This is a genomic window from Neisseria subflava (assembly GCF_003044935.1).
In the GTDB taxonomy this organism is placed as follows: domain Bacteria; phylum Pseudomonadota; class Gammaproteobacteria; order Burkholderiales; family Neisseriaceae; genus Neisseria; species Neisseria subflava_E.
This window is the reverse complement of sequence record NZ_POXP01000003.1, coordinates 57,672-288,357: the sequence shown is the minus strand read 5'-3', so window position 1 is coordinate 288,357 and position 230,686 is coordinate 57,672. Positions and strand designations below refer to the sequence as shown.

Here is a 230,686-nt window from a genome sequence, read left to right as displayed (position 1 = left end):
ATCGCACCATTGCGCGAAGGCGGCTCATGGCTGGCACTGAAAGCCCTGCCGCTGTGCCTGCCGTTGACCGGTATTTTGAAAAAACGCATCTACACTTATCAATACAGCTCCATGCTGATTCTGATTTACTTTGCCGAAGCCTGTATGCGCCTGGCTGACACAACCGTCGCCAGCCGGATTTGCGCCGCCGTTTCCGTATTATTGTGCATTGCCTTTTTCCTCGGCTGCCTTGCATTTATCAAACAACAAAAACACACATCAAAATGACCTACCACACACTTTCAGACGGCCTGACTGAATCTTCAGTGAAAACCTTTTGGCCTTTATGGCTCAGTTTTCTTTGGATTTGCGCCGTCCCTTTTCTCTCACTCTACCGAGTCGGCCCACTGCCCAGTTTTTATTTGGAAGCCATCTCACTGAGCGGCTCATTGGTCCTGACATTGATTAGCGCACACAAAGGCCTGCTGAATATCCGCCTTCCCGCACTCAGTATCGGCTTGTTTGCCATGGCTGCATTTTGGTCGCTCCAAGCGCGCTTCATGTATTCGACCTACCCCGGCATGAGCGATATTACTGCTTGGACCTTTGTCATTTTGGCACTGGGCGCATGGTCGGTTCGCGGCTGGGTAACGGCCTACGGACAAGAACGCGTCGTCAGCATCTTCGCTTGGTCTTTATTGATAGGGGCAACCATACAGGCCGCCATCGTCTGGCTGCAATTTAAAGGCTGGTCCAACGTAGAGTGGTTGAACGGCATCATTGCCCGAAGCAACGGCACCGTAAACGGCCAACTCGGCCAGCGCAACCATTTGGGACATTATTTAATGTGGGGCATTTTGACGGCATCCTATTTATGGACGGCACGCAAAATGTCCAATACAGCAGGTTTTCTGTTCGTATTGGCTTTGACTGCAACCCTTGGCCTTGTCAACTCGCGCACTATCTTAGGCTATATTGCCGCCCTCTTCCTGATTACGCCGTTATGGTTTTGGCGTACCCGTTTCCAACACAAACGCGCACTGTGCATTTTCCTTCTGACTGCAATCCTGGCCGCTGTTTTCCAATTCGGCATGGGCAGCCTGTTGGATTTGTTTGGCAACATCAAATACGAAACCGCTGTAGAACGCGCAGGCACCAGCGGTTTTGAAGGCTCCATGCGCCAAATCGAATGGAGCAAGGCATGGATTGCCTTTCAATCCGCACCTTGGTTCGGTCATGGCTGGAACAGCTTTGCCCAGCAAACCTTCCTGATTAATGCACAACAACAATACTTCCCCAACAATATCCTCGGCGTACTGTTTACCCATTCGCACAATATCGTCATGCAGTTATTGTCCGAAATGGGCATTGCCGGCACCTTGCTTGCAGCCTTAACCCTGCTTGCAGCCGTGTGGCGACTATTGGGCCGTAACCAAACACCGGCCTCGCTGTTTTTACTGACTGCCGCCGCCGTCAGCCTTTGCCACAGCATGCTTGAATATCCACTTTGGTATATCTACTTCCTCACCGTATTTAGCCTGATTCTGTCGTTGACACCCTCTTATCCGAAAGATGTTTCAGACGGCCCTGTATCTACCCGAATCAGACAATGGGCAGGCGGTATAGCTGCTTTATCGATTTTAATCGGCATGGCAAACCTCAGCTGGGAATATCAAAATCTGACCCAATATAGCCGTGTAGGGAAAACCGATGATCAGCAAACGGTTCAAAACAAAATCGACGGCTTGCAACGACTTTCCAAAGAAAGCCCCATGCTTGCCTATTACGCCGATTTGAGCTTGAGCAAACGTGCCGACCCGACCGATGCCTACATCCGTCCGTGGGCGGAAGAAGCCGCACTCAAAGCCCTGACCTACCGCCCCTACTCCAGCGCCTACCAAGTCGGCCTTTACCTCTACCGACAAGGCAAAAAAGAAGAAGGTGCGCAATGGATGCAGGCAATGCAATATTATTATCCTTATATGATGTATTTCTACGCTGACAAAATACGCAGTCACCCGGCATTCGCTCCCTTGCTGCCCAAACTTTTGTCCGATTGCAAAGATTTCATCAACGCACCGAAACACCAAACCGCCCAATCATGCGACAAACCCTGAACAAAACACGCCCAATTGTCAGTTTGTCCTTACAGGCCGTCTGAAAATGTAAAGAGCGACAAGTTTCTATGCAAAAAAGCGCAAAAGCACAGAAAATTACGCTATCAACAAAAGCAGATTGCATGTTAAGATTGAATACAACTCTGTTTTAATCGCCGCACCGCACTATTTAGTGCCACGGCGCATACAATCACGAAAAGGAAATTCCATGAGTCGCGTATTACTCGTAGATGACGATGCCCTCTTGACCGAATTGCTGACCGAATACCTGACTGCCGAAGGCCTCAACGTTCATAGCGTTCCCGACGGCGAAGCCGGCGTTCAAGAAATTCTGACCGGACAATACGATGTCGTCGTATTAGACTCCATGATGCCTAAAATGAACGGTTTGGACGTACTGAAAAACGTACGTACCCAAAGCACCGTGCCCATCATCATGCTGACCGCGAAAGGCGACGACATCGACCGCATTATCGGTCTGGAAATGGGTGCGGACGATTACGTACCGAAACCATGCACACCGCGCGAACTCTTGGCGCGTATCAACGCCATCTTGCGCCGTGCGCAACACAGCAACGAACAAAACAACGCGCCTAACAGCATTTCTGTCAGCGACGTTGTCCTGTACCCTGCCAAACGCCAAGCCAGCATCAAAGACACTCCGCTCGAGTTGACCAGCACCGAATTCAACCTGCTCGAAGTTTTGATGCGCCACGCCGGACAAGTTGTCAGCAAGGAAACTCTGTCTATCGAGGCACTCGACCGCAAACTGGCTAAATTTGACCGCAGCATCGACGTACACATCTCCAGCATCCGCCACAAATTGGGCGATGCTTCCCTGATTCAAACTGTACGCGGCTTAGGCTACCTGTTTGTTAAAAACTAAAGATTAAACAGATCAATGAAACTGTTTCAACGCATCTTCGCCACATTTTGCGCAGTCATCGTCTGCGCAATCTTTGTGGCGAGTTTTTCATTTTGGCTGGTACAAAACACCCTTGCCGAAAACCAATTTAACCAACGCCGCACCATCGAAACCACATTGATGAGCAGCATCATCTCCGCGTTTAACTCGCGCGGAGACAGCGGTGCGCGCGAAATTCTTTCCGAATGGAAAAACAATCCGGTTTCCAATGCCGTCTATGTGATTACCGGCGACGATAAAAAAGATATTTTAGGCCGAAACATCGACAGCCTCTCCATTGAACGCGCCCGCATCTTTGCCATCAACAATCCCGAATCCGATTTAGCCCACATCGAATACGACCGTTTCGGCGAAGAATACCTCTTCTTCATTAAAGGCTGGGACAACCATCAAGCCCAACGCCTGCCCAGCCCGCTTTTCATTCCCGGCCTGCCGCTCTCACCGATTTGGCACGAATTTATCATTCTGTCTTTCATCATCATCGTCGGCCTCTTGATGGCATATATCCTTGCCAACAACATCACCAAGCCCATTAAAATTCTTGGCGGCGGTATGGACAGGGTAGCCAACGGCGAACTCGAAACCCGCATTTCCCAGCAAGTTGACGACCGTGACGACGAATTGTCCCACCTTGCCGTACAGTTCGACAAAATGGCCGAAAAATTGGAAAAACTTGTGGCCAAAGAGCGTCATTTGCTCCACCACGTTTCTCATGAAATGCGTTCGCCGCTGGCGCGCATGCAGGCAATTGTCGGCCTGATTCAATCTCAGCCGCAAAAACAAGAGCAATACCTCAAGCGGCTTGAAGGCGAATTGGTGCGCATGGATACTTTGGTAGGTGAATTATTGACCCTCTCCCGCCTAGAGACTTCCAATATTCCTTTGGAAAAAGAAAACCTCAAACTCGTTCCTTTCCTAACCAACTTGATTGAGGACAACCAAAGTATTGCCCACCAAAACAATCAAAGCGTTACCCTGAGCATTGACCCTAAAATCCCTGAAAATGCCGTAATCAGTGCCAACGAAGGCTATTTATACCGCGCCTTCGACAACGTTATCCGCAATGCCATCAACTACAGTCCGGAAGGCAGTACCATTCAGGCCCATATCGGACAAGACAGCAAACACTGGATTATCGATGTTACCGACAACGGCCCGGGTGTCGATGAAATGCAGCTTCCGCATATTTTCACTGCCTTTTATCGCGCCGACTCCAGCGCGCACAAGCCCGGTACAGGTTTAGGGCTTGCCTTGACGCAGCACATTATGGAACAGCACTGCGGTAAAATCATTGCTGAAAATGTCAAACCCAACGGCCTGAGGATGCGTTTTATTCTTCCCAAAAAGAAAGCCGGAGACAAAAAAGAAGTCTAAAAATAAGGCCGTCTGAAACTTTTCAGACGGCCAAAAACACAAATAAGGAACCATCATGAGTGCAACCGTCCAAACCGGCTACTTCTTCATGCCTGAACACATCATCCTCGTCGGCGCCAGCGAACGTCCGCACAGCCTTGGTGAACGCATTTTCAGCCACCTGCTCGGTTCCTCATATCAAGGCAAAATCACCCCCGTCAATCTTCGACACAGCAGTGTCGCTGGTATTCCCTCCTACTCCAGCCTCAGCAAAATCCCGGGCCAAGCCGATTTGGTTGTTGCCGTTATCCCGCCCGACCATTACGACTCGCTGTTCAAAGCCTGCCGTAAAAAAGACCTGCGCCACATTATCCTGATTCAAGATTGGGAAAACCTGCCACCCGAATCCTGTAAAAATGCCCGTTCCATCATTCAAAAATATCACGGCGACGAATTGAATATCACCGTATGCAACAGCGCAGGCATCCAACTCCCCTCGCTCAACCTCAACATCGGCACCCAAGCCGACTATCCGGCCGGCCATATCGCGTTACTGACCGGCCACAGCACCGTCAGCCGCAACATCAACCACCTGCTGAACACGCTGCACCAAGGCGTATCACGCCACATCAGCCTCAACTATGACCTAAGCCCCACTACATCCGCCGACTGGCTCAACCGCTTCGGCCACAACCGCCATACCAAAGTTGCCGTGATCCACTATAATCCGACCGAAAACCAACGCGAGCTGTTCAGTGCCATCCGACACTTTACACGCCACACTCCGCTTATCCTGTTGTCCACACACTACACCGACTACACAGACAAAGCCATCCTGCGCAGCCTCAGCCGCCATTGCAATTTCCAACCGGTATTCAATACCGCCGAGCTGGAAGCAGCCCTAAAAGCCCACCTTTCCGGCATTCCCGTCATCACCAATCCCACCATTCTGTCCGACACGCCGATAGAATGGCTGCGCACTACCGCCAATGCCTGCGAATTGACCCTCGACCTCCCAACCGATGTACCATCCATCCGACAAGGCTGCATTGGCAGCAACCCCACGCCTGCACGCATCCACCGCTTGGCACTCGAACAATTACAAAATCCGCATACTCAAGCCCTGCTCGGCATTATTTCGCCAGATACTCCGGATGCGTACAGCATTCATCAAACTCTGGATAATTTGGCACAAAAAACCAGCAAGCCCATTCTCATCAGCTATCGTTTTTCAGACGGCCTGACTCGGTTTAACACGCCGGAAGAAGCCTTGCTGACACTTTATTTCCGCAATCAAACAGCCTATTTGCAACAAGTACAAAATACCCCTGCGCCAGCCAAAACAGGCCGTCTGAAAACACCCAAAAGCAAAAGTATCGATAAATCCATTGCTTCCGGCCAAACCGAACTGATAGCGGAAGCCCTATACCTGCCTCCGTACCAAACCCAAAAACACAATGCCGTCCAGTTCCGGTTCAGCCGCCATGCCATTTACGGCAACATTCTTTCCGCCCATTACAACGGCAAAACCGAAGTCGCATTACCTCCATTTACCACACTCGATATCCAGCGTTTAAGCCAATTTGCAGAACTCGACAACACTTCCGTTCTCAATCAATTCCTGCATTCCCTAAACACGCTTATCCACAACAACCAGCATATCGGCGACATCATCCTCAACTACAACGGCAGCCAATACAGCAGCACCATCATTCCCGAAATTGTGGAAAAACCAGCCGCGCCGACAACCAAAATCCCCAAAAAAGCCGTCCAAACCTTAGAACAGGCCGCCGCTAAAATGCAAAGTGCCGCCGCCTACCTCCAACAAAAAAATCCGGTCGCAGCCGAATTCCTACGCAACACTGGCGAAGCCGCTTCCGAACTGCTGCACCCTAAAACCGAAACGCCCGAAATACAAAACGTACTCGCACCCTACCCGAGCCAAACCGATACCTTTACCCTGCCCGACGGCAACACACTGCACATCCGCGCACTAGAACCTGAAGATGCCGAAGCCAAACAAAAATTTGTCCGCCAATTACCCGCGGCCGACCGCTATACGCGCTTCATGACCCATACCAACGAGTTGCCACTGCCCACGCTCGCACGGCTGACCCGCCCCGATTTCCATACCGAATGCGCATGGGCCGCCTTCGCTTCAGACGGCCGTATCGTCGCAGTCAGCCGTTACAGCCGCATCAATCGCAATGAGTGCGAGTTCGGCATTACATTGGCTGCCGAAGCCCGCAAAACCGGCTTGGCCGGCAAAATGATGAGCCTCATTATCCAAACTGCCACACAACAAGGTTATCAAACCATGAATGCGGAAATCCTCAAAGAAAACACACCGATGCTCAAACTCGCTGAAAAATCAGGATTTACCGTTACCCCGTCGGAAACCGACCGCGGACTGTATCAAGCAAGCCTCGATTTGAACGCATGGCAAAACAGCAACAAAAACAAATAAAAACTTGCATAACCCGTGTGAAATATCCTAAAATTAGCGGTTTCTATATACCCGCATTTTTCAAAAGGACTCAAAATGGTAGTTATCCGTTTGGCTCGCGGCGGCTCAAAACACCGCCCTTTCTTCAACGTAGTCGTAACTGACTCTCGCAACCGTCGTGACGGCCGCTTCATCGAGCGCGTAGGTTTCTACAACCCCGTTGCCAACGAAAAACAAGAACGCGTACGTTTCGACGCTGACCGCATCAATCACTGGGTCGCTCAAGGCGCGAAAGTTAGCGATGCAGTTGCCAAACTGATTAAAGAGCAAAAAATCGCTGCTTAATCAGCTGAAACGACCATGACAGACACTCAAAAACGGGTAGCCATGGGCTACATCAAAGGCGTATTCGGCATTAAAGGCTGGCTTAAAATTGCCGCCAATACCGAATACACCGACAGCCTGCTGGACTACCCAGAGTGGCAGTTGTGCAAGGATGGCAAAACCCTGAATGTCACGCTTGAAACAGGTAAAATTGTCAATGGCGAACTTCAGGTCAAATTTGAAGGTATAGACGATCGCGATCAAGCATTTGCCTTGCGCGGCTATACCATCGAAATTCCCAGAGAGTCATTCGCCCCTACTGAGGAAGACGAATACTACTGGGCAGATTTAGTCGGCATGACCGTCATCAATAAAGAAAACATTGTCCTCGGCAAAGTCAGCAACCTGATGGAAACCGGTGCAAACGATGTTTTGATGATTAAAGGCGAACACGGACAAATTCTGATTCCCTTTGTCTCCAACTATATCGAATCTGTCGATACCGACAGCAAAACCATTATTGCCGACTGGGGTTTGGACTACTGATGCTGATTCAAGCCATCACCATTTTCCCAGAGATGTTCGACAGTATTGTCGAATACGGCGTTACAGGCAGAGCAAGAAAACAAAATCTTTGGCAGTTTCAAGCCATCAATCCCCGAAAATTTGCCGAGAACAAACTTGGCTATATCGATGATCGCCCTTTCGGAGGTGGTCCGGGAATGATTATGATGGCGCCGCCACTTCAAGCGGCAATTGAAGAAGCCAAAGCAAACTCGCAAAAACCTGCCAAAGTAATTTATCTCAGTCCGCAAGGTCAGCCGCTGACACATAAAAAGGCCGCAGAACTTGCCGAACTGCCCCATCTTATTCTTCTATGCGGACGCTATGAAGGCATAGATGAAAGACTGCTGCAAAGCAGTGTGGACGAAGAAATCAGCATTGGCGACTTTGTCGTCTCGGGTGGCGAATTACCCGCCATGATGTTGATGGATGCCGTCTTAAGATTGGTTCCGGGCGTATTGGGCGATATACAGTCAGCTGAACAAGACTCGTTTTCAGACGGCCTTTTAGACTGTCCTCATTACACCAAACCCGTAGAATTCCAAGGCATGATCGTTCCCGATGTCTTACGCTCAGGAAATCATGGCTTGATTGCCGAGTGGCGATTGAAACAATCTCTACAACGCACTTTAGAGCGCCGACCTGATTTATTGGAAAAGCGCAGTTTAATCCCAAAGGAATCCCGCCTCTTAAAAGAAGTCTTGCAAGAGCAACAGGAAATCCAATCATAACTTAGGAAAAACAAATGAACTTGATTCAACAATTAGAGCAAGAAGAAATCGCTCGCTTGAACAAAGAAATCCCTGAATTCGCTCCAGGCGACACCGTTGTCGTATCTGTACGCGTAGTTGAGGGTTCTCGCAGCCGTCTGCAAGCATACGAAGGTGTTGTTATCGCTCGCCGCAACCGTGGCCTGAACAGCAACTTCATCGTTCGCAAAATCTCTAGCGGCGAAGGTGTAGAACGTACTTTCCAACTGTACTCTCCTACCGTAGAAAAAATCGAAGTTAAACGCCGTGGTGACGTACGTCGCGCCAAACTGTACTACTTGCGCGGCCTGACCGGTAAAGCAGCTCGCATTAAAGAAAAATTGCCTGCTCGCAAAGGTTAATAGCCTTCATCAAAAACCCACTTCAATGAAGTGGGTTTTTTATTTTTATACAATATCTCCTCGTCTTTCTTACACAATCCTGCAAGCCAACCACCATCTCCATTTCACATATAAACTTAAACAGAATCATAACTCCCCCTGCTTCTTTATAACCTTTATAACAAAGGCGTAATATATAAGGCCGTCTGAAACAAAAGATTCAGACGGCCTTTAATCACATCAGGCAGTTATTTAAACCATCTTGCCAATGCTGGGATACGCGACAACAACAGTGTATCCAAAATCCAAATAACAGCGATTGCGGCAATGGCTGTTGGAAAAATCACAGCCAAAATCAGAAGTGGCACAGCCATTGCCCACCATACCGGCAATTTAATTTTCTGTGCAGGAGGAACCAAACCTCGTGCTTCCGAAGGACGGCGTTTCCACCACATCACACAACCGCTGACACATATAAAGATAATCGCCAGACAGAACAAGACATTTGCCAATACGCTCCACCAGCCCAGTGTACCCATATGCAAAGCAATACTTGCCGCCATGAATTTACCAAACCAGTTGTAATCATCGAAATGAATATCAGCCAGGATTTTGCCACTGTATTGATCAATGTGTACCGTACGATCCGCAGTCGGACTAATCATATCGTAGCTCATTGAGTCTTGCGACAGCGTCCATACGCCGGTTTCGCCTTTAGGCAGGTTCAACTGATAGCGGCCTTTAAAGCCAATTTCGCGCGCAAAGCGGTCAACCGTCTCCAACGTCATCGGCTCACTCGGATTAATGCCGTTTTCGCCCATTGTCGTACCGGAAACCGGCATAGGCGTCAGCTCCAAAATCCACGGCACTTCTTTGGATTTGCCGTCATTCAGCACATCACCATGGGTTGGTACGGAAGATACCGGATTAGGCTCCACGCCCCATTTACCCGCAGGAAATTGGCTCCACGCCTGAACCACTTTACCGCCCCAAATACCTGCCCAAGCAATACCCGACAGACAGAACAGCAACAAAATCAAAGAAACCCAAGAGCCAAATGCACCGTGCAGGTTGCGCCACCAAGAACGACCTTTGCCTGCTTTAGGCAAAAAAACAGCCTTCAGACTACGCTGTTTTACCCACCACAAATAAATACCGGTCACAATCATGATGATGGTTAACGACGCAGCGGTTTCCAACAGGTAGTCCCCTGTCGCCCCTATCATAATATCGCCGTGGATTTCATCCATCGTATGATACCAACCTTGACCGCGCGGCATCGTATTCACAACTTTTGCTGTATAGGGATCAACAGCAACCATAGTGGCTTTATCGTCATTGTTTACGCGGAATACGGCAACCATATCATCTGCGCGCGGCGCAATATATTGCACCACAGAGGCAGTTTCCGGATTCACAAACTGTCTGGCAGCTTCAGCCTGAGCCGACAAAGGCTGAACCACTGCCTGCGGCGTAACATGTATACGTTCGCCTTCTTTACCGATAATATTGGCAAATAGCAGCATTCCCAACCCTGTAACAGCCAGCAGGGTTAAAAACGGCGCAACCAAAAGTCCGGCATAAAAATGCCATCGCCAAACAGTCAAATAACGGCGGTTAGCCTGTTGTTCATTTTGGGAAGTTGGTTTTGTTTCCATATATTCTCTTCGTATAGTTAAAGCAGACTAATTATTACGAATTAGTATCAGACATTTTAATCAAAAACATTCATTTAAGAAACCGTTTTTCCCATGCAGCTTTGAAATACTTCAATATTTAGTTTTCAGGCCATCTGAAAAAACGAAATAGACAGAAAACAACACTTTACTGAAAATCCGTTTTAATCATTGCGGTTTCGGCAGAATTTGGTAGAATACAGGCATTACTTATTTATTCATCAAGCCGCCAAGCTTTGGCGGCTTGTATTTTTATTTTCAATCCGGCTACCGCGCGTGGCCGGATAAAATTTTAAAAGCATCATCATGCTTTCATGGAGAACTCAATGCAAAAAATCCCTTTGACCGTCCGTGGTGCAGAATTGTTAAAACAAGAACTTCAACACCTCAAAAGCGTAGCACGCCCAGAAGTCATTGAAGCCATCGCCGAAGCACGTTCGCACGGCGACTTGTCTGAAAACGCAGAATACGAAGCCGCCAAAGAGCGTCAAGGCTTTATCGAAGGCCGTATCGCCGAGTTGGAACACAAACTCTCTATGGCGCACATCATCAACCCTGCCGAAATCCATGCAGAAGGCAAAATCGTGTTCGGTACAACTGTGACACTGGAAGACTTGGAAACCGAAGAACAAGTTACCTACCAAATCGTCGGTGAAGATGAAGCAGATATCAAAGAACGCAAAATCTACGTTGGCTCCCCCATTGCCCGAGCCCTGATCGGCAAAGAAGAAGGCGACGTTGCAGAAGTTCAAGCACCCGGCGGCGTGCGTGAATATGACATCATTGCCGTACAATATATCTAAATAAACAAAAGGCCGTCTGAAAACATTTTCAGACGGCCTTTTGTTATACCTAAAAACACCATAATTAAAGAAAATAAAATCTTCCCAGGAGAAGCATAATGAATCTACTATACAAAATTATCCAAACCGCTGCCGCCATGTGGCTTGGTATGCAGCTGACAGCAGGCTATGTTACTGCCCCTATCCTGTTCCGCATCCTGCCCAAAATGCTGGCAGGAGAAATCGCCGGCATTTTATTTGCCATCACAGCAATATGCGGCTTAGCTATTTTTGGCGCAGCCTATGCCTTTTTCAGACGGCAACTTGCCTCCCTCTCTTGGTGGATCTTGGTACTTTGGCTACTCTTAGCCTGTAATCATCTTTTGGTTACGCCGGTTATCGAGGCACACAAGTACGGACTGGATAACTGGCTGCTGTCTCTAGTAGGCGGTACATTCGGCATTTGGCATGGCTTATCCAGTATCATCTTTTTGATTTGCACAATACTCGCCGCTGTTTGCGTATGGAAATGGCCCAAGCCAAACTAATCCGTCTTAATAAAAGGCCGTCTGAAAGACTTATTTTCGGACGGCCTTTTATTTTGAATCATGAATTCCCCGACTCTTCAAATATAAACCATAAAAAAATGCCCTGCAATATGCAGGGCATTTTTCAAAAACCGATTAAGGTTTAGCGTAACCGTGAACGCCATTGTAAGGAGCTGGGATCCAACCTTCATCAGTAGCAGGCAATTCGCCTTGACCTTCGATAGTTTGACCCGGAGCAACTTGACGAGTAACAACGCTGCGGATTTTAACATCAACGCGACGGTCAGGTTCGATACAAGCGATAAGAGCAGCACGTTTCTTAGCTTTAGAAACTTTTTTGCCCAGTTTAGCAACTTCAGCTTCACAAGTAGCAGTCATTTGAGCTTGAGATTCGCCCAGACCTACTGCAGAGATTTTGCTAGAAGCAACGCCACGGCCTACCAAGTAGTTAGCAACTACGTTGGCACGACGCTCAGACAGAGCTTGGTTGTATTGTTCAGAACCCATGAAGTCGGTATGACCTTCAACACGTACGGTTTGTACGCTTTCGTTGCTCAGGCGTTGAGCCAAAGCGTTCAGGTTCTCTTGAGCTTCAGGACGGAGGTTGTCTTTGTCGAAGCCGAACAGAGTTTTAGAAGACAGGGAAACAGTTTCATCAACATACTCAGGAGCTTGTTGTACAGGAGCAACTGCTTCGCGGTCACCACATTCAACACGGCCTTCGGTAGCTTTGTCGAAGTAGCTGTTTTTCCAGCATTCGCCGTAGTTGTTACGGACGATTTCTTGAGATTGGCTGCTTACGGTGTAACCGTGTTTGGTGTGCGCTTCGCTGGCCATAGCGGTGCCAGAGGCAACCAAGGCAACGAACAATGCGCTTAATTTCAGCTGTTTGGTCATTTTATTCCCTCATCAAATTGTTATGCGGCGGACTAGGAAAGCAACCGCTGCAAAGTACCAATATACAGGCCGCAGTATCAAAACAGCGGCAAATCGGATATATCAGGTTGCACTATAAAGAAGCGCAAGGCAAACTGTCAATACTCGATGCCTTCAAACAATCATGAAGTGCCTGCTTCCTAGTAGTTAATCATGCCGAAAAATCAATCTTGTGTCATTAATTTAGGGCAAAATCAGCCAATTCATCCGCCCAAAGTTGTACAAAAACAACAAAACTTCATCCCCCTTTCATTCACAGATTTCCTATTTTCATATCATTAAAAGATATTTTCATTAAAAACAAACGTTTTCAAAACTCAGGGCAAAACCGGGCAAAATATGTTAAATTACATACCGTTTGTCGCACAAAATCCACAATAACAACGTATCCGATACTGCTACCATGAAACTGCAACAATTACGTTATGCCCTTGAGGTTTACCGACACAATCTGAATGTCTCCGAGGCTGCCGATGCGCTTTTTACATCCCAACCCGGCATTTCCAAACAAATCCGCCTGCTTGAAGAAGAATTGGGTATCCAAATTTTTATCCGCAGCGGCAAGCGTGTGGTTTCCGTTTCGCAACCGGGCAAAGCCGTATTAGAGATTTCGGAACGAATTTTACGTGATGTACAAAACATTAAAAATATCGGTAGCGAGTTTACCGATCATGACAGCGGCTCGCTGACCATTGCGACAACGCATACCCAGGCGCGCTATGCTTTGCCCAAAATCGTTGCGGAATTTGTCAAAAACTACCCCAAGGTCAATTTGACCATCAAACAAGGCAGCCCTTCTGCCATTGCGCAAATGGTCAGCAGCGGCGAAGCTGATTTGGCAATTATTACCGAACAGATTGATGATCATCCTGAGTTGGGCAAACTGCCCTGCTATGAATGGAACCATGCCGTCATTGTTCCGCATGACCACCCTCTTTTGGACTGCCGCAATCCTTTAAGCCTTGAAGATTTGGCTTCTTTTCCGCTGGTTACTTACGAATTTGCTTTTAATTCCGGCAGCAGCATTGCGCGTACATTTAATAAAGCGCATATTGAGCAACCTGATGTTGCCTTATCGGCTGCCGATACGGATGTATTGAAGACGTATGTCCGCTTAGGCTTGGGCGTTGGTTTGATGGCCAAAATGGCGTACGATCCTGCGGTCGATCAAGATTTACAGCTGATTGATGCGGCGCACTTATTTGAACCGTCGCCCACTTGGATAGCCTTACGCTCGGATACTTACCTGCGCGGTTACGCGTATGACTTTATCCAGATGTTTGCACCAAAACTGACCAGAGAAGTAGTCGACCGCATTCTGTACACGCCGGTTGTTGAAGATTTTTCAATTTGAAATCTGACTATCACTTTCGTAACTTAACAATTATTCTTTAATTCTTGTTAAAAAGGCCGTCTGAAATATTTCAGACGGCCTAAGATTCAGATAGCGTGCGAACAACCGGAAACCATTTTCTTCAAGGCTGTCGCATCTAAGATTTTGATGTGTTTGTGTTCAACCGAAATCAAGCCTTCATGATGGAATTTAGACAAGGTGCGGCTGACTGTTTCCAGCTTCAGCCCCAAATAGCTGCCGATTTCCTCACGCGACATCCGCAAGATAAAATCATTGGCGGCAAAACCTCGTGAATAGAGACGCTGGGACAGGTTGAGCAAGAATGCCGCCAATCGCTCTTCAGCGCGCATATTGCCCAAAAGCAACATAACGCCCTGATCTCGGACAATTTCACGGCTCATCAAGCGGAAAAAGTGAGAACGGAGGCTGGGAATATCCTGACCGAGTTCTTCAATGTGCGTAAACGGAAGCTCGCATACCTCGCTGTCTTCCAAAGCCACAGCATCACAGCTGTGAATATGGGAACAAATCCCATCCATACCGATCAGCTCGCCCGACATAAAAAAGCCGGTTACCTGATCTCGTCCATCTTGGCTGGCGACTGTTGTCTTAAAGAAGCCCACACGGATGGCAAACAAAGAGGTAAACGGCTCGCCGGCACGGAACAGGTATTCACCTTTTTTCAGACGGCGGCTTTGACGAATAACCGCGTCTAATTGTGAAAATTCGTTAGGCATCAGTCCGACAGGCAAACACAGCTCGCGTAAAGAACATGTGGAACACAAGGTTTTCATTTGATGTGTTGCATTGTGTGTGGCCATAACGCACCCTTAATCTGCATAGTTCTATAAATCCCTGATTAAGCCGAATAACTATTGACCCATGTCAAAGTCGGCATATCATTATGAGGCATTCTACCAAACTATCGAAATTTTGACTAAAATTTTCCCTAATTTCCTTACTTCATACTACAAGCCCCGACCATGAAAATCATCCCCATCTCAAATAACACCAACACAAACAATGAATTACCGGAATTCGACCGCGAATTGATTGCCAGCTTGCCATCAAGCGGTCCGCGTTATACATCCTATCCGACCGCCGACCGCTTCCATGAAGGCTTTAAAGAAGCCGAATATATCCAAGCTTTAAACCTGCGCAACATGGGCGCGCTCAACAAACCCCTTTCGCTCTACATCCACATTCCCTTCTGCAATACCATCTGCTATTACTGCGGCTGCAATAAAATCATTACCAAAGACAAAAGCCGTGCCGATGCCTATATCCAATATCTAGAAAAAGAAATGGAGTTGCTGGCACCACATTTAGGCGGACGACACCAGCTTGCGCAACTCCACTTCGGCGGCGGCACGCCGACATTCCTAAGCGACGACCAACTCGAACGCGTCTTCGAAATGATCCGAAAATACTTCCAGCTCATCCCCAACGGCGAATACTCCATCGAAATCGACCCGCGCAAAGTCAGCCGCGAAACCGTCCTCAAACTGGGCAAACTCGGTTTCAACCGCATGAGTGTCGGCATTCAAGACTTTGACCCTAAAGTGCAGGAAGCGGTCAACCGCATTCAAAGTTATGAAGAAACTAAAGAAGTAATTGATGCCGCGCGTGAAGCCGGATTTAAATCGGTCAGCGTCGATTTGATTTACGGCCTGCCGCACCAAAACACCGAAAGCATCAAAACTACCATCGATACGGTCTTATCCCTCGATCCCGACCGCCTCGCCCTTTACCACTACGCCCACCTGCCGCATATCTTCAAACCGCAACGCCGTATCGACACTAATGTCGTTCCCAGCAGCGAAGAAAAACTCGATATGCTGCAATATTGCGTCCAAACCCTGACTGAGCGCGGCTACGTTTTCATCGGCATGGACCATTTTGCCAAACCTGACGACGAGCTCTCCATCGCCCTCAAAGAAGGCTTCCTGCAACGCAACTTCCAAGGCTACTCGACCTATGCCGACTGCGACTTGGTGGCGATCGGCGTGTCCTCTATCGGCAAAATCGGCAGCACCTACTCCCAAAACGAGCGCGACATCGATGCCTATTACGCCGCACTCAATGCCGGACATCTGCCGATTATGCGCGGCTACCAGCTCAATCAAGACGATATTTTGCGCCGCAACATCATTCAGGATTTAATGTGCCGCTTCTCGCTTGATTATCAAATTTACGAAAGCGTGTTCGGCATTCCGTTTAGCCGCTATTTTGTAGCGGAACTGGAAGATATGAAGCAACTGGAAACCCTCGGTCTGGTTCGTCTCAAACCGCACGGCCTGACCGTTACGCCGAAGGGCCGTTTCCTGATCCGCAACATCGCTATGGTGTTCGACTACCATCTGCGCCATAAAGAAACCAAAGCCAAATACTCGCAAACCGTATAAACAGAAATGGAAAAGGTCGTCTGAAAATTTTCAGACGACCTTTGTTTTTATTTTCAATACTTTCGGGTAACATAAAACCATATTTTCCGCTTTATCAGAATTCAAAGTTAATTTGTATAGGCGCGTATCCTATGGTTACCGAACAGCAAAACGATATCCTCAGCATCAATCAAGTACAGCTTCTCCTTGCTGAAAAACGCACGGCACTTGCTATCATGCGTACGGGTATTGCCGTTTTCGCACTCCCTTTGTCTATTTTCAGTGCGCTGATTGCGACATCGAAATGGTATGAGGCCGTTGATGTTTGGCCTTTGCTCGTACTGGTCAGTCTGATGAACATCAGTTTGATTTTTTTCTCGGTCTATCTGATTACCCGCTCGCTCCGTAGAATGCACCAATACGACCGAATGATTGCCGATATCAAATACAACAACCAGTCTTTGCGTAAACTGATTAAGTCATAAAGTGCAAATAGTTGGAGCTGAGCATAAGGTCGTCTGAAAATCAAAATATAGAGGAACTCTAGATTTGTATTAAAACATGATTCTGCCAAACATACCGTAATTGATCTTGGAGACCTTACTGTACACTTTGCTCCCCCATTTTGAATCGATACGATACCATTGCAGTACAAGATATAATCTGCAATATATTTATGGTTTCTCTTAGGTTTTTTATGCCTAGAACTTATTGAAATGATCAACTCAATTGGATATTGGTAGGAACCCTGCTGGATACACCGATCGTGTTTAGATAAATACGAATGCAGTCTGCAATTTTGGTTTGTCCGGTCTCTTGTCTCAAACGCTTTTAAAATATGGAACAACCCGATTTTTTCCCCATCCCCAGTCCCTGTATAGGTGTCTGCGAAGCCAATGCCAAAGGTTATTGCAAAGGCTGCCTGCGCAGCCGGGAAGAGCGCCTGTACTGGCTCCAGATGACCGACAGCCAAAAGCATCAAGTCATGCACCTTCTATCCCTCAGGAAAGCCAAAATCCGCAACCGCAAAATGGAAAAACCCGAAACGGGAGAACATCCGGTTCAAAACCTGCTCGATTTCTAAATTGCCCTTGCCTACCGCACACCACAATAAGGAAAAACATGAAAAAACTGCTTGCCTGCCTGCTTGTGCCATTGACCGCCCTTGCCCTGGGCGCCTGCAAACCCGCCTCGACCTCACCCGAAAACAAACCTGCCGAACTCAATTGGCAGCAGCCTAAACTCACCAGCAATGTTTGGAAAATCAGCAAAGAAGGCCAACCCGATTCCTATCTGCTCGGCACCATCCACATGGGGCAAACCAATCAAACCTTGTCTTCCGATGCCCTCAAACTGTTGCAATCCACCGACCAACTAACGACAGAAGTTGACCCACTGCCGGACAGCAGTCCGGAAACGAAAAAAATGTATCAAAAATACTTCAAGGAAGTCATGAGTACCGAACCACTCAGCCGCAAGCTTGGCAAAGCAGATTTCCGTCTTTTACAAGAAATCTATTCACAAAATGAAGAAAGTCAACCTATCGCCCAGATTGCCGACAAACTCCATCCGTGGGCAGCATTGGTTTTTGCCGGCAGCGCATTTCCCCAAGGATATAGCGCAGAAACCGGTGCAGATATGTTGCTAACCAACGCAGCAGTCAATATCAACAAACCGCGTGGTTCATTAGAAAGCTTGGACGATGTTACCGCGATCTTCAAAGCACAGCCTGAAGAAACCATGCTCAACTTTCTGAAAGCCAGCATTAAAACCAATAAAGAAGAAACCGAAGATATCAAAAAACTCCATCAAGCCTATTCAGACGGCCGCTTTGAAGAACTCATCCCACTTTTGGAAGAAACCGAACAGCGCACCCTCAAACTTGTTGATACTAAACACGCCAAAGCCATGTCCGATTGGCTGAAAAACGACCTTCTAATCCGCCGCAACTTGGCATGGCTGCCTGAAATCCGCAAGCAATCGGCCAAACAAAGCACCCTCTTTGCCGTCGGTATTGCCCATTTACCCAGCGAAAAAGGCTTAATCGAACTGCTACGTAAAGAAGGCTATCAAGTAACGCCCGAACCCAAAGTTCTGATTTGGCAATAAACCCCAAGCAAACGACAAGGCCGTCTGAAAGTCTTTCTTTCAGACGGCCTTTATTTAATCTCTATTAAATGGAGCAGTAAGCAGCGTTGAGCGCCAAAATCAATCGCCCAATGCCGCTACCATCACCGCTTTAATCGTGTGCATCCGGTTTTCTGCCTGATCAAACACAATACTGGCTTCGCTTTCAAAGACTTCTTCCGTTACTTCCACACCATTCAGGCCGAATGTCTCATAAATCCATTCGCCGACTTTAGTTTCGCGATTATGGAAAGCAGGCAGGCAATGCATAAACTTGACTTGCGGATTTTCAGCAGCGGCCATTAATTCGGGCGTAACTCGGTAACCTTTCAGCAAATCAATACGCTCCTGCCAAGCCTCTTTAGGCTCGCCCATGCTGACCCACACATCGGTATGGATAAAATCCACGCCTTTTACGGCTTCCTGCACATTCTCCGTCAACAGAATGCGTCCACCGGTCTCTTTGGCAATAGCCTGCACCGTCTCGATAATGTTTTCAGACGGCCACAGGCTTTTCGGCGCACCGATACGCACGTCCATGCCCAGTTTCGCAGCCAACACCAGCAACGAATTGGCCATGTTGTAACGCGCATCGCCGACATAGGCAAACGCAATTTGGTTCAAAGGTTTGTTGCTATGCTCACGCATCGTCAGCGCATCAGCTAGCATTTGAGTCGGGTGGAACTCGTTGGTCAAACCATTGAATACAGGTACGCCTGCATACTTGGCCAGCTCTTCCACCACATCCTGTCCAAAGCCGCGATATTCGATACCGTCAAACATCCGCCCCAAAACACGCGCCGTATCCTTAATGCTTTCCTTATGCCCGATTTGGCTGGCAGACGGCTCCAGATAAGTTACCCCTGCACCTTGATCACGTGCGGCCACTTCAAACGCGCAACGGGTGCGGGTTGATGTTTTCTCGAAAATCAGAGCAATGTTTTTCCCCTTCATCCGCTGCACTTCGCGCCCTGCTTTTTTAGCAGCCTTCAATTCGGCTGCAAGGTCGAGATAGGTGGTAATTTCTTCCGGCGTAAAATCCAAAAGTTTTAAAAAATGGCGGTTTTTCAGGCTCATGTCTTATTTCTCTTTTTCTAGCGTGGGCATTGCCCAACATTTTTCTCCATGCAGATTTTTCCGGGCTTCCCCGACCTTCTGCAACTCAATTTTTCAGCGTGCGAAGCCTGCCCCTAATGCAGCCTCTTATCCTCTCAAAACAAGGCCGTCTGAACCTCGCCTCGCTCCAAGGCAAGCAACGATTGTTTGCGGTTCAAACCGCCTGCGTAGCCGGTCAGCTTACCGTCGCTACCGATAACGCGGTGGCAGGGAATCAAGATAGACACCTTGTTCTGCCCGTTTGCAGCGGCAACGGCACGAATGGCTTTAGGATTACCCAACTGTTGCGCCTGCTCCTTGTAGCTGCGCGTTTCGCCGTAAGGAATGGTCAGCAGTGCATTCCATACCTGCTGCTGAAAGGCTGTACCTATCGTTTCCAAAGGTGTCGCAAAAACTTTCAGACGGCCTTGGAAGTATAAATCCAATTCTTGGCGTAAAAGTTGCGTTTGCTCATTTTCTTGAAAAATAAACTGCCCACGCAAAGCTTTTTGGACAGCCATGATTTCCTGTTCCATATGTTTCTGCCCGACAAATTCCAGCAGACACAAACCCTTACTGCCGAACACCGCCAACATCTCGCCCAACGACGTGGCAACCGCGGCCGCAGTCAGTTCGTTCGGACTATCAGGATAACGCGTTTCCAACAGACGGATGGCTCGGCGGATACGGACATATTCTTCGGGCGTGCAGCCGATACGGTCAATAAAATCCTGCTCGAACTGCTTGGCTTCGTGTTCCGTCAAACATTCATACATCAGGGTTTCGAGGTCGGTGGGAAAATAGGTTTCCAGTCGCTCGCGGATTTCATTCCACTTTAATGGAAGCTCGTTTAAAGAAGGCAGAGTAATCATATTTTGCCTTGTTCAATTATCGATAACTTAAGAGAAAACCGAAAGAGCAAAAGAATCGTATCGCCCTATCGTTTTTCAAAGCCTACGGTACGGCCTTTTCACTTCAACAGGCGTTTCAATATACCTTCATACACCGCCGACAACTTCGGAATATCGTCCAGCCGCACGTTTTCATTGATTTGGTGGATGGTCGCGTTAGACGGGCCTAACTCGATGAGTTCTTTGGCAATGGCTTTGATGAAGCGTCCGTCCGAAGTGCCGCCGGTGGTGGACAATTCGGCCTCAACACCACAAATCTCGGCAATGGCTTCGCGTGCCACGTCGGTCAGTTTTCCTGCCTGAGTTAAAAACGGCTGACCTGAGCAAGACCACTGCAAATCGTATTGCACGCCGTGCTTGTCCAAAATGGCGTGGACGCGTTGTTTCAGCTCTTCTTCGGTGGACTCGGTAGAGAAACGGAAATTGAATTTGACGTTCAGCTCGCCCGGAATGACGTTGGTCGCGCCTGTGCCGCCGTTGATATTGGAAATCTGGAAACTGGTCGGCGGGAAGTATTCGTTGCTTTCGTCCCAGACTTCCTGCGTTAACTCTAACAAGGCCGGTGCAAAAGTATGGACGGGATTGATTGCCAAATGCGGATAGGCAATATGGCCTTGCTTGCCTTTGACAGTCAGATTGCCCGACAGCGAGCCGCGCCGGCCGTTTTTAATCATATCGCCCAATTTGTCCACGGCGGTCGGTTCGCCGACGATGCAGTAGTCGATAAGCTCGTCGCGCGCTTTCAACACATCGACGACTTTGGTCGTGCCGTCCAGCGCGTCGCCCTCTTCGTCGGAAGTAATCAGAAGCGCAATGCTGCCTTGATGATCGGGATATTCGGCAACGAAGCGTTCGCAGGCGGTAACGAAACAGGCGATGCTGGTTTTCATATCCGCCGCGCCGCGCCCGTATAATCTTCCGTCGCGCTCGGTCGGCTCGAACGGGGGCGAATCCCATTTTTCAACAGGGCCTGTCGGTACAACGTCGGTATGCCCTGCAAAACAGACGACGGGGGCTTTCGTGCCGCGTCGAAACCAGATGTTTTTGGTGTCGCCGAAATGGAGTTCTTCAGCCGCAAAACCGATTTTGTGCAGGCGTTCGGCAAGCAGTTTTTGGCAATCCCGGTCGTCGGGGGTAACGGAAGGGCGGGAAATCAGCTCTTTGGCAAGCTCTAGGGATTGAGTTTCGGTCATATTTGTTCACTTTGAGAAACAGACCGTCTGAAACGTTCTAAATATAATTTTCAGACGGCCTTGAGTTTATTTGAAGATACTGAATAGGCAGTCTGCCTTTCGGTATTCTGAGTTATTTTCCATGGCAAGCTTCATAAAGCGGCAGTAATTCTTCCACTGTTTCCGCTATCCATTTCGCAACATCCTGCTTGCCCAAATCATTGCGTTCGATGTGCTTCCCGATACAGAAGAAATCTTTGTCGTCTCGAAGCTTTCTATCGCCGTCGCTTTGTTGGGCGACGGTGCGGTAGTCGTCATATTCGCTTTCCGCACCGTGCCACATATCGAATGAAGCGTATTTTTCAGTGTCAAAATTATCCAGCCAGCGGTTGTAATCAGGCAGCGCAATGGGGGAGACATCGGCTTTATAGCAATGCCAGTCCAAGCTGACGCTCAAACGGCGGCGGTTGAGCAAAATCGATAAAATCGCTGCGGAATTTTTATATTGTTCGTATTTAAAATAGGCAAAAAAATGAGCGCGTACCTGCCAGCCGTTACACCAGCGTTCGATATGCGGCGGCGCAAACGGTGCACCCAATTCGGCGGCAACCTGCTGGATTAGCTGCTGCCATACCTGCCAGTTTTCTTTATAGTCTGCCTTGATTTGCGGAATGCTTTCAGGCTGGTATTTTTTAAGCTGGGAAAACTGGAAAAAAGGGATATTGAACAAATCGCAACTTTTTGGGGTCAGCATAGTGTATTCCTTAAGACGATTGTTTCAGACGACCTTATTTGCGGCGACGTGCGGCCATAATTTCACCGATTTCGGTCAGTTTTTCTTTGGGGATAAAGGTTTTGCCCATATCAAACAGCGGCTCTTCAATCGCCAGATGAACATCATATCCCGCGACAAAGCGTTTGAACGTTTCCGCATCGGGGACATAGGCGTTGTCCGCTTCAAGCTTGGCAAATTCAGCCGCTACGCCGTCCCAGTTGTTGTGCAGACTGATATGTTGGCGCAACAGCTCGTCAACGCTTTCTTGAGCTTGCGGCGCATATTGCAATAGAAGCGGGAAGAAATTTTCCTCTTCGTCTTCATGGTGCAACGGCGCGGCAACATTAAAATATTGGGCAATCTGGCGGATGGTTTGCAAAACGATTTGATTGCAGCCGTTTTCGGCAATATAGTCCGACAACATGGCAACCTGGCTGCAGAAACGGCGCACTTTGCCATGACAGGCGTACAGCATTTCAATGGGTTCGGCAAAAGTAACGCTTTTGGTTTCAAACGGATTCATGGTTTTGAGGTTTTATTCTTAAATTAATGTTTCCAGATTATAACAAAACAGCCTGCGCAAGGCAGGCTGTCTGTTTTTAAGCTTAATGCGGATTAGTCAACCAAAGTAACTTTACCATTCATCAAAGCACCGTGACCTGGGAAGGTACAAGCGAATTTGTATTCGCCGCCAGCCAATTTAGCAGGATCCAGAGTCAGGGAAGCTTCTTCGCCGCCGCCAACCAGTTTGGTGTGGGCAACAACGCGTGCGTCGTCAGGTTTAACGTAGTCAGTTGCAGCAGCACCGGCACCGTCTTTGAAAATACCGTCCATGTCTTCGGCTTTACCGATGACGATGTTGTGACCCATGCTTTCTTTAGGTTGGGTACCGGTGTGTTTCAAAGTGATGGTGAATTCTTTACAAGCTTTGCTTACTTGGATTTCTTTAGTGTTGAACTGCATAGCGTCGTTGGCTTCAACAGTAGTTGCGCAGTTGCCGGCAGCAGGAGCGGCGGCAGCATCGGCTGGAGCAGCTTCAGAGGCAGGAGCGGCATCGGCAGGTGCAGTAGTTTCTGCAGGAGCAGCTTCAGAAGCAGCGGAAGCAGCAGGTGCTTCAGCAGGTTTTGCAGCTTCTTGAGAGCATGCAGCCAAGCCGATAACGGCAGCGGAAATCAGAGCCAGATAAGCTTTCATTGATGTATCTCCTAATGATGAGAGTCTTGTTAAGTTCTATTAATAGAACCCGCGCGAATATATTAACAAAGGCAAATGTCAAACTTAAACTTATTCACGCAGAGTGATAAGAAATTCAGGCGTTATTTTGCTACAAACTTCACACGAAATCAAAATTTCAGGCCAAGTTTACATCAGTTTACCTAAAAGAAAACAGTTACTGTTTAGGTCGTATTTCTTTAGTATTAGATGCTATCAGTCAAATGAAATAAATTTTAACATTTATTAACCATAATCCCATTCAGCATGATTTTAGCGGCTGTGCTTGCGTACCAATTCTGCCAATGCCGCTGCCAATTCGGGATGCCTGCCTTCCAATTTGGCCGCAGCTGCATCGAAGCTGTCCAAAGCAGCCTCGCTCAATCGCAAGCTGTTGGTTTTCGGCTGAGGAGGCGGTTTTGGGACCACCCTGACCGCCACTTCGCGTATTCCGTCATGCAATGCTTGCAACTTAGGCAACATGGCAGGCAGGATCATTTTTAAACGCGAAGCAGCCATATTGTTGGCAGCAAGCAAAACCAATCTTCCGTCTTCTACGCAGGCCGTCTGAAAATGCGGATGCAGGTTGGCCGGCAAAACCGTTTTGACTTTTGCATCCAATTTCCGCCATTGTTGCGATTGTTGCAACAAGCCCGCCAGTAAATGATCGCGCTTGCCCAATTGTGCTAAATCCATATATTTCAGACGGCCTTTCAGTAAATTAACCAAACAATTACAATTGAAATACAGCAAAACCGCCTTTATTTCAAACAGCATTACCGCGTTATACAAGCGCTTGTGTTAAAATCCCAATTTCGCCCACTATTATATCAAGGCGCAGGAATTATTCATGCTGACAAACATTGCTAAGAAAATCTTCGGCAGCCGCAACGACCGCCTGCTGAAACAATATCGTAAATCCGTTGCTAAAATCAATGCACTCGAAGAACAGATGAAAGCGTTGAGCGACGCAGATTTACAGGCCAAAACCGCCGAATTCAAACAACGCCTCGCTGACGGACAAACGCTAGATGATATTTTGGTTGAAGCCTTTGCCGTCTGCCGCGAGGCATCCCGCCGCGTATTGGGCATGCGCCACTTCGATGTACAGCTGATCGGCGGTATGGTCCTGCACAACGGCAAAATCGCCGAAATGCGTACCGGTGAAGGTAAGACATTGGTGGCCACCCTTGCCGTTTACCTGAATGCATTGTCAGGAAAAGGTGTACACGTCGTTACCGTCAACGACTACCTCGCCTCCCGTGACGCAGGCATTATGGAGCCGTTGTACAATTTCTTAGGCTTGAGCGTCGGCGTGATCGTAGCCGATTTGCAACCTTTCGAACGCCAAACCGCTTACGGTGCCGACATTACTTACGGTACAAATAACGAGTTCGGCTTCGACTACCTGCGCGACAATATGGTTACCGACCAATACGACAAAGTTCAGCGCGAATTGAACTTTGCCGTTGTCGACGAAGTGGACTCTATTCTGATCGACGAAGCGCGTACGCCGCTGATTATTTCCGGCCAGGCAGATGACAACATCCAGCTCTACCGCGTAATGGATGCCGTTCCGGCCCACCTTATCCGCCAAGAAACCGAAGAAGGCGAAGGCGATTACTGGGTGGACGAAAAAGCACACCAAGTTATTCTGAGCGAAGCCGGTCACGAACACGCCGAGCAAATCCTGACCCAAATGGGCTTATTACAGGAAAACGATTCGCTCTACTCTGCCGCCAATATTTCCCTGATGCACCACCTCATGGCGGCATTACGTGCGCACACTCTGTTCCACAAAGACCAACACTACGTCATTCAAGACGGTGAAATCGTGATTGTGGACGAATTCACAGGCCGTCTGATGGCCGGTCGCCGCTGGTCCGAAGGCTTGCACCAAGCCGTTGAAGCCAAAGAAGGCGTAGAAATCAAACGCGAAAACCAAACGCTTGCATCTATTACCTTCCAAAACTACTTCCGCCTGTACAGCAAACTGTCTGGCATGACCGGTACGGCCGACACCGAAGCCTTCGAGTTCCAAAGCATTTACAACCTCGAAACCGTCATCATCCCGACCAACCGTCCGGTACAACGTAAAGACTTCAACGACCAAATCTTCCGCTCAGCCGAAGAAAAATTTGAAGCCGTTGTCAAAGACATTGCCGAATGCCACAAAAACGGCCAACCGGTTTTGGTCGGTACCACCAGCATCGAAAACTCCGAACTGGTTTCTGACTTATTACATAAAGCAGGTCTGCCGCATAACGTTCTGAACGCCAAAGAACACGAGCGCGAGGCATTGATTGTGGCCCAAGCCGGTAAAGTTGGCGCGATTACCGTTGCCACTAACATGGCAGGCCGCGGTACCGATATTGTCTTGGGCGGCAACCTCAAACATCAAATCGAAGCCATCCATGCCGATGAAACCCTGAGCGAACAGCAAAAACAAGCGCAAATTTCCGCCCTTGAAAGCGGTTGGCAAGCCGAACACGACCAAGTTGTGGCCGCAGGCGGTTTGCACATTATCGGTACAGAACGCCACGAAAGCCGCCGTATCGACAACCAATTGCGCGGTCGTGCAGGCCGTCAGGGCGACCCAGGCTCCAGCCGTTTCTACCTGTCGTTTGAAGACCCATTGCTGCGCCTGTTTGCACTCGACCGTGCCGCCGCCATCCTCAACCGTCTGGCACCTGAGCGCGGCGTTGCCATCGAACACGGCCTGCTGACCCGTCAAATCGAAGGCGCGCAACGTAAAGTCGAAGGTCGCAACTTCGATATGCGTAAACAGGTTTTGGAATACGATGACGTTGCCAACGACCAACGTAAAGTGATTTACCATCAACGCAACGAAATCCTGACGACTAAAGACGTCAGCGATTTGACCCGCGAAATCCGTGCCGACGTTATCAGCGACTTGGTTGATTACCACATCCCGCCTGACAGCATGGAAGAGCAATGGGACATTCCGGCACTAGAGCACCAACTTGCCGCCGATTTCCGCCTGCATGTCGATATTAAAGGCTGGTTGAAAGAAGACAGCACTTTGGACAACCAAGACATTAAAGAGCGCCTCATCAAACGCATCGAAGACGAATATGCCGAAAAAGTCGAATTGGTCGGCAAACAGGCTATGTCTGATTTCGAACGCAATGTTATGCTGCAAGTTATCGACAACCAATGGCGCGAGCACCTCGCCGCTATGGACTACTTACGCCAAGGTATCCATCTGCGCAGCTATGCTCAGAAAAATCCAAAACAGGAATACAAACGCGAAGCTTTCGCCATGTTTGAAAACCTGTGGCGCGGTATCAAACAAAACATTGCCGCTTTGCTGACCGCCGTTCAAATCGAGCGCAACAGTGAATACGACCACACTGCCGCACAAAGCGTCAGCGATGTTCAAACCGTCCACTCCGATGCGCCTGATATGGAAGAATTGCTCGGCCAATCGCAAACCGATTTGGTTACCGAAGCGTTCGACCCTGACGGCACAGACTTCAGCCCTGAAGCGCTTGCACAAAACGGCCTGATTGTTCACCGCAACGATCCTTGCCCTTGCGGCAGCGGCCTGAAATACAAACAGTGCCACGGCAAATTGAACTAAGCAGTCATCTCAAAAGGCCGTCTGAACAAGTGTAAAAACGAAATCAAAGATTCTCGTTTCCCTGTTCAGACGGCCTGAGAATTATCCAAACAAGCAAAAAATTTCCAAACCCAATTTCAAAAGAGTATCCCTATGGCAGGCAACACCTTCGGACAAATCTTTACCGTTACCACTTTCGGCGAAAGCCACGGCGCAGGCTTGGGCTGCATCATTGATGGCTGCCCGCCCGGATTAGAACTGAGCGAAGCGGATATCCAGCTTGACCTTGATCGCCGCAAACCCGGCACCAGCCGCCACGTTACCCAGCGCCGCGAAGCCGACCAAGTCGAAATCCTCTCCGGCGTATTCGAAGGCAAAACCACCGGTACACCCATTGCCCTCCTAATCCGCAATACCGACCAACGCAGCAAAGACTATGGCAATATCGCCACCAGCTTCCGCCCTGGTCACGCCGATTACACCTACTGGCACAAATACGGTACACGCGACTATCGCGGCGGCGGTAGAAGTTCCGCCCGCGAAACCGCTGCCCGCGTTGCCGCCGGAGCAGTTGCAAAAAAATGGCTGAAAGAAAAATTCGGCACTGAAATTACCGCCTACGTTACCCAAGTCGGTGAAAAAGAAATCCAGTTTGAAGGCTACGAATATATTTCCCAAAATCCTTTTTTTGCAGCAAACCAAAGCCAAATTGAGGACTTGGAAAACTATATGGACAGCGTGCGCAAATCATTGGATTCTGTCGGCGCAAAACTTCATATCGAAGCAGCCAATGTCCCTGTCGGCTTGGGCGAACCTGTTTTTGACCGCCTCGATGCAGAAATTGCCTATGCCATGATGGGCATCAATGCTGTCAAAGGTGTGGAAATCGGCGCAGGTTTTAATAGCGTAACGCAACGTGGCAGCGAACACGGTGACGAGCTCACGCCACAAGGTTTTCTATCCAACCACTCAGGCGGCATCTTGGGCGGCATCAGCACCGGACAAAACATTCATGTAAATATTGCCATCAAACCGACCAGTTCCATCGCCACACCGCGCCGCAGTATTGATATAGAGGGCAACCCTGTCGAGCTTGCCACACACGGCCGCCACGACCCCTGCGTCGGATTACGCGCCGCTCCGATTGCAGAAGCCATGCTGGCATTGGTCTTGATCGACCACGCCTTACGCCATCGTGCGCAAAATGCCGATGTTCAGGTTAATACACCGGACATTGCCAAATTGGAAAAATAACCGTTTATTTCTGAATATTCTCAGAAAAATTTAGCCAAATCACAGTCTTTATACTACAATAGCACCTTATTGCCGTATGACGAAAATACGGATTTATATTTAGAGGAATACAACCGCAATGGCACAAGAAACCGCTTTGGGCGCTGCGCTGAAATCTGCCGTCCAAACCATGAGCAAGAAAAAACAGACAGACATGATTGCCGACCACATTTACGGCAAATATGATGTTTTCAAACGATTCAAACCGTTGGCCGTTGGCATCGACCAAGACTTGGTTGCCGCCCTACCCCAATACGACCCTGCACTGATTGCACGCGTACTGGCCAACCACTGCCGCCGTCCACGCTATCTGAAAGCCCTGGCTCGCGGCGGCAAACGTTTTGACTTGAACAACCGCTTCAAAGGCGAAGTCAGCGCAGAAGAACAAACCATCGCCCAACAGCACCCAGCCGTTCAACAGGCATTAGCTGCACAAGCCGAACGCCAAGCCGCTAAGGCTACCGCTGAAACAGAAGCGGCTCCTGTACAAGCGGAGACCAACGAAGCTGCCGAATAATGTTCAGACGGCCTGATAAGGCTTGCACTAAATAAATAGAGACCCCAATTCAATACGACATCTTTAACATCGATGAATTGGGGCTTTTTTATTGCCTTAACCTTATAGTAGACTGATTAAAAATAGCTTTTTCCCTCACCAAGCCAAGTTTTGAAACCAAAATCTTTGCTAAGATATTCCCAATAAGGTATTTCTCTATTACCTTGATTATTCTTATATCAGTTCAAACATTGAACAGCATGATTTATACATCGTTAAAACAAACTAAAATTTATACCTTACAAAATTAACCGTCTGAAATATCTTTCAGACGGCCTTTTGAAATAAAATAATCAATTAAAACACGGCTTGCAAAACCAAATAGCTGACAACAGACAAAACGGCAGCGGCAGGCAAGGTAATAACCCAAGCAAGGCCGATCGGTTTCATCAATTTCCAGTTGGCATTGCGGTTAACCAAGCCGATACCCAAAACGGCACCCACCAAAATATGGGTACTGGAAACAGGCAAGCCCATAAATGATGCGGCCATCACGACGGCGGCGGCAGAAAGCTCTGCTGAGAAGCCTGACGCGGGGTGCATTTCTGCCAAGCTGGTGCCTACGGTTTTAATCACTTCTTTGCCGACAAACCACAAGCCGACGATCAAAGCGATACCGAAAGTCAACATGGCAATCGGCGGCACGGCGTTTTGGGCAGTAATGCTGTTGGTACGCAACACATCCATAATCGCGGCAAACGGACCAATCGCATTGGCAATATCGTTTGCACCATGGCTGAATGCAAAACCGCAAGCGGTAAATACCTGCATCCATGAGAACATTTGGAAAGTCGATTTATCCAAATCTTTGCGTTTCAAACTTTTGGCGAATACAAACGTACCCATCCAAATAGCCGCGCCGATCATGAAAATGGTCAGGAAGCTGTTGACGTTGCTCATACCCAAATGCAGATTTTTCAGACCTTTGAAAATCAACATGGCCGCAATCATCATACCGCCGACAGAAGCAATAAACGGTACCCAGGAATGCAGGGCTTTGTAAGAATCTACTTCGCCCTTACGGCTGTCAAAGCGGTGCAGACCGCGATAATACTCAGACTGTAATTCTTCAGGATCAAAGTCCGGCTCATCATAAATTTGGGCATCGTGCGCCATTTTGGTGGCGTATTCGACTTTTTCAGATTCACTCAAGGCTTCAAAAAACAGGCGGTGTTCTTCTTTATAGGCTTTCTTCTCAAACTTGATGCCTTTGAGCGTATTATCGGCCCAAGAGTTGTAGTCCAAAACGTTTTTCTTAATTCGTGAAAACAATAGATAGGAAACGATACCGCCCAATACCGGAGACAAAATCCAAGACAAGGCAATTTCGCCCAACTTGTCCCATTGAATCAGCGCAACGGAATCCACACCGTTCAATGCTGCCATACACAGGGCGCTACCGACGATACCGCCGATAATGGCGTGTGTCGTAGAAACCGGCAGACCTTTGCGCGATGCAAAAAGTAGCCACAATGCCGCAGCCAAAAGCGCAGACATCATAATAAAGACAAACTGCATCGGATCCAGATGCATGCCATTCAAATCGACAATACCCTTACGGATGGTATCTGTTACCTCGCCACCGGCAATCACTGCGCCGCTGACTTCAAATACTGCCGCAATCAGCAAAGCTTGCGGAATGGTCAATGTGCCGGAGCCAACACTTGTACCGAAAGAGTTGGCAATATCGTTGCCACCCACATTAAACGCCATGAAGACGCCGAAAAAGGTAGCAAGGATAAACAGGCCGGAGTGGTTGTAGTGGGTATAACCCAAACCCCAATAAATAAAATAGCCGACCATGCTCACAAGCATAGCGGCAAAAACCGTATTAATCAGCTTCAAGTTCGCACTCGACTGAGTTTGAGCCATGGAAAGTTTCCTTTTGGAAAACATGTTGAGTCGCGTTATTTTAACCTTTTTGTAATCTTTCTTGCACCAACTATTTACATTAAATGCCGAAATTCCCGTAAAAACGTCAAAAGGCGTTAAAATGTCGTTTTACCTTCTCTTTCTGTAACCGAAATGCAACCCCAATACTATATCGGCATCATGTCAGGAACCAGCATGGACGGTGCCGATGCCGTACTGATTCAAATGCAGGGCAAGCAATGGCAACAAGCCGTTGCCCACAGCTTTCTACCCTATTCAGACGGCCTGCGCCAAGAATTGTTGGCACTGCAAGACATAGGCGAAAATGAATTGCACAGAAGCAATATCCTGGCGCAAACACTCAGCCGCCTATACGCCCAAACCGTCCAACAACTATTGGCAGAACAAAACCTGTCGGCCAAAGACATTGCCGCGATCGGCTGCCACGGACAAACCATCCGCCATGCGCCTGAACACGGTTACAGCATTCAACTGGTCAACCTCTCCCTGTTAGCCGAACTGACCGGCATTTTCACGGTCGGCGACTTCCGCAGCCGCGACCTTGCCTGCAACGGTCAAGGTGCGCCCCTCGTCCCCGCTTTTCACGAAGCGCTATTTCAAGATGCGAATGAAACCCGAGCCGTACTCAACATTGGAGGCATTTCCAATATCAGCATCCTCCCGCCCGACAGCCCTTCTTTCGGCTTCGATACCGGCCCCGGCAATATGCTGATGGATGCATGGATGCAACATATCTGGCAGCAGCCTTACGACAAAAACGGGGAAAAAGCCGCACAAGGCAAAATCCTCCCTGACCTGCTCGCTTCCCTGCTCGATCATCCTTACTTCAGCCGCCCTTATCCGAAAAGCACAGGCCGAGAATTGTTTTCCCTAGGCTGGCTTCAAGGCCGTCTGAAAGGTAATGAAAAGCCGGAAGATGCGATACGCACATTGGTCTTTTATACTGCACAAACTATTTTTGACGCGACCAAACAAGCTGCTCCGGCGATTCATCATCTTTATATCTGCGGTGGCGGCATCCGCAATCCGGTTTTGATGCAAGACTTGGAAACCCTGTTTTCTCCCGACACCAAATTGCACAGCACAGCCAAGCTCCATCTTGACCCGCAATGGGTTGAAGCTGCCGCTTTTGCCTGGCTTGCAGCCTGTTGGTGCAATCAAGTTCCAAGCAATCCCTACCATGCGACGGGCGCACATTCATACCGAATTTTAGGCTCGGGACATTACGGTAACTAAAGTCGGATAAATAAAAAGGCCGTCTGGACATTTTCAGACGGCCTTTACTATATTAGCTTTTACTTATTCTTCTTCCGGCAAACGATTGATTTTTACACGGGCAATCCGTTGTCCGTCCTTCTCAACCACTTCAAAACGCCAGCCATGATAATCGATGAAATCACCCACATCAGGAATACTTTGCAATTCTTCCATAATCAAACCGGCAACAGTATGAAAGTCCGCGTCTTCCTCTTGAGCAGGCAGATTTAACTGGGAAGCCAATTCCACATACTCCAATGCACCATCCACAGACAGCGTTTCATCCTGACTGGCTGGAGCAGCCTCTTCTTCCTCACGCTCGAATTCTTCGGGGAATTCACCGGCAATGGTTTCCAACAAATCTTTCATGGTCACCATACCCAACACCGCACCAAATTCATCCACCACCAAGGCATAATCCGCGCTGCTTTGACGGAACAATTCAATCGCATTCAACGCTGTCGTACTGTCCGGCAAAATTAATGGCTGGCGCAAGGCCGTCTGAATATTGATTTCACCCGATTCAAGCAGCTGGTTCAGCAAATCTTTTTTACTGATATAGCCCAAAGGCTCATCTACACCTGCCTTACCAACAACCAACAAACGGCTATACGGCGTATTTTTCAACTGCGCATTTTGTTCTTCCCGACTTTGGGAAATATCCAATTTCTCGATTTCCCGACGCGGAATCATCACGCCCATAATCGGACGCTCCGCCAAAGTCAGCACGCTGCGAATCATGGATTTTTCGTTTTCTTCAAAATGCTCGTCATCACCGCCGTTATCGCCTGCTTTTGCCAAAATGCTTTCGCGGATACCCATCATGCCCAACACATTTTCAGCGGTACGCTTACGCCAAGAGGTACTGATGTAGTCATTTTTGCGGGCATTCTTTTGCGAAACCTGATTAAACAGTTCGATCAAAATCGAGAAGCCGATCGCCGCATACAAATAGCCTTTCGGAATATGGAAATGGAAGGCTTCCGCGATCAGGCTGAAACCAATCATCAACAAGAAACCCAGACACAACATCACAACGGTCGGATGCTTGTCCACAAAGGCAGTCAACGGTTTGCTGGCAGAAATCATCACAGTCATCGCCACAACAACCGCCCCCATTGCCACCACAATATGATCCACCATCGCCACTGCCGTAATAACAGAATCGATAGAGAAAACCGCATCCAAAATCAAGATTTGCGCCACAACGCCCCAAAAAGAAGAATGCTTCTTCTGCCCTTCAGCAACCGCAAATTGATTGTGGCCTTCAAGGCGTTCGTGCAGCTCGGTAGTCGCTTTATAAAGCAGGAAAATACCGCCGGCAAACATAATCATGTCTTTGCCGGAAATCTCCAAGCCACCCAGTTCAAACAAAGGACGCGTCAGCGTCATGATGTGCGCCATAAAGCCCAGCATGAAAATCCGAATAACGACAGCCAAACCCAAGCCCGTTATCCGCGCCCTATCCCGTTGCGACGGTTTGACCTTGTTTGCCAAAATCGCTACGAAAACAAGGTTATCAATACCTAAAACAACTTCCAACACCAGAAGCGTGGCAAAGCCTATCCAAGTATGCGGCTCGGCCAACCAACTGAAATCCATAATGATTGCGTTCCTTTAAAATACAAAAAGGCAGCCGTTCCGCTTAAAACGGACAGACTGCCAAATTTCGGGCATAAATAAAGGGAAAGAAGCGGTATAACAACTACTCTGCTCTGCGTCTTTCATGAAAAATTTATGCCTCGGTCAACAATAATGGCAAACAGTTTATCAGTTTGACGAAAGAAAGGCAAAGTCTGACAGCATATTTTCTTTTAAAAACAGCCTACAGCTGCCAATCAATCACTTTCTCCAGCTTTAACAAAAGGAATCGGTCGATGTATTTGTTGATCATAGTTTGTTCGGTTTGCTGAAAGAAGATTCTTATAAGGAATTCCCTAAATGCCTGGGTAAAAACTTAGGTTTTTTTACTAAGGTCTCAAGCCGTCTGAAAATTGGGATTTTTTCAGACGACACGGTTTATATAGACAATAATTTTCTTAGAAAATATAACGATTATATTCTTTCAGAAATTACGGATATACTTAATCTCCATACAGTTAAAGTAATTAATCTGCCATCTAAATAAGAATATTCTAATTGAAGAGCATCATCTTCAAAGCAAATATTTCCAGCTGTAAATGTATTGCCATCTAGCCTACCTGTTATCTTATATTGTGTACTATCACCTATTCTTTCAAAAGGAATAATAACAGATTCATCTGTATTAACCTCTTCCAATATAAATTCATCAATAATGAAATAGTCAAGTTCCACATTGTAAACTTTATTTACTTCAATAGCCATTGGACAACAATTAAGGAAACAATATAGATCGTTATTTTCTATAGAAAAATATGCAAATTCCTCAATTGTTTCATCCATTTTTTTTAGCTTTGCTGAGTAAATCATTTTTAACCTTTCATAAATTATTTTACTTCATAAATTGTTTTATCTTTTGGATTGCTACGATTTATAGCTTTCCAAAACTCTTTTCCACTTTTCACATGGATGGTTGTGGTGTAACCTTAATGATTTGTTCCTATAAAGGCTGATGAATTAAGTGTAATCATTTAATCAATTATCATCAAAATATCTTAAAATATTAACCAATAGATAAAATAAAAACCACCATACAAGATGGTGGTTTTCAAATCTGGCTCCCCGACCTGGGCTCGAACCAGGGACCTGCGGATTAACAGTCCGTCGCTCTACCGACTGAGCTATCGGGGAATTAAAGATGAAATTATATAGAAAATATCAGAAGCCTGTCAAGCAACAATCTATATAAAAACAAAAATATTTTTATATCTTTTTAATTTATAAAAATTTTATAAGATTTCAGAAATTTGTTTAGCCGCACGTTTCGCATCCAACAAAATCAAGCCCAATTTACCGCTTTCTTTTGCCATCAATGCCAATACTGCATTTTCACCTGCTTGACTCAACAGAATATAGCCATTTTTACCTTTAACCATTACCTGATCCAACTCACCGCAAGCCAGCTCATGTACGGAACGATTGCCCAATGCCAAAAGCGTTGCTGACATCGCACCTACACGGTCTGCATTCAGGTGGGAAGGCAGCATGGTTGCGATCGGCAGGCCGTCTGTAGAAATAACTGCAGAAGCAGTGATATCAGCAGAGGTATTGTTCAAATCGCTTAATACAGAGATTAATAGTTGTTGCATAGTCGCTCCATTCTAAAATAAATATCGGTCAGGCAAAAATCAACGGCTGCCGTATCGGTGGTACAGCACTTTAACCAAAGTAACAAAAGCCTCTTTATTTAAGTCAGGCATTCCGCCAATTACCAAAATCAGCTTGGTCATGCCAATATACAGAGGGAAAAAGGTCAATTCACTTTGGCCTGAAGGATCACAAATACCCCATGCGCTATTATTGATATGCAGGTTATTGCGAATCAAAAGACGGTGATTGTCTTCCATTTTGGCCACTTCGCTCGCCAAAAGGCCCAATTCTTCTGCTGCCTCATGATGGAAATTAGCATTGGCAAAATACAAACCGTTTTCATCAGCCAACAAAGCTTTGCCAGAATTAGACAACTGTTCCAATAATGTCGGTAATTGTTCGTCAGTCAGATGGATGTCCTCTGTGCTGATTTCCTCATCACCGTACAAAAACTCCAAGCGTTGGAGACGATACAACAGGTTTAAAGCGGTATTGATATCGCTGGTGTCTGCCCACGCCAAAAGTTTTTCACTGCTGATGGTTTCAGACGGCTCTGCACGCAACAGACCATACAATAAAGTTCTGCTGGCACTGGGCGTATCACTTGAAACAGCATAATACGCACCCGCCGGTGTAATCTTAGGATATAAATTTGCTTGTAAAGAGAGTGTCGCTTCCATCTTATACCTCTAATCCGGGGTCAATTGAGAACAACATGGCAGTAACCAATTGTTTTACATCGTCTTCTCGACGCGCATCAATCTCAAAAACCGGTACATTAAAATTATTCTGTGCTAAATACTTTTGATAAACATCCACGCTTGGTAAGGATCGGATATCCATCTTCGTTACCCCTACAACCAGAGGCGCTTTTTTCAGCAACTCCCGGAATGCATCCAAGAAAAATTGCAAGTCTTTCAATGGGTTACTTCTTGTATTATCTAAAAGAAGTACCAAGCCCATGCTGCCTTGGCTCAGAATTTCCCACATGAAATTAAAACGCTCCTGACCAGGCGTACCATAAAGGTGAACCTTGGTTTCCTCATCCAAATGAATGACACCGTAGTCCATTGCCACAGTCGTGTACCCCTTGCGGACAAGTGTCATATCGGATGCGGATGCATCGGTTTGAACCGGCGGTTCATCAGATAAAGCTGAAATTGCAGTGGTTTTACCTACGCCGACAGGACCGGTAAAGATAATTTTATTTTCTTTCATGACGTGTCCTTTACGATTTGCCCAGCAACTTACGCATCAGGCGTTGCAACAGGCCGCGAGGTTGTTCTTTCGACGGACCGGCAATTTTTTGAGCCTCTTTGCTCATCGCTGTTTCAGGTACGTCTTTGCTATTCACATCAATCTGTTCGTTCAACGAAGGCGTATTGTTCGCATCAGTTGCAAACTCTGTATCTGTCGCTAAAAAGCCTGTCAGATATGTTGCCGATAAATAATTCAAAATATCAGGCATTTCTAAAGGCATGACTTTATAGAGGATGTTCAGATTAACAGATGTTTTCGTCAGAAATGCCGACAAACGCATAGATTCCGGAACATGCGCCAAACGGGTTAAGTTTGGCCACCGCTTGAGTGTAAAGACAGTTTGCGGCGTCATCGGATAAATCAGACGGCCTGATGCAGTCCAAATAGCCATTTGCCACAAGCATGACATAATGGTGACTTTGGCTTTTTCTTTCCATTGAGGATTATCAGGAACAGCCTTACACACAACAGCCAAGTTATCGTTCTTACACAATTTCTCCAACTCATTGGCACTGACTGTCAACAGCACTCTCTGGATACTAGGAAACACGATTAATATCGGCTTGCCTTCATGCAAGACAGCAATATCTTGGTGTCCTTGACTGGCAAATTTCAGCGCGCCCAACAAGCCTTTATTTGGATTAAATCGGCGAATGGTTGCTTTTCTTGTACCATCGGAATTGGATTGTCTTTTATTCTCTTCAGCCGCTTGTTGTTCAGACGGCTCAAAAACATTCCCGCCCTGAGCCAGGCTGCGCAAAACAGGAAACAAGGTATCGAATTTAACCGGTTTAGCCAAATAAGGAGTCGTTACGGTTGGCAATTCAGAAGAAAACATTGCCACAGGCACTTGCGGATAAGTTTTCTTCGACTCTTTCCAAGCTTCTACACCTGCCGGAGTATCGGTATCAACCAATACCAAATCCGGTCTTTCATCAGAATCAGGAGAAACGATGACGTAATTCGTCGTATTGTGCATTTTAAATGCCATACGGAATACCGCCTGCTGTTGCTCACCCATCTCCTGTAACATAACCCGTATGGTTTTAATTTTTGGTAAATGATTATTCATCACTCGTACTTTCTACGATTATCTTATTTTTTTGAATATTGGTTCATTCGTTGCAAGAGACGGCTCATTGCCAAGACAACCTCTTCAGGCAGGCTGACAACACGCTCGCGCAACAAGCGCAGAAATTGTTCCAAACGTCCCCAATCTTCAACGCGTTCGTACAAATCAAACAAGATAATGTACAACTGCGATTCCTGTGGATACCGCAAAACAGCCTGTTCCAAAGTACCGATGGCCAAATCCAACTGACCGTAGGCTAACAAAGATTCCACTTCTTTCAGAGCTTCATCAGCAGGTGAAGAGCTGGCGCTGATAACCGAAGAGTCTTTTTGAACCAACTCACGATATTTGGCTTTCATCTGCAAAGAACTTGGCTGAATATACCCGCGTTTTAAGCCAATCTCTTTAATTTGCTGTTCAGACGGCCCTTTTTCCAAATCATCAAAAATTTCGTGATAACCAAGGCTATAACCCCAGCCAAGCATACGTTCTTTTACTTGACGGCCATATTGACCCAAAGAGTGGTAAAGCTTCCACAGATGCTTGGCAAACTGCCCTACTTCTTCATTCTGATAATCCAGACGCAAGGCATCGATAATGAGACCAGCAGGCTTCGCAGAAGTTTGGATTGCTTTGTTGTATTGATGCAAAGCAGTCTCGTAGCTGATCTTGTCTTTCAGGATTTTTGCACTACGTTCCGGTTTGGCAAAACCAATAACCGCGCCCATCTCTTCAGGGCTGATTTCGCCAAAGTCTTTCTTGCCTAATACGATAGGCGCACGTTTGCCCATACCTGGCACGACAATGCGTTCAGCCGAATCGTTCTCAAAGGCAATATGCTCGTCGGAAGAAACTTCCAAACCGCTTTGCTCGCCAATTTGACGGTCCACTTCCTGCATATTCCAACCGAGATGATGCTCGGCGAAAACACGCAGGCGTAGGTTGGTAGAATCCAAAGCCAGACCGGCTTTCAGGTATTCGGCTACGCTGTCTTCAGAAAGGGAAGCACTATGGCGCTCAAGCGTATCCGCCAGCATATCGATATTGCCAACTCGCAGATTCAAACCAATTAATTCATGAACCAGCTTTTCCGGAGCACCGTCTTCCAAAGTATTGAGATAACCGGCCAAAGACTCTGCAGCCTTACTCTCATAGCCGAACTGTTTATAAACCTGATATTCGGTCAACGGATCGACTTCTTGTGCGGAGATAGAAGCTGTTGCATCGTTTGAGCCACTTCCACCCCATTCCCAGTCTTGATTATCCGCATTGGAAACTGTCTGGTTGACCTTCTCAATCCAGTCGTTTCCATCCTCAGAGGAGGCTGTATGAGCAGCAGATGTACGGCCGCTTTTTGATGCATGTGCGCTTTGTTTGTCTGAATTGTTACTTTGTTTATGACGAACAAAAAACAACACCAGCAAAAAAAGCACCAGCAAAAAAATAGTTAAAAGTTGATAGTTCAAGAACACCTCCCGGTCTTGTGCTGCAAACTGCATTTATTAACATCTGTTGCTTTACACGCAACTTCAACGTTATTCATTCCCCAAACGAATGATGATAACATGAATGCACTCATTTTTACATTAAAAACCCTACTCACATAAAGGACTTGATACCAATTTACAACTCGAACACACCGATGGATTCAACATGCGAGGTTTGTGCAAACATATTCATGATTCCCGCCGCCTTAAACTTATAGCCCTTATCAACCAAGACACCGGCATCTCGTGCAAATGTTGATGGATTGCATGAAACATATACTATCTTTTTGGGAAAAAACGGCTTATGTAGCGATTTGACAACAGCATAAGCCCCACTTCTCGGCGGATCCAGTAGCATCTTGTCAAATTGCCCCCATGACTCAACAGTCTTTTCATCGGTATCGAACAAGTCGGCAACAGAAAACGTCATATTCTCAGCACAACGATTCAGGCGGGCATTTTCCCCTGCCCTATCTACCAAATAATCAGCGCCTTCAATACCGACAACCGATGCGCCACTTTTCGCCAGCGGCAAACTAAAATTGCCCAAACCGCAAAACAGATCGGCAATCCGCTCCCCTTTTTGAGGGTTTAAAAGTCTGACCGCCCTTGCCACCATCACTTCGTTCAGCTGCGCATTAATCTGCGTAAAATCACCGGGTTTGTAAGGCATTTCCACATCAAACTGAGTAAAAGTATAGTTCAGGTCAGGCGCGTTCTCAGGGTAAAACGGCAAGGACTCGGCATGATCCTGCAACCATATTTGCCATGCCTTTTCAGCACCCGACAATATCTTATCAAACCAATTACGCAATTCGCTTAATATTTGTCCAAACGGTTGATTTACGAAACGAATGTTGAGCACCGTCAAATTTTTTCCGCAATAAAACTCAACAAATTTCACTTTCACACCATCATCATGCAGCTTTTGCAGCAAATTTCGAACATCAGACAATCTATCGGACACATGCTTAGGCAAAATATGGCAATGGTGGATATTGACAACATCATGGCTTTTTTTGGCCTGAAAACCGAGTTTCAGACGGCCTTGTTTATCCACCGAAACACTTAAACGCGCTCTATCGCGATAATACCAGGAGTAACCATATAAAGGAGGTAAAATTATTTCCGGCTTAACCTTACCTATCCGTTCCAACTGCTCTTCCAAAATCCGTTGCTTTAACGCAACTTGCGCTCCGAAAGAAACATGTTGAAGCGAACAGCCGCCACATGTATCAAAATAGCAACAGGCTGGTTCGACACGTTCGGAAGAAGCCTTCAAAACCTTTTCAACTTGAGCCTCGGCAAACTGCTTTTTCTCTTTATGTATGGTAAACGTTACACGCTCTCCAGGCAGCGCACCGCCGATAAATACGGTCTTCCCATCAACTCTGGCAACACCCCTGCCCTCATAATCCAAAGAAAAAATTTCCGCCTTTTGATACCGTTCTTTCACACTCATACCGTTTCCATCAGACAGCCGCTTACCGGCCGTCTGACTGTCTTCCAATACCGAAAGCGCATATTTTCTCACAAAAACACAGAGTTTCAGGTATCATGCGCCAAAAACTTTCATTTCAAACCCTACAAAAAAAGACGACATGAAAAAAATACTGTTCGGCCTGACAGCCGCCCTTTTAACTTCAGCCGCTGCTGCAAACACACTTATTCCAGACGTCTCCCCCGCCTCTTCCGGACAACACGTCGTTATCAATATTACGCAACAGCGTTTGTTCCTCTACGACAATGGCAAACTGAGCAAAATTTATCCTGTTGCTGTCGGTAAAGCCATGACCCAAACCAACCTGGGCGAACATAAAATCGGCGCAAAAGCCTACAACCCGGTTTGGCACATCCCTAAATCTATTCAAAAAGAACGCAATGACGGCGTAAAAAGCGTACCGGCCGGCCCAAACAATCCGCTGGGCCCGGTATTTGTCCGTCTTGGCGACCCTAAATTGAGCCTTGGCATTCACGGCACCAATGCCCCTGCCAGCGTACCTGGCGTCCGCAGCCATGGTTGCGTGCGCATGAAATCGCCTGATGCATTGGAATTTGCCAAAACCATCGCAACAGGTTCCCCTGCCTCCGTTATCTACCAAATGGCAAGTCTGAACGAAGATGCCAACCAAAACTTATGGCTGGCTGCCTATCGTGACCCATACGACAAGAAAAACCTTGATACGGCTGCACTGAAAAAAAGCATTGCCGCCTGGGCAAAAGCGCACGGTAAAACCATTCCTGCCGCGCGTGTAGATGCGATCCTGAAAGGTCGCACCGGCGCGGCAAACTGTCTGACCTGCGCCAAAGGCGTGAAACTCAAATCGCCTTTGAAATCTTTGGCATGGACCAGCGGCACGGATGCTTACAGCAAACCAAAAGTCATGCCGAAACCAGCTCCAGCTAAAGATGTGGTATTGCCTCAAGGCACTGAAATCGAAGTCGATGCTACCGACGATACAAACAAGGCAGCATCCGAACCGAAACAAAGCGTTCGTCCGACTCCGGTGAAACCGGCAAAACCTGCTGCTAAACAGGCAACCACTCCGGCCGATGCTCCTGCTTCTGCACCTAAAGCCGCTTCCGAACCGGCTACTGCCCCTGCCTCTGCTCCTGTGAAAGATGCTCCGACAAGCAGCGAACCGGCAGATTTGCTGTTCTAAGCAGAACAAAATACATAACCAAAGGCCGTCTGAAATAAAGTTTTCAGACGGCCTTTTCGTACAACTGGATATTAGAAATATATGCCCCTCTTAATTCAGACGGCCTTTTTACTTTCCAAATATTCTGACAAACCTCGCTCGCGCAAAATACAGCTTGGGCATTCATGACAACCACCGACCACGCCGTTATAACAGGTATGCGTGTGCTCGCGAATATAATCCAACACACCCATTTCATCCGCCAATGCCCAAGTTTGCGCTTTGGTTAAATACATCAAGGGCGTGTGGATTTGAAAAGCGTAATCCATGGCCAGATTCAGCGTAACATTCATCGACTTGACGAACACATCGCGGCAGTCGGGATAACCGGAAAAGTCGGTTTCGCACACGCCGGCAATGATATGGCGTATCCCCTGCCCTTTAGCGTAAATGGCGGCATAAAGCAAAAACAAAGCATTGCGCCCATCTACAAATGTATTGGGCAGGCCGTCTGAAGCTGTTTCAATGGGTGCCGTATCATCCATCAAGGCATTGTGTGTAATCTGTTGCATCAGGCTCAAATCGAGTACTGTCTGCTTCACGCCTAAATCTTGGGCAATCCAACGCGCGCGCTCCAATTCGATGGCGTGGCGTTGCCCATATTGAAAAGTGATGGCCTGCACATTTTCACGGCCATATGTTTGAATTGCCTGAATCAGGCAGGTTGTTGAATCCTGCCCGCCCGAAAAAATAACGAGGGCCTGCTGTTTTTCCATAGTAAATTCCTAGTTTTGTTAACGCGGGAGGTTTGCGAACCGCGTAATTCGAAGATTGACGGATTATAACGGATTTCGTCTATAATCACGGCACTTCATTTTCTTTTATATAGCATAATCATGAGCATCTACGCCCTGAAACCAAAATTCCAAAACCTGTTGCGCCCCATTGTTAAGCGACTGTATCAAAAAGGCATTACTGCCAATCAGGTTACCCTGTTTGCCTGCGCCGTTTCTATTTTGATCGGTTTGCTTTTAGCATTGTTTGCAGGTGTATCCACATTATTCTGGCTTTTGCCAATCTGGTTGTTTGTCCGTATGGCACTGAATGCAATGGACGGTATGTTGGCACGGGAGTTCGGCCAACAATCAGCATTGGGCGGTTATTTGAATGAAATCACCGATATTGTCGCCGATGCTGCTTTGTATCTGCCTTTTGCCTTTATCGCACCCTTCGGCGGCGTGCAAATTGCCCTGTTTATTTGGCTGGCGGCAATGACTGAGTTTTGCGGCGTTTTGGGACAAGTCCATGGCAACGGCCGTCGTTATGACGGGCCATTCGGCAAAAGCGACCGCGCATTCTTTATCGGCGCATTGGCAGTATGGTATGCAATTGCCGGAAGCTTCCATTCGACTTTCTATATCCTTATGTGGCTGGCCTGCGCGGCATTGGTTTATACCTGCTACAAACGTGTCATCAATGGCTTGAAGGCCGTCTGAAACTTGTCCACGTTCTTGGGTTAATCATCATTGATTAGATTATTAAACCCATCAACCTGTTTTACTGAAAACAAGAAGGCTGTCTGAAACCATAAACTATCGGTTTCAGACGGCCTTTTATCTATACGCCAAGATAACTTACTGTTTACCCAGTTGACTGTAATCTACCAACATATACTTGGCAGTAATTTTCTGTGAAGCATTGCCTTCGTCGCCCATCAAAATCATCTGTGGCTTGCCGTTAATAGTAATCGAATCAACAGCTTCAACGTTGGTGATGTGTTGCAGATTAGGCAGAGAGATTTTTTGCGGTTCGTCGGTCGGGTTGCCGCTCCAAGTCCACAGTTGCGAGAATTTTTGTCCATTCTCATCCTTCACTTCATTGGCAATCACGTAAGTTTTCAACACAGGATCATAGTTGAGGGAACGGATACCGCCGCCATCAATATCAATCACCGCTACTTCATCAAACTCAGGCTTGGCATTGCGCTCGAACACATCTTTCGGATTGCTGATAAACGCGACCAAAGCCATGTTATTGAACTCAGGATCACGGAAGCCCAAAACGAGACGTTTTTTCACTGGATCAAACGCCATGCCCTCAATATTGATTTCTTCAAAAGAAACTTCTGCCTTAGTTCGCTCACGAATCAAATCATGCAGCTTATGATCGGTTTCCAAAACCTGCGTCAGATTGTCGTAGCTAGTCAGTCCCAATACGTTGCCGTCTTGTATTTTAAAGCGCATCAGGTGTTCGCGGTCAGGTGAACGGTTGCCTTTACGGGTACGCGAGTGTGAAGTCATCGCGTAGATAAAGCCTTCATCGTCGCGTGCCAAAGCCTCCAAGTCGCTGAGACGGCGTTTGAAACCGGTAATCACGCGCGTATCCAATGCCTCGTCTTCCACAAACCTGCCGGTTTTATCAATGCTGATGATACTGAACGCATGGTTGGGTTCGTCTTCCGCGATCAGCAACTTACCATCCGGAAGCTGTTGTACAGCAGAAGGCTCAAATACGCCGTTAAACATATTGATACCCAGCGAACGCAGCTCTGCCGCATTGTTAGCCGGAGGCATCAGCAATGACGGCAGTGTTTTCACACCGATAAATGCCGCCAACGAAGCCAGCAAACCCCAGCGGAATACTGCATAAGATAAGTTAATGTATTTAAACTGTTTATCCGCCAACAAACCAAGCCAGTAAAGATGGTCGCTCATCTTTTCATAGATTTGTTTACGGTCGCCCATAATCTCCTGCATCATTTCCCAATATTGATCTTTTTGCAGTTTCACACGGTCTTCATAAATCAAAATATTGGGTTGGCTGCCGCCAAAAAAGCGCGTTTCGGTACTGCTGAGGCGGGTTTTCAAATCCCGCAGTTTCGAACGGCCACGAACAAAATCCTTCAACCATGTACGCGCCGCCTGCATTTTGCCGATACGTTCCGGCGAAGCAGAAAGCAATGCAAACACGATAGACGCGGCGGCAGTAATCATAAACGTACTGGCCGGAATCAAAAATTCGGGCGACGATGAAAAAATAAACGCGCCTGAGATCATCAGAGCAGAAACAATAAAACCATTCAGCGAAATCATAATGTTCGCTTTGGTCGCCGCCAACGCCAACAATTCCATCTCCGAGCGTACGGCGTTGCGGAACATGGTTTCCACGCCCTTATTCGTACCCAACAAATCAGGCGTACTCAAATCCTCGGCTTTATTTTTTTTCTTTTTCGCCTTGTCTTTTTTACGTTTGGCTTTCTTCTCGTTTTTTTCAGACGGCATCTCAGGATGTTCAACCACTTCCTGACCTTCTACCGTTTCCTGAATTTCTACCGCTTCAGCCACAACCTCAACTTCGTTTTCAACAACGCCGTTTTGCTTGTGATCCCACAAATCAACATCCTGTTGGGATTCTGCAGATGTGCCGTCGTTTAAAGGTTTTTCTTGGTCGCCCATCTGTTTCGGCTGACCATCTTCCTTCCAATCATTCAAACTCATATCATGACTCCCGACATCAAACACTTTGAACTACATGGAAAATAAAAAATATATTTAGTTCATTTATTTCAGGTAATTTACATGCTATTTACATTCTTTAAATGCCTAAATAGCAAACTGCCGCAGGACCAAAAGCCCTGCGACAATCCACTTTATATCGAAATATTAATAATCGATGCGTTCTTTAATAATTTTCAAATCAGGGTAAGACAAAACAATGTCGTACTCACGGCCATCTTTAAAAGCCTCGATATCCAACACAGGCTGGCCTCGACGGCTATCGGCTTCAACATCGTGAACTTGATAGCCGCGTTGTTCCAACATTCTTACGGCTTTAGCACGGTTTTGCTCGAAGTTTTTGTCGCTGTAAATTTTGTGTTCGATGTAATCGCTGGCACCGGCAGTAGCAGCAGACAAAGCAACGATGGCGGTCAATAAGAATTTTTTCATGTTTGATTTCCTTTTAAAATGTGTATTCGGGTTTCGATAGATGTATTAAAACATGACAAAATTAGCAGTTAATTAGTGCTTGGTTAAACACAGTAAAGGCCGTCTGAAAACTGTTCAGACGGTCTTTAACCTTAATCATCAAATTTCAAACGTATTGCCCAAGTGTAAATCCGGAGGGTTAGAAACGATGAAAAGCCTGCAGCGAATATTCACCCAACAAATGGATAAATCATGAACAAATTTTGCGAAATTACCTTTTGCCAACAAATCGGCAGCAACAAACAACACAACCAAGATGCCCTTTTTAACGGCGAACAAGTGTTTCAATATAAAATCAAAACCGCTGAAACACGTCTTGAAACCCGTCCACACTTTATCATCGGGATAGCTGACGGCATTTCAAATAGCAACCATCCCGAAAAAGCCAGCAAATTAGCCATGCACCTATTAAGCCGTACAGCCAAACTCAGCCGTCAAACCATCAATCATGTACAAGCCGCTTTATCTAAAGAGTTGGCAGAGGATTATTTTGGTTCCTCAACCACTTTTGTTGCCGCCGAAATCGACCAAACCATCGGCAAAACCAAAATCATCAGCGTAGGCGACAGCCGCGCCTATTTGATTGATACACAAGGAAAATGGAAGCAACTGACCCAAGATCACTCGATACTCTCCGAATTGCTGGATGGTTTGTCTGATAAAAAAGAAGAAGATTTTGCCACCATATATGGCGGCGTTTCTTCTTATCTGGTAGCAGATTATTCCGAATTCCAAGACAAAATATGCCATATTGAACTTACGCTTGAAGCAGGAGAAAGCCTGTTGCTTTGTTCAGACGGCCTAAGTGACGCCCTTTCAGAAGAAATAAGAGAAAAAATTTGGCAACAATATGATAACGATAAGTCCTGTCTGACTGTGTTTCGTAAATTAATTGCGAAACAAAGAGTTTATGATGATATGTCGGTAGTAGTTTGTAAGGTTGTTCAAACACCCTCTATCTAACCTTTTAACAATCACTGTCATCCGTTTTAAGTGAAATTTGAAACCATCTTTTACCATATCTCTCCATCATTGCATTCGTCCGTCTATCGGATAGTCATTGCATTTATCCGATATGTCATGATACTGTTCAAAAAATATGACTATTAGGAGTTTCTCATGTCCGAACAGCAAAAATACTTTTCTACCCAAGACGGTACTTCGCTTTTCTACCGCTATCGCCCTGCTGCCGATGGTTCTTCCGACAAAGCCATTGTGCTGTTCCATCGCGGACATGAGCATTCCGGACGGATGATGTTTGTAGCGGATGAGCTAGGTTTTGATGATTTTGCCTATTTTGCTTGGGACGCGCGCGGTCATGGCTACAGCCCTGGTGAACGTGGCGATAGTCCGAGTATCGGCACTTCGGTTGCCGATGTAGATGATTTTATCCGACACATTCAGAGCGAATACGGCATCAAACCTGAAAACATCTGCGTTATCGCGCAAAGTGTCGGTGCGGTATTGGTTTCTACTTGGTTGCACGATTACGCACCGAAAATACGTTGCGCCGCATTGGCTTCGCCTGCGTTCAAAGTTAAACTCTATGTTCCGTTTGCCCGTACCGGTTTGAAAATTATGCAAAAATGGCGTGGCAATTTCTTTGTCAACAGCTACGTCAAAGCCCACTATCTGACCCACAATGTCGAACGTCAAAAAAGCTACGACAATGATCCGCTTATTGCCCGCGCTATTTCTGTGCGCATCCTGCTGGGTTTATACGAAGCCGCTGAACGTGTGGTTGCCGATGCGCAAGCGATTACTACGCCTGTACAACTGTTGATTTCAGGCAGCGATTGGGTTGTTCATCACAAACCGCAACACGATTTCTACAACCGTTTGGGCAGCCATATTAAAGAGCGCCATATCCTGCCCGGTTTCTACCACGATACTCTAGGCGAGCAAGACCGTGAAATTGCGTTTGTAGAAATGCGCCGTTTTATCCGCGAGCGTTTCAACCAACCTTTGCAACCAGTTGATTTAACCCAAGCCCATTTGCACAGCGACAGCCGCCGCGAAGCTGACGAACTGGCTACGCCTTTGCCTATTTATTCGCCACGCGGCGCATTTTGGGCAATATATCGTGCCTCGCTCAAACTGGGGGCGCGCTGGAGTGAAGGCTTGAGAATCGGTCAAGAAACAGGTTTTGATTCGGGCAGCACGCTGGATTACGTCTACCGCAATCAACCGCAAGGCAGTAACGCTTTCGGTGTATGGGTGGACAAATACTATCTCAATGCCATCGGCTGGCGCGGTATCCGCCAACGCAAAATCAATATCGGCAAAGCCATTCAGACGGCCTCAGCCAAACTGCGTGAAGCAGGGAAACCTGTACACGTTTTGGATATTGCGTCCGGTCATGGCCGCTATGTATTGGATGCCCTGACTGCCGACACATTGCCTGATTCCGTACGCTTGCGCGATTACAGCCCGATTAATGTCGAAGCCGGTCGCAAACTGATTGCCGAGCGCGGCTTGCAAGAGACGGTAACCTTCAATGAAGTCAATGCCTACGACCGCGCCAATTATCACGATTTGCAACCGCGTCCAACGCTGGGCATTGTTTCCGGCCTACATGAATTGTTTGCCGACAATGATTTGATTTTGAACTCGCTCTACGGCTTCGGCGAGGCCATTGAAACCGGCGGCTACCTGATTTACACCGGCCAGCCGTGGCATCCGCAACTGGAAATGATTGCCCGCGCCCTGACCAGCCACAAAGCAGGCAGCCCAAACTGGGTAATGCGCCGCCGCAGTCAGCAGGAAATGGATCAGTTGGTTGAAAAGGCCGGTTTTGAAAAAATCCATCAATGGATAGACGAAGACGGTATTTTCACCGTGAGCTTGGCAGTGAAGAAATAAAAATAAAGGCCGTCTGAACAATTTTTTAACTTTCAGACAGCCTGGTATATAAGTTGAGCATTAATAACTCAACAAAAATAATATTAAAAGGGATTTTGGGTATAAACGTCAGCCCAATTAAATAATACTATGAAACACTTACTAATCGACTTTGAAAATATCCAACCGCAAAATCTGGACAAATTACCAACTGAAGATACTCATATTTGGTTATTTTTAGGCACACAACATAAATCATTACCCATTAGTTTAGTGGCATCATTGCTTCCATTTGGCGAACGTGTCCATCTTATTCACTTACAGAAATCAGGCAAAAACGCATTAGATTTTTATCTTTCTTATTATCTTGGAAAAATTATAGCTACAGATACAGATGCTCAAATTGGTATACTTTCTCGTGATGGTGGTTACGATATCTTAGTAGAACATATCTTAGAAAAGCAGGAGGCAAAAGGTGTTGTACGCCTAGCAAATATAGATGAAGTGCAGCACACAAAAATTAATACTACACCTCCAACAAAACTACTAGAACCCCACCCTCAACCTGAAAATTCTCTCAAACCACCCCAGTCATTAGCACCTTATTTTCAAGCAGCCTTAACTGCTTTGCGTCAGCCCAACGCTTTTCTTCCATCTCGCTTACATAATTTGCAACAAAATCTGTGTAAATATATTTTACGCGAACAATTTCAAGGTAAAACAGACGAAGAATGCGAAACAACGACTGCTCATATTATTAATAAACTTAAAACACAAAACTTAATTAGTGTTGATGAGCAAGGTATAGTGATTTACCACATCAGTGACAATGATCTATTACAGAAAATCCAACGTTATATTTTGAATATCAAACCCAAAACTTATACTGATTTTCAAGATGCCGTACAGAAACGTGCAGATGCTCTCTCACTTACTATTAGTCAAGCTGATATTCAAGCCTTTGCACGCCATTTGCGCGAACAAAACCATATTCGCCAAAACAATGGAAAAATTGAATATGCTCCATTTCCCCATACTAATCCCAATCCCATATCTCAAAAGAAAATACTCCATTTGCCTGATGAAACCATGTGGAAAAAAGTAATTGCCGCACTGTCAGTTGAACCATCAAAACGCCCAGGTAAAGTCAGTACATTACGAAACACTATAAAAGCACATGCAAAATCCAACAATCATGAAACTGAAAAACTATTACAGCATCTACTGAATAGAAAAGTTCTTAGCATTGATGGTACGAATATCACTTATCTTAAATAGGCTCACGGAATCAAAATATTTAATTATTAACTAATCCCCCATGAAACCCACCCTCAAAACCTCCCTGCTCAAGCTGATTTCAGTCGGTATCCTGTTCTACACCAGCTACGGCCTCTCCAACCATTATGCGGCATCGCTGGACTATGTGCCTGAAATCGCTTTTGCATGGGAGCGCAATATTCCGTTTTGGGCATGGACGATTGTGCCTTATTGGTCGCTAAACCTGATGTATGCCGCGGCATTTTTTCTTTGTCGTGATACACATGAACAAAACCGATATATAGCGCACCTTGTAGCTGCCCAACTGATTGCAACTCTTTGCTTTGTGCTGTTTCCGCTGCGTTTCGGGTGGCCTAAACCGCCTGCCGATGGGCTGTCAGGCTGGCTGTTTGATTCATTGGCTGCATTTGATTTGCCGTACAACCAAGCACCATCTTTGCATATTGCGCTGGCGATTATCGTAGGTGCATTTTATTGGACACGCTTTCCCAAAATCCGCCTGCCGCTTTTCTTATGGCAAAGCCTGATTGCCTTGTCAGTACTGACGACTTATCAACATCATTTTATTGACGTGCCGACCGGTGCATTGCTCGGCTGGCTGGTGTTGTGGGCTTTCCCGCGTCAGATGACTTCGCCGTTAAAACTGGGCTCAAGTGATGTACGCTCAAGAAAGATTGCGTTGTTGTATTTGCTTGGTGCGTGTTTGACGGCGTTACCCGCGTTGCTGGGTGGCGCGTGGCTGTGGTTGATATGGATGAGCGTGTCTTTGCTGATAGTGGCCTTTGCCTATTTGACTGGAAATACAAACGTATTCCAAAAACAGGCTAACGGTAAATTATCGGCGGCAGCGACGGTTTTGCTGTTGCCTTATCTGGTGGGTGTACGGCTAAACATGGCGTATTGGTTACGAGGTAAGGCGAAAACGGCACAAGTCCGCCATGATGTATTGATTGGCAGCATTTTGGGAATTTCAAACCATCTGCCTGCCGTATTGGATGTATGCGCCGAATATCCCTGCCGTAGCTATCAGGGAGAATATCGCGCCCTGCCTTTACTGGATATGGTAACGCCGTCTGAAAACGATTTGGTTCAGACGGCCTTGATATTGGAAACCTTACGCCAAAAACACGGCAAAGTGCTGGTATGTTGCGCTTTGGGTTATGGAAGAAGTGCCGCAGTGGTGCTGACGTGGCTGCTGGTCTATGGTGGCGGCAAAAACTTGGCGCAAGCGAAGGCCGAACTCAAACAGGCTCGGCCGCAAATAGTATTATCGCCGGCCACCGCCCAAGCAGTCGAAGCTGCTGCCAACCGTTTAAAACAAGGATAATGATGGACAACGCAACCGATAGCCGTATTACTGCCCACCTGCTCTCTACCGCACATTATGTTGCCGCCTGCAATGCCTTGCTGCTCGCCTTGTCGGCAAAATATGGCGACGCATGGTTTGAGGTGCAACTTTTCTTAGCAGCGGTTTTGTTGTACTGCCATATCCGCGTTCACTTCGATCGCCGCGTGTTCCAAGACTTTGCCGACAACTGCTACTCTCCTGAAGACTTTGACCAATCCTTACAGCAAAACGGTTTGCGTCAAATTTCAGGCAGCCGTACTTTGACCCAACGGATAAACGGCGCACTTTCTCTATGGCGCAAAAGCTTATACCTGACCGCCGCACAATTTTTAATTTTGCTTATCCAAAGCATTTGATTATTTTTGCTGATGTACCCAAACCAAATCTAGAGCGGTATCTCATTTCAAAAGGCAGAAACAATGAAAAACTTCCTCAAAAAACAACTTGCCTGGCTGACCGATCAAGCCTTATGTCTGTCGGTCTCTTTTCTTACGGGCGTGCGCCCCAAAAGCCCACGCGAGCTGACATTCAATCAGCACCAAAAGGTCTATTACGCCAATCACGGCAGCCATGGCGATTTTGTGCTGGTGTGGATTTCCCTGCCCCGCCGCTGGCGCTTGTCCACGCGCCCTGTCGCCGGTTCGGATTACTGGCTGACGAGCAAACTCAAACGCTTCATCATTCAAAATGTTTTCAATGCCTTGCTGATTCCGCGCCATAGCAATAATCCGCAAGCGATTACCGAACAGATGAAAGACGCGCTGAACGCAGGCGACTCCTTGATTATTTTCCCTGAAGGCACGCGCAACACTGACGACAACACCATCCTGCTGCCATTCAAGTCCGGCATTTATCATCTGGCAAAAAGCAAACCCAATACCGAATTTGTGCCGATTTGGATAGACAACATCAGCCGCGTACTGCCCAAAGGCAAAATCCTGCCTATCCCGCTTTTGTGTGAAGTCCATATCGGACAGCCGCTTACTTTGCAGGAAAACGAAGACAAAGACAGCTTTTTGACACGCAGCCGTGAAGCACTGCTGGCACTCAGGCCGTCTGAAAACGACCGCAGCGAGCTTCGCCAAAATGAACCTGAAGTTCAACAAAACAAAGGAGGACAAGCATGAGCCTTTCTACGACTTCCCAACAAATCATTGTCGAACAAGCCACCGCTCATCTGACTCCGCAAGCCAGCTATATTTTTGTCGGCGTATTTGCCGTATTGTGTTTTGCCAGCATCATCGGACAATGGCTCAAGCGCAAAAACGGCGCAGATAATGCCACCATCGCCAACCTCAATGCCCGCATTTACGCATGGTGGCTGATGACGCTGGTGTTGCTGGGCGCGTTTTGGTTCGGCAAAATCGGGACGGTTGTACTGTTTTTCCTGATTTCATTTGCCGCACTGCGCGAATTTATGACCCTAGTCTATCGCCGCCGCAGCGACTATTACAGCATGGTGGTTTGCTTTTACCTGCTGCTGCCGGTGCAATACTATTTCGTCTATGACAGCTGGTACGGCATGTTCAGCATTTTTATTCCGGTTTACGGCTTTTTGATACTGCCGATTATTGCCAGCCTCAGCGGCCAAACCGCGCATTTTTTGGAACGCGCCGCCAAAACGCAATGGATGGCGATGATTTGCATCTTCTGTCTGTCCCATGTTCCGGCGCTGATGTTTCTGGACTTGGACGGCTTCGATAATAGCAACAATATCCTGTTGCTGATCTTCCTGATTGGCGTGGTGCAAGTATCGGATGTATTGCAATACGTTTGGGGCAAACTGATTGGCGGTGCAAAAATCATGCCTTCGCTTTCGCCGTCCAAAACCATTTCTGGCACTGTCGGCGGTATTTTATCGGCCACTGCCATTGCCGCGCTGATGGCGCCGATTACGCCGTTCTCCCACGGCCAAGCAGCCGTTATCGGCTTTATCGTCTGCCTAATGGGTTTCTTTGGCGGCCTGGTTATGTCTGCCATCAAACGCGATTATGGTGTCAAAGACTGGGGCAATATGATACGCGGCCACGGCGGTATGCTTGACCGCGTAGATTCAATTTGTTTTGCCGCACCCGTGTTTTTCCACATCACCCGTTATTTCTGGAACGGCTAAACTTCAGGCCGTCTAAAAGCTGTTTTCAGACGGCCTTGAATGTATGAAACTGCCAATCCTGCCAATTCGTTATACAATACGCAACCATTGTTATTACATACACAACATGAATAGACCCTCTCCAATCTTTCCCATTTTTCTTGCTACGATTATCTGTGCCCTCATTGTTTGGTCAGGCATCAATCCCCATGACCGCGCGGTCTGGTACGCCGAAATCATCCCCGTAGCATCCGTATTCTTCCTTCTGGTTGCCACCTACCGCATTTTCCGCTTCAGCAACTTGGCCTACTTATTCATGAGTTTCTGGCTCATCATGCATTCCATCGGTGCATACTACACTTTTGCCGATGTACCATTTGAATCCATCAACCGCTTTGTCGAACCGATTTTGGGCGAAAACCGCAATCATTACGACCGTATTGCCCACTACATCATCGGCTTTTATGCCTACCCGATGGCCGAATGGCTGCTGCGCCGCAAGCTGTGCAACCTGCCGTTGGCCTTATTTTTCTCCCTGTTCTTCATTATGAGCGTGGCTGCCGCCTATGAAATCATTGAATGGCAATATGCCGTCATCGACGGCGGAGAGGCCGGACTGGAATTTTTGGGTTCTCAAGGCGATATTTGGGACGCGCAAAAAGACATGCTTGCCGATACTTTGGGCGCGTTAACTTCCCTGTTCATTTTTGTGTTTACCCGACCCGATAAACGCTTAGGTTCCTCTTAAATATATTTCTTTAAAATAAAAGGCCGTCTGAAACCAGATTTTCAGACGGCCTTTTTCATTTTTCTATCGTTATTATTGTAAAAATTAATAAATGCGATAGTTAAAAACATAAGCCGATTTTGAAACAAAATTCGTCATCAAAATTTTTAAGCACATGAAATATATAAAAAACAACGTCTGTTAAGATTTTGTAAACAATATGCCTACGTCAACCTGAATTTTTCGATTTGATTTAAATCAGCATATCTTGTGTTATTAATCCATAAAATATCCGGAATTCTACAAAATATTGATTAACCCGATAGAGGTTATCATCAAGATGAGGAACACAAAATGCAGAAAATTCCAGAATTGGTCTGCCCCGCCGGCAACCTGCCTGCACTGAAAACCGCTGTGGACAACGGTGCGGACACGGTTTACATGGGTTTGAAAGATGCGACCAATGCACGAAACTTTCCGGGACTGAATTTCGATATGAAATCTGCGCGGGAAGGCGTAGCTTACGCCCATGCGCGCGGGCGCAATGTACTGATGGCCATCAATACATTCGCACAAGCTGGCCAAGTGGAGCGTTGGCACGCTGCTGTGGATACGGCGGCGGATTTGGGTGCCGATGCGATTATTGTTGCCGACCCCGCCATCATGGCGTATGCGGCAGACAAACATCCGAATTTACGCCTGCATATGTCGGTACAAGGTTCGGCCACCAATTACGAAGCCATCAATATGATGAAAGAGCTGTTCGGCATCCGTCGTGCCGTTTTGCCGCGCGTACTGACCATCGATCAGGTCAAACATGTGATTGACAATACTGATGTGGAAATTGAAGTCTTTGGTTTCGGCAGTTTGTGTGTGATGGTGGAAGGCCGTTGCATCTTGTCGAGCTATGCAACAGGCGAATCGCCCAATATGCAAGGGGTCTGCTCTCCGGCAAAATCCGTCCGCTGGGAACAACTGCCCGACCGCATGAACGTACGTCTAAACCAGGTATTGATAGACCAATACAAACCCAATGAACCGGCAGGTTATCCAACCTTGTGCAAAGGCCGCTTTGAAGTCAATGATGAAACTTACTATGCTTTGGAAGAACCGACCAGCCTGAATGTTTTGGAAATGTTGCCCGAACTCATCAAAATCGGTGTGTCCGCCATCAAAATCGAGGGACGCCAACGCAGTCCGATGTATACGGCGCAAGTAACCAAATCCCTGCGCCAAGCACTGGATGCAGCTGCAGCCGACCCGTCGCATTTCAAAGTCAATCCGTCCTGGAACAATGCCTTGAGCAAAGTTTCGGAAGGTCATCAGACAACTTTGGGCGCATACAACCGCCCATGGAAATAAGGGGAAGAAAATGAATTCATTGAAATTGTCGCTGGGCCCTATTTTATTTTTCTGGCAAAAAGAAGCCCTGCTGGAATTTTACGTTTCCATGCTGGATACGCCGTTGGATACGGTCTATTTGGGTGAGGTAGTCTGCTCACGCCGTCAGAAAATGCGCTTTGCCGACTGGTTCGGACTGGCTGAAGACTTGGCGGAAAGCGGTAAGGAGATTATTCTTTCTTCACAAGTCCTGCTCGAAAGCGAATCCGATCTGAAACGCTTGCGCAAAATCACGGAGCAGGGAAAGTTTAAAGTTGAAGCCAACGACATGGGGGCGGTCAAATTGGCACGCGAACACGGCATTCCTTTTGTTGCCGGTGCAAGCCTGAATATCTACAACGAAACTACTTTGGACGTATTCCGAAAATTAGGGGCATTCCGCTGGATTGCACCGTCCGAGCTGAGCCGCGATAAGGTTGCCGAAATCATCAAGGCTTCAGACGGCATTGAAACCGAACTCTTCGCTTGGGGTAAAATGCCGCTCGCCTATTCATCACGTTGCTTTACCGCCCGCCATTACAATCTGAATAAAGACAGTTGCGAGTTCCGCTGCCTCGACCACGAGCACGGTATGGCCATGAATACGCGCGAAGGCCAGCCGTTTCTTACCATCAACGGCATCCAAACCATGTCTTACGGCTGCCAAAACCTACTGCCCCACCATGAAGACTTAAATAAAATCGGCGTGAATATGCTCAGACTGTCGCCACAAATGCACAGCATGGCTGAAATTATCCAAATTCACCGCGATGTATTGGACGGAAAAGCCACATGGGAAGATGTCCGCCCCGAGTTGGAACGACTGACTACCGGAACACTGGTTGACGGCTATTGGCGCGGTCAGCCCGGTATTGAAACCGTGAAGGAGGTATATTATGGCGCTGCCTGAAATCATATTACCCAAATGGATGGCAAAAATCGGTACCAAACTTCCCGGCAAACCTCCACGCTTTGTTTTGGTCTCCGTATTGAATACCATGCTGAAAAAAGGTTTACTGCCTGCCGATATGGAACTTTTTGCCGGAAGAAAATTCGAAATCGAAGTTTTGGATGCCGGTATCAAAGTGCGGTTTAGTGCCGATACGGAAAAATTCCTGGACGACAACTTCAGCGGCGCCCCCGATCTGAGGCTGGCCGCCAACGGTATAGACTTCATGCGCATGATGATGCGCGAGGAAGATCCCGACACCTTATTTTTCAACCGTAAATTGCAAATCGAAGGCGATACGGAACTGGGGCTAATTACCAAAAACTTACTCGACAGCGTCGAGTGGCCTTTCAGCGAATGGTTCCTGAAACGCAGTACGTCCACTTTGGATTGATTAATTTTGGTTGAACCAAGAACAAAGGCCGTCTGAATGTTTCAGACGGCCTTATATATTTCACCTCTTTGATATGTCTTCTCTTATTGGTTTTATCAAATATAAAAAAGCGTACCTTGTTAGGTACGCTTTTTTCAATCCGACTCAAAATTAGAATTTTGCACCGGACTCATTTGCCATAAAGTCTACAGCCGCTTTAACCTCATCGTCACTCAAGCTGCTGTTGCCGCCTTTGGCAGGCATTGAATTAAAACCTTCAAGCGCGTGTTTGTGCAAAGTATCTTTACCTTGCTTAATTCGAGGAGCCCAGTCGTCTTTTTTACCGACAACAGGTGCGCCCGGAATCATACCGCCATGACATGTTTTACAGTTGGCTTCAAAAACAGCTTTGCCGTCTACCTTAACCGGAGCCGCTTCTGCTTTTTCAGCAGGTTTGGCTTCAGCAGCTGGAGCAGCTTTAGCATCTGAAGCAGCTTTATCGGCAGCAGGAGCAGAAGCAGCCGCCGGAGCAGAAGCATCGGCAGGTTGAGCTACCGGAGCAGGCTCGTCTTTTTTAGCAGGAGCTTTTTTACCGTCTTTGTTGGACAAACCCCAAACATAAGCGGTCATGATGTGCAGCTTGTCTTTGTCGAGGAAGTGACCCCAAGCAGGCATTTGGCTGCTGCGGCCGTTGGTAATGGTTTCGGCAATCGCTTTTTGAGTACCGCCCCACAACCATACACCGTCGGTCAGATTCGGGCCGAGGCCTTGGATACCTTGACCTTTGTCGCCGTGACAAGTGAAACAGTTGGCAGGTGGGCCGCTAAACAGGACTTTACCGCGTTCTGCACGTTCTTCGTCATATTGGCCTTTAGGTTTAGAAAGAGACATAACATACTGTGTTACGTTTTTCACGCCTTCTTCACCCAAAGCAGGACCCCATGCCGGCATAGAGGCAGTACGGCCTTTTTCAATGGTTTCCTGAATTTTTTCAGGTTCGCCACCCCACAACCAATCGTCGTCGGTCAAATTCGGGAAGCCTTTGGAGCCTTTGGCATCTGAGCCGTGACATTGGATACAGTAGGTATTGAAAAGGTTTTGTGCAATAGCACGGGCTTCAGGGTCTTTAGCCACTTTCTCAATCGGCATATTGGAAAATTTAGCATACACTTTACCGTATTGCTGATTGGCTTTGGCAACTTCTTCTTCATATTGACCATGGCTGCTCCAGCCCCACAGGCCTTTGTAATCGCCGATACCTGGATACATAATCAGGTAGCCGACGCCAAACAGCCATGTGCAGACATAAAGCCAAAACCACCAACGTGGCAGAGGGTTGTTGTACTCCGAAATGCCGTCCCACTCATGACCTGTGGTTTTTACTTCTTCGCCTTTTTTAGGGCGTTTCACAACGTTTTGCGAAAGCAGAAGCCAAGCCAGGCCGATGAAGCTGAGCACGACGATAACGGCAATATATATACTCCAGAAACTACTGGTAAATTGGGATGTTGTGTTCATTATTTTGCTCCGTGATCACGGACTGACTGAGCTTGATCGTCCTTTTCAGACGGCCTTTGTTCGTCATTATCGAAAATACTGCTGGCAGCATCGTCATAGTTTTTCTTATTGCGTCTATTGAACACAATATAGAGAACTAAAATAAAGCTGATAAATACCCAAACAGTAAAGAGCGAGCGAGCCCAGTTAGCGTCCATGATGTTACCTTACGTTTTTCAATGCCAAGCCCAAGCCTTGCAGATAGGCGATAACAGCGTCCAGCTCTGATTTGTTAGCCAGCATTTCAGGTGCTTTGGCAATTTCTTCATCGCTGTAAGGTGTACCCACTTTACGCAGGGCTTTCATATGCGCCACAGTTGCCTCGGCATCGACTTTATTGCGTGCGAGCCATGGGAATGCAGGCATATTGGACTCCGGCACAACGTCGCGCGGGTTCAGCAGGTGGATGCGGTGCCATTCATCGGAATAACGGCCGCCGACACGAGCCAAATCCGGACCGGTACGTTTAGAACCCCATTGGAACGGATGGTCATAAACAGACTCACCGGCAACAGAGTAATGACCGTAACGTTCAGTTTCTGCACGGAATGGACGAATCATTTGAGAGTGGCAGTTGTAGCAGCCTTCGCGCACATAAATATCGCGACCGGCCACTTGCAGGGCGTTATATGGTTTCACGCCGGGTGCAGGTTCGGTAACTGCCTTGGTGAAGAACAGCGGAACAGCCTCAATTAGAAGGCCGACGCTGACTACAAGCAGGGTGAATACAATCAGTACACCGACTTTTTCTTCAGCTAATTGTTGTAATTTCATTTTGGTAGCCTATCTTTCTTGTCATTAGTGGTGTTGAGTTTGAGAAACCGCAGGAATCTCAGCATCAACTGCTTTACCACTGATAGCAGTACGGTAAACGTTATATGCCATGATGCACATACCGCTCAGGTACAGAAGACCGCCGGTGAAACGAATCATGTAGTAAGGCATGGTACGTTTTACGGATTCAACGAAGGAATAAGTCAGCGTGCCGTCGTCATTCAAAGAACCCCACATAAGACCTTGCATTACGCCGGCAATCCACATTGCAGCGATATACAGAACCACGCCGATGGTCGCGATCCAGAAATGCGCCTCAACCAATTTGGTGCTGTACATTTCATTTTTGCCGAACAAGCGGGGAATCATATAGTAAACGGAACCGATGGTTACAAAGCCCACCCAGCCCAATGCGCCGGCGTGAACGTGTGCAACAGTCCAGTCGGTGTAGTGGCTCAGAGCGTTAACGGTTTTGATAGACATCATCGGGCCTTCGAAGGTAGACATACCGTAGAAAGACAGAGAAACGATCAAGAATTTCAAAATCGGGTCGGTACGCAGTTTGTCCCATGCGCCGGACAGAGTCATGATACCGTTGATCATACCGCCCCAAGAAGGCGCAAACAGAATCAAAGACAATACCATACCCAAAGATTGAGTCCAGTCAGGCAATGCGGTGTAGTGCAAGTGGTGAGAACCTGCCCACATATAAGTGAAAATCAAAGCCCAGAAGTGAACAACGGACAAGCGGTAAGAGTAAATCGGACGGCCCGCTTGTTTAGGCACGAAATAGTACATCATACCCAAGAAGCCGGCTGTCAGGAAAAAGCCCACCGCATTGTGGCCATACCACCATTGAACCATCGCATCAATCGCACCTGCGTAAACCGGATAAGATTTCATCAAACCAGCAGGGATGCTGATATTATTGACGATGTGCAACAGCGCAACGGCCAAAATAAAGCCGCCGTAGAACCAGTTGGCAACGTAAATATGTTTGATTTTACGTTTGGCAATCGTACCGAAGAATACGATAGCGTAGGCAACCCACACCAGCGTAATCAAAATGTCGATAGGCCATTCCAATTCGGCGTATTCTTTACCTTGGGTGTAACCCATAGGCAAGCTGATGGCCGCAGCCACGATAACAGCCTGCCAACCCCAGAAGGTAAATGCAGGCAGCCAACCGCCAAACAGACGGGTATTACATGTACGTTGAACAACGTAGTATGATGTACCGATCAAACCGCAACCGCCGAATGCAAAAATAACCGCATTGGTGTGCAGAGGACGCAGGCGGCCGAAGTGGAACCAAGGTCCGATATTGGATAAATCGAGGGCAGGAGCAAAAAGCTGGGCAGCGACGATAACGCCGACCAACATGCCCACAATACCCCAAACTACAGTCATGATGGCGAACTGGCGCACCACTTTGTAGTTATAAGTTTGTGTGTCCATGGAAGTCTCCATAAATTATGGGTATAAAAAATTTTTATCTCACCCTAACCCCTGCATTTACGAAAAGCGCAATACGGCCAAGGCTCAAATTTTTCTAAATTTAACATAGACACCACAACATGCCAAGCAAAATTACATTCCATATTGCATAAAACCTTTAGTGAGACATAATCTCATTTCTTTTATAATCAAGAAATTATTTAAACATATCCAATAAATCGTGCACAGCATTTTTTCAAGCCCCCTTTTTCGTACAGTTTTATTGATATAGATTAAGCCTACCCTTTAAAACCCCTTCCTCTTAATAAACTTTAGCAAATTAACCAATAGCTATGATTAATTACAAAATTACTCCCAACTTTCTGTCTCATGAATGGCACATCACCTTATCATTCACTCAAACCAATGATTCAGAAACAGAAATCAGCTTACCCAACTGGGTTCCCGGCAGCTACCTCATCCGTGACTTTGCCCGCCACATCACACACATCAGCGCGCGCTGCAACGGCAAAGCCCAGCCACTGACACAAACCAGCAAAAACCATTGGCAAACCCCTGCCCTCAGTGGAGCGTGGGAAATTTACTACACTGTTTACGCATTCGACTTATCCGTTCGCGGCTCGTTCCTCAGCACCGAGCGCGGCTTTTTCGACGGCGCGTGTCTATTCTTAAAAGTCCACGGACAAGAACACCGGCCACATCAAATCGAATTTTCCACCCTGCCGCACACATGGCAGATAGCCACCACCCTGCCCCAAACCTCGGCAACCACTTTTCAGACGGCCTCATACGCCGAGCTTATCGACCACCCGGTTGAAACAGGCATCATCGAATTTCTCGAATTTGAAGCACAAGGCATTCCCCACCGTATTGCATTAAGCGGCATCTATCCCGATTTTGACCGCGCTCGTTTCCTCGCCGATATTCAAAAAATCTGCGAAACCGAGTTGGCGATGTTCCCCTCCCCTGCCCCGTTTTCCGAATACCTTTTCCTACTGCATCTAGGCGACAACCTCTACGGCGGACTGGAACACATCAGCAGCACCGCCCTACTCGCTGACCGCCACAGTCTGCCACCCTATAATATGGGCGAGGCCGACAAAGCCTATACCGAATTGCTCGGCCTTTTCTCCCACGAATACTTCCACGCATGGAACGTCAAATCCATCAAACCGGCCGTATTCGCACCTTACAACCTCGACCAAGAAAACTACACCGAGCAACTTTGGGCATTTGAAGGCATTACCTCCTACTACGACGACCTCTTTCTAGCCCGAAGCCAAACCATCAGCCCCGAAGCCTACCTTACCCTGCTCGCCCAAAGCATCACACGCGTCCAGCAGACACAAGGCCGTCTGAAACAAACACTTGCCCAATCCAGTTTCAGCGCATGGGACAAGTTCTACAAACAAAACGAAAACAGCCCCAACGCCATTGTCAGCTACTATCAAAAAGGCGCACTGGCCGCACTTTGCCTCGACCTCATCATCCGTGAAAAAAGCCAAGGCAAATACACCCTCGACAGCGTGATGCAGCAACACTATCGCGACTGGTGTAATACCCATCAAGGCATACCCGAAAAACACTGGCAAACCCGTTGCCAAGAAATAACCGGTTTAGATTTAGAAACCTTCTTTCAGACGGCCTTATACAGCACCGAAGACCTTCCGCTCGCAGAATGCCTGCAAAGCGTAGGTGTCAAACTCGACTTTATCCCCCTGCCCCGCCAACACGGCGGAGCATTTGCAAGCGAACCCCAATCGGTTGCCCCAGCCAACGATTTGGGCGCACGTTTCAAACAAAACAGCGACCATGCCGTCCTGACTCATGTATTTAATGGCGGCAGCGCAGAAAATGCCGGACTCTGCCCGCAAGACAAAATCATCGCCTTGGGCGGCTACGCCTGCAACGACCTTGCAACGCAGTGGAGCAAACTGCCTATCGGCACGCGCACCACCATCCATTTCTTCCGCCAAGGCTTGTTGCGCGAGACCAGTATCACAGTCCAAGCAGCAGAAGCCAATACCGCCCTGCTGCACATTACCGATCGCCAAAAACTCGAAAACTGGTTGTACAATCATTAAATAAAACTTCAAACGGCCTGCTACTTCACAGGCCGTCTGAAATCAACATACCCATTCAATATAAAGAAAGGAAAAACTATGCCCATCCGCAAGCTGACCGACTCCCTCTATATCGCCCCCCAACTGACCGAAGCCGATGTCCAAGAAGCCGTACGTCTCGGCATCCAAACCGTCATCTGCAACCGCCCGGACGGCGAAGAAGAAAACCAACCGGCTTTTACCGAAGTGCAAAACTGGTTTAAAGAGGCCGGTATCAACCAATTCTCACACCAGCCCGTTGTCGCACCTCAAATCAACGCAGCCGATGTTGCAGCCTTCCAAAATCTGTTACAACAATCTCCGACTCCTATCCTTGCCTTCTGCCGTACCGGCACACGTTGCTCCCTGCTTTGGGGTTATCATCAAGTGCAACACGGCGCATCCGTAGCCGAAGTGGTTGCCGCAGCCGAACAGGCAGGCGTTAACCTCAGCAACTTTGAAGCCCGCCTGCAAGAAGCCAAAGATAAAGGTTTGGCTTAATACCTAATTTATATAGTAACTAGTAGCCCTTAAGGCAATCAGGCCGTCTGAAACCGATTATTCAGACGGCCTGATTGCCTTAGCTTATTTATAATTTATTTCCACTATCTTGAAGATATATTTTCTAAATTAAAACAGAATTGACCTGTGTCAATACCCCAATCCTATTTTCATTTATAATGCCTTCCAATGATTCAGGGCCATGCCCGAATCCTCCAGTTTCCTCGATAAGAGCCAGCTCTCTTATTAAATGATTTTTCTTTCCTCTTGATGTGTGTGTGTTTGGGTGTGGCTGAGTGCCACCCCCTTTTTTTATACCTACCCTCTTGAAGGCCGTCTGAAACTTTCAGACGGCCTTTTCTTTCCCCTAGCAAAAATAGTATAAAATCTCCTTATCGTTCAAACCACAAACCCAAAACACCATGGTCAACAAACTCACTCCCCCTCCCAGCCTGCCCGATCCCCAAGACCTCCGCGCCGTTATCGCCTACAACATGCGCCTCTACCGCGTCAACCACGGCTGGTCGCAAGAAGAACTCGCACGCCAATGCGGACTCGACCGCACCTACGTCTCCGCCGTCGAGCGCAAACGCTGGAACATCGCCCTTTCCAACATCGAAAAAATCGCATCCGCACTCAAAATCGCCCCTTACAAACTTCTCCTTCCGCCGCAAGAAATGCTCCGCCAAATGACCGAGCCTGCCGACACCCAAGCCTAATTCACAGCCAGACACCATCATGACCGCCGCCCAACAAGCCATCCAAACCTACCGGCAACAAAAAGCCGCAGCAGAAGCCGCCTACCGCCAAAACAACCGTCCTACCGTTTACTTCCGCGACCATATCGCCTCTGCCGAAACCCTGCTGCAAACCCTCTGGCAAATCCACTTTCCCGACAGCGACGACATCAGTCTGATTGCCATCGGCGGCTTCGGGCGTTGCGAACTCTATCCTCATTCCGACTGGGACTTAGCGATTATTTCCACCGCACCATTTTCAGACGGCCTGCAACAACAAACCGCCCAATTTATCCAAACCCTTTGGGACGCACGCCTCAATCCCGCCATCAAAAGCGGAAGCATAGAAGAAATCCTCCAAAGCACCCAAAACGACATTACCGGCGAAACCGCCTTTCTTGAAGCACGCCATCTCCAAGGCAATCCCAACCTTACCGCCCAACTTCTAAACAAACTCAACACACGCCGCAACACAGCCGCCTTCATCGAAGCCAAACTCCTCGAAATGGAGCAACGCCACACCAAATCCCAAGGCACAGGCGCACAACTCGAACCCAACATCAAAACCTGCCCCGGCGGCCTGCGCGACATCCACACCCTGATTTGGACAGCCAAAGCACAAGGCATAGACAGCAACCCCACCGCCCTCGTTACCGCCGGCTTCCTCACCCGCACCGAAGCCGGCATGCTGGCCCACGGCTACCGCCGCCTCGCCAACATCCGCATTCACCTCCACCTTACCGCCGACCGTCCCGAAGACAGGCTGCTTTTCGACTATCAGTCCCAAGTCGCCGAAAGCTTAGGCTATACCCAACCCGACATCCGCGGCCGAAGCGAAGCACTGATGCACACCTTCTACCGCGCCACCAAAGCCATCAAACAACTCAACGGCATCCTCATTCCGATTCTCAAAAACCATCAAACCCCCGGCCGCCTCCAGCACATTCACCCCATCGACAGCCACTACAAACGCATCGGCCACCAAATCGCCGCCAACGACCTTGCCCTGTTCGAGCAAAACCCCGAACACATCTTTACCATCATCCAAACCATGCAGGAGCAAAACATCACCACCATCGAGCCGCAAACCCTGCGCGCATGGTGGGCGGCCACACGAAAAATCAACGCCCGTTTCACCCAAAACCCAGAAAACCGCCGCCGCTTCATCCAATTCTTCAAACACGGCACCGGCCTTACCCAAACCCTCCGTTTTCTCAACCTCTACGGCGTACTGGGCCGCTATCTCCCCGCATGGGAAAAAATCACCGGCCTGCTCCAACACGACCTCTTCCATATTTACCCCGTAGACGACCACATCCTGACCGTCGTCCGCAATATGCGCCGTCTCGCCATCGAAACCCACAGCCACGAAATGCCCGAGGCCAGCGCCATCATGCAGGCCTATCCGCGACCATATGTCCTCTACACCGCCGCCCTGTTGCACGACATCGCCAAAGGCCGTGGCGGCGATCACGCCAAAGAAGGCGTCAAAGACGCACAACAATTCGCCGCCAACCACTACTACACCGAAGAAGAAAGCCACCTCCTCGCATGGCTGGTTGAAAACCACCTGCTCATGTCCACCGTTGCCCAAAAAGAAGATATCCAAGATCCCCATGTCCTCCAAGCCTTTTGCCGCCGTATTCCCACACGCGAATACCTCGACGCACTCTACCTGCTTACCATTGCAGACATCCGCGGCACCAACCCTAAACTTTGGAACACATGGCGCGCCAGCCTGCTCCAAACCCTCTACCACAGCACCGCCGCCGTTTTAAACAGCAAACACCACGATCCCGAACGCCTCCCCAACCGACGCGAACAAGCCTCGACCGACCAGCTCACACGCGCGGCCGTTCCCCTCAAAAACCAACAAAAACTCCGCCGCATCCTCGGCAGCGCATACTACGTCCGCCATCAGACGCGGGAAATCCTCTGGCACACCGCAAACCTCGCCTACGACACCCAAAGTCCGGCCGTCCGCAGCCGCATCCTCCCCCAAAGCAACAGCCTTCAAGTCATGGTGTTCATGCCCAATGGCGACCGCCTCTTCGCACGCCTCTGCCGTATCTTCAGCAGCCACCGTTTCGACATCCAAGCCGCCCGCGCCTTCATTACCGAGCACGACTACATCCTCGACACCTTTATCCTGCAACTTCCCGACAATCTCCCTCCTGAAGAATATCCCGACCGCCAAAGCGCACTCGAAGCCGAGCTCAACAGCTTCATCCACGGCAATACCACCGTCCAAAAACAAAGCGGCCGCCCACACATCAGCCGCCGCATCCGCCACATCCCCATTCTGCCTACCGTAATCATCACCCCCGAAGAAGATTATCCCGGCTGGCACACCATAGACATCACCGCAGTCAACCGCCCCCACCTCCTCGCCGACATCGCCGAGACCTTCTTCGCACACAACATCAGCCTGCGCTACGCCAAAATCACCACCTTGGATCAGCGCATTGAGGACAGCTTCATTACCTACAGCCCATCCCTACAAGACCCGCAAACCCAAAACACCCTAAAACAAGCATTGATCGAAGTCTTGACCCCATAAAGGCCGTCTGAACATCTTAAAAACATAGGGTGAGCATTTTTTGCTCACCCTAATCGCACCCAAAAATATAAACATCCTGAATATATCCTTCTAAAACACTCAAGAAATCCAAAGCCTTAAAATTCGAAACCAAAACTTCCTTCTGACATAAAACTACATTCTAAAATCATAACCCAAATGAATATAATTCTGATAATAAATTTTCATTCACCTATTACACCAAACCCTCGTAAAAAATCCTTCCTTCCAAATCTTTTCCTCATCCATATTCAAACAAAATACGCATACAAAATAAAACCCATAAAAAACAAAAAAATAAAATCACAAAATATTAAACTCACCGATTAATCCATAAAAATACCGCCCATCCAAACCAATTAACATATTATTAAATTAAACTAAATTCTGACAAAAAACGTCACACACCCAAACTTGTCTCCCTTCCCTGTCACAAAAAACACAAAACTGACAAAAAACGTCAACCCCCTAATTTCCCAAAAATCCTGAAACTTTCAAACAAACCTCACAAAATTTAAAAATTAAAAAATAAACCCAATAAAAACAATAAATAAAAAATAAAAAATAAATTTTTTAACCAGTTTTGTACACTTGGCACACTGCCTGCTTGAAACAACACGTCCGATAAGGCCCAAGCCTCAAAGCAGCAAGCCCGACGGAAGCTGTATATTCCTTCTTACTTTATGGTTTACTCATAATACATAGTGCCAAGCACATTACGGACTTTTTACTTAAACATAATTATTCACACTTTCAAACTGGAGTTTTAATCAATGAAAGCAATCCAAAAAGGTTTCACCCTGATCGAATTGATGATCGTTATCGCCATCTTGGGCATCTTGGCCGTAATCGCTCTGCCTGCGTACCAAGACTACACTATCCGCGCCAAAGTATCTGAAGGCTTGGGATTAGCTGAACCTGCTAAATTAGCTGTAGCCGAAACAGCTGCTGCTCTTGATGGCTTAAGTAGTGTTACAGCCTATACTACTGGTACAACTGATAAAGCCAAAATGGGTAATACAGGCTACAAATTTGTACCAACTAAATATGTTAAGAGTATTGACATTGCAAATGGTGGGGTAATTACAGTTACCACCCAAGCCACTGGTGCAACAGAAAATCCAGTATTCACATTGACCCCAAGTCAAAATGGTGCCACAGCAGGTACCTCAGATTCAGAAGCTCCTTTGAGTTGGAGTTGTAAATTTACTGGTGGCGAACCTAAACACGTTCCTGCTAACTGCCGCTAATATTGGTATTGCAGTCTAAATAAAAGCAAATCCCATAAGGCAATTATGGGATTTGCTTTATAAAAATAAAAAAACCTGAAAACGATACACTCAAATGAATACCCCATTTCAAGCCCAAAAAGGTTTTACCCTGATTGAGCTGATGATAGTGATCGCCATCCTCGGTATTCTGGTTGTTGTCGCCATACCCACTTACCAAAACTATATCGGTAGGGCGCAAGCCTCCGAAGCACTATACCTTGCCGACGACCTGAAAACCGAAATCAGCATTGCCTCAGCGGTAAATAATCGCCTGCCCAATGCAGAGGATGTCAGTAAACAAGGCTCAATCGGCGTTACCGCTCAACGCATCGGCGGTACATACATCCAAAACGGTGGCGTAACTGTAGAAGCAGATACAGGCAAAATCAGCATTCCTTTCGATAAAGGGCAGAACAAAGGCAAAGTCCTGACCCTGACTCCTTATCGAATTAACAATGACTCGACTTGGTTGTTTAACTGGCAATGCGGCGGAACACTGGATCCGATGATGATTCCCGCCATGTGCCGAGACAACTCAAACGGATAACGACCAAGCATATACCTTAAGAAAAACACAAAAATACATTGCGAAGAAAACACCCCAAACAAAGCCAAATACAAACGCGGAAAACGAATCAAAGCAAAAGAACAAAACTCTCCAAAACAAGGTCATTAAGAGCCTGAATCATCACATTACGAAAATAAATGCCGTCTGAAATCATTTTCAGACGGCCTCTTTATATCTAATCCTAATATGACATAAAACTTTAATCTTGATTAGTTTCAGACGGCCTTCATCTTTTCACAACTACATAAAACAAATTCGCAACACTCCTTATAAGACAATTTGTCGCACATCTGAACTCAATATATAATTTAACCATACAAGTCTTTATTTTTAAGCATTTTTCATTTTCAAAACATACATTGTCTACATTGGGAGAACCATCATGCCTCATCTAAACTTGGATAAAACGGATTTAAAGATTCTGCAGGTTTTGCAGGAAAATGGGCGGTTGAGCAATGTTGAGCTTTCTGAAAAAGTGGCGCTCTCCCCTTCTCCCTGTCTACGCCGTCTCAAACAGCTTGAAGATGCGGGCATCATTCAAAAATACGCCGCCCAGCTTTCTCCCGTATCTTTGGGCTTGGGTTTGCAGGCTTTTATCCGTGTATCGATTAGCAAGGCAAAAGATGCGCGTGAGGATTTTTCCGAATCCGTCCGCGCTTGGCCGGAAGTATTGAGCTGCTTTGCTTTAACGGGCGAAACCGACTATCTGCTCCATGCCTTTTTTACCGATATGAACGCGTTTTCCCATTTTGTTTTGGACACGCTACTTTCACACCACGGCGTGCAAGATGCGCAATCAAGTTTTGTGTTGAAAGAAATTAAAAACACGACTGCTCTGCCTTTGGTTCATTTGGTTCAGGATTGATGATTTGAAACTGATAAAGGCCGTCTGTAGTTCAGACGGCCTTTTAAATTCCAATGGTTTGCTTTCACATCCATACACTTGTATACTTTTTAAGAATAATTCACATAAGCTTTTACTATGACAAACACCACCCATCTCGATACCAATACTGTTTCAGAACATACCAAACAATGGCTGGAAAAAGCCGTTATCGGGCTGAATCTCTGCCCTTTTGCCAAAGCGCCGCACGTTAAAAACCTGGTTCGCATCGTTGTCAGTGAAGCCCGTCATTTGGACGGTTTTCTTGAAGATTTGGATCGTGAATTGCAGCTTCTGGGCAATACGCCTGCTTCGGAATTGGAAACCACTTTACTGGTTCATCCAACGCTGTTCCCTGATTTTGAAACCTTCAACCAAATGTTGGAAATCGCCGATGATGCCGTTGTAGAAAATGAATTGGAAGGGATTGTCCAAATTGCGCCGTTCCATCCCGATTTTCAATTTGAAGGCACAGAAGCCGACGACATCAGCAACTACACCAATCGTTCGTCCTACCCGACCTTGCATCTGATTCGTGAAGACAGTATTGCCAAAGCGGCTGAAGCATTTCCCGATGCCTCGGCAATTTTTGACCGCAATATCGCGCTGCTGGAAAAAATGGGGCATGAGGGCTGGGATAAATTAGACATTCCGCGTTGTCCATTTCCGCATCACAAGCCATCTGAAAACAAATAATTGGTGATGGGAAGATGGTTCGCTATTTATTGATTTTTTGCGGCGCATTGTCACTCGTCTTGGGCATTATCGGCATTTTCCTGCCATTACTGCCGACTACGCCTTTCATTTTATTGACCGCCGCCTGCTGGGCAAAAGCCTCGCCGCGCTTTCACAATTGGCTGTATCATCACCGCCATTTCGGTCCGATCATACAAAACTGGGAAAACAACGGCGCCGTGCCACGCAAGGCAAAGTTCTTCGCTATCGGCATGATGGCTCTTTCTTGCCTGTTTATGTTTTGGCAATTTCCAGAACGCTGGTGGATTGGTGCCGTATCATCAATCTTCTGTAGTTGCGTGGCTGTATGGATGTGGTTACGGCCGGAAGCATAAAATAAAACAGGTAGGCATTTTTGCTTACCTGTTTTTTTGTTTTTACACCCAATTTATCCATTAAAACAATCAGTAAGAACTAAAACACGCTATTCGACCCTCATTTTTCAGACAGCCTCCATTTATTCAATTAAATGTAAATTTTAGCTAAAATTAATTCAAAATATTTTTTCGATAGCATTATTTCCGATATTTCAAACTCCTGTTTCAAAACCATTTTTTTACTACCTCCAACTACTCTACTCATTTTGATTCCTTTATTTGTATCAACATTTCTTTTGATTCCAACACTCTAAACCGTCCCTTAACACTTGCTTTGCGTTATACTTTCCCCTGACACAACCGCGCAGTTCGTCTGGATATTTTCAGACGGCCTGAATATTTCACCGCCGTGTTTTCTCAATGAAGTTCCTCACGGCGCAACAGAATAAAAAGGAAATACTATGCGCTCTCTCTCATTTTTACTACTTCTTGCCGCCTTTCCTGCTGCGGCATCCGATTTTGACGGCTCATCCGCAAGCCTGCTTTGGGGTCTGCCGTTTGCACTGATTCTCTTATCCATTGCACTCGGACCTCTGTTTTTCTCCCGTATTTGGCACCACCACTTCGGCAAAATTACAGCATTTTGGACACTGCTGTTTTTAACGCCATTCATCATAACCTTTGGTTTCGGAGCCGGCGTGCATACCGTTGCCCATGCATTGGTTGAAGAATATATCCCCTTTATCCTGCTGCTTTTGGCGCTTTATACCATTTCAGGCGGTATTTTTGTCAGCGGCGATTTGCATGGTTCGCCTAAATTGAACACAATCCTGTTGGCAGTCGGTACGGCTTTGTCTTCCATCATGGGGACGACAGGCGCGGCTATGTTGATGATTCGTCCGCTTTTGAAAGCCAACCATAAACGCCACTACCGCGTTCACATTGTGATTTTCTTCATTTTCTTGGTGGCAAATATCGGCGGCGGTCTGACTCCTTTAGGCGATCCTCCTCTGTTCTTAGGATTCCTGAAAGGCGTAGATTTTATGTGGACGGTCAAACACATGCTGATGCCTGTATTGATCAGTTCTGTGATTTTGCTGGCCGTTTTCTACATCATCGACAGCCGACACTTCAAGCGTGAACAAAGCGAACACCTCGCTCCCGCTCCTTCCGATAAAGAAGAAAAAGTCAAAATTTACGGCAAATGGAATTTCCTGTTACTGGCCGGCGTAGTCGGCGCAGTTTTGCTCTCCGGCCTGTGGCAGCCGAATCATCCGGGTTTCGAGATTTTGGGCAGCCACTATGCACTGCAAAACTTGGCACGCGATGGTATTTTGCTGGCTCTGACCGCCGTATCTTGGATTATTACGCCCAAACAGGTACGCGCAGGTAATGAGTTCAACTTCGAGCCGATTGCCGAAGTGGGCAAACTGTTTTTGGGTATTTTCATTACCATTTCGCCTGTTTTGGCGATTTTGAAAGCCGGTGAAACAGGCGCATTGGCTTCCGTTGTTTCGTTGGTTCACGACGCGGCAGGCAACCCGATTAATGTGATGTATTTCTGGATGAGCGGCATTTTGTCGGCATTCTTGGATAACGCGCCGACTTATTTGGTGTTCTTCAATATGGCCGGTGGCGATGCCCAAGCCTTGATGACAGGCCACCTGTTCCATTCGCTGCTGGCAGTATCCATGGGTTCCGTATTTATGGGCGCGCTCACTTATATCGGTAATGCGCCGAACTTCATGGTCAAAGCCATTGCCGAACAACGCGGCGTACCAATGCCTTCCTTCTTCGGCTATATGGCATGGTCGGTGATTGTATTGGTACCGCTGTTTGCCCTGCATACGATGATTTTCTTCGTTTGGCAGCTCTTTTAAACTTAGAGGCCGTCTGAATTTCAGACGGCCTTTTATTTTCAGCTATATCATCAAACATAGCGTTTAAATATCAATCAGTTAAAAATCATTCCCCTTAACACTCGATTACACATTCCTACTTTTTTCCCACTTTTCCCGTAAAAATAAGCGTAAAACTGACATAAAGCAGCCTATACCTGATAAAATCTAAAGCTTTGTTGTTTGCGTTTATTCGTTGTTTTTATAGCAAACCTCTGCTTTTTTCAGACGGCCCATCCGTTGTTTCAAAGCATTACATGCTGTCTGAAAAAACAATCCGACATCCGAATCTCAACCCACCAAAAAGTAACGCATCCTTATGATTAAGATAAAAAAAGGCTTAGACCTGCCTATCGCAGGCAGACCGGAGCAAGTCATTTATGACAGCCCGGCCATTACCGAAGTCGCGTTGCTTGGCGAAGAATATGTCGGCATGCGCCCCTCGATGAAAATCAAGGAAGGTGAAGCCGTCAAAAAAGGCCAAGTGCTGTTTGAAGACAAAAAGAATCCGGGCGTAGTATTTACTGCCCCGGCTTCAGGCAAAATCGCCGCGATTCACCGTGGCGAAAAGCGCGTACTTCAGTCAGTCGTGATTGCCGTTGAAGGCAACGACGAAATCGAGTTCGAACGCTACGCACCTGAAGCGCTGGCAAAATTGAGCAGCGAAGAAGTACGCCGCAACCTGATCCAATCCGGTTTGTGGACTGCGCTGCGCACCCGTCCGTTCAGCAAAATTCCTGCCGTTGATGCCGAACCGTTCGCCATCTTCGTCAATGCGATGGACACCAATCCGCTGGCTGCCGATCCTACGGTCATCATCAAAGAAGCCGCCGAAGACTTCAAACGCGGCCTGTTGGTATTGAGCCGCCTGACCGAACGTAAAATCCATGTGTGTAAAGCAGCCGGCGCAGACGTGCCGTCTGAAAACGCTGCCAACATCGAAACACATGAATTTGGCGGTCCGCATCCTGCCGGTTTGAGTGGAACGCACATTCATTTCATCGAGCCAGTCGGTGCGAACAAAACCGTTTGGACCGTCAATTATCAAGATGTGATTGCCATTGGCCGTTTGTTTACAACAGGCCGTCTGAACACCGAGCGCGTGATTGCCTTGGGTGGCTCTCAAGTCAACAAACCGCGCCTCTTGCGTACCGTTTTGGGTGCGAAAGTATCGCAAATTACTGCGGGCGAATTGGTTGATGCAGACAACCGCGTGATTTCCGGCTCAGTATTGAACGGCGCGATTGCACAAGGCGCGCACGATTACCTCGGCCGCTACCACAATCAGATTTCGGTTATCGAAGAAGGCCGCAGCAAAGAGCTGTTCGGCTGGGTTGCGCCGCAGCCGGACAAATACTCCATCACGCGCACAACCCTCGGCCATTTCCTGAAAAACAAACTCTTCAAGTTCAACACAGCCGTCAACGGCGGTGACCGCGCCATGGTACCGATCGGCACTTACGAACGCGTGATGCCCTTGGACATCCTGCCTACCCTGCTCTTGCGCGATTTAATCGTCGGCGATACTGACAGCGCTCAGGCACTGGGTTGCTTGGAATTGGACGAAGAAGACCTCGCTTTGTGCAGCTTCGTCTGCCCGGGCAAATACGAATACGGCCCGCTGTTGCGCAAGGTGCTGGAAACCATTGAGAAGGAAGGCTGATTATGGGCTTGAAACATTTTCTTGAAAAAATCGAACCGCACTTCCTGCCGGGCGGCAAACATGAAAAATGGTATGCCCTCTACGAAGCTGCGGCGACGATTTTCTATACATCCGGAGCGGTAACACGCAAAGCGGCGCACGTCCGCGACGCGCTCGACTCCAAGCGCATGATGATTTTGGTGTGGCTGGCTTTGTTCCCTGCCATGTTCTACGGTATGTACAACGTCGGCGTACAGGCATTCGGTGCGTTAACGCCTGATTTGCTGCAACAAAACATCGCCAACGACTGGCATTACGCCCTTGCCAACGCTTTGGGCATCAATATGTCGTCTGAAGCGGGCGTGTTGGGCAAAATGCTGTTCGGCGCGATTTTCTTCCTCCCGATTTACGCGACTGTATTTGTTGTGGGCGGCTTCTGGGAAGTCTTGTTCGCCACTGTACGCAAACACGAAATCAACGAAGGTTTCTTCGTAACTTCGATTCTGTTTGCTTTGATCGTTCCCCCTACCCTGCCTTTGTGGCAAGCGGCTTTGGGTATTTCTTTCGGTGTTGTGGTTGCAAAAGAAGTATTCGGCGGTACGGGTAAAAACTTCATGAACCCTGCTCTTGCAGGCCGTGCGTTCCTGTTCTTCGCCTACCCTGCCAATATTACCGGCGATACCATTTGGACTGCGGTTGACGGCTATTCCGGTGCTACTGCTTTGGCGCAATGGGCGGCACACGGTGCAGACGGCCTGAAAAACGCTGTAACCGGTCAAAACATCTCTTGGATGGATGCGTTTATCGGTAACGTGCCCGGCTCAATCGGCGAAGTATCCACTTTGGCGCTCTTAATCGGCGGCGCGTTTATCGTGTTCACCCGCATTGCCTCTTGGCGCATTATCACCGGCGTGATGATCGGTATGATTGCCATGTCTTCGTTGTTTAACTTCATCGGTTCGGACACCAACGCCATGTTCTCCATGCCTTGGTACTGGCACTTGGTAGTCGGCGGCTTCGCCATCGGTATGCTGTTTATGGCGACCGACCCTGTTTCCGCTTCCTTTACCAATGTCGGCAAATGGTGGTACGGCGCGCTTATCGGTGTAATGTGCGTATTGATCCGCGTGGTCAACCCTGCTTACCCCGAAGGCATGATGTTGGCGATTCTGTTTGCCAACCTGTTTGCCCCGATTTTCGACTATTTCGTCGCACAAGCGAACATCAAACGCAGAAAGGCGCGCAGCAATGGCTAAGAAATTCGATAAAGACAGCTTCAGCGGCACGCTGATTGTGGTATTGGTTGTCAGCCTGATTTGTTCCATCATCGTTGCTGGTGCGGTCGTCGGCTTGAAACCCATCCAAGAGAAACAAAAACTCCAAGACAAACAAGGCTATATCTTGAGCGTAGCCGGTTTGATGGATAAAGACACCGACATCAGCAAAACCTTTGCCGAGCGTATCGAGCAACGTGTCGTGGACTTGGCAACCGGCGAATATGTCGCCGATGCGCCTAAAGACTTCAGCGCACGCGTCGCCGGCAAAGACCCTGCCCAAAGCATCCAAATCAAACCCGAAGACGATTTGGCCGGCATCAAAAGCCGTGCCAAATACACCGAGGTTTATCTGGTAAAAGGCGATGATGGCAAAGTCAGCCAAATCATCCTGCCTATGCACGGTAACGGTTTGTGGTCTGTTATGTACGGTTTTGTCGCCATCCAACCCGACGGCAACACCATCAACGGCATTACCTACTACGACCAAGGCGAAACCCCGGGCTTGGGCGGCGAAATCGGCAATCCGTTGTGGCAACAAAAATTCGTCGGCAAAAAACTGTTTGACGAACAAGGCAAACTCGCCCTGCATGTTGGCAAAGGCGCAAGTTCGGACAAAGAACACGGCGTAGATGCCCTCTCCGGCGCATCGCTGACATCTAAAGGCGTGCAAGGTTCGTTCGCCTACTGGTTCGGCGAAAACGGCTATATCCCCTACCTGAACAAATTAAAATCAGCAGGAGCACAATAATGGCTGACATGAAACGCTTGAAATATTTGATGTTTTCACCCTTTATCGACAACAACCCGATTGCCTTGCAGGTTTTGGGTATTTGTTCGGCTTTGGCGGTTACCACCAAGCTTCAGACGGCCATCGTGATGGGTATTTCCGTGAGTTTGGTAACCGGTTTTTCCAGCTTTTTCATCTCATTGGTACGCAACTACATCCCCAACAGCATCCGTATTATTGTGCAAATGGCGATTGTTGCTTCCTTGGTAACACTGGTTGACCAACTGCTCCAAGCCTTTGCTTATGAGCTGTCCAAACAGCTATCCGTATTCGTCGGCCTGATTATTACCAACTGTATCGTGATGGGCCGTGCCGAAGCATTCGCCATGAAAGAGCCACCGCTGGAAAGCTTGGTTGACGGTATCGGCAACGGCGCAGGTTACGGCATGATGTTGATCATCATCGCAACCATCCGCGAACTGGTCGGCTCTGGCAAGCTCTTTGGCTACACCATTTTCCAAACCGTACAAGATGGCGGCTGGTATCAAACCAACGGCTTGTTCCTGCTCGCTCCCAGCGCGTTCTTCATCATCGGCTTCTTGGTATGGGGCCTGCGCACTTGGAAACCTGAACAGGCGGAGAAATAACACATGGAACATTACTTAAGCCTCTTTGTAAAATCCGTCTTTCTGGAAAACATGGCACTGTCCTTCTTCTTGGGGATGTGTACATTTTTGGCGGTATCTAAAAAAGTATCCACTGCATTCGGTTTGGGCGTTGCTGTAACTTTCGTACTCGGCCTGTCCGTCCCAGCCAACCAACTGGTTTACTCGCTGTTGAAAGACGGCGCGCTGGTTGAAGGCGTGGACCTGACCTTCCTGAAATTCATCACCTTCATCGGCGTGATTGCCGCTTTGGTGCAGATTTTGGAAATGTTCTTGGACAAATTCGTTCCTGCCCTTTACAACGCATTGGGTATCTACCTGCCTCTAATTACCGTAAACTGCGCAATTTTCGGTGCCGTATCGTTTATGGCGCAACGCGAATACAACTTCGGCGAGTCCGTTGTATACGGTTTCGGTGCAGGTTTGGGCTGGCTTTTGGCTATTGTCGCTTTGGCGGGCATTACCGAAAAAATGAAATATTCGGATGTCCCTAAAGGCCTCAAAGGCTTGGGCATTACCTTTATCGCTGCTGGCCTGATGGCAATGGCGTTTATGTCGTTCTCCGGCATCCAGTTATAAGAAAGGAATCGGCATGGAGATTATTTTAGGTATCGTGATGTTCACCCTCATCGTCTTGGTGTTGGCACTGATGATTCTGTTTGCCAAATCCAAGTTGGTGAGCGAAGGCGACATCACCATCAAAGTCAATAACGAAAAAGAGCTGACGATGCCTGCCGGCGGCAAACTGCTGGGTGCGCTTGCCAGCCAAGGTATCTTCGTTCCTTCCGCCTGCGGTGGCGGCGGCTCATGCGGCCAGTGCCGCGTTGTCGTGAAAAGCGGCGGTGGCGACATTCTGCCAACCGAGTTGTCCCACATCAGCAAACGCGAAGCGCGCGAAGGCTGCCGTCTGTCTTGTCAGGTCAACGTTAAAACCGACATGGACATCGAAGTACCGGAAGAAGTATTCGGCGTGAAAAAATGGGAATGTACTGTCATCTCCAATGACAACAAAGCAACGTTCATTAAAGAACTCAAGCTTGCCATTCCTGAAGGTGAAGAAGTTCCTTTCCGCGCCGGCGGCTACATCCAAATTGAAGCCCCTCCTCACACTGTTGCCTACAAAGACTTCGACATTCCTAAGGAATACCACGAAGACTGGGACAAATACAATCTGTGGCAATACGTTTCCAAAGTGGACGAGCCGATTTTGCGTGCCTACTCTATGGCTTCATACCCTGAAGAAAAAGGCATCATCATGCTGAACGTGCGTATCGCTACGCCTCCTCCACGCGTACCTGATGCGCCTCCAGGACAAATGTCGTCTTATATCTGGTCGCTTAAAGCCGGTGATAAAGTAACGATTTCCGGTCCGTTTGGCGAATTCTTTGCCAAAGATACCGATGCCGAAATGGTATTCATCGGCGGCGGTGCAGGTATGGCGCCGATGCGCTCCCACATTTTCGACCAGCTGAAACGTTTGAACTCCAAACGTAAAATTACTTTCTGGTATGGTGCCCGTTCTAAACGCGAGATGTTCTATGTCGAAGACTTCGACCAACTCGCAGCAGAATTCCCGAACTTCACATGGCACGTCGCCCTGTCCGACCCATTGCCTGAAGACAACTGGGACGGTTACACAGGCTTCATTCACAACGTGGTTTACGAAAACCACCTGAAAAACCACGAAGCACCGGAAGACTGCGAATTCTACATGTGCGGCCCTCCAATCATGAACCAGTCCGTGATCAAAATGCTCAAAGACTTGGGCGTGGAAGACGAAAACATCCTTTTGGACGATTTCGGCGGCTAACAGACAAAAAGGAAGAAACTTCGGTTTCTTCCTTTTTTATTGCCAGGCCGTCTGAAAACCATACTTTCAGACGGCCTGAACCTTTCTTTTACGATACAATAAAGGCTTCAAAAAATAATCCGCAAATCCCTTATGCTGTTTCTTTCCAATTCGTTTTACCGTCCGATAATCGGTTGTACCGTTGCCATCGTTTCCGCACTCACGCTCTCTGCCTGCCAACCTGAAAAACAACAAACCATCACCCTGCAAGGCGAGACCATGGGCACGACCTATACCGTCAAATACCTTTCAGACGGCCAAGACAAACTCCCTTCCCCCGCCGAAATACAAAAACGCATTGATGACGCGCTTAAAGAAGTCAACCGGCAAATGTCTACCTACCAAACCGATTCCGAAATCAGCCAATTCAACCAACTGCGCACCGTCAATCAGGCCATGCCTATTTCCCAAGACTTTGCCTATGTAACCGGCGAAGCCTTGCGTTTAAACAAATTGACGCACGGCGCACTGGACGTAACCGTCGGCCCTTTGGTCAACCTTTGGGGATTCGGCCCGCAAAAAGAAATCACGCACGAACCGACTGCACAAGAAATCCAACATGCTTCAGAAATGGTCGGTACGGACAAACTCAAACTTTCCCAAGATGGTCAGCAGCCTACACTCGCCAAAACCCATCCCGAAGTCTATTTAGACCTATCCTCCATCGCCAAAGGTTTTGGCGTGGATAAAACCGCCGCCGAACTTGAAAAACTCAATATCGGCAATTATTTGGTAGAAATCGGAGGCGAGTTGCATGGCAAAGGCCACAATGCGCAAGGCAACCCTTGGCGTATCGGCATCGAGCAGCCCAATATCGTTCAAGGCGGCGCCACTCAAATCACCATTCCATTGGACAATAAATCACTGGCCACATCCGGCGACTACCGCATTTTCCATGTCGATAAGTCAGGCCGCCGCCTTTCCCATATCATCAACCCTAAAACCAAACAACCCATCAGTCACAACCTTGCTTCCATCAGCGTAGTAGCTGAAAACGCCACACTTGCAGACGGCCTTTCAACCGGATTGTTCGTCCTCGGAGAAACCGAAGCGCTTAAACTTGCCGAGCAAGAAAATCTCGCCGTTTTCCTTATCATCCGGACCCCGCAAGGCGGCTACCATACTAAAATGTCCAGCGCATTCAAGAAATTATTAAACTAATCTTCAGGAATACACACATGAAAACCCTTCTTCTGACTTTCGGCATCTTTATCATTGTCATCCTCGGCATGGCAGTCGGCTATATTTTCTCCAAACGCACCATCAAAGGCAGCTGCGGCGGCATTTCCTCGCTCGGCATGAAGAAAATGTGCGATTGCGACACGCCATGCGATACCTTGCAAAAAGAGCTAGATAAAAAACAACATTCTGACAACCAAGGCATCAAAGTCGATCATTAAGTCGTTGTTGAATGTTTATTAGTGATTTAAGACTGCTTATCCCCTATCAGGCCGTCTGAAAAATAAAAGAGCGTAATCCCAATGGATACACGCTCTTTTATTTTGTCTATTCCAAAGCAATCCAAAAATATCTTGCATACACATTTGAAACAAGCCCCCCAAAAACCAATCAGAAAATAAAAAGAAAAGCTCCTGCAAAACAGGAGCTTTTTCTTGGAAGAAACTGGATTATTTCAATTTAGTTTCTTTGTAAATAACGTGTTTACGGGCTACTGGGTCAAATTTTTTGATTTCCAGTTTGCCAGGCATAGTACGTTTGTTTTTAGTAGTTGTGTAGAAGTGACCAGTACCAGCGCTGGACTCCAGTTTGATTTTATCGCGCATTGCAGTAATCCTTAATTAATGGTGTTTAAATTAAGCTTCGCCGCGAGCACGCAAATCAGCCAATACGACATCAATGCCTACTTTATCGATGGTGCGCAATGCAGCGTTAGAAACGCGCAGGCGAACCCAGCGGTTTTCACTTTCTACCCAGAAACGACGTGATTGCAAGTTAGGCAAAAAACGACGTTTGGTTTTGTTGTTGGCGTGTGATACGTTATTGCCAGACATCGGGCGCTTACCGGTCACTTTGCAAACTCGTGCCATGGTTAGTCTCCAAACTTCTAAAATAGTAAAACGCGATTTATACCACGAAATCCGCCTTCAGTTCAAGTCGTTTGCTGAAAAAACGGGATTTGTGGAAATAAATCTTCTCAATATGTTGCATCTGCGAAACGGTATTTCGCAAAGCCTTAATTTTTCAATTATAACGGATTTCTTTAAAAAAATCATCTGTCGTTTGCGTGGTCGGCGAAATAAACAGGCCGTCTGAACATTTCAGACGGCCTGTTTGTCATCATGCTTTTTTCTTCAACGCCGCATTCAAAATGCAGCCGAGTATAAAGCAGGCTAAAGAGGGAACAACCCATCCTAAACCGATATTGTAAAACGGCAATGCGCGCTCGATGGCAGCCGCAGTTTCGGCATCAAATCCAAACGCGGCCTTATAGGCATCGAGCAAACCGACCATAAGGGCCGCCATCATGGTACAGAAATAGACAATACGGCCGCCGCCAAACAGTTTATCTGTCAAAGCCAGCAGAATGATGACGATAGTCAGCGGATACAACAGCATCAACATAGGGATAGAAAACTGCAAAATCGCTGACAGGCCTTTGTTGGCCAACAGGATAGACACCACTGTATTCAGTATCACAAAGGCTTTATAAGAAATGCCCGGGCAAAGACGGTTGAAATATTCGGCGCATGAAGTAATCAAGCCAACCGCCGTACTCAGACAGGCAAGCAGTACCATGACGCCAAGCAACACAATACCGGCCGTACCGAAATAGTGCTGTGCGGTTTTAGACAAAACAGACGCGCCGTTTTCCTGCAAGCCTATACCTGCCACACCTGTCGCGCCCATATAGCCGATAAACAGGTAAACCACTGCCAAACAAGAAGCCGCCAACACACCGGAAATCGTCGTGGTCTTCAACAAGTCCGCACGGTTGTCCACGCCCATGGCGCGAACGGCATCAATGACGATAATGGCAAACACCAGCGAAGCCAGCGCGTCCATGGTGCCGTAGCCTTCCAAAATACCTTTAACCAACGGATGAGTAGCAAAATCACCTTGCGCCGCCTGCGGCATACCCATCGGGTTAATAGCGGCATAGCCGACCAATATTGCAATTGCCAGCAACAAAATGGGCGTAAGGATTTTACCGATACGGTCAACCAGTTTCCCCGGAGAAATCGACAGCCAATAAGTCATGCCGAAAAACACCAGGCTGAATACGGCCAATGCGATATTTTTCCAAGATTCATCAATGAAAGGAGAAATTGCAGTTTCAAAAGATACTGTTGCTGTACGCGGCATGGCAAACAAGGGGCCGATTGCCAGATAAAGCGCGGCGGCAAAAGTCACGCCGTACCAAGGCGCAACACGGGAAGCCAATGCTTCCACATCGCGCGAGCCGGAATAGCCGACGGCAATCACACCCAGCAATGGCAAACCCGCCCCGGTCAACAAAAAGCCGAACATTGCCGAAAGCCAGTTTTCGCCGGCCTGCTGCCCCAAATAAGCAGGGTAAATTAAGTTACCCGCGCCAAAAAACAGCGCAAACAGCATCAAGCCCACCGCCCATAAAGAGGCCTTACTGCGACTTATCGTCGAATTCATCTTAAATTCTCTTTTTCCAAATACCCGTTATCGGTTTCATCGATTTCAAGGCCGTCTGAAAGCATTTCGGCTTCGTTTATTTCCAAACCGTCTTTCAGGCTGATTTCGATTTCACCATAATTTTCCGGCTGTACGATACGCACCAAGCCTTCTTTAGCCAATTCCAGCAATGCAATAAAATTGACCACCACATATGTCGCACCCTGCTCCGGCTTAAACAAATCGCTGAATTTGCTGATACCGCTTTCGTTCAAACGGCGCAAAATCGCCGTCATCTGCGCGCGCACGGAAATGGTTTCCCGCACCACTTCATGACTGCGCGTATGCTTGGCACGCGACAAAATACCCAACCAAGCCTGCGTCAAATCGGCAACGTACACTTCCGGCAACTTCGCTTCGACCGCAATTTCCAGCGGCAAATACGCCCAAGCAAAATCACGTCCGGCACGCGGCAACGCATCCAAGCCCTGAGCCGCCAGCTTCATCTGTTCGTAAGCCAACAGACGGCGCACCAACTCGGCACGCGGATCCGCCTCTTCATCCTCAACTTCTTCAGGACGCGGCAACAGCAGGCGCGATTTAATTTCAATCAACATCGCCGCCATCAGCAGGTATTCTGCCGCCAAATCAAACTGATACGCTTCCATTTGGGCAATATAGTGCAGATACTGCTCGGTAATCTTCACCATCGGAATATCGAGGACATCGATATTTTGCTTGCGGATAAGGTACAGCAGCAAATCCAACGGCCCTTGGAAGCTGCTCAATACCACCTTCAACGCATCAGGCGGAATAAACAAATCCTGCGGCACATCGGTGACAGGCTGACCGAACACCCACGCAACGGTATATTCAGACGGCGTTGCGGCAGTGGAAGAAATAAGGTGTTCTGAAGGCATGGTTAAAGGGTCTTTTTCTTTTTAAGTTTAGTAAGAAGTTTCATCAATAAAAGGCCGTCTGAAACGAGGACAAGCCGTTTTTAATATAAAAATCAGCGTTTTTTACGATTGATTTGCAAAGAAACAATGGCGACGGCAAAGGTCTGGGCCAAGGCCATACCCAACAGCGGCAGGCTGGCGAAAACCGTACCCGTCAGTACCGAGCCAATATCGCGGGAAAACACAAAACCATCCCTCGCAAGCATCGCCACCATCAAAGCCAACAACAGCAAACTTTCGCAGCCGATCAAAAGCCAAATCATTTTAACCGAACGGCGTTTGCGCCATTTCATGATACCGGCGTGTAAAAGGCTGAATATCATGACGGACAGAAACGGATAAAGAAAAGTGGTGAATGGGCGGTTATAACCGCTTTGCACACACAAATAATCGCCCGGCAGCGTATTGCATTCCATCACATCAAGAAACATCGGATCGACGGCATACATCAATACGCCGAACCATACCGCATAAATCAGACTGGCAATAAAGTAGGCTTTAAAAAATCGGTTCATAAGCAAAAAGGTCGTCTGAAAAAATAAATTTCAAAAGGCTTAAACCCACATCAAATTTTCTGATTGGCATTTGCAGAAGAGTCCAACACATTCAGGGCTTGAACTGCTGCCATGCCATAAACAGGCAATCCCAAAAAAAATAACTCCCGTTATTGCCGTCCAACTACTATCCAGACTACTCCACTCCCACAGTAATAAAACAAACCAAACAATCCACCATTCGATGATAGGCAAGGCAAGAGTCGTCAAAGTTGTACAGCGTTTGGTCCACTTCATAATGCCGGCATTGAGTAGGGACAATGACATTACAGATAAAAACGGAAAGAAGAAAAACTTCAAAGACGTTTTCTCAAAAGCCGACATTTCATGAGCTCGTGAACAATACTGTAGACGCTGTTCATTTTCAGCGTCAATATCAAAACATTCGAATCCTGTAAGCAGCAAACCGACACCGTACATCAACAAACCGAAGACAACCGCATAAATCAGGCTACTGATAAAGTAGGCTTTAAAAAATCGATTCATCTCACTTCCACCCCGCGATATGCTCCACCGCCGCCTGCGCACAATACAGCCCAAACGAAGCCGTCACCAGCATACTCGCGCCGTAGCCCGCGCAGGACAAACCTTGCGGCGCGGCATCGGTCGAACACGCTTCGCCGGATTGCGGCGGCGTAATATTCTCGGTTGAATAAACGCAAGGCACGCGCATTTTTTCTTTGGTATCGCGGCTGAAGCCGTAGCGTTTGCGCAGGGTGTAGCGCAAGTTGGAAAGCAGCGGATCGTGGGTGACGCGGCTTAAATCGGCAGTTTGGATTAAAGCCGGATTTTTCTGTCCGCCCGCGCCGCCGCTGATAATAAACGGTTGTTTATGTTGCACGAAATACGCCGCCATCGCCGCTTTGACACGGATTTGGTCGATGGCGTCGATGACGAAGTCAAAGGGCCGTCTAAAAAGTTCGTCCAGATTGTCTTCGGTCACAAAATCTTCGATTTCCGTCACTTCGCATTGCGGATTGATTTGGGCAATGCGTTCGCGCAAAGCGGTAACTTTTGCCTTACCGAAATCATCGGTCAAAGCGTGCAATTGGCGGTTGACATTGGACTCAGCGACGTTGTCCAAATCAATCAGCGTTAAACGACCGATACCGCTCCTCGCCAAAGCCTCTACCGCCCACGAGCCGACACCGCCGACGCCAACCACGCACACATGCGCACGCGAAAAGCGCGCCAGTGCTTCGTCTCCGTAAAGTCTGGCAATGCCGCCAAAGCGGCGCGAAGAAAGAAAAGCGGCGTCCTGCATAAGTAACCTTGTGATATATCAATAAATTAATGAAAAACGCGACAGGCGATTCGGACAGACATTATACTTGAAAGCAGATGGGCTGTTGTACCCGCCCGAAAGAGTTTATAATCGTTTCACATTCAGACACGTTCTGATTTCATATTAAACGAAAGTGCCGCTACTCGGCGCAAAAGGAGAATAAATATGTACAAACATCTGGTTGTAGCCGTTGACGGTAGTGAGACTTCCCTCAATGCATTGAAACACGCTGCCGAACTGGCAAGCCTCAACAAAGCCCAACTGACTTTGGTTCACGTTGCCAACCCTGCCGAATACATGGCTTTGGCTCCTGAATTCCTGCAACACGAAAGCTACGAAGCCGCCGCAGTGGCTCAAGGTAACGAAGTTTTGGATTTCGCAGAAAAAACAGCGCGTGAAAGCGGCGTTGAAAACATCGTGAAACACCTGTTGGTTGCCAACAAAGGCGCGCGCGAAATGGCGCAAGACTTGGTTGACTACGCCGACAACAACGGCGCAGACCTGTTGGTACTCGGCACACACGGCCGCACCGGCCTGATGCACCTGCTGATGGGCAGCTTCGCCGAGACCGTAATGCGTCAAAGCCACCTGCCTCTGCTGATTATCCGCAGCAAAGCTGAAGAAGCATAATCAAGCATTGATTTAAAATAGCGAAAGGCCGTCTGAATATTTTTCAGACGGCCTTTTTTCATTTTCACATGACAGCTTCAGCTTTTATTTTGCCATTTCTTTGAACACTTCGTGTGCCACAGCAATGGTTTCGTCAATCAGCTCAGGCGTATGCGCGGCGGAAACAAACCCGGCTTCGTAAGCTGACGGGCCGAATGCGACATTGCGGTCGAGCATACCGTGGAAGAAATGTTTGAAACCGTCGATATTGGAACGCGCCATGTCGGCATAGTTTTGCGGCGTATGGCTGGCAAAATACAAACCAAACATACCGCCCACGCTGTCCGCCGTAAATTCAACGCCATGTGCTTTAGCCGCATCGGCAATACCGTTGGCGAGGCGTTGGGTCAGGGCAGTCAGGTTTCCATAGAAGCCTTCGCGCTGAATGATTTCCAGCGTTTTCAAACCGGCCGCAACCGCAATCGGATTACCGGACAATGTGCCTGCCTGATACACGCCGCCCAATGGGGAAATACATTCCATAATGTCTTTACGGCCGCCGAACGCCGCCAAAGGCATACCGCCGCCGATCACTTTGCCCATGGTGGTCAAATCAGGCTTGATGCCGTGCAAAGATTGCGCACCGCCCAGCGCCACGCGGAAACCGGTCATCACTTCGTCGTAAATCAACACGGCACCATGTTTTTCAGTCAATTCGCGCAAGGCTTTGACAAAGGCTTCAGACGGCCTAACCAGATTCATATTGCCGACAAAAGGCTCCAAAATCACACAGGCAATGTCATTGCCGCTTTGGGCAAAGGCTTCTTCCAGTTGGGCGATATTGTTGTATTCGAGTACCAAAGTGTGTTTGGTAAAGTCGGCAGGCACACCAGCGGAAGAAGGGTTGCCAAACGTCAGCAGACCGCTACCTGCTTTCACCAACAGGCTGTCGGAATGGCCGTGGTAGCAGCCTTCAAACTTGATGATTTTGTCGCGTCCGGTAAAACCGCGTGCCAGACGGATGGCGGTCATCGTTGCTTCCGTGCCGGAGCTGACAAGGCGCAGCTGCTCGACGGACGGCATGATTTTAGCGATTTCTTCGGCAATGACAATTTCGCCTTCAGTCGGCGCACCAAACGACAAACCGCCCAATGCTGCTTCGCGCACGGCTTCAATGACTTCGGGATGGGCATGGCCGACAATCGCAGGGCCCCAAGAGCCGACATAGTCGGTATAACGCGTGCCGTTTTCGTCCCAAACATACGCGCCTTCTGCCTTTTTGATAAAGCGCGGCACGCCGCCGACGCTGCCGAATGCGCGCACAGGAGAGTTCACGCCGCCGGGAATAATGGCTTTGGCGCGGTTGAACAAGCTTTCATTACGGTTCATGGTCAATTCTTTCGTAAGAGGTCGTCTGAAAATCAAATCGATGCCATTTTAACACCAAATCCTTTTCAGACGGCCCAAGCTTCAAAATAAGAATCGGGCGCAAAATCAAAATTATTCTTTAAAAACAAACACTCTATCCACATTTTTCCTGCTTGTGCTATAATCCGCGACCTATTGAAACAATAAAAGAAAAGCATCATGTTACGCGGATTCATACTCAGCCTCGCCCTTTTGGCATCCGCCCTCGTCCATGCACAACGCAGCCTGCCTGACGATATGGACGTGGCCATTTTAAAGACTGTCGATTTGCCTTATCTGAAAGTCAGCAAAGGCGGTTTTTCTTGGACGCGCCTGCTGACCTTGGGCATTGTGGACGGCAATGCGGCCAAACTGCAAATCACCCGCTTCACCAAAATCCACGATGAAAACGACCGTTTCATCCCCATGGGCCGCCTGCTGAATCAAACCGGCAAAGCCGTCGCGTTCAAATACAACGAAGAAAGCCGCCTCGTCCGCGAAATCTGGATTTTGACCGACGCCGAAGCCGACAGGTTCATCGAACACGCCAAAAAGCAGAAAAAGGCGGAAGAATAATTTTTCAGACGGCCCGAGTATTTCACAGGCCGTCTGAACCCTTTTACAACAAGCAAGTCAATCAAAACAAACCATGAAAAAAGTATTTATCCGCACCTTCGGGTGCCAAATGAACGAGTACGACAGCGAAAAAATGCTGTCCGTCCTCGCCGAAGAACACGGCGGCATCGAGCAGGTTACCCAACCTGACGACGCCGACATCATCTTGTTCAACACCTGCTCCGTGCGTGAAAAAGCGCAAGAGAAAGTCTTCTCCGACTTAGGCCGTGTACGCCCGCTCAAAGAAAAAAATCCCGACCTCATCATCGGTGTTGCCGGCTGCGTTGCCTCTCAAGAAGGTGAAAACATCGTCAAACGCGCTCCGTATGTGGACGTGGTTTTCGGCCCGCAAACGCTGCACCGCCTGCCCAAACTCATCGTCGATAAAGAAACCACTGGTCTCTCGCAAATCGATATTTCCTTCCCCGAAATCGAGAAATTCGACCACCTGCCGCCTGCACGCGTAGAAGGCGGTTCGGCGTTCATTTCCATCATGGAAGGCTGTTCCAAATATTGCTCTTACTGCGTCGTCCCTTATACCCGCGGCGAAGAATTCTCCCGACCGCTCAACGACGTATTGACCGAGATTGCCGGTTTGGCACAACAAGGCGTTAAAGAAATCAACCTCTTAGGCCAAAATGTCAATGCCTATCGAGGCGAAATGGAAAACGGCGAAATCTGCGACTTTGCCACTTTGTTGCGCATCGTCCATGAAATCCCCGGCATCGAACGCCTGCGCTTTACCACCAGCCATCCGCGCGAATTTACCGACGCAATTATCGAGTGCTACCGCGACCTGCCGAAGCTGGTTTCCCACCTGCACCTGCCGATTCAAAGCGGTTCCGACCGCGTATTGAGTGCGATGAAACGCGGCTACACCGCCTTGGAATACAAATCCATCATCCGCAAACTGCGTGCCATCCGTCCTGATTTGTGCCTCAGCTCCGACTTTATCGTCGGCTTCCCGGGCGAGACCGAGCGTGAGTTCGAGCAAACCTTGAAACTGGTCAAAGACATCGCCTTCGACTTAAGCTTCGTCTTTATTTACAGTCCGCGTCCGGGTACGCCTGCCGCCAACCTGCACGACGACACGCCGCACGAAGAAAAAGTGCGCCGCCTCGAAGCTTTGAACGAAGTCATCGAAGCCGAAACCGCGCGCATCAACCAAACCATGATCGGAACGGTTCAACGCTGCTTGGTTGAAGGTATCTCCAAAAAAGACCCTGACCAACTGCAAGCCCGTACCGCCAACAACCGCGTGGTCAACTTTACCGGCACACCCGACATGATCAACCAAATGATCGATTTGGAAATCACCGAAGCCTACACCTTCTCCCTGAAAGGCAAACCGGTATAAGCACACACAAACAAAGGCCGTCTGAAACTGTTCAGACGGCCTTTATCTTGGTTCAGCCCGGCATTATCTGATTCATGTATTTTTATTACCCGAACAAAAGGCTTTTCAGTATAATACCGCCCGAAAATTCCCTTATCTGTTGAGAAGTTAAGGCAAAAATCCGAGCTTCCGGCAGTTAAATCCGCTGATTCCGTCCTTGAACGGCTTTCCCAAAGGAATATCTCGAATGAGTTCTTCAAATCAAAGCGTTTTGGAAAGATTATTCAACCTCAACGCCAATCAGACCAACGTCCGCACGGAAATTATGGCCGGTGTGACAACCTTCCTCGCCATGTGCTATATCATCATCGTCAATCCCCTGATTTTGGGCGAAACCGGTATGGATATGGGCGCAGTATTTGTGGCCACCTGTATCGCCTCCGCCATCGGCTGTTTCGTGATGGGCTTTGTCGGCAACTACCCGATTGCCCTCGCTCCGGGCATGGGTTTGAACGCCTACTTTACCTTTGCCGTCGTCAAAGGCATGGGCGTAGACTGGCGTGTGGCTTTGGGTGCCGTTTTCATCTCCGGCATCATTTTTATCCTGTTCAGCTTCTTTAAAGTGCGTGAAATGCTGGTCAATGCCCTGCCTATGGGCTTGAAAATGTCGATTGCCGCAGGTATCGGCCTTTTCTTGGCATTGATTGCGCTCAAAGGCGCAGGCGTGATTGTGGCCAATCCTGCCACATTGGTCGGCTTGGGCGACATCCACCAGCCTACCGCCCTGCTGGCGATGGCAGGCTTTGTCATGGTGGTTGCACTTGGCCACTTCCGCGTTAAAGGCTCCATCATCATTACCATTCTGACGCTGACCGCTATCTCCACCATCTTAGGCTTGAGCGAGTTCAAAGGCGTGGTCGGCGAAATTCCGAGCATTGCGCCAACCTTCATGCAGATGGACTTCAAAGGCTTGTTCACCGTCAGCATGGTCAGCGTGATTTTTGTATTCTTCCTGGTTGACCTGTTTGACTCTACCGGCACATTGGTCGGCGTTTCCCACCGCGCAGGCCTGTTGCAAGACGGCAAACTGCCACGTTTGAAACGCGCCCTGCTTGCCGACTCTACCGCCATTATCGCAGGCGCCGCCTTGGGTACTTCTTCTACCACCCCTTACGTTGAAAGCGCGGCAGGCGTTTCTGCCGGCGGCCGTACCGGCCTGACTGCCGTTACCGTCGGCGTACTGATGCTGGCCTGTCTGATTTTCTCCCCACTGGTTCAAAGCATCCCTGCATTCGCTACCGCACCCGCCCTGCTCTATGTTGGCGCGCAAATGTTGCGCAGCGCGCGCGAAATCGATTGGGACGACATGACCGAAGCCGCACCGGCATTCCTAACCATCGTCTTCATGCCGTTTACCTACTCGATTGCCGACGGTATTGCGTTTGGCTTTATCAGCTACGCACTCATCAAACTCTTGTGCAACCGCACTCAAGACGTACCGCCTATGGTATGGATTGTCGCCGTGTTGTGGGCATTGAAATTCTGGTTCTTGGGTTAAACTGCTCAAAAGAACAGGCCGTCTGAAAACTTTTCAGACGGCCTGTTTTATTTTACCCAGCGTTTAAAGCTGTCGGTAAAAGATTATTTTTTCACTTTTTTAGCAGCTGGTTTAGCGGCAGCTTTCGCGCCTTTGTCCAATGCGCAGAAACGGGTAGCGATTTGGTCAACCACTTCTTGTTTGCCATTTACTTCGGTAGTACCGCGGATAGTCAGCATGTTGCCATCAACTTTGTCCACGTTGGCTGCAGTGGCTGCTTCAGCAATCCAAGCAACATTGCCGCCCCAGAATGCATTTACATCTTTGCTGCTGTCAGTAATACGGAACAGGTTTTCAGTTACTTGGCCTTTGTATTTTACTTGGGCAGCAACAACTTCGTTGCCTTTGAAGCCATACATTACGCTCAGAGGCTCTTTGCCGTCTTTACCGCATTTGTAGTGAACTTCTTTAGTACCGTCGATAGAGTCTACTTTCAAAGTATTAGGTACTGGAGCTTGAGCTTGTTGAGCCTGAGCTTGAGTTTGTTGTTGCGCAGTAGGCGCAGCTTTAGCTTCAGGTTTGGCTTTAGAACCGCTGCTACATGCAGTCAGGGCAACAGCCGCCAAAACGGCAGGAACGATTAATTTAACATTCATATTCATAATTGACTCCCAAATGGTTTCAATAAAAAACCGGCAAACGCCGGCTGACATTTACACATTAACAGAGATATTCCGTCTTGTCTTTATCTCAGACGGCATTTTTTAAGAAAAGTTCAAATAAATATTTTTATTTTCTAAAATCAAGAAATTATAAATATGAAATCATGTAAATTCAGGTTTAGGAACTCTTAAGATGAATACTATTGTCAATAACTCGGGGGTTGGCAATGGTAAAATGAGATTGAAAAGCGCATATAGACGACAAAAAGTCTGGGCGATTTATTTTACACACTTCTGCCTCTTGAGTTGCCGTGAGTTTCAGACGGCCTTTGAACACAAACAGTAAATGTAATAAAAAAACGCAATCTGAAATAGATTGCGTTTTTTTTTGAAAACTGGCACGCCCACGGGGAATCGAACCCCGGTTACCGCCGTGAAAGGGCGATGTCCTAACCGCTAGACGATGGGCGCGGATAAATCTTGTGGCGCACCCGGAGCGATTCGAACGCCCGACCCTCTGGTTCGTAGCCAGATACTCTATCCAACTGAGCTACGGGTGCATCCTCATCACTTCGCTAGTGCGTTGTGAATCAAGAAGACCGAATAATATAGGCTTTCCTAAAACCTGTCTACCCTTTTCACGGATATTTTTTATATTTTTATTTAACTATTTGAAATTAAACAATATAAGATTAACGTAAAATCCCTACTCCTGACAAATCCTGTGCCATTTTGGCGGCGGAATTATCGGTCATGCCGCCGACAAAATCCAAAATTTTCATATAGGCCTGATACAGACTGTCTTCAGGAAGAATCGGATTGTGCTTTTTCAATAATTCCAACGCCAAAGACTGACGTGTTGCCAACTGTTTTTCAGCAATCAGGGCATAAGCGGCAGGGACGAGCAAATCCAAGATAGAGCCTAAGCATGGGAACGTGGCAATCTCGGTCAAGAGTTTGGTGTGATGGCGAAAAATCCGTGTTTGCGCCAATTCTTTCGCTTTTGCCAAAGTGTTTTGCACTTGCGGGCTGCACAGAGCCAGCAAATCTTTGCCTTTGAATGTTCCGTCCAACAAATCGGACTGATGCAACATAAAGGTTTGCGCGACATCATCAATCGCCTTGCCGATCGCAATGCCGCGCAACATGGCACAACGCTGACGGCTGGAGCTGGCGTGCCACGCGCTTTCGGCGAAGGTCAGTTCGGACAAAATACTTTCTACTTCCGTATCCGTGAGCAAATCCAATTCGACAGCATCTTCCAAGTCCAGCAAGGCATAGCAAATATCGTCGGCGGCCTCCATCAAATAAGACAAAGGATGGCGCGCCCAGCTGTCTGCTCCTGCGGAAACCAGCCCTAATTCGTCGGCAACTTGACGGATAAACGGCAACTCGGTTTGATAAATATTGAATTTTTTTCTGCCGTTCGGATGTTGCGTTGTCCACGGATACTTCAACAATGCGCCGATGGCTGCCGCAGTCAGGCGCATTCCGCCCGCCTCGGGATACATTTCAAGGCTGGCGACGATACGCAGGCTATGCGCATTGCCTTCATAGGTTTGAATATCGTTGCGTTCCGCTTCGTTTAATGTGTTCAGATAAATTTGATGTTCAGGCCGTCTGAACCAATCACGCAAAGCATCTTCGCCGGTATGGCCAAACGGCGGATTACCCAAATCATGCGCCAAACAGGCAACCTGCACCACGGCACCAATATCGCTGGGCGTATTGCCCTGCGGCAGAAAACCGCCGTTGTGCAACATTACGCCCACGCGGTTGCCCAAGCTCCTGCCCACGCTGGCAACTTCAACGCTGTGCGTCAGGCGGTTGTGCGTCAAATCGTGTTGCGCCAGCGGATGCACCTGAGTTTTACGGCCAAGGCGGCGGAAGGCTCCGGAAAAAACGACCCGGTCGTAGTCGATGTGAAAATCCGTACGCAAGGCATCGGCACCTTCCTGAGTCGAAGGGGTAACGGTCGGCACGATTTCACCGTTTTTGGGACGGAAGCGTTGGGTGGACAATAAGTTTTGCCAATTCATTCGGGTATTCATAAGCGTTTCCTAAAATGAAGCAAAGGCCGTCTGAAACATATTCAGACGGCCTTATGTTTATTTACCGCGCATCAATTCAAAGAAATCGTCATTGTTTTTGGAGTCTTTGAGTTTGCCCACCAAAAACTCGGTCGCTTCGATTTCGTCCATCGGATGGAGGAATTTACGCAAGAGCCACATGCGCTGCAACTGATCGTTCGGTACCAGCAATTCTTCGCGGCGCGTACCGGATTTATTGATGCTGATGGCCGGGAACAGGCGTTTTTCGGCCATGCGGCGGTCAAGGTGCAATTCCATATTGCCCGTACCTTTGAACTCTTCGTAAATCACGTCGTCCATGCGGCTGCCGGTTTCGACAAGTGCTGTCGCAATAATGGTAAGCGAACCGCCCTCTTCCACATTACGCGCGGCACCGAAGAAGCGTTTCGGACGGTGCAAAGCGTTGGCATCGACACCGCCGGTCAGAATTTTGCCCGAAGTCGGCACAACGGTATTGTAGGCGCGCGCCAAACGGGTAATCGAATCCAGCAGGATGACCACGTCTTTTTTGTGTTCGACCATACGTTTGGCTTTTTCAATCACCATCTCGGCCACTTGTACATGGCGTTGCGCAGGTTCGTCAAACGTAGAGGAAACCACTTCGCCGCGTACAGAACGGCTCATTTCGGTCACTTCTTCCGGACGTTCGTCAATCAACAGGACAATCAGCTCGACATCAGGATAATTGGCGGTAATGGCGTGGGCAATGTTTTGCAACATCACGGTTTTACCGGTTTTAGGTGGCGCAACCAACAATGCACGTTGGCCTTTACCAATTGGGGAAACCAAGTCGATGGCGCGGCCGGTCAGATTCTCTTCGGCTTTAATGTCGCGTTCGAGCTTGAATTGTTCGGTTGGGAATAAAGGCGTGAGGTTTTCAAAGAGGATTTTGTGTTTGCAGACTTCGGGCTGATCGCCGTTGATGGTATCGAGGCGGACAAGTGCGAAATAACGCTCGTTGTCTTTAGGCACACGCACGCTGCCTTCGATGGTGTCACCGGTGTGCAGATTGAAGCGGCGGATTTGCGTGGGCGAAACATAAATATCGTCAGGGCCGGCAAGGTAAGAAGTATCTGCGCTGCGCAGGAAACCGAAGCCGTCGGGCAGGATTTCGAGTGTGCCGGAACAGGTAAAGCTGACATTTTGCTTCATCATCTGGCGGACGATGGCAAAAACGAGGTCTTGTTTGCGGAAACGGTTGGCGTTTTCAATGCCATGTTCTTCTGCCATTTCCAAGAGTTTGGAAATGTGGAGGGTTTGGAGTTCTGAAACGTGCATAGTATTGATATATTTTGAATGGTATCAGAGAGATGGCACGAAGGCCGTCTGAAAGTATGAAATCGTGCCGCAGGATACGGTAGATTTTTGAGAAAGTTGAATTTTAGGCAGTTGGAGGCAGGGTGTCAAATTTTTAAATTGAACACTGAGCCGAGACCATAATCTTACCCTGCAATAAGATTATGGCCGGCAACAGCTTGGCAATCGCAACCCTATCGCCAAAAATCCGAGTATTTACCCAACTTCAGACAGCCCTCTGTCCGTACCGCATCAGCGTCATGCCGCCGACCGCCGCCGCGCAACCCGCAACCAGCGAAATATGCAGCGGTTCGCCCAAAAACCACGCCGAAGACAGCACACCGAAAATCGGCACAAGCGTAATATACGCTGCCGCGCTGCCTGCACCCAAAGTCTTCACGCCTTCAAAATACCACGCATAGGCCAATACCGTCGCACCGATGACCAGCCACGCCAAGGCTGTCCAACCTCGCCCATCCATTGCCGCTATCGCCTCAAACGGCATTCCGTCCATCCACAACGCCACCACCGACAACATCAGAGCGCCGATGAACGAAGTTGCCATCGTTACCGTCAGCGCGTCTATCCCGCGCAAAACCGCGCGACCAATTAAAGTATAAGCCGCCCAACAAACCACGCAACCGAAAATCAGCCACTCTCCTGCCTTGATGCCGCCCGATAACACTGTCAACGGCTGCCCTTGCGTTACCACCATAATGGCACCGCCGACCGCCAGCAGCATACCCGCCAAAATCTTCGCATTTAAACGCTCGCCGAAAAACCAAGTTGCCAACAGCAGCGTCAGCACGGGGTTCACTGCCACGACCACCGCCGCCTTACCTGCCGGCATAGTCTGCAAACCCAGCATAAAAAACACCGCATAGCCGCACACGCCGACGGAAGCAGCCGCCGTCAAACCCAGCCATTGCCGCGCCGACAAAGCTGCCAAAGTTGCAAACCTGCTGCGCGCAAACAACCAGCCCAACAACAAAACCGAAGCCAGTACAAACCGAACCGCCCCGCCCGTCAGCGGTGGCAGCAACTGCCCCAGCATCCGCCCCATCGGCCAAGACGCGCCCCACAGCACCGCCATCCCCAGCAGTTTCAAATGTACAGAATAACGTTCCATCTCATTCCTTTTATCGACAAAGGCCGTCTGAAAATGTTTCAGACGGCCTTTATCCACTTAGGATTTTACAATACGACCATTAGGGTAAATACTGCGGTAAGCAATATAAGGAGCCAGCAGTAAAACTGCGCTGACAGGTAGGAATAGTAAAAGTATGATCATGATAATCCACTGGCCTAACATGCTGCCTAATACGCCCCACATAAAAGAATAGAGAGCCACACCTACAACATAAACTAATATTGCAGGAATATTACACATAGCCGCTTTAACATTAGCTTTAATAGCCTCCCATGGCTTCAGACCATCTAAAACAATCAAAGCGGGGGTTAATAAAAATATAGACAAAAGGACAATAACAATCAATACAACACCTATCATCATTGCCCAATGACCTGCAAAATATAGCGGAATGATAAGCAAACTAACAGCTATACTGAACAGCACCTGAAGTAACAATAAAATGAAAAAACTCATTTTTTTATCTAAAAAAACAATAAAAAAATCTTTCACATCAAATGCTTTTCCATTATTGATATTGTTAGCAACATACATAGCTCCGCCTACTAAGCATGAACCCACCCAGCTGAATACAATACCTTTTAAACTAGAAAGCGCATTAATTCCTAGTAAGTCAATAATAGAAACCACAAAGCCTACGATCATATAAGCCAATAATACGCCCATCCATTTCCACGGATGAAGTTTGAAAATACCGAAAGCGTCGGTAATCCACTTGATGCCTGCAGAAGCAGGAAGGCGTTTGGGTTCGTGATATCGAACTTCCTGTGAAGTGGGTATTTGGTTTTCCATAAAATTCCTATTATAAAATCAAAAATTTAAACACAATAAAGGCAGCCAGTGCATACTGACTGCCTTCTTACCAATTATTTTGCCTGCCAAGAATCTTTCAGTGTCACAGTGCGGTTAAACACCGGCGTGTCTTTGCTGTGGTCTTTGCGGTCGGTAACAAAATAGCCGATACGCTCGAACTGCCAACGGCTCTCCGCCGGCAAATCTTTTGCGACAGGCTCGGCGTAGGCGGTGATTTCCTTGATGGATTCAGGGTTGAGGAAATCGGTAAACGGCAGGTATTCGCCGTCTTCGCCGCGCACGGCATCGGGACGCTCGACGGTAAAGAGGCGGTCGTAGAGGCGGACTTTGATTTCTGCTGCGTGTTCGGCGGAAACCCAGTGAATCACGCCTTTGACTTTGCGGCCTTCGGGATTTTTGCCCAAGGTATCGTGGTCGATGCTGCATTTGAGTTCAACCACATTGCCTGCCTCGTCTTTTACTACTTCGTCGCACTTGATGACATAGCCGTGGCGCAAACGCACTTCGCCGCCGGGAATCAGGCGTTTGAAGCCTTTGGGCGGATTTTCGGCAAAGTCGTCGGCTTCGATGTAGATGGTTTGTGAAACAGGTACTTCGCGATTGCCCATTTCTTCGTGGTTCGGATGGAACGCGGCACGGCGGCTTTGGGTTTTACCGGCTTCAAAGTTGGTCAGGGTAACTTTGAGCGGGTTCAAAACCGCCATCAGGCGCGGTGCGGAGTTTTCCAGCTCTTCGCGAATCGCGCCTTCCAACACGCTCATATCGACCACGTTTTCAGATTTGGAAATACCGGCGCGTTTGGCAAACAAGCGCAGGCCTTCGGGCGTGTAGCCGCGGCGGCGCATACCGGAAATGGTGGGCATACGCGGGTCGTCCCAGCCGGTAACGTGTCCGTCTGAAACCAGTTGGTTCAGCTTGCGTTTGGATGTGATGGAATACAAAAGCTCCAAACGGGAAAACTCATATTGGCGCGGACGTGTGGCATGCGGCGCGGGAATGTTGTCCAACACCCAGTCGTACAACGGACGGTGTGCTTCAAATTCGAGCGTACACAAGGAATGCGTGATGCCTTCGATGGCATCGGAAATGCAATGTGTGTAGTCGTACATCGGGTAGATGCACCATTTGTCGCCGGTGTTGTGGTGATGGGCGCGGCGGATGCGGTAGATGACCGGATCGCGCATATTGATGTTGCCTGATGCCATGTCGATTTTCAGGCGCAGGGTTTTGCTGCCGTCGGGGAATTCGCCGTTTTTCATGCGCGTGAATAGGTCGAGGTTTTCTTCGACGCTGCGGTCGCGATAAGGGCTGTTTTTGCCCGCTTCAGTCAGCGTGCCGCGGTATTCGCGCATTTCTTCGGGCGTCAAATCATCGACATATGCCTTGCCGTCTTTGATTAAACCGACGGCGTAGTCATACAGCTGGTCGAAATAGTTGGAAGCGAAACGAGGCTCGCCCGCCCAATGAAAACCGAGCCACTCGACGTCTTCTTTGATGGCGTTGACGTATTCGTCGTTTTCTTTTTCGGGGTTGGTGTCATCAAAACGCAGGTTGCACAAGCCGTCGTAAATATAAGCCAAACCGAAGTTCAGGCAGATGGATTTGGCGTGGCCGATGTGCAGGTAGCCGTTCGGCTCGGGCGGAAAACGGGTTTGGATGGCTGTATGTTTACCGCTTTTGAGATCTTCATCGATAATGGTGCGGATAAAGTGGTTGTCCGCGAATTGGTCTTTATTCAACATAATATTTCTTTGATGGAAAGATGATTTTCTGTTTTCAGACGGCTTGGGCATTCAATCAGGCCGTCTGAAAGGAATGGAATGATGGCTTAATTGTACCCGACTTGGCTACTTTGATACAGGGTCGGCAACCTGCCACGCCACTCCGCGTTCATTTAGGGTTTTCTGCATGGCGGCGGATGGTGTGCGGTCGGTAAACAACTTATCGAATGCGCCGATATCGCCCAGTCTGACCAAGGCATTACTGTTGAATTTGCTGTGATCGACACCAAGATAGCGCACGCGTGCATTGTTCACCATCGCCTGCATGACGCTGACTTCCTTGTAATCGTCATCCAAAAGCGAGCCGTCGTTTTCTATGCCGTGGGTACTCATGATGGCATAGTCGACTTTGAATTGGTTGATGAAATCGACGGTCGCCACGCCGGTAATACCGCCGTCCAAGGGGCGGACCACGCCGGAAGCGATGATGACCGTGTAGTCGGTACGCGCTGCGGTAATTGAGGCGGCGTAGATGTTGTTGGTGATAATCCGCAGGTTTTTACGCTGTCTGACCAACTCGGCAGCGACGGCTTCCATGGTGGTGCCGATGCTGATAAAAAGCGAGGCATTGTCGGGAATGGTGGAAGCAATCAGACGGGCAATGGCGTTTTTTTCCTGCTGCTGATGGTTGCGCCGCTCCTGCCCTGCCGTTACGACTGAAACGTCGCCCAAAGATGCGCCGCCGTGATAGCGTTTGAGCTGTCCGGTCTCGCTCAACTCCTGCACATCGCGGCGTATGGTTTGCGGCGTAACATCCAAATTTGCCGCCAATTCTTCTACCGTCATAAAGTTATGTTCGCGGACAAGGCTGAGGATATGTTCGTGTCTTTGGATTTTGGGTTTCATGGCGTTTCGTTTTGTAGGGATAAACCAATGGCCGTCTGAATATTTCAGACGGCCTTTTTATTATCAAACCGATTACATCTCAAGTTTCTGTTCCAAGCGTTCCATACACGCGCCCAAGTGACGGCGCATGACTTTGGTCACACGGTTGCGCTTGCCTGCCAGCAACAAATCGAGGATTTCTCGGTGTTCATGGTGCGAATTGGAATCGATGTTGCGCTTTTCTTTGCGAAGCGGATCGGAAACGGCCACAATCAATGAAGAGCGCGCGCACAAGGTATTCATAATTTCAAACAGGACATCGTTGTCCAGCAGCCGCGCCAATTCGACATGGAAGGCATTGGACAGGCGGTTCCAACCCACGCGGTCGCCGCTTTCGGAGGCTGCACCCTCTTGCTCAATCATGGCGTAAAGCGGTTTCAGACGCGTTTCCAAATCAGGCATATCGATAAGGACGCTCAAAATCATGCTTTCCATTTCGATACGCGTGTTGAACACGTCTTTCATTTCTTTCAAGTCCGGCACATGGACAAATGCGCCGCGATTGGGCTGCAAATCGACGATTTTATCGTGCGCCAAAAGCGATAATGCGCCACGCACGGTATTGCGCGAGCAAACCATTTGTCGGCAAAGCTCGGACTCGGTCAGTTTTTTGCCCGGCAGCAGCAGATGGTCGGTAATGCCGTCCAAAATCAATGCGTACACGCGGAAGAGTTCCGAATCGTGACGCTCTTCCAAAATAAGCGATGAAGTTGCAGGCGCAACGTTGGTATTATTTTCGTAATCCATAATGTTTCCCCAGTATCCGTATTAAGGCACAAGCGTTTACAAACCTGCAGCTTTCGGGGGTGTTTAAAATATAATTAAAAATTGTTGACAATGTTAAACGAAACTTGCACAATGAGGTCAACAAGCCAAGTTATAAAGGCTGATAGAGAGAGAGAAAAAGGAATAAAAAGCAAGCAGATATATTCATGTTAATGCGTGAATATATCTGCTTTTTTTGTGGGTAGCCGGTTCACGCTCCGACACTCCCACCCTGAAATCGCCCTATTCTGTTTCGACGATCTCGAAGCTGTGGCTCATTTTTGCCGCTTTGCCCAGCATAATCGATGCGGAGCAATATTTTTCGGCAGACATCTGTACGGCGCGCTCAATCGCGCTTTCTTGCAAATCTCGACCATACACTTTGAAATGGATATGGATTTCGGTAAACACGCGCGGCGCGGTGTCGGCGCGTTTGGCAGTCACTTCGGCACGGCAGTCGGTGATCTTTTGGCGTTGTTTCTCGGCAATCATCACTACATCGATGCTGGAGCAGCCTGCTACACCCAACAACAGCATTTCCATCGGGCTGGGGCCGCGTTTGACTTCGCCTTCAGCCGCCGCGCCTTCCATCACAACGCTGTGTCCGTTTGCCGTTGTACCGACGAAGCACATTCCGTCTATCCATTTTGAGGTAACTTGCATGGTGTCTTTTTTATCCGTAAAAGCATTAATCCGATATTGTAAACAATTTCAAGTGATAAACCTAGTCAGGCCGTCTGAAAAATACAATCAATTACAATTGGTCTGAACGCATTATTCGTCCCGATACGCCCAATGGTTGACCGGCCCGTGCCCTGCCCCGATACCCAAAGGATGGGAAATGGCGGCAGCAATATAGTTTTTTGCCGTTTGAACCGCCTCGGATACGCTAAACCCTTTTGCCAACTCGGCTGTGATGCAGGCAGAAAATGTGCAGCCCGTACCATGCGTATGCGGCGTTGGGAAACGTTTGCTGTTCAGCTCAATGATTTCATATGGCGTAAACAGCCAGTCAGTGCAATATTCGCTTTGGCTGTCGGCAAGATGGCCGCCCTTAATTACCACATTTTTCACGCCCCAATCCTGAAGAATTTTGGCGGCGCGTTCCGCATCTTGGCGGTTTTCAATATTGATACCCGTCAATGCCTGCGCTTCGGGCAGATTGGGGGTCAATACGTCCGTATGCGGCAGCAGCAGGCGTTTCATGGCTTCGACGGCTGAATTTTCCAACAACGGTGCGCCGCCTTTGGCAATCATGACCGGATCCAACACGCGTTTGCCGAAGTCGCATTCGGCGGTTTGTTCCGCCACGCATTCGATGATTTCCGCCGTACCCAGCATGCCGATTTTATAGGCGCGGATTTGGAAATCCTCCTGAATTGCGGCAATTTGCGCGGCAATCATGTCGGTCGGTATCGGATGCACTGCTGATATGCCCAAAGTATTTTGTGCGGTAACCGCTGTCAGTACGCTGGTGCCGAACACACCGCGCATTTGAAATGTCTTTAAATCCGCCTGTATGCCCGCGCCGCCGCCGGAATCTGAGCCGGCAATCGTCAGCGTTTGAATAAAAAGTTCGTCCATCATATCCTCCTGTTTTTCAGACGGCCTTTTGCTTATCGTTAATGGGAAGCCGTTTGGTTTTATCCGCAAACAAAGGCATTCGCCGTCTATTTTTCCGAATGCCTTATCTGTTGTTTTACCAAAAACAAATGTATGTTCTCGGGCGAAATATCTTAACAAACAAAAGGCCGTCTGAAAACTATTTTCATTTTCAGACGGCCTGTTCAATTTTAAACCTATTCAGGCTTAATCTTCGTATGCGTCAATCGGCAAGCAGGAGCAAACCAGATTGCGGTCGCCATACACTTCATCTACCCGTTTGACGCTCGGCCAGAATTTGTGTTCGCGGACGAACGGCAATGGGAAGACAGCTTCTTCGCGGGAGTACGGATGCGCCCATTCACCGGTTACATCTGCTGCGGTATGCGGAGCATTCACCAGCGGATTATCCTCTTTCGGCCATTCGCCGCACTCGACTTTCAGCACTTCCTGTTTGATTTGTTTCAGGGCGGCGATGAAGCGGTCGAGTTCGGCTTTGCTCTCGCTCTCGGTCGGCTCGATCATCAGCGTGCCGGCAACAGGGAAAGAAACCGTTGGTGCGTGGAAACCGTAGTCCATCAGGCGTTTGGCGATGTCGGTTTCGGTGATGCCGCTTTCGGCTTTAAGCGGACGCAAATCGACGATACATTCGTGCGCAACGCGGCCGTTTTTGCCTGTATACAGAATCGGATAGTCTTCGCTCAGACGTTTGGCAACGTAGTTGGCGTTGAGCAATGCCCAGCGTGTTGCCTGTTCCATGCCTTGTTTGCCCATCATGGTCAGGTACATCCAAGTAATCGGCAGGATGGACGCAGAACCGAAGGCCGCAGCAGCAATGGCGGTTTGGTCGGCACTGGCGCTGTGGGTGTCGGTCAAAGCGTGTCCCGGTGCAAACGGGGCAAGGTGGGCTTTCAAACCGATAGGGCCGACGCCCGGACCGCCGCCGCCGTGAGGGATACAGAAGGTTTTGTGCAGGTTCATGTGCAACACGTCCGCGCCGACTTCGGCAGGCTGCATGATGCCGATTTGGGCGTTGAGGTTGGCGCCGTCCATGTAAACCTGTCCGCCGTTTTCATGGATGATGCGGCAGATGTCGCGGATGCCTTCTTCGTACACGCCATGGGTGGACGGGTAAGTAATCATGATGGCGGACAAAGCGTCGCGGTATTGCTCGGCTTTGGCTTTCAAATCGTCGATGTTGACGTTGCCGTGTTCGTCGGTATCGACAACGACGACTTTCAAACCCAGCATAGCGGCAGTCGCAGGGTTGGTGCCGTGGGCGGATTTGGGAATCAGGCAGATGTTGCGGTGTCCCTCGCCGTTGGCTTCTTGATAGCGGCGGATGGAGAGCATGCCGCTGTATTCGCCCTGCGCGCCGGAGTTGGGCTGGAAAGAAATCGCGTCAAAGCCGGTGATGGCTTTCAGGCTGTTTTCCATGTCGGTCAAAAGCGCGCGGTAGCCTGCGGCTTGGTCTTCGGGAGCGTAAGGGTGGATGTCAGTGAACTCTGCCCAAGTAATCGGCAACATTTCCGCAGTCGCGTTGAGTTTCATGGTGCAGCTGCCCAATGAAATCATGCTGCGGTTCATTGCCAAATCGCGGTCTTCGAGTTTTTTCAGGTAGCGCAGCATTTCGTGTTCGGTGTGGTAACTGTTGAACACAGGATGTTGCAGAATGTCGTCCTGACGCAGCAATTCTGCATTCAGACGGCCTTTGACGTCATCGGCAAATGTGAACGTATCTTTGCCGGTAAACGCGCGGTACAAATCGACCAAATCTTCGTATGCCGACGTTTCATGGAATGCAGCCGCAACTTGAGTATCGTTAACGCGGCGCAGGTTGTAACCCGATTCCAAAGCAGCGGCAAACACTTGGTCTGCTTTCTCTTTGCTGCCGAAATCGACGGTAACGGTATCGAAGAAGACCTTGTGAACCACATTCAGGCCGTCTGAAACCAGCACATTGGCAAAGGTAGAAGCCAGCGCATGGATACGTTTGGCAATGCGTTTCACGCCTTCAGGACCGTGGTAAACGGCATACATACCGGCCAAGTTCGCCAGCAATGCTTGTGCCGTACAAATATTGGATGTCGCTTTTTCGCGGCGGATGTGTTGCTCGCGGGTAGACAACGCCATGCGCAAGGCAGGTTTGCCCGATGCATCTTTGGATACGCCGATAATGCGGCCAGGAGCGGAACGTTTGAACTCGTCTTTAAACGCGAAATAAGCAGCGTGCGGACCACCGAAGCCCATCGGCACACCGAAGCGTTGGGTATTGCCCAAGGCAATATCCGCACCCAACTCGGCAGGAGATTTCAGCAAAACCAAGCTCATGATATCAGCGGCAACGGCCACGATCGTGCCTTTTGCTTTCAGACGGCCGATAACGTCCTGCAAGTCTTGCACGTCGCCGTCTTTACCGACGTATTGGAACAGCGCGCCGAAGTATTCGCCATCGTCGGCTTGGGCAAAATCACCGACCACCAGTTCAAAGCCGAAATATTTGGCGCGGGTTTTCATCACGTCCAAAGTTTGCGGATACACGCGCGCATCCACAAAGAAACGCTCGGATTTCACTTTGCCCACGCGGTGCGCCATCGCCATCGCTTCGGCCGCGGCAGTTGCCTCGTCCAACAAAGACGCGCCTGCCACAGGGAAACCGGTCAAATCGATACACACTTGTTGGAAGTTTAACAACGCTTCCAAACGACCCTGCGCGATTTCCGCCTGATATGGGGTGTAGGCGGTATACCAGCCTGGATTTTCCAACACGTTGCGCAAAATCACATTCGGCACGCGGGTCGGGTAATAGCCCAAACCGATATAGGACTTGTTGATCACGTTTTTCGACGCAATGCCTTTCAATTTCGCCAACGCGTCCGCCTCGGTCAAAGCCTCGGGCAAATCGAGTTCGGACGGCATACGGATGCTTTGCGGCACGGTATTGCCGACAAAATCGTCCATGCTCTTCTCGCCGAGCGCTTCCAAAAGCGCAGCCTCGTCGCCAAAGCTCAAATGGCGCGCGGCAAATTCGTTCGGGTTGAACAATTCAGATAGTTTCATTTCTACTCCTTCGGTGTTATCGATATCAACACTGTTTTTTCTTGCAGATGTTGTTTCAGACGGCCTCCGCCCATTTTGGACGACATGCCAATATTTCCCTATAAACCGGACAGGTTTCCACATGCGCGCCGGGCAGGTAGCCTGTACTCATCAGAAATTCGCCGACGATTTCGCCGCCGACAAATTTGAAATGTTTTTTAAACAGCTTCACCCATTCAGCCTTGTCGAGCGGATGGTTCGCATCCAGCCAGTTTTTGAATGAGCCGTATTCTTGCTGTATTTGTTTGATTTGTCGCGCGTTATAGATGGCTGCGTTGATTTTCAGGCGGTTGCGGACGATGCCTGCATCGGCAAGCAACCGCTCAATTTCGGCTTCGTCAAATGCGGCGACCGTATCGATGTCGAAACCTTTAAATGCCGTCTGAAATGCCCGTTGCTTCTTCAGCATCAGCGTCCAGCTCAATCCTGCCTGATTGATTTCCAACACCAGCCGCTCAAACAATTCATTGTCGTCCTCAATCGGAAAACCGTATTGCGTGTCGTGATAATGTTTGTTGGGGTTGTCCGTATCGTCGGGAAGCGTGGCGACAAATTCGCAGTAATTCATGTTTGCTGAGGAAAAATTGAAACAAAGGCCGTCTGAAAGCATTTTTCAGACGACCTAAGACCTGCAATATCAAACAGGCGCAAAACCTGTTTGGATGTTTGCAAAAATCAAGCTACTTCGCCTGCGTATTGTTCGGCAGTCAGCAGACCGTCGTAATCGGCAGGGTTGGTAGGTTTGATTTTGAAGAACCAGCCTGCGCCGTAAGGATCGCTATTGGCAGTTTCCGGAGCTCTTGGCAAATCTTCGTTGACGGCAACGATTTCGCCTGCAATCGGAGCGTATACGTCAGATGCGGCTTTTACAGACTCAACCACACCGGCTTGCTCTTCGGCAGCCAGGTTTGCACCGACTTCAGGTAGCTCGACAAACACGATGTCGCCCAACAGCTCTTGCGCGTGATGGGTAATGCCGACGGTGATGGTACCGTCTTCTTCAAGGCGCAGCCATTCGTGGCTGGCAACGTATTTCAGTTCTGCTGGGATGTTGCTCATGGTTTGATACTCCATTGATAGGGGGTTATTTTCAGACGGCATCTGCATGAATCAATATCCACAGATGCCTTGTTCAATGCTTTCTAAAAATGTCCGTATCGGACGACAATTAAAACCTGCTTTCAGACGGCCTTAATTCAAATAAAGGCCGTCTGAACCGATATTAATCAAATTGTTTTTGACCGTTGCGGACGAACGGCAGCTTCAGCACGCGTACGTCTACTTCTTTGCCGCGAATCAGGACTTTGGCGGTATCGCCGTCAAAATCTTTCGGTACGCGCGCGATGGCGATGGATTGTTTCAGGCTTGGCGAGAATACGCCGCTGGTGGTTTCGCCTTGGCCTTTGTCGGTCAACACTTCCATATGCGCGCGCAGGATGCCGCCTTTTTCGAGCAACAGGCCGACCTGTTTCACGGTAACGCCTTTTTCTTTCAATGCCAGCAAGGCGGCTTTACCGACGAAGTCGCGGCTTTCGTCTTTTAAGTCAACGGTCCAACCCATGCCTGCTTCGAGCGGGCTGGTATTGTCATCCATATCGTTGCCGTAGAGGTTCATACCGGCTTCCATGCGCAGGGTGTCGCGTGCGCCGAGGCCGCAAGGCTGTACGCCGGCTTGTTGCAGGGCTTTGAAGAATGCGACGGCTTCGGTGCCGGGCAGGATGACTTCGACGCCGTCTTCACCGGTGTAGCCGGTGCGGGCAACAAACCAGTCGTTGCCCAAATCCGCGCCTTGGAACGGTTTGAGATTATGGACGACATCCGCCCATTCGGGTTTGACGGTCAGGAGTTTTTCGATGGCTTTAGGACCTTGTACGGCAAGCATGCCGAGGTCGTAGCGCGGGTTGAAGGCGACGCCGAACTCTTGTCCAACTTTGTGGAATTGCGCCGTGTCTTTTTCGCGGGTCGCGCCGTTGGACACGATGCGGTATTGGGTTTCGGCTTCGTTGGTGCGGTAAACAATCAAGTCGTCAATCACGCCGCCGTTGTCGTTGAGCAAAGCGGAATAAAGGGCTTTGCCGACAAAAGCGAGTTTGGCGACATCGTTGGCAATCAATTTGCGGAAAAAGGCTTTGGCATTTGCGCCTGCTACGTCGGTAACGAGCATGTGTGATACGTCGAACATACCGGCGTCGGTGCGCACGGCTTCGTGTTCGGCGATTTGCGAACCATAATGGATGGGCAGCTCCCAGCCGGCAAAATCTACCAGCTTCGCGCCTGCATCTTGATGGGCTTGATGAAATGGGGTGGTTTTCAGAGCAGTCATTCTCAAGTTTCTCCGGATTTTTTGTTCAGATGCCGCCCGCGCACTTGTGCGCGGATGACCCTATCTGTCCTTGAACCTGAGATTTTCGGCCGTATCCGCATGATGGCAAACCAGTCTGCTCACTGCTTTGCGCGGTTGTCTGAATGGTGGTTCAGACGGCCTTCTCCCCTTCGGTGGACGTTATTCCAACGCCGCTCTCCAGATTGTTTGTTTCAATGTGCAGTCCCTGATACCTGAGCGATTTAAGGGTGTCTGCGCCTTCGGTGGTTACATTGTAGTTGGGTGTAACACTCTCCTGCACATTCCCCGATTATGTCTTGAATCGGCAGTTTGGGCAAGTAGCCGACGAATATTTATGATGTGAATATTCATCTTTTTATTGGGGCGGCAAAACCTGAGCCTTTATAAAATTGTTAGCCATGCGGCAAATGTTTTTGCAAAAGTCTCAAGGCCGTCTGAAGCCCTTACCCGTTTTTCCTATATAATTCTGTTTTTTCGATTTATCTGCGTCCATCATGAACCGCCTCAAACGCATCAAAACCATCCTCTGCACGCTCTACCGCTACCGCCTTGCCGAGCTGATTGCCTCGCTGGTCCGTCCGGGTTGGGCGCGGACTTTCCTCAATATGCTGCCGCAGTCGTCCAAGTTCAAACACGAAATGCCTGCCGTGCGCCTGCGTTTGGCGTTGGAAAGCCTGGGGCCGATTTTCATCAAATTCGGGCAGGTATTGTCCACGCGTCCCGATTTGATTCCGCACGATTACGCGGTCGAACTGGCAAGGCTGCAAGACAAAGTGCCGCCGTTTGACGCGCAACTTTCACGCTCGCAAATCGAAAAATCACTGGGACAATCCATCGACACTTTATACGCGGAATTTGAAACAGAGCCTGTCGCCAGCGCGTCCATCGCCCAAGTACACAAAGCCCGCCTGCATTCGGGCGAACAGGTCGCCGTGAAAGTCTTGCGCCCCAACCTTTTGCCCGTTATCGAACAGGATTTGTCGCTGATGCGCTTTGGTGCAGGCTGGGTGGAGCGTTTGTTTTCAGACGGCAAGCGTTTGAAGCCGCGCGAAGTAGTGGCCGAATTTGACAAATACCTGCACGACGAATTGGACTTGATGCGCGAAGCCGCCAATGCCAGCCAGCTCGGTCGCAATTTCCAAAACAGCGATATGCTGATTGTGCCGAAGGTGTTTTACGACTACTGCACCAGCGACGTGCTGACCATCGAATGGATGGACGGCACTCCGGTATCCGATATTGCCAAACTCAAAGCCGACGGCATTGATTTGCACAAACTTGCCGATTACGGCGTGGAAATCTTCTTCACGCAAGTTTTCCGCGACGGCTTTTTCCATGCGGATATGCACCCCGGCAATATTTTGGTCGCCGCCGACAACCGCTACATTGCCCTCGATTTCGGCATCGTCGGCACGTTGACCGACTACGACAAACGCTATCTCGCCATCAACTTCCTCGCATTCTTCAACCGCGATTACCACCGCGTCGCTACCGCCCACATCGAATCGGGCTGGGTGCCTGCCGACACGCGCGCGGAAGAATTGGAAGCGGCTGTCCGCGCCGTGTGCGAACCGGTGTTCAACAAACCGATTTCGCAAATTTCCTTCGGCTTGGTACTGATGCGCCTGTTTGAAGTCAGCCGTCGCTTCAATGTCGAAATCCAGCCGCAGCTTGTATTGCTGCAAAAAACGCTGCTCAACATCGAAGGTTTGGGCCGCCAACTCGATCCCGATTTGGATTTGTGGAAAACCGCCAAACCGTTTTTGGTGCGTTGGATGAACGAACAGGTCGGCCCCAAAGCCCTTTGGCGCAACCTCAAAAACGAAGCCCCCGACTGGGCGCAAATCATTCCTTCCCTGCCGCGTAAAATCAGCGCGCTGGTTGATGAAAACCGCCAACAGGAAATGCGTGATGCCTATGTACATCTGGTCAAAGTACAGCAACGCCAAAGCCTGTGGCTGGGTGTGATTGCGGTTGTTTTGCTGCTGATTTTGCTGTTTAAGTAAACCGTAATACAGCTTTAAACGACATAATAAAGGCCGTCTGAAATCTGATTTTCAGACGGCCTTTTATATACCAAACCTATTCTTTTTTCTCGTGCTGAACATTTCCGCTTTCGGCTTCGATATGCCGTCTGAAGCGCAAACCTGCGGCATGGTAAAACGGATGCGGCGAGAATTGGCGCGATACTTGCGAAGCGAAGATGCAAGTCAGCAACATCCAAAACAATAAATTCTGTCCGCCCGTCATTTCCATTACCACCACGGCGGCGGTCAACGGCGATTGGGTCGCGGCGGCAAGGAATGCGGCCATGCAGAGCAAAACCGCGACATTGGATGCGTCGCCCAGTTGCGCGAAAGAAGCCATGTGTTCGCCTATCATCGCACCGATGGTTAACGATGGCGTGAAAATACCGCCGGGAATACCTGCCCAGTAGCTGAACACGGTCGCCGCCCATTTTGCGGCGGCCAAGCCGAACGGCGCTTCATACGCACCTTTAAGAGCGGCTGCGGCTTCGTGATAGCCCGTGCCATAGGTTTTACCTTGATAAAACGTACCGAGCAGCGCCAGCAAGATACCCATTGCAAAAGCGACCACCAACAAATGACGGCGGATGAAACTGCGCCAGCGTACCGGTGCGAATGCCGCCGCGCCGCGATACAAAAAGCTGCCGAACAATCCGCCTGCCACGCCGCAGACGATGCCCGACACCACGGCCCACATCAGCATGTTTGGCAGCTCATGTCCTTGAAAACCTGAGAAATACGGGTTGTTGCCCTGTATCGCCACTTGAATGAAACCGGCTGCCAACACGCCCATCAGGATTTGGCGTTCCCAACGCAAAATCACGCCGCGCCCCAATTCTTCGATGGCAAACACCACGCCGGCCAAAGGCGCGTTAAACGCCGCCGCCAAACCGCCTGCTGCGCCTGCGGCAATCAAATCGTTTTCCTGCATGCCCCTAAACGCCAGCCCGTGCTTTTTACACCACGCGCCCCAAGCGTTCATGACCGCCGCGCCCACTTGTACAGACGGCCCTTCCCTGCCGATCGACGCCCCCAAAATCATGCCCAAAAACGTCAGCGGAATTTTAAAAAAGGTTTCGCCCAGACGAATCAAACGGGTTTTCTGCGCGCCATACGGCAAAGACAAAGAAGCTATAACCTGCGGAATACCGCTGCCGGAAGTGTACGGCGCAAATTTGCGCGTAAACCACGCCAAAAGTGGCAAACCCAGCGGCAAAGCCACCCACGCAAACCACGGATATTTTCCCACTAACAAAGCGTTCCATTCCAAAGCCAAATCCGCCAAGTACGCAAACATCAAAGCCGTCAGGGCAACCAGTGCCGAACCTGCCAGCAAAAACAGAAAGGCAATGCTCTTTTTGGACAGGCGTTTGGTTTGGCGGATTTTGTGGGCGAGGCGCGCCGCCCAAGTCTGTGGAAATTTCATAATAGGCACGCAGTCAATGTGTTCAGACGGCCTTGATACTTTTCTCAAAGGCCGTCTGAAAACAAGGATAAAGGTTTTTAAGAACGGTAATCCGCGTTAATCGACACATACTCGTGCGACAAATCGCAGGTATAGACGGCCGCCGTCGTATCGCCGCGTTGCAAATCGATGCGGACGGTAATTTCCGGACGATTCATCACGGCTTGTCCTGCTTCTTCGGTATAGCTTTCCGCACGGCCGCCGTTTTCAGCCACCAACACGTCATCCAGCCACATTTTCAAAGCATCGACGTCCAAGTCTTCAATACCGGCATAGCCGACGGCTGCCAACAGACGGCCCAAGTTCGGGTCGGAGGCAAAGAAAGCAGTTTTCACCAAAGGCGAATGGGCGACGGCATAAGCCACTTTGCGCGCCTCTTCGCGAGTTTTCGCATTTTGCACTTCAACCGTGATGAACTTGGTTGCGCCCTCGCCATCACGGACAATAGCCTGCGCCAATTCCAAGGCCAGCGAACCGAGCAAGGCTTTGAGCTGCGCATAGCGCGGATCGGCGGTATTGTCGATTTCGCTCTGACCGCAACGGCCTGTCGCCATAATCACGAAGCTGTCATTGGTACTGGTATCGCCGTCCACGGTAATCGTATTGAAACTTTCGTCTGCGATTTCTTGCGTCATCAGCTGCAAAATCGGTTGGGACACTTTGGCATCAGTAGCGATAAACGACAACATAGTCGCCATATTCGGATGAATCATGCCCGAACCTTTGGCGATGCCGGTGGCGCGGACTGTGTGCTTTTCGCCGACCAAGCCTTTGCGTGAAGCAGCTTTCGGTACAGTATCCGTCGTCATGATGGCACGCGCCGCGTCCGACCAAAATGCAGGGCGCACTTGCGGCAAAGCGGCCACGATTTTATCCACAGGCAAGGGTTCCAAAATCACGCCGGTTGAAAACGGCATGATTTGATTGGATTGGCAGCCGACCTGTTCCGCCACCGCCGCACACACTTTAACCGCGTCCAGACGACCTTGCGCGCCGGTACCCGCATTGGCATTGCCCGTATTGATGACTAAGGCACACACGCCGTCTTGGTCAAACAGATGCGACTTGGCGATATGCACCGGCGCGGCGCAGAAACGGTTTTGCGTAAACACCGCGCCCACCGTATGCCCGCCGCCCAACACCATCAGCGTCAAATCGTCGCGGTCTTGTTGCTTGATGCCGGCACGACCTGTAAACAGACGGATGCCGTCGATTTCCAACAATTCGTCTGCACGTTTTTCAGTCAAATTTACAGCCATATCATTTTCTCCTGTTTACACTATTTTCAGACGGCCTAAACGCTATACGCCCAATAAGGGAATCAAGATAGGAACCAATATCGCCGTCAACACGCCGTTGAGCGTCAAGCCCAGGCCGGCATATGCGGCCATACGGCGGCCGTATTCCAAAGACGCCGCAATACCCATCGCATGTGAGGCCGTACCCAAAGACATTCCCACTGAAGAAGGCATATACAACGCCCCTTTCAACACTTTATATCCGGCCATCTGGCCAAAAAGTCCGGCAATAATCACCGTTGCCGCTGTAATCGCCGGAATACCGCCGACCGATGCCGTGATTTCAATCGCAATCGGGTTGGTCACGGATTTGGAAGCCAGCGACAGAATCACTTCGCGCGAAGCGCCCAGCCATTTGGCAAAATACACGCCTGTAACAATACCTGTTACGCTGCCCGCCAACTGAGACAACACCACCGGCAACCACTGGCTGCGGATACGGTCCCAATTTCGATAAAGCGGCACCGCCAGCAACACAACTGCCGGTTTCAACCAAAAATCAATAAAGTGCGAAGCAGAATGGTACAGCTCGTAATCAATGGAAAATACCTTCAAATACCCCATCAACACCAGCGTACTGATCAATACCGGATTACACAGCACATTCCCCGTGCGCGCCCGAATCTGCACCGCCAAAGCATATACGGCCAAAGTCAGGAACAGCATGACCGAGGGCATGCGCAACAGCCCGTCTATGTTCATCACACCCACCTCCTGACCCACTCATGCACTTTACCTGTCACCAACAATACGCAGATCGTACTGCCGATTGTGGCCGTCAAAATCGAAAACCAGTCGTTTGCAATCACATCTAAATAGCTGATGACGGCCACGCAAGGCGGCACCAAAAATAAAGTCAGGTTTGCCATCAAAATATCTGCCAGTTCTCCCACCCAAGACAATTTGACCCAGCCGGCCTGAAGCGCGGCAAACAGCAAACCCATGCCGACAATGCTGCCCGGCAGCTTCAACCCCAAAATCCAAACGGCCGCCTCGCCCAAAGCCAAGCAACCCAATACCACCAATAAGGCACGAATAATATTCATTAAGCCGGTTTCTCCTTATCCTTTTTCAGACGGCCTCAAAAAATTTATTAATCATTGAATCATATCGTGCCACAGGCCGTCTGAAAAGGGAAGAAACGCCTTCCTTCAAGTTTAATAAAAGATAAGTATGATTACTCTAGCGGATTGGCTTAGGCAATATTGAAACCCTTACCCTGCTTTTTGTCTTTAACGGCCGCCGCAAACCGGACAGTCGGGATTGCGTCTCACTCCGTATTGCCGCCATTGTCCGCTCAATGCATTGTAGGTAGAAAGTTTGCCGTGCGACAGCGTACCGATACCGATCAGCACTTTAAGCGCTTCGGCGGCTTGGGTCGTTCCGATAACGCCGACCAATGGCGAAAAAACGCCAAACAATGCACAAGCGCCGTCGCTGGCTTGTTCGCCATCAAACAGGCAGGCATAGCAGGGCGTATCGGGAAGATCGGGACGGTACACGGCGATTTGTCCGTCAAAGCCGACGGCCGCGGCGGAAACCAAAGGCGTGCGCGTGGCAACGGCGGCGCGGTTGACCGCCTGCCGCGTGGGATAATTGTCGGAACAATCGAGGATGATGTCGGCTGCGTTTGCCAATTCGACCAGCCTGGCCTCATCGAGAAATTCGGCAATGGCTGTAATGTGTGTTTGGCTGTTGATCTGTTTCAGACGGCCTTGCATCACCAAAGCCTTGTTTTTACCGATGTCGGCTTCGGTAAATGTGATTTGGCGTTGAAGGTTGGTCTCGTCAATGGTATCGGCATCGGCAATCGTCAGGCGGCCGATGCCGGCGGCGGCAAGATACGGCAAGGTCGCCGCACCCAGCCCGCCGCAACCGACAACGAGCGCATGGGCGGCCAAAAGTTTTTCTTGGCCTTCGATACCGATTTCATCAAGCAGGATATGGCGGCTGAACCGCAAAAGTTGTTGATCGTTCATCATAACAATAAGGCCGTCTGAAACCCAATGTTCAGACGGCCTGAGTGATTTAGAAATTAATATTTTCGTAGGCGTTGTCAAACAGGAAAGGACGGCCTTCGCTGCTGGTCTCGGATTCGAGGCGGATGCCGCTGAGCATCATATTGCGGTCAACGTCTTTCATCATGTCGTAAACGCTCAAGAGTGCCAAATTTAGGCCGGTCAGGGCTTCGGTGGCAATGCTACCGTTGCTGTTCGCTTGGACGGTCAATGTGGCCTTCAGGCAGGCCAGCTCAACGTTAATATCGAAATCAACCTGCACGCCGATGATGCGGCCGGGCAGGTGCAGCGGAATCAGGTTGGCGGTCTGTTTGATGCTCTGAATGGCGGCAACGCGGGCGATGGTCAGGATACTTGCCTTTTCGGTGGCATTCTCTATCAACACCCTTACCGCCTGCTGGCTCATGTTGACGGTGCCGACGGCGACGGCGGTGTGTTGTTCAGGAAAATCGGGCTGGTTGGGAAATTCAATCATGGGTTTCTCGCCTCTGTTTTGATGGGCAATATTTTACGGCATTTTACAGACAGCGACCACGCGGCGGATACGGACGGCTGTTTTCCGGTTTGAAATGTATCGGACGGCAGCATTGGCAGTTTACAAAAATTTGCTATACAATGGATTCACGATACACCCAAATTAACATTTAAATAAGAGAAAAATCATGCAACTGCATATCTTAAATAATCCAAAAGATGCCGCTCTGGCGGCGGATGCGGAATTTTTAAAACAGTCTCTTTTCAATCTGCTGCATGAGGAAGCGTCGCCTTTGGTGGTCGAAACCGTTAAGTTATTATCGACTTCAGACGACAGCGCTGCCTTGATTGAAAAGGTGTTGCCGCAATTAGATGAACAACAAACCCACGATTTAACCCTGGCCTGCGGCCTGTTCGCACAGATTTTGAACATCGCCGAAGACGTACACCACGAACGCCGCCGCCAAATCCACGAAGAGGCCGGACACAACAGTGCCGAAGGCAGCCTGACGGAAACCGTGCGCAAGCTCAAAGCCGGAAAAGTCAACGGCAAAGCGGTGCAACAACAACTGGACAACACGGTCGTTACCGCCGTTTTGACCGCGCACCCGACCGAAGTGCAACGCCAAACCGTCTTGAGCTTCAACCGCCGCATCCGCGCGCTGCTGCCGCAACGCGAACGCTGCACTAATCCTGATGCGCTGGCTCAGTTGCGCCGCGAAATCGACACCGTGCTTTTGGGCTTGTGGCAGACCAGCGAAACGCGCCGCCACAAACTTAGCGTCAACGACGAAATCAACAACGGTGTATCCATCTTCCCAATGAGCTTCTTTGAAGCCCTGCCCAAACTCTACCGCACAATGGAACGTGATTTTCAGACAGCCTATCCCGGCGTCCGCGTTCCGAATATCCTTAAAATCGGCGGCTGGATCGGCGGCGACCGCGACGGCAACCCGTTCGTTTCTGCCGAAACCTTGCGTTTTGCGTTCAGACGGCATGCCGACGCAGTGTTCCGTTTCTATCGCGGCGAACTCGACAAACTTTACCGCGAATTGCCACTCTCCATCCGCCGCGTCAAAGTCAACGACGACGTGATGGCACTGGCCGCCCTCTCGCCTGACGAAGAAATCGCCCGCACCGAAGAACCCTACCGCCGCGCCATCGCCTACATCATGGCACGCGCCATGGGCAAGGCACGCTCACTCGGTTTGGGCATGGGCTGCAAATTCGGCTTCCTCGAGCCTTATGCCACGGTCGAAGAGTTCCTCAACGACCTGAAAAAACTGCAACGCTCGCTCCACGAAAACGGCAGCCAACTGCTGGCAGAAGGCCGTCTGGCCGACATTATCCGCAGCGTGTCCGTGTTCGGCTTCCACATGATGCCGCTCGACCTGCGCCAACACGCAGGCAAACACGCCGATGTGGTTGCCGAGCTTTTCCAACACGCAGGCTTGGAAGACTACAACAGCCTGAACGAAGAGCAAAAACAAACCGCCCTGTTGCGCGAATTGAGCCATCAACGTCCGCTGTACAGCCCATTCATCACATACAGCGACCATACCCGCCACGAATTGGCGATTTTCAACGAAGCGCGCAAAATCAAAGACGAATTCGGCGAAGATGCCGTTACGCAAAGCATTATTTCCAACTGCGAACAACCCAGCGACCTGCTCGCCTTGGCATTGCTGCTGAAAGAAAGCGGCCTGTTGGTGGTAGAAAACGGCAAACCGCACAGCCGCATCAATATCGTGCCTCTGTTTGAAACCATCGAAGCACTCGAAAACGCCTGTCCGGTCATGGAAACCATGTTCCGCCTCGACTGGTATGACGCCCTGCTCGAAAGCCGCGGCAACATCCAAGAAATCATGCTCGGCTACTCCGACTCCAACAAAGACGGCGGCTACGTTACCAGCTCATGGTGTCTGTATCAGGCCGAATTGGGCTTGGTCGAACTCTTCAAAAAATACGATGTCCGCATGCGCCTGTTCCACGGCCGCGGCGGCAGCGTAGGTCGTGGCGGTGGCCCTTCTTACCAAGCTATTTTGGCGCAACCTGCAGGCAGTGTTGCCGGACAAATCCGCATTACCGAGCAAGGCGAAGTCATTACCGCCAAATACGCCGACCCGGGCAATGCCCAACGCAACTTGGAAACCTTGGTTGCCGCGACTTTGGAAGCCAGCATCCTGCCGGACAAAAAAGACCCTGATGCCAAACTGATGCAGGATTTGTCGGACGTATCGTTCAAATACTACCGCGAACTGATTACCCACCCCGACTTCATCGACTACTTCCTGCAAACCAGCCCGATTCAGGAAATCGCCACCCTCAACCTCGGCAGCCGTCCCGCCAGCCGCAAAACCTTGGCGCGGATTCAAGACTTGCGTGCAATTCCGTGGGTATTCTCATGGATGCAAAACCGCCTCATGCTGCCGGCTTGGTACGGTTTCGGCAGCGCAGTGGAAACCTTGTGCGAAGGCAAACCCGAAACACTCGCCGCCCTGCGCGAACACGCCCAAAACAACCCGTTCTTCCAAGCCATGCTCTCCAACATGGAACAAGTAATGGCGAAAACCGACATCACCTTGGCGGAAAACTATGCCGGCTTGAGCGAATCGCCCGATAAAGCAAAAGTCATCTTCGGCATGATTAAGGAAGAATACCAACGCAGCCGCAAAGCACTGCTCGACTTGTTGCAAACCGAAGAGCTCCTGCGCGACAACCGCAGCCTCGCCCGTTCGCTTGCCTTGAGGATTCCATACCTGAACGCCCTCAACGGCCTGCAAGTTGCCATGCTCAAACGCCTGCGCAAAGAGCCCGACAATCCGCACGCCCTGCTGATGGTTCACTTGACGATCAATGGCGTGGCGCAAGGTTTGCGTAATACCGGTTAAGGCAGCACGGAAAAAAGGCCGTCTGAAACAGTTTTCAGACGGCCTTTAAACTAACTGCGAACCGCGGCAAAGGCTTTACCCACAAGCCTCATAATGTTTCTTAACCTGCTTGCCACTCTTACCCTATTCATTTCACTTGCCCTGTATTTCAAACCATTACTGGCAACAGCAGATAATACACTGAAAAATCAAATTATTAACTTAATTATGGCAACCGCTTCAGCATGATGGATGATCGACCTACTGACATACCTTACCACGGCACCACCCCATACGCCGCACAATACGCTTTCAGACAATCCTGAGGCCGTCTGAAAACAAAAACATCTCACACCAAGGCAACTATCATTATGTTTGACATTGTATTTATCTTGTTATTCGGCAGGCTTCAGCCCCACAAAACACCCGATTCATCCGACACACCCGTCCCTTTTGGGCATTCGGCGACAGGCTCGGCTTTAATTTATTTATGCATACGCATAGGGATAATCATCCTTCATGATTCGATTTCCGAAGCCATTGACAGCCTCCCCCTCATTCTGTTTCAAACAATCTGTATGTTCGGCTGTCTGGTTTTGTATTTCAAAATGTTGCGTACCGCATCCGACCCGAAATACCGGCAGATGATTTATTGGGTACTGGGCATTCTTTCAGGTTTGATCTTAAGCCTCCTGTCCGAAAAATTGTTTTATTTAACGGCTTTATTCATTTACTCATTCTTCGGAAGAACAATAAGCTGAATGCCTGCCCTCTTTTTTCAAACGGCCTTTTATCATAAGAACACACCAGCATTGCGGCTGTGTTGAGTACCTCCACAATATGCTATAATCCGCCGTTAAACTTTTATCTTTTCAGGAAAAACCATGAGCTTGAAATGCGGCATCGTCGGTTTGCCCAACGTCGGCAAATCCACCCTCTTTAACGCGCTGACCCAATCGGGTATCGAAGCGGCAAACTATCCTTTCTGTACCATCGAACCCAACGTCGGCATCGTTGAAGTCCCCGATCCGCGTATGGCCGAATTGGCAAAAATCGTTAATCCGCAAAAAATGCAGCCCGCCATCGTCGAATTTGTCGACATCGCCGGTTTGGTTGCAGGCGCGAGCAAAGGTGAAGGCTTGGGCAACCAGTTCCTCGCCAACATCCGCGAGACTGATGCGATTGTTAACGTTGTACGTTGCTTTGACGACGACAACATCGTCCACGTTGCAGGCAAAGTCGATCCGATCGCAGACATCGAAACCATCGGCACCGAGTTGGCACTGGCTGACTTGGCCAGCGTCGAAAAAGCCATCGTCCGCGAAGAAAAACGCGCACGCTCAGGCGATAAAGACGCACAAAAACTGGTCGATCTGTGCAAAAAACTGCTGCCGCATTTGGACGAAGGCAAGCCTGTACGCTCCTTCGGTTTGGACGCAGAAGAACTTGCCATGCTCAAACCGCTGTTCTTGCTGACTGCCAAACCTGCCATGTACGTCGGCAACGTTTCCGAAGACGGTTTTGAAAACAACCCGCACCTCGACCGTCTGAAAGAATTAGCTGCAAAAGAAAACGCACCGGTTGTGGCTGTATGCGCCGCAATGGAAAGCGAAATCGCCGAATTGGAAGACGACGAAAAAGCCGAATTCCTCGCCGAAATGGGCTTGGAAGAACCGGGCTTGAACCGCCTGATTCGTGCCGGCTACGACCTCTTGGGCCTGCAAACCTACTTTACCGCCGGTGTCAAAGAAGTCCGCGCCTGGACCATCCGCAAAGGCGACACCGCCCCGCAAGCCGCCGGCGTCATCCACACTGACTTCGAACGCGGCTTCATCCGCGCCCAAGTCATTTCCTACGACGATTTTGTGTCGCTCGGCGGCGAAGCCAAAGCCAAAGAAGCCGGCAAAATGCGCGTGGAAGGCAAGGAATATGTCGTGCAAGACGGCGATGTGATGCACTTTTTGTTTAACGTGTAAAACTTTATACAAGGGAAAACTCAAAGAAAAGAGCCTATTTCAAAAAGAGGCTCTTTGTTATAAGATAGATTTTCCCCACCTACCAGATCAAAAGGTGAGATTATGCCATCCTCTATTTACACTTTAGCAGATACTATTCTTGATATTCAATCTACTGCACTCTCTAATCTACAACTACAAAAGCTTACTTATTTTTGTTATGGTATTGCATTAGCTAAAGAAATGAAACTACTTAATGTAGAAAACCCCTTTGAAGCATGGCCCTTAGGACCTGTTAATAGAGACTTATATTTTTCTTTACGGCAATTTCAAGATGGTTCCATTCCAAGAGATTATATTCATCACCTTTCTTATGTCTATAATCACAATACCTATACAACCGAAGAACGTGATGTGATTGCAGAAACATTAAAAAAAATAGGACATCTATCTGCTTTCAAATTAGTAGATTTAAGCCATCTACCAGATTCTCCTTGGGATATAACATTTAAAAACGGAGCGGGCAATGGAGATATTATCCCTGATCATTTAATCCGAAATTATTTTAGTAGCTAAAGAGAAGATTTTCATGCAAGAACCTCACTTAGGCAACCTTTTGGATAATCTTGAAAAATTACTTGAACAAGCTAACCAAACACCAAAATCTCAAGATGCCTTAGATGATTCTCAAGAACGCAGAAATAAGCTTTATGAAGATCGAGTAGTTGTTTTTTTGGATATCCTAGGATTCAAAGATTTCATTAGGAAAAGCCAGGATGCTGAAAATCTCGATAACTTAATTTTTGCATTGGAACAGCCTAAAAATCCAAGTGCTAACAAATTTATTAGTACTTGGAAAATTGAGAAAACACCAGATGATTACGACGACAAACTAACTACATTCTCTGATTTTTTTGCGTTTTCTGTCCCATTAAAAGTTGATGAAAATGGCAGGTTGACTGTTGAGGGAGCAGAAAATTTAGCACTTCTCATTTATACTTCATTTTTTCGAGCTAGAGAGTTGCTAACGCATGGTTTTTTGTGTAGAGGGGGAATTTCAGCAGGACTGCTTTATCATGATGACAACAATGAAAATCAAATATTATTTGGTCCTGCATTTAATAGAGCCTATCAACTAGAATCTGAGTTGGCTTCAATTCCTCGGATTATATTAGATAGCAAAGTAAAAAATCTTATTTACGATTATAATAAGTCTCCTGATAATGCTTCTTGTAAATTTTATAAATTATTTGATGCTCATATAAAGCAGGCTATTGATGGTCCTGCTTATATTGATATTTTTGCAGATTTTTATACAAAAACAGAGAGTGCTTATCCTACTTATTTAGATATAGATAAAGATATTATTGCCATTCGTGACCATTTATGTAAAAAGCTTCAAAATTCTACGGATAATCCTCACGTATTTCACAAAATATCCTCAATTAGTAGGTTATTCAATAAAGCGTTAAAAGATTCAGGTAGAGGTCACAATCAATCTCTCCTAGTTCCTAGCGAATACTTACCAGAATAGTTAAAGACGAATAAATGAACGTATTAAAAGACTTACAATCGCGCGACCTTATCGCGCAAACCACCGACATCGAAGCCTTAGATGCTTTGTTGAACGAACAAAAAATCTCCCTCTACTGCGGTTTCGACCCGACCGCCGACAGCCTGCATATCGGCCACTTGCTGCCCGTGTTGGCCTTGCGCCGTTTCCAACAGGCGGGGCATACGCCGATTGCCTTGGTGGGTGGCGCAACCGGCATGATCGGCGACCCCAGCTTCAAAGCAACCGAGCGCAGCTTGAATTCCGCCGAAACCGTTGCCGGCTGGGTAGAAAGCATCCGCAACCAACTGAAACCGTTTTTGAGCTTTGAAGGCGAAAACGCCGCCATTATGGCGAACAACGCCGACTGGTTCGGCAGCATGAACTGCCTCGATTTCCTGCGCGACATCGGCAAGCATTTTTCCGTCAACTCTATGCTGAACAAGGAATCCGTCAAACAGCGTATCGAGCGCGACGATGTGGGCATTTCCTTCACCGAGTTTGCCTATTCCCTGCTGCAAGGCTACGACTTTGCCGAATTGAACAAGCGTCACGGTGCGGTTTTGGAAATCGGCGGCTCCGACCAATGGGGCAACATCACTGCCGGTATCGATTTGACCCGCCGCCTGCACCAAAAACAAGTATTCGGTCTGACCCTGCCTCTGGTAACCAAATCAGACGGTACCAAATTCGGCAAAACCGAAGGCGGCGCAGTATGGTTGAACGCGAAGAAAACTTCTCCGTATCAGTTCTACCAATTCTGGCTGAAAGTCGCCGATGCCGATGTGTACAAATTCCTGAAATACTTTACCTTCCTGTCTATCGAAGAAATCGACGCCATCGAAGCTAAAGATAAAGCCAGCGGCACCAAGCCAGAAGCGCAACGCATTCTCGCCGAAGAAATGACCCGTCTGATTCACGGCGAAGAAGCCCTTGCCGCCGCCCAACGCATTTCTGAAAGCCTGTTTGCCGAAGACCAAAGCCATCTTACTGAAAGCGACTTCGAGCAGCTGGCACTCGACGGCCTGCCGACTTTTGAAGTTTCCGAGAGCCTCAACGTGGTAGAGACTTTGGTAAAAACCGGTTTGGCGTCTTCCAACAAAGAAGCGCGCGGTTTTGTAAATAGCAAAGCGGTTTTGCTCAACGGCAAACCTGCTGAAGCCAACAATCCGAACCATGCCGCTGAAAAACCTGACGATGCCTACATGCTGACCGACGAACACAAACGTTTCGGCAAATACACCATCGTCCGCCGCGGCAAACGCAACCACGCTTTGTTGGTTTGGAAATAATCTTGAAACATTAAACGCATCGTTTAAAACAATCATGCCGTCTGAAATCAGCCACGCTTTTTTCAGACGGCATTTTCTATTGATGATATTCAGTTTTCCCAAAAAGAAAGGACAGGTATTACACCAGCCCTTCTATAAAGCCAATTTCCTTAAGAAACTTTTATCCCGTACTTACTGCAAACGCTCATTTTCTTGGCGTACGACATTCACCACATCCGCGCCAAACAAAGCGTTGACATCGGTTTCATCAAACACATACTTGCTATGGCAGAAATCGCAATCGATTTGAATACTGCCTTGTTCTGCCACCACGCCGCCGACTTCCTGACCGCCAAGCATCAACAGCATATCGCTGACTTTGCCGCGGGAACAGGTGCAGGCAAATTCAATGGCTTCCGGTTCAAAAACGCGGGGCGGGGTTTCATGGTAAAGGCGGTAAAGGGCATGATGCGCATCCAAACCGGTCAATTCTTGCGGAGTAAGCGTTTGCGCAAGCGTGGTCACATGCTCCCAAGCGGCATCATCCAATTCTTCTTCCGGCAGACGTTGCAACAATAATGCGCCTGCAGCTTGGTCATCGGCGGCAAGCGTAATATAGGTATCGAGCTGCTCGGAACGTTTCATATAGTTGACCAGCATTTGCGCAATGCTGTCGCCTTCCAGCGGGACAACACCTTGCCATGGGTCAGCATCTTTAGGCTGATGAGTCAAAACGAACACGCTGTTTTCGCCCAACAGCGCAGTCAGGCTTTCATCATCATGGATTTCAGCAGTTTCGTCCCAACGCGCGGTAGCACGGACAGTATTTTCAGAAGTCGCTTCCACCACCAACATTTTCAGACGGCCCTGACCTTGAACCTGAACAATCAGCGCGCCTTCGTTTTTAAGGTTGGCAGACAATAAAGCACCGGAGGCCAACAATTCGCCCAATGCGCGACGGATGGCGACAGGATAATGTTTTTGGTTGACGATGTGGTGCCAAACCTTTTCAAGGCGGATGTGCATGCCGCGGATAGGCATATCGTCGAAGATAAAGCGTGTACGGATATCGCTGTGATTTTGTGTCATGTCATTCTCTGAAAATAAATCAATGAATGCCGCTTATATGGTTGCAGCGGCGGATAAATCAAGCGAAACCGTGTTTGATGTTTTTCTAGTTTGTTTGGAAACAAGGGTTTAACGCAAAATAACAGCAGTTTTTTTGCCAAAAAGACGGTTTTTTAATACAATCAAGCAGATAACAAGAGAATGATACGGGATAACATCTCAGAAACCGGCAATGTGCCTGCAATCGGCAGGGAATGCCTTCTGAAACGGAAGTTTTTATAATGAATTTTTTACTCCGGCTCGCAGCAGTTTGGACTTCGGTCGCCATGCTCGCGAGCGTCAATTTTTCTTACGCCGATGATTTGGAAAACCTGATTACCACCCGTCAGCGTGTTTTAAACCAATTCAACGACAACGCCAACGTTTACGGCAATACGCGTCAGGCAACCCCTGTCCACCCCGTCAATACACACTCCGCTCCAAGCAACAATACGCGCGCACCCTCAGGCAATGCAGACGAATTGATCGGCAGCGCCATGGGCTTGCTCGGCGTAGCCTACCGCTACGGCGGTACATCAGCCTCTACCGGCTTTGACTGCAGCGGCTTCATGCAACACATCTTTAAACGCGCCATGGGCGTAAATCTGCCGCGCACCTCTGCCGAACAGGCGCAAATGGGCGTTGCCGTGAACCGTTCCGAGTTGCAGCCGGGTGACATGGTCTTTTTCCGCACCATGGGTCGCGGCCGTATTTCCCACGTCGGCCTTTACATCGGCAACAACAATTTCATTCACGCGCCGAGAACGGGCAAACGTATCGAAATTACCAGCCTCGGCCACAAATATTGGAGCGCGAAATACGCCTTTGCCCGCCGCGTGAAGAAAAACGATCCATCCCGTTTCTTGAATTGAGGTACACGATGGCAATGCCGCAAATGCCCAAATGGTATGACGACGACGGTCAGATTGTTTCCTGCACCGAAAAAGTCAAAGTCATGACCGAAAACTTGAACGAACTGTACCAAATAGCGCAGGACGCATTTGAAGACGCGCTGCTGATGGGTTGCTCCGAAAAACAGTTGCGCGAATACTTCCGCGACTTAATGGCCGGACTGGAAAACCCTTATCAAAAAAACGGGTAGTTATTCGATCCATACAAAAAAGGCCGTCTGAAAGTTTTTCAGACGGCCTTTTTTATCGGGCAGATCCCCTACCCTATTGCTAACATTCCACCACGCGCACGGATACCGGTATGGCTTTTTTCTGCAAAGTAATGGCCAAGCCTGCGAGTGAGGTTTCTTTGTAGGTTGCCTTCATATCGCGGCCGGTTTGCAGCATGGTTTGAATCACTTCATCAAGTGAGACTTTTTTGTCTGTACCGTCTTCCAAAAGCGCGAGGGTGGCGAGCTTGAGGGCTTTTTCGGCGGCGATACCGTTGCGCTCGATACAGGGGATTTGCACCAAGCCACCGACAGGATCACAGGTCAGGCCCAAGTGGTGTTCCATGGCCATTTCGGCGGCGTTTTCCACTTGTTTCGGGGTACCACCGATAACTTCGGCGTATGCGCCTGCCGCCATGGAACATGCCACGCCGACTTCGCCTTGGCAGCCAACGTCCGCGCCGGAAATCGATGCGTTGGTTTTATACAAAATGCCGATGGCACCGGCAGTCAGCAGGAAGTCCTCTACACGCGATTGGTTGGCGTGGGGATTAAATTTGCGGAAATAGTGTAAGACGGCAGGAATAATGCCTGCCGCTCCGTTGGTGGGTGCAGTTACGACGCGGCCGCCAGCGGCGTTTTCTTCATTGACCGCCATGGCGTACACCATCGGCCAAAGTTGGGTATTGACGATTTCGCTCTCGCGTAGGACTTTAAGTTTGGCTGCCAACTGCGGCGCGCGGCGGCGGACGTTCAAGCCGCCAGGCAGCTGCCCTTCCGCGCCCAAGCCGCGCTTGATGCAGTTTTCCATCACATCGGCTACGGCAGCCACACGGCGGCGCACTTCCACTTCATCGCAACCTGCCAACGCTGCTTCATTGGCCAACACGACTTCGGAAATATTCAACTGGTTCAGACGGCATTGTGCCAGCAACTCGTCGCAGTTTTTGTAAGGATAGGGCACGTCCGAATTTTCATGCGCCTCTTGTGCAAACCCTTCGTCTGTTACGATAAAACCGCCGCCAACCGAATAATAGATCTGTTCTTTCAGCTTCAGGCCGTCTGAATTATAGGCGATAAAGTTCAAACCATTCGGATGTTTGGGCAACACTTTGTCGCCGCGGATATCCAAATCTTTTTCAGGATTGAAGGCTATTTCACGGCCGTTGAGTTTTAAAACGTGTTGCGTGCGGATACGTTCCAAGCGTTGGGGGATGTCCGCAAGCGGGATATCATGCGGCAGGCTGCCTTCCAAACCGAGCAATAATGCGTCGAATGTGCCGTGTCCGATTCCGGTCAAGGCAAGCGAGCCGTACACTTCAATGACAATGCGTGCCACTTGTGTATCCAAGTTTTCGGCATGCAGCAAATCAGCAAAGGCGGCCGCAGCCTTCATCGGGCCGACGGTGTGCGAGCTGGACGGGCCGATGCCGATTTTGAAAATATCAAAGATGCTGATCATAATTTTCCTATTATTGTGTGTGCGGGCTGTGTTTTTCAGACGGCGTTAAGGCCTAAAGAGGAATCTTGTGCGCCGCTTGCCAATGCAAGTACCAGATGTCCGACAGTCATCAAAGGATCGCCTGCTTCCGGCGAGGTGTATTTCAGCATCAGCGGTTTTTTACGCAAGGGTTCGTAACGGCTGACTTTACAATGCGGGTCTTCCAAACTTGTAGAACCGGCGCGGTATCTGTATGCCAACAGCCGTAAATCGTTCAAGTCCATCTTCATGCCGTTGTCCAGCAATTCGCGCAACTGGTTTTCCCAGGCAATATCATTGCTTCCGTCTTTAATGGCAATCAAGATGGACTTTTCGAGGATTTTTTTGATGTGCTGGTTCAAGGAGCGGATTGGGAAATGCCCCAGCCACAACAAATCGGTCTCTGCAAATTGTGCGGAAAACTGCTCGATAAACCAAGAATGTAAGCCTCGATAATCCGGCGAATGAAACAGGGTTGATTTAACCTTGTTGCCATCTTTATCCAGCATATAATGGCAGCCGATAATCACGCTGCAAGATTCGGCAGCCCATCTGGGAATAATGACTTTGGGGGTAAAGAGCGTTTCGAGGCGTTGCTCGGTAAATTGTGTGGTGAAATCGGGGTTGTATTGCAACGATGTCGGCAAATAGCCGCGCCAAAGGTACATGCCGATCCTGTTTTCTCCGATGACATCCAAGAGTTGTTCCAGCATGGTACGGCTAAGACATGAAATAAATTCGTCCGCATCCAGAGGAAATACGAAATCTATCGCTTCATCTTTTGCTACAAGCTGCTTCATAAGCAGGTTTACCAATTGATCTTGATTGAACTTGAGCGCTTGATATTGATAGATAAATACAGGTAAACCTTCTTCTTTCAATTGAATCAGGATTTCCCTTGTTCCATCGCTGCTGCCGTGATCGATGATGTGCATTTCATCCATCAGCTCGAGATTATGACGGACAAACGATTCGATCACGTCGTTTTCGTTGCGCACCATGCTGATGCTGATTAATTTTTTTCCCATAAATTATGCAATGTATTGATAGGTTTTAATCATTTTTCAGACGGCCTTGATCCAGCCGGCAATGCGTTTTTCAATCGCTTCGGCACTCAAACCCAAGTCGTCCAACAGTTTTTTCGGGTCGCCGTGTTCGGTAACTTTGTCTTCTACACCCAACAGCAACACCGGTTTGCAAATGCCGTGTTTCGCCAACACTTCCAACACCGCGCTGCCTGCGCCGCCTTGTTCGGCATTTTCTTCAGCGGTAACGATGTAGTCATGGCTTCGGGCAAGACGGACGATCAGTTCTTCATCTATCGGTTTGACAAAGCGCATATCGGCAACGGTCGCATTTAGCTTGTCGGCGGCGGTCAATGATGGAGCAACCATGCTGCCAAAGGCGATAACGGCAATTTTCTCGCCTTCGCGACGGATGATGCCTTTACCGATTTCAACGGTTTCCAGGCCGTCTGAAACGGTTGCGCCCGTGCCTGTACCGCGCGGATAACGGACTGCGGACGGAGAGTTTGCCTGATAGCAGGTTGAGAGCAGCAGGCGGCATTCGTTTTCGTCGCTCGGTGCGGCAATAATCATGTTCGGCACGCAACGCAAAAAGCTCAAATCGTACAAACCGGCATGGGTCGGGCCGTCTGCACCGACAATACCGGCGCGGTCGATAGCGAACAAAACAGGCAGGTTTTGCAAGGCAACGTCGTGTACCAACTGGTCGTAAGCGCGTTGCAGGAAAGTGGAGTAAATCGCCACGACAGGCTTAATGCCTTCGCATGCCAAACCACCGGCAAAGGTAACGGCGTGTTGCTCGGCAATGCCGACGTCGAAATAGCGGTCGGGGAATTGCTGTTCAAACTCAACCAAGCCGCTGCCCTCGCGCATGGCAGGCGTGATGGCAACCAAACGCTCGTCAGCCGCTGCTTGGTCGCACAGCCATTGGCCGAACACTTGCGTATAAGTCGGTTTGGCCGCGGCAGGTTTGACTTCCGGCGCAGGCACTTCGCTCGGCAGCTTGGCGACAGCGTGGTATTTGACAGGATCGTTTTCGGCGAATTTGTAGCCGTTGCCTTTTTTGGTGATGACGTGCAACAACTGAGGGCCTTTGCGGCCGCGCAAGTCTTTTAATACGTCCACCAGATTTTCAACGTTGTGGCCGTCCACAGGGCCGGTGTAACGGAAACCAAAGTTTTCAAACAAAGACAGCGACTGTTTGGCGTGTTCCGCTTCGCCTGCCAAGGTTTTGATTTTATTTTCGACTTTTTGGGCAAGCTCCATCGCGCCGGGCAATTTGTCCAATACTTTGCTCGATTGGGCTTTGATGGTGCTCAACAGGCCATGCATATCGCGCACGACGTTGCTGGCGAGGTATTTCGGCAGCGCGCCGACATTGGGGGAAATCGACATTTCGTTGTCGTTGAGGATGACCAGCAAATCGACATCCATATCGCCTGCGCAGTTCAGGGCTTCAAATGCCTGACCTGCCGTCATGGCTCCGTCGCCAATGATGGCGACGCTGCGGCGGTTGTTGCCCAACTGTTTGTCCGCAACGGCCATACCCAAGGCCGCGCCGATGGATGTGGAAGAGTGCCCCACGCCGAACGCGTCGTATTCCGACTCGCTGCGTTTTGGGAAACCCGCCAAACCGCCGTATTGGCGCATGGTGTGCATTTGATTTTTGCGGCCGGTGAGGATTTTGTGCGGATAGCTTTGATGGCCGACATCCCAGACCAAATGGTCTTCGGGCGTATCGTACACATAATGCAGTGCCACCGTCAGCTCGACCGCGCCCAAGTTACTGGCGAAATGGCCGCCCGTCTTACCGACGGAATCCAACAGAAATTCGCGCAATTCGGCGGCGACTTGCGGCAGCTGTTTTTTCTCCAGACGGCGCAAATCCTGAGGCGTATCGATAATATCGAGCAAAGGGCTTGGGTTCATGATTTTTGGCGGTGATTTTTTGTGTAACGGACGATTATATCAAGAGATTGCACAACTTGTTACAAATGCTTTCAGACGGCCCGAACCTTTATCCTTTATAATACTGCCAACTGAAAACACAAGGCCGTCTGAAATGACCCAAAACGCAAACAATCTCTGCTGGCTCGATATGGAAATGACCGGCCTCAACCCGGAACACGACCGCATTATCGAAGTCGCCATGATCATTACCGACTCCGATTTGAACGTACTGGCGCAATCGAACGTTTACGTCATCCATCAAAGCGACGAGTTGCTCGACGGCATGGACGAGTGGAACACCTCCACCCACGGCCGCACCGGCCTGACCCAACGCGTGCGCGAATCCAAACTGACCGAAGCCGAAGTCGAGCAAAACCTGTTGGACTTCATGTCCACATGGATACCCGAGAAATCCACGCCCATGTGCGGCAATTCTATCCATCAAGACCGCCGCTTCATGGTCAAATACATGCCGCGTTTGGAAGCCTATTTCCACTACCGCAACTTAGACGTATCCACGCTGAAAGAATTGGCTAAACGCTGGAATCCGGCCGTCGCCAAAAGCGTGGTCAAACGCGGTTCGCACAAGGCATTGGACGACATCCTCGAAAGCATCGAAGAAATGCGCCATTATCGCGAGCATTTCCTCAAACTCCCTTCCGAACAATAATCTTAAGGCCGTCTGAAATAGGCTTTACACCGTTCAGACGGCCTGATCGGCTTCCTTCATCTCATGAAAATCACCAAAATCTTTACCTTCGATTCCTCGCACATGCTCGACGGGCATGACGGCAAATGCCAAAACCTGCACGGCCACACCTACAAACTCGAAATCACCGTCTCCGCGCCCGTTATCCAAGGCGGCGCAAAAGACGGCATGGTGATGGACTTTACCGACCTGAAAGCCATCGTCAAACAACACATTACCGACCCGTTCGACCATGCCTTCATCTATCACGGCAACAACGAACGCGAAAGCCAAATCGCCGCGCTTTTGGAAGGCTGGAACATGAAAACCCTGCGCCTGCCCTGCCGCACCACCGCCGAAAACATGAGTGTAGAAATGTATGGCCGTCTGAAAAACGCCGGTGTCAAAGTGTGCAGCGTGAAACTATGGGAAACGCCGACTTCGTGTGCAGAATATAAAGGGGAATAAACCGGCATTTTGTATTTTTCAGACAGCCTGTTCCCATAAATACCTCATACGCTAAACATCAAAAGGAATCTTCATGAAAATCATCTCCACCCTCCTCGTCCTCTTCGTCGCTGTCGAACATTTCTACATCGCCTGGCTCGAAATGACGCAAATCCCAAGCGAAAAAGCGTCAGAGCTGTTCAATATGCCTTACGAATTTATGGAACAAAAACGCGTACAAACCCTGTTTTCCAACCAAGGCCTGTACAACGGCTTCCTCGCCATCGGTTTGGTATGGGCACGCTTTGCCGCGCCCGATAACGCGGTTTACGGCGCGACCATCCTGTTCCTCGGATTCGTCCTCATCGCCGCCGCATGGGGCGCGTTTTCATCCGGCAACAAAGGCATTTTGCTCAAACAAGGCTTGCCGGCATTTTTGGCCGCCGCAGCCGTCATTGCCGCTTAAGCACACACCAGCCATTCTTTCCTATTGAACTGACAGAAAGAATGGCTGCCTCAACCGATTTCTCAAAACGCTTCACCACAACGATTCAATCCCACACACCCGACATTCATGACCATTCACATCACGCCGAACAATCCCCAATACCGCATTGTCGAAATCTTTGAAAGCCTGCAAGGCGAAGGCTGGAATACAGGCATGCCCGCCGTTTTCATCCGTTTGGGCAAATGCAATCTCGCGTGCAGCTGGTGCGATACCGACTACCTTAAATTCGGCATGATGAGCCTGTCCGATATTTTAGGCCGTCTGAAAACCTACACGGCGCGCAACATCATCATTACCGGCGGCGAACCCACCATCCAACCGCATTTGGATACCCTGCTCAATGCACTCAAAGCCGAAGGCTATTTCCTGTGTATCGAAACCAACGGCCTCAACCCTGCGCTACCGCAAATTGACTACGTTGCCACCAGCCCTAAAGCCTGTTACGCCGCCAAATACGAAAAAAGCTGCATCGAGAAAGCAGACGAAGTGCGTATTGTTACCGACGGCGATGTCGTTGCGTTTTGCCAAGAGATGGAACGCAAAATCCGCGCCCGACATTACTACCTTTCCCCCTGCGAACAAGACGGCGCAATGAATATCTACGACACCATCCGCCAAATCGGCGTGTTAAACAGCCGACCAGACGCCCCCGTCCATTGGCAACTGAGCGTACAAACACATAAATGGGCAGGAATAGAATAATTCGTTTGAAATCAATTAAAAACAAAACCTTTACAAAATATTGAATGTAAATACCATTCGATATTCGACCAAATGCACTACTGGCAATGCTCTCAGGCCGTCTGAAACCCTATTTCAGACGGCTTTTTTTGTTACAAACCTCTTGACCGATTACATAAGATTACGTAAAGTGTGCAACAGTTTTCATAAATTGGTAAAACCAATTTACCTGATAACTGATTGCATCTAAAAAGGTGGCAATCCTTATTCGAAAAACATCTATTACTCAACACATCGCATCAAACCGCCATCGCATTGACGGTTATGGTGCTTGTTGCCCCGAGGATATTCCTATGGCTCTCTTTCTCAGCATTTTCCCCATCATCCTGCTGATTTGGCTGATGGTTAAGAAAAACAGTATGCCGTCTTACATTGCGCTGCCGATTACCGCCGCGCTGATTTACGTCATCAAACTGTTTTATTTCGGCGACAACGCCATGTTGCTCAACGCAACAGCCGCGTCCGGCCTCGTCTCTACCCTGACCCCGATTACCGTGATTTTCGGTGCCATTATGTTTAACCGCATGATGGAAACCACCGGCTGTATCGACGTCATCCGCAAATGGCTGGCTACCATCAGCCCGAATCCGATTGCCCAGTTGATGATCATCGGCTGGTCTTTCGCTTTTATGATTGAAGGCGCATCCGGTTTCGGTACGCCTGCCGCCATTGCCGCGCCGATCCTGATGAGCTTGGGCTTCAACCCATTAAAAGTAGCCATCTTCGCTTTGGTGATGAACTCCGTACCTGTTTCCTTCGGTGCAGTAGGTACTCCGACTTGGTTCGGCTTTGCGCCTTTGGGCTTGGATCAAAAGAGCATTATGGAAATCGGTATGCAAACCGGCGTAATGCACTTCTTTGCTGGTTTCATCATCCCCGTCATCGGCTTGAGCTTCATCGTACCTTGGGCTGAAATCCGCAAAAACTTGGGCTTCATCGGTATCGCCGTATTCTCCTGTACCCTTCCTTACGTTGCATTGGCTATGGTCAATGAAGAATTCCCATCTCTGGTTGCCGGCGCAATCGGCCTGATGGTGTCCGTATTCGCGGCAAACCGCGGCTGGGGCTTGAGCAAAGATTACGCCAAAGACCCGAATGCAGAAAAAGTACCTTTCGCACAAGTTGCCAAAGCACTGGCTCCTTTGGGTATGCTGATCGGCATGCTGGTGGTAACCCGTATCAAACAGTTGGGCATCAAAGGCCTGCTGACCAGTAAAGAAGAATGGTTCAGCTTCCAACTGCCGTTTGACTTATCCAAAATTACCGTCAGCGACTCCCTGACCATTACCTTCGGCAACATCTTCGGCCAAGGCGTAAACGCTTCCTACCAAACTCTCTACGTTCCGGCATGGATTCCGTTTGTCTTCACCGTTTGGATCTGCATCCTGCTGTACAAAACCAAATTCAAAGATGCGTGGTCTTTCTACGCTGCAACCTTCAACCAAACCAAAAAACCTCTGCTTGCCCTGATGGGTGCGCTGATTATGGTTCAGCTGATGATGGTTGGCGGCGATGACTCCATGGTGAAAATCATCGGTAAAGAGTTTGCCGCGATGGCAGGCGAACACTGGGTGTACTTCTCCCCTTACCTTGGCGCAATCGGTGCATTCTTCTCAGGCTCCAACACTGTATCCAACCTGACCTTTGGCCCGATTCAACAACAAATCGCGCTTGATACCGGCCTGTCCGTTACCCTCATCCTCGCCCTGCAATCCGTCGGCGGCGCAATGGGTAACATGGTCTGCATCAACAACATCATCGCGGTGTGCAGCGTGTTGAACGTGAACAACGCCGAAGGTGCCATCATCAAGAAAACTGTCATCCCTATGACCATCTACGGCATCATCGCCGTGACTGTGGCTGCAATTTTCTTCTTGTAAACCGCTTCATATCAAAGGCCGTCTGAACATTCAGACGGCCTTTTTTGTATTCTTTCGCTATATTTCTTAAAGAATCATTAATGTATATATTCCGCAACAACCCACATAACTACTTTGCAACACCAAATTACAAACAACTTTCTATTAATAAACAATCGGGTAATCATAAGTAAACACTGTTTTGCAATTTACCTAATTGCCACTACCGACAAAACGCCTAAAATACGCTTCATCTGCAAACGGAAACCCTTTCTCACTTTGCAAGATAACACACAACCCTCATATGGAGCTTAGATCATGAAATTACTTTCTGTTATCACTGCAGCCGCATTGGCTACTGTTTCCTTCTCTGCTGCCGCTGCACCTGCCGGCTTCGTTTCTTACCGTTGTGACGGTGGCAAATCACTGAACGTGATGTACGGCTTTGACCGCAGCGGCCGTGCAGTTACTGCTGACGTAAACGCCGGTGGCAAAAAAGCCTCTTTGGTTGTCGACAAAAAACGTTCTGACAGCACTGGCACTACTTTCACCAACCGTCGCGGCTATGTAATGTCTGCCGGTTTCATCGACAAAAACACCCACACTACTTCTGAAGTGGTTGGCGTGAACGCCCCTAACGGCTCATTCCTGGTGAAAAACTGCGAACCACGTCCACGTTAATCCCAGTTTTCCTATTTAACCGAATCATCCCGGTTTGATAGAAAGGCCGTCTGAAAAACAATTTTCAGACGGCCTTTTGATTCAAGCCTATAAAAAAGAGCGTATACCGTACACGCTCTTTTTGTTTATTCACACACCAATTAAATACGCATCGGCATCACGATGTATTTGAAGTTAGGATTGTTCGGCACGGTAAACAGCGTTGAACGGTTGGCATCGCCGAAAGCAAGCTGCATATCGTCGGAGTGGATGTTACGCAACACATCCATCAGGTAGCCGATGTTGAAACCGACTTCGAGTTCTCCGCCTTGGTAAGCGATTTCCAGCTCCTCGCGCGCTTCTTCCTGCTCGTTGTTGCTACATACGACACTCAGCAAACCAGGCTGCAGGAACAGTCGTGCGCCGCGGAATTTTTCATTGGCAAGAATGGCAGCACGCTCGAGCGCACCCAAAAACTGGGTACGGGACACGAGGAAAATCTTGTCGTTATCCAAAGGAATCACGCGGTTAAAGTCAGGGAACTTGCCATCGATGACTTTGCTGACAATGGTCGTACCATTACATTGGAAGCGTACTTGATTGTCCAAAAGCTCAACGGTGATGGACTCGGACGGATTGTTCAATAGCTTGAAGAGTTCCAATACCGTTTTGCGCGGCAGGATTACTTCCGTTTTCGGCAGTTCTGCTTCAATTTGGCTGGCCGCATAAGCAAGGCGGTGGCCGTCGGTTGCAACAAGGCGCAGTTGGTTTCCTTCAACCTGCATCAGCAAGCCGTTGAGGTAATAGCGGATATCTTGAACCGCCATGCTGTATTGCACTTGCGAAAGCATGGTTTTGAAGGTTTCTTGAGTCAGCGAGAAAGTCGCGCTGACGTCGCTGCCGACATTCATCAACGGAAAGTCTTCGGCCGGCAGGGTTTGCAAGGCAAAACGGGATTTGCCCGCGCGCAAAGTTAGACGGTTGTCTGCCCAATCTAAGGACACCAACGCACTGTCTGGCAGGGCGCGCAGGATGTCTTGGAATTTTTTAGCATTGGTCGTAATGCGGAAATCGCCTGCCTGACTCTCAGGGCCGGCGGTATTGATTTGGATTTCCAAGTCGGTTGCCAAAAGTTTGGTTTGTCCGTCTTTGCTTTCCAGCAACACATTGGACAGAATTGGCAGAGTATGGCGACGCTCAACGATACCGGTAACGGCTTGCAACGGCTTGAGCAGACTGTCGCAATCGGCTTGTAAAATCAGCATGTTCCATTCCTTTGAATTTGAAATCGGTTGATTTGGGTATTTTAAAATATTTTTTGTTTTCAGACGGCCTCATATTGACATCAGGCCGTCTGAAATTGCATTGGGTCAGTTCTGAATCAAAATCAGCAGTTTTTCGTAGTCTTGCGCCAATTCGGGGTCTTCTTCGCGTAATTTCGCCACTGCTTTGACGCCGTGCATCACAGTCGTGTGGTCACGACCGCCAAAGGCATCGCCGATAGAAGGCAGGCTGAGCGTGGTCAGCTCTTTGGTCAGGCTCATGGCAACTTGGCGCGGACGGGCGATGTTGCGCGTGCGTTTTTTACCTAATATATCGCTGATTTTAATACGGTAGTATTTGGCTGTCGCATCGATGATGATGTCGGCGGTAATGACTTTGTGTTTCTCGGCAATAATATCCTGCAAAGCCGTACGCGCCAAATCCATGTCGATGACAGGACGGTTCATAAAACGGCTGCTGGCGCTGACTCGGTTGAACGCGCCTTCCAACTCACGCACATTGGAGCGGATCAGATTGGCGATAAACAGAGCGGCTTCGTCTTCGATACTGATACCGGCTGCTTCTGCCTTTTTCTGCAAAATCGCCACACGCATTTCCAATTCGGGCGGTTCGAGTTCCAACGTCAAACCCCATGAGAAACGGGACTTGAGACGGTCGTCCATACCCTCGATTTTGGCAGGCAATACGTCGCACGTCAGGATCAGTTGTTTTTTCTCGTTGTGGAAATGGTTGTACAGATAGAAGAATTCTTCCATCGTACGGTCTTTACCTTTGATGAACTGAATATCGTCGATAATCAGCAGGTCATATTGCTTGTATTGTTGCTTGAATACATCGTAAGTGTTGTTGCGCACAGCCTTCATAAAGCTGCGGATATAGTCGTCCGAGTGCATATAGCGCACTTTGGCATCAGGACGGTTTTTCAGCAATTCGTTGCCGATGGCTTGCACCAAGTGGGTTTTACCCAAACCGGTACTGCCGTATAAGAAAAACGGGTTGTAGCCCTGTCCCGGATTTTCAGCAATCGCTTGGGCGGCTGCGGCGGCAAGGCGGTTGCCCTTACCTTCCACCAAAGTTTCAAATGTATAGTCGCGCGACAGATTGGTCTGTTCGTAGCGCGCTTCTTCCGCATCGTGTTGTGCGTCGGTTTTGGCTTTGGCAACTGCTTTAGACTCAGCCGGAGCGGCAGTTTGCACTTGAGGCTCATGCGGCAGGTTTTTCATGCGTTGTGCCAAAATCTCGGCAGCCGTCATGGCAGTGGCAGGCTTGGAAACCGTTTCAGACGGCCTATCTTCTTCCATTGGCGCAGCAGTTTGCAAAGGCATTTGAACAGGCTCTACAAATTCTTCAACTTCAATGACTTCTTGCACTTGCACCGGCGCAACAGCCTGAGCTGCCATTTCATAATGCGCACCTACGCCCGGCTTAAACGCAAAAGCAGCCTGCTGAGGCACCAATTCGGCACGCACGGCGTCAATTTTGGCGGCAAACTGGCTTTTGAGCATATTGCAGGCAAATTGGTTTTTACCATACACCACCCATACGCCATTTTCTTCGCCCACGGTCAAAGGCGCAATCCATTGCGCAAACTGCCCGGCAGGCAACATTTCGTGAAGGCGGCAAAGGCACAGCGGCCAAAATTCAGCTAACGTCATGAGATTAAGCTCGGAAAATGGAAGATTTGGGAAATACAAGAAGGCAGAGCAGACAGGCAATCCGATAAAAATCAAATTTTTACGATACTCCCGCTGCTTTCAGACGGCCTTGCGCACAGAGAAAAGCAAGGTTGGGCGATTATACCCATTCCGCTCTTTTTTATCCACAACCGCCGCAAAATTTTATCCACAAATTCTATCAATGCATAAAACCCGTTGTCTCACTTTGACCAACGAAAAGTTTTTATATTGATTGACAAAAGCAACAAATTGGAGTGTAATTCACGGTTTAATTATCTACCAATTTTTAGGAAACATCATGAAACGCACTTATCAACCTTCCGTTACCAAACGCAAACGCACCCACGGCTTCTTGGTTCGCTCCAAAACTCGTGGTGGTCGCGCAGTATTGGCTGCCCGTCGCGCCAAAGGCCGCAAACGCTTGGCTGTATAATTTTGAATTACGGCTTCTCAAAGCAGTATCGCTTATTAAAAACGGATGATTTTTCATCCGTTTTTGCGTTGAAAAACCGACGCAGCCACGATTTGCTGCAAGTCTCCCAGTCCGCAGACAACGCGCTCGGCCATCCGCGCCTTGGTTTGGTCGTCAGCAAAAAGACCGCCAAACGCGCCCATGACCGCAATTACATGAAGCGCGTCATCCGCGACTGGTTCAGGCTGAATCAACACCAGCTGCCGCCGCATGATTTTGTTGTGCGCGTGCGTCAGGCGTTTAATCGGGAAACCGCCCCGGAAGCCCGCAACCAACTTGCCCAGCTGATGAAAAAACGCCGATGAACACCCTGCTTTCCAAGCTCATCCTTGCACTCATCCGCTTTTACCAATACTGCATCAGCCCCCTCATTCCGCCGCGCTGCCGCTATACCCCGACCTGTTCACAATACGCAGTCGAAGCCGTCAAAAAATACGGCGCATTCAAAGGCGGATGGCTGGCAATCAAACGCATCGCACGATGCCATCCTTTCGGCGGACACGGACATGACCCTATTCCATAATGCTGCTGTCAACCATTTAAAGAACACGATTTCCTTTAATTTCCCGTCGGTTTCTATATAATGCCGTCTGAAGCAGTTTTCATCTCGATTACCTATCCGTCAATTCCAGGAATCTCTTATGGATTTTAAAAGACTAATGGCGTTTTTTGCCATTTCAGTGGCAATCTTTGCCGGCTGGGAACATTTTTTCCCCAGCCCCAAACCTAATCCGGCGCAACAAGCCGCGCAACAGCAAACGGCCGCTGCTCCGGCAAAAGCCGCTGCCGAAGCCGCGCTTGCTCCAGCCACCCCCATTACCGTTACCACAGACACGGTCAAAGCCGTCATCGACGAAAAAAGCGGCGACCTGCGTCAGCTGACCCTCTTGCAATACAAAGCAACCGGCGACGAACACAAACCTTTCGTCCTGTTTAACGACGGCAAGGAATACACCTACGTTGCCCAATCCGAGCTTTTGGACGCACAAGGCAACAACGTTCTGAAAGGTATCAGCTTTAGCGCTCCGCAAAAACAATACAGTTTGGAAGGCGACAAAGTTGAAGTCCGCCTGAGTGCGCCTGAAACCAACGGCCTGAAAATCGACAAAGTTTATACTTTCACCAAAGGCAGCTACTTGGTTAACGTCCGTTTCGACATTACCAACAGCAAAGGCCAACCCGTCAACCTGAGCGCAGACTACCGCATCGTCCGCGACCACAGCGAACCCGAAGGCCAAGGCTACTTTACCCGCTCTTACGTCGGCCCGGTGGTTTACTCCCCTGAAGGCGGCTTCCAAAAAGTCAGCTTCTCTGATTTGGACGACGATGCCAAATCCGGCAAATCCGAAGCCGAATACATCCGCAAAACCCCGACCGGCTGGCTCGGCATGATTGAACACCATTTCATGTCCACTTGGATTTTGCAGCCTAAAGACGGCCAAAGCGTATGCACTGCAGGCGACTGCCGTATCGACATCAAACGTCGCAACGACAACCTGTACAGCGCAAGCGTCAGCGTGCCTTTAGCCGCCATCCAAGCCGGTGCAAAAGCAGAAACCGCCATCAACCTGTACGCTGGTCCGCAAACCACTTCCGTTATCGCCAACATCGCTGACAAACTGCAACTGGCCAAAGACTACGGCAAAGTACACTGGTTCGCCTCCCCACTCTTCTGGCTCTTGAACCAACTGCACAACATCATCGGCAACTGGGGCTGGGCAATCATCGTTTTGACCATCATTGTCAAAGCCGTACTGTATCCATTGACCAACGCCTCTTACCGCTCTATGGCAAAAATGCGTGCCGCCGCGCCTAAATTGCAAGCCATCAAAGAGAAATACGGCGATGACCGCATGGCGCAACAACAAGCCATGATGCAGCTTTACAAAGACGAGAAAATCAACCCGCTGGGCGGCTGTCTGCCTATGCTGTTGCAAATCCCCGTCTTCATCGGTCTGTACTGGGCATTGTTCGCCTCCGTAGAATTGCGCCAAGCGCCTTGGTTGGGTTGGATTACCGACTTGAGCCGTCCGGATCCTTTTTACATCCTGCCTTTTATTATGGCGGCGACCATGTTTGCACAAACTTATCTGAATCCGCCGTCAACCGACCCAATGCAGGCGAAAATGATGAAAGTCATGCCTTTGATTTTCTCCATCATGTTCTTCTTCTTCCCTGCCGGTTTGGTTCTGTACTGGGTAGTCAACAACCTCTTGACCATCGCCCAACAATGGCACATCAACCGCAGCATCGAAAAACAACGCGCCCAAGGCGAAGTCGTTTCTTGATAAAAGCTTAGGCAACACAAAGGCCGTCTGTTGTTCAGACGGCCTTTTTTTATTTCCCCAAACAAATACAGTTTGAGATTGAATCCAATCCAGTTTTAAGCGGCATGCAACACAAAAATCGTCGGGCGTTTTTTCAAATTCGGCATTTCTTTTCTTTTTCGCCACTGCGCAATCGTCTGGCTGATGATTTCCTGTGTCGGCAAGGTCAAGTCCGTAGCCGCGCACAAGCGCGTTTCAGGATGCAGGTTTTCCACCGCATCAGCCAACAACGCATCGTTGCGATACGGCGTTTCGATAAACAGCTGCGTTTCATTCTGCTGGCGCGACCGTTGCTCCAAAGCCTTCAAACGCTGAATGCGCTCATTTTTTTCAGACGGCAGATAACCCTTAAACGCAAAGTTTTGCCCATTCGCACCCGAAGCCATCAGCGCCAGCAACAAGCTGGACGGGCCGACCAAAGGCCGTACTTCAAAACCGTGTTTATGCGCCAATGCCACTAAATTCGCCCCCGGATCGGCAACAGCCGGGCAACCCGCCTCGCTGACAATGCCCATACTGCGCCCTTCTTGCAAAGGTTTCAGCAATTCCGGCAAAGTCTTCAAATCCGTGTGTTCATTCAGCGTTTGCAAATTCAGTTCGCGGATAGGCGTAGTCACGCCCAAATGTTTCAAATGCGCACGCGCTGTTTTTTCCGCTTCAACGACAAAATCAGTCAGCCCGACAATCGCCTGTTGCTCATACGACAACAGGCATGGCGTATCAGGCGCACCCAAAGGGGTAGGAATCAAATACAAAATCGGTTTCATTCTTCCAACTCCAAAAAATCTCAGGCCGTCTGAACACATTCAGACGGCCTCAAACTATAAAACTTCCACACCTTCGTTTTTCAAAAAATCAATCAGACGGAAAATCGGAAGGCCGATCAAAGCATTCGGGTCCGTACTTTCAATACGCTCCAACAAAGCGGCGCCCAAACCCTCGCTCTTTGCCGCACCGGCACAATAAACCGCATCCGGCTCGAGTTCCAAATATCGGCTGATTTGTTCCTGCGACAACTGGCGCATGGCAACCACCGTATGATCGACATGATGCTGAACCTTACCCGTAGCAGTATTCAAAAGCACGATTGCGCTGTAAAATTCAATCCGTTTTCCGCTCAAGTCCGCCAGCATCTGTTGTGCATTTGCGACGTTCATCGGCTTGCCCAATTGCCGTCCTTCGCACCATGCCACTTGGTCTGCGCCGATAATCAGCGCGGCAGGGAAAGCTGCCGCCAATGAACGGGCTTTGCCTTCCGCCAAACGCAGCGCCGTCTCGCCCGCATGCTCGCCCGCAATAGGCGTTTCGTCAAAATCAGGCGATGCCGTCTGAAAATCGATACCCAAACGGCGAAGCTGTCCGCAGCGGAAAACCGAACTCGACCCTAAAACCAAAGGCAGTTTTACTTCCATATTTTTACTTAAAAACATTGACGTTAGACTGCCGAAATTATATCATACTCCGTTTATGTCATACCCTAATTTGATTGACCCAGAAGTTTTCGCCGCCGAAGGGCAGAATCTGCAAGGCAGCTTCCTGCTCGAAGAATTGGATGAACGAGTTAGTTCGCACGATTATCCGGCCGACAAACAGACACGCGTGTCGTTTACGCTGCAAGGCGGTCGCGACCGGCTGCAACGTCTGTTTCTCGATTTAAACGTCAAAGCCGACATGCCCCTGATTTGCCAGCGTTGCATTACGCCCATGCCGTTTCTGCTCGATGAAACCAGCCGTATCGTCCTGTTTGCCGATGAAGAGAGTTTGGACGAAGCCATGCTTGCCGATGAAGAATTGGAAGGCATGCTGCTCGAAAAAGAGCTTGACGTGCGGACTCTGGTTGAAGACCAAATCCTGATGTCGCTCCCTTTCTCCCCTCGACACGAAGACTGCGGCAACAATGGAACACTGGACGAAGTCAATCGGGACAAACCAAACCCCTTCGCTGTTTTAGCAGGTTTGAAAAGCAGTTAATTAGGACACAGTTTATTTATCTAGGAGCTTGAAATGGCCGTTCAACAAAACAAAAAATCCCCTTCTAAACGCGGTATGCACCGTTCACACGACGCTCTGACTGCGCCTTCTCTGTCTGTTGACAGCGCAACCGGCGAAGTGCATCGTCCACACCACATTTCTCCAAACGGTATGTACCGTGGCCGTAAAGTGGTAAAAGCTAAAGGCGAATAATCCGTTCGTCTGACTGAAAAAGCCAGAATATTGCCATGCAATGACTGGCTTTTTTGCATTGCACCCTGTATTTTCCTCTTCGGAAGCACACCATGAAACGTAAAATCTGGTACACCTACGACGACATCCACCGCGTAATCAAAGGATTGGCGGAAAAAATCCAAAACTCCGGCACAAAATACGATGCCATGATTGCCATTGGCGGCGGCGGTTTTATCCCTGCCCGCATGTTGCGCTGCTTCTTGGAAATTCCGATTTACGCCGTCACCACAGCCTACTACGACAGCGATAACGAAGGTCAAGTGACCGAGGAAGTAAAAAAAGTCCAATGGCTCGATCCCGTTCCCGATGTACTGAAAGGCAAAAACGTACTGGTTGTTGACGAAGTGGACGACAGCCGCGTTACCATGGAATTCTGCCTGAACGAATTGTTGAAAGAAGATTTCGGCACCATCGGCGTGGCAGTATTGCATGAAAAAATCAAAGCCAAAGTCGGCAAAATTCCTGAAGGTATCCCTTATTTCAGCGGCATCACCGTTGAAGACTGGTGGATCAACTATCCTTGGGACGCGCTAGACATTGACGAACACAACAAATTGGCCGCGCAAAACCAATAAATCTGGCACGACTGTCGCAACAAGCCTTTTCATCTGATTTTCAATTCAATCTCCTGAAAATCAGATGAGTGTGCTTGTCCGATTGTTTGAGGCCGTCTGAAACACACAAACCGGAGAACAACATGATTACACTGGCCGTAGATGCCATGGGCGGAGATGCAGGCCTTGCGATTACCGTCCCCGGTGCAGTGGATTTCCTGAAACAGCAATCCGACGTACATCTGATTATGGTCGGAGATGAAGCGGCAGTCCGCCAAGCATTAAGCTCGGCAGGCGCGCCTATGGACCGCATTACCGTCTGCCATGCAGCGCAAGTCGTCGAAATGGATGAAGCGCCGCAATCCGCGCTGAAAAACAAAAAAGAATCATCCATGCGCATCGCCATCAACCAAGTCAAAGAAGGCAATGCGCAAGCCGCCGTATCGGCAGGCAATACCGGCGCACTGATGGCGACCGCTCGATTCGTCCTCAAAACCATTCCCGGCATTGAGCGCCCTGCTATCGCCAAATTCCTGCCTTCCGACAACGAACACGTTACCCTGGCTTTGGATTTGGGTGCCAACGTTGACTGTACGCCCGAACAACTGGTTCAATTTGCCATCATCGGCAGCGAGCTGGTACACGCACTGCACCCTGAAAAAGGCAGCCCGCGTGTCGCCCTTTTGAACGTCGGCACTGAAGACATCAAGGGTACGGATGCCGTCAAACAAACCTTTAAACTGTTGAGCAGCAGCAAACTCAACTTTATCGGCAATATCGAAAGCAACAGCGTTTTGTATGGCGAAGCCGATGTCGTTGTCGCAGACGGTTTTGTCGGCAACGTTATGCTCAAAACCATCGAAGGCGCGGTTAAATTCATGAGCGGCGCCATCCGCCGTGAATTCCAAAGCACCCTGTTCAACAAACTTGCCGCCATTGCCGCCCTGCCCGCACTCAAAGGCTTGAAAGGCAAACTGGATCCGCGCAAATTTAACGGCGCCATCCTGCTTGGTTTACGCGGTATCGTGATTAAGAGCCACGGTGGAACCGACGAAGTCGGCTTCCGTTATGCTTTGGAAGAGGCCTACCACGAAGCCAAATCCGCCGGCCTCGCTCAAATCGAACAAGGCGTAGCCACCCAATTGGCTGCTTTGGAAGCCGCCAAAGCAGCAGCCGAACTGGAAGAAACCGCTGCTCCAACAACGGAAGCTTAAGGCTGATATACACAGGCCGTCTGAAACTCCAAAATGTTCAGACGGCCTGTTTTTATCTTTAATCACCGACTTCATTCTTAATATTGGGAATTTTCCCATTTTCGCTTACAATACCCGACTATCTGAATCAACTCTCTAAAAAGGCCGTTCTCATGCAATATGCCAAAATTTCCGGTACAGGCAGCTACCTTCCTGCCAACCGCGTCAGCAATGACGACCTTGCCAAAAAAGTGGACACTTCCGACGAGTGGATTACCACGCGTACAGGTATCAAATTTCGCCATATTGCAGACGACAGCGAAAAAACCAGCGATTTGGCCGCCGAGTCAGCGCGCCGCGCCTTGGCAGATGCCGGTTTGCAGGCTGACGATATCGACCTGATTATCGTCGCCACAGCTACCCCCGATATGCAGTTCCCTTCTACGGCAACCATCGTGCAGCAAAAATTGGGCATTGCCAACGGCTGCCCTGCCTTTGACGTACAAGCCGTGTGCGCCGGTTTTATGTATGCCCTGACCACTGCCAATGCCTACATCAAAAGTGGCATGGCGAAAAACGCTTTGGTTATCGGCGCTGAAACCTTCAGCCGCATCGTCGATTGGAACGACCGCACCACCTGCGTCCTCTTTGGTGACGGTGCGGGCGCGGTTGTCTTAAGCGCATCTGACGAACCGGGCATCATCCACAGCAAACTCAAAGCCGACGGCAACTACCTCAACCTTTTGAACGTCCCGGGACAAATTGCCAACGGCCAGATTTGCGGTTCGCCCTACATCAGCATGGACGGCCCCGGCGTATTCAAGTTTGCCGTCAAAATGCTGTCCAAAATCGCAGATGACGTTATCGAAGAAGCCGGTTATACCACCAATCAAATCGATTGGCTTGTGCCGCACCAAGCCAATAAGCGCATTATCGACTCTACCGCCAAACACTTGGGCTTGAGCATGGACAAAGTGATCCTGACCGTCCAAGACCACGGCAACACGTCCGCTGCCTCCATTCCGCTGGCACTGGATGTCGGTATTAAAAACGGCCAAATCAAACGCGGACAAAACCTCTTGCTCGAAGGCATCGGCGGCGGTTTTGCCTGGGGTGCGGTTTTGGTGAAATACTAACGGTTGGGCCGTCTGAACACCCCTTTCAGACGGCCTATTCTGCTCAAACCCATGAAATCCCTAACGTTTGCACTCTGCATCAGCAGCCTGTTTTTAAGCATAACGGCTGTAATATTGCCCAAACTGGCAATCGCCTATCTCGCACTGAGTGCATACGTTTTCCTGCTTTACTACCAAGACAAACAGCGCGCACGCAACCACGGCAGACGCATACCCGAAGCAAAATTGCATCTGCTCAACCTGCTTGGTGGCTGGACGGGCGGTTATTGCGGCAGCCTCGCATTCAGGCACAAAACCAGCAAACCCGGATTTATCCGCACCTTTCGACTGAGTGCTGCAACCAATACTGTCGCCACCCTCCTTCTGCTGGCGGACACCCTCAAACATTCAAACCAATAAGGAATTACCATGTCTTTCGCATTCTTCTTTCCCGGACAAGGCTCACAAAGCCTAGGCATGATGAACGGCTTTGCCGAGCAAGCCATCGTTAAAGCCACATTTGACGAAGCTTCCGCCGTATTGGGTCAAGACCTGTGGGCAATGATTAACGGCGAAGATGCCGAATTAATCGGACAAACCGTCAACACCCAGCCCATCATGCTGGCCGCCGGTATTGCCACCTACCGCGCCTACTTGGAAGCCGGTGGTAAAATCCCTTCAGTCGTTGCAGGTCACAGTCTAGGCGAATACACCGCCCTCGTCGCTGCCGGCGCATTGAATTTCGCAGACGCGGTCAAACTCGTCCGCCTGCGTGCCGAACTCATGCAATCCGCCGTACCACAAGGCGTAGGCGCAATGGCCGCTATCTTGGGTTTGGAAGATGAACAAGTAAAAGCCATTTGTGCCGAAGCCGCACAAGGCGAAATCGTTGAAGCCGTCAACTTCAACTCCCCAGGCCAAGTCGTAATTGCCGGTAACACTGCCGCAGTCGAACGCGCCATGGCCGCCACCAAAGAAGCCGGAGCCAAACGCGCCCTGCCGCTGCCTGTTTCCGTTCCTTCACATTGCAGCCTCATGAAGCCTGCAGCGGAAAAACTTGCCGAAACACTGAAAGACATCACCATCAAACAACCGCAAATCCGCGTTATTCATAACGCCGATGTTGCCTCTTACGATGATGCCGACAAAATCAAAGATGCCTTGGTACGCCAACTGTACAGCCCGGTGCGCTGGACAGAAACCGTCAACGCACTTGTTTCCGAAGGCATCACCGAATCCGCCGAATGCGGCCCCGGCAAAGTCCTTGCAGGCCTCGCCAAACGCATCAATAAAGAAGCCGCGTGCAGCGCATTGACCAATGCCGATCAAGTGACTGCATTTATCGAAGCCCACTAAAATGTTTTCAGACGGCCTTATCCTGTCAGGCAAGGCCGTCTGAAAAATCAGCCCACTCCAATCCGAATACATTATGAAAAAAACCATTATTCTTGCCGTTCCCTACATGTACGGACTGGATCAATGTATCGAAAAAAATCTGCGTTTTCTTGGTTTTGATGTCATTAATCTGTGCTATGACGACCGAGATTCATATTACCCGAACTTGGGCAGCAGACTCAAAAACCTCTACCACAAACACATCACCAAAGACGGCAACTATAAAAAATACCTCAAATACAGCCGCCACCTCGACGACATTCAGCAAAAACTGGCCTCACTAAACGGCAAAAAAGCCGATTATGCGCTCTGTATCCGTGCCAATATTTACCCCAAAGAAATCATCGCCACCATCCGCGAACACAGCAATGTTTGTGTGAATTATCAATGGGATGGCGTAGGTCGTTTCCCAGACATTATTGAATATTTGGATTATTTTGACCAATGCTGGGTTTTCGACCCCGACGATATTCAAAAATATCCACAATGCCATTTCAAAGCCACCACCAATTTTTACTTTGACTTTCCCGTAGCGGAATATGCGCCCACCAACAAACTCTACTTTTTAGGCGGCTACGAACTCCGACGCGAAGAGCAAACCAAACGCTTTATCCAAGAAACCGAACGCCTCAACCTACCCTTGGATTTTCATATCTACTGCAAAGACGACAGGGCTGAAAAAGCCTTCGGACACAACGGCATCCGCTATCTCGACCGCAGCAGCATCCTCAGCTTTGAAGAAAACCTCAGCCAAGTGCAAAGTTGCGGCGCAGTTGTCGATTTTGCACAATTCGAACATTACGGCTTATCATTCCGTATCTTCGATGCATTGCGTTTCGATAAAAAACTGATTACCACCAACAAACATATCTTGGAAACCGACCTATACCACCCAGACCGCGTATTCGTATGGGACGGCGGTAATTTAGACGCATTGCCTGAATTTTTGGCACGTCCGTATCAGCAACCTGCCCCTGAAATCAAAGCCTATTATTCGTTTACACAATGGCTAAACCGCCTGCTCGGCATTGATTAACCCTATTGCCTATGGCAAATACTCCTGCCTGACAAAATATTATATTGAATACATTATGAGTAAGAAAAAAGTCATTCTCGCCATGCCGGAACTCTTCAAAATCCACGAACTCATTATTGAGAACTTGGAGAAATGCGGATTTGAAGTACTGTCCCTGACCTATGAAGAAAAAGAGTTCAAATACAAAAATGTATTTCAACGGCTGAAAAAAATCTGGTATCGAAATATTCTTGGACAAAAAGACTTCAAAAAACGGACCATGTTCCGCGCCGTAGAAGAACGCCTCAATACCCTGTTAAGCGAACATCCCGAACAAGCGGATTATTGCTTCATGATTTGGCTGGGCGCATACCCGAAAGACTTCATCGCCAAGCTCAGAGCGCATTCAAAATTAATGGTGTATTACAACTGGGAAGCCCTGACCTTCTTAAAAGAAGACTTCGACAACATCGAATTTTTCGACAAATTTTACTTTTTCGATCCGTTTGACCAAGGCAAACACCCCGAATACGCCGAAAAACTCTTTCCAACCACCAGCTTCTACTTTGACAGCTTCAGGCCGTCTGAAAACCCGCAAAACAAAATCTTGTTTATCGGCTCGTACGCTGCCGACCGCAACAATGACATCCGTGCATTTTGCGAAGCTGCACGTTCAATCAGTTTAGAAATAGATTTCCGCTTGGCCAGTAAGAAAATCGAAGAAGAAAAAGCGGCTTTAGGCATTCCCGAAGTCGAGTTCTTCTCATTTGAAAACGCCCTCTCCTATCGTCAAAACTTAGAAGAAGCGGCCAAATCCTCTGTATTGGTAGATTTCCTCAACCGCAAGCACTACGGCCTCTCTTTGCGGATTTTCGAAGCGATTGGATTGGACAAAAAACTGATTACGACCAATCCGACCATCGTACATTACGATTTTTATCACCCGAACAATATGTTCTACTGGAATGGAAGCAACCTTGATGAACTCAAAGCCTTCCTGACCTTGCCGTATGTACCGCTTGCTCCCGGCCTGAAACACAAATACAGCTTCAGCAACTGGATCAGCTGCGCATTTGATATTGAACCGAATATCCCTATCAGATTACCTGAAATCAATAGAGAAGTTGTGGAGAATTTAAATGTTTGATAGAGAAAAATTAGTATTAGAAACTGTTCATATCCGCAAACGAGAATTTATTGAACAGCCGAGACATATTGTTTATGCAGCCGATCAAAACTATATCAAACACATCGGCACTGCGTTACTTTCTGTGCTGCAAAACAATACCAGTCCAATACATTTTCATTTGTTAGTTAGTGGTTCAGAAGGTTATGATTTTAATATTTTCGATCAAATTGAAACATCAAATCAAAACTACGCGATAAGCGTTTACCATTTAAATACAGAATACTTTTCTACCCTGCAGACTACCCATTATTTTACTATCGCTATGTATTACCGTATGAGTATCCCTTGCTTATTAAAAGGTATTACTCATACTGCGCTTTATTTAGATACTGATGTACTGTGCTTGGGCAACATTGATGATTTATTTGAAATCGACATTTCAAATTCTTTGATTGCTGCCGTACCTGATGCAATCTTATACAGAGCATATATAAAACAACTCAATCAATTTGGTTTTACAGATACTGAGCCTTATTTCAACTCTGGGGTCATTCTATTCAATATTGACAAATGGAATGATATGGCAATAGATAAAATTTTGTCTGAAAAAATGCAAGCCGTAGAAAAACAGAATTTTAAACTCTCCTGTCCAGACCAAGATATTTTGAATTTAGCCTGTATAGGTCATGTACACTGGCTTTCAGAAAACTTTAACTGGATACATTGGCATCAAAAATACAGTGAATTAATCGACAATCCCAACAATATCCGCTTAGTCCATTTTGTTGGTCATATCAAACCGTGGCATCAATTAGGCTTCCACCCTGCATATGATCAATATTTTAAGAATTCCCCATGGAATAACGGATATCTAGAACAACCTCTATCAACTTGGTTGCCCTTTCCAAATCCTAAAAGGAAATTTAGACAAGCAGCCAAACGGCTTTGGAAACAAGGACAAAAAAAGCAAGCATGGGCATACTACAGAGAATATTTATTACGAAGAATCAACAAACGACGGTATCAAGCACCCTCCCCAGGTAAATAAGGCCGTCTGAAACCATTTTTCCAATCTCAATTAAGGAATAAAACATGAGTACACAAGATTTGAGCGGCAAAATCGCTTTAGTAACCGGCGCATCGCGCGGTATTGGTGCGGCGATTGCCGATACTTTGGCTGCGGCCGGTGCAAAAGTTATCGGTACAGCCACCAGTGAGAGCGGTGCGGCTGCAATCAGCGAACGCTTGGCACAGTGGGGCGGCGAAGGCCGTGCATTGAATTCTGCTGAACCTGAAACCATCGAAAACCTGATTGCCGACATCGAAAAAGAATTCGGCAAACTGGATATTTTGGTCAACAACGCCGGCATTACCCGTGACAACCTCCTGATGCGCATGAAAGAGGAAGAATGGGACGACATCATGCAGGTCAACCTCAAATCTGTGTTCCGTGCCTCCAAAGCCGTATTGCGCGGCATGATGAAACAGCGTACCGGCCGCATTATCAACATCACATCCGTTGTCGGCGTGATGGGCAATGCCGGTCAAACCAACTATGCGGCGGCAAAAGCAGGCTTAATCGGCTTCTCCAAATCTATGGCACGTGAAGTCGGCAGCCGCGGCATTACCGTCAACTGCGTCGCCCCCGGCTTTATCGACACCGATATGACCCGAGCCCTGCCGGAAGAAACCCGCAAAACCTTTGAAGCGCAAACTTCTTTGGGCAAATTCGGTGAAGCGCAAGATATTGCCGATGCAGTCTTGTTCTTGGCTTCTGATCAGGCAAAATACATTACCGGTCAGACACTTCATGTCAACGGCGGCATGTTGATGCCTTAAACCATTTATTTAAAGGCCGTCTGAATATTTCAGACGGCCTTTTTTGTCAATCAAAACACTACTTTACATTCTATCTTGATATAATCTTAATAATCCGTTAGATAACGCTCGAAACAGTAAGTCCAAATAAGCATGATACGGGAAATCAAATTGCAGAAATGAAGTTCATTCTGTGCGTTTTTATTTGGGTTTGCTGTCGGTTTTCGACGTGTTTCAGACGGCCTATATAACAATAGCTACTTTTAACGAAAGGCCGCCCACTCTATGCACGAATTCTCCCTCGGTCCCATTGTCATTGTCCTGTTGGTTTCCGTCATTACGGTTATCTGCTGTCGCAAGTTCAACATTCCTTCCATGCTCGGTTATCTTTTGGTCGGTTTTATTGCCGGTCCGGGTATGTTTAAACTGATTCCGCAAAGCCACGCCACTGACTATTTGGGTGAAATTGGCATTGTGTTCTTGATGTTCAGCATCGGTCTCGAATTCTCCCTGCCCAAACTCAAAGCCATGCGCCGCCTCGTATTCGGCTTGGGCGGTTTGCAAGTCATCATTACCATGCTCTCGATTATGGGCATTTTGATGGCAATGGGCACGCCGTTTAACTGGGCGTTTGCCACTGCGGGCGCACTGACCATGTCGTCCACCGCCATCGTCAGCCGCATTCTGTCGGAGAAAACCGAGCTGGGTCAGCCGCATGGACAAATGGCCATGGGTGTTTTGCTGATGCAAGATATTGCCGTGGTACCGCTGATGATTCTGATTCCGGCACTTGCCGGCGGCAGCGAAGGCAACTTGTGGGTAGAACTGGGCTTAGCCGGTTTGAAAATGTTGCTGACCTTGGGCATTTTGTTTGTTGTCGGCAGCCGTGTGATGTCGCGCTGGTTCAGACTGGTTGCCAAACGCAAATCGTCCGAACTCTTCATGATCAACGTTTTGCTGGTTACTTTGGGCGTGGCCTATCTGACAGAGCTTGAAGGCCTGTCTATGGCATTGGGCGCATTTGTCGCCGGTATGCTGCTTTCCGAAACCGAATACCGTATTCAGGTAGAAGACGACATCCGTCCATTCCGCGATATCCTGCTTGGCTTCTTCTTCATTACCGTCGGTATGAAGCTGGATATTCAGGCGCTGATCGGCAACTGGCAGCAAATCCTGATTTTGTTGGCAATCCTATTGGCCTTGAAAGCACTGGTCGTCTTCATCATCGCTTTGCGCATGAAAAACCCTACGAGCGACAGCCTCAAAAGTGCGCTTTATTTGGCACAAGGCGGCGAGTTCGGCTTCGTGATGCTGGCCATTTCCAGCAAAATCAATATGGTTTCGCCCGAATTGGAACAAGCAGCCACTGCTGCCGTCTTGCTTTCCATGATTGCCGCTCCATTTATCTTGGGCAGCAGCGATGCCATCGTCAGCCGCTTCGTCAAATCCGACTGGGACATGAAAGCCTTGGACTTGCACTCCATGCTGGTGGAAACCATGAGCAAATCCGAACACGTCCTGATTATCGGTTTCGGACGCGGCGGTCAATCGGTTGCCCGTGTATTGGCGCAAGAAGGCATCCCCTATTTTGCCCTTGACTTGGATATTGCCCGCGTACAAGTGGCACGCAACGCAGGCGAACCGGTTTCCTTTGGCGATGCCAAACGCCGTGAAGTCTTGGAAGCCGCCGGCTTGGGGCGCGCCAAAATGGTGGTCATCACGCTGAACAATATGCACGAGACCCAACATGTTCTCGGCAACATCATGTCCATGCATCCGAGTATGCCGGTTTATGTTCGCGCCACCAATGACGATTACGTCAAAACCTTTACCGAAATGGGTGCGGAAGAAACCGTCTCCGATACCAAAGAAACCAGCCTGGTGCTGGCAAGCTATGCCATGTTAGGCCACGGTCTCTCTTACAACCATGTTTATCAAACCATAACCCACATCCGTCACAGCCGCTATGCATCGTTGCAGGACTTGTTTGTCGGCAGTGATGATGACAGCTTCTCCGACGAAGACAGCAAGGCCGTCTGCCGCCATGCCTTCCCATTGCAAGGCGAGGCACACGCCATCGGTAAAACCATCCGTGAATTACCATTGGCAGCGCATTATCTGAAACTATTGTTTATCCGCCGCAATACCGGAAAAATCCAAGACCTTGACCCTGATTTCGTTCTGGAAACCGGTGACATTTTGGTTGTCGCAGGCAAGCAGGAAGAAATTATTTCCTTTGAAAACTGGTGCTTGCAGGGAGATATCTAATTATCGGCAAATAAATCTTGCGCGCATCAGGATTTTTTGGTTTAATAGCGTCTTCGCAATTTTGCGCATGGGTGATTAGCTCAGTTGGTAGAGCGTCTGCCTTACAAGCAGAATGTCGGCGGTTCGACTCCGTCATCACCCACCAAGTTTCTTTTTCATTGTCTTTGACAGTGAATGCGCGGTGGTAGCTCAGTTGGTTAGAGTACCGGCCTGTCACGCCGGGGGTCGCGGGTTCGAGCCCCGTCCGCCGCGCCATTATTTAAAAATACTGATTTTTCAGTATCTCCCTTTTTCGGGTGATTAGCTCAGTTGGTAGAGCGTCTGCCTTACAAGCAGAATGTCGGCGGTTCGACTCCGTCATCACCCACCAACTTTCCTTTTCATTGTCTTTGACAGTGGATGCGCGGTGGTAGCTCAGTTGGTTAGAGTACCGGCCTGTCACGCCGGGGGTCGCGGGTTCGAGCCCCGTCCGCCGCGCCATCAAGTTAAAAATAAAAAATACCGGTTTTTACCGGTATTTTTTTCGTCTATACCCTATGCCTTTTCATAAAAAATCCAGCTATTTTAGATAAAATAAAACAGGACAACACAATAAAGCAGACATACGGTTTAAACCCTGAAAACCATCTATCTCAAGCTGATTCACACCAAACACTTATTCATCAAATCCCTAAATGATCTTTCAAAATAGACATAAATACTTGCCTCCTCTTCTTACACAAAGGCCGTCTGAAAACGTCAATACATTTTCAGACGGCCTTTTTTAGCTTATTAAGCCTGATACCTCATCACGCAGGAAGCTTTAGCATCAATCCAATGATCGCCACCGGGCTGAACGATTTTAGACACCAGCTTATCCAAATCACGTAAATAATCGGTTGATTTTTGACTGTTGATAATGACGACAACCACCAACGGCTTTTCGCCCAACCAATACCCAGCCAGTGCGCGGACATCTTTAAGCGTACCGGTTTTGAGGCGCAGGTTTTCACCGGGCTGTTTCAAGCGTGTTTTAAGCGTGCCGTCTTTACCGGCAATCGGCAGCGTACTGATAAACTCGTTTTTAAACGGGCTGAAGTAGGCTTTTTCCAACATTTGCGCCATCATTCGCGCATTGAGCCGTTCTACGCGGGACAGGCCTGAGCCGTTTTCCAACACCAGCCCTTCCGTATTGATACCGGCAACCTCCAGCTCGCTTTTTACGATAGACGCGGCCTTAGTCTGCGCCAGCTTGTAATCAGACATATTTCCGGCAAATTTAAGGAAAACTGAACGGGCAATCAGATTATTGGAATGCTTGTTCATATCGGTGAGGATATCGGCAAGCGGTTTGGATTGATGACTTGCCAAAATATGCGCGTCATGAGGCGCGACACCTGTCGTCAGGCCGTCTGAAACCGTACCGTCTTGTTGACGCCATTGGTTGACAAAACTTTTGCCGACAAATTCTTTCATGCTGTACATATTCAGATACAGCTCTTTGCCCAAGCAGCTTTCCGGCAGCTTACCCGATACGGTCAGCGTATTGTTTTTATAGGAAGTCTTCATGTGGTTTTTTAAAACACTGCACTTCCCTTCTTTATTCTCAAGCGTCAATTTGTTTTGAATGTTCAGATTCGGCAGCGGCGGGTTGGTACGGATGACCAAGCTTCCGTCTTCTTCTTTTTCAGCACGCAGTCCAACGGTTTTATACGCCAACATATTAGGATCGGGCGGCGTCATAAAGCTTTCGGCAGAATCGGAAGCAAAATCATCCGGATTCTTCACATCGCCCCACAGACTGCGGTCGAGTATCAGATGTCCGTCAATATGGCGTATGCCCTTATCGCGCATCTGTTGCTGCATTTGCACCAAATCATGCTGATCAAACACAGGATCGCCGCTCCCCACCCAATACACATTGCCTTTCAACGTATCGCCTTTGATTGGGCCGTTGGTTTTAAACTCAGTTTTCCAACGATAATCACCGCCCAACATACGAAACGCGGTAAACGCCGTTACCAGCTTCATGGTCGAAGCAGGATTGCGCAATTCATCGGCACGGTGTTCGGCAATCACCTTGCCACTGTCCAATTCCTGCACATAAACAGAAATCTCATTTTCAGGAATACGCCCGAAATCCAAAGCCCAAGACGGACAAACCGCCATCATCAGGCCGATTGACAAAATACTTTTCAACTTCATTATGTTACAAAAATCTTATAAATTCTTACGAGGTACTTAGGCCGTCTGAACGTTTCAGACGGCCTTTTATTTATTTCTGATGCGCTTTCAAACGTAAAGCAAACATGACGACCATAACACCGACAACCAAAGCGCAACCCATCGCCAAATGGATACCGTCCAGCATTGCCTGTTGCGGCATATCTGCACTGGAAAGTTTCTCGCCGATATTGGTCGCACCAACAAAAAACGCCGCGCCGATGGCACCGGCAATCGGGTTGATGGTGGTCAGAATCGCCGCGCCATGCGGATTGAGCGTTTTCGGCAACGCGTTCAGACCATGGGTTTCGCCGGTTACGCAAGCAGACACGGAAAGCGCCAACAGCGTAAACATCGCCGTCAACATCACCACTTGCGTATCAATCCGCAAAAACAGCCACAATACCGCCAACGACACCACCAGCATCACTGTTGCCGGCAAAACGACGAAGCAGCCGCCCTTTTTGTCCAACAATTTACCGAACAAAGGTGCGGCAACCGCTTGGGCAATACTGGCAGGCATCAGAATCAGACCGGTTGCCGTACCGGTCAGCATCAACACTTGCTGCGTGTACATCGGCACCATCAGTTCCAAGCCCAAGAACAGGAATATCGCACCGGCCAAAATCACAACGCAATATCTGAACTGTTTGTATTCAAAAGCACGAAGGTTCAACAACGGCGTAGCCAAACGGAACTGACGGTGCGCAAACCAACCCACCAGTACAACAGAAGCGGCAAAGAGCAGGATAAATTCCAGCAGCGGCATATGGGCAAAATTACTGCTCGCATAAACCAGCCCGCCAAATCCCGCAATCGACAGCACAGCCGACAACATATCGATTTTCGGACGGCTGATGTTGCTTAAATTGACTGTCAAATATTTGCCCACCAGCACCATCGCCGCCAGCATAAACGGCGCGGTAAAACCGAACAGCACACGCCAATGCGTATGGTCGATGATGATGCCCGACAGCGTCGGCCCCATTGCAGGCGCGGCGGTAAACATCATGGTAATCACACCCATCGCCGTTCCGCGCCTGTTGGGAGGGAAAATCGACAACACGCCGTTAAACAGAAGCGGGACAAAAAACGCGGCAGACACTGCCTGCACCATCCGACCGACCACCAATACGCCAAACGTCGGTGCAAACGCGCAAATCAGCGATCCTGCTAAAAACGTTGCCTGCGTAAACAGCACCATTTTGCGCGTTTCAAACCATTGAATCACGCCTGTCGTAATCGGCGTAAATGCCCCCATGACCAGCAGAAAACCCGTCGTCAGCCATTGAACCGTGGTCTTATCGACACCAAAATCTTTCATAATCGGCGTGAGCGCGACATTCAGCAGCGTGTCGTTGAGATAGCCGAAAAATGCGCCGATGAATAAAGTGGCGACAATGGTTTTAGCTGGAAAGTCGGGATTGTCGGCATAGTATTCGTGTGCCGTTGCGTCCTCTTGCGAATCAGAAGCGTGCATAATAATTTGAAATATCAGCGAAACCGTTATTTTAGCATAAACTATTTTGACAGGCCGTCTGAAACCTTGACCGCTTCCCCAGATAACACTAAAATTTAGAATTGTTTTCATTTTTATTATTAAACAGGAGAAAAACATGTCAAAGAAAGTCAGCATCTTGGTCGGCAGTCTGCGTAAAGGCTCGTTTGCACGAAAAATCGCACAAAACGTCATTTCCATGTTCCCCGAAGGCTACGAAGCGCAAATCGTCGAAATCGGCCATTTGCCTTTATACAACTTCGACTACGACGATCCTGCCGTTACCGACTTCCCTACTCCGTCCAGCTATACCGAGTTCCGCGAAACCATCAAAGCCTCGGCTGGCGTATTGTTCGTGACTTCCGAAAACAACCGTACCGTACCGGCCTGCCTGAAAAACGCCATCGACATCGGCTCCAAACCCAATGCCGATGTTGCCTGGAAAAAAACACCTGCCGGCATCATCAGTCATTCTGTCGGTAAAATGGGCGGTTATAGCGCGCAAAAAAATCTGCGCCTTGCCCTTTCGTATTTCGATATGCCGTTGACCGGCCAGCCGGAAGTATTCCTCGGCAACTCGCCCACCCTGTTTGACGACAACGGCCAACTCATCGAATCAGCGCGCGGCTTTGTTCAAGGCTATATCGACCAACTGGTTGCCTTGATTGAAAAAAACCCTAAATAATCGGAATTGAAGCATACAGGCCGTCTGAAAAACGAAATTTCAGACGGCCTCATCTTTTGTTTTTCGACAGTTCCTAAATTTTTACTAATTGAGTGCAGTTATAATCACTATCCACCCATCCTCCGGAGAACTTCCATGCGCGTATTATTGGTTGAAGACGATGCCATGATTGCCCAAGCCGTCAGTGCCAACCTGAAAGACACCGGCTACGCTGTCGATTGGGTCAGTCGCGGTTCGGAAGTTGCCGCAGCAGTGGCTGCGCAAGCATACGATTTGCTGCTCTTGGATTTGGGTTTGCCCGGCAAAGACGGTTTGGACGTATTGGCGCAAATCCGCAACGGCCGCTGTACCGTTCCTGTCTTAATCGTGACCGCGCGCGACGATTTGCACAGCCGCCTCAACGGCCTAGACGGCGGCGCAGACGACTACATCGTCAAACCCTTCGACATGGCGGAACTGCAAGCCCGTATGCGCGCCGTATTGCGCCGACACGGCGGACAGGCGCAAACGCTGCTGAGCAACGGCATCATCACGCTCAACCCTTCCACCCATCAGGCGGAAGTAGTCGGGCAGGAACAGGCCATCATGCTCAGCAACAAAGAATTTGCCGTCCTCCAAGCCCTGCTGCTGCGTCCGGGCATGATTTTGTCGCGCAGCGATTTGGAAGACAAAATCTACGGCTGGGGCGAAGAAGTCGAAAGCAACGCCGTTGACTTCCTGATTCACGCCTTACGCAAAAAACTCGGCAAAGAAGCGATTCAAAACGTCCGCGGGGTCGGCTGGCTGGTTGCACAAAACAATCAGGCCGTCTGAAAAACCACAACAACATCAACACACAAACCATGCAACGCCTTATCCACACCATCAAACAATCCCTGCAAGTCCGGATCAGCCTTGCCCTGATCTGTATGCTCCTGCCCCTCTCCATTCTTGCAGGCATATTTTCATATTACGATACTTATCACGAGACCCAAGAGGTTCAAGACGACCTGTTGCGCCAAGTCGCGAACTATCTCGACCCGAGCGATGCCGATGACGAGAAACACTCTCTCGACAACGACAACAAGATTTCCGTTCAATTTCCCAATACGCCCAACCCCATTGTCAGCCTGCCTGAGCAGATTTCAGACGGCCTGCACACCATTCAGGCCGATGACGATGACGATTACTACCGCGTTTATACCCGCAACACCAAGCAAGGCCGCATTGCCGTCATGCAGGAAAGCGACTACCGCGAAGAGCTGGCCGAAATGGCCGCCGTGCAGAGCATCCTTCCTATGCTCCTCGCCCTGCCCCTGATTATCCTGCTTACCGTCTGGATTACCCATCGCGCCATGCGTTCCATCAAAACCCTGTCCAACGATTTGGAACAGCGCCAAATCAACGACCTCTCGCCGATGGACACGCAAGACATTCCCAGCGAAATCCAAGGCTTTGTCGTCGCCATTAACAACCTGTTGCAGCGTACCGACGAAAACGTCCGCCAACAGCAACGCTTTATCGCCGATGCCGCACACGAATTGCGCAGCCCCATGACCGCCCTTTCCCTTCAGGCAGAGCGGCTCAACAATATGCAGCTGTCCGCCGAAGCGCGCGAGCAGTCCGCCCTGTTGCAACAAAGCATACAGCGCAACCGTCACCTGCTCGAGCAACTCCTTTCCCTCGCACGCGCCCAAGCGCCCGAAACCCAACGCCCCAAAACCCTGATCAACCTGCAAAACCAGTTCCGCCGCGTCTTGCAGGAACTCATGCCGCTGGCGCTGGCCAAAGGTCAAGACATCGGCGTCGCCGTCGAAAACGACTGCCAAATCCACGCCGATGACACCGAAATCTACACCCTCATCAAAACCTTTACCGACAACGCCATCCGCTATACTCCCAAAGGCGGCCGCATCGATTTGGGCTTTGACGAAACCGCCGAATACCTCAACATCTGGGTGGAAGACAACGGCCCCGGCATTCCCCCAAGCGAACGCCAACGCGTTATCGACCCTTTCTACCGTATTCTCGGCACCGAACAACAAGGCACCGGACTTGGCCTGTCCATCGCAGACACCATTGTCAAACGCCATCAAGGCCGTCTGAAACTGGCCGACAGCCGACGCTTTGACAGCGGCTTGTTGATTATTGCCGAGTTGGATAAAAAGATGCTTTAAATAATTGACCCGCCCAAATTGGTTTATCTAGCTTTAATCCGATAAATGAAAACGTTTTAAAACCAAAGGCCGTCTGAAAATGACTTTCAGACGGCCTTTTTATATTTTGAAGCAAACCTACTTCATTCCTCACAAATACGGTTGCAAGGTTTGGCGGAGGATTTCCATATCGGTAATTTCGGTAATATTGGCTTTGCCCAAGTATTCCAAACCGACAAAACGCATGATGCCGCTGCTGACTTTTTTGTCGTGGCTCATGTGTTCAATCCATTTTTCAAAGGAGAAAACGGGCGGCGCAGACGGGAGGGAAGCGGCTTCCATTAAAGCGGCAATGCGGTCGGTGTCGGCCTGTCGGGTTTTGCCCAAGATTTGCGACAAACGGGAAGCGAGGACGCAACCGGCGGCAACGGCTTCTCCGTGCAGCCATACGCCGTAGCCCATTTCGGCTTCGATGGCATGGCCGAAAGTGTGGCCGAGATTAAGCCATGCGCGGATGCCCTGCTCGGTTTCGTCTTGGGCAACAATATCGGCCTTCATTTTGCAGCAATGGTAAACGGCTTCCGCCATTTTTTCTTGATGTTGCGCCATCAGGTCGGCCATATTTTCTTCCAACCAGGCAAAAAATTCGGCATCGCCCAATGCGCCGTATTTGATGACTTCGGCCATGCCTGCGGAAAGTTCGCGTTGCGGCAGCGTTTGCAAGGCGGTCAAATCGGCCAAAACGGCTTGCGGCTGGTAAAACGCGCCAATCATGTTTTTACCGAGCGGATGGTTGATGGCGGTTTTACCGCCGACCGAGGAATCGACCTGGCTGAGCAATGTGGTCGGTACTTGGATAAAAGGTGCGCCACGCTGATAAGTCGCCGCGGCAAAACCGACCATATCGCCTATCACGCCGCCACCCAAAGCGATTAAAGTGGTTTTGCGTTCGGCACGGTTTTGCATCAGGCCATCGTAAATCAGGTTGAGCGTCTGCCAGTTTTTATATTCTTCGCCGTCGGGAAGGATAATGCTGAAATGCGGCACGCCCAGTCTGTCTAAGGCCGTCTGAAGCTGTTTGAGATAAAGCGGCGCAACGGTTTCGTTGGTAATGATGGCTGCTTTTTTACCTAGATAGGGCTGAAGCAGCATATCGGCCTGCTCAATCAGCTTATGCCCGATAAAGATGGGGTATTGATGGGACGGGGTTTGGACAGTCAGTGTGCGCATAGTATTCCTTTGCAAAGCGTATTTATTCGCCTAAAGCCTGTATCAGGCGTTTGAGCGTTTTGTGACAGCTGTCGGATTCGATGACGAGATGGGCGGTTTGACGGTACAGCATATCGCGTTGGTCATACAGCTCTTGCAGTTTGCCCAAAGGATTGGCAACTTGCAACAGCGGCCGGTTGCTGTCGTAACGGGTACGCTCCAGCAAGGTTTCGGGGCTGGCATGCAAATAAACAACCGTGCCGTTTTGGCACAAAATCTGTCTGTTTTCACTGCGTAATACGGAGCCGCCACCGGTCGATAAAACGATGTTGCGCCGGGAAGCGAGCTTCTTCAGCATATTGGTTTCACGGTTGCGGAAGCCTTCCTCCCCTTCCATCTCAAAAATGGTCGGAATGGATACGCCCGAAGAAGCGCAGATTTCGTAGTCGCTGTCGTAAAACGGGCATTCAAACATTTGGGCAAGCTGCTTGCCCAAAGTGGTTTTGCCCGCGCCCATCAGCCCGATTAAGATTAAATTGCCGTTGATTTTTTCCATGTGGGTCATTTTATACGATATGGTGGTTTCGTGGAAAAGTTCGTCGTTTTTCAGACGGCCTTTTCATCTCAGGCCGTCTGAAAACGAAAACAGGCATACCTTTGCAGATATGCCTGTTTGTCATTCTAAAATCAATAACGCAGATTGTTACCCACATTATCCATAATGCGCGGCGTGATGAAGATCAACAGCTCACGGCGGTTTTCACGTTTGCCGCGTGATTTGAACAGATTGCCGACAACAGGAATATCGCCCAAAACAGGGACTTTGTTCACTGCATTGGTGCTTTCTTCCTCATAAATACCGCCGACAATCAGCGTACCGCCATCTTCAACCATGGCTTGGGTATTCAAGTGTTTGGTGTTGATACACTTGGTTGTCAGAGAATCCACGGTACAGTCGATCGGGGTATCGCGATTAATCTTCACAGTCATGATGATTTGACCGTCAGGCGTAATATTCGGCGTTACGGTCAAGCCCAAAACGGCTTTCTTGAAGGTAATCGAAGTCGCACCGCTGGAAGAAGCCTCTTGATAAGGAATTTCCGTACCGGATTCAATTTTGGCTTCTTTGCGGTCTTGTGTCAGCACGCGCGGATTGGAAATGGTTTTGCTCTTACCTTGTTCTTCAGACGCGCTGATTTCCAAACCCAATGCACCGGATGAGAACGCACGCACCAGCGCAATGCTGTTGACTGCGGCTGCGGTCGGCAGACTGACGTTCGGATCCAAAGTCCATGTGCGGTAGCCTACGTCGCCACGGTTAAATGAGGCATTGGTATTGTAGTTGGTTTGTGCATTGCTCCAGTTGCTACCCCATGCGTTACGGCCACTTGCACCACCGGAACCGAATTTAACGCCCAAGTTGCGGAAGAAGGTATCTTCTGCTTCCACAATGCGCGCTTCCACCATCACTTGACGGGTTGGAACGTCCAATTCATCAATCAGTTTGCGGAATTTCTCAATCACGCCGCGGTTGTCGGTCACGATCAGCGTATTGGTGGCCGGATCGATTAAGGCGCTGCCTCGGTTGCTCAACAGAGTGTTGCGGGTATTGGAATTATTGCTGTCGTATTCTTCCAAACGCAGAATTTTGCGGAATTCTTCCACGTTTTTGTATTTCAACTGGAAGGTTTGAGAATACAGCGGGCCCAATTCGGCAATCTCTTTTTCCGCCTGCAAGAAGGCTTTGTCTTTTGCCAACAATTCATCGCGAGGTGCGATATTGATGATGTTGCCTTGACGGCGCATATCCAAATTGCGCGCCTGCATGACCAAGTCTAAAGCCTGATCCCAAGGCACATCTTTCAAGGACAGGGTCATGGTGCCTTTGACGGTATCGCTGGCAACAATATTCACGCCGGACTCTTTCGCCAAAATCTGCAAAATGGTACGGACTTCTACATCTTGGAAGTCCAAGGAAATTTTACGGCCTTTAAACGATTTGTTTGCATTTTGGTTCAAGCCGCCGGATTCGGTATTGGCGGCTTTAGGCGATACTTCAAATACAAAACGGCCGGAAGAGGCTTTGGTATTAATGTCCCAATTCGCATTACTGTTGCGGATAATGAGCTGGGTAGAATTGCCGATACGTTTAAGCGTAACGTTTTGTACAGGCGTATTGAAGTCAGCCACATCCAAACTGCGTTGCGCTTGTGTCGGCAGCGTATGGTTTTTCAAGGTTACAACCACGCGATCGCGCTGCTGTTTAATGTCCGGCTGTCCGCTGAAACCTGGGGCAGACAATTCAATAATGCCGGAATTGCGTGCACCTTTGCGAAAATCGATATTGGCTGCTGAAACAGCTTGATAAGTCTGAGCAGCGCGCGCGGTAGACGGCGTAACCGCACGTTCATTTGCAACGGCTGCATTGGTTTGGTCAGTAGATTCGTTTACAAATACCCAAACTTCGTTGCCGCGAATCTCAGTATTGTATTGGCTGATTTTGTTCAAACCCAAAACCACGCGTGCGCGGTCATTGTTTTGTGCCGCAGTAATTTGATTCAGCAATGGATCGGCATATTCCAAAACAGGCTGAGGCAAACGGATATTGGTGTTGGCAAAATCCAATGCGATACGCGCCGGAGTAGATGTTACAAAACCATGAGGTGTAGTGACGTCTTTGTCGAAACGGATTTTGATAATTTTTTGGTTGTCAGGCAAAGTGGAAACGTTGATATCGGTAATATTGCCTGCAAAGGCCGTCTGAACAGCGAGGGCAACGCTGAAGCCGGCAAATAATTTTGTCATGTGCTTGGTTTTCATAATTGAGTGAGACCCCTAAATTAATTTGAGTTCGAACTATCTGAGCTATTGGAAGAATCCGCCTCTTTACTGCTCAATGGCAATTCGGCCTTCCGGTACACCCAGTTGCCGTAGCTGTCTTCAACTTGCTCGGTCAGGATAATTTTATCTTCGGTAATACTTTGGATTCTGCCGTAATTCTGACCGATGTAGTTTCCGGGATAAACGGTATAAACATGGTCGTTGACCTTGATAAATCCGGAAACTTTGCCGCCGCTTTGCAGCGTTCCGACAAAGGCCATATTTTCCAAACTGAAGGCTTCCAATGTTTCTTTCGGACGGTTCACATCCGGCGCATTACCGCCTTTAGGGGCAGTGTCCAAACGGCGGGAATCAAACGCATTCATGCCTTTAAAGTTCGGCGGGCTATACGGCTTAGGCAATGTAACCGTCGGCTCTTCAAACGGAATAATCTTGGATTTTGCTTCCTGACGGGTTTGCGTCATCCATTGAGTCAAATCTTCATAGCTTTGCGTACAGGCTGCCAAGGGAAGAAGACTTAAGAGTAAGATGATTTTTTTCATGATTTCCCTATTCTTTTATTTTTGCTCATTCTCGGCAGGTTTGCCTTCTTCTTGTGCCTGTTGCGCAGCCAATTCGGCAGCAATCTCTTCGGCCGGACGTGCTTTGTAAGTCGTCGCAATCGCACTCAATGTCAACTCGCCTTTATTACCTTTGCCTTCTTTGTCCTCGCCTGCGTTCACGAGTTTTAAAGAATCTAACGTAATAATGCGCGACAAATCGCCTACATCACGGGTAAATTGGCTGATCTGAGAGTATTTGCCTGTGATGGAAATCTGATACGGCAGTTTTTGAATCGGACCATCGTTTTCAGGTTGGAGCGGTGCAACGCTGTCCAAACGCAATCCGTTGGTTGAACCTGCCTGATGCAATTCTTGAATCAGGTTCGGAATTTCTGCGTCGGTCGGCAATTGTTTCAACAAAACGTCGAATGCAGAACGGATCGAAGCCAATTCGGCCTTCAGATTATTCAAGCTTGCTGCCTGAATGCTTTTACGCGTAAAGGTTTCCTTCAGCTCTTCCTCTTTAGCTTCCTGCGTATTCAGGGTTTCAATCTGATCTTTAAATACGCCGGCATAGCCCAAAGCCAACATACCGACAATCAATAAACCTGCCAGCAAAAGTTTTGAAGGCATATTGAGCAGGTACAGGTTTTGTACGTCCAATTGTTTTAAGTTTTTAGATGCCATTATTGAGCCTCCGGAGCAGGTTCGGCCACAGGTTCGGCCATTTCACCGCTGCTTTGGGCAGTCGGTGCAGGAGCCGGCGTATTCACTTGGTTGATTGAAGATTTCAAAGTAAATTCTTGGTAGTTATCTACTTTTTTAATACTCAACAATTCAGGCTGCAAGAAAATACCTGTACTCGGCAGGGAGCGCATCATAACGGCAATTTTATTGTCGCTGATGGCATGACCGCTGATTTTATAGCTGGTCGGGCTTTCGGCTTCCAACGCGGTCAAATAAGTATTATCGGGCGTAAGCGCATTCAAAGAATCAAGGATATAAGCCGCTTGATAGCGTTTTTCCTGCAACTCTTCAACTTTCAGCTTCTTGGCCAAGAAGGCTTCTTTTTCTTGCTGAAGTTTATCGATTTCGCCTAATTCTCTATCAAGTCTGTCGATTTCGGTTTGCAGGAAGTTGTTGCGGCCTTCTTGATTGCGGATGGCGCTGTCAATACCAAGATAGGTAGCGGCTGCCAAGCCCAAACCCACTGCAAAAGCACCAAGCATCAATATTTTGAATTGCTGCTGCTTGCGCTGTTTAATCTCTTCCCGATACGGAAGAAGGTTGATTCTGGTTAATTCGATCATGTTCTCAAAGTCCCCTTAATGCCAATCCGAACGCCAAGGTCAGTGACGGCGCATCAATTTGAAGCTGCGGCAATTCTACTTTTGCACTGCGTTCCACATATGAAATCGGATGCAGATATTCTGTTGCCGTATTGGTTTGCGAGAAAATGCTTTCTGCCAAACCTGCCTGCTGTGCGGTAAAGCCTGTCAGCAGGATGTGTTTGATATTGGCGAAAGAATCAGTGGCCTGCGTGGTATAGTAAAATTGCAAAACACGCTGAACTTCTTGCGCAACCTGTACATTAAAACGGTCGGCAATCTGAGACTGGTAGTCGGAAGGCTTGTTTTGAGAAGCCATCATTTGCGCGGCTTTTTCTTCCGTCACCTGATAAGTCCGCTGAATCAGCTGATTGAGCTGCTCTGTGCTGACCGGCGTTTCTTGTTTGTAAAGAATACGGCCGTTTTGCAGAATCAAGGCATACATTTGCGTCGCATGAATGCCGAACACGGCAACTTTTTCCTCTGCCATTTCGGGAGCATGCGTATTTATCCAATGAACAAAGGCATTGCGTTGCGCCAGCAAGTCTAAATCCAAAGCGGACAAAGGCAAGCCCGCATTCTCAAACATTTCAATGCGCGGCTCGACATCGTCTTTTTTGGCAGCAACAGCTAAAACATGCTGGCCTGAACCGACTTCTTCGGCTTGAAAGTCGTAGTTCATTTCTTCAATAGGCGCAAATTGGCCGACTTCCGCTTCGACAAACTCTTCCAAGTCCAAATCGGTATCACGCGGGTTGTAAATAATTTGCTCGACTGTCGCCAAGTTTTGTGGCACGGCTGCAACAATATTTTTGCAAGAACTGCGTAATTGTGCGTAAGTATGCTGGATGTAGGTAGCAAGCTGATCGTAGTCTTGAATTTTGTTGCCTTTGACAATATTTTTAGGCAATTTGGTAATAACGTATTTTTCCAGCTGAATTTGGTTTAAACTACGGCCTGTCAGTTGTACCATCTTAATGGCATGTTGGCTGATATCGACACCGATGGCAGAGCGGTTGTTCAATCCACTAGAAGCCTTGCCTGTTTTGGTATCTTTCGTGCTTTTAAATAAGCGCATGATTTGACTTCCCTGTATCATTTAGGAGTGAGTAACTGTTTCGTTATCCGTAAAGGACTTCTTATTCTTTGCACAGTATTGACTGTGGCTGATAGAAATCGTTTCCCATTTTACTTTATTTATCGCCATTAATGGCAAATTATTACTTAGTCATGATTAAAAAGATTATAACGACCTGCCTGGGTCTCTTATTGGGACTGGCTCTTTTCGGCGTGGGGCTGATTGCAATTGCAATTTTGGTCACCTATCCGAAACTGCCGTCTTTGGACACTTTACAACACTACAAACCCAAAATGCCGCTGACGATTTATTCTTCAGACGGCCAAGTGATTGGCGTTTACGGCGAGCAACGGCGTGAATTCACCAAAATCGGTGACTTTCCCAAAGTTTTGAAAAATGCCGTGATTGCCGCCGAAGACAAACGCTTCTACGACCACTGGGGCGTGGACGTTTGGGGTGTGGCGCGCGCCGCGATCGGCAACGTCATGGCCGGCGGCGTCCAATCCGGTGCCAGTACGATTACGCAACAGGTTGCTAAAAACTTCTACCTGAGCAGCGAGCGTTCGTTCACCCGTAAATTCAACGAAGCCCTGTTGGCCTACAAAATCGAGCAGTCTTTGAGCAAAGACAAGATTTTGGAGCTGTACTTCAACCAAATCTATTTGGGTCAACGCGCTTATGGTTTTGCATCTGCAGCCCAAATTTATTTCAACAAAAATGTTAACGAGTTAACATTGGCCGAAGCCGCCATGTTGGCCGGCTTGCCCAAAGCCCCTTCCGCCTACAATCCGATTGTAAATCCTGAACGCGCCAAACTGCGTCAGGCTTATATTCTGAATAATATGCTGGAAGAAGGCATGATTACCCTGCAGCAACGCGATCAGGCTTTGAAAGAAGAGTTGCATTACGAGCGTTTTGTACAAAACATCGATCAAAGCGCCCTGTACGTTGCCGAAATGGTGCGTCAAGAGCTGTTTGAGAAATACGGCGAAGATGCCTACACGCAAGGCTTCAAGGTATACACCACCGTCGACACCGCACACCAGCGCGTGGCCACCGAAGCCCTGCGTAAAGTCCTGCGTAATTTTGACCGCGGCAGCAGCTACCGCGGTGCAGAAAACTACATTGACCTGAGCAAAAGCGACAACGTAGAAGAAACTGTCAGCCAATACCTTTCTACGCTTTACACCGTCGATAAAATGATTCCGGCAGTTGTATTGGAAGCCTCCCGTAAAGGTGTACAGATTCAGTTGCCGAGCGGCCGTAAAGTGACGCTGAACAGCCACGCTTTAGGCTTTGCCGCCCGTGCCGTCAACAACGAAAAAATGGGCGAAGACCGCATCCGCCGCGGCTCCGTCATCCGCGTTAAAGGCAGCGGCGATACCTTTACCGTCGTTCAAGAGCCTTTGCTGCAAGGCGCATTGGTGTCTTTAGATGCGAAAACCGGTGCAGTCCGCGCATTGGTCGGCGGCTACGACTACCACAGCAAAACCTTCAACCGCGCAACTCAAGCCATGCGCCAACCCGGCTCGACGTTCAAACCGTTCGTTTATTCCGCCGCTTTGGCAAAAGGCATGACTGCTTCCACCATGATTAACGATGCGCCGATTTCTCTGCCGGGCAAAGGTGCAAACGGTAAAGCGTGGAACCCAAAAAATTCAGACGGCCGCTATTCCGGTTACATCACGCTGCGCCAGGCTTTGACCGCTTCGAAAAACATGGTATCCATCCGCATCCTGATGTCTATCGGTATCGGTTACGCGCAACAATACATCCAACGCTTCGGCTTCAAGCCGTCTGAAATTCCTGCCAGCCTGTCTATGGCTTTGGGTACAGGCGAAACCACGCCGTTGCGTATTGCAGAAGGTTACAGCGTCTTTGCCAACGGCGGTTACAAAGTATCTGCCCACGTCATCGACAAAATCTACGACAGCCAAGGCCGTCTGAGAGCGCAAATGCAGCCTTTGGTAGCCGGTGAGAACGCGCCTCAGGCCATTGACCCGCGCAACGCCTACATCATGTACAAAATCATGCAAGACGTTGTCCGTGTCGGTACCGCACGCGGTGCAGCCGCACTCGGCCGCGCCGACATCGCCGGTAAAACCGGTACCACCAACGACAACAAAGACGCATGGTTTGTCGGCTTCAACCCTAGCGTTGTGACTGCCGTCTATATCGGCTTTGACAAACCGCGCAGCATGGGTCGTGCAGGTTACGGTGGTACAATCGCCGTACCGGTATGGGTAGAATACATGCGCTTTGCCCTGAAAGGCACCAGCGTCAAACCGATGAAAGCCCCTGAGGGCGTGGTTTCGAACGGTGGCGAAGTGTATATGCGCGAACGCATGACCACCAGCTCCGACCTGGCCTTGGACAACAGCGGCGTTGCGCCGCGCCCCACTCAACCTGCCCGTCGCGCGGTTCCGAATGAAAACCGCCGCCGCACCGAGAGTGGCAATGCGCCAGCCCGTGAAGAATTAGACGAAACCCCAGTTCTGCCAAGCAATACCGGCAACAATAACAAACAACAACTGGACTCTCTGTTCTAACAAATCAAGGCCGTCTGAAACGTTCAGACGGCCTTTTTTGAGAAAATTCAAAGCAAAACCATGATTGATTTACACTGCCATTCGACCGTTTCAGACGGCATGCTCTCCCCAACCGAAGTCGTCCGACTCGCCCGTCAAAACGGTTGCACCCTGCTCGCCCTGACCGACCACGACCACACCGGCGGACTGGCCGAAGCTCGCGCCGAAGCCAATACCCTCGGCCTCTCCTTCATCAACGGCGTAGAAATATCCGTCACTTGGCGCGGCCGCACCATCCACGTTGTCGGCTTGGACTTTGACGAACACAACGAAACCCTGCAAAACCTTCTTGCTAAAGTCCGCAAAGGCCGTCTGAAACGATTGGAAGCCATCGCGGCCAAACTGGAGAAAAAAGGCATAACAGGCGCGTATGAAGGTGCGCTGGCATTAGCCGCCAACAAAGAAATGGCCAGCCGCACCCACATTGCTGAATTCCTCATCCGCGCAGGCCATGTTAAAAACAAACAGCAGGCATTTACCAAATACCTGGGCGACGGCAAATCCTGTTCCGTCAGACACGAATGGGCCACACTGGAAGACTGCGTAGCCGCGATTACAGGCGCGGGCGGCATGGCCATTATCGCCCACCCGATGCGCTATGAATTATCCGCCACCGCCAAACGAAACCTGTTTCAAGAATTTAAAAACCTTGGCGGCGCAGGAATTGAAGTGCACAGTGGCAACTGCTGTAAAAACGACCGCCTCAACTATGCCCTGCTTGCCGACCGCTTCGACTTTCTCGCCAGCGCAGGCAGCGACTTCCACCGCCTCAACGACTTCAGCGGCGGCATACTCGGCGCCTGTCCCGACTTACCCGAACAATGCCGCCCGGTCTGGGAACACTTTAAGGCCGTCTGAATTTTTGACAGCAATTTTTCAGACGGCCCGCCAAGTATGAGATAGTTATAAACATATCACACTCTACATATTGAAACTGCCTGCCCGATACACCATAATAACCCTATAAATACCCCAAAAATAAAGGTTAACACCATGTGCCAACTGCTCGGCATGAATTGCAACACGCCCACAGACATCATGTTTTCTTTTGAAGGCTTCCGCCGTCGCGGCGGCATTACTGACCACCACGCCGACGGCTTCGGTATCGGCTTTTTCGAAGGCAAAGGCGTGCGCTTGTTTCATGACGACAAACCCAGCGCCAACTCGCCCGTTGCCGACTTGGTGCGCGCCTACCAAATCAAATCTGAAAACGTTATCGCCCATATCCGCAAGGCCTCACAAGGCCAGACCTCATTGGCGAACACTCATCCCTTCATGCGCGAAATGTGGGGCGAATATTGGCTGTTTGCCCACAACGGCCATTTGATTGATTTTTACCCCGAGCAGGGCGAGTACTACCATGCCGTCGGCACGACCGATTCCGAACGCGCGTTCTGCTTTATTCTCAACCGCCTGCGCAGCCGTTTTGCCACCAAGCCCGAACCTGAAGTTTTGTTTGATGCCATCGCCGGCCTGACCCATGAAATCCGCCGCTATGGCTTGTTTAATTTCGTGATGTCCAACGGCGACTGCCTGTTTGCCCACGCCAGCACCTTACTGCACTACATCGTGCGCAAAGCCCCGTTTGGTAAAGCGCGTTTGCTGGACGATGATGTCATGGTCGATTTTTCAGAAGTGACCACCCCGAACGATAAAGTTTCCGTCATCGCCACCCTGCCCCTGACGCGAGATGAAACCTGGTCGCAATTGGCAGTCAATGAATTGGTGATGTTTCAAGACGGCGACATTGTCCTCAGCGACCGCCCCGACAATCCGGTTTACATGAGCGCGGAAGAAGGTTTGGAAATCGCCCGTGCCGTCGGCGTATCGGTTTGACGTTTGATTGGCTGAAAAACTCAAGGCCGTCTGAAAGGCTCAACTTCGCTCAAGTTGCCCTTTCAGACGGCCTTTTTATACTTAATCCATAGACAAAGCCTTTACTATACGAAAATAACGCAATCCGCTACAATAATAGTTCACAAACAATAAATTCAATTGCTTAGCGACCTTGCCGAGCGTATGACAAGGAAACCCGATGAAGTGCCCGTTTTGCCAACACCCCAACACACAAGTAACCGACTCGCGATGGCTAGAAGACACCAACAGCATCCGTCGCCGTCGCAAATGCTTGGAATGCGGACAACGCTTCAGCACTTTTGAAACCGTTGAAATGCGGATGCCGCAAGTCATCAAATCCAACGGCACACGGGTTCCCTTCAATCCGCACAAACTGCAGACCAGCCTTGAGCGCGCGCTGCACAAACGTCCTGTCACACAAGAACAAATCGATGAAACCGTTGCCCTGATCGAGCAGCGCCTCTACCGTTTGGGCAAAAAAGAAGTCGCTTCGCACATCGTTGGCAAAATGGCGATGGAGGAACTGGCAAAAATCGACCAAGTTGCTTATGTCCGCTTCGCGTCCGTCTATAAAAGCTTTAAAGACGTTTCCGAATTCACCCAAGTCATCGCCGAATGCAAAGCCAAATAAGGCCGTCTGAAACCATGTTTTCCGCACTTGATACCCAAATGATGCAAACCGCCCTCGAGCTGGCCAAGCTTGGGCGGTTTTCTACTTCCCCCAATCCCCGCGTCGGTTGCGTAATTGCACACGGCGCACAAATCGTCGGACAAGGTTTCCACGTCAAAGCAGGCGAGCCGCACGCTGAAGTTCACGCATTAAGGCAGGCCGGAGCTACGGCAAAAGGTGCAACAGCCTATGTCACGCTGGAACCTTGCAGCCATTACGGCCGCACACCGCCATGCGCCGAAGCGCTGGTTCATTCCGGCGTAACGCGCGTGGTCGCCGCCATGACCGACCCTAACCCGTTGGTCGCAGGCAAAGGCTTGTCTATGCTGGAAGCCGCCGGAATCCGTACCGAAAGCGGTTTGTTGGAAGCTCAGGCGCGCGAGCTCAACCGCGGTTTCCTGTCGCGTATCGAACGCGGCAGACCATTTGTCCGCCTCAAATGCGCCGCCAGTTTGGACGGCAAAACCGCCCTTTCAGACGGCCGCAGCTTTTGGATTACCGGCGAAGCAGCGCGCGAAGACGTACAAATTCTCCGTGCCGAAAGTTGCGCCGTTTTGACCGGTATCGGTACCGTGCTTGCCGACAACCCGAAACTCAACGTCCGCAGCTTTCCCACCCTACGCCAACCTGCGCGTATCGTCTTGGACAGCCGGCTGCAAATCCCTTTGGACTGCCACCTCGTGACCGATACCGAAAGCCCGACCGTTATCGTTACCCTTTCCTCAGACGAACAACGTTTGCAGGCGCTGGGTAAATTTGAACATATCCGCATTATCAGGCCGTCTGAACACATCAACGGCCGCATCAATCTTCTTTCACTCATGCCGCAACTGGCAGAACTTGGCTTTGGCGAAGTTCTGGTAGAAGCCGGCTCAACACTTGCTTCAGCCTTCCTGAAGGATGACTTGGTGGATGAAATCGTCCTCTACCAAGCACCGAAACTGTTAGGCGCAGGCAAACCTCTTTTCTCCCTCCCTGAAAATCCGGCCGCCCTACTTTCAGACGGCCCTTGGCAAAGTCAATCGGTAGAAATCATCGGGCAGGACATTAAATGGGTTCTCCGGAAAAAATCCGTCTAATTGCCTCAACTTAATAATCAAACCACTTTTAATAGGACATATCTATCATTTACATAGCAATAAATGTAATTTTTTCGTCAATATATTATAATGACTTTAGCGTATTCCAATTTAAAACTTTGACTTAAGTTAACTATCCTCAAGCCGATTGTCGACAAATTTTCCTTTTTTTCATCACGAAATAATGGATTATTAAGATAAGTTAAGCCACGAAAATTTATTAAAAATTTTTATTCTAGAAGGGTTTTAAACGGCATAAACGGTAGTTTCATTTCATGAATCATACATTTGACAAAACAATATCTAAAATCAAAACATGTGGTTGAATGTAATTTCTAAAAATTAAGTATTCAAAAATACCGTTTCCATACCATAGAGACCGTCTGAACGACCGTTAAACTTTTTTGATTGAGACGAATCAGATAAGTGCTTATGATTTTGTCTAATGCAATTATAAGTATGGTTTTAAGGCTTCACACGATACAGCAGCCGGCTATGGCTATGCGGTTGCAGCAAACAACTCAGGCATCGGGCAAACACTCCCGATTTACTCATTCATTAAACGAAAGACATCATGAAAAACATTACGATACAAAAATTTGCCGATAAGACCGCAAAAATCGGCATCGTTGGCTTAGGCTACGTCGGTTTACCACTGATGTTGCGCTATGTGGACATCGGTTACCAAGTTTTGGGTTTCGACATTGACACCAACAAAGTCGACAAGCTCAATAAAGGCGAAAGCTACATCGAGCATATCCCTTCCGACAAAATTGCCGCTGCTTCCAACAGCCTGTTTGAAGCAACGACCGACTTCTCCCGCATCGGCGAAGTAGAAGCCGTCATTTTGTGCGTACCGACTCCGCTGAACAAATACCGCGAGCCGGACATGAGCTTTGTGATCGACACTACCGATGCGGTAAAACCTTACCTGCGCGCCGGTCAAGTGCTGTCTTTGGAATCCACCACCTACCCCGGTACTACCGAAGAAGAATTGCTGCCACGCATGGAAGAAGGCGGCTTGAAAGTCGGTCAAGACGTATTCTTGGTTTACTCTCCTGAGCGTGAAGACCCGGGCAACCCTAACTTTGAAACCCGTACCATTCCAAAAGTCATCGGCGGCCATACCCCAGCGTGTTTGGAAGTCGGCCTTGCGCTGTACCAACCTGCCATCGATAAAGTTGTTCCAGTAAGCTCCACCAAAGCTGCCGAGCTGACCAAACTTCTGGAAAACATCCACCGCGCCGTAAACATCGGCTTGGTGAACGAGATGAAAATCGTTGCCGACAAAATGGGCATCGACATTCACGAAGTCATCAATGCCGCTGCAACCAAACCGTTCGGCTTCGTTGCTTATTATCCAGGCCCTGGATTGGGCGGCCACTGTATCCCTATCGACCCGTTCTACCTGACTTGGAAAGCACGAGAATACGGTGTAAACACCCGTTTCATCGAGCTGGCTGGCGAAGTGAACTCCCACATGCCCGACTACGTTATCGAAAAAGTCGGCCTGGCTTTGAATGACCACAACCGTTCTATCAAAGACAGCAAAATCTTGGTATTGGGTATCGCCTACAAGAAAAACGTGGACGATATGCGTGAAAGCCCGTCTGTGGAAGTGATGGACCGCCTGCACAAACTGGGCGCAGTGGTTTCCTACTCTGACCCGCACGTTCCAGAGTTCCCACATATCCCCGGCCACCACTACTTCGACCTGAAGAGCGAAGCGCTGACCCCTGAAACTGTCGCTCAATACGACTGCGTGGTTCTGACCACCGATCACGACAAATTCGACTATGACATGATCACCGAACATGCCAAGCTGATTGTCGATACTCGCGGCAAATTCCCAGTGAAAAATCCTAAAGTCATCAAAGCATAATCTTGCTTCAGACGCATCCGGCTGCCACCGGTTTCCCCGACTGGGACGGCGGCCGGTTTCCCAAGGCCATTTGTTTTTCAGACGGCCTTGGCAAACCGGCAACGGTAACAACGCATCTCTTACGAAAAACGCTCAGCTCGAACTTCTGGCCGTCTGAAAACAAATAATATGAACGCGAAAAAAATCCTCGGCTACGCATTGGGCCCGATAGGAAGCGCCGCTTTCGGCCTGCTTTCCCTGCCGCTCATCTCATGGTACTTCCCTGCGGAAGACATCGGCCGTATCGTACTCTTGCAGACCATTGCCGGACTGAGCATTCTGCTCTTGGGCTTGGGGCTGGACCAATCCTATATTCGCGACTATTACGCCGTTAAAGACAAGGCCGCGCTGTTCAAATCCGTTTTTTTATCGCCATTGATTCTGACGGTGGCGGTTGTGGTTTTAGTGTTGCTGATAAACGCATCATGGCCGTCTGAAATCATTTTCGACATCCCCAGTGCGAATTTGGGGATTCTCTTCCTGATTTTCTTAGCCACCACGCTGATTATCCGTTTTTTAGCCTTGATTTTGCGGATGAAAGAGCAGGCATTGGCTTTTTCCGTCAGCCAGCTTGCGCCGAAATTCTTGATTTTGGTGTTGGTTTTTGCCGTGATTGCTTCCGGCTTGCCTGCCAATACTACTTCGCTGGTTTTTGCCTACACCGCAGCCCAAGTGCTGACTGTTTTACTGTTGATCTATCAACTGCGCCGAGATCTGCAAGCCGTTTCCCATGCGAAATGGTCGTCCGAGCTGCATCGGGACGGCCTGCGCTACGGCCTGCCGCTGGCATTCGGCAACTTGGCCTATTGGGGCCTGACTTCGATTGACCGCTTTGTCCTCAAAAACATCTCTGGCTTGGACGAGTTGGGCATTTATTCGATGGCGGTCAGCTTTGGCGCCGTCGCCTTGATTTTCCAAAGCGTGTTCTCCACCATTTGGGCGCCTTTGGTGTTCAAATGGGTAGAAGAAAAAAACAATCTGGACAAAATCGGCGACATCACGCTTTCCATGACCGTCCTCATCAGCGCAATGATTTGCCTCATCGGGATTTTCTCGCCGATGGCGACCTGGATACTGCCGGAAAAATACACGCAGGTTCAATTTATCCTGCTCTCGTGTATGCTCTTCCCCCTGTTTTACACGCTGACCGAAGTCAGCGGCATCGGTTTGAACGTCGTCCGCTCGACTTGGCTGATTACTGTCATCAACATCGTTGCCTTTATCGCCAATACCGCCCTACTCTATCTGTTGGTACCGAAATTTGGTGCAAAAGGTGCAGCTATGGCCAGCGCAACGGCTTTTTGGCTGTTTTTCATCTTGAAAACCGAATTCTCTTCACGCCTGTGGCAGCCTTTGCCGCGCCTGAAGATTTATACCAACTCAACGCTCTGCCTGATAATCTGCCTTGCCTACACTTGGCTGGGTACACGCGACAACTATATTTGGTTTGCGCTGGCATGGGCAGTCGGACTGGGTTTCCTGTTCCTAAAATACAAACACGCACTATTTGCCGCGACCGAAAAAATCAAAGCCAAATTAAACCGTTCGGCAAAATAGCCAACCTGAGATTCACGTCTCTACGATAACAACAGAACGACTATGAAAATAAAACGTCTGAACTTATACACTTACATCCTATACATCATGCTCGCAGCCTATATGCTGGGGCCCGCGCTGTCCTTTAAGGTCGGCGTACCGCGTATTGATAACCCGCTGACCCTGATATTTGTACTGCTTGGTTTTGTCGTATTTTTTCTGGAAAGCAAGCATATTCCGCGCAAGATTTTTGCCATGCTCTGCGCCCTGACTGCCATGTGCATCTGGCCTGCCATCCACATGGGCATTACGTCGCTGACGCCGACGCAGTACATGGATATTTTGTTTTTTATGGCGGTTCCGGCTTTCTTCTACTTGTTTTACCAAGTATTGAAGCGCGCCGACGACCCTTTGAGGACGATTCAGAAGTTCCTCGTCGTATTTACGCTGTTTATCGCCGTGCCGCCGTTTGCAGAGCTGGCCACCGGTATTCAGTTTGTGAGTGCCAGCGATGAGTTGGCTATTGATGAAGGCTCGCTCAAAGGCTTGTTCTTTAACCCGAACAACCTTGCCGCTACCGCAGTCTGCCTTGCGCCTGCCATTTTGTTTTTCTTCCAACTCCAAGGACGGAAACACAAAGAAAAACTGCTGGGCTGGGGCTTGTTCCTGCTGTTGGGCATGGCCATTTTCGCTAGCGTATCGCGTACCGCCATCGGCTGTTACCTGTTAATTTTGCTGGTTTATACGGCCTATCGCAAAAACGGTTTTATTACGGTCGGCGTAGCAGGTTTGCTGGCGTTGGTGTTGTCGATGATTCCGTCACGCGCGATTGCGGAATTTTTGCTGTCGCTCAACGGCAACCAGTTTTTGGAACGCTTTTCCAGCCGCGTGTACCTCTTCCTGTACGACTTGGGCAGCGACAACTCCGTGTCCTACCGTCAGGAGATTTACAACTACTTCTGGAACAATCCGCCCCTGCTGCTGACCGGCTACGGCCCTAAAAACTTCCGCGAATATTTCGGCGGCCATTTGAGCGGCAGCTTGGGCTTTGAAAACCCGCACAGCTTCATCATCGAGCTGTATCTGGGTTTCGGCATGATTTCCCTGCTCGGCTTTATTGCCTTTGTGGCGTGTTATTTCCTCTACACCGCCTCAAACCGCGCAGTAACCGGCAAATCGCGCGTTTTGGCTTGGGTTGCCTTGGGCATTTTCCTGCTGGCCGGTTTTATTCCGTCCACCATTTTGCGTATGCCGTTTATCTGGCTGCCCTGCCTGCTGATTTTTATTTACAGCGTATTTGTTGCGCCCAAGCTGAAAGATATGGCCGCTTACGCATACAACGAAACACTATACGATACGAAGAAACCATCATGAAAATCATCCTGACTACCTCCATGTCCGGCCTCGGTGGCACTGAAAACGCCACTTTCCGCCTCGGCCGCCTGCTCAAACAACGCGGACACGATATCGTATTGGCCTCTTCAGACGGCCCTTTGATTCAGGAAGCGCAAGCATTGGGCATCCGTTGGCAGCCGATTGATTTTTACCAAGGCGGTCTTTTGGGTTACATCAAAGGCATGTTTGCCTACATGAAACTGCTGAAAAAAGAGAAACCCGATGTGATTCACTGCCAAATGGCGCGTATCGTTCCGGCCTGCGCCATTGCGGCCAAGTTTGCCTCACCAAAAACCAAAGTGTTCTACCACGCGCGCGGCCTTGATCCGGAAACTTATCCGAAAATTGCCAAGCTTTTCGACAAGCTGGGCGTATACATCATCGGCAACTGCAAACACGAACGCGAAAAACTCATCCGTTACGGTTTCCCTGCCAACCGCATCACCTACACTTACAACGCCCTGCACAAAGCGGATTACGTTCCTGAAAAAACAGTCAAAGACTATGTCCAACTGGGCACGCTTTCCCGTTTGGACACCGTCCGCGCCGTGCATTTAATGCTGGATATTTTGAAGAAAATGGTTGACCGCGGTATGCCTGTACGCCTCAACGTTGCAGGCATCGGCGAAGAAATGGACAACCTCAAAGCCCAAGCCAAACGTTTGGGCATCGAAGACAAAGTTACCTTCCTCGGCGGCGTCCGCGACTTGACCGGCTACTTCAAAGAAGTCGATATTTTGGTGAACACGCCGCATTGCGTGGGCGACCACGGTGCAGGCGTCGGCAACAATATTTTGGAAGCCGGCCTTTACGACACACCTGTCGTGACCTACAACATGGCGGGCATTTCCGAAATGGTCATCACCGGCCAAACCGGCTACTGCATTCCTTTCGGCGATGACGAAGCGTTTATCGAAGCCGTCGATACACTCATCAAGCATCCAGAGCTGCGCGGTCAAATGGGCAAAGCCCTGCACAAACACGTCGAAACTTTATGCTCCGACGACGAAATCTACCGCACCACCATGGCTGCGTACGAAATGTAAGGCCGTCTGAAACATGAACATTACCATCGTCGCCCCTTATTGCTCGCTGCCGTCCGAGCCGCATTTCAACCGCTTCTGGTATCTTGCCGAGCTGTTGTCGCAGTCGCATGACGTGTTGCTGATTACCAGCAACTTCAAGCACTACGACAAATCTTTCAGACGGCCCGAAGATGCCGAGGCCGCCTCACAAGGCCGTCTGAAAGTGATGTTGTTGGAAGAAAGCGGGTACAGCAAAAACGTGTCTTTAAGGCGCGTAACCAGCCATCACCGCTTCGTCAAACATTTTGAAAAATGGTTGGAAAACTGCCGTCCGGGCGAACAAGACGTCGTCTTTTCCGCCTATCCGCTGATTGCCACCAACCTGCTCTTGGGCAAACACAAAGCGCGTTTGGGCTACAAGCTGATTGTCGATGTGCAGGACGTATGGCCGGAGTCCTTCTCCTCGGTCGTACCGTTTTTGAAAAAAGTACCGCATAACCTGCTGCCCTTTGCTTCACGCGCCAACCAAGCCTACCGCTACGCCGACGCGCTGGTTGCCGTATCACAGACTTATCTCGACCGTGCCAAAGAAGCCAATCCGAATGTACCCGGCGAAGTCGTCTATATCGGCGCGGATTTTCCGAAACTCGATGCCGCGCCTGCCAAAAATTTCGGCGACGACAAAATCCGCTTTTTCTACTTGGGCACGCTCAGTTACAGCTATGACGTGGAAACCGTGTGCAAAGGCGTTCGCAAGCTGTTGGATGCCGGCGAAAACGTCGAGTTGCACATCATGGGCGGCGGCCCCGATTTAGACAGGCTCAAACAATATGCCTGCGACGGCATCAAGTTTTACGGCTACATTCCTTACGCCGAAATGATGTCGGTCGCCAAAGGCTGCGACATTTCCGTCAACGCCATCCACTCTTACGCCATGCAGTCGATTACCAACAAACTTTCCGACTATATGGCTTTGCAAAAACCGATTCTGAACAGCCAGGTCAACGACGAAGTTGCCGAAGTCCTTACCCTGCTGCCGCATGCGAACTACCGTTCCGGCGATGTGGACAGCTTCGTTAAAGCCGCCAAAGATATTTTGAAGCGCAAAGACGATCCTGTTCAGTCCGAAGAAATCGTCCGCCGCTTCAAGCGCGACGTTGCCTATCAAAAAATCGTCAACCTGATTGAAAGATTAGCTCATGAATAAATTTTTCAAACGCCTGTTTGACATTGTTGCCTCCGCCTCTGGGCTGATTATCCTGTCGCCTGTGTTTTTGATTTTGGTGTACCTCATCCGCAAAAACTTAGGCTCGCCCGTGTTCTTCATCCAAGAGCGGCCGGGTAAAGACGGCAAGCCGTTTAAAATGATTAAATTCCGCTCCATGCGCGATGCAATCGATAAAGACGGCAACCCGTTACCGGACAGCGAACGCCTGACCGATTTCGGCAAAAAATTACGTGCCACCAGCTTGGACGAACTTCCTGAATTATGGAATGTCTTAAAAGGCGAGATGAGTTTGGTTGGCCCTCGTCCGCTGCTGATGCACTACCTGCCGTTGTACAACGACTTCCAAAACCGCCGCCACGAAATGAAACCGGGCGTGACCGGTTGGGCGCAAGTCAATGGCCGCAACGCTATTTCATGGGACGAAAAGTTCGCCCACGATGTTTGGTACATCGACCACTTCAGCTTCTGGCTGGATATTAAAATTTTGTTCCTGACGGTTAAAAAAGTCTTCGTCAAAGAAGGCATCTCAGCCGAAGGAGAAGCCACTATGCCTTATTTCACGGGTAATAAAACTGATGAAAAAAAATAACATACTGATTCTGTCGGCAGGCCGCCGCGTCGAATTGGTGCAGGACTTCCAAACCGAAGCCGCACGTTTTTCAGACGGCATCGGCGTATTTGCCACCGACCTCAATCCCCACATGTCTTCAGCCTGTCATGTCGCCGACCGCGCTTTCAGCGTACCGCGCATCGACGCAGCCGAATACATCGACAGCATTTTCGAACTGGCCAAACAACACAACATCGGCCTGATTGTGCCGACCATCGATACCGAACTGCTCAAGCTGGCCGAAGCACGCGACCGTTTTGAAGCCGAAGGAATACACATCGTCATTTCCGACGCCAAACTGATTACCCTGTGCCGCGACAAGCGCCTGACCGCAGGCCTGTTTGCACAATACGGCATCCGTTCGCCTGAAATTTACGAACGGGACAGCCTGGCCTTCCCGTGTTTTGCCAAGCCTTACGACGGCAGCCGCGCCATCGGTGCGAAAAAAATCAACACACCGGCCGATCTGACCGCCGACATTGCCGAAGATCCGAAAATGATGTTCGCCCAATACATCGATATTGAAAATGCTTTTTCCGAGTTCACCGTCGATATGTATTACGACCGTCAAGGCCGTCTGAAATGCGCCATTCCTCGCGAACGTTTGGAAGTGCGTACCGGCGAAGTCAGCAAAGGCGCGACCCGGCGCAATGCCCTGTATGAAGAGTTGGTTGAAAAAATGACCGTATTGGAAGGCGCACGCGGCTGCATTACCGCGCAGTTCTTCGTCAGCAAAACCGACAATACGACCTACGGCGTGGAAATCAACCCGCGTTTCGGCGGCGGTTTCCCACTGACCTACGCCGCAGGCGGCAACTATCCGGGCTGGCTGATTCAAGAATACATCGGCGGCCAAGACATTCCCTTCTCCGACGACTGGGAAAACAATTTAATCATGCTTCGTTATGATGCTAAGGTTTTGGTAAGAGAACATGATTAAGCCGGAAGAATCCGTCATCGTTTTTGACCTTGACGATACGCTTTACTCCGAACATGACTACAAATGCTCCGGAATACGGGCAGTTGTAGAGATGATTACGTCGCTTTATCCGCAATACAATGCCGGCGTACTATATGAAATTGCCGACAATAAAAGTAAAGACTGGCTCGACAATTTGTGTCATCATTGCAAATTAAACGAATCAGAGAAACAATCACTCTTGTGGCAATATCGACTACATAGGCCTGTTATCCGACCTTATGTCGAACCGTCTTTTTTACGGAAGCTGATGCGCCCTTTTGCCGCATGCGCCCTGATTACAGACGGCCGCAGTCTGACACAGCGTTTGAAAATACAGGCCTTGGGGTTGACCGATTTGTTTGACGACATTTTGATTTCAGAAGCCATGCAATCGGAAAAACCCGACGATAAGCGTTTTGTCTTCCTGCAAAACAAATATCCGGCTGCAAAACGTTTCATCTACATCGGCGACAACATCAAAAAAGATTTTGTCGCACCCAACAAACTGGGTTGGCTCTCCATAGGCATTATGCCTAAGCCGCACAATATTCATCAAGCCGAGCCCGAGCAATACGGTCGTGAATACCAGCCCACCCTTTGGATAAACACCCTGGAAGAACTGACTACACTGACAACTTCCGCCACCGAAAAAGCAAATGCATAAGGGACATTTCTCCATGAAAATCTTATTTATGGGTCGTAAACAGGTTTCCGCCAACCTGCTTCGTTTTTTGACCAAACAAGACCATATCGAAATCATCGGTGTCTTGACCGACAGCCATCTGCAAGGCTCGCCGACTACGGCCGCCGCGCAGGAATTGGGCTTGCCCCTGTACACCTTCGATACGGCTTTGGAAGCAATGCGAGAAGGCCGTCTGAAATACGATTTGGGCTTGTCCGTCCTTTACTGGCGCAAGCTGCGTGATGAATTCCTGAGCATTCCGACTTTAGGCACGATCAACTTCCACCCTGCGCTGTTGCCCGAATACAAAGGCACGGGCGGCTACAACCTGGCCATCATGGACGAGCTGAACGAATGGGGCAATACTGCCCACTACGTCGACGCTTCCATCGATACCGGTGAAATTATCGAAGTGGACCGTTTCCCTATCGACGCCGAAACAGAAACCGCCCAATCGCTCGAACGCAAAACCATGCAGGCATTGGAAGATTTCGCACGACGCATCATCACCCGCGCCATCGAGTCGAAAACCAAATTGCCAACCACGCCAAACATTGGTGGCCGCTACGTCAGCCGCGACGAGATGGAAGCCATGAAGCAAATCCACGACGGCGACAATATCGAGAAGAAAATCCGCGCCTTCTGGTTCCCTCCTTACGACGGCGCATACGTCGAAATCAACGGTCAGAAATACACCCTGATCAATCGCCAACTGCTGGAAGAAATCGCCCCCAAAGGCTCAACCAGTCTTTTCGCAGGAAAAACAAATGCTTAATACATCACTCTCCCCATGGCCAAGCTTTACTCAAGAAGAAGCCGATGCCGTTTCCAAAGTCCTGCTGTCCAACAAAGTCAACTACTGGACAGGTACGGAATGTCGCGAATTTGAAAAAGAATTTGCCGCCTTTGTCGGCACGCAATACGCCGTCGCCCTTTCCAACGGTACGTTGGCTTTGGACGTAGCCCTCAAAGCAATGGGTATCGGCCAAGGCGATGATGTGATTGTCACTTCGCGTACTTTCTTGGCTTCAGCGTCCTGCATCGTGACCGCCGGCGCAAATCCGGTGTTTGCCGATGTCGATTTGAACAGCCAAAACATCAGCGCCGAAACCATCAAAGCCGCTTTGACGCCAAACACCAAAGCCATCATCGTGGTTCACCTTGCCGGTATGCCTGCCGAAATGGACGACATCATGGCTTTGGCAAAAGAACATAACTTGTGGGTTATCGAAGACTGCGCCCAAGCGCACGGTGCGAAATACAAAGGCAAATCCGTCGGCTCTATCGGTCACGTCGGTGCTTGGTCGTTCTGCCAAGACAAAGTCATGACCACCGGCGGCGAAGGCGGCATGGTTACTACCAACGACAAAGAGCTGTGGAGCAAAATGTGGTCGTACAAAGACCACGGCAAAAGCTACGATGCCGTGTACCACCGCGAACACGCACCCGGTTTCCGCTGGTTGCACGAAAGCTTCGGCACCAACTGGCGCATGATGGAAATGCAGGCGGTCATCGGCCGCATCCAGCTCAAACGCATGCCTGAATGGACTGCCCGCCGTCAAGCGCACGCTGCCAAACTGGCTGAAAGCTTGGGCAAATTTGCCAGCATCCGTTTGGTTGAAGTGGCCGACTACATCGAACACGCGCAATACAAGTTCTACGTTTTCGTCAAACCCGAACACCTGAAAGAAGGCTGGACACGCGACCGCATCGTCAACGAACTGAACGCGCGCAAAGTGCCATGCTATCAAGGCAGTTGCTCCGAAGTGTATTTGGAAAAAGCCTTTGACAACACGCCTTGGCGTCCGAAAGAGCGTTTGAAAAACGCTGTCGAGTTGGGCGACACCAGCCTGATGTTCTTGGTGCACCCAACCCTGACCGATGAAGAAATTGCGTTCTGCAAAGAAAACATAGAAGCCGTATTGACTGAAGCCACGGCATAATCATTTTCAGACGGCCTGCAACTTCAGGCCGTCTGAAAAAAGCAAAACAGCCTGCTTCAAACAATCCGTACCAAGCCACATTACAACACTCAGACACACGTAAAAAATAAAATGAACTTGGAAACCCTGCTGGCTCTGCCGCGCAATCTAAAAAAAACCTTCTTCGTCATTCACGATATCTTGATGATATTCGTGGCGTTTTGGTTTGCCCAAAGCCTCAAAGTGCAATACTCCGACGAATGGTTGAGTATCGCCAACTGGCTAGCTTTCGGCAGCACTGCGTTGCTGACCATCATCCTTTTCATCCGTATCGGCCTCTACCGCGCCGTTACGCGCTTCGTCAGCGTCCGCGTCCTGACCGCCGCCGCATTCGGCAGCATTATTTCAGCGGTCTTGTTCTGCCTGACCACCCTGGTTTTTGAGCAAAAACTGCACCTTGCCCTGCCCATCGTCTATTTCTTGGTCTTGGTGGTCGGCGTGACCAGCTCGCGTATGATCCTGCGTGCGATTCTGACCGATCATCACCGCAAACAAATGACCCCCGTCATCATCTACGGTGCAGGCCAATCCGGCCGCCAGTTGTTGGAAGCCATCAAACAGGTTAACGAATACTCGGCCATCGCCTTTGTCGATGACAACCCGAAAATCCAACGTACCGTCATCTATGACCTTGCCGTCTACAACCCCAACGAAATCCCGATGCTGATCAGCCGCTACGGCGTACGCAAAATTCTGCTGGCGATTCCAAGTTCTACGCCGGAAGAACGCAAAGACATCATCCGCCGCCTCGAAGCATACAAATGCGAAGTCCTGACCATTCCGGGCATGAAAGATTTGGTGGACGGCAAAATCAACGTCAGCTCATTGAAAAAAATCTCTGTGGTCGATTTGCTCGGCCGCGCCCCTGTGGCACCGCGCCCTGAATTAATGAGTGCCGACATCAGCGACAAAGTCGTGATGGTGACCGGCGCAGGCGGCTCTATCGGCTCCGAACTTTGCCGTCAGATTCTCAACTGCCGTCCGACCAAACTGCTGTTGTTTGAATTATCCGAATTTGCCCTATACAGCATAGACAAAGAATTGCGCGAAACCCAAGCCGCGCAAGGCAGCCAAGTCGAAGTCGTACCGCTTTTGGGTTCGGTTCAAAACAAAGACCGCCTCAGCAGCATTATGCAAGCCTATCACGTCGACACCGTCTACCATGCCGCAGCCTACAAACACGTCCCTATGGTAGAGTTCAACACCATCGAAGGCATTCAAAACAACGTGTTCGGCACACTCTGCTGCGCGCAGGCTGCCGTAGATGCTGGCGTTTCCACCTTTGTTTTGATTTCCACCGACAAAGCCGTCCGTCCGACCAACACCATGGGCGCCAGCAAACGCATGGCCGAACTCTGCCTGCAAGCGCTTGCCGCCGAGCCAGAACAAAAAACACGCTTCTGCATGGTGCGTTTCGGCAATGTATTGGGTTCGTCCGGCTCCGTTGTCCCGGTATTTGAAAAACAAATTGCCGAAGGTGGCCCGATTACCCTGACCCACCAAGACATTACCCGCTACTTCATGACCATTCCCGAAGCGGCGCAACTGGTTATCCAAGCCGGCGCAATGGGTAAAGGCGGCGACGTATTCGTCCTCGACATGGGCGAATCTGTCAAAATCATCGACCTTGCCCGTCAAATGATTGTCCTCAGCGGTCTCAAAGTCAAAGACGAGCAACACCCGCACGGCGACATCGAAATCAAGATTACCGGCCTGCGCCCGGGTGAGAAACTTTATGAAGAACTGCTCATCGGCGACGAGGTGCAAAAAACCACTCATCCCCGTATTATGACCGCCAGTGAAGTAATGCTTCCATGGACGCAATTATCTGACATACTGTCGGAACTCCAAACCGCTTGTCTCCAAAGCGACCAAAACAGCCTGCGCCAGCTTCTGCTGCGCGCACCGACAGGCTTCGTACCTAAAGACGATATCTGCGACTTGGTTTGGCAACAAAACAATAAGGCCGTCTGAACATTTTCAGACGGTCCGGACACTATCCCGCAAGGACTACTACATGAAAAAAACGCTCTCCCTGCTTACTCTATTCGCACTGACTGCCTGCAACAGCACAACAGTCATTCCTGGTTCAACCATCAAAACCAGAACCAAAACCATTGTTTACACCGATACCGACACCGCAGCCGATACCAACCTCGACAGCCGTGTTGCCGTTTACCCCATCACGCCCAACCTGATTGAAAAAATGCGTACGCCACCCGTACTTTCCCAAGCCAACCAAGGCTTGGAGCAAAGCAAAAGCGCTTACCGCTACCGCATCGGCAGTGGCGATGTCCTCAATATCATGGTTTGGGCGCACTCCGACCTTAATTCCCCCATCCAGCAAAGCAACCCGCAAACCAACCAAGTCAGCCGCGGCGCCTGGGTAGATGAGGGCGGTTATATCACTTACCCGTTGGCAGGCAAAATTCAAGCTAAAGGCAAAACTTTGGACGAATTGCAAAATACCCTGGCCAGCCTTCTGAAACGCTACATCAAAAACCCTCAAGTAGCCATCAACGTTACCGAATTCCGTTCGCAACGTATTTCTGTATCCGGTGCCATCAACCAAGCAGGTCAACTACCGATTACCAATATTCCGATGACCATTTTGGATGCCATCAACCAAGCAGGCGGTGTCACCCAAAGTGCCGACACCCAACACATCAAATGGACGCACAACGGCGTCGACCGCACCATTTCCCTGCAAGACATGCTGCAATACGGCGATATGTCGCAAAACCATCTCCTCAGCCATGGCGACATCGTTTACGTTCCTAACAGCAGCAACAACAAAATCTACATCATGGGCGAAGTCGGCAAACAAGCCACCCTGCCGATCGGCAATCACGGCCTCAACCTGACCCAAGCGCTCGGCGAAGTGGGCGGCATGAACCAAGCCTATGCGGATGCAACCGGCGTATTCGTGATCCGCCGCGTACCTGAAGATGCGGCCAAACCTATCCACATCTACCAGCTCAACCTGAAAGATGCGACCTCTTACGCACTGGGCAGCGAATTCAAACTGCGTTCGGAAGACACCGTTTACGTTACCGCCGCCCCGGTTACCCGCTGGAACCGCGTAATGTCACAAATTACAAACTCCATCAGCAACGTCAACACCCTCGACAATACGTTTAAATAAGCAGTGATTCCTGCTGTCAGACCCTTGTTTGACAGCAGGATACAAAATCACGCACAATCCGACCAAATTACATAAACGGCATATAAAAGCCGTACACACCGCACAAACGGAAAAGTAGTACCTTATAGTCTGACTCACGCTTTTTTCAGACCATAAACCGAAACAATATCATGTACCACAACATACTCATCGTCTGCCTAGGCAACATCTGCCGCTCCCCCACCGCAGAGCGGATCATGCAGAAAAAACTACCCGGCCGCCGCATCAGCAGCGCCGGCATAAAAGCACTGGCAGGTAAGGATGCCGATTTCCAAGCCATCAAAACCGCACTCAAACACGGCGTTATCGTTGCAGGCCATACGGCACGCCAACTGACCGCCCCAATGTGCGAACAGGCCGATTTGATTCTCGTCATGGAGCCCTGTCAAATCGACATGGTGGCCGACATCCATCCGCCGGCACGCAGCAAAACCATGCTGTTTGCCCAATGGTTGCCTAAAAAAACCGTACCTGACCCATACAAACAAAGCAGTGAAATGTTTGAAGCCGTTTTTGAACAGCTCAATACTGCCGCAGACACTTGGAAAACCAAACTACACGGAAAAACTCAACCGGTATAAAACCGGCATGAACAAGAAAGCAAGCAATGAAAAAAACGACCTACACACCTTACAGCGCAGACAACGACGAAATCGACTTCGGCCAACAGCTGCGAGTAATTTGGACAAATAAATACAAAATCCTCGCCGCCCTGCTTGCAGGCGGTATTCTTGGCGCAGCCTTCAGCCTGGCATCCACTCCGCAATACCGTGCCGACGCCATGCTGGAAATTGAAACGCGACAAAACCAAATCCTGACTGAAATCAACAGCATCTTCAACAACCAAACCACGCCGTCTGAAGCAGAAGTCGAGTTGGTTCAATCACGCCTGGTGCTGGGTAAAACCGTTGACGACCTTCAGCTTGACCAAGAAGTCAAAGCCAAATACACACCCGTTATCGGCAGCCTGATGCACAACATCAGCGGCGACCCCGATCCCAAACTGACCGTCGGCAGCTTTACCGTACAAGACGAATGGTTCAACAAAACCTTCACGCTGACCGCCAAGAGCAACAAAGCCTATACCCTTACCCTGCCTGACAAACGCGTTGTCGAAGGTAAGGTCGGCGTGCCTCTGAAAATCAACAATCAAACCACCCTCAAAATCGATCAAATCCTGGCCAACCCGGGTCAAGAATTTGCGTTAACCAAGTTCTCCCGCATCAGCGCCATCGAAAACATCCAAAACAAACTGGCGGTCATCAGCAAAGGTAAAACCAGCCCCATCATCAACCTTACCTTTACCGGCACCGACCCTAAACGTACCAGCGTCATCCTCAACAGCATTGCCGACAACTACGTTGCGCAAAATCGCGAACGCGACGTCCAAGTTGCATCCAGCGGATTGGCTTTCATCAGCGAAGAATTGCCACGCTTGAAAGAAACCTTGCAAGATGCTGAAAACAAACTCAATGCCTACCGCCAACAATCAGGTTCCCTCGACATCCCGCTCGAGTCCAAAGGCGCATTGGAAAGCCTGACCGGCATCGAAACCCAAATTACCCTGCTCAAAACCGAAGAAGCAGGTTTGGCCGAGTTGTACACGCCGGAACACCCTTCCTATAAAGCCGTATTGGACAAACTCTCCGTTCTCGAGCGCGCTAAAAACAAAATCAACCAACAAATCGCCGAGTTGCCGAACACCCAACAAGAAGTTATCCGCCTGACCCGTGACGTAGAAACCAACCAAGCAACCTACGTCCAACTGTTGAGCAAACAACAAGAACTCAACATCATGAAAGCCAGTGCGCAAGGTAATGTCCGCATCGTCGATTATGCCTATGTCCCTGAAAACCCCGTTGCACCGCGCAAAACCGTCATCACGCTCCTGAGCGCACTTGCCGCAGGCTCATTGACCGCTTTGTGGCTGATGATTCGCAACCGCATGAAAAACGGCATTACTTCATCTGAAGAAATCGAAAACCTCAATTTGGAAGTCGTCGCTCTTGTTCCGCACTCCAAAACCCAGCAAAAACGCGACTTCTTCAAAAGCAAATTCAAGAAAACCGGCGGCCGTTCCAACTATCTGCTGGCCAGCGAAGACCGTGCCGACACGGCAGTCGAAGCCATCCGCGCCCTGCGCACCAATATCTACTTTTCCATGCTGGACGCGCCTAACAACGTCCTCATGATTACCGGTGCCTCGCCTGAGGCAGGCAAGTCCTTTATCTCCGCCAACCTCGCCGCCGTAATGGCGCAATCGGGCAAACGCGTCCTGCTTATCGATACCGATATGCGCAAAGGCTACCTCGACCGACTCTTCGGCCTTACCCCCGAGTTCGGCTTGTCTGACATCCTAAGCGGCAAAGCGGCTCCGGCCAAAGCCGTACAAGAGACCGGCATTGAAAACCTCCACCTCATCAGCAGCGGCAGCTATCCTAGCAATCCGTCCGAGCTTTTGATGGACAACCGTTTCAACGAATTGCTCGCCCACGCGCGCCAACGCTACGATTACGTCATCTTGGACACGCCGCCCGTATTGGCCGTGACCGACGCCGTCATCATCGGCCAACATGCAGGCACCGTCCTGATGATCAGCCGTTATGCGCACACGCGTGCACGAGAGCTTGAGGCCAGCGTCGAACGCCTCAAACAAAACCACATCAACATCAAAGGTGTCGTCCTCAACGGCATGAAGCGCGAAGCCAACAACAGCTACGACTACTACGCCTACGATGCCTACCATTCCGGTAACAATAAATCATAAACCGAAGCAGGCCGTCTGAACTTTCAGACGGCCTAAGGCTTTTTAAACGGCACAAAATATTTTTCACAAACGCCGCCCTTGCACCCCAAAGCCGTTTGTTTTAAAGTAAGCTCCGTTCCCATATGGAAGAGAAACATGAAAATTACCGTCATCGGCGCAGGTTCGTGGGGTACAGCTCTCGCGTTGCACTTTGCGCACCACAACAATGAAGTTGCCCTTTGGACACGCAATCCTGACCAAATCCGCACCCTGCAAGCAGATCGCGAAAACAAACGCGGCCTGCCCGGCTTCCCTTTCCCTGAGTCCCTGACCGTTCACGCCGATTTGGGCGAAGCGCTGAAAGACAGCCAACTTGCCCTGATCGTTACCTCCGTAGCCGGCCTCAGAAGCAGCGCCGAGCTGCTCAAACAGCATAACGCCGCCGATATTCCCGTTCTCGCAGCCTGCAAAGGTTTTGAACAAGATACCGGCCTCCTGACTTTCCAAGTACTGAAAGAAGTCCTGCCTAACAATAAAAAAATCGGCGTTCTCTCAGGACCGAGCTTTGCCCAAGAACTTGCAGCTCAACTGCCTTGCGCCGTCGTGTTTGCTTCCGAAAACAAAGACTGGGTGGAAGAAACTACTGCCCAACTGAACACCAACGTAATGCGCCTGTACGGCAGCACCGACGTCATCGGCGTCGCTGTGGGCGGTGCCGTTAAAAACGTCATGGCGATTGCCACCGGCCTTTCAGACGGCCTTGAATACGGCCTCAATGCACGCGCAGCCCTAGTAACGCGCGGCCTCGCCGAAATCACCCGCCTTGCCATCGCCATGGGCGCGCAACCCAAAACCATGATGGGTTTGGCCGGCATCGGCGACCTTATCCTGACCTGTACCGGCGCACTCTCGCGCAACCGCCGCGTCGGCCTCGGCCTCGCAGAAGGCAAAGAGTTGCATCAAGTGCTTGTCGAAATCGGTCACGTTTCCGAAGGTGTCAGCACCATTGAAGAAGTCTTCAACACCGCCGCCAAATACCAAATCGATATGCCCATCACTCAAACCCTGCTGCAACTCATCCGCAAAGAAATGACCCCGCAGCAAGTCGTTGAACGACTGATGGAACGAAGCGCTCGCTTCGAATAAACGGTCGCGCCGTCTGCCATTCAGACGGCCTGACGCACAATATGACGGCCATAAGGCCGTCTGAAGGGAAACACATGAACCAATCACTGAACAATCTGGAAATCAACGTTTACCAACTTGTCCAAAAATTTGAAACGCTGGTTTCAGAAAACCGCCGTCTCAACGAAGAAATCGACAGACTCAAACTCGAGCAAGAGCAACAAAAACGCCAACACGACGCGGCCATTGACGAACTCAGCGAAGCCTTGCTGGTTCAAGTCGGCAAACTCAAAGAAGACCTGCAAAGCAAAATTGACAACCTGACTGCCGAAAAAGAAAACTACCGCAACGCGCTGGCCCAAAGCGCAGACCAAATCCGCAGCCTCATTGCCCGATTGCCCCAAGAAACACAACAATAAAAGGATGCCCCGTGAGTATCGAACAAGTCAATCTCGACATCATGAATGTCAACTTCACCATCAACACACCGAGTGAAGAAAAAGCCACCCTTCTGCAAGCCGTTGAAATGCTCAACAAGAAAAGCGATGCGATTAAAGAAAGCGGCCGCATCGTCGGCACAGACAAAATCGTCGTCATGGCAGCCCTCAACGTCGTACACGACCTCTTGAAAACCACCCTCAACGACGATTTGGCAATCGGTGAATTTGAGCGTAAAATAACCGACATGAACAACGCGTGCCAAAAAGCACTGGCGCGCTTGGAGCAAAACTGATTTCCCCCTTTTCCCTGCGGTGTTCGCGAAGGCATATATTCCTTTGAACCAATACGTTCGCTTTAGGTTGCCGGGAGTTGTAGTGGGCGCGAGCGTCCGTTTATCGGACGCACCCGAAACTACCCGAGGTGACCGCCTTGTCAGCAAGGTTCAAGCGGATTCAGCCTAAACGGCACTCGTGGGGATTCCCTAAAAAAAGCCATACCGACAGGTGTGGCTTTTCCCTTTCCAAGTAAAGACTTTCGTAAAGATTTCCGGCCGTCTGAAAAAACCGCATATTCATGCATCAAACACACTCAATTAAGATTGACAAAAACCAATCTCCTCTTTAAAATCCATAACTTTCTATATATATCTGGATTCCAACCATGAAAACCTTCTCTGCAAAACCCCACGAGGTGAAGCGCGAATGGTTCGTCATTGACGCAGAAGACAAAGTTCTGGGTCGTGTCGCAGCCGAAGTCGCACACCGTCTGCGCGGCAAACACAAACCCGAATACACCCCTCACGTTGATACCGGCGACTACATCATCGTCATCAACGCAGACAAACTGCGCGTGACCGGTGCTAAATTCGAAGACAAAAAATACTTCCGTCACTCTGGTTTCCCAGGCGGCATCTACGAGCGTACTTTCCGCGAAATGCAAGAGCAATTCCCAGGCCGCGCTTTGGAACAAGCCGTAAAAGGCATGTTGCCTAAAGGTCCTCTGGGCTACGCCATGATCAAAAAACTGAAAGTGTACGCCGGTGCCGAACACGGCCACGCTGCACAACAACCTAAAGTTTTGGAACTGAAATAATAAGGACACGACATGAACGGTAAATACTACTACGGCACAGGCCGCCGCAAAAGTTCAGTGGCTCGTGTATTCTTGACTAAAGGTACCGGCCAAATCATCGTAAACGGCCGTCCCGTTGACGAATTCTTCGCACGTGAAACCAGCCGCATGGTTGTACGTCAACCTCTGGTTCTGACTGAAAATGCCGAATCTTTCGACATTAAAGTTAACGTAACCGGTGGCGGCGAAACCGGTCAATCCGGCGCCATCCGTCACGGCATCACCCGCGCCCTGATCGACTTCGACGCAGCTCTGAAACCAGCTCTGTCTCAAGCAGGCTTCGTTACTCGCGATGCTCGTGAAGTTGAACGTAAAAAACCTGGTTTGCGCAAAGCACGTCGCGCAAAACAATTCTCCAAACGTTAATACGTTTCCAGAATCGAATCAAAAGCCTTGCTCTGCAAGGCTTTTTCCATTTATCAAACAATCATTCAATCTTTTTTCACGGCACAATACATGACGAAAACCCTGCTCCACTACGCCAAATCATTGCTTCAGGCCGTGATTATTTTCATTTTTCTCTCCTTGATTGTCGACTGGGTACGCAAACCCGACCAACCCTTACAATCAGCAGCGCAAACCCTCACTCTAACCAACGGTCAAACCACTTCCCTCCAATCTTTCAGCCAGAACCGTGTTGCCGTTGTTTACTTTTGGGGTAGCTGGTGCGGTATTTGCTCGTACACATCGCCGACCATAGAAAAACTGCATCAAGACAATATTCCGACTCTGGGTGTAGCCTTACGCTCCGGAAGCGACAATGATATTGCCCGCCATATGCAAGAAAACAATCTATCCTTTCCAAACTTCAATGATTCAGACGGCCTAATGGCTCAAAAATGGAACATAGCCGTCACTCCGACCATTATCATATTAAAAGATGGCAAAATGATTCATCACACATCCGGACTTTCCAGTTATATCGGCTTAAAAATCAGAATTTACTTGGCAAATATCTTCAGCTAAATTCATTGAAAATCCACTAAAAATAGAAAATTTAAAGAATAATTTCACCTGAATATATTCAACCAATTCCATTTCATAAATAAATAAACTATCTCTTTCCCAATAACATATGATTTTGTTGAGATTATAAAGAAAATAGACTAAGATATAACCATAAGAACAATTGGAAACATTATTATCAAAACAAACTGTTAGAGATCTTCATCTAATATTGTGGCAGTGATGCTTTTGTTCCCATGACCCGGCGGCCGACGGCAGCCTTAAAACAGCAATATTCGCCTTTATCAATCTACCTCACGCTTCAACGGTTTGATTTTTGATAACACCGGAGACTTAGTAATGCCCAACCAATCTAAACATGCATCTATCAATATCGGTCTGATTCAGGCACGGGAAGCATTGATGACCCAATTCCGCCCTATTCTGAACCAAGCCAATATTACTGACCAGCAATGGCGTATCATCCGGCTCTTAGCGGAAAACGGCACACTCGACTTTCAAGATTTGGCCAATCAGGCCTGCATCCTCCGTCCCAGCCTGACCGGCATTCTGACCCGCTTGGAAAAAGCAGGTTTGGCCGTGCGCTTGAAGCCTTCCAACGACCAACGCCGCGTTTATCTGAAACTGACGCCCGAAGGCGAGAAACTCTATGAATCCACCGGCGCATTGGTTGACGAGCGCTATGACGCAATTGAAAAAGTCCTCACCAAAGAAAAAATGGCACAACTCAAAGAACTCTTGGCAGAGCTGGCAAAAATCGAACAGGCATTAAAATAAAGCGAGCCGGATGACAGATTCAACACACACACTCAAGAGATCTTTCCGAGATGCCATGGCCTCCTGTGCCGCTGGTGTACACGTTATCACGACAGACGGTGAAGCAGGGCGCTATGGCATTACTATGACTGCCGTAACTGCCGTTACCGACGAGCCGCCGACGGTCATGCTGTGCATCAACCGCCAATCCGCCATCATTCCCATCCTGCAAGGCAACCGTGATTTGTGTATCAACATACTCAACGACGGCCAGCAGGATGTCGCCGAACACTTTGCCGGACTGACCGACCTCTCACCCGAAGAACGCTTCGAATACCATATTTGGCACAGGGGGCAAACCGGACAGCTCGAAGTCGAAGGCGCGCTGGCGCACCTGCATGGCAGCATTGTCGATCAACGCGAAATCGGCACGCATTACGTCTTTTTCGTTCAGCTCAACGAAATCCGCAATACCGACACGCAAGCGCCAGCATTGCTGTATTTCCGTAGGCAATTCAAATCTTTGGCATAAATAAGGGTCTCAGGCCGTCTGAAACATCGGTTTCATTTTTCAGACTGCCTGAGACTTTTTCTGTTTCACACATTATAGGCACACCCATGAAAGCAATGATATTGGCCGCCGGTCGCGGCGAACGCATGCGCCCGCTGACCGACCACACACCCAAACCCTTACTCGAAGTGGCAGGCATGCCGCTTATCGGCTGGCACTTACGCCGCCTGCGGAAGGCCGGCTTTACTGAAATCGTCATCAACCATGCCTGGCTTGGCCAGCAAATCGAAGACACCTTGAAAGACGGTTCAGCCTACGGCGTACACATTGCCTATTCTCCCGAGCGCGCCGGAGGCCTGGAAACTGCCGGAGGCATTGCCACCGCTCTGCCGCTTTTGGGCAACGAGCCGTTTTTGGTCGTCAATGGCGACGTGTTGACCGACATTGATTTCCAAGCTGCACGACTGGCTGCCCAGCGCATACAGGAACACAACCTTCTCGCCCATTTGTGGCTGGTGGACAATCCGCCCCATCATCCCGAAGGCGACTTTGGCCTGCTTTCAGACGGCCTGGTATCCGCATCATCCGCAGACGGCCAAGCCCTGACTTTCAGCGGTGTGGGCGTTTATCATCCCGCGCTTTTCAAAGACACCCCGGCACACCAGGCTGCCAAGCTTGCCCCTCTGTTGTGTCAAGCCATGAGCCAAAACCAAATCAGCGGCGAACACCACAACGGCCTTTGGTTGGACGTCGGCACAGTCGAACGTCTGCAAGAAGCCGACCGTATCGCCGCCCAAAGCTGGTAAAACAAAAGGGGCGTATCCGATACGTCCCTTTCAATATCAAAGGCCGTCTGAAAATATTGACCAACTCAGTTTTCAGACGGCCTTAATCTATCATCAAGCTTTAGCCAATTTTTTTTCTTTCTTCATTCCCAACAAGCCATTGACAATCATCACGCACAATCCCGACCAAATCAGTCCGTAGCCGATCAATGCGCCTTTTTGCACCGGCTCGCCCAGCCATACAATCGACACAATAAAAAGCAATACAGGCTCCAAATAGCTCAACATACCGAACACCGCCACCGGCAGAAACTGATTTGCCTTTAAATTCAAATGCATGGATATTGCACTATTAAAACCCAGCAACACAATAAAAAAGATTAAAACCGGTTTGGCCGCAATCATCGCCGGAGTATCCGTTGCCAGCACAATATACGCCAACGCAAACGGCGTAATCATCAACAAATCAAAGGTCAGCCCGATTAAGGAAGGCACGCCCAGCTTGCGGCGCAGCAGATAATACAACGGATAAGTACCGAACACCCATACAGTCGTCCACGAAAACGCGCCCGACCGCACCAATTCACATGCCACGCCTGCACACGCCAAGATTACCGCCACCCTCTGCAACCGGTTCAAACGCTCTTTAAACCAAATCCGTCCGCCCAGCATCATTGCTAAAGGAAACATGAAATAACCCATGGCAATGTTTACTCCTTCCCCATTGACCGGCCCCCAGACAAACAGCCACAACTGGCTGGCAAATATCGGCGTCGGCAATACAATCAGCAGCCACCGTTTCCAATCCCGGCCGACGCCATAAGCAAAACGCATTGCCGCTTGCCAACCGTTGACCATCGTCATCAGCACGCACAAAGCCGACAGCATGGCGACCATGCGCCAGGCAAACACCTCCGTCCCCGTCATCGGCCGCATCCACATACCGTACAGAAACAGCATGGAAAACAACAAATTGGACGCTATCGCAGCCAGCAAACCTTTGGATAAATTCGTCATTTCAGACGGCCTTTTGCAATCAATCAAAGTTAATATTGTAGAAAAAACGGATGAAAAAATTACTCATCTTTTTGAATGAAGTTTTACCGCAAACATCCGTTTCATTAAAGGCCGTCTGAAAACCCTGTCTTCAGGTTTTCAGACGGCCTTTCATTGCACCGAAGCAGTCTAATTATCAACCCTGCTTCACAATATCCGACAGCGGCCAGCGCGGCTTGACATTGAATGCGCCGACAGCCTGACGCTCGGCAAGACGCATCGCGCCGGCAAAGGCAATCATTGCGCCGTTATCAGTGCAATATGCCATCGGTGGGAAATAGACGTTGATTTTTTCTTCCTGCGGTTTGGGTTTGCCTTTTTCAGACGGCATTTTGACGGTTAAGCGCGAAAATTCATCACGCAGTTTCCAGTTTGCACCCACGCCGCCGGCAACCACCAAAGTTCTGAAGCCGGTATCCAACAACGCTTTTTTGGCTTTGGCCGCCAATACGTCAACCACCGCATCTTGGAAAGCGCGGCAAATATCGTTACGCGTCTGTTCGGGAATTTCATCGCTGCCGGTTTCAGTGCGGACTTTTTCGACAGCGGTCAAAACGGCTGTTTTCAAACCCGAAAAGCTCATCTGTAAATCGTGCGAATGGAGCATAGGACGTGGGAATATGAAGGCATCAGGCGTGCCGAGTTTAGCCAACTCGGATAATTTGGCACCACCGGGATAAGGCAGGCCCAAAAGCTTGGCCGTTTTATCAAACGCTTCGCCTGCCGCATCGTCCACGCTTTCACCCAGCAAGGTGTAATCGCCGATACCGCGTACAGCCATAAATTGCGTATGTCCGCCCGACACCAGCAAAGCGACAAATGGAAATTCAGGCTTGTCGTCTGCCAACAAAGGCGAGAGCAAATGGCCTTCAAGATGGTGGACAGGGATAATGGGCTTACCGATGGCAAATGCCAACGCATTGGCAAAGCCTGAACCGGCCAGCAATGCACCGCCCAAGCCCGGACCTTGCGTAAAGGCAACTGCGTCAATATCGGCATAGCCTACGCCTGCTTCCTTCAAGCAACCTTGCGTCAACGGCACGACACGGCGGATATGGTCACGGCTGGCCAATTCGGGGACAACGCCGCCGTATTCGGCGTGCATCGCCATTTGTGTGTGCAAATGATGCGCCAACAGGCCGCGCTCAGTATCGTAGAGCGCAACGCCGGTTTCGTCGCAAGATGATTCAATTCCTAATACCAACATGGTTTGAGGCCGTCTGAAAAAATGATTAAAAACGATTCAGACGGCGTTTTCTCCGAAAACGGAAAAAGGCCGTCTGAAATAAAGTGCAGAATAAGCGGTTTACAAAGTGCCGTAAGAATGCAGGCCGCTCAAGAACATATTCACGCCGATAAAGGCAAAGGCGGTAATGACCAGACCGATGACTGCCCACCAAGCCAACACCCTGCCGCGCCAGCCTGCCACCAGCCGCAAATGCAACCAAACAGCGTAATTCAGCCAAACGATGAATGCCCAAGTTTCTTTCGGGTCCCAGCTCCAATAGCGACCCCACGCATCGGCCGCCCACAATGCGCCGAGGATGGTGGCAATCGTGAAGAACAGGAAACCGACGGCAATCGCTTTGTACATGACTTCTTCAATGACTTGCGAGTGTGGCAGCCATGATTTTTGGCCCGCATCTTCTTTTCTGAGCGCCAGCAGTTCGGCAATACCCAGCATGGCGGCGATACAGAATGCACCGTAGCCGATAAAGTTGGCCGGAACATGGATTTTCATCCACCAAGACTGCAAAGCCGGAATCAGCGGCTGAATGGCATGAGCCTCGCGTGAAACGCTGTACCATAAGACAAATCCGACCACAATTGCCATAAAGCTGAAGACGAAGCCACCCAGTTTTTGTACGGCAAAACGGCCTTCGTAATAGAGGTACATCAGTGCCGTAATGACCAAGAACAAGATGAATACTTCGTAAAGGTTGGAAACCGGAATATGACCGGCATCGGGACGCAGCAGATAGCTTTCATGCCAGCGTACCAGCAAACCGACAAAGCCCGCCATCGCGGAAACCCACGCAAACACGGTACCCATGCCCAAAAGCGTATTGGTCGGCACATTTTTGCGCACCGCCGCTATCGCGCCGACGATATAGGCAAACAAGGCAAAGAACACAAACGCGCATTGCCACATAATCGCCGACTGGCTGCTTAACAGGTATTTGAGCAGGAAGCCGTCTGCGCGTTTGATGTCGCCCCCATACAAATCAACGGCCAAATACGCCAAGCACACGCCCAAAGGGATAAACCAGCGCATCGGTTTGAAAAACCAACCCAGAAAAACGGCAATACCGGCACTCACCCACAAAATTACCATTTCGTAGATGTCCATATGCAGACCAGCCTGGGTTTGGGCAATAAACGCACCGACTGCAATCAGCAGCGCGAATGCCCAGTCGAAAAGGTTGAGGTTTCGGATAAATGATTTGTGTGTCAGAAGCTCATGCTCGGGCAAGGCCTGATGTTTGTTATTCATGGTTCAAATCCTTGGCAAGCTGCTGCAATTGCCGTGTGTGTTGCGGAAATTCTTTCTGCAAGTCGCGTTCGTTGCGGCTGGAAGACATGGCAAAACGGATACGGCCGTCTGAAAACAGCAGCCAAGCACGTTTTTCACGAATATAGAACATAAACACCGTACCCAACACCAGCAATACCGAACCCAAATACACCAAGAATGCGCCCGGCGAACGGGTCATCTGCAATCCGGAAGAGCGCACTTCGGAATAGCCGTCCAATTGCAGCAACATCGGCGCAGGATACTCGGTCAAACCGGTGTACGCGTCCATTGCATGCAGCAGGAAGCGGTTGCGCTTTTCGTCTTGCGGCCAAGCCGGCAGATTGTATGTGCTGATCGTATCTTCCAAAGCGGCATTCATCACGCCATAGAGCATCTCGTAGAAATAGCCCTGCATTTTTTCCTGCTGATCTTTGGGAATGTTAGTGGTAACAAACTCGTCCAAAGCCAAATAGCCGCCTTTGGCAAAAATCGACAAAGTGTTTTCCGCCGCCGCCATAAATTGCTCGCGGATTTCGGCGGGGGCACCTTTGACGGCATTGGCAACGGTTTTACGGCGTGCCGTATCGTTTTTCAGATATTGGCGCAAAGCCATAAAGGTGTCGATTTGGCCGTTTTTATCCATCGGAATGCGCAACCAACGGTATTGCTGCGCCAAGCCGCTGCGCGTGCCGGTAATGAAGAAATAGTCTTCATCTTGTTTCAGCGGCAACATATAGTTTTTATATTCGACCGCCTGCCCCGCTTTGTCGCGGATGCGGTAAACGATAGACGGGCCGATATTGGTGTATTTTTTGTCTTCCTGACGGACGGAGCGAACATCGTTGAGGGCGGATTTCAGGTTTTGCTCTTTTTCAGACGGCTCGCTCATGTCTTCGACATTTATCGAAGTAAACTGGTCGAATTCCAGTTTATAAGAAGCCTTGCCCAAATCCAGCGGAAACTCGCGCATGGAAGTCGCTTTGAGTTTGACCGGAGTGCGGTCGGCATCGGCCAGATTCCACGCTTTAAACGTCAAATCCGAGCCGCCGTCGGCGAAACTTGCCTGATAAACCGTAATACCGTGCAGCGTCAAAGGATGGTTGACGCGGATGGTGTGTTCGCTGACTTTGCCGGTTGCCTTGTCCGTGACTTCCAAGTCGCTGGCGAAATCGCGCGGCATCCCGGTATCGTAAAAGTCGATATGGAATTTCTTCAATTTGACGGAAAACGGCAAGTCTTGCACCAGCATGCCGTTATCCGCATTCAGAAACACTACGTCCGCACTCTGCCCTTCTGAAATATTGACATTGCCCCTAAACGACAAATTGGACGCCCCCAACACACTTTCTGGCTTAAAGTCTTTGGCGTAAACCGCCGTATTGTCCGGCACGACCCGACCGGTGAGCATACCGATTTTCAGCAGGATGTTGCTGTCTATCAAACCACCCAAACAAATCACAATCAGCGCAGCATGGGCAAAGATATAGCCCCATTTGTTCATCGCGCCTTTTTTCGCCGCCACCAAAACCGAACCGTCTTCACGCGTAACGGTTTTGCAGCCGTAGCCCTGCACTTCCAAATAACGTTGCGCGACTTCGGGCGTTACCTGTCCGTCTAAAACGATGGAATGGCGCATTGCCGCCAGTGATTTTTCCTTCGCGTTTTCACGGAAGGAACGAATCTCGCGCAAAAACGGCGGAACATTGCGAATCAGGCACAATCCGGTGGAAATCACCAAAAACATCATGATGACAACGAACCACGCCGAGGCATACACGTCGTACAGGCCCAAAAAGCCGAAAATCTGCGACCAAAACGGGCCGAATTTCACCAAATAATCGACTTGTGGCTGATTTTGTTGCAAGACCGTACCGATAATCGAAGCCACGCCCAACAGGCTAAGCAGGGCAACGGCAAAGCGCATGGAGCTGAAAAAGGCAAACCATGGTCTACGGATAAGTGGGACGGATGATGAAGATTTACTCATGTCTCAAATGTCGGCTTGGGGCAACCCGATCGGTAGAACGGACTGCAATGACGTGTGATGCGAAAGGAAGAATACTGCATATTGTAGTAAAAATCTTTCTGTCGCTATTTGAAAAAAACAATCAGGCTTATCGGCCTATATTGGCTAAGGCCGTCTGAAGGGTTTTCAGACGGCCTGTATCAATAAGCTCGTTTCAAAACGAAATTAGTGCAAACCTTGGATGAAGTTGGCTACTGCGTTCAACTCTTCTTCGCTCAGACGGTTGGCAATATCGGCCATGATGGCGTTTTTGCGTTGGCCGGATTGGTAAGCTTTCATTTGCTCGACAACGTAAGCTTTGTGTTGGCCGCCCAGACGAGGATAGGCTTGGATTTCAGTACCGCCGCCAGGGATACCTGCGCCGCTAGGACCGTGGCAAGACATACATGCCGGCAGTTTTTTAGCGCTCAGGCCGCCGCGATAGATTTTCGCGCCCAGCTCTGGGTTTTCTTTAGGATTGGCTTCGCCCGGTTTGCCTTGTTGTTTAGCGTAGTAGGCGGCAGCGTCGCGGATGTCTTGTTCGGACAAGTTCATCACCATCGGTTTCATCACGCCGGCAGCACCGTGGGTACGGGTACCGTCTTTGATGGCCATGGTTTGACCGTAGGTGTAGGCCGCAGCCTGACCTGCCAGTTTAGGATAAGTTGCGATACCGCTGTTACCATCGGCTGCGTGACACGCCGCACAGATAGTAGTCGCTACCTGTTTGCCTTTTTCAGCATCTGCTTTAGGGGCAGCGGAAACCGCACCGGCAGCCAATACCAAGGCCAATAAAGTCAATCGTTTCATGGAGTGCTCCTGATTACAGCATTGCGTACCGCGTCAATGCCTTTTTTATACTCAAATACCGGGGAATTTTCCCGATTAAAACCGATAATTCTATAAACGTGCTATTCTATACCAAGTTTACATTAAATTACTACTCAAATTACCAAACTGCTGCAACATAAATGCCCGATACAAATTATGATGTTGCAGTTTTGTTTCCATGCAAGGAAATACTGATGAACCTTTTTCAAAACGCCAAATTCTTTACAACGGTCAACCATTTGAAAGACCTGCCCGACACGCCGGCCGAGATTGCCTTTGTTGGCCGAAGCAATGCCGGCAAATCTAGCGCCATCAATACTTTAACTAATCATGTGCGCCTTGCCTATGTTTCCAAAACACCGGGCCGCACCCAACACATCAATTTCTTTGAACTGGAAAACGGCAATTTCATGGTCGATTTGCCCGGCTACGGCTACGCGCAAGTACCGGAGGCCATCCGTGCGCACTGGGTCAAACTCTTGGGCGACTACCTGCAACAACGCCGCCAACTGATCGGCCTGATTTTGATTATGGACTCGCGCCATCCGCTCAAGGCTTTAGACATTCAGATGCTGGACTTCTTCCACATCACCGGCCGTCCTGTGCATATCCTGCTGTCAAAAGCAGACAAGCTGTCTAAAAACGACCAGATTAAAACTTTGGCAGCGGTAAAAAAATCACTCAAACCCTACACTGAGCGTCAAAAAATCAGCGTTCAACTGTTCTCCAGCCTGAAAAAACAAGGCATGGACGAAGTCAATCAAGTGGTCGGCTCATGGTTTGACGCGCATCGCGAAGAAATCAAGAATCTTGCAGGCGAAGCATCGCCTGAATGATTGTAAAACAAGGCGGAATAAGATAAGTTGACCAACCGCAAATCTTATTCCGTCATTTGGTTTCTCACCATCGCGTTTACCATTTAATCCGGGGCATGTCTCACACATGCCCTTTTTTCATCACGCTTTTTTGTTTTCACACGCAAACCACAATCCCCACCAAATATGCCATCACAACATATTAGCAAGGCCGTCTGAAAGCGCGGATTCGATCTCCATTATTATTTAAAGTGTTAATTTTAGTATTGCAACCCATTACACATCTTAGCGTTTTGCTCATGTTCAGCTAATTGTTGAGGCATAGAATACATTCATCGTTCAACAACACAGTAGGAAAGAAAATCATGAAACGCATTAACGCTTTTATTTCAAAAAAACTCATCATTGCCGGTATTATTGCTTCAAGTTTGGGCGTTGCCGGTGCGGCAGGTACCATGGCTTTCAAAGAAGGTATGTTCGCAAAGGTTTCCGGCCAGCAAGCAGCCGCAGCAGCGGTAGCAGAAGTGGGCGGCGTCGTTAAAGATGTCGATTACAAATACAAACAACATTTGGGCGGCCGTTACAAAGTAGAAATCTTGAAAGACGGCGTCGAATACGAAGCTTTGGTTGATGCTCAAAACGGCAAAGTATTGGCAGTAGCACAAGATGACGATCAGGACAAACGACACTTTGGTAAACATGATAAGCATCATAAACATGACAATGCCGAGCCCTCTTCATCGCAAAATACAGATTATCAGGCTCCTGCCGATGCTGCACCTGGCACACCTGAAAATGCAACCGCTTCCGAGGTAACACAATCTTAATTTAAACTTTAAAAAAGCCAATGCCGTCTGAAACTTTCAGACGGCATTGGCTTTAATGCAGCATTGTTTGAAACACAGCTCCTATCAAGCCCAATCATTTTCAGACGGCCTTTGCACCATCTTCGCCGTCTATCCAACCTGCTTCTTTCAATTTCCTCTGTTGCGCATCATATCGGGCTTTTTCCACCCAATACATTGTCTGGATACAGGCATCGCCGCATTCGCTGCCGCAACATTCCCACGACTCAGGACGGACGGGTTCGTCTAAAAGCGGTTCGCCCAAGATGGCTTCGGCTTTATTCTTCAGGGTCGTATCCATCGGCAATTTCCAAGCGTGCGCCGTCAAATTCAATCACTTCGCCGCCACGTATTTTGGCGGTTTTACGGGTTTCGGTTTCGCCGTTGCGCAACACCAGCCCTTCGGCGATAAATGCTTTTGCCTGTCCGCCGCTTTCGGCAAGGCCGGCCAGTTTCAACAGGTCGCACAAAGCGATGTATTCATTGTCTTCAAGATAGACTGTTGCTTCCATCATTCAATCCTTTCCAATAATGGCGATATTTTAACATGGCCGTCTGAAAGAAAGCCCCCTTCTGTTTTATTTGCTTTATCCAAACCCATTACATTTGGTTTTCAGACGGCCTTTAGCTGCCAACCCTGCTACAATACGCCTTTTATTGTTCACGCCGATTTTGCCATGACCGAGCCGACCTATATCCCCCTGCGCCTGCATACCGAATTCTCGATTACCGACGGTATGGTGCGGATTAAAAAACTGATTGCCAAAGCGCAGGAATACGGTTTGCCTGCTTTGGGCATCAGCGATTTGATGAACGAATTCGGTTTGGTGAAATTCTATAAAGCCTGCCGCGGCGCAGGGATTAAGCCCATCGGCGCGGCGGATGTGTGGATAGGTAATCCGAATGCGCCTGACAAGCCGTTTCGCGCCATGCTGATTATCCGCAACGATGCGGGCTATCTGCGCTTGAGCGAGCTTTTGACGGAGGCTTATGTCGGCAAAGACCGCAATATTCATCATGCGGAACTCAATCCCGAATGGCTGGAAAACGGCGACAACAGCGGCTTGATTTGTTTGAGTGGCGCGCATTACGGCGAAGTAGGCGTAAATCTGTTGAACGGCAATGAAGACGCGGCGCGTGCGGCGGCGTTGAAATATGCGGAGTGGTTTCCCGATGCGTTTTATTTAGAGCTGCAACGCCTGCCCGAACGCCCTGAATGGGAGGCTTGCGTTTCAGGCAGCGTGAAACTGGCGGAAGAATTGGGCTTGCCGGTGGTGGCAACGCATCCAACACAGTTTATGAGCCGCGACGATTTCAACGCACACGAGGCGCGGGTGTGCATCGCAGGCGGCTGGGTATTGACGGACAAAAAACGTCCGCGCGATTTCACGCCGAGCCAGTTTTTCATTCCGCCGGAAACCATGGCCGAACGTTTCTCCGATTTGCCTGAAGCCTTGGAAAACACGGTAGAAATTGCCAAACGCTGTAATCTGCACATCACATTGGGCAAAAACTTCCTGCCGCTCTTCCCTACCCCGGACGGCCTGTCGCTGGATGATTATTTGGTGAAACTGTCCAACGAGGGTTTGCAGGAACGCATGGTTCAGCTTTATCCCGACGAGGCAGAGCGTGCGGCAAAAATGCCGGAATATCAGGAACGTTTGGATTTTGAGCTGAACATCATTATCCAGATGAAATTCCCCGGCTATTTCCTTATCGTACAAGACTTTATCAACTGGGCGAAAACGCATGGCTGTCCGGTCGGGCCGGGCCGTGGTTCGGGTGCAGGCTCGCTGGTGGCGTATTCGCTGAAGATTACCGACCTCGACCCGTTGAAATACGCGCTGCTGTTCGAGCGTTTCTTGAACCCTGAACGCGTCTCCATGCCTGACTTTGACGTGGACTTCTGTCAGGCAAACCGCGGCCGCGTGATTGAATATGTGCGCGAGAAATACGGCGCGGATGCGGTAAGCCAGATTGTTACCTTCGGCACGATGTCGTCCAAAGCGGTGATTCGCGACGTCGGACGCGTGCTGGAACTGCCGTTTATGCTGTGCGACAAACTGTCCAAGCTGATTCCGTTGGAAGCCAACAAACCCCTGAGTTTGGAAAAAGCCATGGAGGCCGAGCCGCAGATTCAGGAATTAATTGAAGCAGAAGAAGCGGACGAACTCATTACGCTGGCGAAAAAGTTGGAAGACCTGACGCGCGGTTTGGGTATGCACGCGGGCGGCGTGTTGATTGCGCCAGGCAAGATTTCCGATTACAGCCCCGTGTATCAGGCGGACGAATCCGCCTCGCCCGTATCCATGTACGACAAGGGCGACGTGGAAGACGTGGGTTTGGTGAAGTTCGACTTTTTGGGTCTCCGCAACTTGACCATTATCGAAATGGCGCAGAACAACATCAAAAACACCACCGGCGATATCGTCGATGTCGGCAAGATTCCGCTTGACGATCAGGCTGCCTACCAAATCTTCCGCGATACGAACACCACCGCCGTCTTCCAGTTCGAGTCGACCGGTATGAAAAAAATGCTGAAAACAGCGCACACGACCAAGTTTGAAGAACTCATCGCCTTCGTGTCGCTCTACCGCCCCGGCCCGATGGACAACATCCCAGACTTCGTCGCGCGTATGAAGGGTCAGGAATTCCAATACATCCACCCGCTGCTCGAAGGTATCCTCGCGCCGACCTACGGCATTATGGTGTATCAAGAACAAGTGATGCAGGCGGCGCAAATTATCGGCGGCTACTCGCTCGGCGGCGCGGACTTGCTGCGTCGCGCCATGGGTAAGAAAAAACCCGAAGAAATGGTGAAACACCGAGAAATCTTCGCCGAAGGCGCGGCAAAACAAGGCATTTCTCGCGAAAAATCCGACGAAATCTTCAACTACATGGAAAAATTTGCCGGCTACGGTTTCAACAAATCCCACGCCGCCGCCTACGCCCTGATTTCCTACCAGACCGCATGGCTCAAAGCCCACTATCCCGCCGAATTTATGGCGGCGACTATGTCGTCTGAATTGGACAATACCGACCAGCTCAAGCATTTCTACGACGACTGCCGCGCCAACGGCATCGAGTTCCTGCCGCCCGACATCAACGAATCCGACTACCGCTTCACGCCGTATCCGAACATGAAAATCCGCTACGCACTCGGCGCGATTAAAGGCACGGGCGAAGCCGCCGTCGAATCCATCATCGCCGCGCGGCAAAGCGGCGGCAAGTTTACCGGCCTCTTGGACTTCTGCGAGCGCGTTGGCAAAGAACACATGAACCGCCGCACCCTCGAAGCCCTGATACGCGGCGGCGCGTTCGACAGCATCGAACCCAACCGCGCCATGCTCTTGGCGAACATTGACCTTGCCATGAACAACGCCGACCAAAAAGCCGCCAACGCCAATCAGGGCGGACTTTTCGACATGATGGAAGACGCCATCGAACCGGTGCTGCTCGTTGACGTGCCCATGTGGAGCGAGTCAGAAAAACTCGCCGAAGAAAAAACCGTCATCGGCTTTTATCTGTCCGGACACCCGTTCGGCCCATATGCCCAAGAAGTCCGCCAAATCGCCCCGACCAAGTTAGGCCGTCTGAAACCGCAAGACAGCGTGCGCCTCGCCGGGTTCGTGACCGCCGTGCGCACCATGATGGGCAAGCGCGGCAAAATCGCCTTCGTCAGCCTTGAAGATTTGAGCGGTCTGGTGGAAATCATGGTCAGCGGCCACACGCTGGAAAACTGCGCCGACTACCTCAAATCCGACCAAGTGCTGATTATCGAATCCAAAGTCAGCCGCGACGACTACGGCGGTGGCGACGGGTTGCGCATCATGGCCAACCAAGTCATGACCCTGCAAATGGCGCGCGAACGCTACGCCCGCAGCCTCAGCCTCGCCCTCGCCCCCGGCCACAACATCGTACACCTCGCCGCCATCCTCACCGCCCACCGCCTGCCCGACACGTCGCACATCCCACTGCAACTGTCGTACAGCAACGGCAAAGCATCGGGCAAATTGAAAATTGCGCCAAAATGGATGGTGACACCAAGCACCGTCTTGTTTGACGAACTGGAAACATTGCTCGGCAGCAGGGCCGTCCGCGTGAATTGGTAACACTAAAGGCCGTCTGAAACTATACGTTCAGACGGCCTTTAGTTTAAAAAGCGCTTTAAAAACATAAATCAAATACGGATTCAGGCTTTCAGACGGCCTTATTGGATAGAGTGGTTATCTGAAAAGTTTATTGTACAAAGCCTTTGGCCAATAGGGAAAGGTAGCCCACAATAAAGGGGAACGACAATGCCGAAACAATACCCAGCACCCAGTAAATACATTGGTTCAGTACAGTTTTTGAGGCGGTAAGCCGCAGCAGTTTGAAATACAGAGAGAACCAGACGGATGATAAGGCAATAATCAGCAAAAAGCTGACTAGGGAGAAGGAACCGGAGAAAGCATATCCCAGCATTGTCCCTATCGCGGCATAAAGCATGCTTGCACCTAGCGCCCATTTCCAGATGGGATAAAGCCTATCGGGGAAATTCAGTGTTCCGGAGGCTTGGAGCCTGCCGAATACCAATACAAATATGATGTCAAACATAATAATGGCTGTTTTAGTGTAGGGTACGACAATATATATGAAAAGGGGGGTGAAAATACACCCCCTTTTCCTACAGATGCCCCATATCAAAGGCCGTCTGAAAAACAGTTTTATTTAACGATTTCAACCGGGCCATGGTCGTCGCAGTGATCGCCGTGTTGGTGATGCAGACGGCCGTTGACAATGTAGTCAACGTGATCGCCATGCGGTACGGCTTCGTGGCCGCAACCTTCGCCGTGAACGTGGCCTTGGCAGGTGTCAACCGGATGGCAGCCGTCAGGGTTGGTTTCATTGACGCTCAGGGCGTGCTCGTCGTAGTGGCCGTTGTGCTCATGGTGCAGGTGGCCGTCGTGCAGATAATCGACGTGGCCTTCGTGTTTGATGGCAGTGTGGCCGCAGTTTGCGCCGTGGACGTGGTCATGATGTTCGTGGGTTTTGCAGGTCATTTTTTCTCTCCTAATGTTCAGTGAATAGCAATCTTTCGCGATTGATTCTTTCATCTTATCTTTTTTTGATGCAAACGTAAAAAATTTTACAGTTATTAATATATTGTTACGATATATCATCTGTTGATATATAAGCCTATTTTATTTTTCAGACGGCCTTTCATCTATAATTCATTTATTTTCAGCGAGAACTTCAAACCCTTCCGGCAATGTAAAATATCGAATTTTTCAGCCGTAACAGGTAACATGGAAACAAAGGGATGGGTTCTTCAAACAAACAGGTACTGCAATGGGAAAACAAGCCAGACTTTATATGGTTCGCAGCACGCAAGGTGCGCTTTATGATGTATTTTTTGAACGCGGTGTGGCGGCATTGGCCTGGCCCATGCTGGCCGAAGCGGCGGCAAAAGGTTTTGGCCGTGAGGAACTGACGGATATTTACCGTTCAGCCGTGCCGGATGTGAAATTGAGAACGGCGCAATCGGGTGCGGCTCAGATGTGGCGGTTTGTCAACGAGTTGGCCGATGGAGATGCCGTATTGACCTACTCGCCTACCCTGCGCCGTTATCGGGTTGGCAGGATTACGGGCGGTGCGGTACATTGTCCGCAATGGGACGATGAAAAAATGTCGCTGGTGCGGCCGGTTGAGTGGCTGGGCGAAGTGTGCCGCGATGATTTGAGCGTGGTAGCGCAACGGGCTTTGGGCAGCGTGGCAACTTTGTTTGCGGTATCGGAAGCGTGTGCGGCAGAAATTTTTGAACGCGTGGGTTTTCAGACGGCCTAAGAAGGGAAAGGAAACAGGATTATGTGGAACACCATGCATGAATGGCTGAACGCTTTGCCTGTCAGTGAAGAAATTATTAAATCGGCGTTGATGTCGATGTTGATGATTGTGGCCGTCATTGCCGGGCGCAGCATTTTGCTCTCGGCGCATTTTCGCAGCCATCCGGATTTGAGCATTGAAAACAAACGCCGCTCGCTGGTGTTCAGCCGCAACGTGACCATGTTGCTGATCCTGCTCGGGCTGGCGATGATTTGGGCGGCGCAGATTCAAACTTTGGCGTTGTCGATGTTTGCGGTAGCCGCAGCGATTGTGGTGGCGACCAAAGAGCTGATTATGTGTTTGTCCGGCAGCATCCTGCGCTCAGTAACCAAACAATATTCCATCGGCGACTACATCGAAATCAACGGCCTGCGCGGACGGGTGGTCGATATCAATATGCTGAACACGCTGATGATGCAAATCGGCCCTAATCCGTTGATCGGCCAACTTTCCGGCAAAACGCTCTCGTTTCCCAACAGCCTGCTTTTGAGCCATACCGTACGCCGCGACAATATTTTGGGCAATTATGTGATTCATACGGTGGAAATCCCCGTGCCGATTCATTTGGATTCGGACGAAATCATAGGCTGTCTGAAAGCCGTTCTTGAGCCGTCGTGCGCAGCCTATGTTCCCGTTATCCAACAATATTTGGAAAACGTTCAAGCGCAAAAACTCTTTATTACCCCCGCCGCCCAGCCGCGCGTGTCCCGCGTGCCGCATGATGACAAGGTGTACCACATCATCGTACGCTTCGCCTCCCCCGTTTCCAAACGGCTGGAAATACAACAGGCCGTCTTAGACGAATTTTTGCGCACGCAATACCGACTGATCAACCAAACAAAATAGTACGGTTTGTTTATTGATACAATCAAATCCCTTACAATAATAAAGTTCACAATCAACAATAAGGAAAAGTCATGTTGCCCGAATCAGCCCTTGCCGAAATGTACCCCGTCATTATGACCCCCAGCCATGACGGCAAATATTTCCACAACTACACCCTCTCGCTTCTGAACATCGTCCACACCAACGCCTCCCTCGGCCTGCCGCTGCAAGTAATGATGCAGCGCGGCGAAAGCCTGATTACGCGCGCGCGCAACAACTGCGTGGCCAAATTTTTGGAAAACAAAGAATGGACGCATTTATTCTGGATTGACTCCGACATCGGCTTCTCTCCCGACTCATTCTACCGTCTGCTTTTGGCAGACAAAGACGTTGTAGCAGGCATTTATCCGCTCAAACGCGACAACTGGCCTGAAGAAGGCGTTCCGGCCGGCACGACCCAAGCCGACTTCGAGCGCATGTACACTTCTTATACCGTCAACACCAGCGAAAAAAATGAAAACGGTGAAATCGTATTGAAAGTCGATGAAGACGGTTTTATGAAAGTTCATGATGCGCCAACCGGCTTCATGGTTATCAAGCGCAGCGTATTTGAAAAAATGATGGCAGCCTACCCCGAGTTGAACTACATCTCCGACAGCGACTACAACAGAGAAGACAAAGGACTGCACTACCGCTTCTTCGACTGCATGGTCGATCCTGAAAGCAAACGCTATCTGTCCGAAGACTACACCTTCTGCCACCTCTGGCGTCAAATCGGCGGAGAAGTGTACGTCGACGTACAATCCAACCTGACCCACCAAGGCGCAAAAGTGTATCGCGGCTCGTTTGCCGAATCCCTGCAAACCAATGTTGCCAATGCAGTATTTGCCCCGAAAGGCACACCGATGCGCCTCGAGCTGGCTGCGCCATTGCACGCCAATCCGCGCGGCGCAGAATAAGATTGGCCGACAGGCGGGCGGAACACTTTAATTCTGCCTGTCTGCCACCATATAACGCCTATCGTTTTCTTTTCAGACGGCCAAAAGGCCGTCTGAATCCATCTTATTCAGGAGAAACCATATGAGCGACAACGTCCTGCTCCACTTGGGCGAAGAACCCCGTTTCGACCAAATCAAAACCGAAGATATCAAACCCGCCCTGCAAACCGCCATTGCCGAAGCGCGCGAACAAATCGCCGCCATCAAAGCGCAAACGCACACCAACTGGGCAAACACCGTCGAAAAACTGACCGACATTACCGAACGCGTCGGCCGCATTTGGAGCGTGGTTTCCCATCTCAACTCCGTCGTCGATACGCCCGAGCTGCGTGCCGTATACAACGAATTGATGCCTGAAATCACCATTTTCTTCACCGAAATCGGTCAAGACATCGAGTTGTACAACCGCTTCAAAATCATCAAAAATTCTGCCGAATTCGACACCCTCTCCCCAGCGCAGCAAACCAAGCTCAACCACGACTTGCGCGATTTCGTCCTCAGCGGTGCCGAATTGCCGCCCGAACAGCAGGCAGAACTGGCGCAACTGCAAACCGAAGGCGCGCAACTGGGTGCCAAATTCGCACAAAACGTCCAAGACGCGACCGACGCTTTCGGCATTTACTTTGACGATGCCGCGCCGCTTGCTGGCATCCCCGAAGACTCCATCGCCATGTTTGCCGCCGCCGCGCAAAGCGAAGGCAAAACAGGCTACAAAATCGGCCTGCAGATTCCGCACTACCTCGCCGTTATCCAATACGCCGACAACCGAGAACTGCGCGAACAAATCTACCGTGCCTACGTTACCCGTGCCAGCGAATTGTCTGACGAAGGTAAATTCGACAACACGGCCAACGTCGAACAAACGCTTGCAAACGCGCTGAAAACCGCCAAACTGCTCGGCTTCAAAAACTACGCCGAGCTGTCGCTGGCAACCAAAATGGCGGATACGCCCGAGCAGGTTCTGAACTTCCTGCACGACCTTGCCCGCCGCGCCAAACCTTTTGCCGAAAAAGACTTTGCCGAGATCAAGGCCTTTGCGCGCGAAAACCTGAATATCGAAGACCCGCAATCGTGGGATTTGAGCTATGCCGCCGAAAAACTGCGCCAAGCCAAATACGCCTTCAGCGAAACCGAAGTGAAAAAATACTTCCCTATCAGCAAAGTATTGGCAGGCCTGTTTACCCAAATCAAAAAACTCTACGGCATCGAGCTGGCTGAAAAAACCGTCCCCGTTTGGCACAAAGACGTGCGCTATTTCGAGCTGAAACAAGACGGCCAGACCATCGGCGGCGTTTACATGGACTTGTACGCACGCGAAGGCAAACGCGGCGGCGCATGGATGGACGGCTACAAAAGCCGCCGCCGTTTCGCCGACGGCACGCTGCAACTGCCGACCGCCTACCTCGTCTGCAACTTCACCCCGCCGGTCGGCGACAAAGAAGCGCGTTTGAGCCACGACGAAATCATCACCCTCTTCCACGAAACCGGCCACGGCCTGCACCATTTGTTGACCCAAGTTGACGAAGTGGGCGTATCCGGCATCAACGGCGTCGAATGGGACGCGGTCGAGCTGCCTAGCCAATTCATGGAAAACTTCGTTTGGGAATACGACGTATTGGCGCAAATGTCCTCGCACGAAGAAACCGGCGCGGTATTGCCGAAAGAGCTGTTCGACAAAATGCACGCGGCTAAAAACTTCCAACGCGGTATGCTCCTCGTCCGTCAAATGGAATTTGCCCTCTTCGACATGGAAATCTACCATCAGGAAGATGAAGGCCATCTGAAAGAATGGCCGCAAATCTTGGACAAAGTGCGTCAAGAAGTCGCCGTGACCCAACCGCCGGCATACAACCGCTTCGCCTTGAGCTTCAGCCACATCTTCGCCGGCGGCTACTCCGCAGGCTATTACAGCTACGCATGGGCGGAAGTTTTGAGTGCAGACGCTTACGCCGCTTTTGAAGAAAGCGACGATGTTGCCGAAACCGGCCGCCGCTTCTGGAAAGAAATACTGGCCGTCGGCGGTTCGCGCAGCGCAGCAGAATCCTTCAAAGCCTTCCGCGGCCGCGAACCAAGCCTGGATGCCCTGCTCCGCCACAGCGGTTTCGACAACGCAGTTTGATTTGAAAATCCGCCGTTTTAATTGCTGATTCAACGCTAAAGGCCATCTGAAATGTTTCAGACGGCCTTTTTATAATCAATTCAATATTTTCAGCAAAACAAATAAAACCATTCAGCCGATAAAACTACCCGGCGCGGAACGCTGCAACGGTTGCCAAGCTCAATATTTTCCCAATGCAGACAAGCCGCCCATAAAAACAGGGCATGTTCCCATGCCCTATCATTTGAATTTCAGACGACCTTTCGGTTGTCAAAACTTATTAGGAACAATGAGCAAGCACTGTCCCTAACAAGACATCGAGAAAACAGAAGTCCGCATTTCAAACTCCTATCTTCCTCCTACCCATCGCTAAAATTAGTTTTTGCCCTTTTTATCGCCGGCATTCAAGCGCATATTGATAAACTCCATCATCAAATCTTTTTTCGTCCAGAAAAAGGTTTTCATTTTTTCCAAAGAATAGATTTTCCGAATCATCGCCGGCAATCCTGCATGAACGATGGCCGCGACTTCGCCATTGGTTGTTTCGTTGTCCATGGCGGCTTTGAGGTTTAGATTATGCGTATTCAGGTAGTCGCAAAGCGCTTTCCTGACGCTGTTGCTGATTTCGAATTGTTTCATGTTTTCCGTCCATAATGTTTTTATAATTAAATAGCATAGGATTTTAACAATTTTTTTGCATCGTGCATATCCCAACTTGCATATTGTTGCGGAATTTACAATTTGGTTTTTGGGTAAAATCGTACCTGCAACACATTGTTGCGGCGCACTAAATCGGCTTGTTTTGACTATTTTGTTTCGGCTCGGGCCGTATTGCGGATAAAATAATGGTTTTAGGTTTTGAGGCCGTCTGAAATGTATTTGTGGTTTAAGCTGCTGCATGTGTTTTTTGTAATTTCTTGGTTTGCGGGACTGTTTTATCTGCCACGGATTTATGTGAATCTGGCGCAATTAGAGCCCGGCAGCGTGGAATATGTACGGCTGACGGATATGTCGCGGCGGCTGTACCGCTTTATGTCGCCTTTGGGCTGGGGAACGCTGATATTCGGCGCGGCCATCGGGTTTGTAAATAATTGGTGGGGCAACGGCTGGCTGGCGGTTAAATTATTGTGCGGCCTGCTGCTCTTGGCTTACCAGCTTTATTGCGGCCTGCTGCTGCGCCGTTTTCAAAACGGCAGCAATATGTATTCGCACCGCTGGTATCGGGTATTCAACGAACTCCCTGTATTGATGATGGTGGCTGCGCTTTATATGGTGGTTTTCAAGCCGTTTTGATCTTCAGACGGCCTGTTTGGTAAATAAGGAAAGAATTCATGACGGTCGAAATCGAACGCCGCTTTTTGCTGGCGGATGACAGTTGGCGCGAAGTGGCAAGCGAGCCGCTGGTGTTGCAACAGGGCTATTTGAGCGTGGAAAAAGAGCGCACCATCCGCGTGCGGATTATCGGTTCGCAAGCCTGGCTGACCCTGAAAGGCTATATTTCCGATATGACGCGCAGCGAGTTTGAATACGAAATCCCGCTGGCTCACGCGCAGGCGATGATGGCGGATATGTGCCCGTTTAAAATGGAAAAATACCGCTATCGGGTCGAATTTGAAGGCTTTGTGTATGAAATAGACGAATATTTCGGCGACAATGCGCCATTGATTGTGGCGGAAATCGAATTGCCGTCTGAAGATACCGAGTTCCCCAAACCGTCTTGGTTGGGCAAGGAAATCACGTCAGACGGTAAGTTCACCAATGCGTATTTGAGCAAACATCCGTATTCGTCTTGGACGGAATAACGAGTACAACCCACATACAAAAAAGGCATGTATCGCACATGCCTTTTTTCTTTTCAGACGGCCTGATTTGCCTTACCGATATTTGAATTAAGCTGCTTTCGACATACTGTTTCAAATATCGGGCAAGCCCGTGTGTTTTATCCGTGGAACCTTACGCCGGACGGCAGGCCACCATGTAGTTGACTTCGGTCGAGTCACACAGGGAATAACGGCCGCTCAACAAATTGTAGGTCATGCCCTTGCTGCCGACGGTATCCAATCCGGCTTGGCGGCACATACGCGCGAGTTCTGCCGGCGTGATGAATTTTTTCCAGTCATGCGTGCCTTTGGGGACGAATTTCAACAGATATTCTGCGCCGACAATCAGATGCAGATAAGATTTGGGATTGCGGTTGATGGTGGAGAAAAACACCATGCCGTCGGGTTTGACCAGTTTCGCGCAAGCCTGAACGATGGCAGACGGATCGGGAACGTGTTCCATCATTTCCATACACGTTACCACGTCGAAACTGTGCGGCTGCTCGGCGGCGAGGTCTTCGACGCGGATGCAGCGGTAATCGATATTGGCAACATGTTGAGCGGCCGCATGGGCAGCGGCGGTTTGCAGGGATTTTTCCGCCATATCGATACCGGTAACGTGTTCTGCGCCGCGTTTGGCCATGCTTTCCGACAAAATACCGCCGCCGCAGCCTACATCCAGCACGCGTTTGCCTGCCAATCCGGCATAGCCGTCGATATAGTCGAGGCGTAAGGGGTTGATGTCATGCAGGGGCTTGAATTCGCCGTTTTTATCCCACCATTTATCGGCGATTTGGCTGAACTTGGCGATTTCGCCGGCATCTACGTTGTCGTGTTGATTGTTCATGGTTTGCTCCTGCATAAAATCATTCGTCTGATTTTAGCCGATTGTGCTTCAAAATAAAATGTTTCAGACGGCCTTTGCCTGTTTATCGGCCCTATTTTAACTTTCATCCGTCTGCCCATAAAAAACGCACTTTGTGGCAAGGTGCGTTTCAATCTGCATGATTTAGAATTTAGCGCCGGATTCGTTGGCCATGTAGTCAACTGCGGCTTTCACTTCGTCGTCGCTTAAGCTGCCGTTGCCGCCTTTGGCAGGCATGGAATTAAAGCCTTCGAGGGCGTGTTTGTGCAAGGTGTCTTTGCCTTGTTTAATGCGAGGCGCCCAGTCTTCTTTTTTGCCTACGGCCGGAGCGCCGGGAATCAAGCCGCTGTGGCATGCTTTACAGTTCGCTTCAAAAACAGCTTTGCCGTCCACTTTGGCGGATTCGGCAGGCTTGGCTTCAGCGGCAGGCGCTTCGGCTTTCTCTTCGGGCTTGGCGGCCTCTTCAGGTTTGGCGGCTTCCTCTGCTTTGCTGGCAGCGGCTTCAACCTTATCAGCTGCTTCTTGAGCGGCGGATGCAGTCGCATCGGCAGCAGAAGCGGCTTCGGTTTTAACTTCAGATGCAACGGCTTGAGCAGCCTCTTGAGTCTCCTGTTTAGCCTCTTGGGAACAAGCTGTCAAACCAGCCATCATCATTACGGCAATCAGTAATTTGTTCATGTTCTGTCTTTCGTTAGTTTTAGTTTAAATCACTGTTTTATATAAACAGCTCAAAAATTCTAGCATAGAAACTAATACTTTCGACCTACACTATAATAAATATTGGTATAAATCAGATTTTGTCTCAAAAACAGGAAAAATATATTGACACCACCTCTCTACTCGGATAGAAATTCACCCCATTTGTCATGAAGCGCGATAACTTTCATTTTATTGTTCAAGCGGTTACTCATTTTATTTTCAAAGTTTCCTTTAGAATTCAAATTCTTACCGACTTCTCCATGAGTAGCGTCAACCTGAAAGCCATCCCCATCCCAAACAGGCCGTCTGAACCCCGATCAGGTTTCAGACGGCCTTTTTGAATCATGTTAATAAACATTTGCCGCTTGCCTATGCAAAACACACCAGCAGGCTTACCTATTTATGTGGTTATTCATATCACGACTACAAGTTAATCCATTGCTGCCATTAGTCTTTTGCCAATGTTTCAGCTTCAGCCCACAAGCCCCGTTTCTGCTCCGCCGTCAATTTCTTAATGCCGATTTCCCGCTTCAGCGCTTCACTTTTATTCAAGCCGTCTGAAACGATGCGCATCTCGACAGGCTTGTTCAAACGCGTGTATTTCGCGCCTTTTCCTGACAAGTGCGCCGCAAATCGCTCTTGAGGACGGTTGCTGATGCCGCAATAAAACGCGCCGTTTTCGCACAAAATCAGGTAAACGCTCCAATTTTCCGCGTTCATAAATCCCCTTCCTTGGCAAAACTCTCGGTAAAAATGCGCACGGCAGCCTCGGTTTTGGCAGACTGCACACGATAAGGCGTTACCAAATAAAGGCTGACCGGCGGCAATGTCCATTCAGGCAAAACCGCTTTCAGACGGCCTTGTGCAATTTTCTCCCTCACTTCGCCGCCCACTTGTAAAGACAAACCGAAACCGCTTTCGGTCAGACTACACACAGCGGCAAGATGCGTACAGGCAATGCTGTCGGCGATATCGAGAAAATAGCTTTCGCTACCATTTTGCAAGGTCGTGCGGACAGGTAAAAAATGTAGCCAGCGGTGCGCATGAAGCTGAGAGGGATGGGTAATGGGCGGATGCCGGTCGAGATAATCGGGTGCGGCGCAAATCATGTACGGCCAAGTCACGAGATGGCGCGCAACCAAGTTGGGATCGTCCAAAGCACGGTCGCCGCCGCGTATGGCGATGTCGGTCTGATTGTGTTGCAGGTCGTCCAAAGTATCGCTGAAATTAAGGACAGGACGGATTTTAGGGAACTCGGTTTGCAATCGTGAAAAGGCCGTCTGAAAAGCGCGGGAACCGATGACGCAGGAAGTCAGGGAAATGCGCAATTCGCCGACGGGTTCGGTCTTCAGATTGTCGATAACGGTACGCGTATCAGCAAGGGTGGCGGCTAGACGGCGGCAGTATTCGCCCAAGGCACGGCCGGCATCGGTAGGCGCAAGGCTGCGCGTACTGCGGTTTAACAGCTTGATGCCGTGCAGGGTTTCGAGGCGGTTGATGTGCTGGCTGACGGCAGACGGCGTCATGCCCAACACGGCAGCAGCGGCGTTCATGCTGCCGTGTTCGAGGACGGTAGCGAAAACAAGCAGGGGTTTGATGTCTTGCATGATGTTTACTTTACTGAAATTGGTGTTTTCAGACGGCCTGTTAGGAATACTGCGGATTATATAGCGCGGATGAAAAATCGGCGCGGAACTGATTGGGCGGTTGAATAATATTTATTTATAGCCATTTGCATATTTACCCTTTTTAAGGTATACCGCCTACTGATGTTTATATTTTAAAAGGATGATTAAATGGCTGATTTCGACACATCTAACCCTTACAGACCCAAAGGACTACTGCAGCGTCTGATGCGATTTTTAGGTCTTGGTTATTCTGCCGAAGATGAATATGTATATGAACGTTTGGCAGCTTTAGATTTGAATACAACGGTTTATGCCGACTTATTCTTCAATAAAACAGATGAATTTTTGATTTTGACTTCAGATTTCGACCCTGAAATGGGGACATTTAAGATTAATGCAGGCATAGGTGGAGGCAAAAAACAATTCCAAGGCAAAAGCTGCCCAATTTTGGGCTATATCCATGTGGGAAACGGTACATTCATGGATCAACCCATATACAATCTGACCTGGGCAGAAGATGATGCAAACAACCCCTTTAAAAACTGCTTATTTCAGACACTCAAACCACTGACTATATACCGTACCCGTAGCAAGTTAGGCATGGATTGGGAGCCATTCGGAAGTGATTGGTTAGGCAATATACTTTTAGTTGAAGTACTTGAAACTGACGCACACAATCAAAAATTGGAAAACTTACGCCGAGAATATCTGAAGCAACATTCAGATTAAACACATTTATGGGCACTTTCGAGGCATCTTCAAAATGGGCAGGGCTGCCTGTGAAATTATCTTTGAACGCAGACGGCAAAAAACCGGCAAGCAGGGCGCTCAAACGCCTAACGGAAGCATTTGCACAACAGGCGCAACTCTATTCCACCTTAAACGCATACCTGCTCGAACATATCCGTAAACACAACGGCATCCGCACCAAAAACGAATTTTTTGCCAATCCGCATCCGACAGCGGAAAGCTTCCTTCAAGATTTAAAGCCGAAAGCATTGAATTTTGTCGATCAGAATCTCTATATCGTGTTTTACAATGATGACGATGCATTGATACCCGACGATGAATACTATTTTTATGTTTCATTTGATACAAAGGGTAACATTACCGGCATCACTTTCTGACACTAACAACAGGCCGTCTGAAGCTTAACCTCGTTTCAGACGGCCTTTTTCTATCTATTATTTAGTTCAACTTCACAATCATAACAGTAAATCAGGGATTATCAAGCATTTCAGACGGCCTTACAATGCACTCATCTAATCAATCGAATCCCAACAAGGAGTCAAACATGAAAATCGCAGTTATCGGTGCAACTGGTTATGTCGGCAACGCAGTCGTTCAAGAATTGGCAGACCGCGGTCATGAAGTAACCGCTTTTGCTCGCAACACAGACAAAGTTTTCCAAGCGCAAAATGTTGCCGCAGTCTCTGCAGATGTCAACGCAGCAGATTTTGCCGACAAACTGGCCGGTTTTGATGCCGTGGTCAGCGCGTTCAACCCGGGCTGGACCAATCCCAACATCGGCGCGGATTTCACACGCGGCGCAAACAGCATCGTCGAAGCGGCAAAAGCAGCGCAAGTGCCTTATTTGTTGGTCGTCGGCGGCGCGGGCAGCCTGTATGTGGCACCCGGTTTGCAAGTTATCGATACGCCCGACTTCCCGAAAGAAATTTTCGACGGCGCCAATGCCGCACGCCATCTCTTGGCAGAACTCCTGCCGCGCCGCGACGTGAACTGGTCTTTCGTTTCCCCTCCGGCACGACTGGGCGCGGACGGCGGTTTCAGCGAAGACAAAACCGGCAAATACCGCTTGGGTAAAGACGATTTGCTGATGGACGGTAAAATTCCGGCAGGCATCAGCGTGGCCGATTTGGCAGTCGCCATCGCCGACGATGTGGAAAACAAAGCGCATTTGTTTGAACGTTTTACCGTCGCCGCTGTTTAATCATCTTAATTTAAAGGCCGTCTGAAACTAAAAGTTTCAGACGGCCTTTGCATGCGCTCATCTCATCAATCGAATCTCAACAAGAAGTCACACATGAAAATCGCAGTGATTGGTGCAACAGCTTATGTCGGCAACGCAAGCAAAGTTTTCCAAGTGCAAAATATTGTCGTCGTCTCCACATACGAATAAAATCTGTCGGCAATTTATATCAAAATTACAAAAATATTTTGAACAAAGTGAAGGAACTGTACCAGAGTAGTAAGGAGCCCATCCTGAAAAGATATAGATCATAAATTGCATATTGTGAGCAACAATCCGCTCCGCTACCGATCTTTTCTCACGCAAGCGCTGATGGTTAAGATGATCTGAAAGCATCTCTCTAATTTTTCAGACGGCCTCAATTTTCCCTGTACTCTATTTCAAGGAGTTTTCATGACACCTCAAACTGTCTTAGATTTCTGGTTTACCGAAGAAAACCACCCTTTCCAATTTGCCCGCAACAATGGATTCGATGCCCAAATTCGCGCTCAATTTTTCGATATCTGGCAGCAGGCAGCTCGCGGCGAACTTTCACACTGGCGCGATACTCTGCAAGGCAGGCTCGCCGAAATCATTATTCTTGACCAATTCTCGCGCAATCTGTTCCGCGACAGCCCTCAAGCGTTTGCCCAAGATACTGCTGCACTCATTCTTGCCCAAGAAGCCGTTCGCCAACCCGGCTTCGCCGACCTCCTTCCGCATGAACGCCATTTCATGCTGATGCCGTTGATGCACAGCGAAAGCCAAGTTATCCATGAACAAGCCGTACCGCTGTTTGAACGCTATACCAATGAAAACGCATTGGCCTTTGAAATCAAACACAAAGTCATCATCGACCACTTCGGACGCTATCCGCACCGTAACGCCGTATTGGGGCGTAAAACCACGGAAGAAGAAGCAGAATTTCTGAAGCAGGAAGGTTCATCATTTTAATTCCATCAAAGTCAAAGGCCGTCTGAAACCGAAATCAAGGTTTTCAGACGGCCTGCATCATCGTGAAATCACTATATAATACCGTCTATTAAATTCCAGATACGAGCCAACCATGTCCGTAACCCAACCCACCATCGCCGCCATCGCCACCGCACCCGGACGTGGCGGCGTCGGCGTGATCCGTCTTTCCGGCAAAAACCTGCTGCCTTTGGCGCAAACCCTCAGCGGCGGCAAAACGCCCAAACCGCGCACCGCGCTTTACACCGACTTTCTCGGCGGCGACGGACAGCCGATAGACAACGGCATCCTGCTCTACTTCGCCGCTCCCGCCAGCTTTACTGGCGAAGACGTGATTGAATTGCAGGGGCACGGCGGCCCTGTCGTGATGGACATGTTGCTCTCGCGCTGCCTCGAACTGGGCGCGCGCATGGCGGAGCCGGGCGAATTTACCAAACGCGCCTTCCTCAACAACAAACTCGACCTTGCCCAAGCCGAAAGCGTCGCCGACCTCATCGATGCCTCCAGCAAGTCCGCCGCACGCATGGCGTTGCGTTCGCTCAAAGGCGCGTTTTCCCGACACATACACGAGCTGGTGGACGACCTTATTACTTTGCGGATGCTGGTTGAAGCCACGCTCGACTTCCCCGAAGAAGACATCGACTTTCTCGAAGCCGCCGACGCGCGCGGCAAGCTCCAAGCCCTGCAAGGCCGTCTGAAAACCGTGCTTGCCAGTGCGGAACAAGGCGCGATTTTGCGCGAAGGCATGAACGTCGTCCTCGTCGGTGCGCCCAACGTCGGCAAATCCAGCCTGCTCAACGCCTTGGCGGGCGACGACATCGCCATCGTAACCGACATCGCCGGCACCACCCGCGACACCGTGCGCGAACAAATTACCCTCGACGGCGTACCCGTTCACATCATCGACACTGCCGGCCTGCGCGAAACCGACGACGTGGTCGAACAAATCGGCATCGAGCGCAGCCGAAAAGCCGTCTCCGAAGCCGATGTCGCCCTGATTCTGATTGACCCGCGCGAAGGCGTGAACGCCAAAACCCAAGCCATTTTGAACAGCCTGCCCGAAGGTTTGAAAAAAATCGAAATCCACAACAAAGCCGACCTGACCGGCGAACCTGTCGCCGTCCGTTCAGACGGCCTTGCGCAAACCGGCGCGGAAAGCGTTATCAGCCTGTCTGCCAAAACCGGCGCTGGTCTCGATTTGCTCAAACACGCCCTATTGCAGGAAGTTGGCTGGCAGGGCGAAAGCGAAAGCCTGTTCCTCGCCCGCAGCCGCCACCTCAACGCCTTGCACGAAGCCGAAGCCGAGCTGGAAAACGCCGCCCTCTGCGACAACAACCAAATCGAGCTTTTCGCTGAACACCTGCGCCTCGCCCAAAACGCCTGCAGCGAAATCACCGGCGAATTTACCGCCGACGATTTGCTGGGCGTGATTTTCTCGCGCTTCTGTATCGGCAAATAAAACGGTTTGCCATCAAATACAAAGGCCGTCTGAATGTTCAGACGGCCTTTTTTATCACCAAAACAAGCTTAATTTCACTTGCGTTTATTTATTGGCAGCTTCTGCCATATTTTTTGCGATTTTGGTCGCACCAACTGTCAAACCGGACATGCCGATCAAAGAAGCTGCGGCCAATTTAATTAATGTTTTCATTTTAACTCTTTTCTGTGTATTTAAGGGTGTGTTGTGTATTTTTTATTTGGCGGCATCAGCCATATTGTGGGCGATATTGGTTGCGCCGACGGTCAGGCCGGACATACCGATTAAAGAGGCTGCTGCCAGTTTGATTAAAGTTTTCATTGTTTATCTCACTTTCTTGTCTGTCGGCCGAAAAACGGCCTAAGTTGCGTTTTCTGAAGTATTGTAATTAATTCGTTTATGATTGAATTATTTGTGTACTACCGTTTCGATATTACGGGAGATGCCGATGGCAGAAGCTGATATTCCGGACATACCGATTAAAGAAGCGGCAGAAAGCGTTATTAAATGTCCCATTTTAAGTAGTCCTTTTTCATAGATACAAAATGTTATTTAACAACATACACATTTTTTCGCCGGCATCTGCGCTGCCGACAGGACGAATCATACTGTGTTAATCGTTAATTAATACAACTTTTACGTAAAGATAAAATACTAAAAATATACATAATGAAGATTTTAGTTAATTTATATTTTGTTTTGAAAATGACACCGATGTCTTTCTCAATGACACCGATGTCTTAATTACATACACACTACAAACGTATCTTTCTGCGCCCATAAAATCCCTCCTTTTTTGTTGCAAAATTGCACTCTAAATTAAATATATTTTTAAATTCAAAATGTTACAAATTTATCTTTTTCACAACCTAAATGTTCAATTAGTCAAAACCAATACCTTTGATAGCTTCTTTTAAAGAAAACACACGTTTCTAGCGTATATCCGACCATAAAATGCGCTACAAATATATGATATAGTGAAACATTCTGCGTATTGACTATTTCCAGCATGAACAACACCTTAATTCTGACCGGCGCGGCCGCATTTTTTATCGGCGCGCTGTTTGCTTGGCTGATAACACGCTACCAAGCCCAAAGCCGACACTTTATTGTTTTGCAAGAATTGGCCGAAAGTCGCCGCCTACATGAGTTTGCCGAACAGGTGCAGGCTCAAACTGCGGCGGACTTGGCGCAAAGCCGCCATACCGTGCAGGAATTGCAAGACGAATTGCAGGAGACGGGCAACCGCTTTGCCGCAGCCGAAAAACAGATTGCCTATCTGCAAGATTGCGAGGCCGAAGCCGAAGCTTTAAAACACGAATGTGCAAAATGGCAGCAAAGTGCGCAAAACCTGCAAATCAACAACGAACGCCTAAACACGCAACTGGCTCAAGAACAGGCATTGAGTGCGGATAAAAATACACTTTTACAACAGCAGGAAACGGAAAAAGGCCGTCTGAAACAAGACTACGACACGCTGTTAGAGCAAAACCATGCGCTGCAAGTCCAAAACGAGCGCCTCTCCACACAACTGACTCAAGAAAAAGCCAATATCGACGGCAAAAACAGCCTTTTACAGCAACAGGAAGCTGAAAAAGGCCGTCTGAAACAAGAATACGCCGCCCTTTTGGAGCAAAACCACGCGCTTCAAGTCCAAAACGAGCGTCTCAACACCCAATCGGAAAAAGACCGTCAGGCTGCTGAAGAAAAATTGGCTCTATTGGCAGATGCACGTAAAAACCTGAGCGACCAGTTCCAAAACCTCGCCAACACTATTTTGGAAGAGAAAAGCCGCCGCTTTACCGAACAAAACCACGACCATCTCCAACAACTGCTCAATCCGCTCAACGAACGCATCCACGGCTTCAGCGAGCTGGTTCAGCAGACTTATGAAAAAGAAGCCAAAGAACGCCTGACCATCGAAAACGAGCTCAAACGCCTGCAAACCCTCAACACCCAGCTCCACCACGATGCCAAAGCGCTGACCACTGCGCTGACCGGCACGCAAAACAAAACCCAAGGCAACTGGGGCGAGATGATTTTGGAAAGCGTATTGGAAAATTCCGGTCTGCAAAAAGGCCGCGAATACATCGTTCAAGCTTCCAGCGTCCGCCACGAAGCAGACGGCACCCAACGCCGCCTCCAGCCCGACGTCCTTATCAATCTGCCCGACAACAAACAAATCGTCATCGACTCCAAAGTATCGCTGACTGCCTACGTCCGCTATACGCAAAGCACCGGCGCAGAAGCAGAACGCGAGCTTGCCAACCACGTCGCCAGCATCCGCGCCCATATCAAAAGCTTGGCAGCAAAAGACTACACCGACCTTGAGGGCGTCAAAACGCTGGACTTCGTCTTTATGTTCGTCCCTGTCGAACCGGCCTACCTCCTCGCCCTGCAACACGATCCAAACCTCTTCCAAGAGTGTTTCGACAAACGCATCATGCTGACCGGCCCCAGCACCCTGCTCGCCACCCTGCGCACCGTTGCCAACATCTGGCGCAACGAGCAGCAAAACCAAAACGCACTGGCGATTGCCGAAGCAGGCAGCAAACTCTATGACAAATTTGTCGGCTTTGTCGAAAGCATGGATGGCATCAATAAAGCGCTCAGCCAGGCACAATCCCAGTTTCAGACGGCCTACGGCCGCTTGGTTTCCGGCAGGGGCAACCTCATCAGCAGCACCGAAAAACTACGCAAATTGGGCATCAAAGCCGGCAAACAACTGCAACGGGATTTAGTAGAAAAGGCCGTGTCGGAAACCGAAGACCATGCCGCTTTACCAACTGCACAAGACCAAGAAAATGACTGACAAAATTTAAAACATTGCAAATAAAGGGAATTTAACCAATGAGCAACATTACCATCGTCCTTGCCGCCGATACCGGCTATGCCGAACAAGTCCATACCCTGATGAAGTCCATCTGTACGCACAATACAGGTGTCAATTTCTACCTTATGCACAACACCTTCAGGAAGGAATGGATCAACTATACCAACCAAAAACTCGCCGCCAGCGGCAGCCGTCTGAATGATGTCAAAATCGAAATGGACTTCAGCCAATATCGCCGCCTGTCCCATATTTCGGATGCCGCATTTTTCCGCCTGATGATGCAGCACCTGCCCGTCGACCGCGCCCTGTATCTCGACAGCGATATGGTGGTTACCCAATCCCTGCACGATTTGTTCAACCTCGATATGCGCGGATATCCCGTTGCAGCGGTACAAGATTCCGTTTTGGCGCGCACCGAATGGAAACATCCTATCGACCTACACACCACACCCTATTTCAATTCAGGCATGCTGTTGGCCGACTTGGTGCAATGGCGTGAACACAATATCGCGGAGCAACTTCTGAAAACCGCTTCCTGTCTCAACGAAGCCGTACCCTACGGCGACCAATGCTTTCTAAACACCGTATTTCAAAAAAACTGGCTGCAACTAGAAGAATCTTGGAACTTCCAGACCGGCGCAGTCGAATACTTCCAAAAACGAGACCTCGGCGAAGTATTCCCCAAACCCGACACCGTTCCGCCCGTTATCCACTACACCACACGCGCCAAACCGTGGCTGTGCGATTACGGCGAGATTCCTTTTATCGAAGTCTATTGGCAATACTATTGCGCCGACTGGCCGAAAGCGTAATTTCAGGCAAAGAACCCCTCTCCTTCGATTATCTTAAACAACCCGTCATCAAAAACAAAAGGCCGTCTGAAATCGTTTCAGACGGCCTTTAAACCATAAAAAAACAGGCAGAATATTCTGCCTGTTTTGTGTTCACACCCGACCGTAAGGCAGGCTTTGCCACCCACCCTCAGTCGGCGTCATCGTTATCCGATTAGATACCGCGCAACAATTCATTCACGCTGGTTTTCGCACGGGTTTGCGCATCCACGCGTTTGACGATAACCGCACAGTAGAGGCTGTGGCTGCCGTCTTTGGAAGGCATGCTGCCGGATACAACAACCGAACCTGCCGGTACGCGGCCTTGATAGATTTCGCCGGTAGTACGGTCAAAGATTTTGGTGGATTGACCGATGAACACGCCCATAGAAATCACGCTGCCTTCTTCGACAATCACGCCTTCAACAATTTCAGAACGCGCGCCGATGAAGCAGTTGTCTTCAATAATGGTCGGGCTGGCTTGCAGAGGCTCGAGTACGCCGCCGATGCCGACGCCGCCGCTCAAGTGCACGTTTTTACCGATTTGCGCGCAAGAGCCGACAGTTGCCCAAGTATCGACCATCGCACCTTCGTCAACGTATGCGCCGATATTGACATAAGAAGGCATCAACACGACATTTTTCGCCACAAAGCTGCCGCGGCGGGCAACCGCACCCGGAACTGCGCGGAAACCTGCGCTGCGGAATTCGTCTTCAGACCAATCGGCAAATTTAGTCGGCACTTTGTCGAAGTATTTGTTCACACCGTCGTTGAGAATTTCATTGTCCTGAATGCGGAAAGACAGCAACACGGCTTTTTTCGCCCATTCGTTGACTTTCCATTCGCCCACGCCCAAACGCTCGGCAACGCGCAGTTTGCCGGAGTCGAGTTGGCGGATGGTTTCCAAAACCGCTTCACGCACTTCGGGGGTAACAGTATTCGGATTGATTTCGGCACGGTTTTCAAAAGCCGTTTCAATGATGTTTTGCAAAGACATGTTGATTCCTTCAAGAGATCAGGGCCGTCTGAAACCTATTCAGGCACCCTATTACAAATATTTAACTCGTTATTTTGCCATGTAAAAGCGATTTCGTCAGCTATTAACATGATTAGCGCCGAGCGTTACACGGCCGGATTTCGGCTAAGCCAAGATTTTCAGACGGCCTGTTCAAGTGAATGGAATCGCATTTATTTTCCAATCGGTTTCCCAATCACAATATGCAGACTGTCGATGCTGCCGACACGCCGTGCCGATAAATCAATCTTCGCCGCCAATCTTTTGCAGAAGATTTTCAGCCACCACGCCGCATTCGATATTCCGCTTTAACGGTTTCGCGTTCAAATCCTTCAAGGCCGTCTGAAAGTCGGCAAAATCCATCAACTGCGAACCAAAACGGCGCATATGTTCCGTATCCTGCTGACAGTCTATCAGTGCAACGCCCAAATCCTCCAGAAACGGTACGGCGCAGGCAAACGCAACCTTTGACGCATCGGGACGCAAGGCAAACATCGATTCACCATAAAATACGCAGCCGATTTGCACGCCGTAAAACCCGCCTGCCAACTGCATTTCGCCTTGTTCGTCCGGCAGCCAGCATTCAAACGAATGCGCATGCCCCTGATGGTGCAGCTTCAAATAGGCCGTCTGAAACGCTGGTTCTATCCACGTTCCGTCCTGTTCCGGACGCGGCACATTGGCGCAATGGGCAATCACTTTTTCAAAACAGCGGTTGACCGTTACCCGATACGGCTTGTGACGCAAAGTTTTGGCGAGCGAACGGCCTATATGCAGGCTTTCCGGCACAATCACGGCCCGCGGCGCAACCGCATACCAGAAAAACCAACCGTCGCGGCTAAACCACGGAAAAATCCCCTGCCCATACGCCGACAACAGCCGCCCCGTATCCAAATCGCCGCTGATGCCGACCAAGCCGTCGCATTCTGCCAAAGCGTAAGACAGGTCGGGGAAACGATAATCCCGTGGCGCAAGAAAAGGAATCTTCATCGTAAAGCCCATAAAGTTTCAGACGGCCTCAGGCTGAAAATGCCCAAGGCCGTCTGAAAAATCAACATACAAACTGATTAACGTTTGGTTTTGGTTTGGCATTCGCCGCATACGCCGTACATATACAGCGCGTGGTCAACGATACGGTAACCGTTTTCTTCAGCGATTTTGTCTTGCAGCGCTTCGATTTCCGGATTGTGGAATTCGGTTACTTCGCCGCATTTCACGCAAACGATGTGGTCGTGGTGATCGCCTTTGTCCAATTCGTAAACCGCTTTGCCGGTTTCAAAGTGGTGGCGTTGCAAAATGCCGGCCTGTTCAAACTGGGTCAACACACGGTAAATCGTCGCCACGCCGATTTCCACGCCCTCTTCCAACAGGATACGGTACACATCTTCCGCACTCAAATGCTCCTCGGCATGAGTTTCAAACAAGTCCAAAATTTTCAAACGCGGACCTGTAACTTTCAAACCGCTGTCTTTCAATTGCGCAATGTTGCTGAATTTTTCCATAATATTCAATATCCCTGTAAGGTAATAACCGTTATAATACGCACTTTCCGCCCGTTTGCCCACTATTGGGCCGTTAAAGGGCGGCAATCTGCCGCCGGTCTTGCAATTGAAAATCGGCGAAAAGAAAAATTAAGAAGATGATTATCGTTTGCTTTTTAAAAATATTCAAGCGATGATAAACATCTTTCCCGAAATGACACAGAAAGGTAAGCCCGTGAATAAAGCCTTATGCCTTGCCATCGCCGCTATTTTAGGTCTGGCCTCATGCAGTGCCGAGCGCGTATCCAACTTTCCATCCTACAAACTTAAAATCATTCAAGGTAACGAGCTCAATCCCCGCGCCGTGGTTTCCCTGCGCCAAGGTATGACCCGCGACCAAGTCCAACTGCTGCTTGGTACGCCACTCTTGCGCGACGCCTTCCATGCCGACCGCTGGGATTACACTTTCAACACCAGCCGCAACGGCATCATCAAAGAACAAAGCAACCTGACCCTGTACTTTGAAAACGACGTCCTCGCACGCGCCGAAGGCGATGCCATTCAAAAATCCATCGAAGCGGTTCAGGCCGGACAAAACGTCGTTCCGACCACCGAAACCAAACCGCAATAAGGAAGCCCCATGAGCGCATTGAAAATCGCCATTGCCGGCGTCAATGGTCGCATGGGCCGCGTCTTGGTTGAAGCAGTCAACAACCATCCCGATACCGTCCTCTCCGGCGCACTCGAGCATTCCGGTTCGGAAGTATTGGGTTTGGATGCAGGCTTCGCCTCCGGCCTCAAAACCGGCGTTGCCATTTCAGACGACGTGGATGCCGTACTGGCTCAAAGCGATGTCCTCATCGACTTTACCCGCCCCGAACCAACCCTGAAACACCTGCAAAAATGCGTGGAAAAAGGCGTCAACATCATCATCGGCACCACCGGTTTCGACGACGCAGGCAAAGCCGCCATCCAAGCCGCAGGCGAAAAAATAGGCGTTGTCTTCGCCGCCAACTTCAGCGTCGGCGTCAACCTGACCTTCCACATCCTCGACACCGTCGCCCGCGTGTTAAACGAAGGCTACGACATCGAAATCATCGAAGGCCACCACCGCCACAAAGTCGATGCCCCAAGCGGCACTGCGTTGCGCATGGGTGAAGTCATTGCCGACGCCCTCGGCCGCGACCTCAAAGAATGCGCCGTTTACGGCCGCGAAGGCCATACCGGCCCGCGTGATCCGTCCACCATCGGTTTTGCCACCGTCCGCGCAGGCGACATCGTCGGCGACCACACCGCCCTCTTCGCTACCGACGGCGAGCGCGTGGAAATTACCCACAAGGCCAGCAGCCGCATGACCTTTGCCGCCGGTGCCGTACGCGCCGCAGTTTGGGCAAACGGCAAAAAAGGCCTGTACGATATGCAAGACGTACTGGGTTTGAAAAACCGATAAACCCGCATCATCAGGTTTCATACCTTACAAGGCCGTCTGAAAGCACAACGTCGATTTTCAGACGGCCTTATTAAAAAGAAAGCCCCACCATGTCCTATCAACAAATCACCATCAACGTCAACGATGCCGTCGCCGAACGCCTTGCCGACGCGCTGATGGAACACGGCGCATTGTCCGCCGCCATTGAAGATGCCTACGCCGGTACAGAAAACGAGCAGGCCATTTTCGGCGAGCCGGGCATGCCGACCGAACAAATCTGGCAACAAAGCAAAGTCATCGCCCTTTTCGGCGAAAGCGACGATGCCGCTTCCATTATCGAAGCCGCCGCGCAGGAATGCGGTTTGAACGATTTGAAATACACCGGCGAAATCCTTGAAGATCAAGACTGGGTACGCCTGACCCAAGCGCAATTCGACCCGATTCAAATTTCCGACCGCCTATGGATTACCCCGTCTTGGCACGAAGCGCCCGACGGCAACGCCGTCAACCTGCAACTCGACCCGGGTCTTGCCTTCGGCACAGGCAGCCATCCGACCACACGTCTCTGCCTCAAATGGCTGGACACGCAGCTCAAAGGCGGCGAAAGCGTATTGGACTACGGCTGCGGCTCAGGCATTTTGGCCATTGCCGCCCTCAAACTCGGTGCAGGCTCCGCCATCGGCGTAGACATTGACGAACAAGCCATCCGCGCCAGCAAAGACAATGCCGCGCAAAACAACGTCGACGCGCAGTTCTACCTGCCGGACGGCCTGCCACAAGGTCAATTTGATGTCGTTGTCGCCAACATTCTGGCCAACCCGCTGCGTATGCTCGGCGAAATGCTTGCCGCACGCACCAAACAAGGTGGCCGCATTGTCTTGTCCGGCCTTTTGGACGAACAAGTCGAAGAACTCAGCGGCATTTACAGCCAATGGTTCGACATCGAACCTGCCGAAATCGAAGAAGGCTGGGCGCGATTGAGTGGCGTCAAACGCTAAACCTGTTTTCCGATACAAAGGCCGTCTGAAATTTAATCTTTCAGACGGCCTTTTTGTACTTAAAACGCTGAATATTCCAGCAAAATCAGGTATAATTGCCTATTATTTTGACCTTTCGGAACACATCCGCTGCGCCCGTTTGACATTTCATTGCGCGCACGGAAAAATTCCTTGAAATTCA

General features: G+C 49.4%; 223 protein-coding genes, 7 tRNA genes, 1 other RNA gene and 2 riboswitches (1 of these 233 running past the window's edge). Of the genes, 140 read left to right on the top strand and 91 right to left on the bottom strand.

Annotation, left to right across the window (positions count from 1 at the left end):
* The 9 genes from DBY95_RS09355 to rplS form a co-directional block, all read left to right on the top strand.
* A protein-coding gene (locus DBY95_RS09355) for a DUF2069 domain-containing protein (RefSeq protein ID WP_070632531.1) crosses the window boundary here: on the top strand, positions 1–267 show its 3' portion. The gene continues 90 nt to the left of window position 1, outside the view; 267 of the gene's 357 nt are visible here — the last part of the coding sequence; the start codon falls outside the window, past its left edge; its stop codon occupies positions 265–267.
* A complete protein-coding gene (locus DBY95_RS09350; RefSeq protein WP_107724131.1) occupies positions 264–2,096 on the top strand; it encodes a PglL family O-oligosaccharyltransferase in 1,833 nt (610 codons plus the stop codon). The genes DBY95_RS09355 and DBY95_RS09350 overlap by 4 nt, the downstream gene beginning before the upstream one ends.
* Positions 2,097–2,304: 208 nt before the next feature.
* Positions 2,305–2,982, top strand: coding sequence for a two-component system response regulator MisR (gene misR, locus DBY95_RS09345; protein WP_003748666.1), 678 nt, complete (start codon positions 2,305–2,307; stop codon positions 2,980–2,982).
* A gap of 15 nt (positions 2,983–2,997) precedes the next feature.
* Complete coding sequence (locus tag DBY95_RS09340) at positions 2,998–4,395, top strand: HAMP domain-containing sensor histidine kinase (protein ID WP_107724130.1); 1,398 nt, start codon at positions 2,998–3,000, stop codon at positions 4,393–4,395.
* A gap of 55 nt (positions 4,396–4,450) precedes the next feature.
* Positions 4,451–6,841 carry a bifunctional acetate--CoA ligase family protein/GNAT family N-acetyltransferase gene (locus tag DBY95_RS09335; protein WP_107724129.1) on the top strand — a complete coding sequence of 797 codons (2,391 nt, stop codon included), beginning with the start codon at positions 4,451–4,453 and terminating at the stop codon, positions 6,839–6,841.
* A gap of 75 nt (positions 6,842–6,916) precedes the next feature.
* Entirely contained in the window at positions 6,917–7,165 is a 249-nt protein-coding gene (gene rpsP / locus DBY95_RS09330; protein WP_003684452.1) for a 30S ribosomal protein S16, read from the top strand.
* A 15-nt stretch (positions 7,166–7,180) separates the two neighbouring features.
* Positions 7,181–7,690: a ribosome maturation factor RimM gene (gene rimM, locus DBY95_RS09325; protein WP_036493152.1), complete on the top strand. Its 510-nt coding sequence runs from the start codon at positions 7,181–7,183 to the stop codon at positions 7,688–7,690.
* Positions 7,690–8,439 carry a tRNA (guanosine(37)-N1)-methyltransferase TrmD gene (gene trmD, locus DBY95_RS09320; RefSeq protein ID WP_107724128.1) on the top strand — a complete coding sequence of 250 codons (750 nt, stop codon included), beginning with the start codon at positions 7,690–7,692 and terminating at the stop codon, positions 8,437–8,439. The genes rimM and trmD overlap by 1 nt, the downstream gene beginning before the upstream one ends.
* Positions 8,440–8,453: 14 nt before the next feature.
* Positions 8,454–8,819 (top strand): 50S ribosomal protein L19, encoded by a 366-nt coding sequence (gene rplS / locus DBY95_RS09315; protein WP_003679470.1) that lies wholly within the window; start codon positions 8,454–8,456, stop codon positions 8,817–8,819.
* A 227-nt stretch (positions 8,820–9,046) separates the two neighbouring features.
* On the opposite strand, the gene DBY95_RS09310 is transcribed toward rplS, so the two are convergent.
* The gene (locus tag DBY95_RS09310; protein WP_107724127.1) at positions 9,047–10,456 is read right to left on the bottom strand and encodes a PepSY-associated TM helix domain-containing protein; all 1,410 of its coding nucleotides are present in this window, start codon (positions 10,454–10,456) and stop codon (positions 9,047–9,049) included.
* A 344-nt stretch (positions 10,457–10,800) separates the two neighbouring features.
* On the opposite strand from DBY95_RS09310, the gene greA reads away from it, so the two are divergent.
* Positions 10,801–11,277 carry a transcription elongation factor GreA gene (gene greA, locus DBY95_RS09305; protein WP_003684304.1) on the top strand — a complete coding sequence of 159 codons (477 nt, stop codon included), beginning with the start codon at positions 10,801–10,803 and terminating at the stop codon, positions 11,275–11,277.
* Positions 11,278–11,375: 98 nt separating this feature from the next.
* On the top strand, positions 11,376–11,804 hold the full coding sequence (locus tag DBY95_RS09300; RefSeq protein WP_070460169.1) for a DUF4149 domain-containing protein: 429 nt from the start codon (positions 11,376–11,378) through the stop codon (positions 11,802–11,804).
* Positions 11,805–11,939: 135 nt separating this feature from the next.
* Here the strand turns inward: DBY95_RS09300 and DBY95_RS09295 are convergent, their stop codons facing one another.
* Positions 11,940–12,701 (bottom strand): OmpA family protein, encoded by a 762-nt coding sequence (locus tag DBY95_RS09295; protein WP_070587458.1) that lies wholly within the window; start codon positions 12,699–12,701, stop codon positions 11,940–11,942.
* 442 nt (positions 12,702–13,143) lie between these two features.
* Between DBY95_RS09295 and DBY95_RS09285 the strand changes: the two genes are divergently transcribed.
* Complete coding sequence (locus DBY95_RS09285) at positions 13,144–14,094, top strand: CysB family HTH-type transcriptional regulator (protein WP_107724126.1); 951 nt, start codon at positions 13,144–13,146, stop codon at positions 14,092–14,094.
* A gap of 86 nt (positions 14,095–14,180) precedes the next feature.
* Here the strand turns inward: DBY95_RS09285 and fnr are convergent, their stop codons facing one another.
* Entirely contained in the window at positions 14,181–14,915 is a 735-nt protein-coding gene (gene fnr / locus DBY95_RS09280; RefSeq protein ID WP_107724125.1) for a fumarate/nitrate reduction transcriptional regulator Fnr, read from the bottom strand.
* A 162-nt stretch (positions 14,916–15,077) separates the two neighbouring features.
* Here fnr and hemN point away from each other — a divergent pair, with 162 nt between their 5' ends.
* The 4 genes from hemN to DBY95_RS09260 all read left to right on the top strand — a co-directional run bounded on the left by hemN (position 15,078) and on the right by DBY95_RS09260 (position 18,587).
* Complete coding sequence (hemN, locus tag DBY95_RS09275) at positions 15,078–16,499, top strand: oxygen-independent coproporphyrinogen III oxidase (protein ID WP_070646177.1); 1,422 nt, start codon at positions 15,078–15,080, stop codon at positions 16,497–16,499.
* A 131-nt stretch (positions 16,500–16,630) separates the two neighbouring features.
* Positions 16,631–16,963 carry a hypothetical protein gene (locus DBY95_RS09270; RefSeq protein WP_070646679.1) on the top strand — a complete coding sequence of 111 codons (333 nt, stop codon included), beginning with the start codon at positions 16,631–16,633 and terminating at the stop codon, positions 16,961–16,963.
* A 353-nt stretch (positions 16,964–17,316) separates the two neighbouring features.
* The gene (locus tag DBY95_RS09265; RefSeq protein WP_049329517.1) at positions 17,317–17,562 is read left to right on the top strand and encodes a DUF1289 domain-containing protein; all 246 of its coding nucleotides are present in this window, start codon (positions 17,317–17,319) and stop codon (positions 17,560–17,562) included.
* Positions 17,563–17,600: 38 nt separating this feature from the next.
* The gene (locus tag DBY95_RS09260) at positions 17,601–18,587 is read left to right on the top strand and encodes a TraB/GumN family protein (protein WP_107724124.1); all 987 of its coding nucleotides are present in this window, start codon (positions 17,601–17,603) and stop codon (positions 18,585–18,587) included.
* 99 nt (positions 18,588–18,686) lie between these two features.
* Here the strand turns inward: DBY95_RS09260 and DBY95_RS09255 are convergent, their stop codons facing one another.
* The 7 genes from DBY95_RS09255 to DBY95_RS09225 form a co-directional block, all read right to left on the bottom strand.
* The gene (locus DBY95_RS09255; RefSeq protein ID WP_107724123.1) at positions 18,687–19,682 is read right to left on the bottom strand and encodes an ornithine carbamoyltransferase; all 996 of its coding nucleotides are present in this window, start codon (positions 19,680–19,682) and stop codon (positions 18,687–18,689) included.
* Positions 19,683–19,816: 134 nt separating this feature from the next.
* Entirely contained in the window at positions 19,817–20,572 is a 756-nt protein-coding gene (locus tag DBY95_RS09250) for a methylated-DNA--[protein]-cysteine S-methyltransferase (protein WP_107724122.1), read from the bottom strand.
* A 98-nt stretch (positions 20,573–20,670) separates the two neighbouring features.
* The gene (gene dapE / locus DBY95_RS09245) at positions 20,671–21,804 is read right to left on the bottom strand and encodes a succinyl-diaminopimelate desuccinylase (protein ID WP_107724121.1); all 1,134 of its coding nucleotides are present in this window, start codon (positions 21,802–21,804) and stop codon (positions 20,671–20,673) included.
* Between the two features lie 112 nt (positions 21,805–21,916).
* Positions 21,917–22,537, bottom strand: a complete 621-nt coding sequence (locus DBY95_RS09240; protein WP_107724120.1) for a glucose-6-phosphate 1-dehydrogenase family protein — start codon at positions 22,535–22,537, stop codon at positions 21,917–21,919.
* 34 nt (positions 22,538–22,571) lie between these two features.
* Positions 22,572–23,081, bottom strand: coding sequence for a hemerythrin domain-containing protein (locus DBY95_RS09235; protein ID WP_101755895.1), 510 nt, complete (start codon positions 23,079–23,081; stop codon positions 22,572–22,574).
* Positions 23,082–23,173: 92 nt separating this feature from the next.
* Positions 23,174–23,752, bottom strand: a complete 579-nt coding sequence (azu, locus tag DBY95_RS09230) for an azurin (RefSeq protein ID WP_003748712.1) — start codon at positions 23,750–23,752, stop codon at positions 23,174–23,176.
* A 291-nt stretch (positions 23,753–24,043) separates the two neighbouring features.
* Entirely contained in the window at positions 24,044–24,466 is a 423-nt protein-coding gene (locus DBY95_RS09225) for a DciA family protein (RefSeq protein WP_199903877.1), read from the bottom strand.
* Between the two features lie 154 nt (positions 24,467–24,620).
* Here DBY95_RS09225 and secA point away from each other — a divergent pair, with 154 nt between their 5' ends.
* The 3 genes from secA (at position 24,621) to DBY95_RS09210 (ending at position 29,163) form a co-directional block, all read left to right on the top strand.
* Positions 24,621–27,374, top strand: a complete 2,754-nt coding sequence (gene secA, locus DBY95_RS09220; RefSeq protein WP_107724118.1) for a preprotein translocase subunit SecA — start codon at positions 24,621–24,623, stop codon at positions 27,372–27,374.
* Positions 27,375–27,506: 132 nt separating this feature from the next.
* A complete protein-coding gene (gene aroC, locus DBY95_RS09215; RefSeq protein ID WP_107724117.1) occupies positions 27,507–28,607 on the top strand; it encodes a chorismate synthase in 1,101 nt (366 codons plus the stop codon).
* 118 nt (positions 28,608–28,725) lie between these two features.
* Positions 28,726–29,163, top strand: a complete 438-nt coding sequence (locus DBY95_RS09210; RefSeq protein ID WP_107724116.1) for a ProQ/FINO family protein — start codon at positions 28,726–28,728, stop codon at positions 29,161–29,163.
* Positions 29,164–29,499: 336 nt separating this feature from the next.
* Here the strand turns inward: DBY95_RS09210 and DBY95_RS09205 are convergent, their stop codons facing one another.
* Complete coding sequence (locus DBY95_RS09205) at positions 29,500–31,074, bottom strand: inorganic phosphate transporter (protein ID WP_107724115.1); 1,575 nt, start codon at positions 31,072–31,074, stop codon at positions 29,500–29,502.
* 153 nt (positions 31,075–31,227) lie between these two features.
* On the opposite strand from DBY95_RS09205, the gene DBY95_RS09200 reads away from it, so the two are divergent.
* Positions 31,228–32,331, top strand: coding sequence for an anhydro-N-acetylmuramic acid kinase (locus tag DBY95_RS09200; protein ID WP_107724114.1), 1,104 nt, complete (start codon positions 31,228–31,230; stop codon positions 32,329–32,331).
* Positions 32,332–32,394: 63 nt separating this feature from the next.
* On the opposite strand, the gene DBY95_RS09195 is transcribed toward DBY95_RS09200, so the two are convergent.
* The 9 genes from DBY95_RS09195 to rlmD form a co-directional block, all read right to left on the bottom strand.
* Entirely contained in the window at positions 32,395–33,954 is a 1,560-nt protein-coding gene (locus DBY95_RS09195) for a TerC family protein (protein ID WP_049331125.1), read from the bottom strand.
* A gap of 453 nt (positions 33,955–34,407) precedes the next feature.
* Positions 34,408–34,803 carry a hypothetical protein gene (locus tag DBY95_RS09185; RefSeq protein ID WP_063069136.1) on the bottom strand — a complete coding sequence of 132 codons (396 nt, stop codon included), beginning with the start codon at positions 34,801–34,803 and terminating at the stop codon, positions 34,408–34,410.
* Positions 34,804–35,048: 245 nt separating this feature from the next.
* Positions 35,049–35,124, bottom strand: a tRNA-Asn gene (locus DBY95_RS09180).
* 98 nt (positions 35,125–35,222) lie between these two features.
* The gene (locus DBY95_RS09175) at positions 35,223–35,582 is read right to left on the bottom strand and encodes a roadblock/LC7 domain-containing protein (protein WP_070587466.1); all 360 of its coding nucleotides are present in this window, start codon (positions 35,580–35,582) and stop codon (positions 35,223–35,225) included.
* Between the two features lie 39 nt (positions 35,583–35,621).
* Complete coding sequence (locus tag DBY95_RS09170; RefSeq protein WP_070587468.1) at positions 35,622–36,263, bottom strand: peptidase M23; 642 nt, start codon at positions 36,261–36,263, stop codon at positions 35,622–35,624.
* Position 36,264: 1 nt separating this feature from the next.
* Positions 36,265–36,801, bottom strand: a complete 537-nt coding sequence (locus DBY95_RS09165; RefSeq protein ID WP_003748733.1) for a GTP-binding protein — start codon at positions 36,799–36,801, stop codon at positions 36,265–36,267.
* 10 nt (positions 36,802–36,811) lie between these two features.
* Positions 36,812–37,915 carry a response regulator transcription factor gene (locus DBY95_RS09160; RefSeq protein WP_107724113.1) on the bottom strand — a complete coding sequence of 368 codons (1,104 nt, stop codon included), beginning with the start codon at positions 37,913–37,915 and terminating at the stop codon, positions 36,812–36,814.
* A 23-nt stretch (positions 37,916–37,938) separates the two neighbouring features.
* The gene (locus DBY95_RS09155) at positions 37,939–39,414 is read right to left on the bottom strand and encodes a 23S rRNA methyltransferase (protein ID WP_107724112.1); all 1,476 of its coding nucleotides are present in this window, start codon (positions 39,412–39,414) and stop codon (positions 37,939–37,941) included.
* Positions 39,415–39,538: 124 nt separating this feature from the next.
* Entirely contained in the window at positions 39,539–40,864 is a 1,326-nt protein-coding gene (rlmD, locus tag DBY95_RS09150) for a 23S rRNA (uracil(1939)-C(5))-methyltransferase RlmD (RefSeq protein ID WP_107724111.1), read from the bottom strand.
* A 139-nt stretch (positions 40,865–41,003) separates the two neighbouring features.
* On the opposite strand from rlmD, the gene DBY95_RS09145 reads away from it, so the two are divergent.
* Positions 41,004–42,065: a L,D-transpeptidase gene (locus DBY95_RS09145; protein ID WP_107724110.1), complete on the top strand. Its 1,062-nt coding sequence runs from the start codon at positions 41,004–41,006 to the stop codon at positions 42,063–42,065.
* A 95-nt stretch (positions 42,066–42,160) separates the two neighbouring features.
* On the opposite strand, the gene queC is transcribed toward DBY95_RS09145, so the two are convergent.
* Entirely contained in the window at positions 42,161–42,820 is a 660-nt protein-coding gene (queC, locus tag DBY95_RS09140; protein ID WP_107724109.1) for a 7-cyano-7-deazaguanine synthase QueC, read from the bottom strand.
* Positions 42,821–42,823: 3 nt separating this feature from the next.
* Positions 42,824–42,869, bottom strand: a riboswitch (PreQ1 riboswitch).
* 71 nt (positions 42,870–42,940) lie between these two features.
* On the opposite strand from queC, the gene DBY95_RS09135 reads away from it, so the two are divergent.
* Positions 42,941–43,540 (top strand): CDP-alcohol phosphatidyltransferase family protein, encoded by a 600-nt coding sequence (locus DBY95_RS09135; protein WP_107724108.1) that lies wholly within the window; start codon positions 42,941–42,943, stop codon positions 43,538–43,540.
* A 138-nt stretch (positions 43,541–43,678) separates the two neighbouring features.
* On the opposite strand, the gene DBY95_RS09130 is transcribed toward DBY95_RS09135, so the two are convergent.
* A complete protein-coding gene (locus DBY95_RS09130; protein ID WP_432760677.1) occupies positions 43,679–45,325 on the bottom strand; it encodes a Pycsar system effector family protein in 1,647 nt (548 codons plus the stop codon).
* A gap of 381 nt (positions 45,326–45,706) precedes the next feature.
* Positions 45,707–45,991, bottom strand: coding sequence for a PepSY domain-containing protein (locus tag DBY95_RS09125; RefSeq protein ID WP_107724106.1), 285 nt, complete (start codon positions 45,989–45,991; stop codon positions 45,707–45,709).
* A 231-nt stretch (positions 45,992–46,222) separates the two neighbouring features.
* Here DBY95_RS09125 and DBY95_RS09120 point away from each other — a divergent pair, with 231 nt between their 5' ends.
* From DBY95_RS09120 to ubiT, 11 genes are all read left to right on the top strand, one after another.
* Positions 46,223–46,993, top strand: coding sequence for a PP2C family protein-serine/threonine phosphatase (locus DBY95_RS09120; RefSeq protein ID WP_107724105.1), 771 nt, complete (start codon positions 46,223–46,225; stop codon positions 46,991–46,993).
* Between the two features lie 156 nt (positions 46,994–47,149).
* Positions 47,150–48,892: a bifunctional alpha/beta hydrolase/class I SAM-dependent methyltransferase gene (locus DBY95_RS09115; RefSeq protein WP_107724104.1), complete on the top strand. Its 1,743-nt coding sequence runs from the start codon at positions 47,150–47,152 to the stop codon at positions 48,890–48,892.
* A gap of 129 nt (positions 48,893–49,021) precedes the next feature.
* Positions 49,022–50,149 (top strand): PIN domain-containing protein, encoded by a 1,128-nt coding sequence (locus tag DBY95_RS09110; protein WP_107724103.1) that lies wholly within the window; start codon positions 49,022–49,024, stop codon positions 50,147–50,149.
* Between the two features lie 40 nt (positions 50,150–50,189).
* A complete protein-coding gene (locus tag DBY95_RS09105; RefSeq protein WP_107724102.1) occupies positions 50,190–51,476 on the top strand; it encodes a phosphatase PAP2/dual specificity phosphatase family protein in 1,287 nt (428 codons plus the stop codon).
* 2 nt (positions 51,477–51,478) lie between these two features.
* Positions 51,479–51,853, top strand: coding sequence for a hypothetical protein (locus tag DBY95_RS09100; protein ID WP_107724101.1), 375 nt, complete (start codon positions 51,479–51,481; stop codon positions 51,851–51,853).
* A gap of 63 nt (positions 51,854–51,916) precedes the next feature.
* Positions 51,917–52,624, top strand: coding sequence for a lysophospholipid acyltransferase family protein (locus DBY95_RS09095; protein WP_107724100.1), 708 nt, complete (start codon positions 51,917–51,919; stop codon positions 52,622–52,624).
* Positions 52,621–53,610: a phosphatidate cytidylyltransferase gene (locus DBY95_RS09090; RefSeq protein WP_107724099.1), complete on the top strand. Its 990-nt coding sequence runs from the start codon at positions 52,621–52,623 to the stop codon at positions 53,608–53,610. The genes DBY95_RS09095 and DBY95_RS09090 overlap by 4 nt, the downstream gene beginning before the upstream one ends.
* 106 nt (positions 53,611–53,716) lie before the next feature.
* Complete coding sequence (locus DBY95_RS09085; RefSeq protein ID WP_107724170.1) at positions 53,717–54,337, top strand: DUF2238 domain-containing protein; 621 nt, start codon at positions 53,717–53,719, stop codon at positions 54,335–54,337.
* Between the two features lie 333 nt (positions 54,338–54,670).
* On the top strand, positions 54,671–55,678 hold the full coding sequence (gene ubiU, locus DBY95_RS09080; RefSeq protein ID WP_003748766.1) for a ubiquinone anaerobic biosynthesis protein UbiU: 1,008 nt from the start codon (positions 54,671–54,673) through the stop codon (positions 55,676–55,678).
* 10 nt (positions 55,679–55,688) lie between these two features.
* Complete coding sequence (locus DBY95_RS09075) at positions 55,689–56,606, top strand: U32 family peptidase (protein ID WP_107724098.1); 918 nt, start codon at positions 55,689–55,691, stop codon at positions 56,604–56,606.
* Complete coding sequence (ubiT, locus tag DBY95_RS09070; RefSeq protein ID WP_049323906.1) at positions 56,593–57,039, top strand: ubiquinone anaerobic biosynthesis accessory factor UbiT; 447 nt, start codon at positions 56,593–56,595, stop codon at positions 57,037–57,039. The genes DBY95_RS09075 and ubiT overlap by 14 nt, the downstream gene beginning before the upstream one ends.
* Positions 57,040–57,189: 150 nt before the next feature.
* Here ubiT and ccoP read toward each other — a convergent pair whose 3' ends face one another.
* From ccoP to ccoN, 4 genes are read right to left on the bottom strand one after another with little or no spacing between them, the layout of a single operon-like run.
* Positions 57,190–58,536 carry a cytochrome-c oxidase, cbb3-type subunit III gene (ccoP, locus tag DBY95_RS09065; protein ID WP_107724097.1) on the bottom strand — a complete coding sequence of 449 codons (1,347 nt, stop codon included), beginning with the start codon at positions 58,534–58,536 and terminating at the stop codon, positions 57,190–57,192.
* Positions 58,536–58,733: a cbb3-type cytochrome oxidase subunit 3 gene (locus DBY95_RS09060; protein ID WP_003748776.1), complete on the bottom strand. Its 198-nt coding sequence runs from the start codon at positions 58,731–58,733 to the stop codon at positions 58,536–58,538. The genes ccoP and DBY95_RS09060 overlap by 1 nt, the downstream gene beginning before the upstream one ends.
* Positions 58,734–58,737: 4 nt before the next feature.
* Positions 58,738–59,349, bottom strand: a complete 612-nt coding sequence (gene ccoO / locus DBY95_RS09055) for a cytochrome-c oxidase, cbb3-type subunit II (protein ID WP_003748778.1) — start codon at positions 59,347–59,349, stop codon at positions 58,738–58,740.
* A 24-nt stretch (positions 59,350–59,373) separates the two neighbouring features.
* A complete protein-coding gene (ccoN, locus tag DBY95_RS09050) occupies positions 59,374–60,807 on the bottom strand; it encodes a cytochrome-c oxidase, cbb3-type subunit I (protein WP_003748780.1) in 1,434 nt (477 codons plus the stop codon).
* Between the two features lie 332 nt (positions 60,808–61,139).
* Here ccoN and DBY95_RS09045 point away from each other — a divergent pair, with 332 nt between their 5' ends.
* The 18 genes from DBY95_RS09045 (at position 61,140) to nqrM (ending at position 79,957) form a co-directional block, all read left to right on the top strand.
* Positions 61,140–62,891, top strand: coding sequence for a M61 family metallopeptidase (locus DBY95_RS09045; protein ID WP_107724096.1), 1,752 nt, complete (start codon positions 61,140–61,142; stop codon positions 62,889–62,891).
* A 78-nt stretch (positions 62,892–62,969) separates the two neighbouring features.
* Entirely contained in the window at positions 62,970–63,410 is a 441-nt protein-coding gene (locus tag DBY95_RS09040) for a TIGR01244 family sulfur transferase (protein WP_107724095.1), read from the top strand.
* A gap of 422 nt (positions 63,411–63,832) precedes the next feature.
* A complete protein-coding gene (locus DBY95_RS09035; RefSeq protein WP_003680870.1) occupies positions 63,833–64,129 on the top strand; it encodes a helix-turn-helix domain-containing protein in 297 nt (98 codons plus the stop codon).
* Between the two features lie 19 nt (positions 64,130–64,148).
* Positions 64,149–66,707 carry a [protein-PII] uridylyltransferase gene (glnD, locus tag DBY95_RS09030; protein ID WP_107724094.1) on the top strand — a complete coding sequence of 853 codons (2,559 nt, stop codon included), beginning with the start codon at positions 64,149–64,151 and terminating at the stop codon, positions 66,705–66,707.
* A gap of 791 nt (positions 66,708–67,498) precedes the next feature.
* Entirely contained in the window at positions 67,499–67,975 is a 477-nt protein-coding gene (locus tag DBY95_RS09025) for a pilin (protein ID WP_070695439.1), read from the top strand.
* A 94-nt stretch (positions 67,976–68,069) separates the two neighbouring features.
* A complete protein-coding gene (locus DBY95_RS09020; RefSeq protein WP_070695441.1) occupies positions 68,070–68,543 on the top strand; it encodes a pilin in 474 nt (157 codons plus the stop codon).
* A 403-nt stretch (positions 68,544–68,946) separates the two neighbouring features.
* On the top strand, positions 68,947–69,429 hold the full coding sequence (locus DBY95_RS09015) for an Lrp/AsnC family transcriptional regulator (protein ID WP_003684427.1): 483 nt from the start codon (positions 68,947–68,949) through the stop codon (positions 69,427–69,429).
* 117 nt (positions 69,430–69,546) lie between these two features.
* Positions 69,547–70,143, top strand: coding sequence for a DUF1415 domain-containing protein (locus DBY95_RS09010; protein WP_107724093.1), 597 nt, complete (start codon positions 69,547–69,549; stop codon positions 70,141–70,143).
* Between the two features lie 14 nt (positions 70,144–70,157).
* Positions 70,158–70,517 carry a YbaN family protein gene (locus DBY95_RS09005; protein WP_070824330.1) on the top strand — a complete coding sequence of 120 codons (360 nt, stop codon included), beginning with the start codon at positions 70,158–70,160 and terminating at the stop codon, positions 70,515–70,517.
* 443 nt (positions 70,518–70,960) lie between these two features.
* The gene (locus tag DBY95_RS09000) at positions 70,961–72,379 is read left to right on the top strand and encodes a sodium:proton antiporter (RefSeq protein ID WP_107724092.1); all 1,419 of its coding nucleotides are present in this window, start codon (positions 70,961–70,963) and stop codon (positions 72,377–72,379) included.
* A gap of 337 nt (positions 72,380–72,716) precedes the next feature.
* A complete protein-coding gene (locus DBY95_RS08995) occupies positions 72,717–74,060 on the top strand; it encodes a Na(+)-translocating NADH-quinone reductase subunit A (protein ID WP_107724091.1) in 1,344 nt (447 codons plus the stop codon).
* Between the two features lie 2 nt (positions 74,061–74,062).
* Complete coding sequence (locus DBY95_RS08990) at positions 74,063–75,295, top strand: NADH:ubiquinone reductase (Na(+)-transporting) subunit B (RefSeq protein WP_107724090.1); 1,233 nt, start codon at positions 74,063–74,065, stop codon at positions 75,293–75,295.
* Positions 75,288–76,064, top strand: a complete 777-nt coding sequence (locus tag DBY95_RS08985) for a Na(+)-translocating NADH-quinone reductase subunit C (RefSeq protein ID WP_107724089.1) — start codon at positions 75,288–75,290, stop codon at positions 76,062–76,064. The genes DBY95_RS08990 and DBY95_RS08985 overlap by 8 nt, the downstream gene beginning before the upstream one ends.
* Complete coding sequence (locus tag DBY95_RS08980; RefSeq protein WP_107724088.1) at positions 76,064–76,690, top strand: NADH:ubiquinone reductase (Na(+)-transporting) subunit D; 627 nt, start codon at positions 76,064–76,066, stop codon at positions 76,688–76,690. Before DBY95_RS08985 ends, DBY95_RS08980 begins: the two co-directional genes overlap by 1 nt.
* A 3-nt stretch (positions 76,691–76,693) precedes the next feature.
* Complete coding sequence (nqrE, locus tag DBY95_RS08975) at positions 76,694–77,287, top strand: NADH:ubiquinone reductase (Na(+)-transporting) subunit E (RefSeq protein ID WP_003684365.1); 594 nt, start codon at positions 76,694–76,696, stop codon at positions 77,285–77,287.
* 13 nt (positions 77,288–77,300) lie between these two features.
* Complete coding sequence (gene nqrF, locus DBY95_RS08970) at positions 77,301–78,518, top strand: NADH:ubiquinone reductase (Na(+)-transporting) subunit F (RefSeq protein ID WP_049333900.1); 1,218 nt, start codon at positions 77,301–77,303, stop codon at positions 78,516–78,518.
* Positions 78,519–78,650: 132 nt separating this feature from the next.
* A complete protein-coding gene (locus DBY95_RS08965) occupies positions 78,651–79,718 on the top strand; it encodes an FAD:protein FMN transferase (RefSeq protein WP_107724087.1) in 1,068 nt (355 codons plus the stop codon).
* A 17-nt stretch (positions 79,719–79,735) separates the two neighbouring features.
* Positions 79,736–79,957 (top strand): (Na+)-NQR maturation NqrM, encoded by a 222-nt coding sequence (gene nqrM, locus DBY95_RS08960; protein ID WP_003680888.1) that lies wholly within the window; start codon positions 79,736–79,738, stop codon positions 79,955–79,957.
* 228 nt (positions 79,958–80,185) lie between these two features.
* Here nqrM and rpmG read toward each other — a convergent pair whose 3' ends face one another.
* The 7 genes from rpmG to DBY95_RS08920 form a co-directional block, all read right to left on the bottom strand.
* On the bottom strand, positions 80,186–80,341 hold the full coding sequence (gene rpmG / locus DBY95_RS08955; RefSeq protein ID WP_003684373.1) for a 50S ribosomal protein L33: 156 nt from the start codon (positions 80,339–80,341) through the stop codon (positions 80,186–80,188).
* Positions 80,342–80,371: 30 nt separating this feature from the next.
* Positions 80,372–80,605: a 50S ribosomal protein L28 gene (gene rpmB, locus DBY95_RS08950; RefSeq protein WP_002216391.1), complete on the bottom strand. Its 234-nt coding sequence runs from the start codon at positions 80,603–80,605 to the stop codon at positions 80,372–80,374.
* A gap of 250 nt (positions 80,606–80,855) precedes the next feature.
* Positions 80,856–82,184, bottom strand: coding sequence for a branched-chain amino acid transport system II carrier protein (gene brnQ / locus DBY95_RS08940; RefSeq protein WP_107724086.1), 1,329 nt, complete (start codon positions 82,182–82,184; stop codon positions 80,856–80,858).
* Complete coding sequence (locus tag DBY95_RS08935) at positions 82,181–83,083, bottom strand: segregation and condensation protein A (protein WP_107724085.1); 903 nt, start codon at positions 83,081–83,083, stop codon at positions 82,181–82,183. The genes brnQ and DBY95_RS08935 overlap by 4 nt, the downstream gene beginning before the upstream one ends.
* 92 nt (positions 83,084–83,175) lie before the next feature.
* Positions 83,176–83,637, bottom strand: a complete 462-nt coding sequence (locus DBY95_RS08930; protein ID WP_107724084.1) for a hypothetical protein — start codon at positions 83,635–83,637, stop codon at positions 83,176–83,178.
* 39 nt (positions 83,638–83,676) lie between these two features.
* Complete coding sequence (locus tag DBY95_RS08925) at positions 83,677–84,162, bottom strand: hypothetical protein (RefSeq protein WP_234394611.1); 486 nt, start codon at positions 84,160–84,162, stop codon at positions 83,677–83,679.
* Between the two features lies 1 nt (position 84,163).
* A complete protein-coding gene (locus DBY95_RS08920; protein ID WP_107724083.1) occupies positions 84,164–84,940 on the bottom strand; it encodes a tRNA threonylcarbamoyladenosine dehydratase in 777 nt (258 codons plus the stop codon).
* A gap of 186 nt (positions 84,941–85,126) precedes the next feature.
* Between DBY95_RS08920 and DBY95_RS08915 the strand changes: the two genes are divergently transcribed.
* Positions 85,127–85,591 carry a universal stress protein gene (locus tag DBY95_RS08915; protein WP_003680896.1) on the top strand — a complete coding sequence of 155 codons (465 nt, stop codon included), beginning with the start codon at positions 85,127–85,129 and terminating at the stop codon, positions 85,589–85,591.
* An 84-nt stretch (positions 85,592–85,675) separates the two neighbouring features.
* Here the strand turns inward: DBY95_RS08915 and hemL are convergent, their stop codons facing one another.
* Positions 85,676–86,959: a glutamate-1-semialdehyde 2,1-aminomutase gene (hemL, locus tag DBY95_RS08910; RefSeq protein ID WP_107724082.1), complete on the bottom strand. Its 1,284-nt coding sequence runs from the start codon at positions 86,957–86,959 to the stop codon at positions 85,676–85,678.
* A gap of 198 nt (positions 86,960–87,157) precedes the next feature.
* Here hemL and DBY95_RS08905 point away from each other — a divergent pair, with 198 nt between their 5' ends.
* The 3 genes from DBY95_RS08905 (at position 87,158) to DBY95_RS08895 (ending at position 90,486) form a co-directional block, all read left to right on the top strand.
* Positions 87,158–87,553 carry a hypothetical protein gene (locus tag DBY95_RS08905; protein ID WP_107724081.1) on the top strand — a complete coding sequence of 132 codons (396 nt, stop codon included), beginning with the start codon at positions 87,158–87,160 and terminating at the stop codon, positions 87,551–87,553.
* A 73-nt stretch (positions 87,554–87,626) separates the two neighbouring features.
* Positions 87,627–88,949, top strand: coding sequence for a tRNA (N6-isopentenyl adenosine(37)-C2)-methylthiotransferase MiaB (gene miaB / locus DBY95_RS08900; protein ID WP_003684389.1), 1,323 nt, complete (start codon positions 87,627–87,629; stop codon positions 88,947–88,949).
* A 226-nt stretch (positions 88,950–89,175) separates the two neighbouring features.
* Positions 89,176–90,486 (top strand): NCS2 family permease, encoded by a 1,311-nt coding sequence (locus DBY95_RS08895; protein ID WP_070584805.1) that lies wholly within the window; start codon positions 89,176–89,178, stop codon positions 90,484–90,486.
* An 83-nt stretch (positions 90,487–90,569) separates the two neighbouring features.
* Here DBY95_RS08895 and DBY95_RS08890 read toward each other — a convergent pair whose 3' ends face one another.
* The 16 genes from DBY95_RS08890 to gcvT form a co-directional block, all read right to left on the bottom strand.
* On the bottom strand, positions 90,570–91,127 hold the full coding sequence (locus DBY95_RS08890) for a hypothetical protein (RefSeq protein WP_039862107.1): 558 nt from the start codon (positions 91,125–91,127) through the stop codon (positions 90,570–90,572).
* A gap of 396 nt (positions 91,128–91,523) precedes the next feature.
* Positions 91,524–91,598, bottom strand: a tRNA-Glu gene (locus tag DBY95_RS08885).
* 12 nt (positions 91,599–91,610) lie between these two features.
* A tRNA-Arg gene (locus tag DBY95_RS08880) sits at positions 91,611–91,687 on the bottom strand.
* A 132-nt stretch (positions 91,688–91,819) separates the two neighbouring features.
* The gene (locus tag DBY95_RS08875; RefSeq protein ID WP_049348127.1) at positions 91,820–93,178 is read right to left on the bottom strand and encodes a deoxyguanosinetriphosphate triphosphohydrolase; all 1,359 of its coding nucleotides are present in this window, start codon (positions 93,176–93,178) and stop codon (positions 91,820–91,822) included.
* Between the two features lie 57 nt (positions 93,179–93,235).
* On the bottom strand, positions 93,236–94,495 hold the full coding sequence (rho, locus tag DBY95_RS08870) for a transcription termination factor Rho (RefSeq protein ID WP_003680905.1): 1,260 nt from the start codon (positions 94,493–94,495) through the stop codon (positions 93,236–93,238).
* A gap of 244 nt (positions 94,496–94,739) precedes the next feature.
* Positions 94,740–95,642, bottom strand: a complete 903-nt coding sequence (locus DBY95_RS08865; RefSeq protein WP_107724080.1) for a DMT family transporter — start codon at positions 95,640–95,642, stop codon at positions 94,740–94,742.
* Between the two features lie 57 nt (positions 95,643–95,699).
* Positions 95,700–96,455: a BPSS1780 family membrane protein gene (locus DBY95_RS08860; RefSeq protein ID WP_070460349.1), complete on the bottom strand. Its 756-nt coding sequence runs from the start codon at positions 96,453–96,455 to the stop codon at positions 95,700–95,702.
* Between the two features lie 74 nt (positions 96,456–96,529).
* Positions 96,530–98,218, bottom strand: coding sequence for a glutamine--tRNA ligase/YqeY domain fusion protein (locus tag DBY95_RS08855; RefSeq protein WP_107724079.1), 1,689 nt, complete (start codon positions 98,216–98,218; stop codon positions 96,530–96,532).
* Between the two features lie 105 nt (positions 98,219–98,323).
* A complete protein-coding gene (locus DBY95_RS08850) occupies positions 98,324–99,103 on the bottom strand; it encodes a DeoR/GlpR family DNA-binding transcription regulator (RefSeq protein WP_049332174.1) in 780 nt (259 codons plus the stop codon).
* A 72-nt stretch (positions 99,104–99,175) separates the two neighbouring features.
* Positions 99,176–99,889, bottom strand: coding sequence for a GntR family transcriptional regulator (locus DBY95_RS08845; protein ID WP_070587508.1), 714 nt, complete (start codon positions 99,887–99,889; stop codon positions 99,176–99,178).
* Positions 99,890–100,150: 261 nt separating this feature from the next.
* Entirely contained in the window at positions 100,151–100,570 is a 420-nt protein-coding gene (locus tag DBY95_RS08840; protein ID WP_003679886.1) for an OsmC family protein, read from the bottom strand.
* Positions 100,571–100,681: 111 nt separating this feature from the next.
* Complete coding sequence (gene thiD, locus DBY95_RS08835; RefSeq protein WP_107724078.1) at positions 100,682–101,491, bottom strand: bifunctional hydroxymethylpyrimidine kinase/phosphomethylpyrimidine kinase; 810 nt, start codon at positions 101,489–101,491, stop codon at positions 100,682–100,684.
* A gap of 225 nt (positions 101,492–101,716) precedes the next feature.
* Entirely contained in the window at positions 101,717–104,569 is a 2,853-nt protein-coding gene (gene gcvP / locus DBY95_RS08830; RefSeq protein WP_107724077.1) for an aminomethyl-transferring glycine dehydrogenase, read from the bottom strand.
* Between the two features lie 55 nt (positions 104,570–104,624).
* Positions 104,625–105,176 (bottom strand): DNA-3-methyladenine glycosylase I, encoded by a 552-nt coding sequence (locus DBY95_RS08825; protein WP_070713533.1) that lies wholly within the window; start codon positions 105,174–105,176, stop codon positions 104,625–104,627.
* Positions 105,177–105,283: 107 nt separating this feature from the next.
* On the bottom strand, positions 105,284–105,682 hold the full coding sequence (gene gcvH / locus DBY95_RS08820) for a glycine cleavage system protein GcvH (protein WP_159068474.1): 399 nt from the start codon (positions 105,680–105,682) through the stop codon (positions 105,284–105,286).
* A gap of 148 nt (positions 105,683–105,830) precedes the next feature.
* The gene (gene gcvT, locus DBY95_RS08815) at positions 105,831–106,931 is read right to left on the bottom strand and encodes a glycine cleavage system aminomethyltransferase GcvT (RefSeq protein WP_107724076.1); all 1,101 of its coding nucleotides are present in this window, start codon (positions 106,929–106,931) and stop codon (positions 105,831–105,833) included.
* A gap of 210 nt (positions 106,932–107,141) precedes the next feature.
* A riboswitch (glycine riboswitch) is annotated at positions 107,142–107,239 on the bottom strand.
* Positions 107,240–107,446: 207 nt separating this feature from the next.
* Here gcvT and ubiB point away from each other — a divergent pair.
* Positions 107,447–108,958: a ubiquinone biosynthesis regulatory protein kinase UbiB gene (gene ubiB / locus DBY95_RS08805; RefSeq protein WP_070649421.1), complete on the top strand. Its 1,512-nt coding sequence runs from the start codon at positions 107,447–107,449 to the stop codon at positions 108,956–108,958.
* 76 nt (positions 108,959–109,034) lie between these two features.
* Here the strand turns inward: ubiB and DBY95_RS08800 are convergent, their stop codons facing one another.
* From DBY95_RS08800 to DBY95_RS08775, 6 genes are all read right to left on the bottom strand, one after another.
* Positions 109,035–110,405, bottom strand: coding sequence for a chloride channel protein (locus DBY95_RS08800; RefSeq protein ID WP_107724075.1), 1,371 nt, complete (start codon positions 110,403–110,405; stop codon positions 109,035–109,037).
* Positions 110,406–110,482: 77 nt separating this feature from the next.
* The gene (gene argJ, locus DBY95_RS08795; RefSeq protein WP_107724074.1) at positions 110,483–111,703 is read right to left on the bottom strand and encodes a bifunctional glutamate N-acetyltransferase/amino-acid acetyltransferase ArgJ; all 1,221 of its coding nucleotides are present in this window, start codon (positions 111,701–111,703) and stop codon (positions 110,483–110,485) included.
* 42 nt (positions 111,704–111,745) lie between these two features.
* On the bottom strand, positions 111,746–112,444 hold the full coding sequence (locus DBY95_RS08790; RefSeq protein ID WP_371459879.1) for an LrgB family protein: 699 nt from the start codon (positions 112,442–112,444) through the stop codon (positions 111,746–111,748).
* A complete protein-coding gene (locus tag DBY95_RS08785) occupies positions 112,444–112,788 on the bottom strand; it encodes a CidA/LrgA family protein (RefSeq protein WP_107724073.1) in 345 nt (114 codons plus the stop codon). The genes DBY95_RS08790 and DBY95_RS08785 overlap by 1 nt, the downstream gene beginning before the upstream one ends.
* A 186-nt stretch (positions 112,789–112,974) precedes the next feature.
* The gene (locus tag DBY95_RS08780; RefSeq protein ID WP_199903881.1) at positions 112,975–113,721 is read right to left on the bottom strand and encodes a HesA/MoeB/ThiF family protein; all 747 of its coding nucleotides are present in this window, start codon (positions 113,719–113,721) and stop codon (positions 112,975–112,977) included.
* A 49-nt stretch (positions 113,722–113,770) separates the two neighbouring features.
* Positions 113,771–114,235 (bottom strand): cyclic pyranopterin monophosphate synthase MoaC, encoded by a 465-nt coding sequence (locus tag DBY95_RS08775; RefSeq protein ID WP_107724071.1) that lies wholly within the window; start codon positions 114,233–114,235, stop codon positions 113,771–113,773.
* 187 nt (positions 114,236–114,422) lie between these two features.
* Between DBY95_RS08775 and ppc the strand changes: the two genes are divergently transcribed.
* From ppc to tyrS, 5 genes are all read left to right on the top strand, one after another.
* Entirely contained in the window at positions 114,423–117,125 is a 2,703-nt protein-coding gene (gene ppc / locus DBY95_RS08770; RefSeq protein WP_107724070.1) for a phosphoenolpyruvate carboxylase, read from the top strand.
* Between the two features lie 863 nt (positions 117,126–117,988).
* Positions 117,989–119,080, top strand: a complete 1,092-nt coding sequence (gene ychF, locus DBY95_RS08760; RefSeq protein WP_107724068.1) for a redox-regulated ATPase YchF — start codon at positions 117,989–117,991, stop codon at positions 119,078–119,080.
* Between the two features lie 102 nt (positions 119,081–119,182).
* Positions 119,183–119,635 (top strand): Panacea domain-containing protein, encoded by a 453-nt coding sequence (locus DBY95_RS08755; protein WP_107724067.1) that lies wholly within the window; start codon positions 119,183–119,185, stop codon positions 119,633–119,635.
* Positions 119,636–119,648: 13 nt separating this feature from the next.
* Positions 119,649–120,593: a hypothetical protein gene (locus DBY95_RS08750; protein WP_107724066.1), complete on the top strand. Its 945-nt coding sequence runs from the start codon at positions 119,649–119,651 to the stop codon at positions 120,591–120,593.
* A 14-nt stretch (positions 120,594–120,607) separates the two neighbouring features.
* A complete protein-coding gene (gene tyrS, locus DBY95_RS08745; protein WP_107724065.1) occupies positions 120,608–121,903 on the top strand; it encodes a tyrosine--tRNA ligase in 1,296 nt (431 codons plus the stop codon).
* 171 nt (positions 121,904–122,074) lie between these two features.
* Here tyrS and hslO read toward each other — a convergent pair whose 3' ends face one another.
* Positions 122,075–122,971 carry an Hsp33 family molecular chaperone HslO gene (hslO, locus tag DBY95_RS08740; RefSeq protein WP_107724064.1) on the bottom strand — a complete coding sequence of 299 codons (897 nt, stop codon included), beginning with the start codon at positions 122,969–122,971 and terminating at the stop codon, positions 122,075–122,077.
* Positions 122,972–123,231: 260 nt separating this feature from the next.
* Between hslO and DBY95_RS08735 the strand changes: the two genes are divergently transcribed.
* Entirely contained in the window at positions 123,232–123,861 is a 630-nt protein-coding gene (locus DBY95_RS08735) for a C40 family peptidase (protein WP_107724063.1), read from the top strand.
* A gap of 8 nt (positions 123,862–123,869) precedes the next feature.
* Positions 123,870–124,091 (top strand): hypothetical protein, encoded by a 222-nt coding sequence (locus DBY95_RS08730; protein ID WP_004519529.1) that lies wholly within the window; start codon positions 123,870–123,872, stop codon positions 124,089–124,091.
* Positions 124,092–124,170: 79 nt separating this feature from the next.
* Here the strand turns inward: DBY95_RS08730 and DBY95_RS08725 are convergent, their stop codons facing one another.
* From DBY95_RS08725 to dxs, 3 genes are read right to left on the bottom strand one after another with little or no spacing between them, the layout of a single operon-like run.
* Complete coding sequence (locus DBY95_RS08725) at positions 124,171–125,571, bottom strand: L-serine ammonia-lyase (RefSeq protein WP_107724062.1); 1,401 nt, start codon at positions 125,569–125,571, stop codon at positions 124,171–124,173.
* A 35-nt stretch (positions 125,572–125,606) separates the two neighbouring features.
* Complete coding sequence (locus DBY95_RS08720) at positions 125,607–126,617, bottom strand: glycosyltransferase family 2 protein (RefSeq protein WP_107724061.1); 1,011 nt, start codon at positions 126,615–126,617, stop codon at positions 125,607–125,609.
* Between the two features lie 36 nt (positions 126,618–126,653).
* On the bottom strand, positions 126,654–128,543 hold the full coding sequence (gene dxs, locus DBY95_RS08715) for a 1-deoxy-D-xylulose-5-phosphate synthase (protein ID WP_107724060.1): 1,890 nt from the start codon (positions 128,541–128,543) through the stop codon (positions 126,654–126,656).
* A 133-nt stretch (positions 128,544–128,676) separates the two neighbouring features.
* On the opposite strand from dxs, the gene orn reads away from it, so the two are divergent.
* The 6 genes from orn to DBY95_RS08685 all read left to right on the top strand — a co-directional run bounded on the left by orn (position 128,677) and on the right by DBY95_RS08685 (position 133,488).
* Positions 128,677–129,234, top strand: coding sequence for an oligoribonuclease (gene orn / locus DBY95_RS08710; RefSeq protein ID WP_107724059.1), 558 nt, complete (start codon positions 128,677–128,679; stop codon positions 129,232–129,234).
* Between the two features lie 63 nt (positions 129,235–129,297).
* Positions 129,298–129,720: a 6-carboxytetrahydropterin synthase QueD gene (gene queD, locus DBY95_RS08705; protein WP_107724058.1), complete on the top strand. Its 423-nt coding sequence runs from the start codon at positions 129,298–129,300 to the stop codon at positions 129,718–129,720.
* Positions 129,721–129,793: 73 nt separating this feature from the next.
* Positions 129,794–130,165: a DUF1304 domain-containing protein gene (locus tag DBY95_RS08700; RefSeq protein ID WP_070713595.1), complete on the top strand. Its 372-nt coding sequence runs from the start codon at positions 129,794–129,796 to the stop codon at positions 130,163–130,165.
* A 108-nt stretch (positions 130,166–130,273) separates the two neighbouring features.
* Positions 130,274–130,909 (top strand): 7-carboxy-7-deazaguanine synthase QueE, encoded by a 636-nt coding sequence (locus tag DBY95_RS08695; protein WP_107724057.1) that lies wholly within the window; start codon positions 130,274–130,276, stop codon positions 130,907–130,909.
* A 332-nt stretch (positions 130,910–131,241) separates the two neighbouring features.
* Positions 131,242–132,828 (top strand): L-lactate permease, encoded by a 1,587-nt coding sequence (locus DBY95_RS08690; RefSeq protein ID WP_049332627.1) that lies wholly within the window; start codon positions 131,242–131,244, stop codon positions 132,826–132,828.
* Positions 132,829–133,125: 297 nt separating this feature from the next.
* Positions 133,126–133,488: a DUF7606 domain-containing protein gene (locus DBY95_RS08685; RefSeq protein WP_003748906.1), complete on the top strand. Its 363-nt coding sequence runs from the start codon at positions 133,126–133,128 to the stop codon at positions 133,486–133,488.
* Between the two features lie 140 nt (positions 133,489–133,628).
* Here DBY95_RS08685 and dnaN read toward each other — a convergent pair whose 3' ends face one another.
* Together dnaN and dnaA are read right to left on the bottom strand one after the other, a co-directional pair.
* Entirely contained in the window at positions 133,629–134,732 is a 1,104-nt protein-coding gene (gene dnaN / locus DBY95_RS08680; protein WP_107724056.1) for a DNA polymerase III subunit beta, read from the bottom strand.
* A 105-nt stretch (positions 134,733–134,837) separates the two neighbouring features.
* Positions 134,838–136,406, bottom strand: a complete 1,569-nt coding sequence (dnaA, locus tag DBY95_RS08675; RefSeq protein WP_107724055.1) for a chromosomal replication initiator protein DnaA — start codon at positions 136,404–136,406, stop codon at positions 134,838–134,840.
* A 319-nt stretch (positions 136,407–136,725) separates the two neighbouring features.
* Here dnaA and rpmH point away from each other — a divergent pair, with 319 nt between their 5' ends.
* The 4 genes from rpmH (at position 136,726) to yidC (ending at position 139,187) form a co-directional block, all read left to right on the top strand.
* On the top strand, positions 136,726–136,860 hold the full coding sequence (gene rpmH, locus DBY95_RS08670) for a 50S ribosomal protein L34 (protein ID WP_002214728.1): 135 nt from the start codon (positions 136,726–136,728) through the stop codon (positions 136,858–136,860).
* A 2-nt stretch (positions 136,861–136,862) separates the two neighbouring features.
* Complete coding sequence (gene rnpA / locus DBY95_RS08665) at positions 136,863–137,204, top strand: ribonuclease P protein component (RefSeq protein WP_107724054.1); 342 nt, start codon at positions 136,863–136,865, stop codon at positions 137,202–137,204.
* Entirely contained in the window at positions 137,201–137,422 is a 222-nt protein-coding gene (yidD, locus tag DBY95_RS08660; RefSeq protein ID WP_107724053.1) for a membrane protein insertion efficiency factor YidD, read from the top strand. Before rnpA ends, yidD begins: the two co-directional genes overlap by 4 nt.
* A 118-nt stretch (positions 137,423–137,540) precedes the next feature.
* The gene (yidC, locus tag DBY95_RS08655) at positions 137,541–139,187 is read left to right on the top strand and encodes a membrane protein insertase YidC (protein ID WP_107724052.1); all 1,647 of its coding nucleotides are present in this window, start codon (positions 137,541–137,543) and stop codon (positions 139,185–139,187) included.
* Positions 139,188–139,282: 95 nt separating this feature from the next.
* On the opposite strand, the gene DBY95_RS08650 is transcribed toward yidC, so the two are convergent.
* Together DBY95_RS08650 and DBY95_RS08645 are read right to left on the bottom strand one after the other, a co-directional pair.
* A complete protein-coding gene (locus DBY95_RS08650) occupies positions 139,283–139,993 on the bottom strand; it encodes an SAM-dependent methyltransferase (protein WP_107724051.1) in 711 nt (236 codons plus the stop codon).
* 54 nt (positions 139,994–140,047) lie between these two features.
* Positions 140,048–140,638: a Maf family protein gene (locus DBY95_RS08645; RefSeq protein ID WP_199903876.1), complete on the bottom strand. Its 591-nt coding sequence runs from the start codon at positions 140,636–140,638 to the stop codon at positions 140,048–140,050.
* Between the two features lie 55 nt (positions 140,639–140,693).
* On the opposite strand from DBY95_RS08645, the gene DBY95_RS08640 reads away from it, so the two are divergent.
* The 16 genes from DBY95_RS08640 to DBY95_RS08565 all read left to right on the top strand — a co-directional run bounded on the left by DBY95_RS08640 (position 140,694) and on the right by DBY95_RS08565 (position 152,419).
* Positions 140,694–141,197: a YceD family protein gene (locus DBY95_RS08640; protein ID WP_004520416.1), complete on the top strand. Its 504-nt coding sequence runs from the start codon at positions 140,694–140,696 to the stop codon at positions 141,195–141,197.
* Positions 141,198–141,230: 33 nt separating this feature from the next.
* Positions 141,231–141,410 (top strand): 50S ribosomal protein L32, encoded by a 180-nt coding sequence (gene rpmF / locus DBY95_RS08635; protein ID WP_002240035.1) that lies wholly within the window; start codon positions 141,231–141,233, stop codon positions 141,408–141,410.
* A 92-nt stretch (positions 141,411–141,502) separates the two neighbouring features.
* Positions 141,503–142,027 (top strand): phosphoribosyltransferase, encoded by a 525-nt coding sequence (locus DBY95_RS08630; protein WP_107724049.1) that lies wholly within the window; start codon positions 141,503–141,505, stop codon positions 142,025–142,027.
* Positions 142,028–142,149: 122 nt separating this feature from the next.
* Entirely contained in the window at positions 142,150–143,220 is a 1,071-nt protein-coding gene (gene plsX / locus DBY95_RS08625; protein ID WP_107724048.1) for a phosphate acyltransferase PlsX, read from the top strand.
* A gap of 152 nt (positions 143,221–143,372) precedes the next feature.
* Positions 143,373–144,335, top strand: a complete 963-nt coding sequence (locus DBY95_RS08620; RefSeq protein ID WP_049336364.1) for a beta-ketoacyl-ACP synthase III — start codon at positions 143,373–143,375, stop codon at positions 144,333–144,335.
* 51 nt (positions 144,336–144,386) lie between these two features.
* A complete protein-coding gene (locus DBY95_RS08615; RefSeq protein ID WP_234394610.1) occupies positions 144,387–144,734 on the top strand; it encodes a DUF1294 domain-containing protein in 348 nt (115 codons plus the stop codon).
* Between the two features lie 9 nt (positions 144,735–144,743).
* A complete protein-coding gene (gene fabD / locus DBY95_RS08610) occupies positions 144,744–145,670 on the top strand; it encodes an ACP S-malonyltransferase (protein WP_107724046.1) in 927 nt (308 codons plus the stop codon).
* A 73-nt stretch (positions 145,671–145,743) separates the two neighbouring features.
* Complete coding sequence (locus tag DBY95_RS08605; protein WP_107724045.1) at positions 145,744–146,745, top strand: hypothetical protein; 1,002 nt, start codon at positions 145,744–145,746, stop codon at positions 146,743–146,745.
* Between the two features lie 55 nt (positions 146,746–146,800).
* Entirely contained in the window at positions 146,801–147,871 is a 1,071-nt protein-coding gene (locus tag DBY95_RS08600) for a hypothetical protein (protein WP_107724167.1), read from the top strand.
* Complete coding sequence (locus tag DBY95_RS08595; RefSeq protein ID WP_107724044.1) at positions 147,864–148,901, top strand: glycosyltransferase family 8 protein; 1,038 nt, start codon at positions 147,864–147,866, stop codon at positions 148,899–148,901. Before DBY95_RS08600 ends, DBY95_RS08595 begins: the two co-directional genes overlap by 8 nt.
* A 44-nt stretch (positions 148,902–148,945) precedes the next feature.
* Complete coding sequence (gene fabG / locus DBY95_RS08590; RefSeq protein ID WP_107724043.1) at positions 148,946–149,692, top strand: 3-oxoacyl-ACP reductase FabG; 747 nt, start codon at positions 148,946–148,948, stop codon at positions 149,690–149,692.
* 264 nt (positions 149,693–149,956) lie between these two features.
* Positions 149,957–151,939, top strand: coding sequence for a monovalent cation:proton antiporter family protein (locus DBY95_RS08585; RefSeq protein WP_107724042.1), 1,983 nt, complete (start codon positions 149,957–149,959; stop codon positions 151,937–151,939).
* 69 nt (positions 151,940–152,008) lie between these two features.
* Positions 152,009–152,084 (top strand) — tRNA-Val (locus DBY95_RS08580).
* Between the two features lie 33 nt (positions 152,085–152,117).
* Positions 152,118–152,194, top strand: a tRNA-Asp gene (locus tag DBY95_RS08575).
* Between the two features lie 39 nt (positions 152,195–152,233).
* Positions 152,234–152,309: transfer RNA gene (locus DBY95_RS08570), tRNA-Val, on the top strand.
* 33 nt (positions 152,310–152,342) lie between these two features.
* Positions 152,343–152,419: transfer RNA gene (locus DBY95_RS08565), tRNA-Asp, on the top strand.
* Between the two features lie 291 nt (positions 152,420–152,710).
* On the opposite strand, the gene dacB is transcribed toward DBY95_RS08565, so the two are convergent.
* Positions 152,711–154,123 carry a D-alanyl-D-alanine carboxypeptidase/D-alanyl-D-alanine endopeptidase gene (dacB, locus tag DBY95_RS08560; RefSeq protein ID WP_107724041.1) on the bottom strand — a complete coding sequence of 471 codons (1,413 nt, stop codon included), beginning with the start codon at positions 154,121–154,123 and terminating at the stop codon, positions 152,711–152,713.
* Between the two features lie 70 nt (positions 154,124–154,193).
* Positions 154,194–155,621, bottom strand: coding sequence for an MFS transporter (locus tag DBY95_RS08555; protein ID WP_107724040.1), 1,428 nt, complete (start codon positions 155,619–155,621; stop codon positions 154,194–154,196).
* Between the two features lie 136 nt (positions 155,622–155,757).
* Between DBY95_RS08555 and DBY95_RS08550 the strand changes: the two genes are divergently transcribed.
* From DBY95_RS08550 to DBY95_RS08540, 3 genes are all read left to right on the top strand, one after another.
* Positions 155,758–156,324: an NADPH-dependent FMN reductase gene (locus tag DBY95_RS08550; RefSeq protein WP_049328898.1), complete on the top strand. Its 567-nt coding sequence runs from the start codon at positions 155,758–155,760 to the stop codon at positions 156,322–156,324.
* A gap of 135 nt (positions 156,325–156,459) precedes the next feature.
* Positions 156,460–157,137, top strand: coding sequence for a response regulator (locus tag DBY95_RS08545; protein WP_107724039.1), 678 nt, complete (start codon positions 156,460–156,462; stop codon positions 157,135–157,137).
* 29 nt (positions 157,138–157,166) lie between these two features.
* The gene (locus DBY95_RS08540; protein WP_107724038.1) at positions 157,167–158,480 is read left to right on the top strand and encodes a sensor histidine kinase; all 1,314 of its coding nucleotides are present in this window, start codon (positions 157,167–157,169) and stop codon (positions 158,478–158,480) included.
* 129 nt (positions 158,481–158,609) lie between these two features.
* Here the strand turns inward: DBY95_RS08540 and aroB are convergent, their stop codons facing one another.
* The 7 genes from aroB to pilM all read right to left on the bottom strand — a co-directional run bounded on the left by aroB (position 158,610) and on the right by pilM (position 165,457).
* A complete protein-coding gene (gene aroB, locus DBY95_RS08535; protein WP_070503951.1) occupies positions 158,610–159,689 on the bottom strand; it encodes a 3-dehydroquinate synthase in 1,080 nt (359 codons plus the stop codon).
* A 22-nt stretch (positions 159,690–159,711) separates the two neighbouring features.
* Positions 159,712–160,233, bottom strand: coding sequence for a shikimate kinase (locus DBY95_RS08530; protein WP_083296575.1), 522 nt, complete (start codon positions 160,231–160,233; stop codon positions 159,712–159,714).
* A 122-nt stretch (positions 160,234–160,355) separates the two neighbouring features.
* Positions 160,356–162,488 (bottom strand): type IV pilus secretin PilQ, encoded by a 2,133-nt coding sequence (gene pilQ / locus DBY95_RS08525; RefSeq protein WP_107724037.1) that lies wholly within the window; start codon positions 162,486–162,488, stop codon positions 160,356–160,358.
* Between the two features lie 20 nt (positions 162,489–162,508).
* Positions 162,509–163,051, bottom strand: coding sequence for a pilus assembly protein PilP (locus DBY95_RS08520; RefSeq protein WP_003684527.1), 543 nt, complete (start codon positions 163,049–163,051; stop codon positions 162,509–162,511).
* Positions 163,052–163,066: 15 nt separating this feature from the next.
* Entirely contained in the window at positions 163,067–163,738 is a 672-nt protein-coding gene (locus DBY95_RS08515; RefSeq protein WP_107724036.1) for a type 4a pilus biogenesis protein PilO, read from the bottom strand.
* A complete protein-coding gene (locus DBY95_RS08510; RefSeq protein WP_107724035.1) occupies positions 163,738–164,361 on the bottom strand; it encodes a PilN domain-containing protein in 624 nt (207 codons plus the stop codon). Before DBY95_RS08510 ends, DBY95_RS08515 begins: the two co-directional genes overlap by 1 nt.
* A gap of 4 nt (positions 164,362–164,365) precedes the next feature.
* The gene (pilM, locus tag DBY95_RS08505; RefSeq protein WP_199903875.1) at positions 164,366–165,457 is read right to left on the bottom strand and encodes a type IV pilus assembly protein PilM; all 1,092 of its coding nucleotides are present in this window, start codon (positions 165,455–165,457) and stop codon (positions 164,366–164,368) included.
* 152 nt (positions 165,458–165,609) lie between these two features.
* Here pilM and DBY95_RS08500 point away from each other — a divergent pair, with 152 nt between their 5' ends.
* The 29 genes from DBY95_RS08500 (at position 165,610) to murU (ending at position 194,657) form a co-directional block, all read left to right on the top strand.
* The gene (locus tag DBY95_RS08500) at positions 165,610–168,006 is read left to right on the top strand and encodes a penicillin-binding protein 1A (protein WP_107724033.1); all 2,397 of its coding nucleotides are present in this window, start codon (positions 165,610–165,612) and stop codon (positions 168,004–168,006) included.
* A 60-nt stretch (positions 168,007–168,066) separates the two neighbouring features.
* Positions 168,067–168,903, top strand: a complete 837-nt coding sequence (locus tag DBY95_RS08495) for a PHP domain-containing protein (RefSeq protein WP_107724032.1) — start codon at positions 168,067–168,069, stop codon at positions 168,901–168,903.
* Positions 168,904–169,038: 135 nt separating this feature from the next.
* Positions 169,039–169,881: a class II glutamine amidotransferase gene (locus DBY95_RS08490; RefSeq protein ID WP_070460457.1), complete on the top strand. Its 843-nt coding sequence runs from the start codon at positions 169,039–169,041 to the stop codon at positions 169,879–169,881.
* A 199-nt stretch (positions 169,882–170,080) separates the two neighbouring features.
* Complete coding sequence (gene nrdR, locus DBY95_RS08485; RefSeq protein WP_107724031.1) at positions 170,081–170,533, top strand: transcriptional regulator NrdR; 453 nt, start codon at positions 170,081–170,083, stop codon at positions 170,531–170,533.
* Between the two features lie 14 nt (positions 170,534–170,547).
* The gene (gene ribD, locus DBY95_RS08480) at positions 170,548–171,651 is read left to right on the top strand and encodes a bifunctional diaminohydroxyphosphoribosylaminopyrimidine deaminase/5-amino-6-(5-phosphoribosylamino)uracil reductase RibD (RefSeq protein WP_107724030.1); all 1,104 of its coding nucleotides are present in this window, start codon (positions 170,548–170,550) and stop codon (positions 171,649–171,651) included.
* A 574-nt stretch (positions 171,652–172,225) separates the two neighbouring features.
* The gene (locus tag DBY95_RS08475; protein WP_004520865.1) at positions 172,226–173,533 is read left to right on the top strand and encodes a nucleotide sugar dehydrogenase; all 1,308 of its coding nucleotides are present in this window, start codon (positions 172,226–172,228) and stop codon (positions 173,531–173,533) included.
* A gap of 168 nt (positions 173,534–173,701) precedes the next feature.
* Entirely contained in the window at positions 173,702–175,129 is a 1,428-nt protein-coding gene (locus tag DBY95_RS08470; RefSeq protein WP_107724029.1) for an oligosaccharide flippase family protein, read from the top strand.
* A gap of 42 nt (positions 175,130–175,171) precedes the next feature.
* A complete protein-coding gene (locus tag DBY95_RS08465; RefSeq protein ID WP_049322610.1) occupies positions 175,172–176,482 on the top strand; it encodes an O-antigen ligase family protein in 1,311 nt (436 codons plus the stop codon).
* On the top strand, positions 176,479–177,549 hold the full coding sequence (locus DBY95_RS08460; protein ID WP_004520868.1) for a glycosyltransferase family 4 protein: 1,071 nt from the start codon (positions 176,479–176,481) through the stop codon (positions 177,547–177,549). The genes DBY95_RS08465 and DBY95_RS08460 overlap by 4 nt, the downstream gene beginning before the upstream one ends.
* 13 nt (positions 177,550–177,562) lie before the next feature.
* Complete coding sequence (locus DBY95_RS08455; protein WP_107724028.1) at positions 177,563–178,735, top strand: glycosyltransferase; 1,173 nt, start codon at positions 177,563–177,565, stop codon at positions 178,733–178,735.
* Positions 178,728–179,345: a sugar transferase gene (locus DBY95_RS08450; protein WP_036492790.1), complete on the top strand. Its 618-nt coding sequence runs from the start codon at positions 178,728–178,730 to the stop codon at positions 179,343–179,345. Before DBY95_RS08455 ends, DBY95_RS08450 begins: the two co-directional genes overlap by 8 nt.
* Positions 179,332–180,306, top strand: coding sequence for an ATP-grasp domain-containing protein (locus DBY95_RS08445; protein WP_107724027.1), 975 nt, complete (start codon positions 179,332–179,334; stop codon positions 180,304–180,306). The genes DBY95_RS08450 and DBY95_RS08445 overlap by 14 nt, the downstream gene beginning before the upstream one ends.
* The gene (locus DBY95_RS08440) at positions 180,299–180,991 is read left to right on the top strand and encodes an HAD family hydrolase (protein WP_107724026.1); all 693 of its coding nucleotides are present in this window, start codon (positions 180,299–180,301) and stop codon (positions 180,989–180,991) included. Before DBY95_RS08445 ends, DBY95_RS08440 begins: the two co-directional genes overlap by 8 nt.
* Before the next feature lie 13 nt (positions 180,992–181,004).
* Entirely contained in the window at positions 181,005–181,784 is a 780-nt protein-coding gene (locus DBY95_RS08435) for a methionyl-tRNA formyltransferase (RefSeq protein ID WP_039862513.1), read from the top strand.
* On the top strand, positions 181,777–182,952 hold the full coding sequence (locus tag DBY95_RS08430) for a DegT/DnrJ/EryC1/StrS family aminotransferase (RefSeq protein ID WP_107724025.1): 1,176 nt from the start codon (positions 181,777–181,779) through the stop codon (positions 182,950–182,952). Before DBY95_RS08435 ends, DBY95_RS08430 begins: the two co-directional genes overlap by 8 nt.
* A 111-nt stretch (positions 182,953–183,063) precedes the next feature.
* Positions 183,064–184,965, top strand: coding sequence for a polysaccharide biosynthesis protein (locus DBY95_RS08425; RefSeq protein WP_107724024.1), 1,902 nt, complete (start codon positions 183,064–183,066; stop codon positions 184,963–184,965).
* A gap of 43 nt (positions 184,966–185,008) precedes the next feature.
* A complete protein-coding gene (locus DBY95_RS08420; protein ID WP_107724023.1) occupies positions 185,009–186,136 on the top strand; it encodes a polysaccharide export protein in 1,128 nt (375 codons plus the stop codon).
* A gap of 170 nt (positions 186,137–186,306) precedes the next feature.
* Positions 186,307–186,756, top strand: a complete 450-nt coding sequence (locus tag DBY95_RS08415; RefSeq protein ID WP_107724022.1) for a low molecular weight protein-tyrosine-phosphatase — start codon at positions 186,307–186,309, stop codon at positions 186,754–186,756.
* Positions 186,757–186,782: 26 nt separating this feature from the next.
* Entirely contained in the window at positions 186,783–188,942 is a 2,160-nt protein-coding gene (locus tag DBY95_RS08410) for a polysaccharide biosynthesis tyrosine autokinase (RefSeq protein ID WP_107724021.1), read from the top strand.
* Positions 188,943–189,077: 135 nt separating this feature from the next.
* A complete protein-coding gene (locus tag DBY95_RS08405) occupies positions 189,078–190,067 on the top strand; it encodes an NAD(P)H-dependent glycerol-3-phosphate dehydrogenase (RefSeq protein ID WP_004520880.1) in 990 nt (329 codons plus the stop codon).
* Positions 190,068–190,141: 74 nt separating this feature from the next.
* On the top strand, positions 190,142–190,465 hold the full coding sequence (locus DBY95_RS08400; protein ID WP_036494022.1) for a hypothetical protein: 324 nt from the start codon (positions 190,142–190,144) through the stop codon (positions 190,463–190,465).
* Positions 190,466–190,476: 11 nt separating this feature from the next.
* Positions 190,477–190,779 carry a cell division protein ZapA gene (locus DBY95_RS08395; protein WP_003681511.1) on the top strand — a complete coding sequence of 101 codons (303 nt, stop codon included), beginning with the start codon at positions 190,477–190,479 and terminating at the stop codon, positions 190,777–190,779.
* 8 nt (positions 190,780–190,787) lie between these two features.
* A non-coding RNA gene (gene ssrS / locus DBY95_RS08390) (6S RNA) lies at positions 190,788–190,968 on the top strand.
* Between the two features lie 179 nt (positions 190,969–191,147).
* Positions 191,148–191,579, top strand: coding sequence for a 50S ribosomal protein L13 (rplM, locus tag DBY95_RS08385; protein ID WP_003684605.1), 432 nt, complete (start codon positions 191,148–191,150; stop codon positions 191,577–191,579).
* 12 nt (positions 191,580–191,591) lie between these two features.
* Positions 191,592–191,984: a 30S ribosomal protein S9 gene (gene rpsI / locus DBY95_RS08380; RefSeq protein ID WP_003681515.1), complete on the top strand. Its 393-nt coding sequence runs from the start codon at positions 191,592–191,594 to the stop codon at positions 191,982–191,984.
* A gap of 90 nt (positions 191,985–192,074) precedes the next feature.
* Positions 192,075–192,584, top strand: coding sequence for a protein disulfide oxidoreductase (locus tag DBY95_RS08375; protein WP_070607190.1), 510 nt, complete (start codon positions 192,075–192,077; stop codon positions 192,582–192,584).
* Between the two features lie 339 nt (positions 192,585–192,923).
* Positions 192,924–193,361 carry a homoprotocatechuate degradation operon regulator HpaR gene (hpaR, locus tag DBY95_RS08370; RefSeq protein WP_004520883.1) on the top strand — a complete coding sequence of 146 codons (438 nt, stop codon included), beginning with the start codon at positions 192,924–192,926 and terminating at the stop codon, positions 193,359–193,361.
* Positions 193,362–193,371: 10 nt separating this feature from the next.
* A complete protein-coding gene (hpaC, locus tag DBY95_RS08365) occupies positions 193,372–193,872 on the top strand; it encodes a 4-hydroxyphenylacetate 3-monooxygenase, reductase component (RefSeq protein ID WP_107724020.1) in 501 nt (166 codons plus the stop codon).
* A gap of 86 nt (positions 193,873–193,958) precedes the next feature.
* On the top strand, positions 193,959–194,657 hold the full coding sequence (gene murU / locus DBY95_RS08360; RefSeq protein WP_107724019.1) for an N-acetylmuramate alpha-1-phosphate uridylyltransferase MurU: 699 nt from the start codon (positions 193,959–193,961) through the stop codon (positions 194,655–194,657).
* A 93-nt stretch (positions 194,658–194,750) separates the two neighbouring features.
* Here the strand turns inward: murU and rarD are convergent, their stop codons facing one another.
* The 5 genes from rarD to DBY95_RS08335 all read right to left on the bottom strand — a co-directional run bounded on the left by rarD (position 194,751) and on the right by DBY95_RS08335 (position 201,022).
* On the bottom strand, positions 194,751–195,653 hold the full coding sequence (gene rarD, locus DBY95_RS08355; protein ID WP_107724018.1) for an EamA family transporter RarD: 903 nt from the start codon (positions 195,651–195,653) through the stop codon (positions 194,751–194,753).
* 175 nt (positions 195,654–195,828) lie between these two features.
* Positions 195,829–196,899, bottom strand: coding sequence for a tRNA (adenosine(37)-N6)-threonylcarbamoyltransferase complex transferase subunit TsaD (gene tsaD / locus DBY95_RS08350; protein WP_107724017.1), 1,071 nt, complete (start codon positions 196,897–196,899; stop codon positions 195,829–195,831).
* Positions 196,900–196,998: 99 nt separating this feature from the next.
* Positions 196,999–198,186, bottom strand: coding sequence for a c-type cytochrome biogenesis protein CcsB (ccsB, locus tag DBY95_RS08345; RefSeq protein WP_107724016.1), 1,188 nt, complete (start codon positions 198,184–198,186; stop codon positions 196,999–197,001).
* Complete coding sequence (locus tag DBY95_RS08340; protein ID WP_199903880.1) at positions 198,179–200,131, bottom strand: cytochrome c biogenesis protein ResB; 1,953 nt, start codon at positions 200,129–200,131, stop codon at positions 198,179–198,181. The genes ccsB and DBY95_RS08340 overlap by 8 nt, the downstream gene beginning before the upstream one ends.
* A gap of 267 nt (positions 200,132–200,398) precedes the next feature.
* On the bottom strand, positions 200,399–201,022 hold the full coding sequence (locus DBY95_RS08335; protein WP_003684518.1) for a c-type cytochrome: 624 nt from the start codon (positions 201,020–201,022) through the stop codon (positions 200,399–200,401).
* A 215-nt stretch (positions 201,023–201,237) separates the two neighbouring features.
* On the opposite strand from DBY95_RS08335, the gene yihA reads away from it, so the two are divergent.
* On the top strand, positions 201,238–201,879 hold the full coding sequence (gene yihA / locus DBY95_RS08330) for a ribosome biogenesis GTP-binding protein YihA/YsxC (RefSeq protein ID WP_070503975.1): 642 nt from the start codon (positions 201,238–201,240) through the stop codon (positions 201,877–201,879).
* 344 nt (positions 201,880–202,223) lie between these two features.
* Positions 202,224–202,685: a PepSY domain-containing protein gene (locus DBY95_RS08325; RefSeq protein ID WP_234394609.1), complete on the top strand. Its 462-nt coding sequence runs from the start codon at positions 202,224–202,226 to the stop codon at positions 202,683–202,685.
* A 100-nt stretch (positions 202,686–202,785) separates the two neighbouring features.
* On the opposite strand, the gene DBY95_RS08320 is transcribed toward DBY95_RS08325, so the two are convergent.
* Both DBY95_RS08320 and DBY95_RS08315 read right to left on the bottom strand, forming a co-directional pair.
* A complete protein-coding gene (locus tag DBY95_RS08320) occupies positions 202,786–203,004 on the bottom strand; it encodes a hypothetical protein (RefSeq protein WP_070503978.1) in 219 nt (72 codons plus the stop codon).
* Positions 202,982–203,215, bottom strand: coding sequence for an RNA-binding S4 domain-containing protein (locus DBY95_RS08315; protein WP_002221492.1), 234 nt, complete (start codon positions 203,213–203,215; stop codon positions 202,982–202,984). The genes DBY95_RS08320 and DBY95_RS08315 overlap by 23 nt, the downstream gene beginning before the upstream one ends.
* A gap of 165 nt (positions 203,216–203,380) precedes the next feature.
* Here DBY95_RS08315 and dnaE point away from each other — a divergent pair, with 165 nt between their 5' ends.
* On the top strand, positions 203,381–206,815 hold the full coding sequence (gene dnaE, locus DBY95_RS08310) for a DNA polymerase III subunit alpha (protein WP_107724014.1): 3,435 nt from the start codon (positions 203,381–203,383) through the stop codon (positions 206,813–206,815).
* Between the two features lie 127 nt (positions 206,816–206,942).
* Here the strand turns inward: dnaE and DBY95_RS08305 are convergent, their stop codons facing one another.
* Together DBY95_RS08305 and DBY95_RS08300 are read right to left on the bottom strand one after the other, a co-directional pair.
* Positions 206,943–207,299 carry a hypothetical protein gene (locus DBY95_RS08305; RefSeq protein WP_107724013.1) on the bottom strand — a complete coding sequence of 119 codons (357 nt, stop codon included), beginning with the start codon at positions 207,297–207,299 and terminating at the stop codon, positions 206,943–206,945.
* Positions 207,300–207,409: 110 nt separating this feature from the next.
* Positions 207,410–207,745 (bottom strand): hypothetical protein, encoded by a 336-nt coding sequence (locus tag DBY95_RS08300; protein WP_107724012.1) that lies wholly within the window; start codon positions 207,743–207,745, stop codon positions 207,410–207,412.
* A 289-nt stretch (positions 207,746–208,034) separates the two neighbouring features.
* Between DBY95_RS08300 and DBY95_RS08295 the strand changes: the two genes are divergently transcribed.
* From DBY95_RS08295 to DBY95_RS08280, 4 genes are all read left to right on the top strand, one after another.
* On the top strand, positions 208,035–208,529 hold the full coding sequence (locus DBY95_RS08295; RefSeq protein WP_107724011.1) for a restriction endonuclease: 495 nt from the start codon (positions 208,035–208,037) through the stop codon (positions 208,527–208,529).
* Positions 208,530–208,550: 21 nt separating this feature from the next.
* Positions 208,551–209,414, top strand: coding sequence for a mechanosensitive ion channel family protein (locus DBY95_RS08290; protein WP_107724010.1), 864 nt, complete (start codon positions 208,551–208,553; stop codon positions 209,412–209,414).
* Between the two features lie 71 nt (positions 209,415–209,485).
* Positions 209,486–210,352: a hypothetical protein gene (locus DBY95_RS08285; RefSeq protein WP_107724009.1), complete on the top strand. Its 867-nt coding sequence runs from the start codon at positions 209,486–209,488 to the stop codon at positions 210,350–210,352.
* A gap of 121 nt (positions 210,353–210,473) precedes the next feature.
* Positions 210,474–212,510, top strand: a complete 2,037-nt coding sequence (locus tag DBY95_RS08280; protein WP_107724008.1) for a M3 family metallopeptidase — start codon at positions 210,474–210,476, stop codon at positions 212,508–212,510.
* A gap of 354 nt (positions 212,511–212,864) precedes the next feature.
* On the opposite strand, the gene DBY95_RS08275 is transcribed toward DBY95_RS08280, so the two are convergent.
* Complete coding sequence (locus DBY95_RS08275) at positions 212,865–213,128, bottom strand: hypothetical protein (protein WP_107724007.1); 264 nt, start codon at positions 213,126–213,128, stop codon at positions 212,865–212,867.
* Between the two features lie 234 nt (positions 213,129–213,362).
* Here DBY95_RS08275 and DBY95_RS08270 point away from each other — a divergent pair, with 234 nt between their 5' ends.
* Together DBY95_RS08270 and DBY95_RS08265 are read left to right on the top strand one after the other, a co-directional pair.
* On the top strand, positions 213,363–213,782 hold the full coding sequence (locus tag DBY95_RS08270) for a CopD family protein (RefSeq protein ID WP_049328323.1): 420 nt from the start codon (positions 213,363–213,365) through the stop codon (positions 213,780–213,782).
* Positions 213,783–213,820: 38 nt separating this feature from the next.
* Entirely contained in the window at positions 213,821–214,291 is a 471-nt protein-coding gene (locus tag DBY95_RS08265; RefSeq protein ID WP_107724006.1) for a CYTH domain-containing protein, read from the top strand.
* A 151-nt stretch (positions 214,292–214,442) separates the two neighbouring features.
* On the opposite strand, the gene ubiG is transcribed toward DBY95_RS08265, so the two are convergent.
* From ubiG to DBY95_RS08245, 4 genes are all read right to left on the bottom strand, one after another.
* On the bottom strand, positions 214,443–215,171 hold the full coding sequence (gene ubiG, locus DBY95_RS08260; protein ID WP_107724005.1) for a bifunctional 2-polyprenyl-6-hydroxyphenol methylase/3-demethylubiquinol 3-O-methyltransferase UbiG: 729 nt from the start codon (positions 215,169–215,171) through the stop codon (positions 214,443–214,445).
* Between the two features lie 147 nt (positions 215,172–215,318).
* A complete protein-coding gene (locus DBY95_RS08255; RefSeq protein WP_070649437.1) occupies positions 215,319–215,852 on the bottom strand; it encodes a c-type cytochrome in 534 nt (177 codons plus the stop codon).
* 468 nt (positions 215,853–216,320) lie between these two features.
* Positions 216,321–216,593: a GIY-YIG nuclease family protein gene (locus DBY95_RS08250; protein ID WP_107724004.1), complete on the bottom strand. Its 273-nt coding sequence runs from the start codon at positions 216,591–216,593 to the stop codon at positions 216,321–216,323.
* The gene (locus DBY95_RS08245; RefSeq protein WP_107724003.1) at positions 216,590–217,480 is read right to left on the bottom strand and encodes a LysR family transcriptional regulator; all 891 of its coding nucleotides are present in this window, start codon (positions 217,478–217,480) and stop codon (positions 216,590–216,592) included. The genes DBY95_RS08250 and DBY95_RS08245 overlap by 4 nt, the downstream gene beginning before the upstream one ends.
* Before the next feature lie 189 nt (positions 217,481–217,669).
* Between DBY95_RS08245 and DBY95_RS10715 the strand changes: the two genes are divergently transcribed.
* The 7 genes from DBY95_RS10715 (at position 217,670) to DBY95_RS08215 (ending at position 225,564) form a co-directional block, all read left to right on the top strand.
* Positions 217,670–218,230 carry a DUF7021 domain-containing protein gene (locus DBY95_RS10715; protein ID WP_234394608.1) on the top strand — a complete coding sequence of 187 codons (561 nt, stop codon included), beginning with the start codon at positions 217,670–217,672 and terminating at the stop codon, positions 218,228–218,230.
* An 8-nt stretch (positions 218,231–218,238) separates the two neighbouring features.
* Positions 218,239–218,628: a hypothetical protein gene (locus tag DBY95_RS10710; RefSeq protein ID WP_234394607.1), complete on the top strand. Its 390-nt coding sequence runs from the start codon at positions 218,239–218,241 to the stop codon at positions 218,626–218,628.
* 167 nt (positions 218,629–218,795) lie between these two features.
* Positions 218,796–219,452 (top strand): NAD(P)-dependent oxidoreductase, encoded by a 657-nt coding sequence (locus DBY95_RS08235; protein WP_107724002.1) that lies wholly within the window; start codon positions 218,796–218,798, stop codon positions 219,450–219,452.
* Between the two features lie 432 nt (positions 219,453–219,884).
* The gene (locus DBY95_RS08230) at positions 219,885–220,424 is read left to right on the top strand and encodes a DUF924 family protein (protein WP_004520918.1); all 540 of its coding nucleotides are present in this window, start codon (positions 219,885–219,887) and stop codon (positions 220,422–220,424) included.
* Positions 220,425–220,536: 112 nt separating this feature from the next.
* Entirely contained in the window at positions 220,537–221,901 is a 1,365-nt protein-coding gene (gene mnmE, locus DBY95_RS08225) for a tRNA uridine-5-carboxymethylaminomethyl(34) synthesis GTPase MnmE (RefSeq protein WP_107724001.1), read from the top strand.
* 1,027 nt (positions 221,902–222,928) lie between these two features.
* Positions 222,929–224,731: a DNA recombination protein RmuC gene (gene rmuC / locus DBY95_RS08220; protein WP_107724000.1), complete on the top strand. Its 1,803-nt coding sequence runs from the start codon at positions 222,929–222,931 to the stop codon at positions 224,729–224,731.
* A gap of 38 nt (positions 224,732–224,769) precedes the next feature.
* On the top strand, positions 224,770–225,564 hold the full coding sequence (locus DBY95_RS08215; protein WP_049333613.1) for a glycosyltransferase family 8 protein: 795 nt from the start codon (positions 224,770–224,772) through the stop codon (positions 225,562–225,564).
* Positions 225,565–225,757: 193 nt separating this feature from the next.
* Here DBY95_RS08215 and dapD read toward each other — a convergent pair whose 3' ends face one another.
* The 3 genes from dapD to fur all read right to left on the bottom strand — a co-directional run bounded on the left by dapD (position 225,758) and on the right by fur (position 228,162).
* Positions 225,758–226,579 carry a 2,3,4,5-tetrahydropyridine-2,6-dicarboxylate N-succinyltransferase gene (dapD, locus tag DBY95_RS08210; protein WP_003684212.1) on the bottom strand — a complete coding sequence of 274 codons (822 nt, stop codon included), beginning with the start codon at positions 226,577–226,579 and terminating at the stop codon, positions 225,758–225,760.
* Positions 226,580–226,840: 261 nt separating this feature from the next.
* Positions 226,841–227,587 (bottom strand): leucyl/phenylalanyl-tRNA--protein transferase, encoded by a 747-nt coding sequence (gene aat / locus DBY95_RS08205; protein WP_107724166.1) that lies wholly within the window; start codon positions 227,585–227,587, stop codon positions 226,841–226,843.
* 77 nt (positions 227,588–227,664) lie between these two features.
* Positions 227,665–228,162 carry a ferric iron uptake transcriptional regulator gene (fur, locus tag DBY95_RS08200; protein WP_003682812.1) on the bottom strand — a complete coding sequence of 166 codons (498 nt, stop codon included), beginning with the start codon at positions 228,160–228,162 and terminating at the stop codon, positions 227,665–227,667.
* A 151-nt stretch (positions 228,163–228,313) separates the two neighbouring features.
* Here fur and DBY95_RS08195 point away from each other — a divergent pair, with 151 nt between their 5' ends.
* The 3 genes from DBY95_RS08195 to prmA all read left to right on the top strand — a co-directional run bounded on the left by DBY95_RS08195 (position 228,314) and on the right by prmA (position 230,505).
* A complete protein-coding gene (locus DBY95_RS08195) occupies positions 228,314–228,709 on the top strand; it encodes an outer membrane protein assembly factor BamE (protein WP_003682810.1) in 396 nt (131 codons plus the stop codon).
* 9 nt (positions 228,710–228,718) lie between these two features.
* Positions 228,719–229,528: a 4-hydroxy-tetrahydrodipicolinate reductase gene (dapB, locus tag DBY95_RS08190; RefSeq protein ID WP_036492678.1), complete on the top strand. Its 810-nt coding sequence runs from the start codon at positions 228,719–228,721 to the stop codon at positions 229,526–229,528.
* Between the two features lie 89 nt (positions 229,529–229,617).
* Positions 229,618–230,505 (top strand): 50S ribosomal protein L11 methyltransferase, encoded by an 888-nt coding sequence (prmA, locus tag DBY95_RS08185; protein ID WP_004520996.1) that lies wholly within the window; start codon positions 229,618–229,620, stop codon positions 230,503–230,505.
* Positions 230,506–230,686: the final 181 nt, after the last annotated feature.

Excerpts from the sequence above, each read along its gene's own strand:
- DBY95_RS08595 (WP_107724044.1), top strand. The coding sequence starts at position 147,864 with ATGTTTGATAGAGAAAAATTAGTATTAGAAACTGTTCATATCCGCAAA.
- ccoO (WP_003748778.1), bottom strand. The coding sequence starts at position 59,349 with ATGAAATTACAACAATTAGCTGAAGAAAAAGTCGGTGTACTGATTGTA.
- rpmH (WP_002214728.1), top strand. The coding sequence starts at position 136,726 with ATGAAACGCACTTATCAACCTTCCGTTACCAAACGCAAACGCACCCAC.
- DBY95_RS08255 (WP_070649437.1), bottom strand. The coding sequence starts at position 215,852 with ATGAACAAATTACTGATTGCCGTAATGATGATGGCTGGTTTGACAGCT.
- DBY95_RS08545 (WP_107724039.1), top strand. The coding sequence starts at position 156,460 with ATGCGCGTATTATTGGTTGAAGACGATGCCATGATTGCCCAAGCCGTC.
- DBY95_RS09020 (WP_070695441.1), top strand. The coding sequence starts at position 68,070 with ATGAATACCCCATTTCAAGCCCAAAAAGGTTTTACCCTGATTGAGCTG.
- DBY95_RS08495 (WP_107724032.1), top strand. The coding sequence starts at position 168,067 with ATGATTGATTTACACTGCCATTCGACCGTTTCAGACGGCATGCTCTCC.
- DBY95_RS09095 (WP_107724100.1), top strand. The coding sequence starts at position 51,917 with ATGAAAAACTTCCTCAAAAAACAACTTGCCTGGCTGACCGATCAAGCC.
- gcvP (WP_107724077.1), bottom strand. The coding sequence starts at position 104,569 with ATGAAACTATCTGAATTGTTCAACCCGAACGAATTTGCCGCGCGCCAT.
- DBY95_RS08475 (WP_004520865.1), top strand. The coding sequence starts at position 172,226 with ATGAAAAACATTACGATACAAAAATTTGCCGATAAGACCGCAAAAATC.
- DBY95_RS09210 (WP_107724116.1), top strand. The coding sequence starts at position 28,726 with ATGGCACAAGAAACCGCTTTGGGCGCTGCGCTGAAATCTGCCGTCCAA.
- ychF (WP_107724068.1), top strand. The coding sequence starts at position 117,989 with ATGAGCTTGAAATGCGGCATCGTCGGTTTGCCCAACGTCGGCAAATCC.
- hemN (WP_070646177.1), top strand. The coding sequence starts at position 15,078 with ATGAAAATCATCCCCATCTCAAATAACACCAACACAAACAATGAATTA.
- DBY95_RS08305 (WP_107724013.1), bottom strand. The coding sequence starts at position 207,299 with ATGTTTGACATCATATTTGTATTGGTATTCGGCAGGCTCCAAGCCTCC.
- DBY95_RS08855 (WP_107724079.1), bottom strand. The coding sequence starts at position 98,218 with ATGTTGAATAAAGACCAATTCGCGGACAACCACTTTATCCGCACCATT.
- DBY95_RS08720 (WP_107724061.1), bottom strand. The coding sequence starts at position 126,617 with ATGGGAAAAAAATTAATCAGCATCAGCATGGTGCGCAACGAAAACGAC.
- dnaE (WP_107724014.1), top strand. The coding sequence starts at position 203,381 with ATGACCGAGCCGACCTATATCCCCCTGCGCCTGCATACCGAATTCTCG.
- queC (WP_107724109.1), bottom strand. The coding sequence starts at position 42,820 with ATGGAAAAACAGCAGGCCCTCGTTATTTTTTCGGGCGGGCAGGATTCA.
- DBY95_RS08690 (WP_049332627.1), top strand. The coding sequence starts at position 131,242 with ATGGCTCTCTTTCTCAGCATTTTCCCCATCATCCTGCTGATTTGGCTG.
- dnaA (WP_107724055.1), bottom strand. The coding sequence starts at position 136,406 with ATGACGTTAGCTGAATTTTGGCCGCTGTGCCTTTGCCGCCTTCACGAA.
- DBY95_RS09125 (WP_107724106.1), bottom strand. The coding sequence starts at position 45,991 with ATGAAAAAATTCTTATTGACCGCCATCGTTGCTTTGTCTGCTGCTACT.
- DBY95_RS09040 (WP_107724095.1), top strand. The coding sequence starts at position 62,970 with ATGCCCATCCGCAAGCTGACCGACTCCCTCTATATCGCCCCCCAACTG.
- miaB (WP_003684389.1), top strand. The coding sequence starts at position 87,627 with ATGAAAAAAGTATTTATCCGCACCTTCGGGTGCCAAATGAACGAGTAC.
- DBY95_RS09285 (WP_107724126.1), top strand. The coding sequence starts at position 13,144 with ATGAAACTGCAACAATTACGTTATGCCCTTGAGGTTTACCGACACAAT.
- DBY95_RS08905 (WP_107724081.1), top strand. The coding sequence starts at position 87,158 with ATGTTACGCGGATTCATACTCAGCCTCGCCCTTTTGGCATCCGCCCTC.
- DBY95_RS08700 (WP_070713595.1), top strand. The coding sequence starts at position 129,794 with ATGAAAATCATCTCCACCCTCCTCGTCCTCTTCGTCGCTGTCGAACAT.
- DBY95_RS08755 (WP_107724067.1), top strand. The coding sequence starts at position 119,183 with ATGCCATCCTCTATTTACACTTTAGCAGATACTATTCTTGATATTCAA.
- DBY95_RS08410 (WP_107724021.1), top strand. The coding sequence starts at position 186,783 with ATGAAAAAAACGACCTACACACCTTACAGCGCAGACAACGACGAAATC.
- DBY95_RS08250 (WP_107724004.1), bottom strand. The coding sequence starts at position 216,593 with ATGAACGCGGAAAATTGGAGCGTTTACCTGATTTTGTGCGAAAACGGC.
- aroB (WP_070503951.1), bottom strand. The coding sequence starts at position 159,689 with ATGCGCACACTGACTGTCCAAACCCCGTCCCATCAATACCCCATCTTT.
- DBY95_RS09010 (WP_107724093.1), top strand. The coding sequence starts at position 69,547 with ATGACAAACACCACCCATCTCGATACCAATACTGTTTCAGAACATACC.
- pilQ (WP_107724037.1), bottom strand. The coding sequence starts at position 162,488 with ATGAAAACCAAGCACATGACAAAATTATTTGCCGGCTTCAGCGTTGCC.
- argJ (WP_107724074.1), bottom strand. The coding sequence starts at position 111,703 with ATGGCTGTAAATTTGACTGAAAAACGTGCAGACGAATTGTTGGAAATC.
- DBY95_RS09270 (WP_070646679.1), top strand. The coding sequence starts at position 16,631 with ATGGTTACCGAACAGCAAAACGATATCCTCAGCATCAATCAAGTACAG.
- DBY95_RS08315 (WP_002221492.1), bottom strand. The coding sequence starts at position 203,215 with ATGGAAGCAACAGTCTATCTTGAAGACAATGAATACATCGCTTTGTGC.
- DBY95_RS08650 (WP_107724051.1), bottom strand. The coding sequence starts at position 139,993 with ATGAAACCGATTTTGTATTTGATTCCTACCCCTTTGGGTGCGCCTGAT.
- DBY95_RS09165 (WP_003748733.1), bottom strand. The coding sequence starts at position 36,801 with ATGAAAGAAAATAAAATTATCTTTACCGGTCCTGTCGGCGTAGGTAAA.
- hemL (WP_107724082.1), bottom strand. The coding sequence starts at position 86,959 with ATGAACCGTAATGAAAGCTTGTTCAACCGCGCCAAAGCCATTATTCCC.
- DBY95_RS08470 (WP_107724029.1), top strand. The coding sequence starts at position 173,702 with ATGAACGCGAAAAAAATCCTCGGCTACGCATTGGGCCCGATAGGAAGC.
- DBY95_RS08585 (WP_107724042.1), top strand. The coding sequence starts at position 149,957 with ATGCACGAATTCTCCCTCGGTCCCATTGTCATTGTCCTGTTGGTTTCC.
- ccsB (WP_107724016.1), bottom strand. The coding sequence starts at position 198,186 with ATGAATAACAAACATCAGGCCTTGCCCGAGCATGAGCTTCTGACACAC.
- DBY95_RS08825 (WP_070713533.1), bottom strand. The coding sequence starts at position 105,176 with ATGAATTACTGCGAATTTGTCGCCACGCTTCCCGACGATACGGACAAC.
- DBY95_RS08230 (WP_004520918.1), top strand. The coding sequence starts at position 219,885 with ATGACACCTCAAACTGTCTTAGATTTCTGGTTTACCGAAGAAAACCAC.
- DBY95_RS09105 (WP_107724102.1), top strand. The coding sequence starts at position 50,190 with ATGAAACCCACCCTCAAAACCTCCCTGCTCAAGCTGATTTCAGTCGGT.
- DBY95_RS10710 (WP_234394607.1), top strand. The coding sequence starts at position 218,239 with ATGGGCACTTTCGAGGCATCTTCAAAATGGGCAGGGCTGCCTGTGAAA.
- DBY95_RS08550 (WP_049328898.1), top strand. The coding sequence starts at position 155,758 with ATGTCAAAGAAAGTCAGCATCTTGGTCGGCAGTCTGCGTAAAGGCTCG.
- DBY95_RS09120 (WP_107724105.1), top strand. The coding sequence starts at position 46,223 with ATGAACAAATTTTGCGAAATTACCTTTTGCCAACAAATCGGCAGCAAC.
- hpaR (WP_004520883.1), top strand. The coding sequence starts at position 192,924 with ATGCCCAACCAATCTAAACATGCATCTATCAATATCGGTCTGATTCAG.
- DBY95_RS08295 (WP_107724011.1), top strand. The coding sequence starts at position 208,035 with ATGGGAAAACAAGCCAGACTTTATATGGTTCGCAGCACGCAAGGTGCG.
- DBY95_RS08415 (WP_107724022.1), top strand. The coding sequence starts at position 186,307 with ATGTACCACAACATACTCATCGTCTGCCTAGGCAACATCTGCCGCTCC.
- DBY95_RS08695 (WP_107724057.1), top strand. The coding sequence starts at position 130,274 with ATGACCATTCACATCACGCCGAACAATCCCCAATACCGCATTGTCGAA.
- DBY95_RS09300 (WP_070460169.1), top strand. The coding sequence starts at position 11,376 with ATGAATCTACTATACAAAATTATCCAAACCGCTGCCGCCATGTGGCTT.
- aroC (WP_107724117.1), top strand. The coding sequence starts at position 27,507 with ATGGCAGGCAACACCTTCGGACAAATCTTTACCGTTACCACTTTCGGC.
- DBY95_RS08790 (WP_371459879.1), bottom strand. The coding sequence starts at position 112,444 with ATGAACATAGACGGGCTGTTGCGCATGCCCTCGGTCATGCTGTTCCTG.
- DBY95_RS08845 (WP_070587508.1), bottom strand. The coding sequence starts at position 99,889 with ATGGATTACGAAAATAATACCAACGTTGCGCCTGCAACTTCATCGCTT.
- DBY95_RS08530 (WP_083296575.1), bottom strand. The coding sequence starts at position 160,233 with ATGACCCACATGGAAAAAATCAACGGCAATTTAATCTTAATCGGGCTG.
- DBY95_RS08280 (WP_107724008.1), top strand. The coding sequence starts at position 210,474 with ATGAGCGACAACGTCCTGCTCCACTTGGGCGAAGAACCCCGTTTCGAC.
- azu (WP_003748712.1), bottom strand. The coding sequence starts at position 23,752 with ATGAAAGCTTATCTGGCTCTGATTTCCGCTGCCGTTATCGGCTTGGCT.
- DBY95_RS09250 (WP_107724122.1), bottom strand. The coding sequence starts at position 20,572 with ATGATTACTCTGCCTTCTTTAAACGAGCTTCCATTAAAGTGGAATGAA.
- DBY95_RS08405 (WP_004520880.1), top strand. The coding sequence starts at position 189,078 with ATGAAAATTACCGTCATCGGCGCAGGTTCGTGGGGTACAGCTCTCGCG.
- DBY95_RS08865 (WP_107724080.1), bottom strand. The coding sequence starts at position 95,642 with ATGGAACGTTATTCTGTACATTTGAAACTGCTGGGGATGGCGGTGCTG.
- nrdR (WP_107724031.1), top strand. The coding sequence starts at position 170,081 with ATGAAGTGCCCGTTTTGCCAACACCCCAACACACAAGTAACCGACTCG.
- nqrE (WP_003684365.1), top strand. The coding sequence starts at position 76,694 with ATGGAACATTACTTAAGCCTCTTTGTAAAATCCGTCTTTCTGGAAAAC.
- DBY95_RS08455 (WP_107724028.1), top strand. The coding sequence starts at position 177,563 with ATGAACATTACCATCGTCGCCCCTTATTGCTCGCTGCCGTCCGAGCCG.
- DBY95_RS09025 (WP_070695439.1), top strand. The coding sequence starts at position 67,499 with ATGAAAGCAATCCAAAAAGGTTTCACCCTGATCGAATTGATGATCGTT.
- pilM (WP_199903875.1), bottom strand. The coding sequence starts at position 165,457 with ATGCGCTTATTTAAAAGCACGAAAGATACCAAAACAGGCAAGGCTTCT.
- DBY95_RS08445 (WP_107724027.1), top strand. The coding sequence starts at position 179,332 with ATGAAAAAAAATAACATACTGATTCTGTCGGCAGGCCGCCGCGTCGAA.
- DBY95_RS09115 (WP_107724104.1), top strand. The coding sequence starts at position 47,150 with ATGTCCGAACAGCAAAAATACTTTTCTACCCAAGACGGTACTTCGCTT.
- DBY95_RS08775 (WP_107724071.1), bottom strand. The coding sequence starts at position 114,235 with ATGATTGAATTTCCCAACCAGCCCGATTTTCCTGAACAACACACCGCC.
- tyrS (WP_107724065.1), top strand. The coding sequence starts at position 120,608 with ATGAACGTATTAAAAGACTTACAATCGCGCGACCTTATCGCGCAAACC.
- ubiT (WP_049323906.1), top strand. The coding sequence starts at position 56,593 with ATGGCGCTGCCTGAAATCATATTACCCAAATGGATGGCAAAAATCGGT.
- DBY95_RS08925 (WP_234394611.1), bottom strand. The coding sequence starts at position 84,162 with ATGAATCGATTTTTTAAAGCCTACTTTATCAGTAGCCTGATTTATGCG.
- DBY95_RS08730 (WP_004519529.1), top strand. The coding sequence starts at position 123,870 with ATGGCAATGCCGCAAATGCCCAAATGGTATGACGACGACGGTCAGATT.
- DBY95_RS08640 (WP_004520416.1), top strand. The coding sequence starts at position 140,694 with ATGTCATACCCTAATTTGATTGACCCAGAAGTTTTCGCCGCCGAAGGG.
- DBY95_RS08285 (WP_107724009.1), top strand. The coding sequence starts at position 209,486 with ATGTTGCCCGAATCAGCCCTTGCCGAAATGTACCCCGTCATTATGACC.
- hslO (WP_107724064.1), bottom strand. The coding sequence starts at position 122,971 with ATGACACAAAATCACAGCGATATCCGTACACGCTTTATCTTCGACGAT.
- DBY95_RS08215 (WP_049333613.1), top strand. The coding sequence starts at position 224,770 with ATGAGCAACATTACCATCGTCCTTGCCGCCGATACCGGCTATGCCGAA.
- DBY95_RS09340 (WP_107724130.1), top strand. The coding sequence starts at position 2,998 with ATGAAACTGTTTCAACGCATCTTCGCCACATTTTGCGCAGTCATCGTC.
- dacB (WP_107724041.1), bottom strand. The coding sequence starts at position 154,123 with ATGAAGTTGAAAAGTATTTTGTCAATCGGCCTGATGATGGCGGTTTGT.
- DBY95_RS08500 (WP_107724033.1), top strand. The coding sequence starts at position 165,610 with ATGATTAAAAAGATTATAACGACCTGCCTGGGTCTCTTATTGGGACTG.
- dxs (WP_107724060.1), bottom strand. The coding sequence starts at position 128,543 with ATGAACCCAAGCCCTTTGCTCGATATTATCGATACGCCTCAGGATTTG.
- rpmG (WP_003684373.1), bottom strand. The coding sequence starts at position 80,341 with ATGCGCGATAAAATCAAACTGGAGTCCAGCGCTGGTACTGGTCACTTC.
- DBY95_RS08425 (WP_107724024.1), top strand. The coding sequence starts at position 183,064 with ATGAACTTGGAAACCCTGCTGGCTCTGCCGCGCAATCTAAAAAAAACC.
- glnD (WP_107724094.1), top strand. The coding sequence starts at position 64,149 with ATGACCGCCGCCCAACAAGCCATCCAAACCTACCGGCAACAAAAAGCC.
- DBY95_RS08850 (WP_049332174.1), bottom strand. The coding sequence starts at position 99,103 with ATGAAACCCAAAATCCAAAGACACGAACATATCCTCAGCCTTGTCCGC.
- DBY95_RS08780 (WP_199903881.1), bottom strand. The coding sequence starts at position 113,721 with ATGAACGATCAACAACTTTTGCGGTTCAGCCGCCATATCCTGCTTGAT.
- DBY95_RS08265 (WP_107724006.1), top strand. The coding sequence starts at position 213,821 with ATGACGGTCGAAATCGAACGCCGCTTTTTGCTGGCGGATGACAGTTGG.
- DBY95_RS09185 (WP_063069136.1), bottom strand. The coding sequence starts at position 34,803 with ATGATTTACTCAGCAAAGCTAAAAAAAATGGATGAAACAATTGAGGAA.
- DBY95_RS08375 (WP_070607190.1), top strand. The coding sequence starts at position 192,075 with ATGACGAAAACCCTGCTCCACTACGCCAAATCATTGCTTCAGGCCGTG.
- ccoN (WP_003748780.1), bottom strand. The coding sequence starts at position 60,807 with ATGGACACACAAACTTATAACTACAAAGTGGTGCGCCAGTTCGCCATC.
- dnaN (WP_107724056.1), bottom strand. The coding sequence starts at position 134,732 with ATGCTGATTTTACAAGCCGATTGCGACAGTCTGCTCAAGCCGTTGCAA.
- DBY95_RS10715 (WP_234394608.1), top strand. The coding sequence starts at position 217,670 with ATGGCTGATTTCGACACATCTAACCCTTACAGACCCAAAGGACTACTG.
- rlmD (WP_107724111.1), bottom strand. The coding sequence starts at position 40,864 with ATGAGTGTGAAAGAACGGTATCAAAAGGCGGAAATTTTTTCTTTGGAT.
- dapD (WP_003684212.1), bottom strand. The coding sequence starts at position 226,579 with ATGTCTTTGCAAAACATCATTGAAACGGCTTTTGAAAACCGTGCCGAA.
- DBY95_RS09110 (WP_107724103.1), top strand. The coding sequence starts at position 49,022 with ATGAAACACTTACTAATCGACTTTGAAAATATCCAACCGCAAAATCTG.
- DBY95_RS08735 (WP_107724063.1), top strand. The coding sequence starts at position 123,232 with ATGAATTTTTTACTCCGGCTCGCAGCAGTTTGGACTTCGGTCGCCATG.
- DBY95_RS09225 (WP_199903877.1), bottom strand. The coding sequence starts at position 24,466 with ATGGATTTAGCACAATTGGGCAAGCGCGATCATTTACTGGCGGGCTTG.
- rpsP (WP_003684452.1), top strand. The coding sequence starts at position 6,917 with ATGGTAGTTATCCGTTTGGCTCGCGGCGGCTCAAAACACCGCCCTTTC.
- tsaD (WP_107724017.1), bottom strand. The coding sequence starts at position 196,899 with ATGTTGGTATTAGGAATTGAATCATCTTGCGACGAAACCGGCGTTGCG.
- DBY95_RS09035 (WP_003680870.1), top strand. The coding sequence starts at position 63,833 with ATGGTCAACAAACTCACTCCCCCTCCCAGCCTGCCCGATCCCCAAGAC.
- secA (WP_107724118.1), top strand. The coding sequence starts at position 24,621 with ATGCTGACAAACATTGCTAAGAAAATCTTCGGCAGCCGCAACGACCGC.
- rplS (WP_003679470.1), top strand. The coding sequence starts at position 8,454 with ATGAACTTGATTCAACAATTAGAGCAAGAAGAAATCGCTCGCTTGAAC.
- ccoP (WP_107724097.1), bottom strand. The coding sequence starts at position 58,536 with ATGAACACAACATCCCAATTTACCAGTAGTTTCTGGAGTATATATATT.
- DBY95_RS08245 (WP_107724003.1), bottom strand. The coding sequence starts at position 217,480 with ATGCAAGACATCAAACCCCTGCTTGTTTTCGCTACCGTCCTCGAACAC.
- DBY95_RS08335 (WP_003684518.1), bottom strand. The coding sequence starts at position 201,022 with ATGAAACGATTGACTTTATTGGCCTTGGTATTGGCTGCCGGTGCGGTT.
- queD (WP_107724058.1), top strand. The coding sequence starts at position 129,298 with ATGAAAATCACCAAAATCTTTACCTTCGATTCCTCGCACATGCTCGAC.
- DBY95_RS09235 (WP_101755895.1), bottom strand. The coding sequence starts at position 23,081 with ATGAATCCGTTTGAAACCAAAAGCGTTACTTTTGCCGAACCCATTGAA.
- DBY95_RS09160 (WP_107724113.1), bottom strand. The coding sequence starts at position 37,915 with ATGAATAATCATTTACCAAAAATTAAAACCATACGGGTTATGTTACAG.
- DBY95_RS08860 (WP_070460349.1), bottom strand. The coding sequence starts at position 96,455 with ATGGAAAACCAAATACCCACTTCACAGGAAGTTCGATATCACGAACCC.
- DBY95_RS08895 (WP_070584805.1), top strand. The coding sequence starts at position 89,176 with ATGAGTTCTTCAAATCAAAGCGTTTTGGAAAGATTATTCAACCTCAAC.
- DBY95_RS08435 (WP_039862513.1), top strand. The coding sequence starts at position 181,005 with ATGAAAATCTTATTTATGGGTCGTAAACAGGTTTCCGCCAACCTGCTT.
- DBY95_RS09145 (WP_107724110.1), top strand. The coding sequence starts at position 41,004 with ATGAAAAAAATACTGTTCGGCCTGACAGCCGCCCTTTTAACTTCAGCC.
- rimM (WP_036493152.1), top strand. The coding sequence starts at position 7,181 with ATGACAGACACTCAAAAACGGGTAGCCATGGGCTACATCAAAGGCGTA.
- rmuC (WP_107724000.1), top strand. The coding sequence starts at position 222,929 with ATGAACAACACCTTAATTCTGACCGGCGCGGCCGCATTTTTTATCGGC.
- DBY95_RS08600 (WP_107724167.1), top strand. The coding sequence starts at position 146,801 with ATGAGTAAGAAAAAAGTCATTCTCGCCATGCCGGAACTCTTCAAAATC.
- DBY95_RS09175 (WP_070587466.1), bottom strand. The coding sequence starts at position 35,582 with ATGCAACAACTATTAATCTCTGTATTAAGCGATTTGAACAATACCTCT.
- DBY95_RS08920 (WP_107724083.1), bottom strand. The coding sequence starts at position 84,940 with ATGCAGGACGCCGCTTTTCTTTCTTCGCGCCGCTTTGGCGGCATTGCC.
- DBY95_RS09060 (WP_003748776.1), bottom strand. The coding sequence starts at position 58,733 with ATGGACGCTAACTGGGCTCGCTCGCTCTTTACTGTTTGGGTATTTATC.
- murU (WP_107724019.1), top strand. The coding sequence starts at position 193,959 with ATGAAAGCAATGATATTGGCCGCCGGTCGCGGCGAACGCATGCGCCCG.
- DBY95_RS09015 (WP_003684427.1), top strand. The coding sequence starts at position 68,947 with ATGCCTCATCTAAACTTGGATAAAACGGATTTAAAGATTCTGCAGGTT.
- hpaC (WP_107724020.1), top strand. The coding sequence starts at position 193,372 with ATGACAGATTCAACACACACACTCAAGAGATCTTTCCGAGATGCCATG.
- DBY95_RS08620 (WP_049336364.1), top strand. The coding sequence starts at position 143,373 with ATGCAATATGCCAAAATTTCCGGTACAGGCAGCTACCTTCCTGCCAAC.
- DBY95_RS09135 (WP_107724108.1), top strand. The coding sequence starts at position 42,941 with ATGAGCATCTACGCCCTGAAACCAAAATTCCAAAACCTGTTGCGCCCC.
- nqrF (WP_049333900.1), top strand. The coding sequence starts at position 77,301 with ATGGAGATTATTTTAGGTATCGTGATGTTCACCCTCATCGTCTTGGTG.
- DBY95_RS08430 (WP_107724025.1), top strand. The coding sequence starts at position 181,777 with ATGCTTAATACATCACTCTCCCCATGGCCAAGCTTTACTCAAGAAGAA.
- DBY95_RS09200 (WP_107724114.1), top strand. The coding sequence starts at position 31,228 with ATGCAACCCCAATACTATATCGGCATCATGTCAGGAACCAGCATGGAC.
- dapB (WP_036492678.1), top strand. The coding sequence starts at position 228,719 with ATGAGCGCATTGAAAATCGCCATTGCCGGCGTCAATGGTCGCATGGGC.
- gcvT (WP_107724076.1), bottom strand. The coding sequence starts at position 106,931 with ATGACTGCTCTGAAAACCACCCCATTTCATCAAGCCCATCAAGATGCA.
- yidD (WP_107724053.1), top strand. The coding sequence starts at position 137,201 with ATGAACACCCTGCTTTCCAAGCTCATCCTTGCACTCATCCGCTTTTAC.
- brnQ (WP_107724086.1), bottom strand. The coding sequence starts at position 82,184 with ATGAATTCGACGATAAGTCGCAGTAAGGCCTCTTTATGGGCGGTGGGC.
- DBY95_RS08630 (WP_107724049.1), top strand. The coding sequence starts at position 141,503 with ATGAAACGTAAAATCTGGTACACCTACGACGACATCCACCGCGTAATC.
- ribD (WP_107724030.1), top strand. The coding sequence starts at position 170,548 with ATGTTTTCCGCACTTGATACCCAAATGATGCAAACCGCCCTCGAGCTG.
- DBY95_RS09170 (WP_070587468.1), bottom strand. The coding sequence starts at position 36,263 with ATGGAAGCGACACTCTCTTTACAAGCAAATTTATATCCTAAGATTACA.
- DBY95_RS09255 (WP_107724123.1), bottom strand. The coding sequence starts at position 19,682 with ATGAGCCTGAAAAACCGCCATTTTTTAAAACTTTTGGATTTTACGCCG.
- DBY95_RS09335 (WP_107724129.1), top strand. The coding sequence starts at position 4,451 with ATGAGTGCAACCGTCCAAACCGGCTACTTCTTCATGCCTGAACACATC.
- yihA (WP_070503975.1), top strand. The coding sequence starts at position 201,238 with ATGAACCTTTTTCAAAACGCCAAATTCTTTACAACGGTCAACCATTTG.
- rarD (WP_107724018.1), bottom strand. The coding sequence starts at position 195,653 with ATGACGAATTTATCCAAAGGTTTGCTGGCTGCGATAGCGTCCAATTTG.
- DBY95_RS09350 (WP_107724131.1), top strand. The coding sequence starts at position 264 with ATGACCTACCACACACTTTCAGACGGCCTGACTGAATCTTCAGTGAAA.
- DBY95_RS08460 (WP_004520868.1), top strand. The coding sequence starts at position 176,479 with ATGAAAATCATCCTGACTACCTCCATGTCCGGCCTCGGTGGCACTGAA.
- fabD (WP_107724046.1), top strand. The coding sequence starts at position 144,744 with ATGTCTTTCGCATTCTTCTTTCCCGGACAAGGCTCACAAAGCCTAGGC.
- DBY95_RS09260 (WP_107724124.1), top strand. The coding sequence starts at position 17,601 with ATGAAAAAACTGCTTGCCTGCCTGCTTGTGCCATTGACCGCCCTTGCC.
- fnr (WP_107724125.1), bottom strand. The coding sequence starts at position 14,915 with ATGGCCACACACAATGCAACACATCAAATGAAAACCTTGTGTTCCACA.
- DBY95_RS08400 (WP_036494022.1), top strand. The coding sequence starts at position 190,142 with ATGAACCAATCACTGAACAATCTGGAAATCAACGTTTACCAACTTGTC.
- mnmE (WP_107724001.1), top strand. The coding sequence starts at position 220,537 with ATGTCCGTAACCCAACCCACCATCGCCGCCATCGCCACCGCACCCGGA.
- DBY95_RS09045 (WP_107724096.1), top strand. The coding sequence starts at position 61,140 with ATGATTAATTACAAAATTACTCCCAACTTTCTGTCTCATGAATGGCAC.
- rpmF (WP_002240035.1), top strand. The coding sequence starts at position 141,231 with ATGGCCGTTCAACAAAACAAAAAATCCCCTTCTAAACGCGGTATGCAC.
- DBY95_RS08840 (WP_003679886.1), bottom strand. The coding sequence starts at position 100,570 with ATGCAAGTTACCTCAAAATGGATAGACGGAATGTGCTTCGTCGGTACA.
- DBY95_RS09085 (WP_107724170.1), top strand. The coding sequence starts at position 53,717 with ATGAATAGACCCTCTCCAATCTTTCCCATTTTTCTTGCTACGATTATC.
- DBY95_RS08520 (WP_003684527.1), bottom strand. The coding sequence starts at position 163,051 with ATGAAAAAAATCATCTTACTCTTAAGTCTTCTTCCCTTGGCAGCCTGT.
- DBY95_RS08645 (WP_199903876.1), bottom strand. The coding sequence starts at position 140,638 with ATGGAAGTAAAACTGCCTTTGGTTTTAGGGTCGAGTTCGGTTTTCCGC.
- misR (WP_003748666.1), top strand. The coding sequence starts at position 2,305 with ATGAGTCGCGTATTACTCGTAGATGACGATGCCCTCTTGACCGAATTG.
- DBY95_RS08985 (WP_107724089.1), top strand. The coding sequence starts at position 75,288 with ATGGCTAAGAAATTCGATAAAGACAGCTTCAGCGGCACGCTGATTGTG.
- DBY95_RS09075 (WP_107724098.1), top strand. The coding sequence starts at position 55,689 with ATGAATTCATTGAAATTGTCGCTGGGCCCTATTTTATTTTTCTGGCAA.
- DBY95_RS08300 (WP_107724012.1), bottom strand. The coding sequence starts at position 207,745 with ATGACCTGCAAAACCCACGAACATCATGACCACGTCCACGGCGCAAAC.
- rplM (WP_003684605.1), top strand. The coding sequence starts at position 191,148 with ATGAAAACCTTCTCTGCAAAACCCCACGAGGTGAAGCGCGAATGGTTC.
- DBY95_RS08995 (WP_107724091.1), top strand. The coding sequence starts at position 72,717 with ATGATTAAGATAAAAAAAGGCTTAGACCTGCCTATCGCAGGCAGACCG.
- DBY95_RS08420 (WP_107724023.1), top strand. The coding sequence starts at position 185,009 with ATGAAAAAAACGCTCTCCCTGCTTACTCTATTCGCACTGACTGCCTGC.
- DBY95_RS08725 (WP_107724062.1), bottom strand. The coding sequence starts at position 125,571 with ATGATCAGCATCTTTGATATTTTCAAAATCGGCATCGGCCCGTCCAGC.
- gcvH (WP_159068474.1), bottom strand. The coding sequence starts at position 105,682 with ATGGAGTATCAAACCATGAGCAACATCCCAGCAGAACTGAAATACGTT.
- DBY95_RS08490 (WP_070460457.1), top strand. The coding sequence starts at position 169,039 with ATGTGCCAACTGCTCGGCATGAATTGCAACACGCCCACAGACATCATG.
- DBY95_RS08890 (WP_039862107.1), bottom strand. The coding sequence starts at position 91,127 with ATGAATATGAATGTTAAATTAATCGTTCCTGCCGTTTTGGCGGCTGTT.
- DBY95_RS08290 (WP_107724010.1), top strand. The coding sequence starts at position 208,551 with ATGTGGAACACCATGCATGAATGGCTGAACGCTTTGCCTGTCAGTGAA.
- dapE (WP_107724121.1), bottom strand. The coding sequence starts at position 21,804 with ATGACCGAAACTCAATCCCTAGAGCTTGCCAAAGAGCTGATTTCCCGC.
- DBY95_RS09130 (WP_432760677.1), bottom strand. The coding sequence starts at position 45,325 with ATGCCGTCTGAAAAAAACGAGAAGAAAGCCAAACGTAAAAAAGACAAG.
- DBY95_RS08270 (WP_049328323.1), top strand. The coding sequence starts at position 213,363 with ATGTATTTGTGGTTTAAGCTGCTGCATGTGTTTTTTGTAATTTCTTGG.
- DBY95_RS08785 (WP_107724073.1), bottom strand. The coding sequence starts at position 112,788 with ATGAATATTATTCGTGCCTTATTGGTGGTATTGGGTTGCTTGGCTTTG.
- DBY95_RS08340 (WP_199903880.1), bottom strand. The coding sequence starts at position 200,131 with ATGCGCTTTGCCGTTGCCCTGCTTAGCCTGTTGGGCGTGGCTTCGATT.
- DBY95_RS08615 (WP_234394610.1), top strand. The coding sequence starts at position 144,387 with ATGAAATCCCTAACGTTTGCACTCTGCATCAGCAGCCTGTTTTTAAGC.
- DBY95_RS09005 (WP_070824330.1), top strand. The coding sequence starts at position 70,158 with ATGGTTCGCTATTTATTGATTTTTTGCGGCGCATTGTCACTCGTCTTG.
- DBY95_RS08930 (WP_107724084.1), bottom strand. The coding sequence starts at position 83,637 with ATGAACCGATTTTTTAAAGCCTACTTTATTGCCAGTCTGATTTATGCG.
- rho (WP_003680905.1), bottom strand. The coding sequence starts at position 94,495 with ATGCACGTTTCAGAACTCCAAACCCTCCACATTTCCAAACTCTTGGAA.
- ubiG (WP_107724005.1), bottom strand. The coding sequence starts at position 215,171 with ATGCAGGAGCAAACCATGAACAATCAACACGACAACGTAGATGCCGGC.
- DBY95_RS08965 (WP_107724087.1), top strand. The coding sequence starts at position 78,651 with ATGCTGTTTCTTTCCAATTCGTTTTACCGTCCGATAATCGGTTGTACC.
- DBY95_RS08875 (WP_049348127.1), bottom strand. The coding sequence starts at position 93,178 with ATGAATACCCGAATGAATTGGCAAAACTTATTGTCCACCCAACGCTTC.
- DBY95_RS08915 (WP_003680896.1), top strand. The coding sequence starts at position 85,127 with ATGTACAAACATCTGGTTGTAGCCGTTGACGGTAGTGAGACTTCCCTC.
- trmD (WP_107724128.1), top strand. The coding sequence starts at position 7,690 with ATGCTGATTCAAGCCATCACCATTTTCCCAGAGATGTTCGACAGTATT.
- rpsI (WP_003681515.1), top strand. The coding sequence starts at position 191,592 with ATGAACGGTAAATACTACTACGGCACAGGCCGCCGCAAAAGTTCAGTG.
- DBY95_RS09265 (WP_049329517.1), top strand. The coding sequence starts at position 17,317 with ATGGAACAACCCGATTTTTTCCCCATCCCCAGTCCCTGTATAGGTGTC.
- DBY95_RS09205 (WP_107724115.1), bottom strand. The coding sequence starts at position 31,074 with ATGGCTCAAACTCAGTCGAGTGCGAACTTGAAGCTGATTAATACGGTT.
- DBY95_RS08510 (WP_107724035.1), bottom strand. The coding sequence starts at position 164,361 with ATGATCGAATTAACCAGAATCAACCTTCTTCCGTATCGGGAAGAGATT.
- ppc (WP_107724070.1), top strand. The coding sequence starts at position 114,423 with ATGCAACTGCATATCTTAAATAATCCAAAAGATGCCGCTCTGGCGGCG.
- DBY95_RS08980 (WP_107724088.1), top strand. The coding sequence starts at position 76,064 with ATGGCTGACATGAAACGCTTGAAATATTTGATGTTTTCACCCTTTATC.
- fabG (WP_107724043.1), top strand. The coding sequence starts at position 148,946 with ATGAGTACACAAGATTTGAGCGGCAAAATCGCTTTAGTAACCGGCGCA.
- DBY95_RS08990 (WP_107724090.1), top strand. The coding sequence starts at position 74,063 with ATGGGCTTGAAACATTTTCTTGAAAAAATCGAACCGCACTTCCTGCCG.
- prmA (WP_004520996.1), top strand. The coding sequence starts at position 229,618 with ATGTCCTATCAACAAATCACCATCAACGTCAACGATGCCGTCGCCGAA.
- DBY95_RS08325 (WP_234394609.1), top strand. The coding sequence starts at position 202,224 with ATGAAACGCATTAACGCTTTTATTTCAAAAAAACTCATCATTGCCGGT.
- DBY95_RS08515 (WP_107724036.1), bottom strand. The coding sequence starts at position 163,738 with ATGGCATCTAAAAACTTAAAACAATTGGACGTACAAAACCTGTACCTG.
- DBY95_RS08275 (WP_107724007.1), bottom strand. The coding sequence starts at position 213,128 with ATGAAACAATTCGAAATCAGCAACAGCGTCAGGAAAGCGCTTTGCGAC.
- DBY95_RS08540 (WP_107724038.1), top strand. The coding sequence starts at position 157,167 with ATGCAACGCCTTATCCACACCATCAAACAATCCCTGCAAGTCCGGATC.
- DBY95_RS08450 (WP_036492790.1), top strand. The coding sequence starts at position 178,728 with ATGAATAAATTTTTCAAACGCCTGTTTGACATTGTTGCCTCCGCCTCT.
- rpmB (WP_002216391.1), bottom strand. The coding sequence starts at position 80,605 with ATGGCACGAGTTTGCAAAGTGACCGGTAAGCGCCCGATGTCTGGCAAT.
- DBY95_RS08935 (WP_107724085.1), bottom strand. The coding sequence starts at position 83,083 with ATGCCTTCAGAACACCTTATTTCTTCCACTGCCGCAACGCCGTCTGAA.
- DBY95_RS09000 (WP_107724092.1), top strand. The coding sequence starts at position 70,961 with ATGCGCTCTCTCTCATTTTTACTACTTCTTGCCGCCTTTCCTGCTGCG.
- DBY95_RS08800 (WP_107724075.1), bottom strand. The coding sequence starts at position 110,405 with ATGAAATTTCCACAGACTTGGGCGGCGCGCCTCGCCCACAAAATCCGC.
- DBY95_RS08465 (WP_049322610.1), top strand. The coding sequence starts at position 175,172 with ATGAAAATAAAACGTCTGAACTTATACACTTACATCCTATACATCATG.
- DBY95_RS09090 (WP_107724099.1), top strand. The coding sequence starts at position 52,621 with ATGAGCCTTTCTACGACTTCCCAACAAATCATTGTCGAACAAGCCACC.
- DBY95_RS08685 (WP_003748906.1), top strand. The coding sequence starts at position 133,126 with ATGAAATTACTTTCTGTTATCACTGCAGCCGCATTGGCTACTGTTTCC.
- DBY95_RS09295 (WP_070587458.1), bottom strand. The coding sequence starts at position 12,701 with ATGACCAAACAGCTGAAATTAAGCGCATTGTTCGTTGCCTTGGTTGCC.
- DBY95_RS08320 (WP_070503978.1), bottom strand. The coding sequence starts at position 203,004 with ATGGATACGACCCTGAAGAATAAAGCCGAAGCCATCTTGGGCGAACCG.
- greA (WP_003684304.1), top strand. The coding sequence starts at position 10,801 with ATGCAAAAAATCCCTTTGACCGTCCGTGGTGCAGAATTGTTAAAACAA.
- orn (WP_107724059.1), top strand. The coding sequence starts at position 128,677 with ATGACCCAAAACGCAAACAATCTCTGCTGGCTCGATATGGAAATGACC.
- DBY95_RS09310 (WP_107724127.1), bottom strand. The coding sequence starts at position 10,456 with ATGGAAACAAAACCAACTTCCCAAAATGAACAACAGGCTAACCGCCGT.
- DBY95_RS09100 (WP_107724101.1), top strand. The coding sequence starts at position 51,479 with ATGGACAACGCAACCGATAGCCGTATTACTGCCCACCTGCTCTCTACC.
- nqrM (WP_003680888.1), top strand. The coding sequence starts at position 79,736 with ATGAAAACCCTTCTTCTGACTTTCGGCATCTTTATCATTGTCATCCTC.
- DBY95_RS08605 (WP_107724045.1), top strand. The coding sequence starts at position 145,744 with ATGAAAAAAACCATTATTCTTGCCGTTCCCTACATGTACGGACTGGAT.
- aat (WP_107724166.1), bottom strand. The coding sequence starts at position 227,587 with ATGAAGATTCCTTTTCTTGCGCCACGGGATTATCGTTTCCCCGACCTG.
- DBY95_RS08235 (WP_107724002.1), top strand. The coding sequence starts at position 218,796 with ATGAAAATCGCAGTTATCGGTGCAACTGGTTATGTCGGCAACGCAGTC.
- DBY95_RS09195 (WP_049331125.1), bottom strand. The coding sequence starts at position 33,954 with ATGGATTTCAGTTGGTTGGCCGAGCCGCATACTTGGATAGGCTTTGCC.
- DBY95_RS08555 (WP_107724040.1), bottom strand. The coding sequence starts at position 155,621 with ATGCACGCTTCTGATTCGCAAGAGGACGCAACGGCACACGAATACTAT.
- thiD (WP_107724078.1), bottom strand. The coding sequence starts at position 101,491 with ATGGACGAACTTTTTATTCAAACGCTGACGATTGCCGGCTCAGATTCC.
- DBY95_RS08440 (WP_107724026.1), top strand. The coding sequence starts at position 180,299 with ATGATTAAGCCGGAAGAATCCGTCATCGTTTTTGACCTTGACGATACG.
- ubiB (WP_070649421.1), top strand. The coding sequence starts at position 107,447 with ATGAACCGCCTCAAACGCATCAAAACCATCCTCTGCACGCTCTACCGC.
- plsX (WP_107724048.1), top strand. The coding sequence starts at position 142,150 with ATGATTACACTGGCCGTAGATGCCATGGGCGGAGATGCAGGCCTTGCG.
- DBY95_RS09155 (WP_107724112.1), bottom strand. The coding sequence starts at position 39,414 with ATGCAGTTTGCAGCACAAGACCGGGAGGTGTTCTTGAACTATCAACTT.
- yidC (WP_107724052.1), top strand. The coding sequence starts at position 137,541 with ATGGATTTTAAAAGACTAATGGCGTTTTTTGCCATTTCAGTGGCAATC.
- DBY95_RS09240 (WP_107724120.1), bottom strand. The coding sequence starts at position 22,537 with ATGCTGACCCCAAAAAGTTGCGATTTGTTCAATATCCCTTTTTTCCAG.
- ubiU (WP_003748766.1), top strand. The coding sequence starts at position 54,671 with ATGCAGAAAATTCCAGAATTGGTCTGCCCCGCCGGCAACCTGCCTGCA.
- DBY95_RS08750 (WP_107724066.1), top strand. The coding sequence starts at position 119,649 with ATGCAAGAACCTCACTTAGGCAACCTTTTGGATAATCTTGAAAAATTA.